Origin of the sequence: Clavibacter phaseoli (assembly GCF_021922925.1) — a bacterium.
Taxonomy (GTDB): Bacteria; Actinomycetota; Actinomycetes; order Actinomycetales; family Microbacteriaceae; genus Clavibacter; species Clavibacter phaseoli.
In genome coordinates this window covers 853,305-1,082,673 of record NZ_CP040786.1, presented here as the reverse complement: position 1 = coordinate 1,082,673, position 229,369 = coordinate 853,305, and the positions used below count along the sequence as shown (strand labels likewise).

The following is a 229,369-nucleotide window of genomic DNA, read 5'->3' as shown; positions in this document are numbered from 1 at the left end:
CGTCCTCAAGCGCACGCTCGAGAAGGCGGCCGACCGCGGCTTCACCTTCTACACGCATCCCGAGATCGAGTTCTACCTGCTCAAGTCGAGCGAGTTCGGCGTCGACGGCCCGGAGCCCGTGGACGCGGCCGGCTACTTCGACAACGTCCCCGGCGGCACCGCGCACGACTTCCGCCGCCGCTCGGTGCGCATGCTCGAGGACCTCGGCATCTCCGTCGAGTTCAGCCACCACGAGGCGGGACCCGGCCAGAACGAGATCGACCTCCGCTACGCGGACGCGCTCACCACGGCGGACAACATCATGACGTTCCGCACGGTCATCAAGGAGGTGGCCATCGAGCAGGGCGTCTACGCGACGTTCATGCCGAAGCCCCTCGCGCACCAGCCCGGCAGCGGGATGCACACGCACATGTCGCTCTTCGAGGGCGACGTCAACGCGTTCTACGCGTCCGGGGCCGAGTACCAGCTCTCCACGATCGGCCGCCAGTTCATCGCGGGGCTGCTCAAGCACGCGCCCGAGATCACCGCGGTGACGAACCAGTTCGTCAACTCCTACAAGCGGCTCTGGGGCGGCGGCGAGGCCCCGAGCTTCGTCACGTGGGGGCACAACAACCGGTCCGCCCTCGTGCGGGTGCCGCTCTACAAGCCCAACAAGGGCAACAGCTCGCGCGTCGAGTACCGCGCCATCGACTCGGCGGCGAACCCGTACCTGTCCTTCTCGCTCATGCTGGCCGCGGGCCTCAAGGGCATCGAGGAGGGCTACGAGCTCCCGGCCGAGGCCGAGGACAACGTGTGGAGCCTGAGCGACGCGGAGCGACGCGCCCTCGGGTACGCGCCGCTGCCGTCGAGCCTCGACCACGCGATCCAGCTCATGGAGCGCTCGGAGCTCGTCGCCGAGACGCTGGGGGAGCAGGTGTTCAACTACGTACTGCTCAACAAGCGGCAGGAGTGGCGCGACTACCGCGCCCAGGTGACGCCGTACGAGCTGCGCTCCAACCTCGAGATGCTCTGAGCCGGACCCCCGGCACGAGCACCGCGACCGACATCCGACGACGAGGCCGGAGCGAGCCATGAGACGTGGACAGACGCTGCTCGGCGCGTTGGCGCGCGCCGGCTTCGCGCGGCTGAGCGAGGTCGGCGAGGCCCTCGAGGAGGCCGCGGCGCTGTCCGGATGGGCGGAGGCCGACCTGGTGGAGGCGCTGCACTCCAGCGCGGATCCGGACGGCGCCCTCGACGCCCTCGTGCGGCTGCTCCGGGAGGATCCCGAGCGCACGCGCGCCGTGCTCGCCGACCCCGACGCCCGCCACCGGCTGGCGCGGGTGCTCGGATCCTCGCGCGGGCTCGCCGAGTTCCTCACGCGCCACACGTCGGAGCTCGACGCCTTCGCCCGTCCGCTGGAGGGCGTGCCGACCCCCGCCGACGTCCGCGACCGCCTCCTCGACGCGGTGGACGCGGTCGACGGCGTGGCGGGTATCACCGGTCCGGCCGCGCGCACCGCGCTGCGGGTCCGCTACCGCGCGCTGGTGGCGCGCGTCGCGGCGTGGGACCTCGTCCACCCGGATCCGCTCGCGGCCGTGCGGCCCGTCACCGCCGCCCTGGCCGACCTCGCGGGCGCGGCCCTCGAGGCGTCGCTCGCCGTCGCGCGGGCGGAGCTGTCGGTCCCCGGGACGTTCGGCCGCGCGCGGCCCGAGGAGATCGCCGCCACGCGCCTGGCGGTCATCGGCATGGGCAAGGCCGGCGCCCGGGAGCTCAACTACGTCAGCGACGTCGACGTGATCTTCGTCGCCGAGGCCGCGACCGACGCGGACGGGGATCCGGTCATCGAGCCGTCGCGCGCGGTCGAGCTCGCGACCCGCCTCGCCGTGCTCACCATGCGCGGCATCGACGAGCACGAGATCGAACCGGCCCTCTGGGAGGTCGACGCCAACCTCCGGCCCGAGGGGAAGGCCGGCGCGCTCGTCCGCACGCTCGACTCGCACCTCGCGTACTACGAGCGGTGGGCGAAGGACTGGGAGTTCCAGGCGCTGCTCAAGGCCCGTCCGCTCGCGGGCGACGCGGAGCTCGGAGGACGGTACGCCGAAGCCGTCGCGCCGCTCGTCTGGTCGAGCGCGTCGCGAGAGGGCTTCGTCGGGCAGGTGCAGCGGATGCGCACGCGCGTCACCGACAACATCCCCGCCGACCAGCTGCACCAGCAGATCAAGCTCGGGCCGGGCGGGATCCGCGACATCGAGTTCACCGTGCAGCTCCTGCAGCTCGTGCACGGGCAGGGTGACGAGACCGTCCGGGACCGCAGCACGCTGGCCGCGCTCGTTGCCCTCGCGGACGCGGGCTACATCGGCCGCACGGAGGCCGGTGAGTTCGCGAAGGACTACCGCTACCTCCGCCTGCTCGAGCACCGGCTGCAGCTGGACCAGCTGCGGCGCACGCACCTGATGCCGACCGACGAGGAGCGCCTGCGCATCCTCGCGCGCAGCACGGGCCTCGACGCGCGGGCGGAGGAGCTGACGGCCCGGTGGACCGCCACGAAGACCGCCGTCCGCACGCTGCACGAGCGCCTCTTCTACCGGCCGCTCCTCGCGGCGGTGGCATCGCTCCCCGAGGAGTCGCTCGCGCTCACCAGCGACCAGGCCGCCGCGCGCCTCTCGGCCATCGGCTTCGTCGACGCGCGCGGGGCGCTCGCGCACATCCGCGCGCTCACGCAGGGGGTGTCGCGCAGCTCGGCGATCCAGCGCCACCTGCTGCCCGTGCTCCTGCAGTGGTTCGCCGACGGCCCGGATCCCGACCACGGCCTGCTCGCGTTCCGGCGGCTCAGCGAGGCGCTGGGGGAGTCGAACTGGTTCCTCCGGATGCTCCGTGACTCGGCGGGTGCCGCGCAGCGCCTCGCCCAGGTGCTCTCGGGATCCCGCTTCGTGTCGGAGCTGCTCGACCGCGTCCCCGAGACCGCGGCGTGGCTCGCGCGCGACGAGGACCTGCGCCCCCGCACCTGGGCGGCACTCGAGGAGGAGGCCGTCGCCACGGTCAACCGGCATCCCACCGCCGACGCCGCCGCCGCCGCGCTCCGCACCCTCCGCCGCCGTGAGGTCCTGCGCCTCGCCATCGGCGCGATCGTGGGGGTCACGCACGTCGAGACGCTCGGACCGTCGCTGGCCGACATCACCACGGCGACCCTCCGCGGGGTGATGCGCGCCATCCGCCGCGAGGACGGCCCATGGCCCGAGTTCGCCGTGGTCGCCATGGGACGCTACGGCGGCGCCGAGCTCGGCTTCGGATCCGACGCCGACGTCATGTACGTGTTCCGCCCGATCGCCGGCATGGATCCCGAGCTCGCCCAGCGCCGCGCCCAGCTCATCGTCTCGGAGCTGACGCGCCTCACGGAGGACTCGCGCCTGCCGCTCGACCTCGACACGGGCCTGCGGCCCGAAGGACGCAACGGGCCCGTGGTGCGCTCGTTCGCCTCCTACCGCGCCTACTACGAGCGCTGGTCCCTGACGTGGGAGGCGCAGGCGCTGCTCCGCGCCCGCGGAGTCGTCGGCGACAGCGGGCTCATCGCGGACTTCACGGCCCTCGCCGACGGCTACCGCTACCCGGACGCCATCGGCGACGCGGAGGTGCGCGAGATCAAGCGCATCAAGGCGCGTGTGGAGAACGAGCGGCTCCCGCAGGGCGCGGATCCCACGCGGCACCTGAAGCTCGGGCGCGGGTCGCTCAGCGACGTGGAGTGGCTGGTGCAGCTGATCCAGCTGCAGCACGCCCACGCGCACCCCGCCCTGCGGACGCCGACGACGCTCGGGGCGCTCGACGCGGCCGTGGGGTCGCGCCTCGTGGCCGAGGGGGACGCCGCGCGCCTCCGGGACGCCTGGCTCCTCGCGTCCCGCGTCCGCTCCGCCATGACCCTCTGGACCAACCGCACGGCGGACGTCCTGCCGGCCGACCGCGCCGCGCTCGACGCCATCGCCCGGCTCCTCGAGTACCCGCCCGGCTCCGCGTCCGTGCTCGAGGAGGAGTACCTCGGCGTGACCCGCCGCGCCCGCGCGGTCTTCGAGCGCCTCTTTTACGGGGTCGACGAGCAGCCGGATCCGCGCGGCGCCTGACGCCGCTCCATCCGGCGGCGCGGACGACGACGGGCCGCCCTCCCGGAGGAGGACGGCCCGTGCGTCATGCACCCGGTGCGGGCGCCGGCGGGATCAGACGCCGTAGTACAGCTCGAACTCGAACGGGTGCGGGCGCTGCGCGAGGGGCTTGATCTCCATCTCGCGCTTGTACTCGATCCACGTCTCGATGAGGTCGGGCGTGAACACGTTGCCGGCGGTGAGGAACTCGTGGTCGGCCTCGAGCGCCTCGAGGGCGGCGCCGAGCGACGCGGGGACCTGCGGGATGCCCTTCGCCTCCTCGGGCGGGAGCTCGTAGAGGTCCTTGTCGACGGGCTCGTGCGGCTCGATGCGGTTCTTGATGCCGTCGATGCCGGCCATCAGCTGGGCCGCGAACGCGAGGTACGGGTTGCTCGACGCGTCGGGCGCGCGGAACTCGATGCGCTTCGCCTTCGGGTTCGTGCCCGTGATCGGGATGCGGATCGACGCCGAGCGGTTGCCCGCCGAGTAGACGAGGTTGACGGGCGCCTCGAAGCCGGGCACGAGGCGGTGGTATGAGTTCACCGTCGGGTTCGTGAAGGCGAGGATCGCGGGCGCGTGCTTGAGGATGCCGCCGATGTACCAGCGCGCGACGTCCGACAGGCCGCCGTAGCCGGCCTCGTCGTAGAACAGCGGCTTGCCGTCGTTCCAGAGCGACTGGTGCGTGTGCATGCCCGAGCCGTTGTCGCCGAACAGCGGCTTCGGCATGAACGTGGCCGTCTTGCCCCACTGCTCGGCCGTGTTCTTGACGATGTACTTGAACTTCAGGATGTCGTCCGCCGCGTGCACCATCGTGTCGAAGCGGTAGTTGATCTCGGCCTGGCCGCCCGTGCCCACCTCGTGGTGCGCGCGCTCGAGGATGAGGCCGGCGTCGATCAGCTTGAGGCTGATGTCGTCGCGGAGGTCGGCCTGCTTGTCGACGGGGCTGACGGGGAAGTAGCCGCCCTTGTACGGCGTCTTGTTGCCGAGGTTGCCGCCCTCCTCCTCGCGTCCCGAGTTCCAGGCGCCCTCCTCGGAGTCGACCGAGTAGAAGCTCGTGTGCTGGTTCACCTCGTAGCGGACGTCGTCGAAGATGTAGAACTCGGCCTCGGGCGCGAAGAACGCGGTGTCGGCGATGCCGGACGCGGCGAGGAACTTCTCGGCCTTCTTGGCCACCTGGCGCGGGTCGCGGGCGTAGATCTCGCCGTTGCGGGGGTTGTAGATGTCGAACACCATGATGAGGGTGCGCTCGATGCGGAACGGGTCGATGTACGCCGTCGTCACGTCGGGGATGAGCTGCATGTCCGACTCGTGGATGCTCGCGAAGCCGCGGATGGACGAGCCGTCGAAGAGCTGTCCGACGGAGAAGAACTCCTCGTCGACGGTGGACGCGGGGATGTTGAAGTGCTGCTGCACCCCGGGCAGGTCGGTGAACCGGATATCGAGGAACTTGACGTCGGTGTCCTTGATGAACGCGAGCACCTCGGATGAGTCTCTGAACATGTGGTGTCTCCAAAAGGGGGCCGGAGCGGATGAGACTGACGGTTTCAGCCTCTCCGACCCTAGGGGGAAGGGGTTACCTCGCCATAACCGCCGTGTTTCCGCGATGTTACGCACCCCCGCCCGGGCGCGTCGGCGGGCGCTCCCAGGGCCCGCGGATCGGGGGATCCTCGGCACGCGCGCCTAGGATCGGCAGGTGCCCGCGACTCCCACGAACCCCGACCTCGGCGATCCCGGCCGCAACCGCTGGCCGGGGGATCGCCTCGGGCTCCCGGAGCGCGGGCGCGGGTCCGTCGCCCGCGCCGGCCGGCGCATCGTCGGGGTCTGCATCGACTGGGCCCTCGCCGTGCTGGTCTCCTGGGCCTTCTTCGCCTACGACCCGACGGCCACGCTCGTGATCTTCGCCGTCATGCAGTACGTCCTCATCGTCACCCTCGGCGGGAGCGTGGGCCACGTCGTGCTCGGCATGCGCGTGCGACCGCTCGCGGGCGGGTACGTGTCGCTCTGGCGGCCGGCCCTGCGCACCGTGCTGCTGTGCCTGGTCGTCCCCGCGGTCGTGTGGAACGCCGACCAACGGGGCCTCCACGACGTGTTCTCCGGGACGGTGCTGGTCCGCACCTCCTGACCGCGGCGCCGCGGTCCGGGGAGCGTCAACCGGGCTCGCACCCGAGGTACACGAGCTCCGGATCGACCCCGCCGAGCACGACGCGGGCGGGGGATCCCGCGCGGACGGCGCCGAGCTCGCGGCTCTCGGTCTCGCGCCCGTCGTCCGATCGTCCGGTGGTCACCTCGAAGCGGACGAGCGCCGCGCTGCAGTCCTCCGGCGCGGTCATGTCGAGGAGCGTGCACGAGCTCGTGTCCACGCACTCGCTCGCCCGGGTCGCCGGATCCTCGACGGTGACGACGGTCGCGCCCTGGGTGAGGTCCGCCCCGACCGTCGTGAAGCGCGCCCGGGTCGAGTCCTGGAAGCTGACCACGACGACCAGGACGCCGGCCAGCGCGCACACCGCGGCGATGGACGGCCCGAGACCGCGTCGGGCCCGCTCGCGTCGCGAACGGCCGTAGGGCGACAGCCGCTCCGATGTCGGATGCGGCCGGGGCGGGCTCGGCGGCGTCCGTCCCCGGTGCGCCGACCCCTGGCCCGTCGCGGGAGGAGCCGAGTGTCCCGTCGTCGCGTGCCGTCGGAGCATGAGCACGTCCCTCGCGAGCGTCAGCTGAACGAAGCGCTCGTGCGCGGTCCTCAGCTGCTGCGGCGACGCGCCGGGAAGCCGGTCGGGATGCGTCTCGCGCGCCCGTCGGAGGTACGCGCGGCTGATGGTCGGGCGGTCGGCGTCCGCGTCGACGCCGAGCAGCGCCGCAGCGGAGGACGGGTCCATGGGCTCAGTCTGCGCCGGGCACGGTGCCCGCGCAAACGACCGGCGACGGCCGGATCAGCGTGCCCGGGAGGGGCGGACCTTGAACGGGTCGACGCCCTTGGGGATGGGCATGCTGTTCTGCCCGAGGGAGGTGAGGCGGTTGTTCACGGCCAGGACCTCCGCCTTGGTGATGGTGCGGGGGAACCGCTGCAGGCGACCGGCCAGCTTGTGGAGCTCGACCGAGTCGGCGTCGGGGCCGACGAACACGAAGTGCACGGGGACGTTCGGGAGCACGCGGGCGATCTTGCGGCGCTCGTCCTCGAGCATGCGCGTCGTGCGGCTCTTCGGGCCCTCGCCGATGAGGGCGACGCCGGGGCGCCCGACGGCGCGGTACACGGCGTCCTGCGACTTGCCGTTCACGGCGACCGGCATCTCGCTGCCGACCCATCCGCGCTTCAGCGAGCTGCGGAGGACCACGCCGACGGCTCCGGGCTGGCCCTTGATCTGCAGGTACGCGGCGCGCTCCGCCTTGCGTCCGAGGACGATGAGGAAGGCGAGGATGCCCGCGAAGACGCCGGCGATGACGAAGAGGATGGCGGTCAGCCAGTTCCCGCCGGTCGCGAAGACCGCCAGCAGGACGCCCACGACGATGGGGGCCAGCAGCGCCAGGAGCATCCACCAGACCGAGCTCTTGTCGTAGCGCCGGGTCATCTGGAAGACCTGCCACATCTGCTTGATGCGGCCGGGTTCCTTGGGTGCCTTCTTCGAGGCTGTCTTGCGGGCCATGGTGCCCAGGATACCGGTGCGCGGGCGGCTGCCGGAACGGCCGCTGGCCGAGGCCCCGTCCCGTCCCTCACAGGCGCTCGATGCCGACGAGATGCCCCGCGGCCGTCCGGGTGCGTGCCCACCCGTCCCACCCGCCGGCACACTCGCGGCGACGGACGTCCCGGCCGGTGGGCGCGGACGGAACCGGGGCGACGAGAGGACGTGGGGCGATGGCGGACGGACGCGCTCGAGCGCACGACGGACGGGTCACGGGTCGGGACCGAGGCAACGGCTCGTACGACGGGGCGACCGTCCCGGGGCGATCGGCCGCCACGGCGGGCCGAGCGCCGCGGAGGCGGAGGAGCGGGCCGGGCCCGGACCCCGCCGCGCTGTCCGGCTCCGGGAGCGTCGTCGCGGGGTATCGGCTGGTGCGGCTCATCGGGCGGGGTGCCCGGTGCGAGGTGCATCTCGCCCGACCGCGTCGCTCAGCGGATCCCGCGAGCGGTCCCGCCGACAACGTCGCGGTGAAGATCGTCCCGGCGACCGAGCGCAGCCGCGGGGAGGCGGAGATCGTCTCCCTGCAGGCGGTGCGCTCCGACCACGTCGTCGCGCTGCGGGACGTCGCGACCCTCGCCGACGGCAGCCTGTGCATCGTGCAGTCGCTCGGCCGACGCGGGACGGCGTCGGACCTGCTCGGCCGACGCGGCAGCATCACCCCCGGCGAGACCGTGACCCTGGTGGCCTCCGTGCTGCGAGGGCTGGGGGACCTCCACGAGGCGGGCATCGCGCATGGCGCGGTCGACCTGACCCACGTGGTCCTCGACGCCACCGGGCGTCCGTTGCTGGGCGGGCTCGGCTCCGCCCGCGTCATCGCCGGAGGGGCGGGGGCGGACGGCCTCCCGGGGACCGATCCCGTCGGACAGGACCTGGGACGTGTGTCGCGGATCGTCCAGGCGCTGCTCGACCCGGCGGACGCTCGCGGACGCGCCTCCGAGGACAGGTGGGACGAGTGGCTGGCGCTCCTCGACTCCGCGATCCACGGGGAGACGGACCTCACCGCGCACGATCTCGCCGACCGGCTGCTCGACGTCGCGGACGCGGCCCCCTTGGCCGATGCGGGCGCATCCCCGCGCTCCTGCGACGACGATCGCATCCTGTCGCCCGGTGCGGCGCTCGGCGACGTGGATCCGCGTCCACGCGACGCCCGCGACGCGCGGACGGACGGGACCCGGCGACTGATGCGGCCCTCCGCGCGTGGGCGGCGGGGCGGTCATCGTCGGCATCGTGCGGTCGGTGACCGGCGAGCGGACGGAGCGAGATCCTGGGGCACGGCGGTCGGGGCGCGGGTCACGAGCCAGCTCGCGGCGGTGCGCCCCCGTGTCTGGGCGCTCGGCGCATCCGCTCTCCTGCTCCTGCTCGCGGGCGCCGTCACGGTGCCCCTCCTCACCGGCCCCGCTCGCGGCGAGACGGTAGCGCCGACGAGCGCGCCGACCCCGTCAGCGTCCGCGTCGGCCAGCGGGGACGGCGCACCATCGACCGCACCGGATCTCGACGTCGAGGCGGCGGCCTCGCCGGATCCGGATGTCGCCGCCCCCGCGCTCCTCCGGCTCCGCGCCTCCTGCCTCCATCGCGCCGACGTCGGCTGCCTGGGCGGGGTGGACGAGGCCGGCTCCGCGGTGGAGGACGCCGATCGCAGCGCCGTCGCGTCCGACGCGGCTCCCGCTCTGGACGACGCCGCGCTCCACGTCGCGGATGCCCTCGGCCCTGCTCAGCGTCTCGGTGACAGCGCGCTCATCGGTCTGCGTCCCGAGGTCGAGCCCGGATCGGAGACGCCGGCGCCCGGACGCCGACCGGCCTCCCTCCTGATCGTCAGGGGGGAGGCCGGGTGGCGGATCAGGGACCTGATGGACGACCGGTGAGGGTCGCCGTCGGGTCCGGAGAGGACCTAGATGCCCAGGTCGGCGTCGAACGCACCCGCCTCGAGGCGGTTCTTCACGGCCACGAGGAAGCGCGAGGCGTCGGCCCCGTCGACGATCCGGTGGTCGTAGGAGAGCGCGAGGTAGACCGTCGAGCGGATGGCGATGGTGTCCTGCCCGTCCGCAGTGATGACCACGGGTCGCTTGGTGACGATGCCGGTGCCGAGGATCGCGGACTGCGGCAGGAACACCACGGGGGTGTCGAACAGCGCGCCGCGGGATCCGGTGTTGGTCAGCGTGAACGTGCCGCCGGCCAGCTCGTCCGGGGACAGCTTGTTGTCGCGCGTCCGGGCGGCGAGGTCGGCGATCTCCGACGCGAACTGCGCGAGGTTCTTGCCCTCGGCGTTCTTCACGACGGGGGTGAGCAGGCCGCGCTCCGTGTCGACCGCGATGCTGATGTTCTCGTGGTCGGGGTAGACGATGCTGTCGCCGTCGACCGTCGCGTTGACGACCGGGTAGGCCTTGAGCGCCTCCGCGGCCGCGAGGGCGAAGAAGGGCAGGAACGACAGCTTGACGCCGGTCTTCTCCAGGAAGTCGCCCTTCACGCGGTCGCGGAACCGGGCCACCTTCGTGACGTCGACCTCGACCACCGAGGTGAGCTGCGCGGTGGACTGCATCGACACGACCGCGCGGTCGGCGATGAGCTTGCGCATGCGCGACATCTTCGCGGTGGTGCCGCGGAGCGGCGACGTCTCGAGGGGCGCGGCTGCGGGAGCGGCCGGAGCGGATGCCGTCGGGGCGCTCTTCGACGCGGCGGCCTCGGCGGCGGCGAGCACGTCCTCCTTGCGGATGCGTCCTCCCACGCCGGTGCCGACGACCGAGCCGATGTCCACGCCGCGCTCGTTCGCGAGCTTGCGGACGAGCGGCGTCACGTAGCCGGCGTTGCCGGAGGCTGCAGGAGCCGGAGCGGCGGCGGGCGCGGGAGCCGCGGCGGGTGCCGGGGCCGAGGCCGCGGCGGCGGGCGCGGGAGCTGCGGGGGCAGGAGCCGGGGTCGCCTCGGGCGCGGGCGCGTCCTGCTCGGCGGCGGGCGCGGGCTCGGGCTCCACGGGGGCGGGCGCCTCGGCCTCGTCGTCCGCCTCGGTGGAGGGGATCACGGTGTCCTCGACGGCATCCTCGGCCGCGGGCGCGGGCTCCGCTGCCTCGGCGGCGGGCTCCTCGGCGGCGGGCTCCTCGGCGGGGGCGTCGCCGCCACCCGAGCCGTCGCCGATCCGCACCAGCACGGCGCCGACCTCGACGGTCTCGTCCTCCTGGACGAGGATCTCCTCGATGACGCCGGCGACCGGCGACGGGATCTCGGTGTCGACCTTGTCGGTCGAGACCTCGAGCAGGGGCTCGTCGACCTCGACGTGGTCGCCGACGTTCTTGAGCCAGCGGGTCACCGTGCCCTCGGTGACGCTCTCGCCGAGTGCGGGGAGGTTGACGGATTCGCTCATGGGGTTGTCTCCTTCAGGCCCGACTCCGGACCCGGCTTGTGTGTCGGTGTTGGCGGGGTGCTACAGGGCGTGCAGAGGGGTCCCGGCGAGTGCCAGGTGGGCCTCGCCGAGCGCCTCGTTCTGAGTGGGGTGGGCGTGCACCAGGCTGGCGACGTCCTCGGGGTAGGCCTCCCAGTTCACGATGAGCTGGCCCTCGCCGATGAGCTCGCCGACGCGGGCGCCGATCATGTGGATGCCGACCACGGGACCGTCCTGCACGCGGACCACCTTGATGGAACCGGCCGTGCCGAGGATGGAGCTCTTGCCGTTGCCGCCGAGGTTGTACTCGTAGCTCGAGACCTTGTCGGCGCCGAACTTCTCGGCGGCCTTAGCCTCGCTGTAGCCGACGCTCGCGACCTCGGGGTCGGAGTACGTGACCTTGGGGATGTTGATGTCCTCGACGACCACGGGCTTGTTGCCCGCGATCTCCTCCGCCACGAAGATGCCCTGCTGGAACCCGCGGTGCGCGAGCTGCAGGCCGGGGACGATGTCTCCGACGGCGTAGACGCCGGGGACGCTGGTCTGGAGCCGCTCGTCGGTCAGCACGAAGCCGCGGTCGGTCTTGACGCCCGCCTCCTCGAAGCCGAGGCCCTGGGTCGCCGGGCCACGGCCCACGGCGACGAGCAGGAGGTCGGCGTCGTAGGTGGTCCCGTCCTCGAGGGCGACCTGGACGCCCTGGTCGTCCTGCGTGACCGACTTGAAGCGCACGCCGAGCGAGAACGCGATGCCGCGCTTGCGGAAGGCGCGCTCGAACTGCTTGCTGATCGACTCCTCCTCGTTGGGGACGAGGTGGGGGAGGGCCTCGATGATCTGCACGTCGACGCCGAAGGAGCGCCAGACGGAGGCGAACTCGACGCCGATGACGCCGCCGCCGAGGATCGCGACCTTCTTGGGGATGTAGTCGAGCTCGAGCGCCTGCTCGCTCGTGATGACGCGGCCGCCGATCTCGAGGCCGGGGAGCGTCCGGGAGTAGGAGCCGGTCGCGAGGACGACGCTCTTCCCGGTGATGGTCCGATCGCCGACCTGCACGGTCGTGCCGGAGGCCAGGCGGCCCTCGCCCTCGATGACGGTGATGCCGCGGGCCTTGATGAGGCCCTGGAGGCCCTTGTACTTGCTGGCGACGATGGCCTCGCGGTACGCGTTGACGCGGGCGATGTCGACCCCGTCGAACGTGACGTTGACGCCGTACTTCTCCGACTCCCGCGAGACGTCGGCCACCTCGGCCGAGTGCAGGAGGGCCTTGGTCGGGATGCAGCCGCGGTGCAGGCACGTGCCGCCCAGCTTGCCCTTCTCCACGAGGCCCACGGTCTTGCCCAGCTGCACCGCACGGAGCGCTGCCGCGTAGCCGCCGCTCCCGCCGCCGAGCACCACCACGTCAAAGTTCTGTTCCGACACCCAGGATCTCCCTCGTATGCATCAAGGTCGTCTCATGCGACCGCCCGACCGGGCAGGCGCGGGACCCCCTCAGGAGGCCTCTCCGAGCCTACTACGCCCGCGAAAACCCGGCGGCCAGGGCCAGGAGCGTGCGGACCGCGACGCCCGTCGGGCCCTTCCCCGTGAAGCCGTGACCGCCGCCCTTGTTGTGCGACGGGCCCGCGATGTCGATGTGCGCCCACGGGATCCGGGGAGCGTCGTCGGCGTCGCCCGTCCGACCGACGAACTCCTTGAGGAACACGCCCGCGACGAGCATGCCGCCGGCGGGGTTGCCGGGCTTGACGTTGGCGATGTCCGCGATGTCGGAGTTGAGGAGCGCGCGCATCTCCTCGGGGAGCGGCATGCCCCACATGCTCTCGCCCTGCTCGCGGGCCGCCTCGAGCAGGCGGGCGACGAGCGCGTCCTCGCCCATGACGGCGGAGTACCGCTCGCCGAGCGCCACGACCTGCGCACCCGTCAGCGTCGCGATGTCGACGATGGCGTCCGGGTGCTCCTCGCTCGCGGCGACGATGCCGTCCGCCATCACGAGGCGCCCCTCGGCGTCCGTGTTCAGGACCTCAACCGTCGTGCCCCCGCGCATGCGCAGCACGTCGTCCGGGCGGATGGCGGAGCCGGAGGGCATGTTCTCGGCGATGCACAGCCACGCCGTGAGGCGGACGGGCAGCTCGAGCCGCGCCGCGGCGACCACGACCTCGAGGATCGTGGCGGCGCCGGTCATGTCGTACTTCATGCCGATCATCGGCACCGCCGGCTTCAGGGAGATGCCGCCGGTGTCGTAGGTGATGCCCTTGCCCACGAGCGCGAGGTGCCGCGTAGCGCCGGCGGGGGAGTAGGCGACCTTCACGAGGCGGGGCGGGCGCGTCGAGCCCTGGCCGACGCCGAGGATCCCGCCGAAGCCGTCGGCCGCGAGCGCCTCCTCGTCCCACACGCGGACGTCCACGGGCAGCCCGCTCGTGCGCACCCGCACGGCGTCGACGAACGTGGCGGGGTAGAGGTCGAGGGGCGGGGTGTTGACGAGGTCCCTGGTGCCCGCCACGGCGCCCGCGACCGCGACGGCGCGCGCCACGGCCTCGTCGGCGTCCTCGGCGGTCCAGGAGTCCCCCTGGGCGATGACGGTGACGGACGACGCGCGCGGCTTCTGGCCGGCGAGCGAGTCCCTGCGGTAGGAGTCGAAGGAGTAGACCCCGAGGGCAGCGCCCTCGAGCACGGCGGTGAGCTCGACGAGCGAGGTCACGGGGACCGCGACGGCCACCCGCTCCACGCCGCGGAGCTGCCGGGTCGCGCTGCCGACGGCGTAGCGGAGCGCGACGGCGTCCAGGGGCCCCGAGCCCACGCCCACCAGCGCGACGGTGCGGGCGGCGGTGCCCGTCCCGGCGACGCGGACGACCTCGTCGCGGCCTCCTGTGACGCCGATCGCGGACAGGCCGTCCACGTCGAGCTCGAGGCCCTCGGGCGCGTGCACCCGGATCCCCTCCTTCCCGCTGGAGACGGCGACGACGAGCGCGTCGGCCTCCACGTCGACGGCGCGGTCGGAGGACACGGAGAGCTGGGGGAGGGTCATGGGCGACGAGCCTACCCACGCGCGCAGGCGTCCCCGGTCGGGGCGCGGGACCCCGACACGCGGGCGGAGGGGCGCGTCCCGGAGCCCGCGCCGACCGTGTTCGCTCTCGGCGGCACGCACGACGCCCCGCCGGGGAGGGGCCGTCGGAGGCGCGGCTTAGAGTGGATCCATGGCAGATGCGGACGGACTGTACGAGATCGACACCGACATCGGCGAGGTCCCGACCGGCCTGCCCCTGGTCGCCGGGCTCACCGGGTTCTCCGACGCGGGATCCGGCGTGTCGCAGGTCAGCGAGTACCTGCTGAGCACCCTCAGCCACCGCGACGTGCTGCGCTTCGACACCGACACGCTGCTCGACTACCGCGCCCGGCGTCCCACCATCTACTTCGACCAGGACCACCTCGCCGACTACCGTCCGGCCCGGCTCGCCCTGTACCTGGCGCATGACGAGATCGGGCAGCCGTTCCTTCTCCTCACCGGGTTCGAGCCCGACTTCCGCTGGGAGGCGTTCACGGCGGCCGTCCTCGGGATCGTCGACCGCTACCGCGTGTCGACGACCACGTGGGTGCACGCCATCCCCATGCCGGTGCCGCACACGCGCGACATCAACGTCACCGTGAGCGGCAACCGCACCGAGCTCATCGAGGCGCTCAGCGTGTGGAAGCCGCACACCCAGGTCCCCGCCAACGCGCTGCACCTGGTGGAGCACCGCCTGCACGACGCGGGCCACCCTGTCGCGGGCTTCGTGCTCCTCGTCCCGCACTACCTCGCGGACACGGAGTTCCCCCTCGCCGCGGTCGCCGCGCTGGAGAGCATCAGCGCCGCCACGGGACTGATCTTCCCCACCGACCGGCTGCGCGAGGAGGGCCGCGACTTCGTGGGCCGCATCGACGAGCAGGTCGCGGGCAACCAGGAGCTGGCGCGCCTCGTCACGACGCTCGAGGAGCGCTACGACAGCTACATGGAGGACACGCCCCTCAAGTCGCCGCTCACCGACGAGGACGGCGCCCTGCCGACGGCGGACGAGATCGCCGCGGAGCTGGAGAAGTTCCTCGCTCGTCGTCGCCCCGGCGACGGCGACGCCGCCTGACGCGCCGGAGCTGATCCGCGCGCGCACGCTCCGCGCTGTCGTCTGCCCTGACGCGGCGCCGGTATCCTCGTGCCGATGAGCACCCGCCGCGCCCGCATCGTCCTCGGCGTCGCGATGGTCGCCTACCTCTCCTCCGTGCTCCAGCGTGGGTCGCTGGGCATCGCCTCGGTCGAGGCGGGGGAGCGGTTCCACGTCTCGGCGTCGCTGCTCTCGACCCTCGCCGTCACGCAGCTCGTCGTCTACGCGGCGCTGCAGATCCCGGTCGGCGTGCTGATCGACCGGATCGGGCCGCGCGCGCTGCTCGCGACCGGCGCGCTCCTGATGGTGGCCGGGCAGGTCACCCTGGCGCTCTCCACGTCGCTCGAGGTCGCGATCCCGGGACGCATGCTGGTCGGAGCCGGTGACGCGATGACGTTCGTGTCGGGCCTCCGCCTCATCAACTCCTGGTTCTCCGGTCCCCGCGTGCCGGTGCTGTCGCAGTGGTTCGCCAACGTGGGCCAGCTCGGGCAGGTCCTCTCGGCGGTCCCGCTCTCGCTCGTGCTGCACACGGCGGGGTGGACGCCCGCGTTCCTGGGCTCGGCGTCCGTGGCGGTCGTCGCGTTCATCGCGGTCCTCGTCGCCGTGCGCGACCGGCCCTCCGGGGATGCGCCGCCTCCGCGGGTGCCGTGGGGCGACTCGATGCGGGAGCTCGGCAGGAGCCTGCGTCACCCCGGGACGCAGCTCGGCTTCTGGTCGCACTTCGTCACGCAGTCCTCGGGCGTGGTGTTCAGCCTGCTCTGGGGATTCCCGTTCCTCGTGGACGGCCTGGGCTACAGTCCGGCGCTCGCGTCCGGGCTCCTCATCGTGATCGTGGCGTCCGGGATGGTGGTGGGGCCCGTGATCGGCATCCTCACCGGGCGCTTCCCCTTCCGTCGCTCCAACCTCGTCCTCGGCGTCGTCGCGATGATGGGCGTCGCCTGGGCGGTCTTGCTCCTGTGGCCGGGCGTGCCGCCGCTCGCCGTCGTGCTGCTCGTGGTTGTCGCGATCGGGATCGGCGGACCCGGCTCGCAGGTCGGGCTCGACTTCGCGCGCACCTTCAACCCGCCCCGGAGCCTCGGCGCGGCGTCCGGCATCGTGAACGTCGCCGGGTTCACCGCGAGCTTCACCATGATGCTGCTCATCGGGATCGCCCTCGACATCCAGGACGGGATCCGGGTCGCGGGAGGGGCGCCGAGCGACCTCTACGCCTTCGACTCGTTCCGCGTCGCCTTCGCCGTGCAGTACCTCGTGGTCGGCTTCGGGGCGCTGATGCTGGTCCGGACCCGGCGACGGACCAGGCGCCTGCTGGCCGACGAGGGAATACGGGTGGGGCCCCTCTGGGTTGCCTACCTCGACAGGCGACGCCGACGCCGCGCATGACGCCGGCCCGCACACGGGTGGGATTGGCTCGCCCCCGCGCCCATCCGTGCAATAATGAGGTACGGACCCGTTCATGTCCTGCATCTCGCATCACCTCGGTGGTGCACGATCAGCGGACTTGACATGGGTCCTAGCAATGTCCGAAAACAACCCCGACCCACCTCCGGCAGGTCACCCCGCAGCGTCACCGCGGAGCGCGCGACCGGTCGTCGTGGGGACGAAAGGTGTTCGCATGGCCACCCCCTCCACCCCGTCCGCCACCCTGGACGCGACCGGCACGGCCGCCGACGCCGCGACGGGTGAGGCGAAGGCACCCGCGAAGCGCGCCCCCGCCAGGAAGACCGCGGCGCCGAAGACCACCACGACCGCCAAGGCCCCGACGAAGGCCGCCGCCGCCAAGGCAGCCGCGGCCGCGGCCACCGCCGAGGAGGACGCCCCCGCGGCTCCCGCGAAGGCCCCCACCGCCCGGGCGAAGGCCGCAGCCGCCAAGAAGGCCGCGGCCGCGTCCGGCGACGCCGCGCCCGCCAAGGCGCCGCGCAAGACCGCCGCGAAGAAGACCTCCGCGTCCGACGCCGGCGAGCCGTCGGACGACGACGCCGAGGACGTGGTCGTCCCCGCCGTCGAGGACGACTCGGACGACGAGGTCGTCGAGGACGGCGCCGCCAAGCCGCCGGTCGTGCTCGAGCCCCTCCCCACCGGCGCCATGGTGCTGTCGAACAAGGAGGAGGACGAGGACGTCCCCGTCTACTCGACGACCATCACCGGCGCCACGGCCGACCCCGTCAAGGACTACCTCAAGCAGATCGGCAAGGTCGCGCTGCTCAACGCCGCCGAGGAGGTCGAGCTCGCCATGCGCATCGAGGCGGGCCTGTTCGCCGAGGACAAGCTGGCGAACACGCCGGGCATCTCGCGCGAGCTGGAGCGGGAGCTCCGCTGGGTCGCGCGCGACGGCCAGCGCGCGAAGAGCCACCTGCTGGGCGCGAACCTCCGCCTCGTGGTCAGCCTCGCGAAGCGCTACACGGGTCGCGGGATGCAGTTCCTCGACCTCATCCAGGAGGGCAACCTCGGCCTCATCCGCGCCGTGGAGAAGTTCGACTACACCAAGGGCTTCAAGTTCTCCACGTACGCCACGTGGTGGATCCGCCAGGCCATCACGCGCGCCATGGCCGACCAGGCCCGCACCATCCGCATCCCGGTGCACATGGTCGAGGTCATCAACAAGCTCGCTCGCGTGCAGCGCCAGATGCTGCAGGACCTGGGCCGCGAGCCCACGCCCGAGGAGCTCTCGCGCGAGCTCGACATGACGCCCGAGAAGGTCATCGAGGTCCAGAAGTACGGCCGCGAGCCCATCTCCCTCCACACGCCGCTCGGCGAGGACGGCGACAGCGAGTTCGGCGACCTCATCGAGGACACCGAGGCGGTCGTCCCGGCCGACGCGGTGGGCTTCACCATGCTGCAGAAGCAGCTGGAGTCGCTCCTCGACTCGCTCTCCGAGCGCGAGGCCGGCGTGATCCGCATGCGCTTCGGCCTCGGCGACGGCATGCCGAAGACGCTCGACCAGATCGGCGACACGTTCGGCGTCACGCGCGAGCGGATCCGCCAGATCGAGTCGAAGACCATGGCCAAGCTCCGCCACCCGTCGCGCTCGCAGTCGCTGCGCGACTACCTCGAGTAGGCCGTGCCGCTGCGCCTCGCCGTCGCCGCGGGACGGGCCGCCCGCTGGGCCGCCCGTCTCCGCGGCGGCGGTTCCGCCGTGCCCGGCGTCGTCGCCCTCCGGCTCGAGCCCCGCTTCCTCGAGCGGACGATCGCCGACCTGCCGCACGGCGTGGTCGCCGTCACCGGCTCGAACGGCAAGTCGACGACCACCCACATGCTCACCGCCGTGCTCCGCGCGCACGGGCTCCGCGTCTTCACGAACCCGTCCGGCGGGAACCTGCCGCAGGGCATCGCGTCCGCCGTCCTCGCGGACGCCGACGCCTCCGGGCGCCTGGACGCCGACGTCGCGGTCCTCGAGATCGACGAGGCCTACGGCGTCGCGCTCTCCGCTCTGCTCACGCCCCGCACGGTGCTGCTCCTCAACATCCAGATCGACCAGCTCAACCGGTTCCACGAGCCCGACCGCGTGGTCGGCATGCTCGATCGCATCGCCGCGACGGCGACCGAGGCGGTGGTCGCCAACCGCGACGACGCGCACGTCAACGCCATCGCCGCGCACACGGCGCGGGCCGGCCGCGCGGCCGTCGACTGGTTCGGCGTGTCCGAGGAGCTCCTCGGCGACAGCAAGCACGGGCTGGCGTCCGCCCCCCGCTTCGGATCCGAGGACCCCGACCCGGTGCACGTCGACGCGGGCGTCGAGGCCGTGGCCCTCTCGGGTCGCGACGCGGTGTTCCGACTGGCGTCCGGCGACCTCCCGGTGACGCTGCCCTCGCGCGGCCTGCACTACGCGGTCGACGCCGCGGGAGCGCTCGCCACGGCGCGCCGCGTGCTCGGCGACCTGTTCGACCCGGCCCGCGCGGCCGAGGGCCTGGGCTCCGTCGCCGCCGTCTACGGGCGCGGCGAGATGCTGCGCGCGGGTGACGAGGACATCGAGATCATCATGATGAAGAACCCGGCGAGCCTGCAGATGAACCTGGACGCGCTCGGCGACCCGCCCGAGCAGGTGCTGCTCGCCGTCGACGACGGGACCCCCGACCCGTCGTGGATCTACGACACCGACCTCTCCGCGCTCACGCACGCCGACGTCGTCTCGGGCACCAAGGGCTACCAGCTGGCGGTGCGCTTCGGCTACGAGGGCCTCGAGGTCGGCCGGGTCGAGCCCGACCTGCGCCGCGCCGTCCAGGCGTTCCTCGCGATGGAGAAGCCGTCCCGCGGCGTGAAGACCATGATCGTCAACTACGAGCAGATGATGGCGATCCGCCGCATCCTCGGGTACACGGACCTCGAGGGAGGACCCGCGTGAGCCACGCCCTGCGCATCCTGCACCTCTACCCCGATGAGCTCGGCATCAACGGCGACCGCGGGAACGTGACGGTGCTCGTCGAGCGCGCGCGCATCCGCGGGATCGGCTCGGAGGTCGTCCGGCACGCGCCGGGCGGCGGGGATCCGGGCGACGCCGACCTGGTCGTCGTGGGGTCCGGCCCGCTCACGGCGCAACGCGCGGTCCTGCCCGACCTCGTCGCGCACGCCCCGCGCCTCGTCGCCCTCCGGGAGGCCGGCGTGCCGATCCTCGCGGTGGGGGGCGGCCTCCAGCTCCTGGGGGAGTCCGTCCGCCTCACCGACGGCGGCGAGCTCGTGGGCGCCGGCGTGCTGCCCGTTCGCACCACCCTCACGACCGAGCGGCGCGTGGGCGACCTCGTGCTCGACACGGCAGACGGCGAGGTCGTCGGCTACGAGAACCACGGATCCACCCTCGACATCGGCGACCACGATCCGCTCGGCACGGTGCGCGCGGGCTTCGGCAACGCCGGCCAGGGCGGCGGCGAGGGCGTGCGCGTCGGAGCGTCGATCGGAACGCACCTCGGCGGCCCCGTCCTGGCGCTCAACCCGAGGCTCGCGGACGAGCTGCTGTCCGCCGCCCTGGCGCGGCACGGCCGGGAGCTGCCCGCCGACATCTCCGGGACGCTCGACCGGCTCGACGGCTGGGCGCGCGAGGCGCGCGCCACCGTCGTGGCCCGACCCGCGCACTACTGATCGCCGTCCGCTCGCGAGCGGGCCGGAGGACATGACGAAGGGCGCATCCCCGCCGGGGATGCGCCCTTCTCCACGCGCCGGCCGGAGCCGGGGCGGGTCGTCCTAGGCGCGCTCGTCGAGCAGGCGGCTCGACTCGTCGTGCCAGCTCGTGGCGATGGCCGACAGCTTCTCCTGGTACTTCTTGCCGTGGTGGGCGCAGAAGAGGAGCTCGCTGCTGTTCACCTCGACGCGGATGTAGGCCTGGGCGCCGCAGCTGTCGCAGCGGTCGTTGGCGGTGAGCTGGTGGTTGTCGAGCTCGTCCACGGGACGCTCGGTCGCGGTCGGTGTCATGTGATGCTCCCCTCCGGGTCGGGTCTGGGTCGAGCCGAATGGATCAAGTAGACCACGTGCTCCCGGGAGACTGCCCGACCGCGGGCGCCCGTTTCGCTCTGCGCGTATGGCGCGGGGCGGCGGAGGGCGTTTCGGAGGGGGAGGCGGCGGGCGGCGGTTAAGATCGTGGACGGCTCGCGTCCGGCGAATGCCGGACGTACATGGAGGACAGCACGTGGCAGCATCCGATTATTCCGCCCGTCACCTCTCCGTCCTCGAGGGTCTCGAGGCGGTGCGCAAGCGGCCCGGCATGTACATCGGATCCACCGACTCGCGCGGCCTCATGCACTGCCTCTGGGAGATCATCGACAACAGCGTCGACGAGGCGCTCGGCGGGCACGGCGACCTGATCGACGTGCGGCTCCACCCGGACGGCAGCGTCGAGGTGCGCGACACCGCGCGGGGCGTCCCGGTCGACATCGAGCCCAAGACGGGCCTCTCCGGCGTCGAGGTCGTCTTCACGAAGCTGCACGCCGGCGGCAAGTTCGGATCCGGCTCGTACGCCTCCTCCGGCGGCCTGCACGGCGTGGGCGCGTCCGTCGTCAACGCCCTCTCGGAGCGCCTCGACGTCGAGGTCGACCGCGGCGGCAAGACGCATGCCATGTCCTTCCGGCGCGGAGAGCCGGGCATCTTCGAGGACCAGGGCGAGGCGAGCCCCGACGCGCCGTTCCGCCCGTTCACGTCCGGGAGCGAGCTGCGGGTCGTCGGCAAGGTGCGCAAGGGCGTCACCGGAACGCGGATCCGCTACTGGGCCGACCGGCAGATCTTCACCCGCGGCGCGTCCTTCCTCACCGAGGAGCTGCTCGGCCGCGCGCGCCAGACCGCCTTCCTCGTGCCCGGGCTCCGCATCGACATCGAGGACCTGCGCGGCGAGCAGCCCGCGCGCGAGTCCTTCCGGTTCGACGGCGGCATCGCCGAGTTCGTGGACCACCTGGCCGTCGACGCGCCGCTCACCGACACGTGGCGGCTCGAGGGATCCGGCACCTTCACCGAGACGGTGCCCGTCCTCACCGACGGCGGCGCCATGGTGCCGACCGAGCTCACGCGCGAGTGCGCCGTCGACATCGCCCTCCGCTGGGGCACGGGCTACGACACCCGGTTCAAGTCGTTCGTCAACATCATCTCCACGCCCAAGGGCGGCACCCACCAGGCCGGCTTCGAGGCGGGCCTCCTCAAGTTCGTGCGGGCGCAGGTCGAGGCCAACGCGCGCAAGCTCAAGGTCGGCACCGACAAGCTCGAGAAGGACGACGTGCTCGCGGGCCTCACCGCCGTGCTCACGGTCCGCTTCCCCGAGCCGCAGTTCGAGGGGCAGACCAAGGAAGTGCTCGGCACGCCGGCTGTCCGCGCGATCGTGTCGCAGGTCGTGCAGAAGGCCATGGCGGAGCGCTTCGCGTCCCCGCGCCGTGAGGACAAGGCGCAGACCGCCGTGCTCCTCGAGAAGGTCGTGGGCGAGATGAAGTCGCGCATCTCCGCGCGCACCCACAAGGAGACGCAGCGGCGGAAGAACGCGCTCGAGAGCTCGTCGCTGCCCGCGAAGCTCGTGGACTGCCGGTCGAACGACGTCGCGAACAGCGAGCTGTTCATCGTCGAGGGCGACTCGGCCCTCGGCACGGCGAAGCTCGCGCGGGACAGCGAGTACCAGGCCCTGCTGCCCATCCGCGGCAAGATCCTCAACGTGCAGAAGGCGTCGCTGCCCGACATGCTCTCCAACACGGAGTGCGCCTCGATCATCCAGGTGCTCGGCGCGGGATCCGGCCGCACGTTCGACCTGTCGGCCGCGCGCTACGGGAAGATCATCATCATGAGCGACGCCGACGTCGACGGCGCCCACATCCGCACGCTGCTGCTCACGCTCTTCTTCCGCTACATGCGGCCGATGATCGACGAGGGCCGGGTGTTCGCCGCGGTGCCGCCGCTGCACCGCGTCGTGGTCATGAACCCGGGCTCGAAGCCCAACGACGTGATCTACACCTACTCGGAGCGGGAGCTCGCCGCCGTGCTCGCCCAGGCGAAGCGGCAGGGCAAGCGGTACCAGGACCCCATCCAGCGATACAAGGGCCTGGGGGAGATGGACGCCGACCAGCTGGCGACGACCACCATGGACCGCCGGAACCGCACGCTGCGGCGCGTGCGCGTCGACGACGCCGAGGCCGCCACGCGCATGTTCGAGCTGCTGATGGGCAACGACGTCGCGCCCCGCAAGGAGTTCATCATCGACGGCGCCGGATCCGTGCGGGACCGCATCGACGTGTGACGCGCGGGCCCCGAGCCGGACGCGCGGACGGCCGCGGACCACGAGGGTCCGCGGCCGTCCGCGTGCGTGGCGCCGACGCGCCTACGTCTCGAGCGGAGCCGAGCCGTCCTCCGCGGGGGACTCGACGACGCCCGCGGCCGCGCCCGACGCGGCGTCGGGTGCCTCGGCGGGGGTGACCGCCTGGCCGACGCTCCCGATCGCCTTCTCGAGCGGGATGCCCGATCCGTCGCGCTTCATGCCGGTGGGCGGCAGCTGCCGCACCTCGCCGGCGGGCCCGACCGCGAGAGCGGGCCCGGGGCCCACCCAGGCCAGCGCGAGGTGGTCCTCGCCCTTGAGGTAGGCGTGCGCGCGCACCCCGCCCGTGGCGCGGCCCTTGCGCGGGAAGTCGCCGAACGCGCTCACCTTGGCGCGGCCGGGATCCACCCCGGCGATGGTGGCGGAGGACGCCGAGATCGTCACGACCTGGGCGCCCTCGGGCGCGACGGACGAGAAGAACAGCACGCGCGCGCCGGCCGCGAGATTGACGCCGGCCACGCCACCCGCCTGGATGCCCTGCGGCCGCACCGACACCGCGGGGAAGTGCAGCAGCTGCGCCTCGCTGGTGACGAAGACGAGCTCGTCGGTCTCCGCCCCCTGACGCGCGCCGACGACCTCGTCGCCCTTCTTGAGCGCGATGACCTCGAACTCGGGCTTCGCGGGCAGGGCGGACGGGGCGATGCGCTTGACGACGCCCTGGCGCGTGCCCAGGGCGATCGCCTCCTCGGTGCCGAGCGCCACGAGCGCGACGACGCGCTCCTTCTTGTCGGCGAGACCCAGGTAGTCGCGGATCCGGACGCCTGCTCCCAGCTGCACGCTCGCGACGGGGACCACGGGCAGGTCGACGGGCGTCATGGTGATGAGCCGGCCGGTGTTCGTGATCGCGCCGATGCGCGTGCGGCTCGTGGTCTCGATGGCCGTGAGGACGGCGTCGTGGGAGCTGCGGCGGACCGTCTGCAGGGGCGTGCCCGGCGCGTCCGTCGGCAGGTCGACGCGGACCGCGCGGCCCGTCGTCGAGAGGAGCACCCGGCAGGGCACGTCGGCGATCTCGAGCACGGGCGCGGCGCGGCGGCTCGACGCCCCGGCGACGCTCGGCGCGGCCTCGGTGAGCAGGGTGCGGCGCGGCGTGCCGAAGCGGTCGGCCACCTCCTGCAGCTCGGTCGAGACGAGGGCGCGGAGCCGGCGGGGATCGGCGAGGATCGCCTCGAGCTCCGCGATCTCGGCCTGGAGCCGGTCGCGCTCCTCCTCCAGCTCGATGCGGCTGAACCGCGTGAGCCGGCGGAGGCGGAGCTCCAGGATGTAGTCGGCCTGCAGCGTCGAGAGGTCGAACACGTCCATGAGGCGGGCACGCGCCTGCTCGGTGTCGTCGCTGCCCCGGATGACCTGGATCACCTCGTCGATGTCGAGGATCGCGATGAGGAGGCCGAGCACGAGGTGCAGCCGCTCCTGCCGGCGGGCGAGCCGGTAGCGCGTGCGCCGCGTGACCACGTCGAGCCGGTGCGCCACGTAGACCTGCAGCAGCTCCTTCAGCCCGAGCGTCTGCGGGCTGCCGTCGACGAGCGCCACGTTGTTGATGCTGAAGCCGTCCTCGAGCGGCGTGTAGCGGTACAGCTGCTCGAGCACCGCCTCCGGGTTGAAGCCCGTCTTGATCTCGATGACGAGCCGCAGGCCGTGGGTGCGGTCGGTGAGGTCGGTGACGTTGGTGATGCCGGACAGCTTCTTGTTCTGGACGCCGTCCTTGATCTTCTCGATGACCTTCTCGGGGCCGACGAGGTACGGCAGCTCGGTCACGACCAGCCCCGACTTCCGCGGGGTGAGGCTCTCGACGGAGACGCGCGCGCGCGTCTTGAAGCTGCCGCGACCCGTGAGGTACGCGTCCTTCACGCCCGCGAGCCCGATGATCGTGCCGCCCGTGGGCAGGTCGGGCCCGGGCACGAAGGCCATGAGGTCGTCGAGCGTGGCGTCCGGGTGGTCGATGAGGTGGCGCGCGGCGCCCACGACCTCGATGAGGTTGTGCGGCACCATGTTCGTCGCCATGCCGACCGCGATCCCGCTCGCACCGTTGACCAGCAGGTTCGGGAACGCCGCGGGGAGCACGGCCGGCTGCATGAACGCGTTGTCGTAGTTCGGGACGAAGTCGACGACGTCCTCGTCGAGGCCCTCGACCATCGCGAGCGCGGAGGCGGCGAGCCGGGCCTCCGTGTAGCGGGGCGCCGCGGGGCCGTCGTCGAGCGACCCGAAGTTGCCGTGCCCGTCGATGAGCGGCACCCGCAGCGTGAACGGCTGCGCCATGCGCACCATCGCGTCGTAGATGGCGGAGTCGCCGTGCGGGTGCAGCTTGCCCATCACCTCGCCCGTGACGCGCGCGGACTTCACGTGCCCGCGGTCGGGACGGAGGCCCATCTCGCTCATCTGGTAGAGGATGCGGCGCTGCACGGGCTTGAGGCCGTCGCGCGCGTCGGGCAGGGCCCGGGAGTAGATGACCGAGTACGCGTACTCGAGGAACGAGTTCTCCATCTCGGTGGAGACGTCGACGTCCTCGATCCGCTCGGCGGGCTCGTCGGGCGTGGTGTTCGTGGTGGAGGGACTCATGGACTCTCTGGGTCGGGATCGGCGCGCGGCCGGATCGGCGTCGTCACGCGGGAGCGCGCCGGGCTGCTGTGGCAGACTGGGCCGGATGGCCCCCATGCTACCGGCGCCCGGATCCAGCCGGACGAGCCTCACCGCGGTCATGCCGGGCTGCCTCGCCGCCCTCGCGGGGGAGGAGTCGGAGGCCGGCCTCCCGCCCGTCGACCGGGCCGTCGTCGTCCTCGTGGACGGGCTCGGCTCCGCCGCCCTCCGCGCCCGCGCCGGGCACGCGCGCCACCTGGTGCAGGGCTGGCGGAAGAAGGACGTCGTGGACGTAGGCTTCCCCACCACGACGGCCGCCAGCATCACCTCGCTCACCACCGGCGTGCGGGCCGGGGAGCACGGCCTCGTCGGCTACAGCGCGCTGGATCCCGCGCACGACCGCGTCCTCAAGCTGCTGTCCGGGTGGGATGCGCAGAGCGTCCCGGAGGAGTGGCAGCCGGTGCCGACCGCGTTCGAGCGGGCGGTCGCCGCGGGCGTGCCCGCGTTCGTCGTCGGCTCGGCCCGCTACTCCGGCTCGGGGTTCTCCCGGGCGGCGCTGCGCGGGGCGACCTTCGTCGCGGCCGAGTCGATCGCGGAGCGGTTCGCGACCACCCGCGCCCTCATGGACCGGCAGCCGCGCGCCCTCGTCTACCTCTACGTCCCCGAGCTCGACCAGACCGCCCACGCGCACGGCTGGGAGTCGGATCGCTGGCTCCGTGCCCTCGAGGAGCTCGACCAGGCGGCAGGGCCGTTCCTCGACCGCCTCGGCCCGCGCGAGGGCGCGCTGATCACGGCCGATCACGGCATCGTCGACGTGCCCGCCGCATCCCAGGTCCTGTTCGACCGCGTCCCGGAGCTGGTCGCGGGCGTCCGCCACGTCGCGGGCGAGCCGCGCTGCCTGCACCTGCACCTCGAGCCGGGCGTCGACGCCGACGCCCTCGCCGACGCCTGGCGCTCGTCCGAGGGGACGCGCGCCCACGTGGCGACGCGCGCCGAGGCGATCGCCGCCGACTGGTACGGACCCGTCCGGGCCGGCGTGGCGGCGCGCATCGGCGACGTCGTCGTCGCGACGCGCTCGCTCATCGCCTACTACGACGGACGCCCGCGCGACCAGGGCGCCCGCCGCATGGTCGGCCAGCACGGGTCGTTCTCGGACGAGGAGCGCCTCGTCCCCCTCATCCGCGCCGGCGCGTTCGCGCGCGGCTGAGCGCCGCGACGTCGACGGCCGGGTCCGCCTCAAGGCGACCCGGCCGGACGACGGGAGGGATCAGGCCAGGTGGTCGTCGTCGCTGCGGGCGCCGAAGACGATCTCGTCCCAGCTCGGCATCGCCGTGCGTCCGCGTCGACCGGACGGCTTGCCGGAGCCGCGGGTCTCGCCGGAGCCGGGCGTGCGCAGGCCCTCGTCCTCGGCGTCGTCGCGCGGGCGGTCGCGCCCGGTGTCGATGCGGCCGATGCCGGGGATCACCGCGGACCGCAGCGGCGGCACCGAGCGCTGACCGCCGCGCGGGCGGGACAGCGGCTCGTCGCGCCGGGCGGCGGGCGCGGGCGCGTCGTCCGCGACCTCGTCGCCCTCGTCCTCGCGCGGCACGGACTCCCGCTCGCCGCGGCGGCGCCGGAGCGCCTCCAGCAGGTCGGCGGTCTCGTTCAGCTCGACCTGCGCGACGCGCGCCGGCTGCTGCGTGCCCGCGGGGTGGTTGCCCTGTCGTCCGAGGTGCGAGACGGCGGCTCCCTCGTCGCGGCGGGGCGCCTCCCACGGCTGGGGAGCGGTGTCCTGCGTGCTGGACGCGGTCGGCTCGGGCAGGCGGAAGGCACCGCTGTCGAAGCGCGTGACGCCGTCCTCCTGGTGCGTGTCCTGCGCCTCGGGCGGCAGCGCGCGGAGGCGGGGGATGAGGGCGCCGCGGATCTCGCCCTGCTGCGAGAGGGTGATCGCCTCGTTGTTGGCGGGGGAGAGGGCGTGCTTCTTCGCGTCGTAGGACCAGCGCGCGTCGTGGTCGATCTCCTCGCTCGTGAAGGCGACCTTCACGACCCATCCGCCGAGCTGCTCCTTCCAGCTGCTCCAGCGCACGTCCTGGGCGCCGAGCGACTCGAGGCGCTCCTCGATGACCTCTCCGAAGAGCGTGCCCTGGCCCATCGGATCGACCTCGATGGCCGTGTGCACGGGCACCTTCATCGCGCTGCGCACGACGTGCTCGCGCTCGGCGACGACGGGCCCCTCGAACTTGCGGACGTACTCCACGGACGCGCCGGTCTCCCGGGCGACGTCCTCGGCGCTCATGCCCTGGCGGATGAACGACTGGATGATGCGCGGCGCCGCCTTCCGCGTCGGGCCGCCGTCGGCGGACTGCCGACGCAGCGCGGAGCGGAACGCGTCGTCCATCACGAGGCGATGCCGGTCACCGCCCGCGGTCTCGACGACGAGGGCGCCGTCCTCGACTCCGACGATCTTCAGATCCTGCATGTGTTCCACGCCTCTCGCGCTCACTGGACGATTCACGATCGCACGAGTCGGCCCCTCTTCCGGGGAATACGCGTGGCGCGCCGCGACTTGAGTCCGACGAGAGCGCCGGAGGGCGGGATCACGGCCCCCGGACGCAGGTTGTTTGTGCGCGAACGGTGTACCGTGTGAGTCCGCATCCGCGGCCCGGGGACGGGCCGGCTCCCCGCATCCAAACCGCCGATCAGGGCCCCCGACAGGGGCCTCCGGACGGTTTGCTATCCGGATGCGATTCATGCAAACTGTGCCCGCCGATTCCGTTCGGCGGTTATTCGAGAAGTGGACAGGAATGGCAACTGATTACGACGCCCCGCGCAAGACGGAGGACGACTCCGACTCGATCGAGGCTCTGAAGGAGCGCGTCCCGGACCGCATGTCCGGGGTCGTGGACGTCGACGATGCCGACAACCCCGGGAGCTTCGACCTCGCCGGAGCCGACCTCTCCGACCTCGAGCTCGAGACGGTGGTGCTCCCGCCCCAGGCGGACGAGTTCACCTGCGTGAGCTGCTTCCTCGTGAAGCACCGCTCGCAGATCGACCACCAGGAGAAGCTCGGACCCATCTGCCAGGAGTGCGCCGCCTAGTGCGACGCCGGGCGACAGCCCCTACAGGCCCCGCGCCTGACCGAACGTCATGATCGCCGCGATCCCCGGATCGCGGCGATCAGTCGTTCCGGGGTGCGCGTGGACAGCAACCAGTAGGGAGCGGGATCCGCCGCGTCCAGGAGCGGCACCTTGACCACCGGGTCCACCCATCCGCGGATGACGAGGTACGCCCGCGCGTGCAGCCGCGTGCCGCGCTCGGCCGTCGCCTGAGCGCCTCGGAATGCCTCTGGCCCGCCGAGCTGGTCGACGTCGATGGACGCGCGACCGGCCCGCAGCCGCCCGTCCACCACCTCGATGACCGGGCTGGTGAGCACGAGCGTGGCGACGACGCCCGCGTACAGCACGATCGCGACGACCACCCCGGCGACGACGCTGATGGGGAGGAACACGAGCAGGCTCGCGGGCATGACGAGGGCGGTGGCGACGAAGAGCCAGGGAGCAGGCCACAGCCGCTCGCTGTAGGGGGATGCGGGCATGCGCCTATTGCATCAGATTCCTGCACTAGCCTCGGACCGTGCCCGATCCCGTCGACGTCCTCATCGCGGGCGACGCCCCGATCCCGGCCTACGCGCATCCCGGCGACGCCGGCGCGGACCTCGTGAGCGCGGAGTCCCTGCGCCTCGAGCCCGGCCAGCGGGCCACCGTCGGCACGGGCGTGTCGATCGCCCTCCCGGACGGGTACGCCGCCTTCGTCCTCCCCCGCAGCGGCCTCGCCGCGCGCCACGGCATCACGATCGTCAACGCGCCCGGCACCGTCGACGCGGGGTACCGCGGCGAGATCCGCGTCACCCTCCTCAACACCGACACCGAGGCCGCGTACGATGTCGCGGTCGGCGACCGCATCGCGCAGGTCGTCGTCATGCCGGTCAGCCGGGTGCGCTTCGTGCCCGTCGAGAAGCTGCCCGGGAGCCACCGCGGCACGGGGGGCTTCGGCTCCACGGGCACCGGCGCCCTCCCCGTCCGAGACCCAGGAGACCGAACATGACCGACGAGAACGCGAACCAGCCGGACGACGCCGCCCTCGCGGACGACGCCGAGCACGCCCTGGACGCCAAGTCCGCGCCCGACGACCGGGCCGACGAGGGGCCGCTCGACGAGACCGAGGCGAACCCCGTCCGACCGTACGTCGACCTCGGCGGGATCAAGATCCTGCCGCGCGAGGGCCTCCACCTTCGCCTCGAGGTCGCCGAGGGCACGCAGCAGGTCGTCGCGATCGGCCTCGACTTCGCCGAGTCCAGCCTCCAGGTGCAGCCGTTCGCCGCGCCGCGCTCGAGCGGGCTGTGGCACGAGATCCGCACGACGATCGGGGAGCAGATCCAGCGGCAGGGCGGCACGACGCGCCTCGCGGACGGACCCTTCGGTCCCGAGCTCCACGCCGTCATCCCGGTCGTGCAGCAGCCCGGCCAGCCGGCGGCCAGCACGCGCGAGGCCCGCTTCATCGGCGTGGACGGCCCGCGCTGGTTCCTGCGCGGCGTCATCACCGGACGCGCCGTGACCGATCCCGAGGCCGCCGCCGCCGTCGAGGACCTCTTCCGCAGCGTCGTCGTGGTGCGCGGATCCTCGCCCATGCCCCCGCGCGACCTCATCCCGCTCAAGATGCCCGCCGCTCAGGTCGGCACCACCCCGGGCGCGGCTCCGGCCGGCGAGAGCCCGGCCCCCGCGCTGGGCGCCTGAGCGTGTCGGGCGAGGGTCCGCTCGAGCGGGATCCCCGACGTCCCGACCATGCCGACGGGCCGTCCGAGCCCGACGACGCGTCGCGCGCATCCGCGCCCGCACCCGGTGAGGCCCTCGGCGCGAGCATGGCGCAGGCCGCGGAGCGCGCGGGCCTCGGGCGGGCCGCGCGCGGCGAGACCATGACCGCCGCGACGCTCCTCGCCGCGATGGGCGGGATCCGGGGCGTCCTCGAGGCGATCGTGCCCGGGCTCCTCTTCCTCGTCGCCTTCACGATCACCCGCGACATCGTGCTCTCGGTCGCCGTGCCGGTCGTCGTCGCGGTCGTCGCGGTCGTGGCCCGGCTCGTGCAGCGCTCGGCCGTCGCCCCCGCGGTGGGTGGGCTCGTCGGCATCGTCATCTCCGCGCTCCTGGCGCTCCGCTCGGGGGAGGGGCGCGACTTCTACGCGCTCGGCCTCTGGACGAACGGCGCGTACTTCGCGGTGCTCCTGGTCTCCGTCGTGGTCGGCTGGCCGCTCGTCGGGGTCGCCGTCGGCTTCCTCATGGGAGACGGCACGGCGTGGCGGCAGGACCGCAGGAAGGCCAGGGCCCTCCGCCTCCTCACGCTCGTGTGGGTGGGCTTCTTCGCCCTGCGTCTCGCCGTGCAGCTCCCGCTCTACCTCTCCGACTCCATCGACGCGCTCGGCGTCGCGCGCCTGGTGATGGGCACGCCCCTCTACGGCGTGCTCCTCGTCCTGTCGTGGCTGTTCGTCCGGGCCGTCTACGCCAAGGACCCGGCGGCACCGGCCGCCGGCTGAGCCGCCGCTCCTCTCCATCCCACCGGCGTCGACGGCGCGGCGATGACCGCGCGCCGCGGCGACCGGCCCGGCGACGCGATGGTAGATTCATCTCGACGTCGAGATACATCGGCGCCGTCCCGCCTCGCGTCGGCGTGCCCGATCAGGGTCGCCTTACTGGACCCGGCCGCGGCGGGCGACCAAGATCGGATGACGGGCGGAATCGACTTCCGCGCCCATCCAGCGAGGGAAGAGGGCCACGTGTCTGCAATCAACAGCTTCGGCGCGAAGGACACACTCCGCGTCGGGGACACCGACTACGAGATCTACCGCATCGACACCGTGGCGGGCCACGAGCGTCTCCCGTTCAGCCTCAAGGTGCTGCTCGAGAACCTCCTCCGCACCGAGGACGGCAAGAACGTCACCGGCAGCCAGATCAGCGCCCTCGGCGACTGGGCCCCGGAGTCCGAGCCCGACACCGAGATCCAGTTCACGCCCGCGCGCGTCGTGATGCAGGACTTCACCGGCGTCCCCTGCATCGTCGACCTCGCCACCATGCGCGAGGCCGTCGGCGAGCTGGGCGGCGACCCCACCAAGATCAACCCGCTGGCGCCCGCCGAGCTCGTGATCGACCACTCGGTCATCGCCGACCTCTTCGGCTCCGAGGACGCGCTCGAGCGCAACGTCGACATCGAGTACGAGCGCAACGGCGAGCGGTACCAGTTCCTCCGCTGGGGCCAGACGGCGTTCGAGGACTTCAAGGTCGTCCCGCCCGGCACGGGCATCGTCCACCAGGTCAACATCGAGCACCTCGCCCGCGTCACGATGACGCGCGAGGTGGGCGGCGCGCTCCAGGCGTACCCCGACACCTGCGTCGGCACCGACTCGCACACCACCATGGTCAACGGCCTGGGCGTGCTGGGCTGGGGCGTCGGCGGGATCGAGGCGGAGGCGGCCATGCTCGGCCAGCCCGTCTCGATGCTCATCCCCAAGGTCGTCGGCTTCAAGCTCGCGGGCGAGATCCCCACGGGCGTCACCGCGACGGACGTGGTGCTCACGATCACGCAGATGCTGCGCAAGCACGGCGTCGTCGGCAAGTTCGTGGAGTTCTACGGCACGGGCGTCGGCGCCGTCCCGCTCGCCAACCGCGCCACCATCGGCAACATGAGCCCCGAGTTCGGCTCGACCGCGGCCGTCTTCCCCATCGACGACGTCACCCTCGAGTACCTGCGCCTCACCGGCCGCAGCGAGGAGCAGGTCGCGCTCGTCGAGGCGTACGCCAAGGAGCAGAAGCTGTGGCACGACGCCGACGTCGAGCCGTCGTTCAGCGAGTACCTGGAGCTCGACCTCTCGACGGTCGTCCCCTCCATCGCCGGCCCGAAGCGCCCACAGGACCGCATCGAGCTGACCGACGCGAAGTCGCAGTTCGAGCGCGACCTCAACGACTACGCGCAGGTCGACCACGACATCGTCGACCTCACGACGGCGATGAGCTTCCCGGCGTCCGACCCGGGCGAGCTGCAGCCGGAGGACGAGCACTCGTCGCACGAGCACCACCACGCGTCGCAAAGCCCCTCCTCGGTCTCGAAGCCCACGCACGTCACCCTCGAGGACGGCAGCGACTTCACGCTGGACCACGGCGCGGTCGCCATCGCGGCCATCACCTCGTGCACCAACACGTCCAACCCGTCGGTCATGCTCGCGGCCGGGCTCCTCGCCCGCAACGCGAGCAAGAAGGGCCTCAAGGCCAAGCCGTGGGTCAAGACCACGCTGGCGCCCGGATCCAAGGTCGTCACGGACTACTACGAGAAGTCCGGCCTCACCACGTACCTCGAGGACCTCGGCTTCTACACGGTCGGCTACGGCTGCACGACCTGCATCGGCAACTCGGGCCCGCTGATCGACGAGATCTCCACCGCGGTGCAGGACAACGACCTCGCCGTCACGGCCGTCCTCTCGGGCAACCGGAACTTCGAGGGCCGCATCAACCCCGACGTGAAGATGAACTACCTGGCGAGCCCGCCGCTCGTGATCGCCTACGCGCTGGCCGGGTCGATGAACTTCGACTTCGACGCCGACGCGCTGGGCACCGACGCCGACGGCAACGACGTGTTCCTCAAGGACATCTGGCCCGACGCGGCCGAGGTCCAGTCGACCATCGACAGCTCCATCGACACGGGCATGTTCACGCACCAGTACGCCGGCGTCTTCGACGGCGACGAGCGCTGGCGCTCGCTCCCCACGCCCATTGGCGCGACGTTCGAGTGGGACGCGGAGTCGACCTACGTGCGGAAGCCCCCGTACTTCGAGGGCCTCACGATGGAGATCACGCCGGTCTCCGACATCCAGGGCGCGCGCGTCCTCGCCAAGCTGGGCGACTCGGTCACGACCGACCACATCAGCCCGGCCGGCTCGATCAAGGCGGACAGCCCCGCGGGCCGCTACCTCGACGAGCACGGCGTCGGCCGCAAGGACTACAACTCCTACGGCTCGCGCCGCGGCAACCACGAGGTCATGATCCGCGGCACGTTCGCGAACATCCGCCTCCGCAACCAGCTGCTCGACGGCGTCGAGGGCGGCTACACGCGCGACTTCACGCAGGAGGGCGGCCCGCAGTCGTTCATCTACGACGCGTCCGAGAACTACCAGGCGGCGGGCACCCCGCTCGTGATCCTCGGCGGCAAGGAGTACGGCTCCGGCTCGTCGCGCGACTGGGCGGCGAAGGGCACGAGCCTCCTGGGCGTCAAGGCGGTCATCACCGAGAGCTTCGAGCGGATCCACCGCTCCAACCTCATCGGCATGGGCGTCGTCCCGCTGCAGTTCCCGGCGGGCGAGACCTGGGCGTCGCTCGGGCTCGACGGCACCGAGGAGATCAGCATCACCGGGCTCGAGGAGCTGAACTCCGGCACCACGCCGCGCACGGTGCACGTCGTCGCGGCGCCCACCGCCGACTCTGCCGCGGGCAAGGAGACGGTGGAGTTCGACGCGGTCGTGCGCATCGACACCCCCGGCGAGGCGGACTACTACCGCAACGGCGGCATCCTGCAGTACGTGCTGCGCAGCCTGGTCGCGTAACGGCGACCTGAGGAGGCCGGGCGGCGACGCCCGGCCTCCTTCGTGCATGCAGGGCCCTGCGTACACTCGATGAGGCGGGAGCCTGGACATGGCTCCCGATGGAAGGCGGTCAGCATGGGAATCCTCGAGACGATCACGGGACCCCGGGACCTCGACCGGCTGAGCCGCGAGCAGATGCTCGAGCTCGCGGCGGAGATCCGGCAGTTCCTCGTCGCGGAGGTCTCCAAGACGGGCGGCCACCTCGGGCCGAACCTCGGCGTCGTCGAGACGACCCTCGCCATCCACCGGGTCTTCGACTCCCCGAGGGACCCCATCGTCTTCGACACCGGCCACCAGTCGTACGTGCACAAGCTGCTCACGGGCCGGCAGGACTTCTCGCGGCTCCGCGAGTCGGGCGGCCTGGCCGGCTACCCTCAGCGCGCGGAGTCGGAGCACGACATCGTCGAGAGCTCGCACGCGTCGAGCTCGCTGAGCTGGGCCGACGGGATCTCGCGGGCCTTCGGGATCACGGGCCAGACCGACCGCCACGTGGTCGCGGTGGTGGGCGACGGCGCCCTCACCGGCGGCATGACGTGGGAGGCGCTCAACAACATCTCCGACGACAACACGCGGAAGCTGATCATCGTCGTCAACGACAACGGGCGGTCCTACGCCCCGACCATCGGCGGCATGGCCCGGTTCCTCAACACGGTGCGCACCCGCCGCACCTACCGCGGGCTGTACGAGACGAGCCAGCGCGTGTTCGGCGTCTTCGGAGCACCCGGGGACAGCCTCTACCGCGGCCTCCGCGGGGGCCTGCACGGCTTCCTCACGCGCGTCACCGACAACGAGGCGCTGTACTCCAACCTCGACATCAAGTACCTGGGGCCCATCGACGGGCACGACCAGCAGGCGATGGAGGAGGCGCTCGAGCAGGCGCGCGACTACGGCGCGCCCGTCATCGTGCACGCGATCACGGAGAAGGGCCGCGGGTACGAGCCCGCCCGCCGGGACGTCGCGGACCAGTTCCACGCGGTGGGGCAGATCGACCCCGAGACCGGCGAGCCCGTCGACGCGTCGCACGCCCCCAGCTGGACCAGCGTCTTCGCCGACGAGATCCTGCACCTCGCGGAGCAGGACGAGCGCATCGTCGGGATCACCGCCGCCATGCTGCGCCCGGTCGGCCTCGACCGGTTCGCGGAGCGCTTCCCGGAGCGCGTGCACGACGTCGGCATCGCCGAGCAGCACGCGGTGACGAGCGCCGCGGGCCTCGCGTACGGGGGCCTCCACCCCGTGGTCGCGCTCTACGCCACCTTCGTCAACCGCGCCTTCGACCAGGTGCTCATGGACGTCGCGCTGCACCGCGCCGGCGTGACCTTCGTGCTCGACCGCGCGGGCGTCACCGGTCCCGACGGGCCGAGCCACCACGGCATGTGGGACCTGGCGCTGCTGCAGATCGTGCCGCACATCCGCCTGAGCGCCCCGCGCGACGCCACCCGCCTCCGCGAGGAGCTCGGCGAGGCCGTGAAGGTCGACGACGCGCCGACCGTCGTGCGCTTCTCCAAGGGCAACGTCGGCGACGAGATCGAGGCCGTGCGACGCCTGGACGACGGCGTCGACGTGCTGCACGAGTCGGCGTCCCAGGACGTGCTCATCGTCACCGTGGGTCCCATGGCGACCATGGGCATCGAGGTCGCGAAGCGCCTCGCCGCGCAGGGCATCGGCGCCACCGTCGTCGACCCGCGGTGGGTCGTGCCCGTGCCGCGCAGCGTCGTGGAGCTCGGCGGCACGCACCGGCTCGTCGTGACGATCGAGGACGGCGTCGTCGTGGGCGGCATCGGCACGCGCATCCGCCAGGACCTCCGCGAGGCCGGCATCGACACCGGCGTGACCGAGCTAGGCCTGCCGGACGAGTTCCTCGACCACGGCACGCGCTCGGAGATCCTCGAGCGCATCGGCCTCACGCCGCAGCACATCGCACGGGACGTCGTCGCCCAGGTGCTCGGTAGCCGCGTGCCCGCGGCCCGGCCGCTGCCGGAGGACGGGGACCGCGTCTCGATCCGCACGGAGGACGACGAGCAGGCCTGACCGCCCGACGCACGCGAGGAGGGCCCGGCCGATGCGGCCGGGCCCTCCTGTCGTGCCGGTGGAGCTACGCCACGCCGCGGATGGGCGGGTGGTGGAACGTGTCGCCGAACGCCCGGTCGCTCGCCCCGACGCGGTCGAGGTACGGCGTGAGGCCGCCCATCTGGAACGGGTAGCCGGCGCCGAGGATGAGGCACAGGTCGATGTCCTCCGCCGCGTGCACGACGTCGTCCTCGAGCATGCGATGCACCTCGTCCGCGAGCCCCGTCTCGACGCGCGCGCGGATCTCCTCCGCCGTCATCGGGTCCGTGCCGCCCTTCACGATGCGCACGGCCTCCTTGTCGAAGCCCGTCGGGCGGCCCTTCGCGTCGCGCGCGTAGATCCGACCGAGGTCCGCGAGCCGGTGGAGGTTGGGGCTCTCGAAGAAGCGGTCGGGGAACGCGGCGTGATGCGTGTCGAGCACGTGCGCGCCGACCTTGAGTCCCACGAGCTCGAGCAGCTCGAACGGCGTCATCGGCAGGCCGAACGGCGCGAGCGACCGGTCGACGACCTCGAAGGGCGTGCCCGTGTCCACGGCGTGCATGGCCTCGCCGAGGACCTTCGCGAGGATCCGGTTCACCACGAAGCCGGGGGTGTCCCTCGTGATGACGGCGTTCTTCCGGAGCCTCTTCGCGACCTGCATCGCGGTCGACAGCGTCTCGTCGGTGGTCTGCGGCGTGCGCACGACCTCGATGAGCGGCATCACGGCGACCGGGTTGAAGAAGTGGAAGCCCACGACCCGCTCCGGGTGCTGCAGGCGCTCGGCGATGCGCTCGACCGAGAGGCTCGACGTGTTGGTCGCGAGGATCGCCGTCTCCGACACGTGCTGCTCGATCTCGGCGAACACCGCCTGCTTCACGCCCAGCTCCTCGAACACGGCCTCGATGACCCAGTCCGCGTCGGCGAAGTCGGCCTTGTCGGTCGTGCCCGTGATGAGCGCGGTGAGCCGGTTGGCCTCGTCGGGGGAGATGCGCCCCTTCTCGGCGAGCTTCCGGATCTCCCCGTGGATGCCGGCGACCCCCGCGTCGACGCGCGCCTGGTCGAGGTCGGTGATGACCACGGGCACCTGCAGCCGGCGCACGAACAGCAGCGCGAACTGCGACGCCATGAGGCCGGCGCCGACGACGCCGACCTTGGTGACCGGCCGGGCCGCCTTCGCGTCCGGCGCTCCCGCGGGGCGCTTGGCGCGCTTCTGCACGAGGTCGAACGCGTAGATGCTGGCGCGGAACTGGTCGCCCGAGATGAGGTCGGCGAGGGCCTCGTCCTCGGCGGCGAAGCCCTCCTCGCGCGTGCTCCGCTTCGCGGCCTGCAGGAGGTCGAGGGCGCGGTACGGCGAGAGGGCGACCGTGCCGATCCGCTGCTCGAGCGACTTCCGCGCGATCCCGATGGCGACGTCCCACTTCGCGATGCGCTCGAGGCGGCCCGGCGCGTTCGGCCGCTTCACCTCGATCGCGCCGGAGATGACCCCGTCGGCCCAGCGGATCGACTGCTCGAGGAACGAGGCGGAGGGGAAGGACGCGTCGGCGATGCCGAGCTCCATGACGTCCGCGGCCTTCAGCGTGCGGTTGTTCTTGAGCGGGTTCTCGATGACCACCTTGAGGGCGTTCTCGATGCCGATCAGGTTCGGCAGCAGCCACGCGCCGCCCCAGCCGGGGATGATCCCGAGGAAGACCTCGGGCAGCGCGACCGCGGGCACGGACTCGTCGACCGTGCGGTAGTCCGAGTTCAGGCCGATCTCGAGCCCGCCGCCGAGCGCGAGCCCGTTGATGAACGTGAACGACGGCACGCCGAGACGGTGCAGCCGGCCGAGGGTGTCGTGCCCGAGCTGCGCCATTTGGCGGCCGACCTCGCGGCTGGGGATCTCGCCGACCTTGCTGAGGTCGGCGCCCGCGGCGAGGATGAACGGCTTGCCCGTGATGGCGACCCCGCGGATCTCGCCGGACGCCGCCCGCGCCGCGAGGCCGTCGAGCGCGTCGGCGAGCTCCAGCAGGGTGGCCGGCCCGAGGGTCGACGGACGGGTGTGGTCGCGCCCGTTGTCGAGCGTGACGAGCGCGAGCACGCCGCCCGAGGGCAGCGGCACGTCGCGGACGTGCGAGTGGGTGACGACCTCGTCGGGGTCGAGCGCCACGAGCTCCCGGAAGCGGCTGGTGTCGGTCACTTGTTCCTCTTCCTCTTGCCGGTGAAGTGCGGGTTCTCCCAGATGACGCTGCCGCCCTGGCCGAGGCCGACGCACATCGCCGTGAGGCCGTAGCGGACCTCCGGGTGCTGCTCGAACTGGCGCGCGAGCTGGTTCATGAGCCGGACGCCGCTCGACGCGAGCGGGTGGCCGACGGCGATCGCGCCGCCGTACTCGTTGACGCGCGGGTCGTCGTCGTCGATGCCGAAGTGGTCGAGGAGGCTGAGCACCTGGATGGCGAACGCCTCGTTGAGCTCGAAGAGCCCGATGTCGTCGATCGTGAGCCCGGCCTTCCGGAGCGCCTTCTCGGTGCTCGGCACGGGTCCGATGCCCATGATCTCGGGCTCGACGCCCGCGAACGCGAAGGACACCAGGGTCATCTTCGGGGAGAGGCCGAGCTCCTTCACGGCGTCGCCGCTCGCGAGGAGGGCGGCGGTCGCGCCGTCGTTGAGGCCCGACGAGTTGCCGGCCGTGACGCGGCCGTGCGGGCGGAACGGGGTGCGGAGGCCGGCGAGCCCCTCGAGGGTGGTCTCGGGGCGCATGGCCTCGTCGCGCGTGGCGAGCCCCCAGCCCTGGTCGGACCGGGTCGCGACGGGAACGAGGTCCGGCTGGATGTCGCCGTTCGCGTAGGCGAGCGCGGTCTTGCGCTGGCTCGCGAGGGCGTAGCGGTCGGCGCGCTCGCGGGTGAGCGACGGGAAGCGGTCGTGGATCCGCTCTGCCGTGTTCCCCATGTTGAGGGCGTCCTGGCTCACGAGGCGCTCGGCGAGGAAGCGGGGGTTCGGGTCCGCGTCGAAGCCCATCGGGTGGCGGCCCATGTGCTCGACGCCGCCCGCGATCGCGAGGTCGTAGGCGCCGAACGCGATGCCGCCCGCGGTGGCGGTGACGCTCGTCATGGCGCCCGCGCACATCCGGTCGATGGCGAAGCCGGGGACGGACCGAGGGAGCCCGGCCAGCAGCGCGGCGGTGCGGCCGAGGGTGAGGCCCTGGTCGCCCGTCTGCGTCGTGGCCGCGATGGCGACCTCGTCGATCCGGTCCTTCGGCACCTGCGGGTTCCGCTCGAGCAACCCGATCATGGCCTTGACCACCAGGTCGTCGGCGCGGGTCCGCCAGTACATGCCCTTCTCACCCGCTCGTCCGAACGGGGTGCGGACCCCGTCCACGAAATGGACTTCGGCTCTCTCGACCACTGACGCCTCCTCGCATCGATTTCCCCCACCCTAGGGAGAGGCCGGAGGGGCGCCGAATCCGTTGACTGTTCCTACGAGGCCCCGTCGTCGGTCGCGTCGTCGGCTTGGCCAGCATCGACAAAGGCCGCGGCCACCTGAGCGGCCGTCGCCTCGATCTGCCAGGGGCGCGCCCCCCACGACGCGAGGGCGTCCGCGACGTCGTCGGGCGCGAGGTCGGCGGGCGGCGTCCAGGCGACGCGACGCAGCACCTCGGGCGTCAGCAGGTTCTCCTGCGGCACGCCCATCGCGGTCGCGACCTCCTGCACGGCGACGCGGGCGCGCTTGAGGCGGCGGTCGGCGGCGGGATCCTTGTCGGCCCAGGCCTTCGGCGGCGGCATGGTCTCGCCCGTGCCCCGCAGCTGCGGGAACTCGGTGGCGGCGAGGCCGCGCTCGACGGCGGCCCACCAGCGGTCGATCTCGCTGCGGCTCGCGCGGCCCGAGAACTCGCGCACGGCGGCGAGGTCGCGCTTGGTCTGCGGCAGGACCCGCGCGACCGCGACGAGCGACCCGTCGGGGACGAGGCGGCCGGGGCTCGTGTCGACCTCGCGCGCGTACGCGTCGCGGGCCTCCCACAGCTCCTTCGCGACCGCGAGGTTGCGACCGCCGCGGACCCCGTGCAGACCGCTCAGGCGACGCCACGGCTCGACCCGGGCGGGCTTCGCCTCCTTGGCGATGGTCGCGGCGAACTCCTGCGCGGCGATGTCGGCCTTGCCCTGCTCCTCGAGGCGGCGCGCGATCTCGTCGCGCACGTCGACGAGCAGCTCCACGTCCAGCGCGGCGTAGACGAGCCAGGCGCGGGGGAGCGGGCGGGTCGACCAGTCGGCGGCGGAGTGCTCCTTGGCGAGGTGGATCCCGAGCAGCTCCTCCACCACAGTGCCGAGGCCGACGCGCGGCAGGCCGAGCAGCCGCGAGGCGAGCTCCGTGTCGAAGATGCGCTGCGGGTCGAGGCCGACCTCGCGAAGGCACGCGAGGTCCTGGCTGGCGGCGTGGAGGACCCACTCGACGTCGCGGATCACCTCGTCGAGCTCCGAGAAGTCGCCGACGGCGGGCGGGTCGAAGAGGAAGGTGCCGGCGCCGCGGCGGAAGACCTGGATCAGGTACGCGCGCTGGCTGTAGCGGAAGCCCGAGGCGCGCTCGGCGTCGACCGCGATGGGACCGGTGCCGGCCGCGATGGCCTCGACGGCGCGGAGGTACTCCTCGCGCGTGTCGATGACGGTGAGGTCACCGGTGGCGGCGGCCTCGCGGAGGGGCTTCCGCGCGGGTGCGTCGGGCTCCGTGGGCGCGATGGCGGCGGGCGCCGGCTCGGGGACGGGATCCGACTCGGCCCGCCGGGTGCGGGTGCGGATCCGCGCGACGACGGCGTCGGTGGCGGTGGATCCGGGGACGTCGGAGAACAGGGACGTGCCCATCGCCGGTCGGCGGAGGCCCGTCGCGGGCCGCTCGTCGGCTGCGGCGTCGCCGCCGGTCGCGTCGGGACCGCCGGTCGCGTCGGGGTCGGGGATGTCGGACGGGGCGTTCACGTCCGGGTGCGTCGCGCTGATAGCAGTGTCACTCCTTCGCCCGCGGGAGGCAGTCCGGCGAGCATGCACAGTAGTTCCCCCCAGCCTTCCACATGGGCGGTCACGTCGGCGTCCGCCGGGGTCCACGAGGCGCGCAGCTCGATCTTGGCGCCGCTGCCCTGACGGGCGAGCTCGCCGTAGCCGGTGGAGATGATCCGGGTAGCGGTGCCCGACGGCGACGAGTACCGGGCTCCGCGGGAGGCGAGGCCGTCGACCAGCCAGGACCACGCGACGTCGGCGAGGAACGGATCCGTCCCCATGTCGGTCTCGAGCGGCGCCTGCGCGAAGCAGACCACGCGGAAGGCCCCGCCCCACGCGTCCGGCTCCTCGGGGTCGTGCAACAGGATGAAGCGGCCGGTGCCGAGCTCCGAGTCGGAGGCGTGGCCGGACGGCGAGACGTCGGCGGCGAGCGCCACGGCGTAGGGCGCCAGGTTGCTCGAGGGGGAGGGGATCTCCGTGAGCACGAGCTCGGACCGCGTGGTCGCGCGACGCAGCGCGTCCAGCGCCGCGCGGAACTCGGGCGGATCCTCGGCACTGTCACGGGTGTCTACCACGGGGGCAGACTACGTTCCGGCGCGCCCCGGCCCGGGAGCCACGCCGCGGCGGGGACGCGCGGCGCGGATGCCGATCACGGCGCGACCAGGGGATCAGCCCCGCGGCAGCGTCCAGCGGGCGTAGGTGCGGTGGTCGTCGTCGACGAGCAGCTGGTCGAGCCGCATCGACGCGTGGATGCCCGAGCCCGCCGGCACGAGCGGCGTCAGCGGCGTCACGAGCTCGGGCGAGGTCGTGAGGCAGAGCTCGTCCACGCGGCCCGACGCGAGGAGGGACGCGGCGAGCGCGGGCCCGCCCTCGCACACGACGTGCGTCAGCCCGCGGCCGCGGAGCGCGTCGACGACGTGGTCGCCGCCCATCCGCCCGTCGGCCGCGGCGCCCAGCGGCACGGGCACGATCTCGGCGGGCACGCCGCCCAGCGTCGCCACGGCCCGGTCGCGCGATTCGGGCGGGCACAGCACGAGCAGGCGTCCGGGTCCGGCGTCCGGGTCGAAGCGGTGCCCCTCCAGGTCGCCCGAGGAGGTCGCGACGGCCAGGGGGGTGCGGCGGGGGAGCACGTAGCGCTCGGCGCGCACCGTGCCCGCGCCCACGAGCACGACGTCGGCGAGCTCGCGGATAACGCCGAGGATCCGCCGGTCGACCGCGCTCGAGAGGCTGTCGGACGTGCCGTCGGCGCCGATGACGCTGCCGTCGACCGACGCCACGAAGTTGAGGCGGACGTGGTCGCGGGATCCCGGACGGTAGAGGCCCTCGAGCCACTCCCTCGTGCCGTCGTCGTCCAACCCGCGCGCGTGCACCGGGTCGCCCGGCCGGGGGACGGGCAGGACCCGCGCGATCCTCACCCGGCGAGCCGCTCGCGCACCTGGCGCTTGACGCGCCCGAGCATCGCCGTCATGCCGCGCATGCGCAGCGGCGACACGGCGGCGTCGAGCCCGATGGTGGACGGGTAGTCGTCGGGCACCGCGAGCACCACGTCGGCCGGGAGCCCGTCGAGGCCCTGCGCGAGGATCGACGCGAACCCGCGGCTCGTCGGCGCCTCGGCGGGCGCCTGGGCGTGCACGTGCACGTCGCCGTCGACGACCTCCACGAACATGAACACCGGCGACTGGCACTCCTCGACGCGCTCGAGCAGGTCCGGGTGGTCGGCGTACCGCGCGGGCAGCTCGGGGAGCTCGTTGCTGAAGTCGAGGAGGAGCAGGAGCCGGTCGCGCTGCTCGAGCGCGAGGAAGTCGTCGCGGATCTCGGCGAGCGCCGCGGGCAGCTCGGGGGATCCGGTCATCGGGCGGGCAGCTCCCCGGGCTCGGCGCCCTGGACGATGGGGACGCGCACGGCGGATCCCCACTCGGTCCAGGAGCCGTCGTAGTTGCGCACGCCCTCGAAGCCCAGCAGGTGCGTGAGCACGAACCACGTGTGGCTCGAGCGCTCCCCGATGCGGCAGAGGACCACGACGTCGTCGCCGTCGCCGAGGCCCGCGCCCTCGCGGTAGACCGCGTCGAGCTCGGCGCGCGTCCGGAAGGAGCCGTCGTCGGCCGCGGCCTTGGCCCACGGGACGTTCTGCGAGGTGGGGATGTGGCCGGCGCGGAGCGCGCCCTCCTCGGGGTAGGCGGGCGCGGTGGTGCGCTGGCCGGTGTACTCCTCGGGGCTGCGGACGTCGATGAGCGGGTTGCCGAGGTGCGCGAGCACGTCGTCCTTGAACGCGCGGATCTCCTCGTCGCGGCGCTCGACGACGGGGTACTCGACCGGGGCGACCTCGGGGCGGTCGGTCGTGGTCGGGCGGCCCTCGGCGATCCACTTGTCGCGGCCGCCGTCGAGCAGGCGCACGTCCTCGTGGCCGAACAGGGTGAAGACCCAGAGGGCGTACGCGGCCCACCAGTTGCTCTTGTCGCCGTAGATGACGACCGTGCTGTCGCGCGCGATGCCGCGCTCCGACATGAGCTGGGCGAACCGCGCGCCGTCGACGTAGTCGCGCTGCACGGGGTCGTTGAGGTCGGTGTGCCAGTCGAGCTTGACCGCGCCGGGGATGTGGCCGGTCTCGTAGAGGAGCACGTCCTCGTCGGACTCGACGACCACGAGGCCGGGCGTCAGGGCGCCGTCCGCGAGGCGCTCCTGGAGCCAGTCGCCGCTGACGAGGCGCTCCGGGTGGGCGTACTCGGCGAACCTGGGGGTGGTGTCCGGCTCGACGGCCATGGGGCTCTCCTTGCTCTCGCGGCCGCGGGGGCCGCGCTGGTGGGACGCGGATTAGTCTGGTGGGTGTTGCGCGGGCATCTAGCGCCGCGCGTCGACCACCATCCACGGTAACGGTTCGCCCTGCGCGGGACTTCCCGACACCGCCACATGACAGCCGGAGACTCACCTGTGACGAACGCCGACATCGGATCGCGGAGCCACGACGCGGAGGGCACGGGACCGGGCGCCCTCGTCGGCCGCTCGCCGAGCATCACCGGCCAGGAGATCGCCGCGCACCTCGTGCCCCCGCGGCAGTTCGACGAGGCGCGTGTCGACACCTACCGGCCCGACCCCGAGTACGACACGCAGGCGCAGGCCGTCGAGGTCCTCCGCGCGTTCTCGGGCGACCGCGCCGGATCCCGCGGCGGCCTGTTCTCGCGGCGCAAGGCGCCCGCCCCGAAGCCCGGGGTCTACCTCGACGGCGGGTTCGGCGTCGGCAAGACCCACCTCCTGGCGTCGCTCTGGCACGCCATGCCGGGACCGAAGTACTTCGGCACCTTCATCGAGTACACGGCGCTGGTGGGGGCGCTCGGCTACCAGGGCGCCGTCGGGATCCTGCGCGGTGCGACGCTCGTGGCCATCGACGAGTTCGAGCTCGACGACCCGGGCGACACGATGATGATGACCCGCCTGCTGTCCGACCTGGTGGCCGACGGCACGCGCATCGCCGCGACGAGCAACACCCCGCCGAACGCCCTGGGGGAGGGACGCTTCGCCGCGGCCGACTTCCTGCGCGAGATCCAGGCCATGAGCGACCGCTTCGACACCATCCGCATCGACGGGCTCGACTACCGGCGCCGCGCCTTCGAGGGCCACGCGGTCACGGTGGACGCCGACGACCTCGACGCGCGGGCGGGCGCGGCGCAGGCCGCCGGCCGGTCCGTGACCGTCGACGCGTTCCCCGAGCTCGTCGCGCACCTCTCCCGGCTGCACCCCTCCAAGTACGTCAAGGTCATCGAGGGCGTCGATGCGATCGCGCTCCGCGACGTCACGCAGCTGCAGGGCCAGACCGACGCGCTCCGCTTCGTCGCCTTCGTCGACCGGGTGTACGACGCGCAGATCCCGCTGCTCGCGTCGGGCACGCCATTCGACGAGGCCTTCTCGGCCGAGATGCTCGCCGGCGGCTACCGCAAGAAGTACCTGCGCGCGATCTCGCGGCTCATCTCGCTCACCGCGGCCGGGCGCGACCTCTAGCCCAGCTCCCTCCGGCGTGCCTGGATCGGGGGCCATCCCCGGCATGCCCGCTGCCCGGGGAAACACGATGTTCACACGGGCACCGTCCGTGTAACGCGCCGGAAACACGTCCGGCGAGCCGGCGAAACCTCGCCCGTCGACACTGGATCCGTACCCGGCACCCGGCTCGCGCCGAACCCCCCGACCACACGGGCGGCCGCTCGCCCTCCGTCCGGTGCGACCCCCTGCACGACCTACGAGAGGTGAAACACCATGGACCAAGGCAACACCGCCTTCCTCCTGATCGCCGCGGCGCTGGTCCTCCTGATGACGCCGGGTCTGGCGTTCTTCTACGGCGGGCTCGTCAAGGCCAAGAGCGTCATCAGCATGATGATGATGAGCTTCGGGGCCATGGGCCTCATCGGGCTGCTCTGGGTGCTCTACGGCTACGCGGTCACGTTCGGCAACGGCCCCGACGGCGCCGCGGGCAATCCGCGCTTCGTCGGCATCGACGGCGTCCTCGGCATCGATCTCGGCCAGCTCGGCCTCGGCGACGCCTACACCGCGGCCCTCGGCGAGCAGACGAGCGCCTACCCGACGCTCGCGTTCGCGGCCTTCCAGGCCACGTTCGCGATCATCACGGTCGCCCTCATCTCCGGCGCCATCGCCGACCGCGCGAAGTTCGGCGCGTGGATGGTCTTCGCGGGCGTCTGGGCCACGGTCGTCTACTTCCCGGTCGCCAGCTGGGTCTTCAACTTCACGGTCGCCGACGGATCCACCGTCGACGGCGGCTGGATCGCCTACAACGTCGGCGCCATCGACTTCGCGGGCGGCACGGCCGTCCACATCAACGCCGGTGCCGCGGCCCTCGCCCTCTCGCTGGTCCTCGGCAAGCGCGTCGGGTTCGCCAAGGGCATGCACGTGCCGCACAACCCGCCGTTCGTGCTCCTCGGCGCCGGCCTCCTGTGGTTCGGCTGGTTCGGCTTCAACGCCGGCTCCGAGCTCGCGGCCGACGGCATCGCGGCCATCGCGTTCCTCAACACCATCGCCGCCCCCGCCGCCGCCATCCTCGGCTGGCTCGTGGTCGAGAAGATCCGCGACGGCAAGCCCACCTCGGTGGGCGCCGCGTCCGGCGCGGTCGCGGGCCTCGTCGCCATCACCCCGGCGTGCGCCGCGCTGTCGCCCACCTGGGCGATCGTCCTCGGCCTCATCGCCGGCGCCGTCTGCGCCGTCGCGATCGAGCTGAAGTTCAAGCTCGGCTTCGACGACTCGCTCGACGTGGTGGGCATCCACCTCATCGGCGGCCTCATCGGGACGCTCTACATCGGCATCTTCGCGACGAACGTCGGCCTCATCTACTCGGGCTCGCTCGAGCAGCTCGGCAAGCAGGCCCTCGCCGCCTTCGCGGTGCTGATCTACTCCTTCGTGCTCTCGTACGTCATCGGCATGATCATCCAGAAGACCATGGGCTTCCGGGTGAAGAACGAGGACGAGATCGCCGGCATCGACACGATCGTCCACGGCGAGGAGGGCTACGTGCTGGAGACCTCCGGCCGCTGACCCGATCCCCGGTCGACCACGACGGGCGCCGCACCTCGCGAGAGGGCGGCGCCCGTCCGTCGTCTCCGGAGCGCCACCTCATCCGGCCCCACGGCGACCGGCCTGTTCGCCCAGCGCGGAGCGGGCGCGGTCGCCGGACGTCCGGACGCGGGCCGGGCGTACGGTTAGGACTCGGCGAGGCGCGCACGACGGCGCCTCCCGCATCCGACGTGACCATCGAGACGAAGAAGACGAGAGCACATGGCATCCCCCCTCATCACCCTGAACAACGGCGTCACCATCCCGCAGCTGGGCTTCGGCGTCTTCCAGACCCCGCCCGCCGAGACGCAGCAGGCCGTCGAGCGCGCCTTCGAGGCCGGCTACCGCCACATCGACACCGCGGCCGGCTACTACAACGAGGAGGGCGTGGGCGCCGCCATCAAGGCGACGGGCATCCCCCGCGAGGAGCTCTTCATCACCACCAAGCTCCGCAACGGCGACCAGGGCGCGGACAGCGCCCGCACCGCCTTCGAGGACAGCCGCCGCAAGCTCGGCGTCGACGCGGTGGACCTCTACCTCATCCACTGGCCCTACCCGAAGCACGGCCTCTACATTGAGACCTGGAAGACGTTCGAGGCGCTGCACGCCGAGGGCCTCATCCGCGCGATCGGCGTCTCCAACTTCCTCCCGGAGCACCTGGAGAAGCTGGCCGCCGAGAGCGAGGTCGTGCCCGCGGTCAACCAGATCGAGGTGCACCCGACGTTCCAGCAGCACGACCTCTCCACGTTCTCGGTCGAGCGCGGCATCGAGGTCGAGGCGTACAGCCCCCTCGGCCAGGGCGCCGACCTGGAGTCGGACATCGTCACGCGCCTCGCGAAGGAGAAGGACGCCACCCCCGCGCAGATCGTGCTCGCCTGGCACCTCGCGCAGGGCCGCATCGTGATCCCGAAGTCGGTCACGCCGGAGCGCATCGTCCAGAACTTCCAGAGCATCGAGGTCGAGCTCTCGGTCGAGGAGCTCGCCGAGATCGACACCCTGGAGACCGGCACGCGCCTCGGCGCCGACCCGGCGACGGCGGACTTCACGCAGTTCCCGTCCTGATCCCCCCTGCCGGCACGCCGGCAGCACGACGCCCGCCCGGCCCCGCGCCGCGGCGGGCGTCGTCGCGTCGGCGCCCGCCGCGCCGGACCGATCTCATGGACGGGCCCCGAGGGGGCTAGCGTGAGCGACACGACGCTCCCTCAGGCCGGAGGCCAGAGCCTCGGATCCGCCGGAGCCCCCGGAGCCCGCCGGAGCCCGCCACACCGTCAGGAGCATCGTGACCGATCCCATCGTCCCTCCCGCCCGCCTCGCCGACGCGCTCAGCTCCGTGTCCGAGCGCATCGACGCGTCCGTCGACGCGAGCTGGGACGGGCTGACCGGGGTGCAGATCCTCATCCTCCGTCGGCTCTCCGGCACCGAGCGCATGGACCGCGCCTCGCTCGCGCTCGACACCAGGACCGCCCGCGCGGCCACCGTCCCGAGCCTGGCGTCGCTCATGCAGAAGGGCCTCGTGCTGGAGTCCGAGGACCCCGTCGGGTCCTACCTGCACCTCTCCGACGGCGGTCGGGCGCTCCTCTCGGGCGTCCGCGCGGCCCGCGCCGAGTGGCTGGAGCAGGCCGCGCGGCAGGCCCGGCCGCCGGTGCACGGCGACGACCTCCTGCGCGCCGCGGCCCTGCTCGAGCACCTCCGCGGCACGGACGACATCTGAGCGGGCACGGCGCGTCCCGTCCCGGGTCCGACGACGCGCTGGTCGCGCGCCTGCGTGCCGCGGGCTGCGTGTTCGCGGAGGAGGAGGCAGCGCTGCTCGTCGCGGAGGCAGCCGACCGCCATCCGGAGGACGGGGGAGACGCCCGCGCGGCCGAGCTCAAGGGGATGACGGCGGCCCGCGTGGCCGGGGAGCCCCTCGAGACCGTCCTCGGCTGGGCCGCGTTCGCCGGGCGGCGGATCATCGTGCGGCCCGGTGTGTTCGTGCCGCGTCGCCGCACCGAGCGGCTGGCCCGGGCGGCCGTCGCGGCGGCGCGCGCGGTGGAGGATCCCGTCGTCGTCGACATGTGCTGCGGCTCCGGAGCCGTCGGCGCCGTGATCGCGGACGAGGTGCCCGGCGCGGTCCTGCACGCCGCCGACGTGGATCCCGTGGCCGTGGCATGCGCCGCCGAGAACCTCCTCCCGCGCTGGGCGGCCGTGCACCGGGGCGACCTGATGGCGGCGCTGCCCGCGGGCCTGCGGGGCCGGATCCACGTCCTCGTCGCCAACGTGCCCTACGTCCCGCGCGCGGGGCTCGCGCTCATGCCCCCGGAGGCGCGACTCCACGAGCCCGAGGCCACCCGGGACGGCGGCGAGGACGGGCTGGACGTGCTGCGACGCGTCGCGCGCGAGGGCGGGCCGTGGCTCGCGCCGACGGGCGTCGTCCTGGTCGAGGTCGCCGAGGCCCAGGTGACCGCCGCCCTCGAGGCGATGCAGGCGGCGGGCCTCGCCGCGCGCATCGAGAGGTCGCCGACGGCGGACGACGACGACGACGACGGCACCTTCGTCGTCTCGGGTCGCCTCGCGCGCTGAGCGGATCCCGCGCGCCTGCCGCACAGCAGTCCCGCACGCCGGTCCCGGGCGCGTCCACGCCGCGTCGCGTTCGTTGTCGAGCACAACAAAGGTTTTCGAATACCTTGCCCCCCGTAGGGGAGGGTGCCTACGGTGCGAGCATCCGACACCGACGTCGGACCACATGAGAGGTGTTCGACGATGAGCATTCCCCGCACCAGCCCGTCCGCGTCCGCGGACGTCAGCCCTCCTCGCCCGGACCGCAGCAGGTCCGTCCGCAGCCGCTCCGTCGGCACCCGTCCCTTCCACCGACGGGGGATCGCCGTGGCGACCGCGCTCGGCCTCGTCGTGGGCGCTGGTGCCCTCGCCGCGCCGGCCGCCCAGGCGGCCGACGCCGTCGCTCCCGCCGGGATCGGCTCCGACTTCGAGTCCGGCACCGGCGCCTGGGCACCGCGCGGCGACGGCGTCGCGATCGCGCCCAGCACGATCGCGCACACCGGATCCGGCAGCCTGCTCGTCACCGACCGCACGCAGGAGTGGCACGGCGCCGCCCTCGACGTGACGAGCGCCCTCGCCGTCGGCCAGCAGGTCGAGGTCACCGTCTGGGTGCGACTCGCCGCGGGGGAGGAGCCCGCGTCGCTCAAGGTCAGCGTGCAGCGCGACACCGGCGGCGGCAGCGGCTACGACGGGGTGGCCGGAGCCGCCGCGCGCGTGACGGCCGACGCCTGGACGGAGCTCAGCGGCACCTACACGCTCGGCGGCCCGGTCGACAGGGCGCAGGTGTACGTGGAGGGGACGGTCGGCGCCGACTTCCTCCTCGACGACTTCCAGCTGGGCGAGGCCGTGTCCACGCCCGTGCAGACCGACATCCCGGCGCTGAAGGACGTCCTCGGCGCCCGCGGCATCGAGCACGTCGGCGTCGCCGTCGACGGCCGCGAGACCGTCGGCGCCGGAGCGGATCTCGTGAGCCGCCAGTTCAACGCGTTCACGCCGGAGAACGCCGGCAAGCCCGAGAGCGTCCAGCCGGAGGAGGGACGGTTCACGTTCACGCAGCTCGACCAGCTGCTCGACTACGCGGACCGGACGGGCACGAAGGTCTACTACCACGTGCTGTTCTGGCACTCGCAGACGCCCGCGTGGTTCTTCCTCGACGGCGACCGCCCGCTCACCGACAGCCCCGCCGACCAGGCGCTGCTGACGGCGCGCATGGAGGCGCACGTGAAGGGCATCTCCGACCACATCGCCGCGCGCTACCCCGACGGGGGCAGCCCGATCTGGGCGATGGACGTCGTCAACGAGGTCATCGACGACGGCCCCAACGCCAACGCGCACGACATGCGCGACAGCCGCTGGTACCAGGTGCTGGGGGAGGGCTTCGTGGACGAGGGCTTCCGCCTCGCCCGCGCCTACTTCCCGGGGGTGAAGCTCTTCATCAACGACTACAACACCGAGCTGCCCACCAAGCGCGCCGACTACCTCGAGCTGATCTCCGCGCTCGTGGCCCGCGGCGTGCCGATCGACGGCGTCGGCCACCAGGCTCACGTCGACTTCGCCCGGCCCGTCTCGTGGCTGCGCGACTCGATCCGCGCGGTGGAGCGCATCGACCCGCGCCTGATGCAGGCGATCACCGAGCTCGACGTGAACGCGTCGAACCAGAACGAGGGCGCGGACGTCAGCGGCGCGCCGCAGGATCCGTACACGCCCGTCTACGCGGACGACGCGCAGGCGGCGGCCGAGGTCGGCTACTACTACCGCGACCTGTTCCAGATGATCCGCCAGCAGGCGGCGTCCATCGACTCGGTCACCTTCTGGGGCGTCAGCAACGCGCGCAGCTGGCTGCGCACGTGGCCGATCGCGCGTCCGTGGGAGCAGCCGCTGCCGTTCGACGACGACCTGCAGGCGGCTCCCGCCTACTGGGGCATCGTCGACGCGAAGCGGCTGCCTGCGCGACCGGCGGACCTCTCGGCGCCGCGCATCGCCGACGTGGACGACATCACCGCGGTCGCGACGAAGGCCACGGGCGTGCGCGTGCCCTACGCTCTGCCGTCGGCGATCGACACGCGCGACGGGAACGTGCGCGTCGTGTGCGCGCCGCCCCGCAGCGGGATCTTCCCCGTCGGCACCACCACGGTCACCTGCACCGCGAAGGACCGCGCCGGCAACGTCCGGACGAGCGACTTCGACGTGATCGTGACGCGCGCCGGCTCGTGATGCGCTGACGCTCGGCACGGCGCGGCCCCCGTCCCCTCGCGAGGCGGGGGCCGCGTCGCGCGCCGGGATAGTGTCGGAAGATCGCGCGGCGCACGGATCCCGCACGCATCCGCGGCACCCGCCGCGCGGAGGGGAGACCACCATGACCACGCAGACCAGCTCGATCGGCGTCATCGGCGTCACCGGCGTCACGGGCGCCGTCGGGGGAGCGGTGGCCCGCCGCCTCGCCGACGCCGGGCTCCCGCAGCGCCTCCTCGCGCGCTCGCCCGCGCGCGCGCCCCGGCTGCCCGGCGCCGCCGTGCACGAGGTGGCGTACGGCGATCACGAGGCCTCGATCGCGGCGCTCGCCGGCGTGACGACGCTGCTCATGGTGTCGGCCGCCGAGGACCAGCACCGGCTCGCGCAGCACGTCGCCTTCGTCGACGCGGCGGCAGAGGCGGGCGTCCGCCACGTGGTCTACACGTCCTTCCAGAGCGCGGCGCCCGACGCGACCTTCACGCTCGCGCGCGACCACCACGCGACCGAGGAGCGGATCCGCGCGTCCGGCATGACGTGGACCTTCCTGCGCGACGCGTTCTACATCGACTTCGTCAGCCAGCTCGTGGGGGAGGACGGCGTGATCCGCGGCCCCGCCGGCGAGGGCCGGGTGGCCGCCGTCACGCGCGCCGACGTCGCCGAGGTGGCCGCGACGATCCTCCCGCACCCGGAGCCCCACGCGGGCGCCGCCTACGAGCTGACCGGGCCGGAGGCGCTGACGATGGGGGAGATCGCCGCTACGGTCGCGGCCGCGGAGGGCCGCGCGGTCTCGTACCGGGACGAGACCCTCGAGGAGGCGCGCGCGTCGCGCGCCGTCTGGGGCGCGCCCGAGTGGCAGCTCGACGCCTGGATCAGCACATACACGGCCATGGCCGCCGGCGAGATGGGGCACGTGAGCGGCGACGTCGAGCGGATCCTCGGTCGGCGGCCCACCAGCCTCGCGGAGTTCCTGGCGGGGAAGTGACGGAGCGTCCCCGGGCCGCGCATCGCCCACGAGGCGCGGCCCGCCGTCAGGGCACGTCGACCTGAGCCCCGACGTCAGCGGGCGCGCGCGTGCTGGCCGTCGAGCAGCGGTCCAGGGTGATGGCGCCGCCCGGTGCCGGTCAGGCGGCGAGCGCCGCGAGGCACACGACCGCACCGAGTCCGAGGCCGGTCCCGAGGGGCGGCCGTTTGGATGCGGTCACATCGTGCTCGTCACGCTGATCCGGGGATGAAGACGTACCACGGGAACTCGCCGAACCAGAGCGTCGGCAGCGAGACGACGACGAACACCACGTCGGCGACCAGGATCCCGATGGTGCCGGCCGTCCGGCCTTGACGCTTCGCCAGGGCGATGATCGCGCACACCATGCTGAGGAGCGCCAGGAGCTCGATGGGAATCCAGGCGACGAGGAACAGCGGGTAGAGGATCAGCAGACCGGTCCCGTCGATGTAGGACGGGATCCACATCACGCACCAGAGCACGGCGTACACGCCGAGCGCGACGGCGCCCGTGAAGATCGCGACCTTCGCCCACCTGTCGTCGTGCAGCGATGCGTGCTCCGTCATCCGGTCCCGTCTCCTCTGAGGTCGATCCAGCGTAGGGCCGCCTGGTCGCGCAGCTGCACCGGGGGATCCCCGATCGGGACAGGCGACGGCGGCCATGGGGTGATGTCGCAGAGCGCGATGCGCGCGCAGCGCACGTGAGCAGGCGGGCATGTCAGTCCCAGATCCACACCATCAGTTCATCTCCCCAGAAGGCCAGGAGGACGATCAGAGCGCCGGCGGCGACCAGCGCCCCGATGGCGAAGGCATCCACGATCGACCGGCGCCACCACGAACTCCATGCCAGCCAAGCTGCGACGACGATGATCGTCGCCAGGTGGAAGGGGCCGAGGAGCACCGCCCATAGCGATACGAAGGCGAAGAGGTCCGAGAGCCCTGGCGGCAGGAACGACGCGACGTCACCTCCCGGGACGCCGTAGGCCAGCTTTCCATCGGTCGACGTGACACCCGAGGCCGCGAGACCGATGACGTAGAAGACATGGCTCCCGAGCACGACGACGGCCAGAGCCGACACGGCGGGGCTCAGCCAGCGAGGAACCCCGGTGGATGGTGCGGCGCGTTGCCAGGGTGTCGGCTGCTCCGGGCCAGGACTGGGGGAGCCGGGGATGTCTGTCACACGCCGAGCGTCACGGTGACGAGGCGGCGGCGGAAGCCCTCTGCCCGTTGTTCCCCGGTCGTTCATCGCGACGACTCTCGGCGGGACGGGTCGCTTCTGGAACGGCCTCGGCGACCACTGCGCCAAGAGGTCACATCGAAGCGACTCGGGGCGCATCGGAGAGGGCCGCCTCCCGGCCGCCTCCCCTGACGGGAGCCGTCCGTCGTGCAGCCCTGCTGCCAGAGGGGAGCCCAGCGCGTGACGCCACGCCCGAGCAGACGGTCTCGGAGGAGGCTCATGACATCGCTGGGTCGGCTCGCCACGAGGGCGGGTGCCCACGTCTCCCGCCACGGCCTCCCGTGACCTATCCGGTTCACCGAGCTGGTCGTCGTGCGGGGAAGCGCGTGACGCGGGGGAGGTAGCTTTCTCGACATGAGCGTCCTCCCACGCTCCCAACGCATCGACCGTCCCGAATCGGTCGCTCCCGCACCGGGGGCTGGCATCCATTGGAGGCCCGTCCTCCTCGGCGACATCGACGCGCTCGTGCAGATCGAGGAGAGGATCGCCGAGGCCGACCATCCCGACTGGGTCGACACTCGAGAGGACATCCTCGAGGAGCTCGGCCACAGCTACGTGGACCTCGCGTCCGATTCGCTCGCCGCCGTGACGGAAGACGGCGAGATCGTCTCGTGGGGACTCGTGATCCAGCCTCCGACGCAGGAGACCCTGGTGCGATCCATCCTCACCGGCGGCGTGGCTCCGACCCGACGCGGAGAGGGCATCGGCCGTACCCTCCTCGCCTGGCAGCATGCGAGAGCCCTCCAGCAGCTCGCTGAGTCCGAGAGCACCCTGCCCGGGTGGGTCGTCGTCTCCGCCGACGAGCGCGCCTCGGGTGCCGCCTCCACGCTCCGGCACGCGGGATTCGCGCCGAACAGGTGGATCCGGAACCTCGCCCGCACGACGACCGCACCTCTCGCGCACGTCGCGACGCCCGACGGGATCCGGATCGTGGGATACGGTGCCGAGCACTCCGCCGCGGCGCACGCCGCCCGGGACGCGGCGTTCCGCGGACACGGCAGCAGCCAGCCCATGAGCGACGAGCAATGGGACTCCATGACGTCGCTCCAGACGTTCGCCCACGGACTCTCGGCTCTCGCCCTCGATGAAGCGGATCGCGTCGTCGGACTCCTCCTGACGCTCCTCACCGAGCACGGAGCGGATGATCCTCCGGCCCCGAGCGGCTACGTGTGGGTCATCGGCGTCGTCCCCGATTCACGTCACCGCGGTGTCGGACGCGCCCTGCTCGCGCGGCACCTGCGCTCATCGAAGGACGCGGGCGTGGATCGGAGCGTCCTCGACGTCGCGACCGACGGCGACGACATCGGCCTCGAGCTGTTCGAGGGGCTCGGCTACGTCCCTCAGACGATCAGCGTCAACTACGTCGCCATCTACTGAGCCCGAGCCCGCCCCACGAGGGATCCGTGATCTCCCGGCCGTCGGCATCCGTGGGCGTGGGCGTCGGCGGATGCGATGAAGTGCACCAAGTCGTCCGCTCCGATCTGCCACGAAAGGGGTTGCAGGCCTCGCGTGGCGCCGTCGGCGTTCCTCGCGACGGCCATCATGAGCTCGATGTCGTGTCGCGCACGGGCTCGCGGCGGAGCAACGGGTCCGGGCTGCTCAGCATGTGACGTCCCTTGCCGCTGTCGTCGTGTGTCGCTACCTAGCGCTCGCTGCACGCGGAGAGCGGTACCGTGAGCGTTACATGACATAATGTGCATTATCGGCGCGACGGAATCACCGTGAGAGGGGCGGCACGCACCCGCGTCACGACCTCCGCGACAGCACCTCGCGCGCGACCTCCACCAGCTCGGCCGGCTCGATCGGATCCTCCGTCGCGGCCAGCTCGTCGAGCCCGAACCAGCGGTGCGCGTGGATGTCGTCGAACTCGTCCGGCATCCAGTTGTCCGACACGGGCGCGAACGCGTCCACGCGCACCAGGTAGAACGTCGAGTGCCCGGTGTCGAGGTCGCCGTCGATGCGGCGGCGCGCGTAGTCGTGCTCCCAGACGGGATCCCCGACGGACTCGACGCGCAGGCCGGTCTCCTCGAAGAGCTCCCGGCGGGCCGCCTCGGCGGGCGACTCCCCCGGGTCGATCCCGCCGCCGGGCGTCAGCCAGCGCGGCGGCAGGTCCACGTGCACCGAGTAGTTCGTGAGGAAGAGCAGCAGCCGGTCGCGCTCGTCGACCAGCAGGATCCGCGCGGTGTCGCGGACATGCCGCACGACCTCGCCGTCGGTCACCGCGCGCCGCCGGTGACCGGCAGGTGCCGGTCCCACCAGTCGAGGATCGCCTCGAAGCGCTGCATGCGGTGGCGCGGCCGACCGGACCGGCTGAGCTCGTGGTCCTCCCCGGGGAACACGAGCATCTCGGTCTCGACGCCCGCGCGCACGAGCGCCAGGTGGTACCGCTCGGCCTGCGACAGCGGGCAGCGCAGGTCGTCCTCGGAGTGGACGACGAACGTCGGCGTGCGCACCTGGTGCGCGAACGCCTGCGGGCTCTGCGCGCGGCGCGTCTCCTCGTCGTGACCCGCGTACTCCTCGCCGAAGAACGTGCCGATGTCGGAGGTGCCGGTGAACAGCTCGGGGTCGAGGAAGCCGCGCTCGACGATCGCGCCCTGGAAGCGGTGCTCGTGCGCGATGGTCCAGGCGGTGAGGTAGCCGCCGTAGGAGCCGCCCATGATGCCGGCGCGGGATCCGTCGATGGACTCGTGCACCGCGATCGCGCCGTCGAGGAAGTCGAGCACGTCGTGCATGTCGACGGTGCCCATGCGCTCCTTGATGACCCGTCCGTGCGCCTGGCCGTACCCGGCGGCGCCGCGCGGGTTGCACAGGAGGACCGCGTATCCGGCGTCGGCGTAGACCTGCGCCTCGTCGAAGAGGTGCACGCCGTAGGCGGCGTACGGCCCGCCGTGGATCACGAGCAGGACCGGGTGCGGCCCCTCCCCCTCGGGCAGGACGACCCAGCCGTGCACCGGGTACCCGTCGCGGCCCTCGACGACGAGCTCGTGCAGCGGGCGGATCCCCGACTCCCGCAGCGGCGCGGAGAAGTCGGTGAGCGGGACGAGCGCGGATCCGCCGTCGGCGGGGCGGTCGGCGCGGACGAGCGCGAGGTCGCCGTGCGTGCGCGGGTCGGTGAGGGCGACCACGACGGCCCCTCCCCCGACGCCGACCGCGGTGACCTCGACCTGGTCGTCGACGAGCGCCTCGACGGCGCCATCCGCGGTGACGCGGAGCAGCTGTACCGTGCCGCGCGATCCGTTGAGCACGAGGACGGCGTCGCGGTCCTCCACCGTGATGCCGCTGCCGCCGAGGTCGACGGTCTCGGCGTCCGTGAGGACGCGCGGCGCGGCGTCGTCGGCGTCGAGGACGTAGAGGGCGGTGTTGCGGGCGACGAAGTCGACGCCCCTCTCCCCCAGGTCCTGCGCGAGCAGGTAGATCCGGCCTCCGTCGACGGAGGCGACCTCCGCGATGCCGAGCCCGGCCTCGTGCGGGACGACCGTGCGGACCTCCGGCACGCCGGAAGCCGCGCCGCCGCGGGCGGGCACGGCCACGGCGTAGGCGCCGGACAGCAGGTCGTCATCGCGGCCGTCGTGGCGCGACGCGACGAACAGGACCTCGGATCCGTCGGCGGAGAAGCGCGGCGCGTCGTGGTCGACGGGCTCGTCGGTGAGTCGGACGACCGGCGGGACGCCCGCGCGCTCGGCGGCCGACGGCGTGGCGCCGGCTCCGTCGCCGCGCACGGCGGGATCCGCGGCATCGGGGTAGCCCGACGGGACGGCGGCCACGAAGGGCTCCGCGTCCAGCTCGGGCAGGTCGACGAGGGAGAGCTGCGTGTGCCGGTCGGTGGACCAGCCCAGGCCGTTCGCGAGGTACTTGGTGGTGGTGATCCGGCGAGCGGGCTCGGCCGCGGGCGACACGCCCTCGACGCTCCCGTAGCGACCGGGCTCGGCGACGCGCGCGGCGTAGACGATGCGCGAGCCGTCGGGCGACCAGTCGAAGGCGCCGACGCCGAGCAGCTCGTCCGTCAGCGCGACCGGCTCGCCGCCCGTCGTCCGGACCACGTGCAGCTGCGGCGGCCCCTTCGGCTCGGCGCGGAGGAACGCGATGACGGCGCCGTCCGGCGAGAGCCGCGGCGAGGTGTCGCGGAAGCCGCGCGTGATGCGGCGCGGGGGCGCGGATCCGACCGTCGTCACCTCCCACAGCTGCCCGGTGTACGCGTCGGCATGCACCCGCGGGCGCGTCACGGAGACGACGGCCAGGCGGCCGTCGGGCGAGACGGCGGGGCGGGAGACGGAGGTGAGGAGGTCGAGATCCGTGGTCTTCATCGGATCGAGCCTAGCCCCGGGTCGTCGCCCGGCCCCGGGTCACTCGGGCCGGAAGCTGCTCGTGTCGCCGACGAGGCGCAGGTGCTCCGCGGGGATCGGGTCGACGACGGCGCGCGCGACCTCGGCCGCGAATTGCGAGACGTTGTAGAGGCCGCCGGACGCCTCCTTGCGCTCCTGGATGGCCTCGGGGTTCATGCGGCTGAGGAGCGTGGCCGTGATGGTGCCCTCGATCATGTCGCCGGAGACGACGACGAAGCCGATGCCGCGGGAGTCGAGCTCGGGGATGAGCTCGCGCAGGGCGTCCTCCCCCGCGCGCTTGCTGCGGGCGACGGCCTCGTACTCGGGCATCGTCTCGGTGGTGCGGATGAAGTGGGCCTGGTGGCTCGTGACGAAGACGACCCGGCCGCCCTCGGACAGGAGCGGGAGCGCGCTCCGGAGCACGTTCAGCTGGGCGTCGCGGTTGAGCGTCATGGCGTAGTCCTCGGCCATGCCGCTCTCCATGCCTCCGGACGCGTTGAGCACGAGGACGTCGAGGCCGCCGAGCTCGGCGCGGACGGTCTCCATCAGCCGGTCGACGGAGCCCGGATCCGTGAGGTCGGCGCCGACGGCGATGGCCTTCGTGCCGCCCTCGACGAGCTTCGCGACGAGCTTCTCGGCGCGCGCGGCCTTGTTGCGGTAGTTGACGACGACGTCGGCGCCCGCCTCCGCGAGGTACGCGACCGTGTCGGCGCCGATGCCGCGGGAGGACCCGGTGACGAGCGCGCGGCGGCCGCGGAGCTCGTCGGGGGCGAAGGGGCGGATCTCGTCGACGGTGCTCACAGCGGTACTCCTCCAGGGGTGCGCGCCGGATGCGCGCGACGGGCCGTCCGGCGAGGGACGGGCGGGACGGGCCGCGCGGGCGGGACACCACGCTGACGGCCAGGAGAGCCTATCGCCCGGCGTCCGGGCGGTGGGCTAGGTTCGGGGCATCCGGTCCACGGAGCGAGGGAGCAGCGGGTGACGGTCCTCCTCGACGACGACGCGTGGATCGCCTGGCTCGCGCTGATCGTCGCGGCGGTCGTCGCGGAGATGCGCCGGCTCGACCTGGTCGGCCTCTGCGGCGGCGTCGCGGCGCTGACGGGCCTGCTGGTGGGACTCGTGGGCGCTCCCTGGTGGCTGCAGGCGCTCGTCGCCGTCGTCGCCGCGGCCGCCCTGCTCGGTGCCGCGCGCCCGGCGCTGCTGCGCGCGCTCCCGGTCGAGGGCGAGGTCGCGGACGACGACGGCTCGCTCGACCCGCCGCCCGCGCACGACGACCGCGTCCCGCCCGCGTGACGTCCGGCGCCTGGTTCTCCGGCGGCGTGCCCCGCGTCCTCGCGCATCGCGGGTGGACCGGATCCGGCGCGGTGGAGAACACCCTCGAGGCCTTCCGCGCGGCGTGGGAGCTCGGCGTGACGCACCTCGAGACGGACGTGCACGTCACATCCGACGGCGTGTGCGTGCTCTGGCACGACGACGACCTCCGCCGCCTCACGGGCCGCCGGGGTCGCGTCCGGGACGCGACCCTTGCCGACCTGCGCGCGATCGACCTCGGATCCGGCGCGCGCGTCGCGACGCTCGCGGAGCTGCTGGCGGCCCTGCCCGACGCCCGGCTGAACATCGACGTGAAGGGCCGGGACGCCCCGGCCGCCGCCGCCCGGGCGATCCGCGCCGCCGACTCCGTCGACCGCGTGCTCGTCACGTCGTTCTCGGGCTCCCGGCGCCGACGCGCGCTGGCCCTCCTCCCCGGCGCGGCGACCTCCGCCGACGCCGGACGCCTGGTGCTCGCGATCCTCGGCGCGCGGCTGGGTCTCGCACCGGTGGTGCGCCGGGCCCTCCGCGGCGTCGACGCCGTGCAGATGCCCCGGCGGGTGCTCGGGATCCGCATGGTCTCCCCCGCGATGATCGGCCGGCTCGCGCGCGCCGTCCGCGAGGTCCACGTCTGGACCGTGGACGACCCGGACGAGATGGTCCGCCTGGTGCGGGCCGGGGTGCACGGCGTCGTGACCGACCGCCCCGACCTCGCGCTCGCCGCCCTCGGCACCAGGGACTGGGATTCGCCTGGGAACCGGTCGTCCTGAGAAAGGATCCTCACAGCCGCGCGGTTTACAACGGGGAGTGCATCGCGAGAGGAGACCACCATGGCAGATCGCAGCTTGCGCGGGATGCGGCTCGGGTCCACGAGCCTGCAGAGCGAGGAGGGCGTCAGCTTCTCCCCCCGGCAGAGGAAGACGTACCGCACGACCGACGGGACCACCTTCGAGGTCGTGTTCTCGGCCGACGCCGAGGTCCCCGAGGTCTGGGAATCGCCGAAGAGCGGCTTGGAGGGTCGCCTCCTCGACGCCGAGGGCGCCCCCGTCGCCCACGACGAGGTCGAGGCGAAGGTCCCCCGGAGCCACTGGGACATGCTGCTCGAGCGCCGGACGCGCGCCGAGCTGGAGGAGCTCCTCGAGGAGCGCCTCGCCACCCTCCGCGCGCGGCGCGGTCAGCACCGCATCGGCGCCTGACCCGACCCCTCCGCTCGCGAACCCACCAGGAGCACCCCCGGCATGGCCGGGGGTGCTCCTCTGCGTGCGGCCGCCGCCCGGTCAGCGCGCGGCGCGACGGCCGCGGCGGCCGAGCGCGAGGCCGGCGACGGCCAGGGCCCCGAGGCCGAGACCCGACACGAGCCACTCGATGTCGCGGCCCACGAGGATCGCCGGTGTCACGACGTCGGCGGTCGGCACGTCGACCACCATCGATCCTGCCGTGAACCAGGGCAGCCGGTCGATGTCGCGGCCGTCGGGCCCGACGATCGCGCTAGTGCCGACGGTCGAGATGTTGACGACGCTGCGGCCCGTCTCGAGGGCGCGCATCCGGGCGATCGCGAGCTGCTGCACGCTCTCGTCGGTGCGGCCGAAGTCGGCGTTGTTCGACTGGGCGAGGATGATGTCCGCACCCTCGTGCACCATGTCGGTCGTCAGCTGGTCGTCGACGATGTCGAAGCAGATCGCGATGCCCGCGGTCACCCCCGCGACGTCCATCACCTGGTCGGTCGTGCCCGGCGTGTACTCGCGCTGGATGAGGCCGATGAGGTCGGGTGCGAACGGCTCCCAGAACGCGCGGTCGGGCACGTACTCGCCGAAGGGCACGGGGTGCTTCTTGTCGTAGTGGTCGGTCGCCCCTCCCCCGGTCCACACGAGCGACTCGTTGTAGTAGCGGCCGTCGCGCTCGGTCACCGTGCCCACGACGAGCGGGGCGCCGAGTCGCGCGACCACGCGGTCGAGGGCGGCGGCCGAGCCGGGATCCCGCAGCGGATCCGCGTCGGCCGCGTTCTCGGGCCACACCACCATGTCGACGCCGGCGTCCGCGGGGATCTCCGCGGTGGCGGCCAGGTGCGCGCGGAGGATGTCGCCGTAGCGCGCGCCGTCGAAGTACCCGGCCTTGGCGTTGCCCTGGACCGCCGCGACGCGGGTCGTCCCCGTGGTCGTGACGGGGAACGCGGGCACGACGAGCACGAGGGCGACCCCGATCCCCGCGACGAGCGCCCGGGAGGACCGCCGCACGCGCTCCTCCGCGGCGAGCTCGAGCAGCAGCGCGACGAGGAGGACGAGCACGAAGGACAGGCCGGAGAGGCCGAGCCAGGTCACCAGGTGCGCGAACGGGCTCTCCGACTGCGACAGCGACACGCGTCCCCATGCGAAGCCGCCGTAGGGCCACACCGCCGAGATCGCCTCGCGCGCGGTCCAGAGCCCCGCGACCGCGACCGGGAGGAGGATGACGCGGCCGGCGACCGTGGGGAACGCGCGCGGGATCCAGCGCGTCGCCGTCGCGATGGCGACCGCCCCGGTGGCGACGAACAGCGACTCCAGGGCCGACAGTGCGATCCACGGTACCGGCCCGAGGTACAGCGACGCCCACTCGATGTGGGTGAGGTAGAACGCGAGCCCGGCCACGAGCCCGACGAGGAACGCCGGCCCGGCGCGCCGGCCCCGCAGGGCGAGCAGCACGAGGGCGATCCCCGAGAAGACGAGAGGCCACAGCCCGCGGTCCGGGTACGCGGCGTCCATCACGGGCCCGGACGCCGCGGCCGCCAGGAGCGCGCCCCACAGCGGCAGCGGCGGGCTGGCCGGCTCGGCGTGCGTGAGGGCGAGCGGCGGCGCGAAGAGCGGGCGCTCCCGTCGGGGAGCGCGGGCGAGCGCGGTCACACCGACGAGTACGCGACGATGCCGCGCCGGATGCTGTCGAGCGCCGTGCGGGCGTTCCGGGAGACGGGGCCGTCGGCCACGATCGAGAGCTGGTCGAGCAGGTCGATCGTCTGCTTCGTCCAGCGCACGAAGTCGCCGGCGGCGAGGTCGGCCTCGTCGAGCACGGCGTCGAGGCTGCCGCCGCGCGCCCAGCGGTGCATCGGGGCGCACAGCCCGGTGGACAGCGGGTCGGTGGTCGGCAGACGGCGCTCGCGCTCGACGTCGTCGAGGCGCGACCAGATCTCCTCCGTGCGCTCGAGCGCCGCGCGGAACGGACCGCGCGGGAGGTTGCGGTCGTTGCGGTCGCCCTCGTCGCGACGGGGCTGGTACACGAGCGAGGCGGCCATGGCGGCGAGGGCGGCGGGATCCAGGTCCACCCAGACCTGCGTGCGGAGGCACTCGGCGACGAGGAGGTCGCGATCGCCGTAGATGCGCTTGAGCATCCGGCCGTTGGGCGTCGGCGCGACCTGCCCGTCGGCGGCGCGCTTGAGGTAGCCGAGCGACAGCAGCAGCTCCGTGACGCGGTCGAAGACCTTGGCCACCGCGTTGGTGCGGGTGCGGATCTGCTGCCCGAGCGCGTCCGTCTGCCGCTTGAGGCGCCACCAGCGCTCCGCCCAGCGCGCGTGCGACTCGCGGTCCTTGCACGCGTGGCAGGGGTGCGCCTTCATCCGGCGGCGGAGGTCCGTGAGCTGTCGCTGGCGCTTGTCCCGCTCGCCGTGCTGGCCGGGCTGCTGCATGTCGGCGCGGGCGGCGGTCGCGCGCTCGAGGTCGCTGAGCTCGCGGCGGAGGCCGGAGTACTCGCGGAAGTCGCCGAGGTGGCAGACCATCGCCTTCTCGTAGCCGGCGAGCGACTCCTCCTGCGTGCGCACCTTGCGGGCGAGGTCCACCACGGCGCGGTCGGCCTGGAACTGCGCGAACGACGACTCGAGCACCTCGCGCGTGCGCTCGCGCCCGAACTGGTCGATGAGGTTCACGGCCATGTTGTAGGTGGGCCGGAAGCTGGAGTTGAGCGGGTACGTGCGGCGGGAGGCGAGCGAGGCGACGGCCTGCGGATCCAGCCCGTCCTTCCACTGGATGACCGCGTGGCCCTCGACGTCGATGCCGCGGCGGCCGGCGCGTCCCGTCAGCTGCGTGTACTCCCCCGGCGTGAGCGGCACGCGCGCCTCGCCGTTGAACTTCTCGAGCTGCTCGAGCACGACCGTGCGCGCGGGCATGTTGATGCCGAGCGCGAGGGTCTCCGTCGCGAAGACGGCCTTGACGAGCTTCCGCTGGAACAGCTCCTCGACGACCTCCTTGAACGCCGGCAGCATGCCCGCGTGGTGCGCCGCGACGCCGCGCTCCAGGCCCTCGAGCCACTCCCAGTAGCCGAGGACGGCGAGGTCCTCGTCGCGGAGGGTGCGGCAGCGCTCCTCCACGACGGCGCGGATCTCGTCGCGCTCGTGCGCGTGCGTGAGCCGGACGCCCGCGCGCAGCACCTGCTTGACGGCGGCGTCGCAGCCCGCGCGGCTGAAGATGAAGAAGATGGCCGGGAGCAGGTTCCGCTCCTCGAGGAGGGCGACCACCTCGGGACGGTCCATGCGGCCGCGGTCCCACGGGCCGGGCGCCTTGCGGCCGGATCCGCCGCCCGCACCCGCGCGACCCCGCGAGTGCCCCTGGCCGCCGCGCACGCGCACGGCCTCGCGCCCGCCGCCGTGCGTCATGCGCACCAGCTCGGGGTTGACGCGGTGCGTCGCGGCGAGGCCCGACGAGTCGAAGAGGTCGACCATGCGGTGCCGCACGATCACGTGCTGCTCGAGGGGCACGGGCCGCTCCTCGGAGACGATGACGTCCGTCTCGCCGCGCACCGCCTGCAGCCAGTCGCCGAACTCCTCGGCATTCGAGACGGTGGCGCTCAGCGAGATCATCCGCACGGTCTGCGGGAGGTGGATGATGACCTCCTCCCACACGGCGCCGCGGAAGCGGTCGGCCAGGTAGTGCACCTCGTCCATGATCACGAACGCGAGGTCGCGGAGCAGGTCGGAGTCGGCGTAGAGCATGTTGCGCAGCACCTCGGTCGTCATGACGACGATGCGCGCGCGGCTGTTGACGTTGGTGTCGCCCGTGAGCAGGCCCACCTCGTCGGGGCCGTACTCGGCCACGAGCTCGGCGTACTTCTGGTTGCTCAGCGCCTTCATCGGCGCCGTGTAGAAGATCTTCGCGCTCGGCCGCTGCATCGCGAGGTAGACGGCGAACTCGGCGACGACCGTCTTGCCGGCACCCGTCGGCGCCGCGACGAGCACGCTGCGGCCGTTCTCCAGCGACTCCGCGGCGGCGCGCTGGAACGGGTCGAGGTCGAAGCGCAGGCCGCTCGCGAAGGACTCGAGGAGCGGGAGGCTGCGACGGCTGCGGGAGGCCGCGTAGCGTTCCGCGGGCGAGAGCTGGTCTGTCACGATGCCGCCATCCTAGGCTCCGGATCCGGGCGCCGGCCGGGCGCGGACGCGACGACGCCCGCCCCTCGCGGGACGGGCGTCGTGGTCGCCGGGGGTCAGGACAGCAGGTCGTCCGTCATCGCCGCGGCCTTGCGCGCGCGCCGGCGGTCGTTGAGCAGGGAGATGCCCGCGGCCACCAGGTAGAGCACGGTCATCGGGACCGCCAGCAGGAACATCGACATGACGTCGGCGGCCGGGGTCGCGATGGCGCAGAACAGGATGATCAGCAGGATGGCGATGCGCCAGGACCTGATGATCGTCTGGCCGCTGAGGATCCCCATGAAGTTGAACAGCACGAGGAACACCGGCAGGACGAACGCGATGCCCACCGCGAAGACGAGCTTCAGCACGAAGTCGAAGTACTCGCGGGCCGTGATGAAGGACGAGTCGCCCGCGCCCGCGAACTGCGTGAGCAGCGCGACGATGTGCGGCAGCACGAACCACCCGGCCGCGCATCCCGCCAGGAACAGCGGCACGGCGGAGAAGAAGAAGCCGAACGTGTAGCGGCGCTCCGTCTTCGTGAGGCCCGGGACCAGGAACGCGAACACCTGGTAGAGCCAGACGGGGCTGGAGATGATGAGGCCCACGTAGAGCGCGATCTGCAGGCGCAGGTCGAATGCCGACGTGATGGTCGGGAAGTTGAGGCTGGCGTTCCGCCCCTGCTCCGCGTTGATCGTCTCGATGGGCTGGCGCAGCGCCTCGAGGACGAACGACGACAGGAACCAGCCCACGACCATCGCCAGGACGATGGCCACGCCCGCGATGAACAGGCGCTTCTTGAGCTCCAGCAGGTGCTGGACGAGGGACATGCGCCCCTCCGCGTCGCGCTTCTTCTGGCGGGGACGCTCGGTGGTGCTCACGGATCAGGCGCTGGGGCGGGAGTCCCCGCCGTCGCGCGGGGAGTCGTAGCGCGGGGCGTCGTAGCGGGGCTCGTCGACGCGGGACTCGCCGGGGCGCACGTAGTCGCGCGGGGCGGAGTCGCGGGGACGGTCGCGGTCGTCCGCGCGGTAGCGGTCGTCGTCGCGGCGGCGGTCCTCGTCGCGGAGGTCGTCGCGGCGGTCGGGGCCGCTCTCCTCCTTCATGGTCTTCACCTCGCCCTTGAAGATGCGCATGGACTGGCCGACGCTCTTGGCGAGCGCGGGCAGCTTCGTGGAACCGAAGAGCAGCACGATGACGACGAGGATGATGACGAGGTGCCATCCGGTCAGGTTTCCGAGCATGTGGTTCACGTTCCTTCAGGTCGGGGGGCCGGACAGTCGTTGTCGGGATCCGCGACGAGTCTACCGTCGGGACCCGCCAGGACACCCTGCGCGGCATTGCGGTTCACCCGGAGTTCCCCTGCGCGGACCACTGGTCCGGACGGCGTCCTCCCGATGCCGTCTCTTCGGAGCCCGGCCCCGTGCCGCTCGGTGCCGCGGCTCAGTCCGCGTCGTCGTAGGCGGCCGCGGCGCGCGCGGCCCAGTCGGCCACCGCCGCCCGCGCCTCCGGCGGCGACGTGACGACCACGACGCCCGCCATGCCCGCGACTAGGCGCATGAGGCCCTGGTAGTGGGCCACGCGCACCGTGACGGCGACGCGGCCGGGTCGACCGGCGACGGGCTCCGGCCGCTCGTCCCCGACGAAGTCGCCGAGGAGGGGCAGCGCCGACTCCTGGACCTCGAGCGTCACGCGCAGGTCGTCGGCGCTCGGCTCGAACAGGGTGTCGCCGAGAACGACGTCCTGCGGGCGGTGCTCGGGCGGCAGGTCGGTGACGACGAGCTCGTCGAGGCGGTCGAGGCGGAACGTACGGACGGCGCCGCGGGCCAGATCCCAGCCGCGCAGGTACCAGTCCTCGTCCATCGACTCCAGGCGCAGCGGATCCACGACGCGGCGCTCCGTGCCGCCGCGCGGGCTCCGGTAGTCGAACTCGACGCGCCGCTCGTCCGCGATGGCGCGGCGGAGGTCGTCGCGGGTGCCGTCGCCCCCGCCGGCCGCGACCGCGACCTGGCTGGGGCTCGCCGAGGATCCGCGCGCCAGCTTCGCCATGAGCTGGCCGACGAGGTCGAGGTCGCTGGCGTCGGCCTGCGAGGAGACGTACTGGAGCCCGGCGATGAGCGCGGCCGCCTCCCGCGCGGAGAAGCGCGGCGAGTCGTCGATGGCGACCATGTGCGTGATGACGATCTGGTCGTTGTCCTCGAAGTCGTCCCAGGCGATGTCGAACAGGTCGCCGTGCTGGTAGGAGGCCGTGGAGCCCGGGACGCCCGAGACCGCGATGAGGCGCACGGCCTGCCGGATCTGCTCGGGCGGCACCCGGAAGTGCGCGGCCGCCTGGCTGACGCTGACGCGACCGTGGTCGGTGAGGTACGGCACGAGGGCCAGCAGGAAGGCCAGCTTGTCCTGCGCCTGGAGCGGCGCGGCGCGGTCGGTCATGATGCGTCCTCCCGGTGGGCGGCGACGGTCTCGGCGAGCCGGGCGCGCACGGCGTCGCGCAGCCGCGGCGGCGCGATCACCCGGGCCTCCGGGCCGAAGCCCGCGACCTCGTCGGCGAACAGGTTGGTGTCCGAGTAGTGCACCCGGAGGCGCCCGTCGCCGAGGTCCTCCGTGCCGCGGCGGCGGCGCAGGCGGATCTCCGCGTCGGATCCGGGGGCCACCGCCACCTCGCCGACGCCGTTCGCCCACACGCGGTCGAGGTCGGCGAGGGCGCGCTCGGCGTGGTCCTCCCCCTCGGGGACGAAGCCGCGGCTCGTCACGCGCACGCGGTCGACGATCCGGGACAGGAGGAACGTGCGCGGCCCGTCGGCGTCCTGGTCGATGCCGTGCAGGTGCCAGCGGCCCTGGTGCTGGACGAGCGCGAGGGGGGCGACCGTGCGGATCCTGGCCGTCCGCTCCCCCGGCTTGAGGTAGCCGAAGGAGACGAGCACGTGCCGCTCCAGCGCGACGCCCAGCGGCGCGAAGGCCGCCTCGCGCGTGCGCAGCCGGGGCGCGTAGCCGATGACCGGATCGTCCGACTCCACGCCGAGCGAGCGCAGCTTGATGAGGGCGCGGCGCGACTCCCCCGACAGCGACCCCTCGCGCCACACCATGGCCGCGAGGTTGAGGAGCGTCGTCTCCTCCGGGGTGAACGACAGGTCGGCGGGGAGCTCGTAGGCGCCGCGCGGGATCCGGTAGCGCAGGAGCTGGTTGTTGCCCTCCTGGCCCGGCGCCTCCACGGTCTCCAGCGGCACGCCGAGGTCGCGGATGTCGTCCTTGTCGCGCTCGAACTGGCGCTCCAGGTTGGCGTTGTCCCCGCCGGAGCGGTACCGCTGGCGGTACCCCTGGACGCTGGAGAGGACCTCGTTCTTGGTCAGGCCCTGCTCGGTGGCGAGCAGCGCCAGCACGAGGCTGAACAGGCGCTCCTCGACCGGCACGGTCGGGCGGCGGGATGTCTCGGGCACGCGGTGGTCCTCACGTCGGTGCAGCCCCCGGCCGGTGGCGATGCGTCGTTACTTGGTGGTGCTGGTCCCGAGGATATCCACGACGTAGACGAGCGTGGACCCGGCCGGCACCTTGGCGGAGCCCTGGTCGCCGAATCCGTCGGCCGGGGGGACGACCGCGATGACCTGGTCGCCGACGTGCTTGCCGACGAGCGCCTTCGCGAGGCCCGGCGTGACGACGAGCGACGAGGTCGCCCCCGTCGACGGCGCGGTCGTGGTGGCGGTGGCGGGCACCTGGAGGGGGCCGCCGCCGGTCCAGCTGGATCCGAACACGGCCTGCCTCTCGGCCGACGTGCTCGTGCCCCAGATGACGCCGGTGTACTGCAGCGTGACGGTGTCGCCGTCGCCGACCTCGGCGCCGTCGCCCGCGCGCAGCAGCGCGTCGCGGTACTCGGTGGGCGGCGTGCTCGGCGGGATCGTGATGCCGGGGATTCCGTCGTCCGTCGTGACGACCGACGGGAAGCCGGCCTGGGCGGGGCGCGGCTCGCCCGTGGCCTTCTCCGGGACGGACGACGTGATGTCGACGATGAGGACGAGGCCGTCGGTGGCCGCGAGGCCCTGGGCCGAGAGGTCCTGGCCGGGGAAGACCGTGGAGACGGGGACCGCGACGGCGAGACGCGAGCCGACGGGCATGCACGTCATCGCCTCCTCGAGGTACGGGAGGGACTCGTGCAGGGACTCCGGGGTGAACAGCGGCGAGCCGGTGGTGCGCGCGTTCGGCGCGATGCGGGCGTAGTCCGCGAGGGACTCCCCCGTCTTGCCGTCGACGATGGAGGCGGCGGCCGTGATGCCCTGGCGCGGCTGCACCGGGTCCCCGTCGCCCTCGACGAGGGTGGAGACCTCGACGCCCGACGGCTTGAGCGGCGTGGGGAACGTGACGGAGGCGGGCGCGCTGCCGACGTCGCCCGTGGCGGTGACCGTGCTCGACGACGTGCCGGCCTGGGCGAGGGGCGTGCAGCCCGCCGCCGCACCGGATCCGGAGCCGGACGGGCTGCAGGCGGCGAGCGTCAGGACGAGTCCTGCGCAGACGGTGAGCGCGGCGGAACGGCGCACGTGACTCCTCTTTCGGTGGTGGGGGCGGCCGGCACGCACCCGCGTGATCGGCCCTGTCATCCTAGGCGGTGGGGTCGCTGGGCTCCGGCGCACGGGCCGCGTCGTCGGGGACGGCCCCGTCGCCCGCCTCGGCCTGGTCCCGGGCGCCCGCGAGCTCGGCGCCGTGCTCCGCGATGCGGACCCGCTTGCGCAGGACCTTGTCGCTCACGCGGCGCTCCCCGAGCGATCCGGGGGTCCAGGCCTCCATGTCCTCGTCGCTGAAGTCGGACTTCGACGCGCGGCGCTTGAGCTGGGGCAGGACGGATCTCGGAGCGAGGCGCCGGGCCGTGATGAGGAAGCCCGTGTGCCCGATCATGCGGTGCTCGGGGCGGACGGCGAGGCCCTCCACGTGCCAGCCGCGGATCATGGTCTCGCTCGCGTCGGGGTTCGTGAAGAGCCCCGAGTCGCGGAGCGCCTCGGCGACGCGCGACAGCTGCGTGACGGTGGCGACGTAGCAGAGCAGGACGCCGCCGGGCGTGAGCGCCTCGGCCACGGCGTCCACGCACTCCCACGGCGCGAGCATGTCGAGCACGACGCGGTCGACGGAGTGCGGCTCGGTGACCGTCGGCAGGGCCTCCGCCAGGTCGCCCAGCGTGATGGACCAGTTCTCCGGGCTGTGGCCGAAGTAGCTCGAGACGTTGCCGCGGGCGACGTCCGCGAACTCCTCGCGGCGCTCGAAGGAGAGGAGCGTGCCGGTCGGGCCGAGGGCCCGCAGCAGCCACATGGAGAGGGCGCCGGATCCGACGCCCGCCTCCACGACGGTGGCGCCGGGGAACACGTCCGCGAGGCCGAGGATCTGCGCGGCGTCCTTCGGGTAGATGATCGCGGCGCCGCGGGGCATCGACATGACGACGTCCGAGAGCAGCGGCCGGAGCGCGAGGCACTCGATGCCCGCGCTGTTCTTCACGACGCTGCCGTCGGGCAGGCCGATGAGGTCGTCGTGGTCGATCATGCCGCGATGGGTGTGGAACACCTTGCCGGGCTCGAGGAGGATCGTGTTGAGCCGGCCCTTGGGACCGGTGAGCTGCACGCGGTCGCCCGCGCGGAACGGGCCGCTGAAGCGCGCGGCGGCGGCGTCGACGGTCATGCGCGCACCTCGTCGCGGATCGGGGCCGCGGCCCGCCGGTCGGCGTGGGCGGCCTCGACGTCGGCGAGCGCGCGGCCGGCGAGCGTGTCCCAGAGCACGTAGGCGGCGTCCTCGGGGAGCGGCACGTGGTGCGGGACGGCGATGACGGTGGCACCCGATGCGGCGGCGGAGGCGACGCCGGGCGCGGAGTCCTCGATGGCGACGCAGTCGCGGATGTCGACGCCGAGGAGCTCGGCGGCCCGGAGGTACGCCTCGGGGTGCGGCTTGCTGCGGGCGACGTCGTCGCCGGCGACGACGTGGTCGAACGCGTCGAACGGCACGGCGTCGGCGACCTGGCGCGCCATGCGGCCGATGCTCATGGTGACGAGCGCGGTGGGGATGCCGGCCTCGCGGATCCCGCGGAGGAGCTCCCGGGCGCCCGGGCGCCACGGCACCTCGACGAGGATCTGCTCCATCACGCGGTCGCTCAGGCGGTCGATGATCTCCTGGACCGGCAGGTCGACGCCCGCCCCCTGGAGGATCCGCGCCGAGTCGGGCAGCCCGTTGCCGACGAGCCGGAGCCCGTCCTCGTGGGTCCACGTGCCGCCGAAGGAGCCGACCAGGGCCTCCTCAGCCACCATCCAGTAGGGCTCCGTGTCCACGATGGTGCCGTCCATGTCCCAGAGGACGGCCGCGGGTCTGTTGCTGATCACGGGGAGCGAGTCTACCGGCGGGGCGCCGCGTCCTAGGATCGTACGATGACCGCCGGCCGGGCGGCCAGGGGCGAGACGGAACGGGAGTCACGTGGCGGATGCCGAGAGGTTCGTGAGCGGACGGCTGCTGGTCGTCGCCTTCGAGGGCTGGAACGACGCGGGCGAGGCCGCCAGCGGAGCGGTCCGGGCGCTGAAGGAGCTGCTCGACCTCGAGGCCGTGTCGTCGGTGGATCCCGAGGACTACTTCGACTTCCAGTTCAACCGCCCCACCATCGGCTTCGCGGAGGACGGCACCCGCGAGCTGGAGTGGCCGGGCGCCACGCTCTACGGCCCGAAGGACCCGCGCCGCCCCGACCGGGACCTCGCCGCCGACGCGCAGCTCGGCGTGAGCGGCGACAACGGCGGCAGCATCCACCTCCTGCTCGGCGTCGAGCCGTCGAGGCACTGGACGGCGTTCACCGCCGAGGTGCTCGACGCGGCGCGCGCTGCCGGCGTCGAGGGCGTCGTGCTGCTCGGCGCGCTGCTGGCCGACGTGCCGCACACGCGGCCCATCTCCGTCTACTCCACGAGCGAGAACGCGGCCGTGCGCACCGAGCTCGGCATCGAGCGGAGCACGTACGAGGGGCCCGTCGGGATCCTCAGCATCATCGCCCAGCGCGCCGAGGAGATGGGCATGCCCACCGTCTCGCTCTGGGCCTCCGTGCCGCACTACGTGCACAGCGCGCCGTCGCCCAAGGCCACGCTCGCGCTCATCGACAAGCTCGAGGAGATGGTCGACGTGGTGATCCCGCGCGGCGAGCTCGTCGAGGAGGCGGCCACGTGGGAGGCGGGCATCGACCAGCTCGCCGGCGAGGACGAGGACATGGCGTCCTACATCCAGCAGCTCGAGCAGGCCCGCGACACGGTCGACTCCCCCGAGGCGAGCGGCGAGGCGATCGCGCAGGAGTTCGAGAGGTACCTCCGCCGGGGCGACGGGCCGCGCGGGCGCGGGGACGACCGGCCCGAGGAGCCGTGGCGGCCGAAGGACCCCAAGGACCCGAAGGACCAGTAGGGCCGCGGCTCAGGCGGCCGGGCTCCCCAGCCGCACGCCGAGTAGCGCGTCGACGGCGGCCGCCTCGACCGCCGTCGCGGGCACGCCCGTGGCGACGCGGAGGTCGAGCAGCAGGATCGCGCCCGGCGTGTCGAGGTCGTCGGCGAGGCGCTCGCGGACGAGCTGCACGAGCTCGCCCGGCTCCCCCGCGTCGGCGCCCGACGTCGTCGCCTCGGCGGCCCACGCGTCCCACGCGGCGAGGCGCGCGACGGACTCCTCGAGGAGCGCGTCCGTCCACTCCCAGTCCGCGCGGTAGTGCTGCGCGAGGAGCGCGAGGCGGATGGCGCGGGGATCCACGCCCGCGGCCCGCAGGCGCGACACGAGCACGAGGTTGCCGAGCGACTTGCTCATCTTCTCGCCCTGGTACGCGACCATGCCGCTGTGCGCGTAGACGCACGCGAAGTCCTCGCCCGTGAGCGCCGCGGCGTGGCCGGCCGACATCTCGTGGTGGGGGAAGATCAGGTCGGATCCGCCGCCCTGGACGGTGACCGGGCGGTCGAGCTTCCGGAGCGCGATGACGGCGCACTCGATGTGCCAGCCGGGCCGTCCGCGGCCGACGACGCTGTCCCACGCGGGCTCGCCCGCGCGCTCGACGCGCCACAGCAGCGGATCCAGCGGGTCGCGCTTGCCGGGACGCTCCGGGTCGCCGCCGCGCTCGGCGGACAGAACGGCCATGGTGGCGCGGTCGTAGCCGCTCTCGTCGCCGAGCTCCCAGGGGCCCGTCTCGCTCGCGCGCGCGACGTCGAAGTAGAGGTCCTGGGCGCCGGCCTCGACGGCGTCGGGCGTCGGGACCGCGTAGGCCGTCCCGCGGCGGACGAGCTCGGCGACCGCGCCCGCGACCTCGTCGACGACCTCGGTGACGCCGACGTAGGAGTCGGGCGGCAGGATCCGGAGCGCCTCCATGTCGGTGCGGAACAGCTCCACCTGCTCGGCCGCGAGGTCGCGCCAGTCGACGCCCGTGGCCGTCGCGCGCTCGAGCAGCGGATCGTCGACGTCGGTGACGTTCTGCACGTACGCGACGTCGTAGCCGCGGTCGAGCCAGACGCGCTGGAGCGTGTCGAACGCGAGGTAGGTGGACGCGTGGCCGAGGTGGGTCGCGTCGTACGGCGTGATGCCGCACACGTAGAGGCCCACGCGGCCGTCGCCCGTGCACTCGGCGGGGCGGACGGATCCGGCGCTCGTGTCGAACAGGGACGGGACGGGCGGCTCCCCCGCGACGGCGGGGACGGCGGGGCGGGGCCAGGCGCGCACGATCAGGCCGCGATCGCGCCGGTGCCGAGCAGCACCAGGAGCACGACGCCGAGGGCGACGCGGTAGACCACGAAGGGCATGAAGGTGCGGGTGGAGATGTACCGCATGAGGCCCGCGATGACGGCGAGGCCGACGACGAAGGCGATGAGCGTCGCGACCGCCGTCTGCCCGGCGCCGGCCTGGCCGGTCTCGTCGAAGCTCTTCACGAGCTCGTACAGGCCGCTGCCGAAGACGGCGGGCACGGCGAGGAGGAACGAGTACTCGGCGGCGACCGGCCGGGAGTAGCCGAACGCGCGCGCCGCGGTGGTCGTGGCGCCCGAACGGGAGACGCCGGGGACCAGGGCGAGCGCCTGCGCGATGCCGATGCTCACGCCGTGCCCGTACGTCATGTCCCTCTCGAGGCGGTCGCTGCGGCTGTAGCGGTCGGCGAGGCCGAGCAGGATGCCGAAGACGATGAGCACGATCGCGACGATCCAGAGCGAGCGGAACGTGGAGCGGATGGTGTCCTGGAAGAGGTACCCGGCGATGCCGATCGGGATCGTGCCGATGATCACGAGCCAGCCCATGCGCACGTCCGGGTCGCCCTTCGGCATGCCGCCGCGCAGGGACCGGAACCAGGCCGAGAGGACCTTCCCGATGCGCCGGCGGAAGAACACCACGACCGCGAGCTCGGTGCCGAGCTGCGTGATGGCGGTGAAGGTCGCCCCCGGGTCGCCGCCCATGAACAGCCCCGCGATGCGGAGGTGCGCGCTCGAGGAGATGGGCAGGAACTCGGTCAGGCCCTGGACGAGGCCCAGGATGATCGCCTCGAGATAGCTCAAGCGTGCGCTCCAAGTGTCGGGTGGCCCACCTGGGGCTCGGTTCTAGTAGTCGAGGAGGAGGTCGCGGAGGACCTGCCTCCCGAAGACTAGTGCGTCGAGCGGGACCCGCTCGTCGACGCCGTGGAACATCGACGGGAAGTCCATGGACGCCGGGAGCTTGAGCGGCGCGAAGCCGTAGCCGGTGATCCCGAGGAGGCTGAGCGCCTTGTTGTCGGTGCCCCCGGAGAGCATGTAGGGCAGCACCTCGGCCTCGGGGTCGTGCGTGCCGAGGGTCGCGACCATGGCGTCGACGAGCGGTCCCTGGAAGGGGTTCTCGAGGCCGACGTCCTGGTGCACGATGCGCACCTCGACGCCCTCGCCGGCGAGCTCGGCGACGCGCGCGAGCACCTCGTCCTCCTCGCCCGGGAGGACGCGGATGTCGATGAGCGCCTCCGCCGTGTCGGGGATCACGTTGTGCTTGTAGCCCGCGTGCAGGAGCGTGGGGTTGGTCGTGGTGCGCAGCGTCGCGGCGATGAACTTGGACGCCGTGCCCGTGGCGATCGCGAGGTCGTCGGGCGTCACCTGCTTCGGGTCGGCCCCGACGATGCGGGCGATCTCGTCGAGCAGCTGGCGCGTCGTGTCGGTGAGGTGGACGGGCCACTCCTCCATGCCGATCCGGGCCACCGCGCCCGCGAGCCGGGTGACGGCGTTGTCGCGGTTGACCTGCGAGCCGTGGCCGGCGGTGCCGGTGGCGACCAGGCGGATCCAGATGAGGGCCTTCTCGCCCGTCTGCAGCAGGTAGGCGCGCTTCCCGGCGAGGTCGATGGAGTAGCCGCCGACCTCGCTGATCGCCTCGGTCGCGCCCTCGAACCACTCGGGGCGGTTCTCGACCACGTACGCGGAGCCGAGCACGCCGCCCGCCTCCTCGTCGGAGAAGAAGCCCATGATCAGGTCGCGCTCGGGCGCGCGGCCGGAGGTGATGATCTCCTGCAGCGCCGTGATCATCATCGCGTCCATGTTCTTCATGTCCACGGCGCCGCGGCCCCAGAGCATGCCGTCCTTGATGACGCCGCCGAACGGGTCGACGGTCCAGTTCGCGGGATCGGCGGGGACCACGTCGAGGTGGCCGTGGACGACGAGCGCGGGCTTGTCGCGGTTGCGCCCGGGGATGCGCGCGAGGACGCTCGTGCGGCCGGGCGCGGCGTCGATGAGCTCGGGCGTGAGGCCCAGGTCCTTCAGGTGCTGCTCGACGTACTGCGCGGCCTCCGTCTCCCCCTCCGAGCGGCCCTCGCCGTGGTTGGTCGTGTCGAACCGGATGAGGTCGCGGGCGATCCGGGCGGTGGCGTCGAGGTCGTCGGGGAGCGTGTCGGTCATGGGTCCACGCTATCGAGGCCGGACGCGGGCGTCCTGCCGCGGGGTGGTCGGAGAGCCTCCCGGGCCGTGCTAATGTCGTCTCTCGGCAGCCGGAGACGGCGGGCCGCACATCCTGTCCGGATGGCGGAATTGGTAGACGCGCTAGCTTGAGGTGCTAGTGCCCGTATTAGGGCGTGGGGGTTCAAGTCCCCCTTCGGACACACACGAGAGCCGGTCGGATCCACGAGGATCCGGCCGGCTCTTCCTCGTTCCCGGCCCCTCTCGCGGCGCGCCCGGATACAGTCGCTCTCGGCCCGCGCGCGGGTCCCGACCCGAGAGAAGAGATCCGATGACCGTCGTCGACAGCGCCGTGTACGTCCAGGGGGTCCGCACCGCGGATCCGGAGAGCCTCGACGAGACGTTCGAGGTGATGCGGGAGCGCCGGGGCCTCGCGTGGATCGGCCTGTACCGGCCGGAGCCCGAGGAGCTGCACCGCGTCGCCGACGAGTTCGGCCTGCACCCGCTCGCCGTCGAGGACGCGCTCAGCGGGCACCAGCGCTCGAAGATGGAGCGCTACGGCGACACCTGGTTCGTCGTCCTGCGCCCCGCGCGCTACCTCGACGACGACGAGCGCGTGGAGTTCGGCGAGCTGCACGTCTTCGTCGGGCCCGACTTCGTGGTCACCATCCGCCACGCGGAGTCGCCCGACCTCGCCGCCGTCCGCCACCGGCTCGAGGAGGACCGCGAGCTCCTCGCCCTCGGACCGCGCGCCGTCCTGTACGCGATCCTCGACCAGGTCGTCGACGAGTACGGCCCCGTCGCGACGGGCCTCGAGGACGACGTCGACGAGATCGAGGACCAGATCTTCGGCGCCGACCCGGACGTGTCCCGCCGCATCTACGCGCTGATGCGCGAGGTCACGGCGTTCCAGCGGGCCACGGCTCCCCTCGGCGCGATGCTCGACGACCTGCGGCAGCGGGCCGAGGAGCACGAGGTGGACCTCGAGCTCCGCCGCGGCTTCCGCGACGTGCATGACCACGTCATCCGCGTCGCCGAGCGCGCGGACGCCTTCCGCACGCTGCTGCAGAACGCGCTCACCGTGCACACGACGCTCGTCGGCCAGCGCCAGAACGACGAGATGAAGAAGCTCACCGAGACGAGCCTCGCCCAGAACGACCAGGTCAAGCGGATCTCCTCCTGGGCCGCGATCCTCTTCGCGCCCACGCTGGTCGGCACGATCTACGGCATGAACTTCGTGAACATGCCGGAGCTCCAGTGGACCTACGGGTACCCGCTCGCGCTCGGCCTCATGGTCCTGATGGGCGTCTGCCTCTACGCGGCGTTCCGGAAGCGCGGCTGGATCTGATCCACGGGCGGGGTGGGCGTCCGGCGCGGCGCTAGGGTGACGGGATGCGCGTCGTCGTCATCGGAGCCACCGGCCACATCGGGACCTTCCTCGTCCCCCGCCTCGTCGAATCCGGGCACGACGTCGTCGCCGTCAGCCGCGGCACGCGCGAGCCCTACCGGGAGTCGCCGCTCTGGGACCGCGTCGAGCGCGTCCGCGTCGACCGCGACGCCGAGGACGCGGCCGGCACCTTCGCCGACCGGATCGCGGCCCTGGCACCCGAGGTCGTCGTCGACCTGGTCTGCTTCACGCCGGGGTCCGCGCGCCACCTCGTCGAGGGGCTGCGCGGCCGCGTGCGGCACCTCGTGCACATCGGCAGCATCTGGACCCACGGCCTCAGCACGTCGCTGCCGCTGCGCGAGGACGACCCGAAGGAGCCGTTCGGCGACTACGGCGTGCAGAAGGCCGAGATCGAGCGCTACCTGATCGCCGAGTCGCGGTCGGGCGGCGTGCCGTGCACGGTGGTGCACCCGGGCCACATCAGCGGGGGCGGCTGGCCCGTGATCACCCCGGTCGGCAACCTGGACCCCGCCGTGTGGACCGCGCTCGCGACCGGCGGCGCGCTCGCCGTGCCGGGATCCGGCAGCGAGACCATGCACCACGTGCACGCCGACGACGTCGCCCAGGTCGTGCAGCTCGCGATCGCGAACCGCGAGACCAGCGTCGGCGAGAGCTTCCACGCCGTGTCCGAGCGCGCCCTCTCCGTCCGCGGGTTCGCCCGGGCGGCCGCCGCCTGGTTCGGCCGCGAGCCGGAGCTGGAGCACCTCGACTGGGACGGGTTCCGAGCCCGCACCGAGCCGGATCACGCCGACGCCAGCTGGCAGCACCTCGTCCGCAGCCACGTCGCGAGCATCGACAAGGCCCGCGACGTCCTCGGCTACGCGCCGCGCTTCACGAGCGAGGAGGCCGCCCGCGAGGCGGTCGAGTGGATGGTGCGCGCGGGCGAGCTGGACGTGCCCCTCCCCCGCTGACCCGGGAGCCGCCGCGGCCCGCGGCCGGGATCCCCGGCTCAGACGAAGCGCGCGTCGAGCACCAGGCGGGTCCGGACCGCGAGCAGGCGCTCCGGGTCCATCGCGTGGAGGCCCGGCAGGCCGGCGGCCACGTGGTCGGCGAGGAGCGTGCGGGCGACCGCGTAGGCCGGCAGCGCGTGCGGGTCGTCGGCCGCGTGCAGGACGACGGGCGCGGCGCCGAGCACGCCGGACGGCAGCGAGAGCACGAGGCCGACGACGGGCACCTCCATCTCGCGGGCGAGCGCGCGGGCGCGGCCGTCGAGGCTCCGCAGCGCGGCGTCGCGCGCGGACGGATCGGTGGCGGCGGCGGCTCCCGCGGGCACCGACTCGACCGCGACGAGACCCTGGGGGCCGAGCACGAGGTGGTCGATCGCGTCGCCCGAGCGCGGCACGGCCACGCCGTTCCAGAACGCGTACGACGGACCGAGCTCCATGAGCTCGCGCGCGGTCTCCTCCTGGGCGACGGCCGCCCGGAGCGCCGCGGAGGCCGACGCGGGCACCTCGGCGACGAGGTCGGGCGCGTAGGCGTCGGCCTCGAAGCGCCGACGCAGCCCCTCGAGGCGGGCGAGGCGCGCGCTGTACGCGGCCATGAGGTCCGGGTAGGCGCGGAGGGCGCGCTCGTGCGCGAGCACCTCCTCCTGCAGCCGCTCGGCCGCCCGGCGACGCGGCTCCTCGGCGCGGAACCCGGCGCGTCCGATCGGCCCCGCGGCGACGAGGCCCGCGGCCGCGCCCACGACGAGGCCGACCACGGCGGCGATCGCGCCGAGACCGGAGACGAGCAGGATGAGGGCCAGCAGGACGCCGAGCACGGGCGGCGCGATCGCGCGCGCACGACGGACGTAGGGCTCCGGCCGGTCCGACAGCGCGGTGCCGCCGCGCGGCGGGACGGGAGCGGCGGGCACGGAGGGCTCCGCGGGATCCGCCAGCCACTCGCGCACCAGGGACAGGTAGCGGAGGCGGGCGAAGCCGCCGGGGTGGCCGAAGCTGCGGGTGCGCGCGGCCGGACGCGCCCGGGGTGCGCCGGGACGGCCGCGGCGGGAGGCGGGATCCCACGCCTCGCCCGCCGAGGTGGAGCCCGGGGAGGCGGGGTGGGCGCGGCCGACGGGCTCCTCGGGCGCCGGCGCCTCGCGCAGCGTGCGCTCGTAGCGGGCGCGGCTCTCGGGATCGCCGACGGCCTCGAAGGCGTCGCGCACGGCCTGGAACGCGTCGGCGCTGCCGCCCATGTCGGGGTGGGCGTCGCGCACGCGGCGGCGGTAGGCCCGGCGGATCTCGTCCTGCGACGCGGACGGCTCGACGCCGAGCACGGCGTACGCGTCGGCGTCGCGCGACGGGACGGGCATCGGTGGCTCCTCGCGGGAACCGGTCGGGCGGCTCCCAGGATCACGAGCGTAGGCGAGCGCGCCTGGACGACGCCCGAGCGCGCGTCGCCGCGGATCCGCACCGCACGACAGCGCGCGCGCCCGCCCGCGGCGCGCGCGTGATAGCAGCGGAGGGGCGGCCACGGCGAACTTCGCGCCTGCGCGCGGCCTGCGTAGGGTGGGCCACCGCCGATGCCCCTCCCGGTGACCGACACATCCTGAGGAGACCGACATGTGGGACTTCCTGTCCTCCCGCGCCGACCAGATCGCGTTCTCCGCGTGGCAGCACCTCAGCCTCGTGGTGCAGTGCCTCGTGCTCGCGACCGTGATCGCCGTGGGGATCGCGGCGCTCGTCTACCGCAGCCGCCCGCTCAGCTCGCTGGCCAACAGCGTCTCGGCGATCGGGCTGACGCTGCCCGCGTTCGCGCTCGTGGGGCTGCTCATCGCGCCGCTCGGGTTCGGCGTCGCGCCGGCCGTCGCGGTCGTCACGTTCTTCGCCGTCCTGCCCATCCTGCGGAACGCGGTGGTGGGCCTCACGGGGATCGACCCCGCAATCGTGGAGTCCGCGCGCGGGATCGGCATGGGCCGCGTCCGCACGCTGCTGCGCGTCGAGCTGCCGCTGGCCTGGCCCGTGATCCTCGGCGGCATCCGCGTGTCCGCGCAGATGGTCATGGGCATCGCCGCGGTCGCCGCCTACGTGCTCGGCCCCGGGCTCGGCGGCTTCATCTTCTCCGGGCTCTCCCGCCTCGGCGGGGCGAACGCGACCGAGTCCGTCCTCACGGGCGTCATCGGCGTCGTCCTGCTCGCCCTCCTGCTCGACCTCGTCCTCGTCGGCATCGGCCGGCTCACCACCCCGAGAGGCATCCGTGTCTGAGACCACCACCCCCACCGCCCCCGCCTCCCCCGAGGTCAGCGGCCGCTCGATCCTGCTGGACGGCGTCACCAAGCGCTACCCGGGACAGGCGACGCCCGCCGTCGACGGCATCACGCTGGAGATCCCCGCCGGCAAGATCGTCATGCTCGTCGGCCCCTCCGGCTGCGGCAAGACCACGACGCTGAAGATGATCAACCGGCTCATCGAGCCCACCGAGGGCCGCGTCGTCCTCGGCGACGAGGACGTGACGGGCATCGACGGCGACGAGCTGCGGCGCCGCATCGGCTACGTGATCCAGGCCGGCGGGCTCTTCCCGCACATGACCGTGGCCGCGAACATCGCCGTGGTGCCGAAGATGCTCGGCTGGGACGCCGCCCGCATCCGCGCCCGTGTCGACGAGCTGCTCGAGCTGGTCTCGCTCGACCCCGAGCAGTACCGCGACCGCTACCCGAAGGAGCTCTCCGGCGGCCAGCAGCAGCGCGTCGGCGTCGCCCGAGCGCTGGCCGCGGACCCGCCCGTGCTGCTCATGGACGAGCCGTTCGGCGCGGTGGACCCGATCACCCGGCAGCGCCTCCAGGACGAGCTGATCCGCATCCAGGCCGAGCTGCAGAAGACCATCGTCATCGTCACGCACGACTTCGACGAGGCCGTGAAGCTCGGCGACTGGATCGTCGTCTTCGCCGAGGGCGCCCGCATCGTGCAGTACGACACCCCGGAGCGGATCCTCGCCGAGCCCGCCGACGCGTTCGTCGAGGAGTTCATCGGCTCGGGCGCGGGCCTCAAGCAGCTCACGCTCCGCCGCGTGGACGAGGTGCCGCTCGCGGACGCCGTCGTCGCGCACCCCGGCGACGCCGCGCGCGACGTGCTCGCCCGGATGGACGAGGTCGGCCACCAGCACGCGGTCGTCGTCGACGCCCGGGACCGCCCGCTCCAGTGGCCCTCGCGCCGCCAGCTCGGCCGGCTCGACGTCGTGGGCGCCGTCCCCGAGCCGCGGCTGCCGGTCATCGGCAACCGCGCGACCCTCAACGACGCGCTCGACACCATGCTCGTCTCCAGCGCGGGCGCCGCGCTCGTCACGGGTCGCGGCGGGGCGTTCCTCGGCGTGATCGACGTCGAGACCGTCATGGACGCGATCACGCGCGTCCGGGCCCAGGCGGCGGGCGGCGTCGACGGCGCGCCCGTCGGCACGAACACCGGCACGATCGGCACCGTGGGCGCCGACGCCGCGCGGGCCGAGCAGGCCGCGGCCGACGCGTCGCCCGCCGCGCGCGACGGGCAGGCCGGATGAGCGCCGCGACCGACGTCCGCGCCGACGCCGTCGGCGGCGCCCACGGCTGGCGCGGCCTCGTCGCCCAGCCGGTCGCGATCGCCGCGGTCCTCGCGGCGTACCTGGTCTGGCTGGCGGTGGCGCCGCTGACCGCGGTGGAGCGCACGACGCTGGAGCCCGCGGCCCTCGGGAGGTCGACGCTCGAGCACCTCGCGCTCACCTTCTCGGCCGCGGCGATCGTGCTCGTGATCGCCATCCCGCTCGGCATCCTGATGACGCGTGGCCGGCTGCGGCGATTCTCCCCGGCGGTGCTCGCGGTCGCGAACTTCGGCACGGCCGCCCCGGCGATCGGCCTGGTGGTTCTCCTGGCGATGCTCGTGCCGAACGGCTTCGTCGCGAGCTTCGTCGCGCTGGTCGTCTACGCGGCCCTTCCCGTGCTCGGCAACACGATCCTCGGCATCCGCGGCGTCGACGAGCGCCTCGTCGAGGCCGGCCGCGGCATGGGCATGAGCCGCGCGTCCGTGCTCTTCCGGATCGAGCTGCCGCTCGCCGTGCCCGTGATGCTCGCCGGGATCCGGACCGCGCTCGTGCTCCTCGTCGGCACCGCGGCGCTCGCGGCCTTCGTCAACGGCGGCGGCCTGGGGATCCTCATCACCACCGGCGTGAACCTCTACCTCTACCCCGTGCTCGTCTCCGGGGCCCTGCTCATCGCGCTCCTCGCGCTCGCCATCGACTGGCTCGGCCGCGTCGTCGAGCACGTCGCCCGCCCGAAGGGACTCTGACCGTGCCGACCCCCCCCCGCTCCGCCCGCCTCCGCCGCGCGCTGGGTGTGCCCGCGCTCGTGGCCGCGGCCCTCGCGACCCTCACCGGCTGCGGCCTGCAGCCCGCGACGGCCTACGTCCCGGACGCCGCTCCCGGCTCCATCCAGCCCCTCGACCTGCCGGCCGGCGCGCACCTCACCGTGACGTCGAAGAACTTCACCGAGCAGCTGATCCTCGGCAAGATCGCCGTCATCGCGGCGAAGGCGGCGGGGTTCGACGTCACGGACCAGACGAACGTGCCCGGCAGCGTGCCGGCCCGCGAGCTCATGACGAGCCACGGCGCCGACATGACGTGGGAGTACACGGGCACCGCGTGGCTCAGCTACCTCGGCGAGCCCGAGGGCATCCCGGACCAGCGCGCCCAGTACGAGGCCGTGCGCGACGCCGACGCGGCCAACGGGCTCACCTGGCTGACCCCCGCGCCGCTCAACAACACCTACGCGCTCGCCATCCGCAGCGAGGAGGCCGAGCGGCTCGGGATCACGAAGCTGTCCGAGATCGAGGACCTGCCCGTGGACGAGCGCACTTTCTGCGTCGAGGCGGAGTTCAACTCGCGCTCCGACGGCCTGTCCCCGCTGCTGGAGACGTACGGCATCCCGCGCGGATCCGCGGACGGCGTCCCCGACGGCAACGTCTCCATCTTCGACACGGGCGCGGTCTACACGGCGACGGACCGCGGCACGTGCCAGTTCGGCGAGGTGTTCACGACGGACGGCCGCATCGACAAGCTCGGCCTGACGATCCTCCAGGACGACCTCGGCTTCTTCCCGGCCTACAACGTCGCGCCCGTGCTCGACTCCGCGACCCTCGCCGAGCACCCCGGCCTCCAGGACGTCTTCGACCGGATCTCCCCCGTCATCACCGACGACGCCCTCCGGGAGATGAACCTCCGGGTCGACGACCAGGGCGAGGAGCCCGCGGACGTCGCCTTCGAGTTCATGGTCGACCACGGGTTCGTCACCGCGCCCTAGGGACACGCAGCGACAGGGAGCGCGCTAGCTGCGCATCCACCTGCGGAGCGCCCCGGACCACCGAGCGCGCTAGCTGCGCATCCACCCGCGGAGCTGCCCCGATCCATCCGAGCGCGCTAGCTGCGCATCCACCTGCGGAGCTGGTCGATGCGCTGCTGCAGCTGCGTCACGCTGCACTGGCCGACCGCGGGCCCGCCGCACACGCGGCGGAGCTCGGCGTGCACGAGGCCGTGCGGCTCGCCGTGCAGCTTGGCGCGCATGCCGACCAGGCTGTTCAGCAGCTGCCGCTGCTCCTTGAGCGTGCGGTACAGCGGGATGTCGTCGGGGTCCTTCGGCACGCCGCTCTCGGCCTGCTTCCGCTCGCGCTCGGTGGCGTGCTTCGACTGCCGGTGCTGCCGCTGGGCGAGGAGCTCGCGCACCTGCTCGGGCTCGAGGATCCCGGGGAGCCCGATGAACTCCTCCTCCTCGAGGCTGCCGACGTCGGCCATCTGGCCGAACTCGGCGCCGTCGAAGAGCACCTTGTCGAACGTGGCCTCGGAACCCATCGCCTCGAACGAGAACTCGCTGAGGAGGGAGTCGGACCCCTTCTCGCTGCGGTTCGCCTCGCCCATCATGGCGTCCTCGGGGTTGTAGAGGTCGCCCTCCTTCGAGGAGTCGCGGTCGAGCGCGTGGTCGCGCTGGCGTTCGAGCTCGTTGGCGAGCACCAGGAGGTTCGGGACGCTCGGCAGGAAGATCGACGCCGTCTCGCCGCGGCGGCGCGCCCGCACGAAGCGGCCGATGGCCTGCGCGAAGAACAGCGGGGTGGACGCGCTCGTGGCGTACACGCCGACGGCGAGCCGCGGCACGTCGACGCCCTCGGACACCATGCGCACCGCGACCATCCAGCGCGAGGTGCCCGCGGAGAAGCGGTCGATGTTCGCGCTCGCCTCGACGTCGTCCGAGAGCACGAGCGTGACGGGCTGCCCGCTGATCCGCTGCAGGATGGCCGCGTAGGCCCGCGCGGTCGTGTGGTCGGTCGCGATGACGAGGCCGCCCGCGTCGGGGATGGACTGCCGCACCTCGCTGAGGCGCCGGTCGGCCGCGGCGAGCACCTGCGGGATCCACTCGCCGTCGGGCGCGAGGGCGGTGCGCCATGCCTGGGACGTGATGTCCTTCGTGTTGCCCTCGGCGAGCTGGGCCTCCATCTCGTCGCCCATCTTGTTGCGCCAGCGCATGCTGCCGGCGTAGGCGAGGAAGATGACGGGCCGGACGACGCCGTCGGCGAGCGCGCGGCCGTAGCCGTAGTCGTAGTCGGTCTGCGAGAGGCGGACGCCGCGGTGGTCGCGGAGGTAGCTGACGAACGGGATGGGCGCGGTGTCGGAGCGGAACGGCGTCCCCGTGAGCGAGAGGCGGCGGGTGGCGCGCTCGAAGGCCTCGCGGATCGCGTCGCCCCAGCTGAGCGCGTCGCCGCCGTGGTGCACCTCGTCGAGGATCACGAGGGTGCGGCTCGACTCGGTCATGGTCTTGTGCAGGTACGGGTTCGCGGCGACCTGCGCGTAGGTCACCGCGGCCCCGTGGTAGTGCCGGCCGAGCGCGCCGGACGCGTTGCTGTACATGGGGTCGAGGCGGACGCCCGCGCGCGCGGCCGCGTCCGCCCACTGCTTCTTGAGGTGCTCGGTGGGCGCGACGACCGTGACCTTGTCGATGGTCTTGCGGTGCAGCAGCTCGGAGGCGAGGCGCAGCGCGAAGGTCGTCTTGCCGGCGCCCGGCGTCGCGTTGGCGAGGAAGTCGCGCGGCTCCTTCTCGAAGTACGCGGTGAGGGCCTCCTCCTGCCAGGCCCGCAGCTTGCTGACGGTGCCCCAGGCGGCGCGCTCCGGAAAGGCCGGCGAGAGGTGCTCGGCCGCGGCGGATCCGACGTGCGGTGGAGGTGTCGGCATGGTGCTCACTCGACCTCACGATACCCGCCCGCGGGGACGCTCCCGTCGATCGCGCGGCCGTCCCCGCGGCTCGTGGCGACCGGATCCGCGCCGCCCGCGGCCTCGCGTCGGCGCGGCGCGACGCGGGTGGATCCGGGGCTCCGTGACCGTCCGGGCGCGTCGCGCCGACGGCCGCCCGATCGGCTCCCACCGACCGTCCGGCGGGCGCTCAGGACGGGCGCGGCACCGGGCCGAGCAGCGTGGTCGCGATGGTCGCCGCGGCCTGCCGGTCGCTCGACGGGTGGAAGCCGCCGGCCAGCACGTCGCGGTACAGGCGGCCCAGCTCGTCGCCCGTGCGGAGGGATCCCCCGCCCGCGACGGCGACCGCCCGCTGCACGACCTCGGCCGCCGTCCGCGTCGACCGGACCTTGACGCCGACGAGCAGGGACGCCCAGCGGTCGCCGTGGTCGACGCCGCGGTCGACGTCGCCGGCGAGCGCCGTGAGCTGCGGCAGGAGCGCGTCCTGCGCGAGGGCGGCCTCCGCGACGAGGTGCCGGATCCCGGGGTCCGCGGCGAGCGCGGCGCCGCCGGCCGCGCGCGAGGTGCGGTGGAGCGCGGATGCGACCGCGAGGTCGAGCGCGCGCTGCCCGATCCCGGCGTACACGGCCGCGATGAGCAGCTCGAACGCCTGCAGCACGGCGAGCGCGAACGGGTCGTCGCGCCGGCCGTGGTCGCGGCGGCGGACCACGTCGGCGGGCGCCGCGCGCACGTCCCGGAGGACCACCGTGTGGCTCTGCGTCGCCCGCATGCCGAGCGTGTCCCAGTCGGGCACGATCTCGAGGCCCGGCGCGTCGCGCGGCACGAAGGCGTGCACGAGGAGCGGCCGCTCCGGATCCGCGTCATCGCGCCCGAACAGGCCGAGCCGGGTCCACGCGGGCGCCATGCTCGACGTCGACTTCGTACCCGTGAAGCGGTACCCGCCGTCGGGGTCGGGGTCGGCCCGGGTGAGCGCGTCGGCGAGCGCCTGGTCGTTGCCGGGCTCGCTGATCGCGAAGGCCAGCAGCTCGTCGCGGCCGGCGTCCTCGAGCACGCCGCGGAGGGAGTCGTCGCCGCGGTCCGCGAGGATCCGGGCGACCGCCGTCCAGACGAGGTGCATCCCCACGCCGAGCGCGGTCGCGGGCGCCGCCTGCGCGAGGAGGTGCTGCGCGCGCACGGCGTCGGCGAGGGATGCGCCGGACCCGCCGAGCCCGCGCGGCACGAGGAGGCGGAGGTGGCCGGCGTCCCGCAGCTCGTCGAGGTCCTCGGCGAAGAAGGCGTTGCGGGCGTCGTACCCGGCGGCGCGGGAGCGGATCCGGTCGAGGAGCGCCTCGTCGAGGTGCGCGAGCGGGTCGAGCGGGTCGGCCGGGGCGGCGGGCGTCATGCGCCCATCCTCCCCCTCCCGCCCGTCGGGCAGCCTGTCCGCTGGGGGAGGCTCAGGCGGCGGACAGCACAAGGGCGTTGCCCCACGGGTCCTCGAAGGCGAGCGCGCGGCCGTCGTCGCGCGTGGCGACGCCGGCCGCCCGGAGGCGCGCGTCGACCGCCTCGACCTCGTCGCGCGTGGGCACCTCGATGCGCACGGTGCCGAGCCCGAGCGTGGCGGGTCGGCGGCCGGCGCCGCGGCTGTTCCACGTGTTCATGGCCATGTGGTGGTGGTACCCGCCCGCGGAGACGAAGATCGCGGATCCGTGCCACCCCGCGACGAGCTCGAAGCCGAGCGTGTCGACGTAGAAGGCCGCGGCGGTCTCGGTGTCGCCCACCTGCAGGTGCACGTGGCCGATGCCGGCCGCGTCGGAGGCGGCGTCGGCGACCGGCGCGAGCTCGTCGCGGAGGAACGCGTTCGGGTCGAGCCGGAGCGTGTCCATGACCACCCGCCCGTCCTGCCACGTCCACTCGTCGCGGGGGCGGTCGGTGTAGAGCTCGACGCCGTTGCCCTCGGGGTCGGTGAAGTAGAAGGCGCGGCTCACGAGGTGGTCGGCGCTGCCGGTGAAGGTCCCGGGCGCGCGCTGCGCGAGCGAGGCGACCGAGCGGGCGAGCGCGGCGGGCTCGTCGAAGAGCACGGCCGTGTGGAAGAGGCCGGCGTTCCCGGGGCTCGGGAGGTCGAGGCCCCGCGCGGGCTCGAGGACCACCGCGGGCACTCCCCCGCGCCCGAGCGTCGTGGAGTCCGTCCCCTCGCCGAGCTGCTCGAGGCCGACGGCGTCGCGGTAGTAGGCGGTCATGCGATCGAGGTCGCCGACGAGGAGGGTCACGGGACCCATGGTCGTGTCGGCGGAGAGCAGGTCGGGCATGGGTCCTCGTTCCTCGGGTGGTGCATCCAGTTGCTTGAAGGCTCAACCAATGGCGGTCGGCCGGCATTCCCGGAGGCCGCTCGAGGGCGTTCCTATGATGGAGAGGTCCCACCCGGAAGGAACCGCATGACCGAGCCCCACCCCTGGCGCCGCTACGTCGCCCTCGGCGACTCCTTCACGGAGGGCATCGGCGACCCCGAGCCGGGGAGCCCCGGCGGGCACCGGGGCTGGGCCGACCGCGTGGCCGAGGTGCTGGCCGACCAGGTCGACGGCTTCTCCTACGCGAACCTCGCCATCCGCGGGCGCCTCCTCGGGCAGATCGCGGACGAGCAGGTGGAGCCCGCGCTCGCGCTGCACCCCGACCTCGTCTCCGTCTCGGCGGGCGGCAACGACATCCTCCGGCCCGGCGCCGACCCCGACCGCCTCGCGGAGCGCCTCGACCGGATGGTCGCCCGGCTCTCCTCCGAGGGCGCGACCGTCGTGCTCTTCACGGGCACCGACGTGAGGTTCTCCCCCGTGTTCGGGCGCCTCCGCGGCAAGGTCGCGATCTACAACGAGGACATCCGGGCGGTCGCGGCACGGCACGACTGCATCGTGGCCGACCAGTGGTCGCTCACCGAGATCCAGGATCCGCGCATGTGGGACGTCGACCGGCTGCACCTCGCGCCGCTCGGGCACCACACCGTCGCGCGGATGGTGCTGCAGGCGCTCGCCGTGGAGAACGACCTCCAGCCGCTGGAGCCCGAGCCGCTGCCGCCGCGCACCTGGAGCCAGGCGCGCGCGGGCGACATCGACTGGGCGCGCTCGTACTTCGTGCCGTGGGTGCTGCGGCGCCTCCGCCACCAGTCCTCCGGCGACGGGCGCACGGCCAAGCGCCCGGACGCGTCGCCGTGGACGCGCGTCGACGCCGGGAGCTGACCGCCCGGCGGCGCCTCAGCCGAGCAGCTCGCCCGGGTTGCCGAGGCGCCACCAGCCGTCGGGGCCCGGGATGTCGCGGTCGAGCGCGAGCGGCACCCGCACGCTGTGCTGCCCGGCCGTGACCGTCGCCGCGCCGACCTCGGTGCCCGCGGCGGCCTCCCCGGACGCGGACGCCTCCACCGTCGTGGTGACGGGCGTGTCGCCCCACACGAGCAGCGACTCGTCGGCCGTGCTCACGGCCTGCGCGGTCGCGCCCCACGCGGTCGTGTAGTCGGCGAAGGGCTCCCCCGCCGTCGCCACCTGCACGACGTGCAGGTTCGCCGCGACCGTCGGCAGCAGGGCGGTCACCTGCCGGGCGAGCTCGGCGTGGTCCTGGGCGCCGAGCGTCACGCCGACGAGCGTCACGTCCCGGTCGCCCACCTTGGTGTCCACCGCCCAGAGGAGGCACTTGCCCGCCTGCTCCAGCGTGCCCGTCTTGATGCCGCGGAAGCCCGGGACGCCCGCCAGCAGGTTGCGGTTCTCCACGGTCCCGACGCCCGCGACATCGGCGCTGCGCTGGTCGACGATGTCCGCGAGCACCGGGTCGGCGAGCACCATCTCGCCGATGCGGACGAGGTCGGCGGTCGTGCTCACGGTCTCGGGAGACAGCCCCATCGCATCCGCCACGTGCGTGCCGGTGAGCCCCTCCTCGGCGAGCCACGCGTTCGCCGCCGCCACGAAGGCGTCGTTCGAGCCGAACGCCCAGACGCCGAGCGCCGCCGCGTAGTTGTTGGCGCTCGCGAGCAGCGCGCCCTCGAGCAGGTCGCGCTGGGAGAGGCTCGTGCCCGGGACCGCGGGCTCGACGATGCCGTCCTGCGTGAGGATCTCGCGGCGCAGCGCCTCGTCCTCCGCCGTGAAGGTGACCTGCGGTCCGTCCTCCCCGGGCGCGAGCGGCTTCGCCTCCAGCACGACGAGCGCGGTCACGGTCTTGGTGATGCTCGCCATCGGCCGGGGCGTCGGATCCGGATCGTCCGTCGCGAGCACGCCGTCGAACCCGACGGCGCCCACGGCGGAGACGCCCGCGGCGGGCCAGGTCTCCGGGGTCGGGACGGCGATGACGGGCGACGGCGCGTCGACCTGCGCGACCGCGGCCGGCGGATCCGCCGTGAGGGTCACCGGGACGTACACGCCCGCCGAGACGAGGAGCGCCGCGACGACGGACGTGACGGTGAGGCGGCGGGCCCGGCTCACGCGGGGACCCGCAGCGCGTACAGGGCGACGGCGCTCGCCGCGGCCACGTTCAGCGAGTCGACGCCGTGCAGCATGGGGATCACGACCGTCGAGTCCGCGTGGTGGAGCGCGTGCCGGCTGAGGCCGTCGCCCTCGGTGCCGAGGACGAGCGCGATCCGCTCGGGCGGATCCGCGGCGAAGGCGTCGAGCGTGACCGCGTCGTCCTCGAGGGCGAGCGCCGCGAGGTGGAAGCCGGCCTCGTGGAGGAGCGGCGCGGCCTCCGGCCACTCGGGCAGCCGGGTCCACGGCACCTGCAGCACGGTGCCCATGCTGACGCGCACGCTCCGGCGGTAGAGCGGGTCGGCGCAGCGCGGGGTGATGAGCACGGCGTCGGCGCCGATGCCGGCGACCGCCCGGAAGATCGCCCCGACGTTCGTGTGGTCGACGATGTCCTCCAGCACGACGACCCGGCGCGCGTCGCGCAGAACGTCGGCGACCGCGGGCAGCGGCGGGCGGTGCATCGCGGCGAGCGCACCGCGGTGCAGGTTGTATCCCGTGAGCCGCTCCAGCACGGCGGCCGCGCCCACGAAGACGGGCACGTCGGGGAAGCCCTCGAGGAGCGGGGCCACGTCGTCGAGCCACTGCTCCTGCACGAGGACCGAGCGCGGCACGTGCCCCGCGGCGAGCGCGCGGCCCATGACCTTGGTCGACTCGGCGATGTAGAGGCCGCCCGCGGGCTCGCTCACGCGGCGGAGGGCCACGTCGGTGAGCCGAGAGTAGTCCTCGAGGCCGGGCGAGGAGAGGTCCTCGATGCGGTGGACGTGCATGCCGGTGCTCCCTCCGTCCGCCCCGGTCGGGTGCGGGGCCTCCTCGTGCGGAGCCGTCGCGGGGATGCGCTGTCTAGACTCGACAGGACAATGATGCCCTGCCCCGTCGCCGCCCGCCGACAGGTCGGGGCGCCAGCTCGGCACCGGGAGGCCCCATGAGCACCACTCTCCGTGACGATCCCCGACCCCCCGCGGGGTCCACGATCGCCGAGGCGGTCGAGCTCATGCGCGGCCGCCGCACCGCCGTCCTCACGGGCGCCGGCCTCAGCACCGACTCCGGCATCCCCGACTACCGCGGCGAGGGCGCCCCGAAGCGGAACCCGATGACGTTCCAGCAGTTCCGCAGCGAGGGCGACGACTTCCGCCGCCGGTACTGGGCGGGCGGGCACCTGGGCTGGAAGGCCTTCAGCTCCGCGCGCCCCAACGACGGGCACGCCGCGCTCGCCGACCTGGAGGCGGCCGGCGTCGTCGGCGGGCTCGTCACGCAGAACGTCGACGGCCTGCACGAGCGCGCCGGATCCCGCCGCGTCGTCGACCTGCACGGCTCGCTCGACCGCGTCCTCTGCCTCGACTGCGGGCAGGCCTACGCGCGCTCCGCGATCGCGGACCGCATCAGCGCGGAGAACCCGTGGCTCGACCAGCCCGACGCGGTCGAGCTCAACCCGGACGGCGACGCGCAGGTGCACGACGTCGACCGGTTCCGGATCCCCGTCTGCAGCGTCTGCGGCGGCATGCTCAAGCCCGACGTGGTCTTCTTCGGCGAGCTCGTGCCCACCGAGCGCTTCCGCGACGCGAGCGCCATCGTGTCCGCCGCGGACGTGCTCCTCATCGCCGGGTCCTCGCTCGCGGTCAACTCCGGCATCCGCCTGCTCGAGCTCGCGCGGAGGAGCCGCATGCCGATCGTGATCCTCAACCGCGGCACCACCAAGGGCGACACCCGCGCCACCGTGCGCCTCGAGGGCGGCACGAGCGAGACCCTCCGTGCCATCGCCACGGAGCTCGCGTAGTGACCCGCATCGTCCTCGTCCGCCACGGCCGCACCGCGTGGAACGTGGAGCGGCGCGTGCAGGGGTCCAGCGACATCCCCCTCGACGACACCGGTCGCGCGCAGGCGGCCACCGCGGGCGCGCTGCTCGCCGCGGCGGTCGCGGGCGGCGCCGGCTGGGACGCGGTGCACGCGAGCCCGCTGAGCCGTGCCTTCGAGACCGCGTCGATCATCGCCGAGCACCTCGCGCTCGGCGGCAGCCCCACGACCGGCCCGCTGCCGGAGCCTGCGCTCGCCGAGCGCCGCTACGGCCTCGCCGAGGGGCTCACGCACGCCGAGATCGAGGCGCGCTTCCCGGACGGCGACGTGCCCGGCCGCGAGACAGTCGAGTCCGTCACCGAGCGGGCGGGCGCGGCGCTCCTGCGGCTCGCGGAGCGGCACCCCGGCGGGTCGATCATCGCGGTGTCGCACGGCGGCGTCATCGCGGCGCTCGCCCGCAGCCTCGACGCGTCGCTCGGCAGCCGTCCCGGGCCCATGATCGAGAACGGCTCGGCCCACACGTTCGGCGTGGTCGACGGGGAGCTGTCGCTGCTCCGCTTCGGCGGCGTGGCCGACCTCGGGGCCATCGCGGACCTCGACCCGGCGCGCCGGGCCTGATCCGCGTCCGCCTCCGAGCGGACCACGACCCGCGACCGCCCCGGCCTCAGGCCCCGCGACGCCCCGTGCGCGCGACCCGCTCGAGGAGGTCGCCGAGCTCGCGGGCCGACCGGTCCCAGTCGTACCCGGCCGCGCGGGCGATGCACGCCGCCGACCGCCGGCGCCACTCGTCCGGGTCCTCCAGCGCGCGGACGGCCGCGGCGAACCCCTCCGCGTCGTCCGGATCCACGTACACGGCCGCGTCGCCCCCGATCTCGCGGAAGATCGGGATGTCGCTGACCACCACGGGCAGGCCCACGCTCATCGCCTCGATCACGGGGATCCCGAAGCCCTCGTCGCGCGACGCCGTGAGCAGCGCGGTCGCGCGCCGGAGCGTCGACGCGTACTCGTCGTCGCTCGCGCCGTCGCGGAAGACCAGGCGAGCGCCGTCGGCGAGCCCCTCCAGCCGCGCGCGCTCGGCGGGCGCGACGCGGCTCATGAGGTGCAGCTCGTGGTCGGGCAGGTCGTCGACCGCGCGCACGAGCGTGTCCACGTTCTTGTAGGGCATGTAGGAGCCCATGTAGACGAGCGTCCGCTCGGCGGGCGCCTCACGAGGCCCGTCCGGGGTGCCGTCGGGGGCGGGCGCCAGCTCGGCGGCGTTCGGCACGACGACCACGGGCTTGGTGGTCAGGCGGTGCGCGCGGATGAGGCCGCGCGTCGTCTCGCTCACCGTCACGATCGCGTCGGCCCGGTCGAGCAGCAGCCGCTGCGGCCACCAGGCGAGGTGGAAGGCCCGCCAGAGCGCGCGCACGGGCGCGGGCAGGTCGCGCGGCGGACGCCGGTGGCGGTAGTAGATGAGGTCGTGCAGCGTGAGCACGAGCGGGTACGTGCGGCCGCGGGATCCCATCGTCTGCATGGGGCTGTAGACGACGTCCGGCCGCATCCGCGAGACGCGGCGCGCGACCCACGGCTCGCGCGCCCCGGTCGGCGAGCTGACCAGCTGCCAGGGCAGGTCGGGCAGCAGCGCGAGCTGGCGGTGGTCGCTGATGAGCATGGTCACGTCGAAGCGGTCGCCCAGCCGGGCGACGAGCTCGGCGCCGTAGCGGCTGATCCCGTCGTGCCGGCCGATGCGGGTGTACCGGCAGTCGAACACGAGCCTCATGACGCGCTCCCCTCGTCCAGGAAGGCGCGGACGAAGCCGGCCGCCTCCCGGGGCGTCTCGTAGTGGATGAGGTGCCCGACCCGCGGGATCACCCGGAGCCGGGCGTCGGCGAAGAGGCGCTGCAGCCGGTGCTGCGCGGCGACGGGCGTGATGTCGTCGCGCTCGGCCGCGACGAGCAGCACGGGCACGGCGACGCGCGCCGCGTACGTGCTCACGTCCGACGACACCGACGCGCGGAACGCCTCGAGCACGACGCGGCGGTCGCTGAACGCGCTGAAGAAGCGGTCGTGCTGGTCGTTGATCCACCGGCGGAGCGGCCGGTCGCGCGTCTTCGCCATGGCCTCGCTCATGACGCGCACGATGGCGCGGTTGCGCAGCAGGCCGAAGCCCGCGCGTTCGGGCAGCACGGCGGCGGCGCGGTAGTAGAGCACCGCGAGCCGGGTCAGGATCCCCCGCGGACCCTCGAGCGCGGGCGCCGCGATCGGGTTCACGAGGATCGCGCGCGGGCTCGGCAGGCCGTCCGCGAGCGCGGCCGAGACGACGATCGAGCCGAACGAGTGGCCGAGCGCGGTCGCGTCGCGCGTGCCGGTCGCGTCGACGAACGCGCGGAGCCACGCGGAGTAGCCGGCGATGTCGTGGCGCGCGTCGACGAGGGGCGTCGAGTCGCCGAAGCCGGGCAGGTCGGGCGAGAGGATCCGCACGCCCGGCAGCTGCGCGACCACCGGCTCGAGCCCGTGGTGGTCCCCCCGGAACCCGTGCACGACGACGAGCACGCGGTCGGCGTCGGCGGGCCCGTACTCCCACCAGGCGGTGCGGCTCCCGAGGAGGTCGACGGTGCGGCGGACCACCGGGATGCGGTCGAGCTGGGCGGCGTAGGGCGAGGGGACGGTCATCGGGGACGAGTCTACGAGCGGGGGCGGCCCGCGCCCCCGGGCGCGCCGGGGTCCCCCACCCGCGCGCCGCGCCTAGAGTGGCGATCGAGCCTTCCCGCCCCGAGTCGACGCCCCCGTCGCGCCCATGAGGAGAACCGTGAGCTTCACCGCCCCCATCACCCTGCCCGGCCTCACCCTCGACAAGCAGTGGTACAAGCGCTCGGTCTTCTACGAGGTCATGATCCGCTCGTTCGTCGACTCGAACGGCGACGGCACGGGCGACATCCAGGGCCTCATCTCCAAGCTCGACTACCTGCAGTGGCTGGGCATCGACGGCCTGTGGCTCCCGCCCTTCTTCCAGTCCCCCCTCCGCGACGGTGGCTACGACATCAGCGACTACATGGCCGTGCTCCCCGAGTTCGGCACGCTCGACGACTTCAAGGAGCTCGTCACCAAGTCGCACGAGCGCAACATGCGCATCGTCATCGACCTCGTGATGAACCACACCTCCGACCAGCACGAGTGGTTCCAGCAGTCCCGGTCCGACCCCGACGGCCCGTACGGCGACTTCTACGTCTGGAGCGACACCGACGAGAAGTACGAGGACATCCGCGTCATCTTCGTCGACACCGAGGAGTCGAACTGGACCTTCGACCCGGTGCGCCGCCAGTTCTTCTTCCACCGCTTCTTCTCGCACCAGCCCGACCTCAACTTCGACAACCCCAAGGTGCACGAGGCCATCTACGGCGTCATCCGCCACTGGCTCGACATGGGCGTCGACGGGCTGCGCCTCGACGCGATCCCGTACCTCTACGAGACCGAGGAGGGCAACGGCGAGGGCGAGCCGGCCACGCACGAGTTCCTCAAGCGCCTCCGCGCGATGGTCGACGAGGAGTACCCGGGCCGGATCCTCATCGCCGAGGCGAACCAGTGGCCCCGCGAGGTCTCCGCGTTCCTCGGCACCGAGGAGGAGCCCGAGTGCCACATGGCGTTCGACTTCCCGATCATGCCGCGCATCTTCTACTCCCTCCGCTCGCAGACCGCGGACGAGCTGAAGCGGATCATGGGCGAGACGTTCGAGATCCCCGAGGCCGCCGCGTGGGGCGTCTTCCTGCGCAACCACGACGAGCTCACGCTCGAGATGGTGAGCGAGGAGTACCGCCAGGCGATGTACGGCTGGTACGCGTACGACCCGCGCATGCGCGTCAACATCGGCATCCGCCGCCGGCTCGCGCCGCTCCTCGACAACTCGCGCGCCGAGCTCGAGCTCGTGCACGCGCTCCTGTTCTCCCTCCCGGGCAGCCCGTTCCTCTACTACGGCGACGAGATCGGCATGGGCGACAACATCTGGCTGCCGGACCGCGACGCGTCCCGCACGCCCATGCAGTGGACCCCCGACCGCAACGCCGGCTTCTCCACCGCCGACCCGGGCAAGCTCTACCTGCCCGTCGTGCAGTCGCTCGTCTACAACTACGCGCAGATCAACGTGGAGTCGCAGCTGGCGCAGTCGCGCTCCCTCCTGCACTGGGTGCGCAACGTGATCCACGTGCGGAAGGCCCACCCGGTGTTCGGCCAGGGCACCATCCGCGTGCTCCCGACCGATCACGAGAGCGTCCTCGCCTTCGTGCGCTCCTACGAGGGCAGCGGCACCCACTTCGGCGACCGCGCCGAGGACGTGCTGTGCGTCTTCTCCTTCGCGCACAACCCGGTGTCGGTCACCATCGACGCGTCCGACTTCGCCGGCTCGCAGCTGTACGACCTCTTCGGCGGCGGCGTCTTCCCGACGGTCGGCGACGACGGGCGCCTCACGCTGACGCTCGCCACGCAGAGCTTCTACTGGCTGCACATGGGTGCGCCCGCCATCGGCGGTCGCCCGTAGCATCTACAGGATGAGCTCCCGCTGGCACGACACCCTGGCCTCGTTCGACCTCGAGACGACGGGAGTCGACGTCGAGACCGCGCGCATCGTCACGGCCTGCATCGTCGTCCTCGACGCGCAGGGGCAGGTGCTCGAGCGGCACGACTGGCTCGCGGATCCCGGCGTCGAGATCCCCGCGGGCGCCGCGGCCATCCATGGTTTCACCACGGAGCGCGCGCGGGCCGAGGGGCGCGACGCCGCCGCGGTCGTCCTCGAGATCGTCACGACCATCCGCGACATGTTCGCCCGGGGCCTCGCGCTCGTCGTCTACAACGCGCCCTACGACCTCACGCTCCTCAACCGCGAGGCCGTGCGGCACGGGGTGGAGCCGCTCCGCGACACCGGCCCCGTCGTCGACCCGCTCGTCATCGACAAGGCGGTCGACACGTACCGCCGCGGCAAGCGCACGCTGTCCGTCGCGGCCGAGCACTACGGCGTCCGCCTCGACGACGCGCACGACGCGGGCGCGGACGCCATCGCCGCCGGGCGCGTCGCCCAGGCCATCGCCGGGCGCTACGCCGACCAGCTCGACATCCCGGTGCTCGACCTGCACGACCGCCAGGTCGACTGGTCGCGCGTGCAGGCGGAGAGCTTCCAGGACTACATGCGGCGCACGCGGGATCCCGCCTTCACGACCTCCGGCGCCTGGCCCGAGCGGCACGCCGGGTCCTGACCCCGATCCCCCGGGCGTCGCGCTCATCGCGAGAGCGCGACGCCCGGGGACGACGAAGGGCGCCCGGCCGGAGCCGGGCGCCCTTCGTGGTGCAGCGGGTGGGCTGCTACTTCTTGCCGAAGCCCGCGTAGCGCGAGTTGAACTTCTCGACGCGGCCGGCGGAGTCCATGATGCGCTGCTTGCCCGTGTAGAACGGGTGCGACTCGCTCGAGATCTCGACGTCGATGACGGGGTACGTGTTGCCGTCCTCCCACTCGATGGTCTTGGAGCTGCCGACGGTGGAGCGCGTGAGGAACGTCGCACCGGAGGCGAGGTCGCGGAAGACGACGGGGGCGTACTGGGGGTGGATGTCGGTCTTCATCGGGGAGTGTCCTTCGTCGGTTCGATTTCGTGCGCGGGAAGCGTGGGTGCCCGGGATGATCACCGGACCAGTGGACGAGCCTACCAGACGGGTGCCGAGAGCGGGCAGGCGCGCCGGGGCGCCTGCCAGGTGGTCAGGAGCGGACGGCGCGGGCCGTGAAGCGGCCGTCGTCGTGCGTGACCTCGAGGGCGAGGCCGAAGGTCCGGCTGAGCGCGTCCGCGGTGATGACGTCCGCGAGCGGACCGGCCGCGACGACCGCTCCCTCGCGCAGCAGCAGCGCGTGCGTGAAGCCGCGCGGGATCTCCTCGACGTGGTGCGTGACCATGACGATGCCGGGCGCCTCGGGGGCCGACGCGTAGCCGCCGAGGAGCTGCAGCAGCTCCTCGCGCGCGCCGAGGTCGAGGCTCGCGGCCGGCTCGTCGAGGAGCAGCAGCTCGGGGTCGGTCATGATCGAGCGGGCGATCTGCACGCGCTTCTGCTCGCCGTCGCTCAGCGTGCCGAACCGGCGCTGCTCGAGGTGGCCGAGGCGCCACTCGGCGAGGACACGCTGGGCGCGACGCACGTCGATGTCCTCGTAGTCCTCGTTCCAGCGGCCGGTGACCGAGTACGCGGCGGTGAGCACGACGTCGAGCACGGTCTCGTCGGCGGGGATGCGCCGGGCCATCGCGGTGGAGGCGAACCCGATGCGCGAGCGGAGCTCGAAGACGTCGACGCGGCCGAGCTCGTGGTCGAGGACCGTGGCGGTGCCCGAGGACGGGTGGGCCATGGCGGAGGCGATCTGGAGGAGGCTCGTCTTCCCGGCGCCGTTCGGCCCGAGGACGACCCAGCGCTCGTCGCCGTCCACCGTCCACTCCACCTGGTCGAGGATGGTCGTCCCGTTCCGGACGAAGGACACTCCGGACAGGGAGAGGACGTGGCTCATGCGCACGAGTCTACCGGCCCGGGCTCCCCGCGCCTCGCGGCCGTGGGGAGCCCGGGCGGACGGGAGCGCGGCCCGCGGCCGCGAGGTCAGCGCAGGATGGACGCGTAGATCGCCTCGGTCTGGCGGGCGATGCGGTCCCAGCCGAACTCGCGCTCGGCGCGGAGGCGGCCGGCCTCGCCCATGCGGCGCGCGGCGTCCGGATCCTGCACGACCTCCGTCAGCGCGGCGGCGAGGTCGCGGACGAAGCGCTCGGGGTCGGTGGGCGTGCCCGTGCCGTCCGTGGCCTGGTCGATGGGGACGAGGCGGCCGGTGACGCCGTCGTCGACGACCTCGGGGATCCCGCCCGTGGCGGTGCCGACGACGGGAGCGCCGCAGGCCATGGCCTCGAGGTTGACGATGCCGAGCGGCTCGTAGACCGACGGGCAGACGAAGACGGTGCCGGCGGTGAGCACGGCGGAGAGCTCGCGGCGCGGCAGCAGGCGGTCGATCCACACGACGCCGGAGCGCTCCTCCTGCAGGCCGCGGACGAGGGCCGTGACCTCCTCCATGATCTGCGGGGTGTCGGGCGCGCCCGCGCACAGCACCATCTGCACGTCGGCGGGCAGCAGCGCGGCGGCGCGGAGGAGGTAGGGCAGGCCCTTCTGCCGCGTGATCCGGCCGACGAACACGACCGAGGGCCGGGACGGGTCGATGCCCAGCGATCGCACGAGCTCGTCGTCGTGCACGGGCGACCACGCCTCGAGGTCGATGCCGTTGTAGACCGTGTGCACGCGGGCCTCGTCGAGCGCGGGGTACGAGCGGAGGATGTCGCGCTTCATGCCGTCGCTGACGGCGATGACGGCGTCCGCCGCCTCGTACGCCGTGCGCTCGATCCAGCTGGACACGCGGTAGCCGCCGCCCAGCTGCTCGGCCTTCCACGGGCGCAGCGGCTCGAGGCTGTGCGCGGTGACGACGTGCGGGATCCCGTGCAGCATCGACGCGACGTGGCCCGCGTGGTTCGCGTACCAGGTGTGCGAGTGGACGACGTCGGCGCCCGCCACGTCGCTCGCGATCGCGAGGTCGACGGCCATGGTCTGCAGGGTCGCGTTGGCGCCGGCGAGCTCCGCCGGGACGGGATACGAGAAGACGCCGGGCTCGTCGCGCGGCGCCCCGAAGGCGCGGACGACGACCTCCGTCTTCTGCCGCATGGCCTTCACGAGCTCCGTGACGTGCACTCCGGCACCCCCGTAGACCTCGGGCGGATACTCCTTGGTGATCACGTCTGCTCGCATTGGTCGAACGCTAGTACATGCCCTGTCGTGCATCTACGCTGGAGCAATGGCATCGAAGAAGATCTTTGGAATCGTGCTCGCCGGTGGCGAGGGCAAGCGGCTCATGCCCCTCACCGCGGACCGCGCGAAGCCCGCCGTCCCGTTCGGCGGGCAGTACCGGCTCATCGACTTCGCGCTCTCCAACCTCATCAACTCGGGGCTCACGCAGATCGTGGTGCTGACGCAGTACAAGTCGCACTCGCTCGACCGCCACGTGTCGCAGACCTGGCGCCTCAACCAGATGCTCAACTCGTACATCGCGTCGGTGCCCGCGCAGCAGCGCCTCGGCAAGCGCTGGTTCAGCGGATCCGCCGACGCCATCCTGCAGAGCCTCAACCTCATCAACGACGAGAAGCCCGACATCGTCGTCGTGGTCGGCGCCGACCACGTGTATCGCATGGACTTCAGCCAGATGATCGAGGCGCACATCGCGTCCGGCCACGGCGCCACGGTCGCGGCCATCCGCCAGCCCATCGAGCTCGCCGACCAGTTCGGCGTCATCGACGTGGATCCCGCGAACCCGTACCAGATCCGCGCCTTCCTCGAGAAGCCGAAGGACCCGCAGGGCCTCGACGACTCCCCCGGCGAGGTGCTCGCGTCCATGGGCAACTACGTCTTCGACACCGACCAGCTCATCGACGCGGTGCGCCGCGACGGCGAGAACGCCGAGTCCGCGCACGACATGGGCGGCGACATCGTGCCGTGGTTCGTCGAGCAGGGGAACGCCGGCGTCTACGACCTCAACCGCAACGAGGTGCCCGGCGCCAACGACCGCGACCGGTACTACTGGCGCGACGTCGGCACGATCGAGTCGTTCTTCGACGCGCACCAGGACCTCATCTCGGCCCTGCCGGTGTTCAACCTCTACAACAAGGACTGGCCGATCTTCAGCCAGCAGCTCAACAGCCCTCCGGCGAAGTTCGTCCGCGACGCGCAGGGCAACACGGGCACGATGATCGACTCGATCACCTCGCTCGGCGGCGTCATCAGCGGCGCCCACGTCGAGCGCAGCGTGCTCGGCCCGTGGGTCATCGCGGAGTCGGGCGCGCGCATCGTCGATAGCATCGTGTTCGACAAGGTGCACATCGGGGCGGGCGCCGTCATCACGCGCGCCATCCTCGACAAGGACGTCGAGGTCGAGCCCGGCGCCACGGTCGGAGTCGACCACGACCGCGACCGCGCGCGGGGCTTCACGGTCACCGACGGCGGGATCACCGTCGTGGGCAAGGGCGTGCGCGTCACCCCGTGAGCGCCGTCCGCCCGCTGACGCCGCCCGCCCGGGCGGCGTCGCCCGTAGCCAGCGCCCTCCCGCGCATGCTCGTCGTGCTCGACGTCGACTCCACCCTCATCGAGGACGAGGCCATCGAGCTGCTCGCCGCCGAGGCCGGCTCGCTCGACGAGGTCGCCGCCGTCACCGACCGCGCGATGCGCGGCGAGCTCGACTTCGCAGAGAGCCTGCGCTCGCGGGTCGCGACGCTGGCCGGGCTCCCGGCGACGGTGCACCGGGCGGTCGGATCCCGGATCCGCGTCACACCGGGGGCCGAGCGCCTGATCCAAGGGCTGCACGACGCCGGCCATGTCGTCGCCGTGGTCTCGGGCGGCTTCCACGAGCTGCTGGATCCGCTCGCCGAGCGCCTGGGGCTCGACCTCTGGCGCGCCAACCGGCTCGAGACGGCCGACGGGCGCCTGACAGGGCGCGTCGCGGGACCGGTCATCGACGCCGCCGCCAAGCGCGCGGCCGTCGAGGAGTGGAGCGCCGGGCTCGGCATACCTCTCGCGCGCGTCGTGGCGGTCGGCGACGGCGCCAACGACCTCGAGATGATGGCGGTCGCGGGGCTCTCCGTCGCCTTCGACGCGAAGCCCGCGGTCCGCCGGAGCGCCGACGTGTGCGTCGACCGCCGGGACCTGGCGCAGGTGCTCGCGCTCGTCGGCCTCCCCCGCTGATCCGGACGGGCGCCCGGGTGCGGGTCAGCCCGTGACGACGGCCCGGGCGATCGCCGCGAGCTGGGCGATGTTCGCGGGCATCCGCTCCCGCTCCGACGGCAGGCTCGCGAGGTGGGTCACGTTGTCGAGGTACGCCAGGAAGATGAACGCGCCGAAGCGCTCGTCCGGGACGCCCGTGCTGCCGCCCGCCGCCGTGTAGGCGCGGTGGAACTGCGCGCGCTGCCGGGGCGCCAGGTACATGATCGCCGCGGCGACGTCGAGGCCGGCCGGGCCCAGCCCGCAGCGGTCGAAGTCGATGACGGAGACGCCGGCCGGCCCTTGGATCAGGTTGCCCGGGTGGTAGTCGCCGTGCACCATGATCGGCGGCCCGGCCTCCGCCAGCGTGCCGCGGAGCTCCTCGATCGCGCCGGCCAGCGCCTCCGCGGTGGAGCCGTCGGCCATGATGCCCGGGTACCCCTCGACGAGGCGCTGCAGGCGCGCGCTCGCGTAGTCGGCGTCGTAGCGGCGGCGCTGGCCCGCGAGCGCGACGGCCGCCGGATCCGCGCCGGCCGCGTGCAGGGCGGCCAGCGTCTCGGCGAACGGCCCCGCGTCCGACGAGGCGGGGAGGCTGCTCAGCATCTCGCCGTCGTGCCACGTGAGCAGGCTCGCGAGGCGCCGCTCGACGCGCTCTCCCGACGCCCCGACCACCGCGCGGCGGAGGCCCACCTCGTCGTCGTCCGGGACGGCGACCTCGACGGTCGCCGTCCAGGATCCGTCGCGCGTGCGCTGCGGTCCGGGCACCGAGGGCCAGCCGCGCGCCGCGAGCACGTCGAGCCAGTCGAGCTCCAGGTCGATCTCGTGCTGCTTCCGGCGCGCGACGTGCAGGCGCAGCAGGTAGCGGGATCCGCCGTCGGCGTCGACGCGGTAGGCGTGGTTGTGCGTGGCCCCCAGCTCGGTGAGCGCGGCGGGACCCGTATCCCAGGCCGCCAGGAGGTCGGACACGGCGCTCTCCCCGACGGGCGGGGTCAGTGGCCCATGCCGAGGCCGCCGTCGACGGGGATCACGGCGCCGGAGATGTAGGCGGCCTCGTCCGAGGACACCCACGCCACGGCGCCCGCGACCTCGGCGGCGGTGCCGTAGCGGCCGGCCGGGATGGACTTCTTGTACTCGGCCGCGGTGGCCTCGGGCAGCTCCGCCGTCATGTCGGTCTCGATGAAGCCGGGCGCGACCACGTTGGCGGTGATGCCACGGGCGCCGAGCTCGCGCGTGACGGAGCGGGCGAGGCCGACGAGCCCGCTCTTGGAGGCCGCGTAGTTGACCTGGCCGCCGGAGCCGTAGAGCCCGACGACGCTGGAGATGAGGACGATGCGGCCGAAGCGCGCCTTGAGCATGCCCTTCGACGCGCGCTTGACGACGCGGAACGCGCCGCCCAGGTTCGTGTCGACCACCTCGGTGAAGTCGTCGTCGCTCATGCGCATCATGAGGGTGTCGCGCGTGATGCCCGCGTTCGCGACAACGACCTCGACAGGTCCGTAGGCGGCCTCGACCTCGGTGAACGCGGCGTCGACGGAGGCGGCGTCGGTGACGTCGGCGCGCACCGTGAGGCTGCCCTCGGGGCCCTGGCCGGAGCGCGCGGTGACGGCGACGCGGTGGCCGCGGCGCAGCATCTCCTCGGCGATCGCGTACCCGATCCCCCTGTTGCCTCCGGTGACGACGACGGTGCGTGAGGTGCTCATGGGGGACCTTCCATTACGGCTTGGAGGGGGCTTGCGGACTCGGACGAGCCTATCGGTGGCGCGGCGTAACCTGGTCTCGATGGGGAGCGCGACGCTCCCCCGAAGGACGCCATCCACGCATGCCAGCTCCGCAGCAGTCGGTCACCAGCCTCCCCCGGTCCCCGCAGGAGGACCGCCATGCCCGCATGGTGAAGTACACCATCGCCATGAGCATCCGCATGGTCTGCATCCTGTCCTGCCTCTTCCTCCAGGGCTGGTGGCTGGCCGTCGCCGCCATCGGCGCGATCGTGCTCCCCTACTTCGCGGTCATCCTGGCGAACGTGGGCGGCAACCAGGGCACCGCGGTCGAGCGCCCCGGCGGCGTGGTCGTCGTGTCCGCCCGCCACTCCGGCTTCCCGCCGCCCGCCGAGCCCTACGTGCCGTCCGAGCCCTTCCGCGCGTCGGAGCCGTTCACCACGCCCGAGCCGTTCACGACCTACGAGACGGGGCGCGCGCCGGAGCCGACCCGCGCCTCCGACGTGCGTCCGACGACCGCGGGCGGCACGGCCGCGCCCGACACCCCGACCGACGCGTGAGCGGGCTCGCCTCCTGGGGCCTCGAATCCGCCGGGCCGTCCGCCGACGTCGTCGAGTGCTCGCGCGCCGGCTGCCGGACCGACGCCGCCTGGCGCGTCGAGTGGCGGAACCCGCGCATCCACGCGCCCGACCGGGTCAAGACGTGGACCGCGTGCGACGAGCACGTCGGCTTCCTGCGCGACTTCCTCGCCGGACGCGACTTCCCCGTGCGCGTCGCCGCGATCGACGCGCCCGTCGCGGGGGCCATCTCATGAGCCGCTGGCGCTTCGTCCTCAACCGCAGGTGGGCCGGGTACCTCCTCGTGGCCGTCGTCTTCTCCATCGCGTGCGTCCTGCTCAGCCACTGGCAGTTCGCGCGACGCGACGAGGCCCTCGCCGAGATCGCCAAGGTCGAGGACAACTGGGATCGCGCTCCCCAGCCCGTCGACCAGGTGCTCGCCGACGCGTCGGCGTACGTCGACACGCAGAAGTGGACCCCGGTCACCATGACCGGCACCTACCTGGTGGACCAGCAGCTGCTCGCCCGCAACCGCCCCTTCAACGGGCAGCCCGGCTTCGAGGTACTGACGCCCCTGCGGCTCGACGACGGGCGCGTGTTCGTGGTCGACCGCGGCTGGGTGCCCATCGGCAACTCGCAGGACTCCCCGGACTCCGTCCCCGCGCCGCCCGCCGGCGAGGTCACGGTGACGGCACGGCTCAAGGCCGGCGAGCCGGAGCTGCCGGGTCGCTCCGCGCCCGAGGGCCAGATCGCCACCGTCAACCTGCCGGACATCGCCGAGCGCGTCGGATCCCCCACGTTCACGGGCGCGTACGGCCTGCTGATCTCCGAGGATCCCGCCCCCGCCGACGCCGCGCCGTTCGCGACGCCGCGCCCGGAGGAGGACGAGGGCCCGCACCTCTCCTACGCGTTCCAGTGGCTGGTGTTCGCGATCATCGCGTTCGTCGGCCTCGGCGTCGCGATCCGCAACGAGTACCGCATCATCAACGCCGACGATCCCGAGGAGCAGGACCGCGAGCGCGCGCGCCAGGCCAAGCGCGCCCGGAAGCAGCCCTCGGATGCCGACGTCGAGGACCGGATCCTCGACGAGGCGCGCTGACGCCGAGGCACCGACCCGCGGACGCCCGGCGGTCCGGCTCGCGCGCGCGCGGATCAGGCCAGCTCGATGAGGTCCATGTAGTCGGGGCTCCAGTGGTCCTCGGTACCCTCCGGCATGATCAGCACACGCTCGGGGTTGAGCGCCTCGACCGCGCCCGAGTCGTGGCTGACGAGCACCACGGCGCCGGAGTACGTGTTGAGCGCGCCGAGGATCTCCTCGCGGCTCGCGGGGTCGAGGTTGTTGGTGGGCTCGTCGAGCAGCAGCACGTTGGCGCCGGACACGACGATCATCGCGAGGGCGAGGCGCGTCTTCTCACCGCCGGACAGGACACCTGCGGGCTTCGACGAGTCGTCGCCCGTAAAGAGGAACGAGCCGAGCACGCGGCGCGCCTCCATCTCGGAGATGTCGGGCGAGGAGGAGACCATGTTCTCCAGCACGCTGCGCTTCACGTCGATCGTCTCGTGCTCCTGCGCGTAGTAGCCGATGCGCAGGCCGTGGCCGGGCTCGAGCCGGCCGGTGTCGGGCTGGTCGACGCCCGCGAGGATCCGCAGCAGCGTCGTCTTGCCCGCGCCGTTGAGCCCCAGGATGACGACCTTGCTGCCGCGGTCGATCGCGAGGTCGACCGCCGTGAAGATCTCGAGCGAGCCGTAGTTCTTGCTGAGGTCGCTCGCCATGAGCGGTGTGCGGCCGCAGGCGACGGGCTCGGGGAAGCGCAGCTTGGCGACGCGGTCGACGGCGCGCACCTCCTCGAGGCCGGACAGCATCTTCTCCGCGCGCCGCACCATCTGGTGGGCGGCGGCGGCCTTCGACGCCTTGGCGCCGAACTTCGCGGCCTGCAGCTGGAGGACGCCCGCCTTCTTCTCGACGTTGGCGCGCTCCTTCTTGCGGCGCTCCTCGTCGGCGGCGCGCTGGCGCTGGTAGTGCTTCCAGCCCATGTTGTAGATGTCGATGACCATGCGGTTCGCGTCGAGGTAGAAGACGCGGTTCACGGTGTCGCCGACGAGCTCCACGTCGTGGCTGATCACGATCAGCCCGCCCTGGTACCCCTTGAGGAACTCGCGGAGCCAGGTGACGGAGTCGGCGTCGAGGTGGTTGGTGGGCTCGTCGAGGAGCATCGTGTCGGCGCCGGAGAACAGGATGCGCGCGAGCTCGATGCGGCGGCGCTGGCCGCCGGAGAGGGTGCTGAGCGGCTGGTCGAGGATGCGGTCGGGCAGGCTCAGGTTGCTCGCGATCGACGCGGCCTCGGCCTCGGCCGCGTACCCGCCGAGCGCCACGAAGCGCTCCTCGAGCCGGCCGTAGTCCTTCATCGCCTTCGCGGAGACCTTCTCGTCGGTGGACGCCATGTCGAGCATCGCGCGCTGCATGTCGAGGGACAGCGTGCCGAGCCCGCGGGCGTCGAGGATGCGCGTCCGCGCGAGGTCCTCGGGGTTGCCGGAGCGCGGGTCCTGCGGGAGGTACCCGATCTCGCCGGAGCGGTCGATGCGGCCGCCGGTGGGCTGGCCCTCCCCCGCGAGGATCTTGGTGAGCGTCGTCTTGCCGGCGCCGTTGCGGCCGACGAGGCCGATCTTGTCTCCCGGGCTCACCCGGAACGAGACGTCCTCCATGAGGACGCGGGCGCCGACGCGCAGCTCCAGGTCGTGTACAGCGAGCACGGTGAGGGGTCCTTCTGATCAGCGGATGTCCCACGGTCCGTGGGAGAGGGGCGACCCGCAGCAGAGGGGGTCGAGCCCGGTCGGTCGAGGGCGTCCATCGGACCCGACCGGTCCAGTGTACGAGACGCGCGGCGCCGCCGCCCTCCGGGGGCGGGCGGGGGACGCGACGACGGCCCCACCCGGAGCGGGTGGGGCCGTCGAGGACGTGCGGTGGAGCGAGGGTCACATGGAGAAGCCGAGCGCCCGCATCATGTCGCGGCCATCGTCGGTGATCCGGTCCGGACCCCACGGCGGCATCCACACCCAGTTGATGCGGAACGCGGCGACGACGCCGTCGAGCGCCTCCGCCGTCTGCTCCTCGAGCACGTCGGTGAGCGGGCAGCCCGCCGACGTCAGCGTCATGTGGATGATGAGCGCGTCGTTCTCGTCGTCCCACGCGAGGTCGTAGATGAGGCCCAGGTCGACCACGTTGATCCCGAGCTCGGGATCCATGACGTCCTTGAGCGCCTCCTCGACCTCGTCGAACTTCTGCGGGGTCAGCGTGCTCTGCGTGCTCACGCCGTCACCGTGGTGGAGGGCGCCAGGAAGCGGTCGTAGCCCTCCTCCTCGAGACGGTCGGCCAGCTCGCGGCCGCCCTGCTCGGCGACGCGGCCCGCGACGAACACGTGCACGAAGTCGGGCTGGATGTAGCGGAGGATGCGCGTGTAGTGCGTGATGAGCAGGAGCCCGAGGCCCGTGTTCGCCTTGGCGCGGTTGACGCCCTCGGAGACGATCTTGAGCGCGTCGACGTCGAGTCCGGAGTCGGTCTCGTCGAGCACCGCGAACTTCGGCTTCAGCAGCTCGAGCTGGAGGACCTCGTTGCGCTTCTTCTCGCCGCCGGAGAAGCCCTCGTTGACGTTGCGCTCCGCGAACGCGGGGTCCATCTTGAGCGCCGCCATGGAGGTCCGGACGTCCTTGATCCAGCCGCGGATGGCCGGGGCCTCGCCGTCGATCGCAGTCTTCGCGGTCCGGAGGAAGTTGGTGGTGGTGACGCCGGGGATCTCGACCGGGTACTGCATGGCGAGGAACAGGCCCGCGCGGGCGCGCTCGTCCACCGTCATGTCGAGGACCTCGACGCCGTCGAGCGTGATGGAGCCGGAGTCGACGTGGTACTTCGGGTGGCCCGAGATCGTGTACGCCAGCGTGGACTTGCCCGAGCCGTTCGGGCCCATGATCGCGTGGATCTCGCCCTCGTTGATCGTGAGGTCGACCCCCTTGAGGATCTGCTTGCGACCCTGCTCGGTGTCGACGCTGACGTGCAGGTCGGTGATGGTGAGAGTTGACATGCGTGCGGTTCCTCTAGCTCTTCGGGGTGGTGTCGATGTGGATGTCGCCGTCCACGATCGACACGGGGTAGACGGGGACGGGCTCGTAGGCCGGCAGCGTGCGCGGCTTGCCCGTCTCGAGGGAGAACTTCGACCCGTGGGCCCAGCACTCCAGGGTGTCGCCCTCGACGAATCCCTCGGCGAGCGAGATGTCGCCGTGCGTGCAGGTGTCGCCGATGGCGTGCACCGTGCCCGAGGAGTCCTTCACGAGCGCGATGGCGAGGCCCTCGATCTCGATGCGGAGGGCCTCGTTCTCGCCGAGCTCCTCGACGGCGCAGATGCGGACGGCGGTCATCGCGCGCCCGCCCCGGCCGCGGAGCCCGTGGAGGCGGAGAGCTCGGCCTCGATGGCGGCCTGCAGCCGCTCCTCGAGGTCGGGGACGCCGATCTGCTGGACGATCTCGCTGAGGAAGCCGCGGACGACGAGGCGGCGCGCCTCCTCCTCCGTGATCCCGCGGGCCTGCAGGTAGAACAGCTGCTCGTCGTCGAAGCGGCCCGTGGCGCTCGCGTGACCGGCGCCGGCGATGTCGCCGGTCTCGATCTCGAGGTTCGGGACCGAGTCCGCGCGCGTGCCGTCCGTGAGGACGAGGTTGCGGTTCTGCTCGTAGCTGTCGGTGCCGGGCGCGGAGCGGCGGATGAGGACGTCGCCGATCCAGACGGTGCGCGCGCCCTTGCCCTGCAGCGCCCCCTTGTAGGTGACGCGGCTGCGGGTGTTGGGGGCGTCGTGGTCGACGTAGACCTGCTGCTCGAGGTGCTGGCCCGCGTCAGCGAAGTACACGCCGAGCAGCTCGCCGTCCGCGCCCTCGTTCGAGAGGTGCGCCGAGGGGTTGACCCGGACGATGGATCCGCCGAGCGTCACCACGACGTGCTTGAGCTTGGCGTCGCGGCCGACGACGGCCTGGTGCGCGGCCAGGTGGCGCGCCTCGTCGTCCCACTGCTGCACGGTGACGACCGTGAGCTCGGCCTGGTCGCCCACGATGATCTCGACGTTCTCGACGAGGGACGCGGATCCGACGTTGTCGAGGATGACGACGCCGCGGCTGAACCGCGCCGCTGTGATGACGGTGTGCGCGGCGCGCGGCGCGGACCCGAGCTCGGAGCGGCCGACCGTGACGGTGACGCGCTCCTCCCCCGTGACGTCGATGGCGAGCGCCTCGCCGAAGGACGACCAGGCGTTGGCCTGGGCACGGTCCTCGGGGGCTCCCGCGGTGCCGATGCGCGCGTCGTCCCGGGGGATCCAGGAGACGGACGTGCCGGCCGCGTCGGAGCTGGCGAACGGGTACCGCGAGCCGTCGAGCTCACCCGAGATGAGGTCGTCGAGCTTGCGGACGGGCGTCAGCTTCCAGACGGCCTCGCGGCCGGTGACGGCCTCGAACGCCTCGACGTCCGTGGACGTGAAGCGCTCGGAGCGGGTCTGGATGGGGATGACGCCCCACCCTCCGTCGGTGTGCGGTCGGGCGCCGTTCCCCAGGGGGGCGACGGCTTCGGTGGTGGCGAGTGGGGTCGTCATCTAGCCGACGGATCCTTCCATGCCCATCTCGATGAGCTTGTTGAGTTCGAGCGCGTACTCCATGGGCAGCTCTCGGGCGATGGGCTCGATGAAGCCGCGGACGATCATGGCCATGGCCTCGTCCTCGGGCATGCCCCGGCTCATCAGGTAGAACAGCTGCTCCTCGCTGACGCGCGAGACCGTGGCCTCGTGGCCGAGCTGGACGTCGTCCACGCGGATGTCGATCGCGGGGTACGTGTCGGAGCGGGAGATGGTGTCGACCAGCAGGGCGTCGCAGCGGACGGTGTTGGCGGAGTGGTGCGCCGCCGCGTCCACGCGGATCTCGCCGCGGTAGCCGGCCCGGCCGCCGCCGCGCGCGATGGACTTGGAGACGATCGACGACTGCGTGTACGGCGCCATGTGCACCATCTTCGCGCCGGCGTCCTGGTGCTGGCCGGGGCCCGCGAAGGCGACCGAGAGGGTCTCGCCCTTGGCGCGCTCGCCCATGAGGTAGATGGAGGGGTACTTCATCGTGACCTTGGAGCCGATGTTGCCGTCGATCCACTCCATGGTCGCGCCCTCGGCCGCCGTCGCGCGCTTGGTGACGAGGTTGTAGACGTTGTTCGACCAGTTCTGGATGGTCGTGTACCGGACGCGGGCGTCCTTCTTCACGATGATCTCGACGACCGCGGAGTGCAGCGAGTCGGACTTGTAGATGGGGGCGGTGCAGCCCTCGATGTAGTGGACGTAGCTGCCCTCGTCCGCGATAATCAGCGTCCGCTCGAACTGGCCCATGTTCTCGGTGTTGATGCGGAAGTACGCCTGCAGCGGGATCTCGACGTGGACGCCCTTGGGCACGTACACGAACGAGCCGCCCGACCAGACCGCGGTGTTGAGCGCGGCGAACTTGTTGTCGCCGGCGGGGATGACGGTGCCGAAGTACTCCTTGAACAGATCCGGGTGCTCGCGCAGCGCCGTGTCGGTGTCCATGAAGATGACGCCCTGGTCCTCGAGCTCCTTCTGGATGGAGTGGAAGACGACCTCGGACTCGTACTGGGCCGCGACGCCGGAGACGAGGCGCTGGCGCTCCGCCTCGGGGATGCCGAGCCGCTCGTACGTGTTCTTGATGTCGTCGGGCAGGTCCTCCCACGTCTGGGCCTGCTTCTCCGTGGAGCGCACGAAGTACTTGATGTTGTCGAAGTCGATGCCGGACAGGTCGGCGCCCCACGTCGGCATGGGCTTCTTGCCGAAGAGCTCGTAGCCCTTCATGCGGTTGGCGAGCATCCACTCGGGCTCGCTCTTGCGCCGCGAGATGTCCGCGACGACCTGGGGGGAGATGCCGCGCTTGGCCGAGGCGCCGGCGACGTCCGAGTCGGACCAGCCGAACTCGTACTGCCCCAGGCTCTCGAGCTCCGGTCGGTCGATGAGCACATCTGACATGGCTACCTGCTTTCCTGACGATCTGGGCGTATCAGCGCCGTATCGGCATGTACCCCCCGCACGGCGACGCCGCTTCGGTGACGGGGGGAAGACTGTGGGTGTCCGGGATGCGGCGGCTCCACGCCTCGCACCCCTCTTAGGATGAACAGGAACGCGGGTGGACTTGTTCCCGCCGTCCTCGCTGACGTGCCGGATGCCGCAAGGCCCGACGTGTTCCATGAACCATCCCCGATTCTACGGGCAATCCAGCGGGCACGGAAGGCAGGCAGTGACTCACGGCACCGATGCGGGGCAGTCTCCCAGTGGGAGCGTGCTAGGTCAGACCCTCATGGTCACGAGGCGGCTGCGGGAGCGGCTGCCGGACGGGATCACGCGGGCCACCCGCGTCCTCGTCTGGACGACGCTCGTCGTGCAGACCCTCGTCGTCGGCACGGGCGGGCTGGTGCGCCTCACGGGCTCCGGGCTCGGCTGCCCGACGTGGCCGCGGTGCACCGCCGACTCCTTCGTGTCGACGCCCGAGATGGGCGTGCACGGGATCATCGAGTTCGGCAACCGCCTGCTCACCTTCCTGCTGGTGATCGTCGCCATCGCCACGTTCCTCGCCGTCGTCCGGCTGCGGAACCGCGGTCGCGGGCTCTTCTCCATCGCGCTCGCCATCGGCCTGGGCATCCCCGCGCAGGGCGTCATCGGCGGCATCACGGTGCTGACGGGGCTGAACCCCTACATCGTGGGCCTGCACTTCGTCGTGTCGGTCGTGCTCGTCGTGCTCTCGACCGTGCTGGTCTGGCGCACCTACCACCCGCTCGACGAGGCCGAGCGCTCGGTCCCGTCCTCGTTCGCCACGCTCGCGCGCATCACATCGGTGGTCGTGGGCATCACGATCCTCGTCGGCATCGTCGTGACCGGATCCGGCCCCCACGCCGGCGACCAGGGCGCGGCGCGCAACGGGCTCGACCCGGAGCTGCTCCAGCACGTCCACAGCTGGCCGGCGTACACGACCTTCGGCCTCACGATCGTCCTCGTGGCCATAGCCGCCCGCAACCGGTGGACGGCTGTCTCGCGCTGGACCCGGGTGCTGCTCGCGGTCGAGTTCGTGCAGATCGCCGTCGGCCTCATCCAGGCGCGGACGGGCCTCCCCGAGTTCCTCGTGGGGCTGCACATGGTGCTGGCGTGCCTGCTGGCGTCCGCGATGACGGCGACGCTGCTCAGCACCACCCGACGCGCGGACACCCTCCGGCTCACGCCCGCGGAGGTGCGGCGCTCCGCCCACGTGGGCTGACCACGCCACCCGTCCCGCCGACGCCCGCCCGAGCACCGCTCGCGGCGGGCGTCGTCGCGTGCGGCGTCGGCGCGAGCCCGGCCCCCGACCCGCCCCGCGCCGGGGAGGGCACCTGCACGCTGCGCGATCCAGGCAGCAGGACAGACAGGCGGACACGATGCCGACCGCCTCCTATCACCACGGCCGACGACGACGACGGCGGCAGCGGCACCGGCCACCGGCAGCCGGCCGCGCCGGCGCCGAGCCGCGCACGGGCGTCAGCCCGACCGCGGACATGGGACGGTCGCCGGCATCACGCGACCGAGGACGCGGCCGCCCGGATCAGGAGGCCGGGAGCGCGGCAGCCGCGATCAGAAGGGCAGCAGCGGGTCGATGCCGACCGCGAGGAACAGCAGCGAGAGGTACGAGATGGACGCGTGGAAGACGCGCATCGGCTTGATGGGCTCGTGGCGCACCGCGAGGTCGTACAGGCGGTGCGTCTCGTAGACGAACCAGCCGCCGCCCGCGAGGGCGGCGAGGGTGTAGACGAGGCCCATGCCGGCCACCGGGATGAGCAGCAGCGAGCAGGCGAGCGTGGCCCACGCGTAGAGGATGGTCTGGAGGCCGACGGCGGCGCGGCCGCGGACGACGGCGAGCATGGGGACGTTGACGGAGGCGTAGTCGTCGCGGTACTTCATGGACAGCGGCCAGTAGTGCGGCGGGGTCCAGAGGAACACGATCATGAAGAGGATCACCGGCGCCCACGAGATGTCGCCCGTGACGGCCGCCCAGCCGATGAGGACGGGCATGCAGCCGGCCGCGCCGCCCCAGACGATGTTCTGCGGCGTGCGGCGCTTCAGCCACAGCGTGTAGACGAAGACGTAGAAGAGGATGGCGGCGAGCGAGAGCGCCGCGGCCAGCCAGTTGGAGATGACGCCGAGCCACACGATGCTGGCGACGCCGATGACCCAGGCGAAGACCAGCGCCTCGCGGTCCGTCAGCTCCCCGGTGACGAGGGGCCGCCGCTGCGTGCGCTTCATGACGCGGTCGATGTCGCGGTCGATGTAGCAGTTGAAGGCGTTGGCGCTGCCCGCGCTGAGCGTGCCGCCGACGAGGACGCCGAGGATCAGCCAGGGGTTCGGCCACCCGCCCTGGGCGAGGATCATGACGGGCGCGGTGGTCACGAGCAGGAGCTCGATCACGCGCGGCTTCGTCAGTGCGACGTACGCCTTGGTCTTCCTCGCCACGCCGATCGTCTCCCGATCGACCCGACTCTGCACCGCAACGTTCATCGCACCTCTAACTCGCCGGACATTCCCTCCCCATGGTAGGCCACCGCCCCTGCGAGCCGAGCCGCGGGAGCCCGTCGCGGCGGGCTCGGAACACCTGGGGCCAGGTGGGTGTTCCCTATACTGATAGGCGGTCCGGCTGGGCCTCCCCCCATCTTCAGAAGGGCTAGAACCAAGTGGCAGCATTGCAATGGGACCCCATCGACAGCACGGCGGTCGACACCGCACGAATCCTCGCCGCGGACGCGGTCGAGAAGGTCGGAAACGGTCACCCCGGCACCGCCATGAGCCTGGCCCCGGCGGCATACCTCCTGTTCCAGAAGGTCATGCGCCGCGACCCGTCCGACAGCACGTGGATCGGTCGCGACCGGTTCATCCTCTCGGTGGGCCACAGCTCGCTCACGCAGTACACGCAGTTCTTCCTCGGCGGCTACGGCCTCGAGATCGAGGACCTCCAGGCGCTCCGCACGTGGGACTCCAAGACCCCGGGTCACCCCGAGTACGGCCACACCGACGGCGTCGAGATCACCACCGGCCCCCTCGGCCAGGGCCTCGCCTCCTCCGTCGGCTTCGCCTACGCCGCCCGCTACGAGCGCGGCCTGTTCGACCCGGAGACGCCCGCGGGCGAGAGCCCCTTCGACCACTTCGTGTACGTGATCGCCGGCGACGGCGACATGCAGGAGGGCATCACCTCCGAGGCCTCCTCCCTCGCGGGTCACCAGGAGCTCGGCAACCTCATCGCGATCTACGACAGCAACCAGATCTCGATCGAGGACGACACCGACATCGCCTTCACCGAGGACGTGGCCGCGCGCTACGAGGCCTACGGCTGGCACGTGCAGCACGTCGACTGGAAGAAGACGGGCGAGTACGTCGAGGACGTGCAGGAGCTGTTCGACGCCGTCGAGGCCGCCAAGGCCGAGACGCGCAAGCCCTCGCTGATCATCCTCAAGACGATCATCGGCTGGCCCTCCCCCAAGAAGCAGAACTCGGGCAAGATCCACGGCTCCGCGCTCGGCGCCGAGGAGCTCGCGGCCGTCAAGCAGATCGTCGGCTTCGACCCCGAGAAGAGCTTCGAGGTGCCGGACGGCGTCCTCGAGCACACCCGCCAGGCCGTCGAGCGCGGCCAGCAGCAGCACCGCGAGTGGGACGAGAAGCTCGCCGCATGGGCCGAGGCGAACCCCGAGCGCAAGACGCTGCTCGACCGCGTCCTCGCCGGCGACGCCCCCGAGGGCCTCGACGAGGCGCTCCCCGTGTTCCCCGCGGGCAAGGACGTCTCGACACGCGCCGCGTCCGGCAAGGTCATCAACGCCATCGCCGAGGTCATGCCCGAGCTGTGGGGCGGCTCCGCCGACCTCGCCGAGTCGAACAACACGACCATCGAGTCTGCGCCGTCCTTCGTGCCCGCCGAGCGCTCCACCGACATGTGGAAGGGCGACCCCTACGGCCGCGTCCTCCACTTCGGCATCCGCGAGCACGCCATGGGCGCGATCCTCAACGGCATCGTCCTGCACGGCAACACGCGCCCCTTCGGCGGCACGTTCCTCATCTTCAGCGACTACATGCGCCCGGCGGTCCGTCTCGCCGCGCTCATGAAGGCGCCGTCGATCTTCGTCTGGACGCACGACTCGGTCGCCCTCGGCGGCGACGGCCCGACGCACCAGCCGGTGGAGCAGCTCGCCAGCCTCCGCGCCATCCCGGGTCTCGACGTCATCCGCCCCGCGGACGCGAACGAGACCGCCCAGGCGTGGAAGACGATCCTCACGCGTCGCATGGGCCCCGCGGGCCTCGCGCTCTCGCGCCAGAACCTCCCGGTCCTGGAGCGCGGCACGGGCGACGCCACGGCCACCGAGTTCGCCTCGGCTGCCGGCGTGGCCAAGGGCGCGTACATCCTGGCCGACACCGAGGGCACGCCCGACGTGATCCTCATCGCCACGGGCTCCGAGGTCCAGTTCGCCGTCGAGGCCCGCGAGGCCCTCGCCGCGGACGGCGTCCAGGCCCGCGTCGTCAGCGCCCCGAGCCTCGAGTGGTTCGAGGAGCAGGACGCCGCCTACAAGGAGCACGTGCTCCCCGAGGCGGTCGCCGCGCGCGTCTCCGTCGAGGCGGGCATCTCGCTCTCCTGGAAGCAGTACGTCGGGCACCACGGCCGCAGCATCTCGATCGAGCATTTCGGCGCCAGCGCCGAGTACGAGGTCCTGTACCGCGAGTTCGGCATCACCACGGAGGCCGTCGTGAAGGCGGCCAAGGAGTCCATCGCCTCCCTCTAGAAGCTGACGAGGAGCGGGGCGGCCGAGCTGCTCCGCTCCCCGCCGGCCCGCCCCGACCACACGCCCTCGGGCGCGTCGGTCGGGGCTCCGGAGGGGCGCACGCGTGCGCCCCTCCCCCGAACCTCACAACCAGCGAGAAGAAGGCACCATGACCGACACCACATCCCCCACCGCGCAGCTCTCCGCCGCGGGCGTCAGCATCTGGCTCGACGACCTGTCCCGCGAGCGCATCGATGCCAAGGGCATCGAGAAGGTGATCGCCGACCGCGACGTCGTCGGCATCACGACGAACCCCACCATCTTCGCGTCGGCCCTCGCCAAGGGAGAGGCGTACGACGCCCAGGTCCGCGAGCTCGCGGCTGACGGCGCCGACGTCGACCGCGCGGTCTTCGAGATCACCACCCGCGACGTCGGCGAGGCCGCGCGCATCTTCCGCCCGGTATACGACCGCACCGCCCGCTTCGACGGCCGCGTCTCCATCGAGGTCTCCCCCGACTTCGCCAACGACACCCAGGCGACCATCGACGAGGCCCACAAGCTGTGGGACAAGATCGCCGAGCCGAACGTCATGATCAAGATCCCCGCGACCCGCGAGGGCCTCGAGGCGATCACCGAGGTCATCGGCGCCGGCATCAGCGTCAACGTCACCCTGATCTTCTCGCTCGAGCGCTACCGCGAGGTCATCAACGCGTACCTCACCGGCCTCGAGAAGGCCAAGGCGGCAGGCATCGACCTGTCGACCATCCACTCGGTCGCCTCCTTCTTCGTGTCGCGCGTCGACACCGAGATCGACAAGCGCCTCGACGCCGTCGGCACCGACGAGGCCACGGCGCTGAAGAGCAAGGCCGGCGTCGCCAACGCGCAGCTCGCCTACCAGGCCTTCGAGCAGTCCTTCGCGTCCGAGCGGGCCCAGGGCCTCCTCGGCGCCGGCGCCAACAAGCAGCGCCCCCTCTGGGCATCGACGGGCGTCAAGAGCCCCGACCTGCCCGACACGCTCTACGTCACGCAGCTCGTCGCCGCGGACGTCGTCAACACGATGCCGGAGAAGACGCTCGACGCGACCTTCGACCACGGCGTCATCGAGGGCGACACGATCACGGGCTCCTACGACGCCGCGAACGAGGTCCTCAACCGGGTCGACGCGCTCGGCATCTCCTACAAGGAGGTCACGGAGCTCCTCGAGAAGGAGGGCGTGGAGAAGTTCAAGGTGTCGTGGAGCGAGCTCATCGAGACCGTCACGAACGCCCTGGACGGCGCCAAGTGAGCGTCCGCATCGCGCTGAGCGGCGCGGCGGCCACGGCCGTCGAGACCCACGTGCCCGCGCTCGTCGAGGCGCACGTCGCCTCCGGCATCACCGGGCTCGACGGCACCCTCTGGGGGCCGGACGCCGAGTCCGAGGCCACCAAGCGCCTCGGCTGGACGCAGGCGGTCTCCGTCTCCCGTCCCCTCGTCGCCGAGATCGAGGCGCTCCGCGAGGAGCTCCGCGGCCAGGGCGTCGACCACATCGTCCTCGGCGGCATGGGCGGATCCTCGCTCGCGCCCGAGGTCATCACCCGCACCGCGGGCGTCGAGCTCACGGTCCTCGACTCGACCGACCCGGGCCAGGTGCTCGCCGCGCTCGGCGACCGCCTCGCCACCACCGCGGTCGTCATCTCCTCGAAGTCCGGATCCACGCTCGAGACGGACAGCCAGAAGCGCGTCTACGAGAAGTCGTTCCGCGAGGCGGGCATCGACCCGACCACGCGCATCGTCATCGTGACCGACCCGGGCTCCCCGCTCGACGAGTCGGCCCGCGCCGACGGCTACCGCGTCTTCAACGCCGACCCCGATGTGGGCGGCCGCTACAGCGCGCTGACCGCGTTCGGCCTCGTGCCGTCCGGCCTCGCCGGCGCCGACATCGGCGGCCTGCTCGACGAGGCGGAGGCCGCGTCCGCGCAGCTCGCCGTCGACGACGTGTCGAACCCGGGCCTCGTGCTCGGCGCCGCGATCGCCGGCACCTCGCCGCTGAAGGACAAGCTCGGCATCGTCTCCGACGGTACGCACATCGTGGGCTTCGGCGACTGGGTCGAGCAGCTCATCGCGGAGTCCACCGGCAAGCTCGGCACGGGCCTCCTGCCCGTCGTGCTGCCCACCGACGCCCCCGAGCTGGGCCTCGGGCTCGCCGACCTTCAGATCGCGCGGCTCGTCGCCGACGTCGACGCGCACGACGCGGCCGAGGGCGAGATCGTCATCAGCGGCACGCTCGGCGCGCAGATCCTCACGTGGGAGTACGCCGTCGCCGTCGCGGGACGCCTCCTCGAGATCAACCCCTTCGACCAGCCCGACGTGGAGGCCGCCAAGGTCGCCGCGCGCGGTCTGCTCGACGACCGTCCCGCCCCCGAGGCCCCCGTCGTGACGACGGACGGCATCGAGGTGCGCGGCACGAGCGAGGTCACCGAGGGCGCGACCGACGTGTCCTCCGCGATCGACGCCCTGCTCGCGCAGGTCGGCCCCACGGGCTACGTCGCCGTGCAGGCCTTCGTCGACCGCCTCGCGCTCCCCGAGCTCGAGCGCCTCCGCGACGCCATCGCCCGCAAGGTCGGCCGTCCCGTCACGTTCGGCTGGGGCCCCCGCTTCCTCCACTCCACGGGGCAGTTCCACAAGGGCGGCACCCCCGTCGGCGTGTTCCTGCAGATCACCGCGGACGCGGCCGAGGATCTCGAGATCCCCGACCGTCCCTTCACCTTCGGGCAGCTCATCCAGGCGCAGGCCGCCGGCGACGCCACCGTGCTCGCCGAGCACGGCCGTCCCGTCCTGCGACTGAACCTGACCGACCCCACCACGGACGCCCGGGCCCTGCTCTCGACGCTCGAATGACCGCATCGCCGGATCCGTCCGGCAGATCGAGGAGTTACATGTCGCCGGTGGATATCACCCCGGAATTCAATCCACTGCGGATCCCGTCGGATCGACGGCTGAACCGCATCGCGGGGCCGAGCAGCCTCATCATCTTCGGCGTGACGGGTGACCTGTCGCGCAAGAAGCTGATGCCGGCCGTCTACGACCTCGCCAACCGGGGGCTCCTGCCCCCCGGCTTCGCGCTCATCGGCTTCGCCCGGAGGGACTGGGAGGACCAGGACTTCGAGCAGGTCGTGTACGAGGCCGTCAAGCAGTACTCGCGCACCAAGTTCGACGAGGACGTCTGGCGCCAGCTGGCGCAGGGCATCCGCTTCGTGCAGGGCACCTTCGACGACGACGAGGCGTTCCAGACGCTGAAGGACATCACGGAGGAGCTCGACCGCGAGCGGGGCACGATGGGCAACCACGCGTTCTACCTGTCGATCCCGCCGAAGTCCTTCCCGCTGGTCACCGAGCAGCTCCGCCGCTCGGGCCTCGCGGACCAGAAGGAGGGCCACTGGCGCCGCGTCGTCATCGAGAAGCCCTTCGGGAGCGACCTCAAGACGGCGCGCGAGCTCAACGCCGTCGTCGAGTCGGTCTTCCCGCCGGACTCGGTGTTCCGCATCGACCACTACCTGGGCAAGGAGACGGTCCAGAACATCCTGGCGCTGCGCTTCGCGAACCAGCTCTACGAGCCCCTGTGGAACGCCAACTACGTGGACCACGTGCAGATCACCATGGCCGAGGACATCGGCGTGGGCGGCCGTGCCGGCTACTACGACGGCATCGGCGCGGCACGCGACGTGATCCAGAACCACCTCCTGCAGCTCCTCGCCCTTACGGCCATGGAGGAGCCCGTCGCCTTCGACGCGTCGAGCCTCCGGGACGAGAAGGAGAAGGTGCTGTCGGCGGTGCGCCTGCCGAAGGACCTCTCCACCGCCACGGCCCGCGGGCAGTACGCCGGCGGGTGGCAGGGCGGCGAGGAGGTCGTGGGCTTCCTCGACGAGGACGGCATGGACCCCGAGTCCCTGACCGAGACCTACGCGGCCATGCGGCTCGACATCAACACGCGCCGCTGGTCCGGCGTGCCCTTCTACCTGCGGGCGGGCAAGCGCCTCGGCCGCCGCGTGACGGAGATCGCGGTCGTGTTCAAGCGCGCGCCGCAGAACCTGTTCGCCGAGGACCAGACGTCGGCCCTCGGGCAGAACGCGCTCGTGATCCGGGTGCAGCCCGACGAGGGCGTCACCATCCGCTTCGGCTCCAAGGTGCCGGGCGCGGGGATGCAGGTGCGCGACGTCACCATGGACTTCGGCTACGGCCACGCCTTCACGGAGGCGAGCCCGGAGGCGTACGAGCGGCTCATCCTCGATGTGCTGCTCGGCGACCCGCCGCTCTTCCCCCGCCACCAGGAGGTCGAGCTGAGCTGGAAGATCCTGGACCCCATCGAAGAATTCTGGCGCACGCAGGGCCAGCCCGAGCAGTACCGTCCGGGCACCTGGGGGCCGGCCTCGGCCGACGAGCTCCTCGCCCGCGACGGACGGACCTGGAGGCGGCCATGAGAGTCGATCTGCCGAACACCACCACCGCCAAGATCTCGAAGGCGCTCGTCAAGATCCGCGAGGAGGGCGGCGCTGTCGCCCTCGGCCGCGTCCTGACGCTCGTGATCTCCACCTCGCTCGGCAGCGAGGAGGAGGCCATCGAGGCGGCCAACGACGCGTCGCGCGAGCACCCCATGCGCGTCATCGTGATCTCCACGGAGCGCGGCGCCGCCGCGGAGTCGACCACGGAGAAGGCCCGCGTCGACGCCGAGATCCGCGTGGGCGGCGACGCCGGCGCGAGCGAGGTCGTCGTGCTGCGCGTCTACGGCGCGGCCGCCGAGGACGAGGAGAGCCTGGTCACGGGCCTCCTCCTCCCCGACGCGCCCGTCGTGGCCTGGTGGCCGCACGACGCCCCCGCGGTCGTCAGCCAGTCGCCGCTCGGACGCATCGCGCAGCGCCGCATCACGGACTCGTCCACGAGCAGCAACCCGCGCACGGCCCTGCAGCACCTGGCGGAGACGTACGCCCCCGGCGACACGGACTTCGCCTGGACGCGGCTCACGCTGTGGCGCGCGCTGCTCGCCGCGGTGCTCGACCAGCCGCCGTACGAGCCCGTCACGCAGGTGGAGGTGTCCGGCGCGGCCGACTCCCCCTCCACCGTGCTGCTCGCGGCCTGGCTCGGGCTGCAGCTGCAGGTGCCCGTGCTGCACGAGGTCACCACGCGAGCCACCGGCTCGAGCGGGATCCACGGCGTGCGGCTCCACCGCGCGTCGGGCGTCATCGACCTCGACCGCCCCATCGCCAACGTGGCGACGCTCAAGCAGCCGAACCAGCCGACGCACGACGTGAGCCTCCCCCGCCGGAGCCTGCGCGACTGCCTGGCCGAGGAGCTCCGGCGCCTCGACCCGGACTCGCTCTACGGCGACGTGATCCGTCACGGACTCGAGCGCTCGACCGCGGGCCAGGGGTACATCACCCCGTCCACCACCGCACGGAAGGACTCGGGAGACCGATGACCACGAACGACCGCAGGGTGCTCGTGCACCCCGACAAGAAGGCCATGACCGGCTCCGTCGCCGCGCGCTTCCTCACGAAGCTCGTCGACATCCTGGATGAGGAGGAGACGGCCAACGTCGTCCTCACCGGGGGGACGGTCGGCCCGAGCATCCTCGCGGCCGTCAACGAGTCCGCGGCGCGCGACAGCGTCGACTGGACCCGCGTGCACTTCTGGTTCGGCGACGAGCGGTGGCTGCCCCAGGGCGACCCCGAGCGCAACGACACCACGGTGCGCGAGGCCCTGCTCGACCACATCGAGCTGCCCGTGGAGAACGTCCACGCGATGGGCGCGAGCGACGCCGGCCTCAGCCTCGACGAGGCCGTGGCCGCGTACACGGCGGAGCTCGCCGCGCACGCGAACGGCGACACCGCGCTCCCCCGGTTCGACATCACGTTCCTCGGCGTCGGGCCGGACGGGCACGTGGCGTCGCTCTTCCCGGACAGCGACGGCATCCGCACCATGGACGCCGCCGTGATCCCCGTGCGCAACTCGCCCAAGCCGCCGGCGGAGCGCATCTCGCTCACCCTGCCGGTGCTGAACTCGTCGCTCCGCATCTGGATGGTGCTCGCGGGTCCCGACAAGGCGTTCGCGCTCGGTCTCGCGCTCGCGGGCGCCGACCGCACCGAGGTGCCCGTCGCGGGCATCAAGGGACGCAAGCGCACGGTGTTCTTCATCGACCGCGAGGCCGCCGCGGACGTGCCGGAGAACCTGATGCTGTCGTCGTACTGACGGTGGAGCCGGCGGGAGCCGGCGCACGACGACGGGCGGGTCCTCGGGGGCCCGCCTGTCGTCGTCCTCCCGGCATGCGCGTCTCCGGTCCGCGCGGAGATCCGCGTGCCCCCTGCCATGCAGAACGCCCCCGTCCGAGAGGACGGGGGCGTTCGACGTTCTGGTGCGGTGGGCCTACTTGGTGGCCTTGACCGTCCCGCGGCGGGCGCGGAGCTGCTCCAGCGCCTCCTCGAGGAGCTGGCTCGCCTCCTCCTCGCTGCGGCGCTCCTTCACGTACGCGAGGTGCGTCTTGTACGGCTCGAGCTTGGCGACCGACGGCGGGTTGGCCTTGTCGCGCCCGGCGGGCAGACCCGACTGGGGCGAGTCGATCGTGACGGGGATCTCCTCCTCGGGCAGGTTCGCCGCGAAGTGGCGGACGGTCTCGTTGCCGAGGGCGTCCCAGTACGAGATCGAGATGCGCTCCGCGTGGAAGCCACGGTCCTGCTCGCCCATGGGGCCCGCGCCGACGCGCGAACCGCGGATGGCGCTTCCTCCTGATGCCATGTGGCTGCTCCCTACAATCCGGTGTCGAACTTGGTGATGAGCCCCAGGACCACGATGCACGTGACCCAGACGAGGCCGAGGATGACGGTGATGCGGTTCAGGTTCCGCTCGGCCACGCCCGATGAGCCGAGGCTCGACGTGGTGCCGCCCCCGAACATGTCGGACAGACCGCCGCCCCGCCCCTTGTGCAGGAGGATGAGCATGGTCAGCAGGAGGCTGGTGATTCCCAGAACCACCTGCAGGACTACCTGGAGGATTTCCACGTGCGGCCTTTCGGGTGCGCGGTGCTGTGGCCGAGACCGACCGGTGAACGGCCGATGGGCCGTTGTCGATTATAGCGGGCGGCTGAGCGCGACGAGCCGCCCGCGCCCGGATGGACGCGAGCGGCTCGAGGGAGCGTCGTGGATCAGACGCCGACGTGGGAGCGGAACCGCGCGATCGCGGAGAACTCCTGCACGTCGAGGCTGGCGCCGCCGACGAGGGCGCCGTCGACGTCCGGCTCGCGGAGGAAGCCCGCGATGTTGCCGGACTTGACCGAGCCGCCGTAGAGGATGCGCGTGGCCTTCGCGGCCTCGTCGCCGAGGAGCTCGGCGACGACCGCACGGAGCGGCGCCGCGACCTGCTGGGCCTGCTCGGGCGTCGCGGCCTGGCCGGACCCGATGGCCCAGACGGGCTCGTAGGCGACGACCACGTCGGCGCCCTTCGGCAGCCCCTGCAGCGCGACGCGCAGCTGGGCCACGGGGACCGCGCTGGCACCGTGCTCCTCGAGGTCCGCCGCGGTCTCGCCGACGCAGATCACCGGGACGATGCCGTGCTTCACGGCGGCCGCGGACTTGGCGGCCACCTGCTCGTCGGTCTCGCCGTGCAGCGTGCGCCGCTCGGAGTGGCCCACGATGACGTAGCGGCAGGCGAGCTGCGCCAGGAACGCCCCGGAGATCTCCCCCGTGTACGCGCCCGACTCGTGCTCGGACACGTCCTGCGCGCCGTAGGCGAGCTCGAGCTTGTCGGCCGAGACGAGCGTCTGCACGCTGCGGATGTCGGTGGCCGGCGGGAACACCGCGACCTCCGCCTCCGCGTAGTCGTGCTTCGCGTCCTTGAGGCTCCACGCGAGCTTCTGCACGAAGGCGATGGCCTGGAGGTGGTCCAGGTTCATCTTCCAGTTGCCCGCGATGAGGGGCGTGCGCCCCTGCGGGCGATCGGTCACTGCCATCCGAGGACCTCCAGTCCCGGCAGGCGCTTCCCCTCGAGGAACTCGAGGCTCGCGCCGCCTCCGGTCGAGATGTGACCGAAGCGGTCATCATCGAATCCGAGCGCGCGGACGGCCGCGGCGCTGTCGCCGCCACCCACCACGGAGAGGCCCTCGACGCGGGTGAGCGCGTCGGCGACCGTCTTCGTGCCCGCCGCGAACGGCTCCAGCTCGAAGACGCCCATGGGGCCGTTCCAGAACACCGTCGTGGAACCGCGGATGATCGTGGCGAACGCGTCGGCGGTCTCGGGGCCGATGTCGAGCCCGAGGCCCTTCGCGCCCGCGGGCGTCCCCTCGATGGCGTCGGCGCGCGTCACCTCGTGGGCGGCGTCGGCGGAGAACCCGTCGGCGACGACCACGTCGGTCGGGAGCACGATCGTGACGCCGCGCTCCTCGGCCTCGGCCAGGTAGCCCTTGACGGTCTCGACCTGGTCCTCCTCGAGGAGGCTCGCGCCCACCTCGTGGCCCTGGGCCTTGAGGAACGTGAAGAGCATCCCGCCGCCGATGAGCAGCGAGTCGACGCGCGGCAGCAGGTGGCCGATGACGCCGAGCTTGTCGGACACCTTGGATCCGCCGAGGACGACCGTGTACGGCCGCTCCGGGTTCTCCGTCAGGCGGTCGAGCACCTCGAGCTCGCTCGCGATGAGCGAGCCGGCGGCGCTGGGCAGCGCCTGCGCCAGCTCGAACACGCTGGCCTGCTTGCGGTGGACGACGCCGAAGCCGTCGGAGACGAACGCGTCGCCGAGCCCGGCGATCGACTCGGCGAAGCCGCGGCGCACCGTCTCGTCCTTGCTGGTCTCCTCCGCGTGGAAGCGGAGGTTCTCGAGCACGACGACGTCGCCGTCGCCGAGGGCGTCGACGGCCGCGCGGGCGGAGTCGCCCACGGTGTCGGAGGCGAAGGCCACGTCGGTCCCGAGCAGCTCGCCGAGGCGGGCCGCCACGGGACGCAGGCTGTACTTCTCGTCCGGCGTGCCGTCGGGACGGCCGAGGTGCGAGATGACGACGACGCGGGCACCGGCCTCGCGGAGACCCGCGAGGGTCCCCAGCGAGGCGCGGATGCGCCCGTCGTCGCCGATCACGCCGTCCTTCAGGGGGACGTTGAGGTCGCAGCGCACGATGACGCGGCGCCCCCGCAGATCCCCCAGGGAGTCGATGGTGCGGAGTGCCACGGCCGGTTACAGGCGATCGGCGACGTACTCGGTGAGGTCGACGAGGCGGTTGGAGTAGCCCCACTCGTTGTCGTACCACGACGCGACCTTGACCTGCGAGCCGATGACCTTGGTGAGGCCCGCGTCGAAGATCGAGGAGTGCGGGTCGTTGACGATGTCGCTCGAGACGATCGGGTCCTCGGTGTACTTGAGGATGCCCTTGAGGGGGCCCTCGGCCGCGGCCTTGTAGGCGGCGTTGACCTGCTCGACCGTGACGTTCGCCGTGGTCTCGATGGTGAGGTCGGTGATCGAGCCGGTGGGCACGGGCACGCGGAGGGCGTAGCCGTCGAGCTTGCCGACGAGCTCGGGGATCACGAGGCCGAGCGCCTTCGCGGCACCGGTCGACGTGGGGATGATGTTGACGGCGGCGGCGCGCGCGCGGCGCAGGTCGCTGTGCGGGCCGTCCTGCAGGTTCTGGTCGGCCGTGTAGGCGTGGACCGTCGTCATGAGGCCGCGCTCGATGCCGAACTCGTCGAGGAAGACCTTGGCGAGGGGCGCGAGGCAGTTCGTGGTGCACGACGCGTTGGAGATGACGTCGTGGACGGCGGGGTCGTAGGTGCCCTCGTTGACGCCGAGGACCAGGGTCGCGACGTTGTCGCCCGTGGCGGGCGCGGAGACGAGGACCTTCTTGGCGCCGGCGGTGATGTGCTTGCGCGCGTCCTCCGCCTTCGTGAAGCGGCCGGTGGACTCGATGACGATCTCGACGCCCAGCTCGCCCCAGGGGAGGTTCGCGGGGTCGCGCTCCTCGAGGACGCGGATGGCCTTGCCGTTGACGACGATGTTGTCGCCGTCGAGCTCGACGGTGGCGTCCAGGCGGCCCGTGATGGAGTCGTACTTGAGCAGGTGCGCGAGCGCCTTGTTGTCGGTGAGGTCGTTGACGGCGACGATCTCGATGTCGCTGCCCTTGGCGAGCGCTGCGCGGAAGTAGTTGCGGCCGATGCGGCCGAAGCCGTTGATGCCGATCTTGACGGTCACGTGTTCTCCTGGTGTTCTGCGCGCTCGGGGGCGGCGGTGGGTGATGGAGGTCGGGGTCTTCGGGGAGCCGTGGCGTGCGGATCCGAGGGCGGCCGGGGTCTCCCGGCCGGCCGCCCCCGGATGCGGCTACGAGAGGAGGAAGAGGCCCTGCGTCTTCGTGCGGGCGGCGTCGAAGCGCGCCTGCACGTCGGCCCAGTTGACGATGTTCCAGAACGCCTTGACGTAGTCGGCCTTGACGTTGACGTAGTCGAGGTAGAAGGCGTGCTCCCACATGTCGAGCAGCAGGATCGGGACGGTCGCCGCGGCGAGGTTGCCCTGGTGGTCGTACAGCTGCTCGATGATGAGCTTCTCGCCGAGCGAGTCCCACGCGAGGATGCTCCAGCCGGAGCCCTGGATGCCGAGGGCGGACGCGGTGAAGTGCGCCTGGAACTTGTCGTACGAGCCGAAGAACTCGTCGATGGCGGCGGCCAGCTCGCCGGTGGGCTTGTCGCCGCCGTCCGGGCTGAGGTTGTTCCAGAAGACCGTGTGGTTCACGTGGCCCGCGAGGTTGAACGCGAGGTCCTTCTGCAGCTTGTTGACGAAGGTCAGGTCGCCGGCGTCGCGCGCCTCCTGCAGCTTGACGAGGGCGGTGTTGGCGCCGTCGACGTACGTCTTGTGGTGCTTGTCGTGGTGCAGCTCCATGATGCGGCCGCTGATGCTCGGCTCGAGGGCCGAGTAGTCGTACGGGAGGTCGACGAGAGTGTAGTCAGCCATAGGTGTATCTCCTCTTCATTGCCCGGGGGCTCCCGGCCAGAGGCCGGGGGTGGGTGACGGATCGAGTCTAGTCCGGCGGCCCTCCGCGCCACCTGGCCGGATGACGCCCGGCGTCCAGCGGATCACGGCCGACGTGTCGCGCGTGCGAGATCGTGTCGCGCGTGCGGCGTCGGCGGGTGCGCCGCGGATCAGACGTCGTCGAGGTCGGCCGGGAGGTTCGCGTCGGTGCCGGGCAGGCCCTCGTCGACGGCCTTCTTGTCGGCCATCGCGAGCAGGCGGCGGATGCGGCCGGCGACGGCGTCCTTCGTCATCGGCGGGTCGGCGTGGTGGCCCAGCTCGTCGAGGCTGGAGTCGCGGAAGCGCAGGCGCAGGTCGCCCGCGTACTTGAGGTGCTCCGGGATGTCCGGGCCGAGGATCTCCATGGCCCGCTCCACGCGCGCGCAGGCGGCGACGGCGGCCTGCGCCGAGCGGCGGAGGTTGGCGTCGTCGAAGTTGACGAGGCGGTTGGCGGTGGCCCGCACCTCGCGGCGCTGGCGCATCTCCTCCCAGTTCACGACCGTGCCCTGCGCGCCCATGACGCGCAGCATCTGGCCGATGGCGTCGCCGTCGCGGATGACGACGCGGTGGACGCCGCGGACCTCGCGCGCCTTGGCGCTGACGTCCAGCCGGCCGGCGGCGCCGACGAGGGCCATGGCGGCCTCGTTGCCGGGGCAGGTGACCTCGAGCGCTGCGGAGCGGCCGGGGTCCGTGAGCGTGCCGGCGGCGAGGAACGCACCCCGCCAGACGGCCGCGATCTCCTCTCGGGAGCCCGTGGTGAGGCGGTTCGGCAGGCCGCGGATGGGGCGACGTCGCGCGTCGAGCAGGCCGGTCTGGCGGGCGAGCGTCTCGCCGCCCTCCATCACGCGGACCAGGTAGTGGGTGGCGCGGCGCATGCCGGACGCGGGGATGACGGAGATGTCGCTGCGCACGCCGTAGAGCTCGGCCAGGTCCTTGCGGACGCGGCGGGCGAGGAGCGGCGTGTCCAGCTCCGACTCGACGGCGATGCGGTTCGAGATGAGGTGCAGCCCGCCGGAGAAGCGCAGGATCGTGGCCAGCTCGGCAGCCCTCACCGTGGTCTTGCTGACCTCGACGCGTGACAGTTCTTCCTTGACGTCCGAGGTCAGAGGCAAATGCTTACTCCCTTGATGAGATGGGTGCCCTACTCCCGGCCGAGGTCGCGGTGCTTGGTGCTGACAGCGACGCCGGGAAGGGCGCGGAGGAGGCTGGAGAGCTCCTCGGCGACGGCCACCGAGCGGTGCTTGCCGCCGGTACAGCCGATAGCGATCGTAGCGTGTCTCTTGTTCTCCCGCTGATACCCGGCGAGCACCGGGGCGAGCGCCCGGGCGTACGCGTGGACGAACTCCTCGGCGCCCTCCTGGCCCAGCACGTAGTCGCTGACGGCCTTGTCGCGACCCGTGAGCGGACGGAGCTCGGGGGTCCAGAACGGGTTGGGGAGGAAGCGCATGTCGGCCACCATGTCGGCGTCCGCCGGGGTGCCGTACTTGAAGCCGAAGCTCATGACGGTGACGCGCACGCCCGCGTCGTCGGCGCCGCTGAACTGCTCGGTGATCGCCGTGGCGAGCTGGTGGATGTTGAGCTCGGACGTGTCGATGACGAGGTCGCTGGCCTCGCGGATCTCGATCATGCGGGCGCGCTCGGCCGCGATGCCGTCGAGCAGCGTGCCGTTGCCCTGGAGCGGGTGCGGGCGGCGCACCTGCTCGAAGCGGCGCACGAGCGCGGCGTCCGTGGCCTCGAGGAAGAGGACGCGCAGGCGCGGTCCCGTCCCGAAGGTCTGCAGGATGTCGCGGAGCTCGGAGAAGAAGTCGCCGCCGCGCACGTCGACCACGGCCGCGATCTTCGGCAGCGAGGTGCCCGCGCGGCCGGCCAGCTCGACGAGCGGCTTGAGCATCTGCGGCGGGAGGTTGTCGACCACGTACCAGCCGAGGTCCTCCAGCGCGTTGCCGACGGTGGAGCGGCCCGCGCCGGACATCCCCGTCACGATCATGACGTCCTGCTGGGGGATCTCCACGCTCATGCGGGCATGCACCTCTCGTCGCGCCGGTCGATGGATCCAGTCTAGGCGCGACCCGCGACACCGGTCCGGGCGCGGGTCACGAGCGGAGCCGCTCGTAGACGGACTGCGCCAGCGTCGGCCCGATGGTGCGGACGGCCGCGATCTCCTCGACCTCGGCCTGCTTGAGCTTGGCCACGGATCCGAACTGCTGCAGCAGCCGCTGCACGCGCGACGGGCCGAGCCCCGGGATCTCGTTGAGCACCGACGTGATGTCGCGCTTCCGGCGGGCCCGCTGGTGCGTGATGGCGAACCGGTGCGCCTCGTCGCGGATGCGCTGGATGAGGAACAGGGCGTCGCTGTTGCGCGGCAGGATGATCGGGTAGTCGGAGTCCGGCAGCCAGATCTCCTCGAGGCGCTTGGCGATGCCGGCCAGCTGGATGCCCGTGACGCCCGACTCCTCGAGCGCCCGCTGGGCCGCGGCGACCTGCGGTTGGCCGCCGTCGACGATGAGCAGGTTCGGGCTGTAGGAGAACTTGTTGACGGGCGGCGCCTCGCCGAGCTCCGGCGGCGCGGCGTCGGCGGGGACATCCGCCTCCTTGCCGAGGTAGGCGAGCCGGCGCGTGATGACCTGGTGGATCGACTCCGTGTCGTCCGTGGAGTCGGCGATGTTGAAGCGGCGGTACTGGTCCTTGCGCGGCAGGCCGTCCTCGAAGACGACCATGGACGCGACGATGTTGGTGCCGCTCAGATGCGAGACGTCGTAGCACTCCATGCGCAGCGGGGCGTCGGGCATGCCCAGCGCCTCCTGGATGTCGGCGAGGGCCTTCGACCGCGTGGTGAAGTCGGAGCTGCGGCGCGTCTTGTAGAGCATGAGCGCGTTCTGCGCGTTCGTGGCGGCGGTGTGCGCGAGCGCCGCCTTGTCGCCGCGCTGGGCGACGCGGAGGTCGACCTGCCAGGAGCTCGGGCGGCCGCGGCGCACGGTGCCGTCGTCCTCCCCCGCGGCGCGCCGCTGGCTGAGCCACAGCTCGAGCTCGGCGGCGTCGGCGGGCAGCTCGGGGACGAGGACCTCGCGCGGCGGGTGCGCCTCGTCCTCGTAGGCGTTGTGCAGCACGGTCTCGACGAGCTCGCCGATGCCGATGTCGAGCTCCTTGTCGACGACCCAGGTGCGCGTGCCCCGGATGCGGCCGCCGCGGACCATGAACTGCTGCACGGCCGCGGCGAGCTCGTCGGCCGCGATGCCGAAGACGTCGGCGTCGACCCGGTCGTCGAACACGACGGCGGTCTTGGAGAGGGCGGCCTCGAGCGCGCCGATGTCGTCGCGGTGGCGGGCGGCGGCCTCGTAGTCCATCTCCGCGGCGGCGTCCTTCATCCGCTGCGTGAGCTGGCCGACGTACTTCGAGTCGTTGCCCGCCATGAAGCTCACGAAGTCGTCCGCGATCTCGCGGTGCTCCTCCTCCGAGACGCGACCGACGCACGGGGCGGCGCAGCGCCCGATGTCGCCGAGCAGGCAGGGCCGGTTCGTCTGCCGGGCCCGCTTGAACGTGCTCTCCGAGCAGGAGCGCATCGGGAACACCTTCAGCAGGTGGTCGACGGTCTCGCGGATGGCCCACACCTTCGTGTACGGGCCGAAGTACTTGGCGCCGCGGATCTTCCGGTTGCGGGTGACCATGACCCGCGGGTGGTCCTCGCCCAGGGTCACCGCCAGGTAGGGATACGACTTGTCGTCCCGGAACTTGACGTTGAAGGGCGGGTCGAACTCCTTGATCCACGTGAACTCGAGCTGGAGCGCCTCGAACTCGCTGCCGACCACGGTCCACTCGACGCCGGCCGCCGACGTGACCATCCGGCGCGTGCGCTCGTGCAGGCTCTCCAGGGGCGCGAAGTAGTTGGCGAGCCGGGCGCGGAGGTTGTTCGCCTTGCCCACGTAGAGGACGCGGTCCGCGGCGTCGCGGAAGCGGTACACGCCCGGCGACGTGGGGATCTCCCCCGCCGCCGGGCGGTAGCCGACGGTGTCGGTGCGGGCCATCAGCCAGCCGCGCGCTCCTCGCGCGCACGCTGGGACGCGACCGCCGCCGCCTCGGCCTCGGCGTCGAGGACCTCCTTGAGGAAGCCGCCCGTGTAGCTCTCCGGCACGGTGGCCAGGTGCTCGGGCGTGCCGGTGGCGAGCACGGTGCCGCCGCCCGCGCCGCCCTCGGGCCCCATGTCGATGAGCCAGTCGGCGGACTTGATGACGTCGAGGTTGTGCTCGATGACGATCACGGTGTTGCCCTTGTCGACCAGACCGTTGAGCACGAGGAGGAGCTTCCGCACGTCCTCGAAGTGGAGGCCGGTGGTCGGCTCGTCGAGCACGTAGATGCTGCGGCCGTTCGACCGGCGCTGCAGCTCTGTGGACAGCTTGACGCGCTGCGCCTCGCCGCCGGAGAGCGTCGTGGCGCTCTGCCCGAGGCGCACGTAGCCGAGGCCCACGTCCACCAGCGTCTTCATGAAGCGGTGGATGGCCTGGATCGGCTCGAAGAACTCGGCCGCCTCGCTGATGGACATGTCGAGCACCTCGGCGATGCTCTTGCCCTTGTAGTGGACGCTGAGGGTGTCGCGGTTGTAGCGCGCTCCCCCGCAGACCTCGCAGGCCACGTACACGTCGGGCAGGAAGTTCATCTCGATCTTGATGGTGCCGTCGCCCGAGCACGCCTCGCAGCGCCCGCCCTTGACGTTGAAGCTGAAGCGGCCGGGGAGGTACCCGCGGGCCTTGGCCTCCGTGGTCTCGGCGAAGAGGGTGCGGATCCGGTCGAACACGCCCGTGTAGGTGGCCGGGTTCGAGCGCGGGGTGCGGCCGATGGGGTTCTGGTCGACGTGCACGACCTTGTCGAGGTTCTCGAGGCCGGTGACCCGGGAGTGCTTGCCCGGCACCTTGCGGGCGCCGTTGAGCTCGTTGGCGAGCACGCGGTAGAGGATGTCGTTCACGAGCGACGACTTGCCGGATCCGCTGACGCCCGTGACGGCCGTGAGCGTGCCGAGCGGGAAGGCCGCGGTGACGTTCTGGAGGTTGTTCGCGCGCGCGCCCACGACCTGGATCTGGCGCTTCCGGTCGATCTTGCGGCGCTTCGTGGGCGTGGCGATGGCGCGGCGGCCCGCGAGGTAGTCGCCCGTGAGCGACTCGCGGTTCTCGATGAGCCCCTCGTAGGAGCCGGAGTGCACGACCTTGCCGCCGTTGACGCCGGCGCCCGGGCCGATGTCGACGATCCAGTCGGCGGTGCGGATGGTGTCCTCGTCGTGCTCGACGACGATGAGCGTGTTGCCGAGGTCGCGCAGCTTCACGAGCGTCTCGATGAGGCGGCGGTTGTCGCGCTGGTGCAGGCCGATGGACGGCTCGTCCAGGACGTAGAGCACTCCCGTGAGCCCCGAGCCGATCTGCGTGGCCAGGCGGATGCGCTGCGCCTCGCCGCCGGAGAGCGACGCCGCCGCCCGCGCGAGGTTGAGGTAGTTGAGCCCGACCTCGATGAGGAACTCGAGCCGCACGCGGATCTCCCGCAGCACCTGCGCGGCGATGTGCGCCTCGCGGTCCGTCAGCTCGAGCTGCGCCATGAACTCCTGCGCGTCGGAGAGGCTCATCTCGGCGACGTCGGCGATGTTCGCGCCGTGCACGAGCACCGCGAGCACCTCGGGCTTCAGGCGCTTGCCGTCGCAGACGGGGCACGGGATCTCCCGCAGGTACTCTCCCCAGCGGGCCCGCTGGTTGTCGGTCTCCGCCTGGGCGAACTGGCGCTCGATGTAGGGCATGACGCCCTCGAAGCCCGACGAGTAGGTCATCTCGCGGCCGTAGCGGTTCTTCCACTTGACCTGGACCTCGAAGTCGTTGCCGCGGAGGACCGCCTCGCGGACCTCCTCGGACAGCTTCCGCCAGGGCGTGGTGAGGGAGAACTTGAGGTCGCGCGCGAGGCCCGCGAGCAGCTTCTCGTAGTACTGGAAGAGGCCCTTGCCCTGCGTGGTCCACGGCAGGATGACGCCATCGGCGATGCTCAGCGACTCGTCGCCGATGAGCAGCTCCTGGTCCACCGACATGCGCGTGCCGAGGCCCGAGCACTCGGGGCACGCGCCGAAGGGCGCGTTGAACGAGAACGTGCGGGGCTCGATCTCGGTGAGCTGGATGGGGTGGTTGTTCGGGCAGGACAGCTTCTCCGAGTACGTGCGTAGGCCGCCGGGGCCCTCGACGTCGACGAAGTCGATCATGACGATGCCGTCGGTGAGCCGGAGCGCGGTCTCGAGCGAGTCCGTCAGGCGGCCGAGGATGTCGTCGCTCGCGACCAGGCGGTCGACCACGACCGAGATGTCGTGCTTGTACTGCTTCTTGAGCTTGGGGGGCGAGCTGAGCTGGATGAGCTCGCCGTCGACGATGGCCCGCGAGTAGCCGCCGGACGCGAGCTCCGCGAAGAGGTCGACGAACTCGCCCTTCTTCTGCGACACGATGGGGCTCACCACCTGGTACCGGGTGCCGGTCTCGAGCTCCATGAGCTGGTCGGCGATCTGCTGCACGGTCTGGCGCGAGATGCGCTCGCCGCACACGGGGCAGTGCGCGACGCCGATGCGCGCCCACAGCAGGCGCATGTAGTCGAAGATCTCGGTGATGGTGCCCACCGTCGAGCGCGGGTTGCGGTTCGTGGACTTCTGGTCGATGGAGACCGCGGGGCTCAGGCCCTCGATGAAGTCGACGTCCGGCCGGTCGACCTGGCCGAGGAACTGGCGCGCGTAAGCCGACAGCGACTCGACGTAGCGGCGCTGGCCCTCGGCGAAGATCGTGTCGAACGCGAGGGACGACTTGCCGGACCCCGACAGGCCCGTGAAGACGACGAGGGAGTCGCGCGGGATGTCGAGGTCGACGTCGCGGAGGTTGTGGACGCGAGCGCCGCGGACGCTCAGGAGGGACGAGGACTCGACGGGGGAGATTGACACCCGTCCATCGTATGCGTCGCCACTGACACCGCGGTCGGCGGGGGCCGGACGGCGGGCGTCCGGCCGCGGGCCCGCCCCGATCAGGACAGGTGGCCGGCCTTCTCCATCTGCCGCAGCTCGCGCTTGAGGTCACCGAGCTCGTCGCGGAGGCGCGCGGCGAGCTCGAACTTGAGCTCGCCCGCCGCCTGCAGCATCTGGTCGTTGAGGTCGGAGATGATCGTCTCGAGCTCGTTCGCCCCCGCGGCCGCCTTGCCCTCGCGCCGCAGGTTCGGCGTGGGCGAGCGCTTGCCGCCCCCGCGCCCCTCGAGCATCTTCTTCGTGTCCTCGCCCTCGCGGGCCAGGATCTCCGTGATGTCGGCGATGCGCTTGCGCAGCGGCGTCGGGTCGATGCCGTGCTCGGTGTTGTAGGCCACCTGCTTCTCGCGCCGGCGGTCGGTCTCCTCGATGGCGCGCTTCATGCTGTCCGTCAGCACGTCCGCGTACATGTGCACCTCGCCCGACACGTTGCGCGCCGCGCGCCCGATGGTCTGGATGAGCGACGTGGACGACCGGAGGAAGCCCTCCTTGTCGGCGTCGAGGATCGCGACGAGCGACACCTCCGGGAGGTCGAGGCCCTCGCGCAGGAGGTTGATGCCCACCAGGACGTCGTAGACGCCGGCGCGCAGCTCGCTGAGCAGCTCGACGCGACGGAGCGTGTCGACGTCCGAGTGGAGGTAGCGCACGCGCACGCCCGCCTCGGCGAAGTAGTCGGTGAGCTCCTCGGCCATCTTCTTCGTGAGCGTGGTGACGAGGATGCGCTCGTCCTTCTCCACGCGGATGCGGATCTGCTCGAGCAGGTCGTCGATCTGGCCCTTCGTGGGCTTGACCACGATGGCCGGGTCGATGAGGCCGGTGGGGCGGATGATCTGCTCCACCACGCCGTCGCCCATGCCGAGCTCGTACTTGCCGGGCGTCGCGGACATGTACACCGTCTGCGGCACGCGCTCGGTGAACTCGTTCCACTTCAGCGGACGGTTGTCGAGCGCGCTCGGCAGGCGGAAGCCGTGCTCCACGAGCGTGCGCTTGCGCGACGAGTCGCCCTCGAACATGGCCCCGATCTGCGGCACGGTGACGTGCGACTCGTCGATGACGACGAGGAAGTCGTCCGGGAAGTAGTCGAGGAGGCAGTGCGGGGCCTCCCCCGCGTTCCGCCCGTCGATGTGGCGGGAGTAGTTCTCGATGCCGGAGCAGAAGCCGATCTGCTGCATCATCTCGATGTCGAAGTTGGTGCGCATGCGGAGCCGCTGGGCCTCGAGCAGCTTGCCCTCGCGCTCGAGCACGGCGAGCCGCTCCTCGAGCTCCTGCTGGATGGTGCCGATGGCCCGCTGCATGACCTCGGTCTCCGCGACGTAGTGCGAGCCCGGGAACACGGAGACCGAGTCCATCTTGCGGACCACGTCGCCCGTGAGTGGGTGCAACTGGTACAGCGCCTCGATCTCGTCGCCGAACATCTCGATCCGGATGGCCAGCTCCTCGTACATCGGGATGATCTCGATGGTGTCGCCGCGCACGCGGAAGTTGCCGCGCGAGAAGTCGACGTCGTTGCGCTGGTACTGCATGGAGACGAACTTGCGGATGAGGGTGTCGCGGTTGATCTGCATGCCCACCTGCAGCGCCACCATGGCGTTCATGTACTGCTCGGGCTGGCCGAGGCCGTAGATGCAGGACACCGTGCTCACCACGACGACGTCGCGACGGCTGAGCAGGGAGTTGGTGGTGGAGTGGCGGAGGCGCTCGACCTCGGCGTTGACCGACGAGTCCTTCTCGATGAACGTGTCCGTCTGCGGGACGTAGGCCTCGGGCTGGTAGTAGTCGTAGTAGGAGACGAAGTACTCGACGGCGTTGTCGGGCATGAGCTCGCGGAACTCGGTGGCGAGCTGCGCGGCGAGCGTCTTGTTGTGGGCGAGGATCAGCGTGGGCCGCTGGACCTGCTCGATGAGCCAGGCTGCCGTGGCCGACTTGCCGGTGCCGGTGGCGCCGAGGAGCACGACGTCGGGCTCGCCGGCGTTGACCCGGCCCGCCAGCTCGGCGATGGCCGTGGGCTGGTCGCCGCTCGGGGAGTAGTCGCTGACGACCTTGAACGGGCGCACGGACCGGGTGGGTTGCATGCCCTCGAGTCTACGAGCGGCCTCCGACACCGCCGGCCAGGTTCGCCCAGAGCCGATCCGTCTGCGCGAGCGTCGACGCGAGCGAGACGCCGGAGTCGACGACCACGTCCGCGACGGCCAGGCGATCCTCGTCGGCGGCCTGCGAGGCGATGCGGCTCTCGGCCTCCTCGGGCGACATCCCGCGGAGCTCGACCAGGCGGCGGATCCGCTCGTCGCGCGGCGCGTGGACCACCACGATCCGGTCGAACTCGTCGACGCGGCCGGACTCCACGAGCAGCGGGATGTCGTAGACGACGACCGCGTCGGCGTCCGCCTCCCCCGCCGCGGCCATGCGCGCGGCGGACAGGGCGCGCACGGCGGGATGCGTGATGGCCTCGAGGTCGCGGCGCGCGTCCGGGTCCTGGAACACGACGGCGCCGAGCGCGGGCCGGTCGAGGGAGCCGTCGGGGGCGATAACGCCCGGGCCGAACCTCCGGGCGATCTCCGCGAGGGCCGGGGTGCCGGGCTCCACGACCTCGCGGGCGAGCCGGTCCGCGTCGATGCGCACGGCGCCGAGCTCCGCCAGGCGGTCGGCCACCACCGTCTTGCCCGCGGCGATGCCACCCGTCAGTCCGATCAGCTGCATGGATCCAGCCTAGGCGGGGCGGGAACGCGCCCGGCGCGGGCGTCCGGGAACGACGGAGGCCGCCCTCCCCGAAGGGAGAGCGGCCTCGTCGTGGTGCGGGACGTGCTACTTCGAGCTGGACAGCTTCTCGCGCAGGGCGGCGAGGCTCTCGTCGTCCGCCAACGTGCCGGCGCCCGTCGAGTCGCTCGTGAAGCCGGGGCCGGCGGACGTGATGCCCGTGTCGGCCGCCTCGGCCTCGGCTGCCGCCGCGACCTGCTTCTTGTGGGCCTCCCAGCGGGCCTGGGCTGCGGCGTACTGCTGCTCCCAGGTCTCGCGCTGCGACTCGAAGCCTTCCTTCCACTCGTTGGTCTCCGGGTCGAAGCCCTCGGGGTACTTGTAGTTCCCCTGGTCGTCGTACTCGGTGAGCATGCCGTAGAGGGCGGGGTCGAACTCGGTGCCCTCGGGGTCGACGCCGTCGTTGGCCTGCTTGAGGCTCAGCGAGATGCGGCGACGCTCGAGGTCGATGTCGATGACCTTGACGAAGACCTCGTCGCCGACGGACACGACCTGCTCGGCGAGCTCGACGTGCTTGCCGGACAGCTCCGAGATGTGCACGAGGCCCTCGATGCCCTCGGCCACGCGGACGAACGCGCCGAACGGCACCAGCTTGGTGACCTTGCCGGGCGCGACCTGGCCGATGGCGTGCGTGCGGGCGAAGACCTGCCACGGGTCCTCCTGCGTCGCCTTGAGCGACAGCGAGACGCGCTCGCGGTCCAGGTCGACCTCGAGGATCTCGACGGTCACCTCCTGGCCCACCTCGACGACCTCGCTGGCGTGCTCGATGTGCTTCCAGCTGAGCTCGGAGACGTGCACGAGGCCGTCGACGCCGCCCAGGTCCACGAACGCGCCGAAGTTGACGATCGAGGAGACCACGCCCTTGCGGACCTGGCCCTTCTGGAGGTTGTTGAGGAACGTGCTGCGGCTCTCGGACTGCGTCTGCTCGAGCAGGGCGCGGCGCGACAGGACCACGTTGTTGCGGTTCTTGTCGAGCTCGAGGATCTTGGCCTCGATCTCCTGGCCGAGGTACGGCGTGAGGTCGCGGACGCGGCGCAGCTCGATGAGCGAGGCCGGGAGGAAGCCGCGGAGGCCGATGTCCACGATGAGGCCGCCCTTGACGACCTCGATGACGGTGCCGGTGACGACGCCGTCGGACTCCTTGATCTTCTCCACGTCGCCCCACGCGCGCTCGTACTGCGCGCGCTTCTTCGACAGGATCAGACGGCCTTCCTTGTCCTCCTTCTGGAGGACGAGGGCCTCGACGGTGTCGCCGACCTTGACGACCTCCGTGGGGTCGACGTCGTGCTTGATGGAAAGCTCACGCGAGGGGATGACGCCCTCGGTCTTGTAGCCGACGTCGATCAGGACCTCGTCCCGATCGATCTTCACGACGGTGCCCTCGATGAGGTCTCCGTCGTTGAAGAACTTCAGTGTCTTCTCGACCGCGGCGAGGAAGTCCTCAGCAGATCCGATGTCGTTGATCGCGACCTGCTTGGGCGCCTTGTCGGTCGTTGCGATTGTCATGTAGTTAGTGCTCCAGGATGGGCATGAATAAGGCCGCTGGCGCGGACCCGCGCGGGTACCGGTCGAGCGGCGGACGGATGGGTCGTCGCAGAAGAGCGACAGTCGATCTTAGACCCGGCCCGGGAGGCGGGACAACCGCGCCGCGCGGGACGACCGCGCCGCCCGACGCGGCCGCCCCGCCGAGGTCGGCGGAGGACCGGGGTCAGCGGAGGACCGCGGCCCGCAGGGTGTCGAGGCCCACGCCGCCGACGTCGAGCGCGCGACGGTGGAACTCGCGGATGTCGAACGCGTCGCCCTCGCGGCGGCGGGTCTCGTCACGGAGGTCCTCCCAGATGCGCTGGCCCACCTTGTAGGACGGCGCCTGGCCCGGCCAGCCGAGGTAGCGGTTCACCTCGAAGCGCACGAACGACGGATCCATGTTGACGTTGCGGCCCATGAAGTCGAACGCGTACTCGGCGTCCCACGGGGCCGCGCCGTCGGGCCGGGTCTTGCCGAGGTGCACGCCGATGTCGAGCACCACGCGGGCGGCGCGCATGCGCTGGCCGTCGAGCATGCCGAGGCGGTCGGCCGGGTCGTCGAGGTAGCCGAGCTCCTGCATGAGGCGCTCGGCGTACAGCGCCCAGCCCTCCGCGTGGCCCGACGTGCCGGCGAAGCGCCGCCAGGTGTTGAGCTCCGCCTTGTTGTAGGTGGCCTGCGCGATCTGCAGGTGGTGACCCGGGACGCCCTCGTGGTACACGGTGGTCAGCTCGCGCCAGGTGTCGAACTCGGTGACGCCCTCGGGCACCGACCACCACATGCGGCCGGGGCGGCTGAAGTCGTCGGCGGGGCCGGAGTAGTAGATGCCGCCCTCCTGCGTGGGGGCGATCATGCACTCGAGCGCGCGGATCTCCTGGGGGATGTCGAAGTGCGTGCGGCCGAGCTCCTCGACCGCGCGGTCGCTCGTCTCCTGCATCCACGCCCGCAGCGCGTCGGTGCCGTGGAGCTTGCGCGACACGTCGCCGTCGAGGTGCGCGATGGCCTCGAGCACGCTCGCACCCGGGAGGATCTCGCGGGCGATGGCCTCCTGCTCCTCCACCATGCGGGCGAGCTCGCCGACGCCCCACTCGTACGTCTCGTCGAGGTCGACCTCGGCGCCGAGGAAGGAGCGCGACCGCAGGGCGTACTGCTCGCGGCCCACCGCGTCGGCGTCGCGGCCCGCGGGCTCGAGCTCGGAGCCGAGGAACGCGGCGAGCCGCTCGTAGGCCGAGCGGGCCTCCTCGGCGCGGGCGCCGAGGTCTTGGCGCAGCGACGCGGGCAGCTCGCCGGCGTCGGGGCGCGCGTCCGCGGCGAAGGAGCGGAAGAAGCCGTCGGGCGCCGCCTGGCGCTCGACCTGGCCGAGCACCTCGCGGATCTGCCGCTTCGCCGGCACCTGGCCGCGGCGCACGCCCTCGCGCAGCGTCTCGATGTAGCCGTCGACCGCGCCGGCGACGTTGCCGAGCCGCGTGGCGACGTGGGCCCAGTCGTCCTCGGTGGCCGTGGGCGAGATGTCGAACACCTCGCGGATGCCCTGAGCGGGCGAGGCGATCACGTTGAGGTCGGAGAGGTGCACGCCGGCGTCGTGCATCTCGACGTCCAGCTCCAGCTCCCGGGTGAGGTCCATGCGGGTGACCTCGTCGACCGCGTCGACGGGCGTCGCGGCGGCGAGCTGCCGGACGACCGCGCGCGCGGCCTCGGCGTGCGCCGCGTGGCCCGCGGGCGAGGTGTCGCCGTACTCGCCCTCGCGACCCGGGCGGCCGAGGTAGACGCGCTCCTCGGGGTGCAGGTCGAGCGAGGCGTCGATCCACCCCTCGGCGATCCGGTCGATGTCCGTCTGCGGTCGGGGGGCCTTCGGCGTCGTCGTCATCCCTCGACCGTACCGGCTCCCAGGAGCGACCGGACCGTCGCGGGATCGGTCGCGCCGCGCAGCCGCTCCGCGCGGACGGGGTCGAGCAGGATCTCCGCGAGGCGCGACAGCAGCGCGATGTGCCCGCCTCCGGTGGCCGCGATGCCGATGACGATGCGGACGTCGTGGCCGTCCCAGTCGACGCCGTCGGGCAGCCGCAGCACGCTGATGGCGTCGGCGCGCACGAGGTCGCGTCCGGCGGCCAGGGTGCCGTGCGGCACGGCGACGCCTTCGCCCACGAAGGTCGACACGGAGCGCTCGCGCTCGACCATGGCCTCCACGTAGCCGGGCTCGACGGCGCCGGCCGCGACCAGCGCCTCGCCCGCCTGGCGGATGGCGGCCTCGCGGTCGGCCGCGTGCGCGTCGAGCCGGATGGACCCGTCCGCGAGGAGGTCGGAGAGTCGTCCTGTCGTCATGCGCTGTGCTCCTCGTGCTGGGGGATGGGCGGGCGGATCCCGCGGGTCAGTGCGCGGCGGCGGCCCACGAGTCGCCGCGGCCCACCTGCACCTCGAGCGGCACCCGGAGGTCCGCCGCGTGCGCCATGCGGTCCGTGACGATGGCCTCGAGCGCGTCCCACTCCCCGGCGGCGACCTCGAGGATGAGCTCGTCGTGGACCTGCAGGAGCATGCGCGACGCCATGTCGCGCTCGCGCATGTCGGCCTCGATGCGGATCATCGCGATCTTCATGATGTCGGCCGCCGAGCCCTGGATGGGCGCGTTGAGGGCCGCCCGCTCGGCGTTGTCGCGGAGGACCCGGTTCGGGCTGTTGAGGTCGGGGAACGGGCGGCGACGGCCGAAGATCGTCTCCGTGTAGCCCGCGGCACGCGCCTCCTCGACCACCTGGCGGAGGTAGTCGCGCACCGAGCCGAAGCGCGCGAAGTAGTCCGTCATGAGCTGCTTCGCCTCCGACGACGGGATGCGGAGCTGCTTCGACAGGCCGAAGGCGCTGAGCCCGTAGGCCAGCCCGTAGCTCATGGCCTTGACCTTGGTGCGCATCTCGGCGCTGACCTCCGCCGGCTCCACGCCGAAGATGCGGGATCCCACGAAGCGGTGCAGGTCCTCCCCCGCCGCGAAGGCCTCGATGAGGCCCTCGTCGCCGGAGAGGTGCGCCATGATCCGCATCTCGATCTGCGAGTAGTCCGCCGTGAGCAGCGTCTCGTAGCCCTCGCCCACGCGGATGGCGCTGCGGATGCGGCGCCCCTCCTCGGTGCGGACGGGGATGTTCTGCAGGTTCGGGTCGTTCGAGGAGATGCGGCCGGTGGTGGTGCCGGTCTGCACGTAGGTGGTGTGGATCCGCTCGTCGTCGCCGATGCCGCGCTCGAGCGTCTGGATGATCTGCCGCAGCTTGCTCGCGTCGCGGTGCTCGAGGAGCAGGTCGAGGAACGGGTGCGGGTTGGACGCCTGCAGGTCGGCGAGGGCCCCGGCGTCGGTGCTGAAGCCCGTCTTGTTGGCCCGCGTCTTCGGCATGCCGAGCTGGTCGAAGAGCACCTCCTGCAGCTGCTTCGGCGACCCGAGGTTGATCTCCTTGCCGATCTCGGCGAACGCGCGCTCGGCGAGGTCGGTGATGCGCTCCTGCAGCTGCGCCGACAGCTCGGCGAGGCCGGCGCGGTCGGTCGCGACGCCGCGCAGCTCCATCTCCACGAGCACGAGGAGCGTCGGCATCTCGATGTCGACCATCACGCCGAGCGTGCGCTCGTCCAGGACCTCGCGCAGCGCGTGCTCGACGCGGAGCGTGTACCAGGCCTCGACCGGCGCGGTGAGCGCCTCGGTCTCGGGCACGAGCTGGTTGGCGTCGGGCTCCGGGAGGTCCTCCAGGAGGTACCGGCTGACGAGGGCCGCGAGGGTCTTGTCGGTGAAGCCCGGGCGCAGCAGCCAGCCGGCGACGAGCACGTCGAACGCGAGTCCCTGGACCTCGAGGCCGGCGCGGCGCATGGCCTTCACCTGCACCTTGGCGTCGGACATGATCTTCGGGGCGTCGCTCGCGAGCCACCGCTCGAAGGGCGCGTAGTCGGCGCGGCCCTCCTGCCATGGGAGGCTCACCGCCTCGGTCGCGCTCGCGAGGCCGAAGCCGACGGGCTTCCCGTCCTGCGTCTCGACCGTGAGGCCGAGGCCGTGGGGCGATGCGGCGCTCTGCGTCGCGATCCACTTCGCCAGCTCCTCGTCGAGCAGCTGCTGCGGCTGCGGGGCGGCCGGCGCGGTGGACGGCTCCTGCTCGACGGCGCCGACGGGCGTGCCCTCGCTCGACGCCGAGGCGCCCGACCCCTCGAGCTTCAGCACGCGATCCAGCAGCTGCTTGAACTCCAGGACCGCGAACACCTCGCGGAGGGCGGGCTCGTCGATGGGCTTGCGCTCGAGGTCGGAGGGGCCGAGCGGCAGATCGACGTCGGTGAGCAGCCGGTTGAGGCGGCGGTTGCGGATGACGTTCTCGTATTGCGCGCGGAGGTTGTCGCCGACCTTGCCCGAGATCTCGTCCCGGTGCTCGAGGACGGCGTCGAGGGATCCGTACTGGTTCAGCCACTTCACCGCGGTCTTCGGGCCGACCTTGTCGACGCCGATGAGGTTGTCGCTCGTCTCCCCCACGAGCGCCGCGATGTCCGGGTACATCTCGGGCTGCACGCCGTACTTCTCGAACACCTTCTCCGCGTCGTAGCGCGTGAGCTGCGAGACGCCCTGCGTGGACGGGTACAGCAGCGTGACGTCGTCGTTGACGAGCTGGATGGCGTCGCGGTCGCCCGAGACGACGAGCACGCGGAAGCCCTGCTCGCGGCCCTGCGTGGCGAGGGTCGCGAGGATGTCGTCCGCCTCGTGGTCCTCCTTGGTGAGGGTGGGGATGTTCATGGTCTTCAGCGCCCGCTCCAGCAGCGGCACCTGCCCGGTGAACTCCACGGGCGTCTCGCCGCGCGTGCCCTTGTACTCCGGGTACTCGCGCGTGCGGAACGAGAAGCGCGAGATGTCGAACGCGACGCCGACGTGCGTGGGCTTCTCCTTCTGCAGGAGGTTGATGAGCATCGCGATGAAGCCGTGCACGGCGTTCGTGTGCTGCCCCTCGCGGTTCTGGAAGCTCTCCGCCGGCAGGGCGTAGAAGGCCCGGAACGCCAGGGAATGGCCGTCGATGACGAGGAGGGTAGGCTTTTCCGTGTTCGGCACGGGTCCAGCCTATCGAGGGCTCCCGACGTCCGACCGGCCCCGGAGGATCGCCATGACCCAGCCCGCATCCGACGACGACGCCGCCGGGCGGCTCGTCCGCCAGCCCCAGGACGTGGGCGCGCTGGCCGAGAAGATGGGCATCGTCTTCCACGAGCTGAGCCCGGAGCGCGCTGTTGCGACGATGCCCGCGGAGGGGAACACGCAGCCCTACGGCGTGGTGCACGGCGGCGCGTACGTGGTGCTCGCCGAGTCGCTCGGATCCATGTCCGCGAACGTCCACGCCGGTCCCGACCGCGTCGCGTTCGGCATCGAGCTCAACGCCAGCCACACGCGCTCGGCGTCGTCGGGGACCATCACCGGCACCTGCACGGCGATCCACCTCGGCGGCACGCTCACGACGCACGAGATCGTCATGACGGACGACCAGGGCCGCCGGCTCTCGACCGTGCGGATCACGAACATCATCCGCGAGCGCTCGCGGCGCTGACACAGCGCGCGCGGTGGGGGCGTCTCGGCGGCTAGGCCTTCTTGGCGCTCAGCTGCTCGATGATGGCCTGCGCCACGTCGTGCATGGTGAGGCGGCGGTCCATGGACGCCTTCTGGATCCAACGGAACGCCTCGGGCTCGGTGAGCCCCATCTTCTCGTTGAGCAGGCCCTTGGCCCGGTCGACGAGCTTGCGGGTCTCGAAGCGCTCGACGAGGTCGGACACCTCCGCCTCGAGCGTGATGATCTGCGCGTAGCGGGCCAGCGCGATCTCGATCGCGGGCAGCAGGTCGTTGGGCGTGAACGGCTTGACGACGTAGGCCAGCGCGCCGGCCTCGCCCGCGCGCTCCACGAGCTCCTTCTGGCTGAAGGCCGTGAGGAGGACGACGGGCGCGATGTGGTTGCGGTTCAGCCGCTCGGCCGCGGAGATGCCGTCGAGCTGGGGCATCTTGACGTCCATGATGACGAGGTCGGGACGCAGCTCCGTGGCCAGCGCGACGGCGGTCTCGCCGTCCCCGGCCTCGCCGACGACCTCGAAGCCGTTGTCGCGGAGGGTCTCCACGATGTCGAGGCGGATGAGCGACTCGTCCTCGGCGACGACGACACGGCGGGGGGCTGCGGGGGTTGCTTCCTGGTCACTCACGGATAGGAGCCTACGGTATCGTCGGGCGGGCCGGTGCGCGCCGGGACGGCGGGGGCCCGCCGCATCGTCGCGTCGACCGGGGTGCGCCGGATTGGCGGAATGGCAGACGCGGAGCACTCAAAATGCTCTGTCCGTGAGGGCGTGTGGGTTCGAGTCCCACATCCGGCACCGCACCGCAGGAGGACATGCGAGAGGGCGGGCGACCATCTGGTCGCCCGCCCTCTCGCATGTCCGCGGGGGCCGGAGCCCCCGCGTCGCCACGCTACTTCTCGTACGCGGGAGCCGCCTCGTTCACGGCGTCGCCGACGACGTGGACGCGCAGCTCGTTGGTCGAGCCCGCGATCCCGGGAGGGGACCCGGCGATGACGACGACCTTCTGGCCGACCTCGGCGAGGCCCTCGGCGAGGAGCACGTCGTCGACCTGGTGGAACATCTGGTCGGTGTGCGTGACCGGCTCCACGAGGTAGGACTGCACGCCCCACGACAGCGCCAGGCGACGGCGGATGCCCTCGTTCGGCGTGAAGGCGAGGATCGGGATGCCGTTGCGGAGGCGCGTCATGCGGCGGACCGAGTCGCCCGACTCGGTGAAGACGCAGAGGAACTTCGCCTCCACGAACTCGGCGACCTCGGCGGCCGCGAGCGTGATGGCGCCGCCCTGCGTGAAGGGGCGCGTGCCGAGCTTCGGGATGCGCTCCAGCCCGTGCTCCTCGGTGGACTCGATGATGCGCGCCATGGTCTTCACGGTGACGACGGGGAACTCGCCGACGCTCGTCTCGCCGCTCAGCATGAGCGCGTCGGCGCCGTCGAGGACGGCGTTGGCGCAGTCGGAGGCCTCGGCGCGCGTGGGACGCGGGCTCGTGATCATCGACTCGAGCATCTGCGTGGCCACGATGACGGGCTTCGCCTTGCGGCGGGCGAGCTCGACCGCGCGCTTCTGGACGATCGGGACGGCCTCGAGCGGCAGCTCGACGCCCAGGTCGCCGCGGGCGACCATGATCGCGTCGAACGCGTCGACGATCTCCTCGAGCGCGTCGACGGCCTGCGGCTTCTCGACCTTGGCGACGACGGGGACGCGGCGGCCCTCCTCGTCCATGATCTCGTGCACGCGGACGATGTCCGAGGCGTCGCGGACGAAGCTCAGCGCGATGAGGTCGGCGCCGAGGCGGAGGCCCCAGCGGAGGTCCGCCTCGTCCTTGTCGGACAGCGCGGGCACGTTGACCGCGACGCCCGGGAGGTTGATGCCCTTGTTGTTGCTGACCGCGCCGGCCACCTCGACGGTGGTCGTGACGCGCGTGCCGTCGGTGGAGACCACGCGGAGCGTGACCTTGCCGTCGTCGATGAGCAGCGGGTCGCCCGGCTTCACGTCGCCCGGGAGGCCCTTGTACGTGGTGGAGCAGATGTCCTTCGTGCCGAGGATGTCCTCGACCGTGATGACGAAGGTGTCGCCGAACGCCAGGTCGTGCGGGCCGTCGGAGAACTTGCCGAGCCGGATCTTCGGGCCCTGCAGGTCGACGAGGACCGCGACCGCGCGGCCCGCGTCGTCGGCGGCCTTCCGGATCGTGGAGTAGATGCCCTCGTGGACGTCGTAGGTGCCGTGGCTGAGGTTCATCCGCGCCACGTCCACGCCGGCGTCGATGATGGCGCGGATGCTCTCATAGGAGCTGGTCGCGGGCCCGAGGGTCGCGACGATCTTCGCTCGTCTGGTCATGCTCTGTCTGTCTCGCGTTTCTGCGTCGCACACGGACGCGGTTCGGGTGAGTGGTCGCGGTCGCGCGCCGAGGGCGGCGTCCGGGTCAGATGGAGAGAGCGCGGTCCGTGGGACGGACCGGGAACGGGAGCTCCGTGTCCCCCTCAAGGTACCGGTCGACGGCGGAGGCCGCTGAACGTCCCTCCGCGATCGCCCACACGATGAGCGACTGGCCGCGTCCCGCGTCGCCCGCGACGAAGACGCCGGCCTGGTCGGTCTGGTAGTCCTCGCCGCGCGCGACGTTGCCGCGCTCGTCGAAGGGGACCTGGAGCTGGCCCTCCAGGGCGTCCTTCTCGGGGCCCGTAAAGCCGAGCGCGAGGAGCACGAGGTCGGCGGGGATCTCCCGCTCGGTGCCCGACTTCGGCACGCGGCGGCCGTCGCGGAACTCGGTCTCGGCGACCCGGACCGCGCGCACGTGCCCGTCGTCGTCCTTCAGGAACTCGACCGTGGTGGCGAGGTACTGGCGCTCGCCGCCCTCCTCGTGCGCGCTCGACACCTCGAAGAGGGTCGGGTACGTCGGCCACGGCTGGTCGGGGCGGCGCTCCGACGGCGGCTGCTGGCCGATGGCGAGGTTGGTGACCGAGGCCGCCTTCTGGCGGTGCGCGGTCCCGATGCAGTCCGCGCCGGTGTCGCCGCCGCCGAGGACGACGACGTGCTTGCCCTCCGCGTGGATCTGCTCGGGCACCTGGTCGCCGGCCGTCGCGTGGTTCGACTGGCGCAGGTAGTCCATGGCGAAGTGCACGCCGTCGACGTCGCGGCCCGGGATGTCGAGGTCGCGCGGCACGAGCGCGCCGGTGCAGACCACGACCGCGTCGTAGCGGAGGCGCAGGTCGGACCAGGTGATGTCCGTGCCGATGTCGACGCCCGCGCGGAAGCGCGTGCCCTCGGCGGTCATCTGCGCGAGGCGCGCCTCGAGGTGCCTCTTCTCCATCTTGAAGTCGGGGATCCCGTAGCGCAGCAGGCCGCCGATGCGGTCGTCGCGCTCGAAGACGGCGACCGTGTGGCCAGCGCGCGTGAGCTGCTGGGCGGCGGCGAGGCCGGCGGGACCGGATCCCACGACCGCGACGGTCTTGCCCGTGAGGCGCTCGGGCGGGTGCGGCTCGACCCAGCCGTTCTGGAAGGCGTCGTCGATGATGGACACCTCGACCTGCTTGATGGTCACGGGCGGCTGGTTGATGCCGAGCACGCACGAGCTCTCGCAGGGCGCGGGGCACAGTCGGCCCGTGAACTCCGGGAAGTTGTTCGTGGCGTGCAGGCGCTCGATGGCCTGGCGGCCCTCTCCGCGCCACGTGAGGTCGTTCCACTCCGGGATGAGGTTGCCGAGCGGGCAGCCCTGGTGGCAGAACGGGATGCCGCAGTCCATGCACCGGCCGGCCTGGCGCACGAGCTCGCCGCGCTCCTGCTGCTCGTACACCTCCTTCCAGTCCATGAGGCGCACCGAGACGGGTCGGCGCTTGGGGAGCTCGCGCTCCGTCACCTTGAGGAAGCCCTTGGGGTCAGCCACCGGTCACCTCCAGGATGCGCTTCCAGGCGACGTCGCCGTCGGGGTCCAGCCCCTCGTCCACCGCGGTCTGGCGGGTGGCGAGGACGGCCGCGTAGTCCCGCGGCAGGATCTTGGTGAAGCGTTCCATGGAGGTCTCCGGGTCGGCGAGCAGGCGCTCGGCCACTGTGGATCCGGTCTCGGCGAGGTGCCGGCGGAGGAGGTCGAGCACGATCTCGGCGTCGGCGCTCCCGAGCGGGTGCAGCTCGAGCTCGCCCGACGCGAGCGCGTCGGTGTTGATGCGGTCGCGGTCGAGGTCGATGACGTACGCCGTGCCGCCCGACATGCCCGCGCCGATGTTCCGGCCGGTGCCGCCCAGGACGAGCGCGAGCCCACCGGTCATGTACTCGAGCGCGTGGTCGCCCACCGCCTCGACGACCGCGGTTGCGCCGGAGTTGCGGACGAGGAACCGCTCCCCCACCATGCCGCGGATGAACATGGTGCCCTGCGTCGCGCCGTAGCCGATGACGTTGCCCGCGATGACGTTCTCCTCCGCGGGGAAGCCGGCCCGGTCGTCGGGCCGCACGACGATGTCGCCGCCCGAGAGGCCCTTGCCGAGGTAGTCGTTGCTGTCGCCGACGAGGCGCAGCGTGATGCCGGAGGGCATGAACGCCCCGAAGGACTGGCCGGCGGATCCGCGGAGGGTGACGTCGATGGATCCCGTCGGCAGCCCGTCCTCGCCGTGCGCCTTCGTGACCAGGTGGCCGAGCATCGTGCCGACCGCGCGCGCCGTGTTGCGCACGGGCAGGTCGATCGCGATCCGGCCGCCGTGGTCGAGCACGTCGCGGCTGAGGCGGATGAGCTCGTTGTCGAAGTGGGCCTCGAGCTCGTGGTCCTGCGACCGGCCGTGCTTCATCGGCTCGTCGTCCGCGAAGGTCGGGCCGACCAGGATCGGCGTCAGGTCGAGGCCGGACGCCTTCCAGTGGTCGACCGCGTCCTCGACGCCGAGCAGGTCGTTGCGGCCCACGATCTCGTCGAGCGAGCGGTAGCCGAGGGCGGCCAGGTGCTCGCGCACCTCCTGCGCGATGAACTCGAAGAAGTTGACGACGTGGTCCGCCTTGCCCGGGAAGCGCTTGCGGAGCTCCGGGTTCTGCGTGGCGACGCCGACGGGGCACGTGTCGAGGTGGCAGACGCGCATCATGATGCAGCCCGAGACGACGAGCGGCGCAGTGGCGAAGCCGAACTCCTCGGCGCCGAGCAGCGCGCCGACGATCACGTCGCGGCCGGACTTCATCTGCCCGTCGACCTGCACGACCACGCGGTCGCGCATGCCGTTGAGGCGGAGGGTCTGCTGCGTCTCGGCGAGGCCCAGCTCCCACGGCGTGCCGGCGTGCTTGAGGGAGTTGACCGGGCTCGCGCCCGTGCCGCCGTCGTGGCCCGAGACGAGGATCACGTCGCTCAGGGCCTTCGCGACCCCCGCGGCCACCGCGCCGATGCCCGACTGGCTGACGAGCTTCGTGTGGATCCGGGCGGCCGGGTTCGCGCGCTTGAGGTCGAAGATCAGCTGCTTGAGGTCCTCGATCGAGTAGATGTCGTGGTGCGGCGGCGGCGAGATGAGGCCGACGCCCGCGGTCGCGTGGCGCGTGCGCGCCACCCACGGGTACACCTTGCCGGGCGGCAGCTGGCCGCCCTCGCCGGGCTTGGCGCCCTGGGCGAGCTTGATCTGGATGTCGTCGGCATGCGTGAGGTACATGCTCGTGACGCCGAAGCGCCCGGACGCGACCTGCTTGATGGAGCTCCGGCGCTCGGGGTCGAGCAGGCGCTCCACGTTCTCGCCGCCCTCGCCCGTGTTCGACTTCGCGCCGAGCCGGTTCATCGCGATGGCGAGCGTCTCGTGCGCCTCCTCGGAGATCGAGCCGTAGCTCATCGCCCCCGTGGAGAAGCGCTTGACGATGTCGCTGATGGGCTCCACCTCGTCGAGCGGCACGGGCGGGCGCGCGCCCGTGCGCAGCTTGAACATGCCGCGGAGGGTCATCAGGTCCTTCGACTGCGCGTCGACCATGGACGTGTACTCGCGGAAGATGTCGTACCGGCGCGTGCGCGTCGCGTGCTGCAGCCGGAAGATCGTGTCCGGGTTGAACAGGTGCGGGGATCCGTCGCGGCGCCACTGGTACTCGCCGCCCGTCTGCAGCCGCTCGTGCGAGAGCACGGCGCCGTCCGCCGGGTAGGCGCTCCGGTGGCGCGCGGCGTTCTCCGCCGCGATGACGTCGATGCCGACGCCGCCGAGGCGCGTCGTGGTGCCCGAGAAGTACTGGTCCACCAGCTGCTGCGAGAGGCCGACCGCCTCGAAGCACTGCGCTCCGGCGTACGAGGACACCGTGGAGATGCCCATCTTGGACATGATCTTGAGCACGCCCTTGCCGAGGCCCTTGATGAGGTTCCGCGTGGCCTTCTCCGGCGTCACGCCCGTGAGCATGCCGCTGCGGACGAGGTCCTCGCAGGACTCCATCGCCAGGTACGGGTTGACCGCAGAGGCGCCGTAGCCGATCAGGAGCGCGATGTGGTGCACCTCGCGCACGTCGCCGGCCTCGACAACGATGCCGACCTTCATGCGGGTCTGCGTGCGGATGAGGTGGTGGTGCACGGCCGCGATCATGAGGAGCGACGGGATGGGCGCGAGGTCGCGGTTGGAGTCGCGGTCCGACAGGACGATGAACTGCGCGCCGTGCGCGATCGCGCGGTCGACCTCGTCGCACATGGCGTCGATGCGCCTCTGCATGGCGAGCGGGCCGTCGTCGACGCGGTAGAGGCCGCTCACGATCGTGGTGGTGCGGCTGCCGGGACGGTGGTCGATGTGGATGACCTTCGCCAGCTCGTCGTTGTCGATCACGGGGAAGTCGAGCACGACCTGCTTGGCGTGCTCGGGCCCGGCGTCGAGGAGGTTCCGCTGCGGGCCGAGGCCGAGGCGGAGGCTCGTGACGACCTCCTCGCGGATGGAGTCGAGCGGCGGGTTCGTGACCTGCGCGAACTGCTGCGTGAAGTAGTCGAACAGCAGGCGCGGGCGCTGCGAGAGGACCGCGATGGGCGTGTCCGACCCCATGGCGCCGAGGGGCTCGGCGCCGACCTTCGCCATGGGCATGAGGAGCATCCGCACCTCCTCCTCGGTGTAGCCGAAGGTGCGCTGGCGGCGGACGACGGACGCGGGCGTGTGCACGACGTGCTCGCGCTCCGGCAGGTCGGCCAGGTGGATCCGGTTCTCGAGCCACTCGCCCCACGGCGCGCTGGCGGCGAGCTCCGACTTGATCTCGTCGTCCTCGATGATGCGGCCGGCCTCGGTGTCGACCAGGAACATCTTGCCGGGGCGCAGGCGGCCCTTGCGCGCGATGCGCGCGGGGTCGATCTCGAGCACGCCGATCTCGCTGCCGAGCACCACGAGGCCGTCGTGCGTGACGAGGTAGCGGCCCGGGCGCAGGCCGTTGCGGTCGAGGGTCGCGCCGACGAGCGTGCCGTCGGTGAAGGTGAGCGCGGCCGGGCCGTCCCACGGCTCCATGACCATGGAGTGGTACTCGTAGAAGTCCCGGCGCACGGGGTCGATGTCGGTCTGCTTCTCCCACGCCTCGGGGACCATCATCATCATCGCGTGCGGCAGGCTGCGGCCGCTCAGGCTGAGGAGCTCGAGGACCTCGTCGAAGGACGCGGAGTCGCTCGCGCCGGGCGTGACGATGGGCATCAGCGGCGAGAGGTCGCCGAGCAGCTCGGACTCGAGCTGGGACTGGCGGGCGCGCATCCAGTTGCGGTTGCCGGCGACCGTGTTGATCTCGCCGTTGTGCGCCATCATCCGCAGCGGCTGCGCGAGCGGCCACGACGGGAACGTGTTCGTGGAGTACCGCGAGTGAACGATGGCGAGCTTCGAGGCGAAGCGCTCGTCGGAGAGGTCCGGGTAGAACGGCTCCAGCTGGAGCGTGGTGACCATGCCCTTGTAGACGAGGGTGCGCGCGGACAGCGAGATGAAGTACGCGCCGAGCTCCCGCTCCGCGCGCTTGCGCATCCGGAAGGCCAGGCGGTCGAGGGCGAGCCCAGAGGGTCGGTCGGACGGCTGCGCGGCGTCGGAGGCGAGGAACAGCTGGCGGAAGGCGGGCATCGCCTTGCGCGCCAGGTTGCCGAGGTGCGACGGGTCGACCGGCACCTCGCGCCAGCCGAGCACGCGGAGGCGCTCCTCCCCGGCGAGGCGCTCGATGCCGGCCTGCAGCTCCTCGCGCTCGGCGTCGTCGGTCGGCAGGAAGGCCATGCCGACCGCGTACTCCCCCATGGCCGGAAGGTCGAAGCCGACGACCCCGCGGAGGAACGCGTCCGGGATCTGCGTCATGATGCCGGCGCCGTCACCGGTGCCCGCGTCGGAGCCGATGGCCCCGCGGTGCTCGAGGTTCCGGAGCGCGTCGAGCGCGTTGACGATGATGTCGTGCCCGGGGGTGCCGCGCAGGGTGGCCACCATGGCCAGGCCGCACGCGTCCTTCTCGAACGCCGGGTCGTAGAGGCCCTGCTTCGCGGGGAACGAGCCGCCGGGAGGGGAGGTGGAGGAGAACGCCATGGGAACCGTCCTAGATGCACTGCGGAGGGACGTCGCTGGCCCTGTGGTGGGGACCGCCTCGCGAGAGGAGGAGGCGGTGACCGCGGGGGTGCCCGCGCTGGGGACTAGGCGCCGCGTCCGCTTGTGGCGGGGAGAGCGTGGGAGTCCGACCCGGTGGATGCCCGATCGTCGTCGACGTCGGCGAAATCCGAATCCGTGTACACCGATGCTACCTCGCCGTCGCGGCCCGCCTTCGCGCGACGCGTTACGTCATTCGGGGTGCGGCCCGGCAGGTAGGGGCTCGGCTCGCTGCCGACGTGTCGCCGGGTCTGCACGAGGAAGAGCACGAGGCCGAGGGCCACCGCGAGGAAGGCCGCCCAGACGTTGGTGCGGACGCCGAAGAAGATCTCGCTCGGGTCGATGCGGATCGACTCGAAGACCATGCGGCCCAGGCCGTACCACATGAGGTAGACGGCGAGGCCGCGGCCCCACTGCAGGCGCACGGCGCGGCCGAGCACGATGATGAACAGCGCGCCGGCGACGTTCCACACGATCTCGTAGAGGAACGTGGGGTGGAACAGCGTGCCCGCGGGCAGTCCGGCCGGGAACGCGGCGTTGCTCGGGTCGACCTCGAGGCCCCAGGGCAGCGTGGTCGGGGTGCCGAACAGCTCCTGGTTGAAGTAGTTCCCCATGCGGCCCGCGGCCTGCGCGAGCAGGAGGCCGGGCGCCAGCGCGTCGGCGAAGGTCCAGAAGCGGACGCCCGTCCACTTGGAGCCGAGCCACACGCCCACGGCGCCGCCGATGAGGGCGCCGAAGATGGCGATGCCGCCCTCCCACACGTAGAGCACGCGCCAGAGGTCCGCGCCGTCGTAGAAGTAGTCGCCGGGGTGGGTGAGCACGTGGAACGCACGTGCGCCGATGATCCCGAGGACGAGCGCGCACAGCGTGAAGTCGATGACGGTGCCCGACTCGACGCCGCGCGCCACGAGGCGGCGGTTGGTGAGGAACGCCGCGATGAGGATGCCGACGAGGATGCACACGGCGTACGCGTGGATGACGAAGGTGAGCGGCAGGTCGATGCCGAAGCCCTGGAGCCACGCCGTGACGTCGAACCGGGTGTCGGACGGGTCCGGGCTGGGGATGCTCATCGGGGCGAACAACGGATGGCGCTCACTTTCGGAGGGGATTCGGCGGGCGCGGCGGGACCGCGGGCCGGGGGCTACTGTAGCGCGGTTCCCCGCGCGAGATCGGCCGCGGCGCGGGCGACCCCGGGCACGCCGCCGTCGGCGAGGGCCGCCACGAGGGCGGACCCGACGATGGCGCCGTCGGCGTAGTCGAGCACCTCGCGCACCTGGTCGCCGGTGGAGATGCCGATGCCGACGCACGCGCTGGTGGACCCCGCGTCGCGCAGGCGCGAGACGAGCCCGCGCGCGGCCTGGTCGACGTCCTGCCGGGCACCCGTGATGCCCATGGTCGAGACGGCGTAAACGAAGCCGCGGCTGCGCTCGACGGCCTGGTGCAGGCGGGCCTGGCTGGAGGACGGGGCCGCGAGGAACACGCGGTCGAGGCCCGTGCGCTCGGAGGCGGCGAGCCAGTCGGCGCCCTCGTCCGGGATGAGGTCCGGGGTGATGAGGCCGGCGCCCCCCGCGGCGACGATGTCGTCCGCGAAGCGCTCCACGCCGTACTGCACGACGGGGTTCCAGTAGGTCATGAGGAGGACCGGGGCGTCGACGCGCTGGGTGATCGCGTGCAGGGCGTCGAAGCCGTCGCGGAGGCGGAAGCCCTGCGCGAGCGCGGTCTGCGTGGCGCGCTGGATGACGGGGCCGTCCATGACGGGGTCGCTGTACGGCAGGCCGAGCTCGATGACGTCGACGCCGTTCTCGACGAGCGCGACGGCGGCCTCGATGCTGGTGGCGACGTCGGGGAACCCGACGGGCAGGTAGCCGACGAGGGCGCCGGATCCCTGCTCGCGCCGGAGCGCGATGGTCCGCTCGACGGGGCTGCCCGCGGGCGCGGCGGCGTGGGCTGCCGCGGTCACGACTGCTCCGCCCCGGCGTCGATGAGGTCGAAGTACTTCCCCGCGGTCTCCATGTCCTTGTCGCCGCGGCCGCTGAGGTTGACCAGGATGATCGACTCGGGGCCGAGCTCCTCGCCGAGCTCGAGCGCGCCGGCGAGGGCGTGCGCCGACTCGATGGCCGGGATGATGCCTTCGGTGCGGCTGAGGAGGCGCAGCGCGCTCATCGCCTGGTCGTCCGTGACGGGACGGTACGACGCACGGCCGAGGTCCGACAGCCAAGAGTGCTCCGGGCCGACGCCCGGGTAGTCGAGGCCGGCGGAGATGGAGTGCGAGTCGATGGTCTGGCCGTCCTCGTCCTGGAGGAGGTAGCTGCGCGCGCCGTGCAGCATGCCGGGCCGGCCCTTGGTGATGGTGGCGGCGGTGCGCGGGGTGTCCGCGCCGTCGCCGCCGGCCTCGAACCCGTAGAGGGCCACGTCGGCGTCGTCGAGGAACGCGTGGAAGATGCCGATGGCGTTGGATCCGCCGCCGACGCACGCGGCGACGGCGTCGGGCAGGCGCCCCGTGAGCGCGAGGACCTGCTCGCGGGCCTCCTCGCCGATGACCTTCTGCAGGTCGCGCACCATGGCCGGGAACGGGTGCGGGCCCGCCACCGTGCCGAAGACGTAGTTGGTGGTCTCGACGTTGGTGACCCAGTCGCGCATGGCGTCGTTGATGGCGTCCTTGAGCGTGCGCGAGCCCGAGCGCACCGGGATGACCTCGGCGCCCAGCAGGCGCATGCGCGCCACGTTCAGCGCCTGCCGCTCGGTGTCGACCTCGCCCATGTAGATGACGCAGTCGAGGCCGAAGAGCGCGGCCGCCGTGGCGGTCGCGACGCCGTGCTGGCCCGCGCCCGTCTCCGCGATGATGCGCTTCTTGCCGATCTTCTTGGTGAGCAGGGCCTGGCCCAGCACGTTGTTGATCTTGTGCGAGCCCGTGTGGTTCAGGTCCTCGCGCTTGAGGATGATGCGGGCGCCGCCGGCGTGCGCGGCGAACCGCGGCACCTCCGTGATGAGCGACGGGCGGCCCGTGTACGTGCGGTGCAGCTCCTTGAGCTCCTCGATGAACGCGGGGTCGACCTTGAGCTCGTCCCACGCCGTCGACAGCTCGTCGAGGGCGGCGACGAGGGACTCCGGGACGTAGCGCCCGCCGAACTCGCCGAAGTAGGGGCCGGTCACGCTGCGCAGGTCGGTCATGCGCGGATGTCCAGGAACTCGGAGAGCGTGCGGACGGGATCGCCCGTGACGAGCGCCTCGCCCACCAGGACGACGTCGGCGCCCGCGCGGCGGTAGTGCGCCACGTCGTCGGCGGTCTTCACCGCGGACTCCGCGATGCGCACGACGCCCGCGGGGATGGAGTCGGCCAGGCGCCCGAAGAGGTCGCGGTCGAGCTCGAAGGTGGTGAGGTCCCGGGCGTTGACGCCCACTACCTGCGCGCCGAGGTCGAGCGCGCGGGACACCTCCTCGGCCGAGTGGGTCTCGACGAGCGCGGTCATGCCGAGCTCGCCCACGAGCGCGTGCAGCTGGACGAGCGTCCTCTGGTCGAGCGCGGCGACGATGAGGAGGACGAGGTCGGCGCCCGAGGCGCGCGCCTCCAGCACCTGGTATGGCTCGCCGATGAAGTCCTTGCGGAGCACGGGGATGGACACCGTGTCGCGCACCTGCTCGAGGTCGTGCAGCGAGCCGCCGAACCTGCGGCCCTCGGTGAGGACGCTGATGGCGCTGGCCCCGCCGGTCTCGTAGCGGGACGCGAGGAGCGCGGGATCCGGGATCTCGGCGAGGGCGCCGCGCGAGGGGCTCGAGCGCTTCACCTCGGCGATGATCTTCACCCGGTCGGCGGGCGCGAGGGCGCTGAGGGCGTCGAGGGCCGCGGGGCGCGCGAGCGCGTCGGCCTCGACCTGGGCGAGGGGACGGGTCTCGCGGCGCGCGGCCGCGTCCTCGAGGGCGCCGGCGAGGAGGTCGTCCAGCATCTAGGAGTGCGCCTTCGAGTGGGTGGACACGGTGCGGTGCCCGCCGACGCCGAAGCCCATCTTCTTCATGACGCCGCCGGTGATCCAGCCGAGGATGGCGAGGACCGCCGAGGCCCACACGACGGGCTCGATGGCGAACCAGAACGCGATGGTGCCGACGGTGAACGCGACGAGCATGATGACGACAGCCGTCCAGGCCGCCGGCGAGTTGCCGTGGCCGGGTTCTGCGGACTCTGTGGACATGCGTGCTCCTCGGGGTGGTGCGGTCGGGACGGGTCGAGTCTACCGGGCGGCGTCGGGGCGGCCGTCGGCATGGGGAGGGCAGGCGGGGACGTCAGCCGACCCTCACGTGGCTCCGCCGGGCGGGGCGTCGTCGGCGTCGCCGGCCTCGCGGCGGGTGGGATCCGCGCCGCCGCTCAGGCTGTCCCAGGCGGCGACGGGATCCTCGCGCGGGACGATCCGGCGGGCGGGCGACTGGTCGGGCGCGTCGTACCGCGACCGGCGCGTGGGCCAGCGCGCGCCGGTGACGGCGATGAACAGGCCCGTGAGCGCGGTCGCGACGCCGGCGACGAGCGTGACCGGGCCCCAGGGGGTCGTGGTCCAGCCCGCGACGAGGTCGGCGACCGCCGCGGATCCCGCCACGCCCGTGACGGTCGTGACGGCGGCCTCGCCCGCCTGGACCGGCCCCGCGATCGCGGTGAGGGCCGTGAGCGCGACCGTGGCGCCGATCAGCGTCTCGAGGACGCCGAGCACCACGCGCAGCACGCGGCCCGCGATCGCGAGGGCGCCGGCGAGGGCGAGGCTGGAGAGCGCGAGGGCGCTGAGCGCGGGGGCGGCGACGCTGCCCGCGACGGGCACGAGCGCAGGGGCCTGTCCGCCGATGCGGAGCGTCGACCAGTCCTGCGACCAGCCGAGGAAGGTCGCGGCGCTCGTGGCGAGGACGAGCAGGAGGGCGAGGGACTTCGTGCGGCGCGTGACGCGCATCAGCGCACGCGCCGCATGGCCTCGGCGACCGCGACCGCGCGCAGCGGCGCGGCGGCCTTGTTCTGCGACTCGAGGTACTCGGCGTCCGGGTCGGAGTCGGCGACCATGCCGCCGCCCGCCTGGACGTGCGCGATGCCGTCGACGATCGTGGCGGTGCGGATCGCGATGGCCAGGTCGGCGTCGCCGGCGAAGTCGAAGTAGCCCACCACTCCCCCGTACACGCCGCGCTGGGCGGGCTCGAGCTCGTCGATGATCTGCAGGGCGCGCGGCTTGGGCGCGCCCGAGAGCGTGCCGGCCGGGAACGTGGCGCGGAAGACGTCGATGCTCGAGACGCCGGGCCGGAGCGTGCCCTCGACCGAGCTGACCAGGTGCATGATGTGGCTGAACCGCTCGACGCGCATGAACTCGGTGACCTCGACGGATCCCGGGGCGCACGCCTTGAGCATGTCGTTGCGCGCGAGGTCCACGAGCATGAGGTGCTCGGCGCGCTCCTTCGGGTCGGCGAGGAGCGACTCCTCGTGGGCGACGTCTTCCTCGACGGTCGCGCCGCGGGGGCGGGATCCGGCGATGGGGTGCATGTAGACGTGGTCGTCGGTGACGGTCACGAGCGCCTCGGGCGAGGACCCGACGATGGAGTACGGCTTCCCGTCCGCGTCCTCGAGCGTGAGCAGGTACATGTACGGGCTCGGGTTGAGCACGCGCAGGATGCGGTACACGTCGATCGGGTCGGCCGTGGTCGGCTGGTCGAAGCGCTGCGAGACGACGACCTGGAAGACGTCGCCCTCGTGGATGTGGTGCTTGCTGCGCGCGATGGCCTCGTGGAAGTCGGCGGGCTCGGTGCGGAGCGTCGCGGACGGCTGCGCCTGGAGGTCGACCTCGGCGAGGAACGTCTCGGACGGGCGCGCGAGGTCGGCCTGCATGCGGTCGAGGCGCGCCTGCGCGTCGGCCCACATCGCTTCCTCGTCGTCGACGCCGTCGTTGAGCGCCGTCGCGACGAGCGTGACGGTGCCGCGGCGGTGGTCGAGCACCGCGAGCTCGGAGACGAAGCTGAGCGCCTGGCCGGGCACGGGGACCTCGGCCGGCGGACGGTCGGGCAGGCGCTCGATCTGCCGCACGGCCTCCCAGCCGATGAAGCCGACGAGGCCGCCGGTGAGGGGCGGCAGGCCGGGGATCCGCGGGGTCTCCCAGCGCGCGTAGAGCGCGGCGAGGGCGGCCAGCGGGCCGTCGGGCGCGTCGTCTCCGAGGGCGCGGCGCGCGTCCATGCCGTAGTCGAGCCAGCGCGCGGAGTCGCCCTGCTGGGTGAGGACGCCGAAGGAGGAGACGCCGACGAACGAGAAGCGGGTCCAGATGCCGCCCTGGCCGGCGGACTCGAGCAGGAAGCTGCCCGGGCGGCCCGCGGTGAGCTTGCGGTGGACGCCGACGGGCGTCTCCCCGTCGGCGAAGACCTCGCGGAGCACGGGGATCACGCGGTGGTCGGCGGCGAGGACGCGGAACGCATCCCGCGTGGTGGTGCCGGGCGCGGGGACGGACGGCGCGGCGGGGCGCGGGGTCTCGCTCATGGGGTGGGCCCTTCGTCGGCGGCGGGACGCGCGCCCGTGACGGGGTGGAGGTGGTCGGCGTCGAAGCAGGTGCGCGTGCCGGTGTGGCAGGCCACTCCTACCTGGTCGACCTGGACGAGGACCGTGTCGCCGTCGCAGTCGAGGGCGGCGTCGCGCACGTACTGGCCGTGGCCGGAGGTGTCGCCCTTCCGCCAGTACTCGCTCCGCGAGCGGGACCAGAAGGTGACGCGGCCCGTGGTGAGCGTGCGGCGCAGGGCCTCGCGGTCCATGTAGCCGAGCATGAGCACCTCGCGCGTGTCGTGCTGCTGGATCACGGCGGGCAGCAGCCCGTCGTCGGCGAAGGAGGCGCGGGCGAGGATGCCGTCCACGTCGGGGACGCCGTGCGCATCGGTGTCGATCGGGGCTGCGCTCATCGTCGGACCACCTGACCGGCGTCCTGGAGGGCGCCCTTGACGTCGCCGATCGTGAACCGGCGGGAGTGGAAGACGCTCGCGGCGAGCACGGCGTCGGCGCCGGCCTCGATCGCGGGCGCGAAGTGGTCGAGCTCGCCCGCGCCGCCCGAGGCGATGACGGGAACGCGGCTCGCGGCGCGCATGGCGGCCACGAGCTCGAGGTCGAAGCCGTCGCGCGTGCCGTCGGCGTCGATGGAGTTGACGAGCAGCTCGCCCGCGCCGCGCTCGACGGCCTCGCGGGCCCACGCGACGGCGTCGATGGTCGTCCGCGTGCGGCCGCCGTGGGTCGTCACGACGAAGCCGGACGCCGTCTCGCCGCGCGTCACGTCGAGCGACAGGACGCAGACCTGCGCGCCGAAGCGGTCGGCGATCTCTCCCACGAGGTCGGGACGGGCGATGGCCGCGCTGTTGACGCCGATCTTGTCGGCGCCGCTCGCGAGCAGCCGCGCGACGTCGTCGGCGCTGCGCACTCCCCCGCCGACCGTCAGCGGGATGAAGACCTGCTCGGCCGTGGCGCTCACGACGTCGTACATGGTGGAGCGGTCCTCGACCGTGGCCGTGACGTCGAGGAACGTGAGCTCGTCGGCGCCCTGCTCGTAGTAGAGGCGCGCGAGCTCGACGGGATCGCCCGCGTCCTGCAGGTCGAGGAAGTTGACGCCCTTGACGACGCGGCCCGCGGCCACGTCGAGGCACGGGATGACGCGGACGGCGAGCTGCGCGGCGGGGCCTGAGGCGGATCCAGCGGGGGCCACGGTCAGATCCGGGCGGCGTGGATGGGGCTGACGAGGATGGCGCGCGCGCCGACCTCGTGCAGGCGGTCCATGATCTGGTTCGTGTCGTCGCGGGGCACCATCGAGCGCACGGCGACCCACGCGGGGTCCTGCAGCGGCGAGATGGTGGGCGACTCGATGCCCGGCGTGATGGCCGTGGCGGCGTCGAGCAGGTCGAGCGGCACGTCGTAGTCCATGAGCACGTAGCGGCGCGCGACGAGCACGCCCTCGAGGCGGCGGAGCAGCGTGGCGGCGCCCGGCTTCTCCTCGGCGCCCGAGATGAGGACGGCGGTGGAGCGGAGGATCACGGGGCCGAAGATCTCGAGCCCGGCCTTCCGCAGCGTGGTCCCCGTCTCGACCACGTCGGCGATGGCGTCGGCGACGCCGAGCTGGATGGCGGACTCCACGGCGCCGTCGAGGCGGATGAGCTGCGCCTCGACGCCGTGCTCGCGGAGGAACCCGCCGACGAGGACGGGGTAGCTCGTGGCGATGCGGACTCCCGCGAGGTCCTCGAGCTCGGCGAAGCGGCCGACGGGGCCGGCGAAGCGGAACGTGGATCCCGCGAAGCCGAGCTCCGCGGTCTCGGCGGCCTCGGACGCGGAGTCGATGAGGAGGTCGCGACCGGTGATGCCGACGTCGAGCGCGCCGGATCCGACGTAGGTGGCGATGTCGCGCGGGCGGAGGTAGAAGAACTCGACGTCGTTGCGCGCGTCGAGGACGTAGAGCTCCTTGGGGTCACGACGACCGGCGTACCCGGCCTCGGCGAGCATCTGGGCGGCGGTCTCGGCGAGCGAGCCCTTGTTGGGCACGGCGACACGGAGCATGGGGATCACTTCTTCCGATGGAGGGGGCGGCACGGGTGACGGGGCGCGTCACAGATGTCGGCCGACGTCCTCCAGGGTGAGGCCGCGCGCGATCATCATGACCTGCACGTGGTACAGCAGCTGCGAGATCTCCTCGGCCGTGCGGTCGTCGGACTCGTACTCGGACGCCATCCAGACCTCGGCGGCCTCCTCGACGACCTTCTTGCCGATCGCGTGCACGCCGCCGTCGAGCTCGCGGACGGTGCCGGACCCCTCGGGCCGCTCGGCGGCGATCCGGGTCAGCTCGCCGAACAGGTCATCGAAGGTCTTCACGTGCTCCAGGGTACAGCCGCGCGACGGGGCCCCGGCACGACGACGGGAGGCCGGGAGCGATGCGCTCCCGGCCTCCCGGTGGTGGTGCGGGTCGTGCGGAGGACGCGTGCTAGCCGACGCCCTGCAGGTCGATCACGAAGATCAGCGTGCGGCCGGAGAGGCGGTGGCCGCCGCCCGCGGGGCCGTAGGCGAGCTCCGGCGGGACGACGAGCTGGCGGCGTCCGCCGACCTTCATGCCGGGGATACCCTGCTGCCAGCCGGCGATGAGGCTGCGGAGGGGGAAGCGCACGGACTGGCCGCGGCTCCACGAGGAGTCGAACTCCTCGCCGGACTCGAAGTCGACGCCGAGGTAGTGCACGTCGACCGTGTCGCCGGGCTGGGCCTCGGGGCCGTCGCCCACGGTGATGTCGGAGATGGTGAGCTCTGCGGGGGCCGGGCCGTCGACGGGCTCGACCTCGGGCTTGGTGGTGTCGGTCATGGATCCAGTCAAGCAGATCCGTGCGCGCCTTCCGTCAGTGCGCGTGGGTGTGCGCCTCGGCCGCGCGGCGCAGCTCGGCGATGGCCGACTCGGGGTCGCCGCCGCGGAACACGCCGGATCCGGAGACGAACGTGTCGGCGCCGGCCTCGGCCGCGCGGCCGATGGTCTCGACGTCGATGCCGCCGTCGACCTGGAGCCAGACGTCGTGGCCGGACTCGCGGAGGCGCGAGCGGAGGGCCCGGAGCTTCGGCATGGTCTCGGGCATGAAGGACTGGCCGCCGAAGCCGGGCTCGACCGTCATCACGAGCACCTGGTCGAACTCGGGGAGGAGCTCGAGGTAGTCGTCGACGGGCGTGCCGGGCTTCAGCGCGATGCCGGCGCGCGCGCCGATCTCGCGGAGCCGGCGGGCGAGCGCCACGGGCTCGCGCGTGGCCTCGGCGTGGAAGGTGACGCTCGCGGCGCCCGCCTCCGCGTAGCCGGGGGCCCAGCGGTCGACGTCGTCGATCATCAGGTGGATGTCGAGCGGCACGGGCGTCACCTGCTGGAGGCGCTCCACCATCGGCAGGCCGAACGTGAGGTTCGGCACGAAGTGGTTGTCCATGATGTCGACGTGCACGAGGTCGGCGGTGGCGAGGCGCTGGATCTCGCGCTCCAGGTTCGCGAAGTCGGCGGACAGGATGCTCGGTTCGATGCGGACGGGCATGCTCCCGACCCTACCTGCGGGTCAGCAGGGCGATGAACATGGCGTCCGTGCCGTGCCGGTGCGGCCAGAGCTGCACGCTGGATCCGCGGGTCGCGGCCTCGGGGTCCGCGCCAGGCAGCTCGAGGTCGCCGTCGGCCACCTCCTGCAGCACCGCGCGCGTGTCGAGCGCGGTCACGTCGGGATGGCGCTGGAGCGCGGCCTGCACGATGGCGCGGGTCTCGGCGAGGTGCGGCGAGCACGTGACGTAGGCGAGGATCCCGCCGGGCGCGAGCGCGCCGATCGCCGAGTCGATGAGCCCGGCCTGCAGGGCGCCGAGGCCCGCGACGTCGCGCGGGGTCTTCCGCCAGCGCGCCTCGGGCCGGCGGCGGAGGGCGCCGAGGCCGCTGCAGGGGGCGTCGAGCAGGATCCGGTCGAACGCGCCCGGGTGGGTCTCCCCCACGGTCGTGCCGTCGAGCTCCCACACCTCGGTGTCGCCGGGGACGGCGCGGAGGGCGTCGCGGACGAGCCCGGCGCGCGCGGGGACGAGCTCGTTGGCGGTGAGCAGGGCGCCGGAGCGGCCGGCCTCCGCGGCGAGCAGCGCGGCCTTGCCGCCGGGTCCCGCGCAGAGGTCGAGCCAGCGCTCGCCCGGGGTGACCGCGCGGGCGCGGCTGAGCGCGAGCGCGGCGAGCTGGGAGCCCTCGTCCTGCACGCGGACGCGGCCCTCCGCGACGCCCGGCGCGTCCATCGGGTCGCCGCCCTCGAGGTAGGCGCCGACGGGCGAGAACGCGGCCGGCTGCTCGTGGGTCTCCTCGACGGTCGCGAGGCCCGGGAGCGCGACGAGGCTGACGGCGGGCGCGGCGTTGTCGGCACGCAGCAGGTCCTGGAGCTCGTCGGCGCGGCCCTCGCGGGCGAGCGCCTGGCGGAGGGCGCGCAGCACCCAGAGCGGGTGGGAGTGCTCGAGCGCGAGCCGCTCGTCGTCGCTCGCGGCGCTGTCGAGCACGCGCTGGCGCCATTCGGCGGGTTCCGTGCGCGTGATGGTGCGGAGGACGCCGTTGACGAAGCCCGTGGCGGAGCGGGATCCGACCGCGCGCGCCATGTCGACGCCCTCGTTCACGGCCGCGTGGGTGGCGACGCGCATGCTGAGCAGCTGGTGCACCGACAGGCGGAGGACGTCGAGGATCGGCGCGTCGATCGCGGTGACGGGACGGCCGGCGGCCAGCTCGACCACGCGGTCGTAGTAGCCGGACATGCGGAGCGTGCCGTAGGTGAGCTCCGTGGCGAGCGCCGCGTCCTGGGCGCTGAGGGCGGCGCGGCGGATCCTCACCGGCAGCAGCAGGTTCGCGTAGGCGTCCGACTCGCGGACCGCGCTCACGACCTCGTAGGCGACGCGGCGGGCCGGGCTGACCGTGGCGGGACCGCCCACCGCGGCGCGGTCGTCGGGCCGGCGGCGATCGCCTCCCGCGGGGCGGCGGCCGCCCGGTCGGCGGGAGGAGGATCCGGTGCTGTCGCTCATCGTGCGGTGACGTCCTTGTCCGTGACGCCGCGCCACCAGTCGGCGGCGGGCATGGGGTTCTTCCCCGCGGGCTGCACCTGGATGAGCTCGATCGGGTGGCTGGCGGTGCCGACGGCGACGCGGCCGTCGAGGGCGGCGATCGCGCCGGGCGCGAGCGGCGCGGCGTCGCGGAGGGCGGCCGCGCGGTGGATCTTCAGGCGCACGTCGTCCACGGACGTGTGCGCGCCGGGCTCGGGCGTGACGCCGCGGATCCGGGCCAGCACCTCCTCGGCGGGCCTGGCCCAGTCGACGCGGCCGTCGTCGATGGTCGTCTTCGGCGCGAGCGTGGGCTCGCCCTCCTGCGGGCGGGCGACGGCCGTGCCGGCGCCGATCGCGTCGACGGTCCGCAGCAGCAGGTCGGCGCCCTGGACCGCGAGCGCGTCGAGCACGTGGCCGGCGGTCTCGTGGTCGCCCGTGGGGCGCTCCTCCATCGCGAAGACGGGCCCGGTGTCCATGCCGCGCTCGAGCTGGAAGACGCTCGCGCCGGTGACGCGCTCGCCCGCCATGATCGACCGCTGGACGGGCGCGGCGCCGCGCCAGCGCGGCAGCAGGGAGAAGTGCAGGTTGATCCAGCCGCGCGCGGGCGTGGAGAGCAGCGGCTCGCGGACGAGGCCGCCGTACGCGACGATGACGCCGAGGTCGGCCCCGACCACGGCGATGCGGGCGGTCGCCTCGTCGTCGAGGCGGTTCACGCGGAGCGTCGGGATGCCGAGCAGCTCGGCCTCCGCGGCGACGGGCGACGGGGTGAGGACGCGCTTCCGGCCGAGCGGCGCGTCGGCGCGCGTGACGACGAGCGCGACCTCGTGGCCGGACGCGGCGAGCGACCGGAGCGAGGGCACGGCCGCGAGGGGCGTGCCGGCGAAGACGAGTCTCATTGCGGAGTCCTCCCGGGGACGGCGTGCGGGTGGTCGGGGCGGGCGGTGGTGGCGTGCGCGCGGGCGACGCGGCGGGGCGCGCGGGCCGGGCGGCGTCCGCGGATCAGAACAGCCCCGTGTCGTCGAACCGTACACGGAGCGGGACGGTGGGCCGGAACCCGGTGCGGCCCGCGACGGGCTTGCGGCGGCTCGAGGCGTTGCGCACGACGGCCGCGCGCAGCTCCCGCGCCGCGTCCGGGCCGCTCGCGTAGTCGAGGCGGACGATGGCGCGCACGCGGCCCTGCTCGGCGGGCACCGGGCCGAGGACGTCGACCCCCTCGAGCCCGTCCAGCCGCTCCATCGCCTGGCCGACGGCGTCCGGCAGCCCCTCGACGCTCGCCGCGCGCACGGCGGGCGGGAAGCGGAGCGCGCGCCGCTCGAGCAGCTCCTCGTGCGCGTAGCGCGGCTGCTGCCACGTGGCGAGGGCGCGCGCGACCTGCCCGCCGACGCCCACGAGCATCACGGGCGCGCGCGGGGCGGCGAGGGCGGCGGCGTTGGACCACTGGCGGAGCACGTCCTCCCCCACCCGCAGGCTCTCGCGCGCGAGCATCCGCTCCCCGTCGAGCAGCAGGATCGCGCGGTAGCCGCCCGCGGCGACCGGCTCGGCGCCGCGCGTGGCGACCACGAGCCGCGACTCCGCGTCGACCTCCTGCACGTGGCGCTCGCCGTCGGCCAGCACCACCTGCACGCCGGGGAACGCGCGGCCGAGCTCCTCCGCCGTGCGGCCCGCGCCGATGGTGACGAGGCGCAGCTCGTCGGATCCGCAGTTCGCGCAGCGCCAGTCGCCCGCGAGGTGCCCGCACCAGCCGCACGTGGGCGTGCTCGTGGCGGTGGACATGCCGAGCGGGCCCGTGCAGACGGTGCAGCGGGCGGCCTGGCGGCAGGCGCGGCAGGCGACGAGCGGCGCGTAGCCGGGTCGGGCGACCTGGATGAGGACCGGCCCGTGCTCGACGGCGTCCTTGGCCGCGCGCCACGCGCCCGAGGGGATCCTGGCCTGCCGGGCGAACCCCTCGTCGCCCGTCTGCGAGGTGGTCGGGATCACCCGCGGGGTCCGGACGGCGACGGGCGAGACGCTCGTGAGGTAGCCGATCGCGACGAGCCGCTCGACCTCGGTGCTCCGAGAGTGCGCGAGCAGCACGAGCGCCGTGCCCTGCTGGCGGCTGCGGAGGAGGGCGACGTCGCGGGCGTGCGCGTACGGGCTGAGCGGCTCGGCGTGCAGCGGGTCGCCCTCGTCCCACATCGCGACGAGGCCGAGGCGCGGCGCGGGCGCGTACACGGCCGAGCGGTTGCCGACGACGATGCGGGGCGCGTCGCCGAGGCCCGCGAGGAAGGAGCGGTAGCGGTCGGGGCCGGACTGGCGCGCGTCGGTGCGCAGCACGGATCCGGCGGGCGCGTGCGCGGCGAGGGCGGCCTCGAGCTGGTCCTGGTCGCGGTAGTCGGGCACCACGAGGACGCTGCTGCGTCCCGACGCGAGCACGCGCGCGGCGGCCTGGGCGAGCGTCACGGCCCAGCGGCCGGCCCAGACGCCGCCGGGCAGCTCGACGACCGCGGGGACGGCGTCGACCGCCACGCGCCCGGATCCGTCGACCGCCGCGTCGAGCGTGCCCGGCGCGTAGCCGTCGATCGGCGGGAGCGCGGCGGGGTCGACGACGGGAGCCGCGGGATCGACGACGGGAGCGGCGTCCGCGACGGGCTCGGCGACGTGTGCCGCCGCCTCCTCCGCCGCGGCCGCGAGGGCCGCGACGTGCGCCTTCTCCACGCGCACCTGGCGCGGCGGCACGGCCAGCCGGATCACGTCGGACGCGGTCCCGGCCTGCCGGTCGGCGACCTCGCGCGCGAGCGTCCAGATCTCCGGCCGCAGCACGGGCAGGGGCGAGACGACCTGCTCGACCTCGCTGAGCGCGCCGTCGTAGCCCTGGCCGTCGCCCATCTCGACGACGTAGCCGTCGGCCACCCGTCCCGCCGAGCGCAGCGGGACCCGCACGCGGACGCCCGGCACGCACGTCGCCCGGAGCGCCTCGGGCACGGCGTAGTCGAACAGCCGGTCGAGCTGCGGCAGCGGGGAGTCGACCATGACCCGCGCCACGGGCGGGCGCGCGCCGAGGGAGCCGGCGGGCGCGGCGTCCCCGGCGGCCTCCGACGCGGTGCAGCCGGCCGGATCCGCCGCGGTCATCGGGCCCTCCCGGTCACGCCGGGACCCGGGCAGCGGGGCGCGTCAGAGGCCCGCGGCGCTCTGCAGGTCGGCGACACGGTCGAGCGCCTCCCAGGTGAAGTCCGGCAGCTCGCGGCCGAAGTGCCCGTAGGCGGCGGTCTGCGCGTAGATGGGACGGAGCAGGTCGAGCCGCTCGACGATGGCGGCGGGACGCAGGTCGAACGTCTCGCGGATGGCGCGCACGATGCGCTCCTCGGGCACGTGCGCCGTGCCGAACGTCTCGACGTAGAGGCCGACGGGCGCGGCCTTGCCGATGGCGTACGCGACCTGCACCTCGAGCCGGTCGGCGAGGCCAGCGGCGACCGCGTTCTTCGCGACCCAGCGCATGGCGTACGCGGCGCTGCGGTCGACCTTCGACGGGTCCTTGCCGCTGAACGCGCCGCCGCCGTGCCGGCTGAAGCCGCCGTAGGTGTCGACGATGATCTTGCGGCCCGTGAGCCCCGCGTCGCCCTTCGGGCCGCCGATCTCGAACTTGCCGGTGGGGTTGATGAGCAGGGTCGCGTCGCGCGAGTCGAGCTCGATGCCGATCTCCGCGGCCTGCGCGAGCACCGGGCGGATGACGTGCTCCTCGACCTCGCGGCGGAGGTCCTCCTGGGAGACCTGCGGGCCGTGCTGGGTGGAGAGCACGACGGTGTCGACCGTGCGCGGCACCAGGCCGTCGTAGCCGATGGTGACCTGCGTCTTGCCGTCGGGCCGGAGGTAGGACAGCTCGCCCGAGTGGCGGACGGCCGCGAGGCGCTCCGCGAGGCGGTGCGCGAGGTAGATGGGGAGCGGCATGTACACCGGGGTGTCGCGCGAGGCGTAGCCGAACATGAGGCCCTGGTCGCCGGCGCCCTGGAGGTCGTGCGCGTCGGCGGACGCGGATCCGGAGCGGGACTCGTACGAGCGGTCGACGCCCTGCGCGATGTCGGGCGACTGCGCGCCGATGGACACCGTGACGCCGCAGTTGCTGCCGTCGAAGCCGACCTCGGACGAGTCGTAGCCGATGTCCCGGATGCGGTCGCGCACGATCTGCGGGATGTCGACGTAGCCGGAGGTGGTGACCTCGCCCGCGACGTGCACGAGGCCCGTGGTGACGAGCGTCTCGACGGCCGCGCGGCTCGTCGGGTCCTGCGTGAGGAGCGCGTCGAGGATGCTGTCCGAGATCTGGTCGCAGATCTTGTCGGGGTGGCCCTCGGTGACGGACTCGGAGGTGAACAGGCGCAGGTCGGTCACGGGTCGCTCCAGGGGATCGCGTGGTCGCGCGCCGTTCGCTACTGCGGCGTCGGCGCGCCCACTACGTCGAGAATTCGATGGGCGACCTGCTCCTTGGAGCCGGAGGCCTCGGCAAGTGTATCGCCGGACCTCCCGAGCACCGTGATCGCGTTGCCCTCCGTGGCGAACCCTTGCGACCACCCGACCCTGTTGAGGACGAGCAGGTCGCAGCCCTTCCGGGCGAGCTTGGCGCGGCCGATCCGCAGCAGCTCGGCGGGGTCCTCCTCGGTCTCCGCCGCGAAGCCGACGACGATCCGGCGCGAGCCGTCCGCGCGCGGGATGCGAGCGTCGGACGCGAGCCGCTGCAGGACGTCCGGGTTCCGCACGAGCTCGACGGAGAGGGCGTCGCCCGCCTCCTCCTTCTTGATCTTGCCCGCGGAGACGGCGACGGGCCGGTAGTCGGCGACGGCCGCGGCCATGATCACCACGTCGGCGTCGTCGGCCTCGCGCACCATGGCGTCGGAGAGCTCGAGCGCGGTCGAGACGGGCACCACGCGGACGCCGGTCGGCGCGGGCACCTCGAGGTGCGCGGCGACCAGCACGACGTCGGCGCCGCGATCGCGCGCGGCCGTCGCGAGGGCGACCCCCTGCCGCCCGGAGGAGCGGTTGCCGAGGAAGCGCACGGGATCCAGCGGCTCGCGCGTGCCGCCCGCGGAGACGACGACGCGGCGCCCCTCGAGGTCGCGCCCACCGGGGCGGACCGCCGCGAGGGCGGCGGCGATGACGTCCTCCACCTCGGCCATGCGGCCGGGCCCGGAGTCCGTGCCGGTGAGGCGGCCCGACGTGGGGCCGACGAGGGTGGCGCCGCGCGAGCGGAGCAGGGCCGCGTTGGCCTGGGTCGCCGGGTGCTGCCACATCTCGGTGTGCATCGCGGGGGCGACGACCAGCGGCGCGCGGCTGGCGAGGATCGTGGTGCCGAGCAGGTCGTCCGACAGGCCGAGCGCCATGGAGGCGAGCGTGTGGGCGGTGGCCGGCGCGACGACGATGAGGTCGGCCTTCTGGCCGAGCGCCACGTGGCGGACCTCGGAGACCCCGTCATACAGGTCGCTCGTGACGGGGTTGCGGCTCACGGCCTCGAGCGTGGGCTTCCCGACGAAGCGGAGCGCGGCCTCGGTGGGCACGACGTGCACGTCGTGGCCGAGGAGCACGAGGCCCCGGACCACGCCGACGGCCTTGTAGGCCGCGATGCCGCCCGTGATCCCCACGACCACCATCACCAGGCGGCGCTCCGGCGCTCGAGGGAGGGGAGGGCGTGCGGAGTGCGGTCGGCGCGGGGCATCCGGGACGGCGGGCGGCTAGGAGGCCGCGGGCTCCACGATGGGCGTGGCGACGAGCTTGTCCTCGTTGATCTCGTGCATGGCGACCGAGAGGGGCTTGTCGTCGATGGTGGAGTCGACGAGCGGTCCGACGTTGTCGAACAGGCTGCCCTCGTGCAGGTCCGCGTAGTAGTCGTTGATCTGGCGGGCCCGCTTGGAGGCGAAGATCACGAGCGCGTACTTCGAGTCGACCTTCGAGAGGAGCTCGTCGATGGGCGGGTCGATGATGCCCTGGGTCTTGTCAACCATGGATGTGCCGCTTCCTCATTGCATGGAAGAAGGCCGTGCGGGTCCGCTTCATGGACTGACGGCCTTCCTGGATCTCATCAAGTCTACGACCTCGCGCGCGGCATCCGCGACATCGCGGTTGACGACGAGGTGGTCGAACTCGTCCTGGGCGGCCAGCTCGACCTTCGCGGTGTCCAGCCGGCGCTGCTGCTCCTCGGGCCCCTCGGTGCCGCGGCCGACCAGGCGGCGCACGAGCTCCTCCCAGGTGGGCGGCAGCAGGAACACGAGGCGGGCCTCGGGCATCGCGGCCTTCACCTGGCGCGCGCCCTGGATGTCGATCTCGAGCAGGACGCTGCGGCCCTCGGCCAGCGCGGCGTCGATGGGCGCGCGCGGCGTGCCGTAGCGGTGGGCGTTGTGCACCGTCGCCCACTCGAGGAGCTCCTGCTGCTCGACCATCCGGTCGAACTCGGCGTCGGAGACGAAGTAGTAGTTGACGCCCTCGACCTCGCCGGGACGCGGCGCGCGCGTCGTGGCGGAGACGGAGAGCAGCACGTCGGGCTCGTTCTCGCGGATGAAGGTGGAGACGGTGCCCTTGCCGACCGCGGTGGGACCCGCGAGGACGACGAGCCGGCTGGGCTCGACGATCTGCTTCGCCGCCTGCCACTCCTCGAGGAAGCGCGTGAGGCGCACGCGCTGGTGCACGCCGAGGCCTCCGAGGCGCTTGGCGGTGGAGATGCCGAGCTCGCCGAGGATCCGCTCGAGCTTGGTGGGGCCGATGTTCGGGATGCTCGTGAGGAACTCCGTGACGCGGAGCGTGGCCTCGGCGCGGCGGGCGGGATCCGCGGACGCGTCGAGCACGCCGAGCGGCGTCCGCTCCCCCGTGACGATGTCGTGCTTGACCTGCGCGCGGGCGCGGCGCGCGGCGACGGCGGCCTGGGATGCGGCGACCCGGTCGACCTCGGGTGGTTCGGGCCTCATGGCAGCACCTCTTCGAGTCGTCCGGCGTGGTCGGTGACGGCCTCCGCGACACGCCGTGGCCCTGCCGCGAGGATACTCCGGGACGCGGCCGCGATGACAACGCCGGCGGCCGGGCCGAACAGCTTCCGGACATCGCCGAGCAGCGCGCCCTGGTGGCCGAAGCCGGGGGCGAGGATCGGGGTGCGGACGAGCCGCGCCAGGTCGAGCCCGGCGTCGGCGGCGTCGACGGTCGCGCCGACGACGAGCCCGAACGCCCCGGGATCCGCGGACGGGTCGTCGAGCGGGCCGTTGGCGGCGACGGCGGCGTCCTGGATCCCGCGCGCCACCGTGCGGGCGGCGGGCCCGGCGGCGTCGCTCGGCAGCACGGCGCGCTGCAGGTCCCTGGCCTCGGGGTTCGAGGTCGCGGCGAGGACGAAGACGCCCGCGCCCCACGCGTCGGCCGCGGCGCGGACGCCGTCGAGGGATCCGACGCCCGTGTAGGCCGTCAGCGTCACGGCGTCGGCGCGCAGCGGGCTGTCGGGCGCGAGCCAGGCGGCGCCGTACGCGTCGACGGTGGACCCGATGTCGCCGCGCTTGGCGTCGGCGATCACGAGGAGGCCGGCGTCGCGCGCCGCGGCGAGCACGCGCTCGAGGGCGGCGTACCCGGCGGATCCGTGGCGCTCGAAGAACGCGACCTGCGGCTTGACGATGCCGGCCCGCCCCGCGGTCGCCTCGACCACGCGCAGGCCGAACTCCTCGAGGCCCCGCGCGTCGTCGGCGAGGCCCCACGCGTCGAGCAGCGACCGGTGCGGGTCGATGCCGACGCAGAGGTGCCCGCGCTCCCGGAAGGCGCGGGCGAGGCGCGCGCCGAACGGCGGGGCGGCCAGGGCCGCCCCGCCGTCCGCGCTCGTCACCTGCGGGCCTCGCGGGCGATCGCGTAGTCCTGCAGGCTCGTCACGTCGAAGCCCGCGCGGATGGCGTCGAAGGACGCGACCGCGGCCGTGAGCTGCGCGATGGTCGTGAACAGCGCCTTGTCGGCCGCCACGGCCGCCGCGCGGATCTCGTAGCCGTCCGCGCGCGCGGTGCGGCCCGACGGCGTGTTGATGACCACGTCCACCTCGTCGCGGTTGATGAGGTCGACGATCGACGGCGAGTCGCCCGCGGCGGGCTCCTCGCTGTACTTGCGGACGACGCGCGCCTGGATCCCGTTGCGGCTGAGGATCTCCGCCGTGCCCGCGGTCGCGAGCACCTCGAAGCCGAGCTGCTGGAGGCGGAGCACCGGCAGCACGATCGAGCGCTTGTCGCGGTCGGCGACCGAGACGAACACCGTGCCGGAGAGCGGGAGGCCGCCGAACGCCGCCTCCTGGCTCTTCGCGAACGCGCGCGGGAAGTCGCGGTCGATGCCCATGACCTCGCCGGTGGAGCGCATCTCCGGGCCGAGCACGGAGTCGACGATGAGGCCGTCCTTCGTGCGGAACCGCTTGAAGGGCAGCACGGCCTCCTTCACGGCGACGGGCGAGTCCATCGGCACGTCGGATCCGTCGCGCTCGGGCAGCAGCCCGGAGGCCTTGAGCTCCGCGATGGACGTGCCGACCATGACGAGCGACGCGGCCTTCGCGAGCGGGATGCCGAGCGCCTTCGAGACGAAGGGCACCGTGCGGCTCGCGCGCGGGTTCGCCTCGAGGACGTAGAGCACGCCCGCGCCGATCGCGAACTGGACGTTGAGGAGGCCGCGCACGCCCACGCCCTCGGCGATGGCGCGCGTGGCGTCGACGACCTGCTGGATCTGGCCGCGGCCGAGGGTCACGGGCGGGAGCGTGCAGCTCGAGTCGCCCGAGTGGATCCCGGCCTCCTCGATGTGCTCCATGACGCCGCCCACGTACAGCTCGGTGCCGTCGTAGATCGCGTCGATGTCGATCTCGATGGCGTCGTCGAGGAACCGGTCGATGAGGAGCGGCTTCCCCTCGCCGATGATGCCCTGGTCGGCCATGCGCAGGAAGTAGTCGTGGAGCGTGGCGGTGTCGAACACGATCTCCATGCCGCGGCCGCCGAGCACGTAGCTCGGGCGCACGAGGACCGGGTAGCCGATCCCCTCCGCGACGACCACGGCCTCGTCGATCGCGACGGCCGTGCCGTTGCGCGGCGCCACGAGGCCCGCGGCGTCGAGGATCCCGGAGAACAGGCCCCGCTCCTCCGCGAGGTCGATGGCCGACGGGCTCGTGCCGAGGATCGGGACGCCCGCGGCCTCGAGGCCCTTGGCGAGCCCGAGCGCGGTCTGGCCGCCGAGCTGCACGACGACGCCGACGAGCTCGCCCGCCTGCTGCTCCGCGTGCACGATCTCGAGCACGTCCTCGAGCGTGAGCGGCTCGAAGTAGAGCCGGTCGCTCGTGTCGTAGTCGGTCGAGACCGTCTCCGGGTTGCAGTTGATCATGATCGTCTCGTACCCGGCCTCGGCCAGCGCGAAGGACGCGTGGACGCACGAGTAGTCGAACTCGATGCCCTGGCCGATGCGGTTCGGGCCCGAGCCCAGGATGATCACCTTGCGGCGGTCGGACGGCACGATCTCCGTCTCGTAGTCGTAGCTGGAGTAGTGGTACGGCGTGAGCGCCGGGAACTCCCCCGCGCACGTGTCGACCGTCTTGTAGACGGGGCGGATGTCGGCCGCGTGGCGCGCGTCGCGCACCTCCTGCTCGGCGAGGCCGCGGATCTCCGCGATCTGCGCGTCCGAGAAGCCGTGGTCCTTCGCCTCGCGCAGCGTCCCCGCGTCGAGCTCGTCGGCGTCGCGCACGGCGTCGGCGACCTCGTTGATGAGCACGATCTGGTCGATGAACCAGGGGTCGATCTTGGTGGCGTCGAAGACCTGCTCCGCCGTGGCGCCGGCGCGGAGCGCCTGCTGCACCGTGACGATGCGGCCGTCGGTGGGCGTGCGGCTCACCTCGAGCAGCTCGTCGACCGAGCGGGTCTCCGCGCCCCAGTGGAAGGAGGATCCGCGCTTCTCGAGCGAGCGCAGCGCCTTCTGCAGCGCGGTGGAGTAGTTGCGGCCGATGGCCATGGCCTCGCCGACCGACTTCATGGTCGTGGTGAGCTCGGCGTCCGCGGCCGGGAACTTCTCGAACGCGAAGCGCGGCACCTTCACGACCACGTAGTCGAGCGTGGGCTCGAAGCTCGCGGGCGTGACCTTGGTGATGTCGTTCGGGATCTCGTCGAGGCGGTAGCCGATGGCGAGCTTCGCGGCGATCTTCGCGATCGGGAAGCCCGTGGCCTTCGACGCGAGCGCGCTCGAGCGGGAGACGCGCGGGTTCATCTCGATGACGATGAGGCGGCCGTCCGCGGGGTCCACCGCGAACTGGATGTTGCAGCCGCCCGTGTCGACGCCCACCCGGCGGATGATGTCGATGCCGATGTCGCGCATGTGCTGGTACTCGCGGTCGGTGAGCGTGAGCGCCGGCGCGACCGTGATCGAGTCGCCCGTGTGCACGCCGACCGGGTCGACGTTCTCGATGGAGCAGACGACGACCGTGTTGTCGGCCGTGTCGCGCATGAGCTCGAGCTCGTACTCCTTCCAGCCGAGGATCGACTCCTCGAGGAGCACCTCGGTGGTGGGGCTCGACTGCAGGCCGTCGGCGACCATGCGCTCGAGTTCCTGGCGCGTGTGCGCGAAGCCGGAGCCGAGGCCGCCCATGGTGAACGAGGGGCGGATCACGAGCGGGTAGCCGAGGTCCTCGGCGAACTCCACGGCCTGCTCGAGCGTCTTCGCGACGTGCGAGCGGGCGACGTCGGCGCCGGACTCGATGACGAGGTCCTTGAAGAGCTGACGGTCCTCGCCCTTCTGGATGGCCTCGACCTTCGCGCCGATGAGCTCGACGCCGTGCTTGGCGAGGATGCCGAGCTCGTCGAGGCGGATGGCCGCGTTGAGCGCCGTCTGGCCGCCGAGGGTCGGGAGCACCGCGTCGGGCTTCTCCTTGACGATGATCTTCTCGAGCACCTCGCTCGTGATCGGCTCGATGTACGTCGCGTCGGCGAAGCCCGGGTCGGTCATGATCGTGGCGGGGTTCGAGTTCACGAGGATGACGCGGACGCCCTCCTCGCGGAGCACGCGGCAGGCCTGCGTGCCGGAGTAGTCGAACTCGGCGGCCTGGCCGATGACGATCGGCCCGGAGCCGATGACGAGGACGCTGTTGATGTCGTCGCGCTTGGGCATTACACGGTCTCCTGGGGGGTCGCGGCGGCGGGGGCGGTGCCCGACGCGTCGTGGATCAGCTGGACGAACCGGTCGAAGAGGTACGACGAGTCGTGCGGGCCCGCGGCCGCCTCCGGGTGGTACTGGACGCTGAAGGCCGGGATGTCGAGGCAGTTCAGCCCCTCCACGACCTGGTCGTTGAGCGAGACGTGGCTGACCTCCGCGCGGCCGAAGCCGGCGGGGCTGTCCACGGGGCCGTCGAGCGGCGCGGAGACCGCGAAGCCGTGGTTCTGGCTCGTGATCTCGACGCGGCCGGTGCGCCGGTCGAGCACGGGCTGGTTGATCCCGCGGTGGCCGAACGGCAGCTTGTAGGTGTCGAACCCGAGGGCGCGGCCGAGCAGCTGGTTGCCGAAGCAGATCCCGAAGAACGGGATGCCCTTGCGGAGCACGTCCTGCAGGAGCTCCACGTGGTACTGCGAGGCCTCGGGGTCGCCGGGGCCGTTCGAGTAGAAGACCGCCGTCGGCGCGAGCTCGGCGAGCTCCTCCGTGGTGATCGACTGCGGCACCACGTGCACGTCGAGGCCGCGGGCCGCGAGGTGCTTCACCGTGGCGGTCTTGATGCCGAGGTCGAGGACCGCGACGGACCCGATGCGCTCGCCGACCGCCGGGATCGTGTACGTCTCCTGCGTGGAGACCTCGGCGGAGAGGTTGCGGCCCGCCATGTCGGGCGCCTGGCGCACCTGCGCGAGCTGCTCCTCGTCGCCGAGCGCGAAGGCGTCGCCGGAGAAGACGCCGGCGCGCATGGCGCCCTCGTCGCGGATCCGGCGCGTCACGGCGCGCGTGTCGATGCCGGAGATGCCGACCACGCCCTGGGCGACGAGGTCATCCTCGAGCGTGCGCTGCCCGCGGAAGTTGGAGACCACGCGCGAGGGGTCGCGGACGACGTAGCCGGCGACCCAGATGCGGCGGGACTCCATGTCGTCGTCGTTCATGCCGGTGTTGCCGATGTGCGGCGCCGTCTGGAGCACGATCTGCCCCGCGTAGGACGGGTCGGTGATCGTCTCCTGGTAGCCGGTCATGCCGGTCGCGAAGACGGCCTCGCCGAGGGTCACGCCGCGGGCGCCGTACGCGCGTCCGACGTACCTCCGTCCGTCCTCGAGCACCAGGACAGCTGGTTCGTGTCGGGCCATGTCGGTCACTTCCCTTCGTTGTCGTCGTCGTGCGCGATGCGCGGGATCCGCTGGAGGGCGTCGACGAGCGCGGTCTTCTCGCGCGGGTCGATCACCCGGAGGTACGTGTCCACCGGGATGCCGGCCGCCTCGTCGAGGATCCAGGTGACGGCCACGAGGCCGCCCTCCTCCACGACGCGGTCGATCGCGTAGGTCGCGAGGCCGGATCCCGTGATGCGGTCGGCGGGCACGAGCACCTCGCGCTCGCCGTCGATCGCGAGCACGAGGCCCGCGTCGTGCACCCGGGCCGCGGCGCGCCCGCGGAAGCCGAGGGGCGTCACGGTGAGCCGGTCGAGCGGTTGGCCGGCCGTGGTCGTGGCGACGTAGAGCACGTCGACCTCGAGCGCGGGCGCGCCGAGCCCGGCGGGCGGACGCGGCGGCTCGGGCAGCGCGCGCTGGCGTCGGCGGCGCGCGCGCCAGCCGAGCGCCATGAGCGCGAGGAGCAGGAGGAGGAACGCGATCACCGTGATCGCGGGTCCGACGCGGTCGCTCATGCGCGTCCCGCCCGGGCGTCGGAGGCGGCCTGGTCGCGCGCGTCAGCGTCCGCGCGGTCGCGGAGGACGGCGGCGCGGGCGACCGTCTCGCGGTCGACGAGCGCGCCGTCGAGCACGGTCGGGTATCCGCGGTGGAGGGTCGCGACGACGCGGCCGGGCAGCGTCATCTCCAGGTACGGCGAGTTCCCGCTGAGGCCGCCGAGGTCGTCGCGGCCGAAGACGCGCGAGGCCCGCGGGTCGTAGAGCGTGATGTCGGCCGGTGACCCGCCGGCCAGCGCGTGCCCGTGCTCGGCGAGCCGGCCGATGCGCGCGGGCGCGTGCGACATGACGCGGGCGACGCCCGCCCAGTCGAGCAGCCCGGTGTCGACCATGGCGAGCTGCACCACGGAGAGCGCCGACTCGAGGCCGACCATGCCGAACGCGGCCGCGTCCCACTCGCAGTCCTTGGCCTCGATGGGGTGCGGCGCGTGGTCGGTCGCGACCACGTCGATCGTGCCGTCGGCGAGCGCGGCGCGCAGGGCCTCGACGTCCTCGCGGCGGCGGAGCGGCGGGTTCACCTTGTAGCGCGCGTCGTAGCCGGCGACCAGGTCCTCGGTGAGGAGCAGGTGGTGCGGCGTGACCTCCGCCGTGACGTCGACGCCGCGGGCCTTGGCCCAGCGGATCACGTCGACCGAGCCGGCGGTGGAGACGTGGCAGACGTGGAGGCGGGATCCGACGTGCTCGGCGAGCAGCACGTCGCGCGCGATGATCGACTCCTCGGCGACAGCGGGCCAGCCCGTGATGCCGAGCTCGCCGGACAGCGCGCCCTCGTTCATGGTGGCGCCCTCGGTGAGGCGCGGGTCCTGCGCGTGCTGCGCGATGACGCCGTCGAAGGCCTTCACGTACTCGAGCGCGCGGCGCATGAGCAGCGGGTCCGAGACGCACTTGCCGTCGTCGGAGAACACGCGGACGGCGGCGCGGCTGGAGGCCATCGCGCCGATCTCCGCCATCGACTCCCCCTGGAGCCCGACCGAGACCGCGCCGATGGGGCGCACGGTGGCGTACCCGGCCGCGTCGCCGAGGGCCTTGACCTGCTCGACCACCCCCGCCGTGTCCTGCACGGGCATGGTGTTGGCCATCGCGAAGACCGCCGTGAAGCCGCCGAGGGCCGCGGCGCGGGATCCCGTGAGCACGGTCTCGCTCTGCTCGTAGCCGGGCTCGCGGAGGTGCACGTGCAGGTCGACGAGGCCGGGCAGCGCGACGAGGCCGTCGGCCTCGATGACGTGCGCCCCGTCGGGCGCCTCGAGGTCGGGGCCGATCTCCCGGATCAGACCGTCGGCGACGAGGATGTCGGCGCGCTCGCCCGAGGGCAGGGTCGCGCCGCGGATCAGGTGGGTGTCGTCCAGGGTCATCGTGTCCTGGGTCATCTCGTTCTGGGTCATCGGTCGGCCTTCCCGTCGCCGGACAGCAGGAGGTAGAGGACGGCCATGCGCACCGAGACGCCGTTGGCGACCTGCTCGCGCACCGTGGACCTCTCCGAGTCGGCGGCGGCGGCGGATATCTCGAGCCCGCGGTTCATGGGCCCCGGGTGCATGACGATCGTATCGGGCCCGAGGAGCGCGAGGCGCGCGTCGTCCAGCCCCCAGATGCGCGCGTACTCGCGCGGGTTCGGGAAGAAGGCGGCGCGCATGCGCTCGGCCTGGATCCGGAGCATCATCACGGCGTCGGGCTTCCCCTCGGCGAGCGCCGCGTCGAGGTCGTAGCGGACGGTGACGGGCCAGGATCCGACGCCCACCGGCACGAGCGTGGGCGGCGCGACGAGCGTGACCTCGGCGCCGAGCGTCGTGAGCAGCCACGCGTTCGAGCGGGCGACGCGCGAGTGCAGGACGTCGCCGACGATGACGACGCGCGTGCCGTCGAGGCCCTTGCCGCGCGCGGCGGACCCGTGCAGCCGGCGGCGTATGGTGAAGGCGTCGAGCAGCGCCTGCGTGGGGTGCTCGTGCGTGCCGTCCCCAGCGTTGACGATGCCGGCGTCGATCCAGCCGCTGCCGGCGAGCGTGTGCGGCGCGCCCGAGGACGGGTGGCGGACGACCACGCCGTCGGCGCCCATGGCCTGCAGCGTCTGCGCGGTGTCCTTGAGGCTCTCGCCCTTGGAGACGCTCGACCCCTTCGCGCTGAAGTTGATGACGTCGGCCGACAGGCGCTTGGCGGCGGCCTCGAAGGAGATGCGGGTGCGGGTGGAGTCCTCGAAGAAGAGGTTGACGACCGTGCGGCCGCGGAGCGCGGGGGTCTTCTTGATCTCGCGCGTGCCGACGTCGGCCATGTCCTCGGCGACGTCGAGGATGTGGACCGCCTCGTCCCGGGACAGGTCGCGGGTGGAGAGCAGGTGCCTCATCGCGTCGTCCCCTCGCCGGTGCCGGTGCCGGCGGCGGCTCCGGTCGCCGGCTCGTCGTCCGGGCCGGCGATGCTCACCGAGTCCTCGCCGTCGGTCTCCTCGAGCCGGACGAAGATCCGCTCGGCGAGGCTGGACGGCAGGTTCTTGCCCACGAAGTCGGCGCGGATGGGGAGCTCGCGGTGGCCGCGGTCGACCAGCGCGGCGAGCCGCACGGCCGTGGGGCGGCCGAGGTCGCCGATCGCGTCGAGGGCCGCGCGCACGGTGCGGCCGGAGAAGAGCACGTCGTCGACGAGCACGACGGTGCGGCCGTCGACGCCGCCGGCGGGCAGCCGGGTGGGCGCGGGCGCGCGCGTGGGGTTCCGCTGCAGGTCGTCGCGGTACATCGTGACGTCGAGCGAGCCCACCAGGTCGGCGGGGGCCTCGGGCTCGAGGCGGGCGATGATCCGGCCGATGCGCTCGGCGAGGACGGTGCCGCGGGTGGGGATCCCGAGGAGCAGCAGGTCGTGCGGACCGCGGTTCGACTCGAGGATCTCGTGGGCGATGCGCGTGAGCGCACGGGTGATGTCAGAGGGCTGCAGCACGATGCGCTGAGGCAATCCGACCTCCTTCCCCGCCTCTCGGGACGGATGTTAAAGGTGGTCTGTTCCGCCGGTCACTCTAGCGGGTGTCCCCCCGGACGCGGGGCGCGCCGCGCAGCCCGCGCGTGTCCTCAGCGCGGGGAGGCGTCGAGGACCGCGCGGATCCGGCCGAGCACGGCGGCGTCCTGCAGGCTCGTGGCGTCGCCGAGGGTCCGGCCCTCCACGAGGTCGGCGAGGAGGCGGCGCATGATCTTGCCCGACCGCGTCTTCGGCACGTCCGGCACCGCGACGATCCGGCGGGGCTTGGCGACCGGCCCGATGGCGCGCGCCACGTGCGCCGTGAGCACGGGCCCCAGCTCCGCGGCGAGCGCCGCCCAGCCGTCGGCGTCGTCGTCAGCGGGGCGGTCGTCGCCGCGCGGGACGACGAACGCGACCACGCGCTGGCCGGTGAGGTCGTCCGCGACCCCCGTGACGCCCGCCTCCCCCACGCGCGGGTGCGCGACGAGCGCCGACTCGATCTCGATGGTGGACAGGCGGTGCCCGGAGACGTTGACGACCTCGTCGATCCGGCCCTGCAGCGCGATGTCGCCGTCGGCGTCGCGCCGGGCGCCGTCGCCCGCGAGGAACCAGCCGCGGTCGGCGAAGCGCTCCCAGTACGCGCTGCGGTAGCGGGCGGGGTCGCCCCATACGGTGCGCGCCATCCCGGGCCAGGGGCGCTGGATGACGAGGAGGCCCGCCTCCCCCTGCACCGTGGGCTCGCCGTCGTCGTCGACCACGTCCACCCGGAAGCCGGGCAGCGCGCGGCCGGCGGCGCCGGGCTTCAGCGTGGAGACGCCCGGCAGCGGCGCGATGACGGCGGCCCCCGTCTCGGACTGCCACCAGGTGTCGACGACGGGCGCGGATCCCCCGCCGATCTCCCGGTGGAACCAGCGCCAGGCCGCGGGGTTGATGGCCTCCCCCACCGACCCCAGCAGCCGGATGCTCGAGAGGTCGTGCCCGGCGACGCCGTCGGGGTACCAGCCCATGAGCGAGCGGATCAGCGTGGGCGCCGTGTAGTACGTCGTGACCCCGTACCGCTCGATGATCTCCAGGTGCCGCCCGCGGTGGGGCGTGTCGGGAGTGCCCTCGTAGATCACCTGCGTGAGGCCGTTGGAGAGCGGGCCGTAGATCTCGTAGGTGTGCGCGGTGACCCACGCGAGGTCGGCCGTGCACCAGTGCACGTCGTCGGGCTTCGCGTCGAAGTGGGCCCAGTGCGCCCACGACGCGTGGGCGAGGTAGCCGCCGGAGGTGTGCACGAGGCCCTTGGGGCGGCCGGTCGTGCCGGACGTGTAGATGATGAAGAGCGGGTGCTCGGCGTCAAAGGCCAGGGGCGCGTGCACGGGCGACGCGGATCCCACGGCGTCGTGCCACCACACGTCGCGTCCCGGGGTCCACGGCACGTCCTGGCCGGTGCGGCGGACGACGAGCACGTGCTCGATCGAGGCGACGCCCGCGACGGCCTCGTCGGCCTGCGGCTTGGTGGCGACGGCCGTGCCGCGGCGGTTCTGGCCGTCGCTCGTGATGAGGAGCTTCGCGCCCGTGTCCTCGACGCGGAAGCGCAGGGCCTCCGCGGAGAAGCCGCCGAAGACGAGCGAGTGCACGGCGCCGATGCGGGCGACCGCGAGCGTGGCGACGATCGTCTCGACGAGCACGGGCAGGTAGATCACGACGCGGTCGCCGGGCCCGACGCCGAGGGCCGTGAGGGCGTTGGCGGCGCGGGACACCTCCTCCTGGAGGTCGCGGTAGGTGACCGTGCGGCGGTCACCCGGCTCGCCCTCGAAGTGCAGCGCCACCTTGTCCCCGCGGCCGGCGGCGACGTGGCGGTCGACGCAGTTGGCGGCGACGTTGAGGCGGCCGCCCGCGAACCAGGTGGCGGCGGGCACCTGCGGCGTGCCGTCGGCGGCGACCGGCGGGATCCATGTGTGCGCGGTCTCCCACGGCGTCTCCCAGTCGAGGCGGCGGGCGGCCTCCTCCCAGAAGGCGATCGGATCCGCCTCGGCGCGCGCGAAGGCCTCCGCCGTGACGTTCGCGGCGGCGGCGAGCGCGGCGGGCGGCGGGAAGAGCGCCCGCTCGGCGTCGGTGATGTGGTCAGACGCGGTCTCGGCCTGCTCGGTGCGCGGGGAGGTCATGCGCCGACGCTACGTGCGCGGGCTCGCGGATCCGGAACCGGGACGTCACGGGGCGACACGGAGCGGGCGGCCGTCAGCCCCAGCGGCGGACGAGCACCCGCTCCACGAGACCCACGACCGCGTCGGTGACGGCGCCCAGCACGGCGAGCAGGACGATCGCGAGCAGCACCCGGTCGACGCGTCCGTTGGAGGACGACTCCGTGAGCAGGTACCCGAGCCCCATCGACGCGGCGAGGAGCTCCGCCGCCACGAGGAACAGCCACGACTGCGCGAGCGCGAGCCGGAGCCCGGAGACGACGGCGGGCAGCACGGCGGGCAGCTGCACGGTGACGAGCAGCGGGATCCGCGTCAGGCCGAACGCGCGCCCGACCTCCACGAGGTGCGGGTCCACGTGCCGGAGCGCGCCCGCGACGGTCGTGTACACGGGGAACATCGCGCCGATGGCGACGAGCGTGACCTTGGAGTCCTCGTTGATCCCCATCCAGAGCAGCAGCAGCGGCACCCACGCGAGCGACGGCACCGTGCGGAACGCGCCCGCCGTGGGCGCGAGCAGGAGACGGCCGACGCGGGAGAGGCCGACGACGGTGCCGAGCACGAGGCCCACGGTGGCGCCGAGGGCGAAGCCGAGCAGCACGCGCTGCAGCGAGATGGCGACGTACTGCCCGAGGATCCCCTGCTGGGCGAGCTCCGCTCCGGCGCGCACCACGTCGAGCGGCGCGGGCAGGAGGTGGGCGGGCACGGCGCCCGTGGCGGTCACGACCGCCCAGAGGCCGACCACCAGGACGGGGACCACGAGGCCCACGGCGACCCGGAGGAGGGCGTCGCGGGTCGCGCGGCCGGGCGCCGGGCGCGCGACGCGATCGCCGTCGTCAGGCGCGTCGGCGCCCGTGCGGCCGCCCGCGCGGACGTCCTCCCGGGCGGGCCGGAGCGCGGTCATCCGGCCGACCCGGAGGCGGGATCCGCGGCCTCGGCGAACCGCGGCTCGAACAGCTCGTCGAGGGCCGTGTCGACCTTCCCCTGGTCGGTCACGTCGCCCGACTCCACGAGGATCGGGCCGACGCGCTCCAGCACGGCGCGCTGCGCGTCGCCGGGGACGGGATCCACGCCGAGGTTCGTGCGGCCGATGACGGTGGACGCGATGGCCGGGTCGATCGCGGCGGCCTGCGCGAGGATCGCCGCCGTCTCGTCCGGGTGCTCGACGGCCCAGGCGCGGGCCTCCTCGTAGGAGTCCACGACGGCCTGCGCGAGGTCGGGCGACGCGTCGAGGAAGGACTGCGTCGCGTTGAGGAACCCGTAGGTCGCGAAGTCGACGTTCCGGTACAGCAGCGTGGACCCCGCCTCGGCCTCGCTCGCGGCCATGAGCGGGTCGAGCCCGGCCCACGCGTCGACGGAGCCGTTCTCGAGGGCGGCGCGGCCGTCGGCGTGCTGGAGGTTCTGGATGGTGACGTCGGAGGCCGGGATGCCGGCCTGGTCGAGCGTCTGCAGCAGGAAGAAGTACGGGTCGGTGCCCTTCGTGGCGGCGATGTCGGCGCCCCGGAGCTGGTCGACGCTCGTGATGGGCGACCCCTTCGGCACGACGATCGCGGTCCACTCCGGCTGCGAGTACACGTCGATGGTGCGGATGGGCGAGCCGTTGGCACGGGCGAGGAGCGCGGCGGACCCGGCGGTGGATCCCACGTCGACGGCGCCCGCGCGCAGCAGCTCGTTGGCCTTGTTCGACCCGGCGCTCTGCACCCAGTCGACCGTCACGTCCGACCCGAGCCGCTTCTCGACGAGGCCCTGGTCCTTCACGATGAGGCTCAGCGGGTTGTAGGTCGCCCAGTCGAGGGTGAGCGTGTCAGCGCTCCAGCCCGCTGCATCCGCGGTGGCGTCGGCGGCGGGGGCGACGGACGAGCCCTCCCCCGCGGCGCATCCGGCGAGGAGCATCGCGGCGGCGCCCGCGAGCGCGAGGGCGGGAATGGATCTGCGGGGCAGGAGACGGGTCACGGTGGGTCCTCGGTGCGGTGTCGGATGGTGCGGGCGGGCGTGCGGCGGGTGGTGGCGGTGGTCCGGCTCAGCGCGTCCGGTGGCCCGGCACGCCGAGCCCCTCGAGCAGCTCGGCGCGGAGGGCGGCGAGGGTCGCGTCGCCGCGGTCGCGCGGGCGGGCGCCCGGGACCTCGAGGACGCGGCGGACGGTCGCGCCGGGCGCGGCCCCGTCCTCGGGATCCGGGCCGAGCAGCACCACGCGGTCGGCGAGGTGCAGGGCCTCGTCCACGTCGTGCGTGACGAGGAGGACCGTGGTGGGGATCGCGGCGTGCACGTCGAGCAGCAGGTCCTGCATGCGGAGGCGCGTGAGGGCGTCGAGCGCGCCGAACGGCTCGTCGAGCACGAGGACGCGGGGCCGCCGGGCGAGCGCGCGGGCGAGCGAGGCGCGCTGGGCCATGCCGCCGGAGACCTGTCGCGGGCGGAGGTCGGCGGCCTCGGCGAGGCCCGTGAGCTCGAGCAGGTCGCGCACGCGGGCGTCGCCCTCGGCGCGCGGCACGTCGCGGGGCAGGCCGAGGCGCACGTTGGCGCGGATCGTGCGCCACGGCAGCAGCCGCGGCTCCTGGAACGCGACGGCGGAGCGCTGGTCGACGTCGCGCACGGGCGTGCCGTCGATGCGGATGGATCCGGCGTCGGGCCCGTCGAGCCCGCTCACCTGGCGCAGGAGCGTGGACTTGCCGCAGCCGGACGGCCCGAGGATCGCGACGACGTCGCCCGCGGCGAGGTCGAGGTCGACGTCCCGGAGCACGGTGCGCCGGGCCCGGGATCCGTCCACGGGGAACGAGCGGCCGACCCCGCGGAGCTCGACCGCGCCGGCGGATCCCGGGCCGGGGGCGGCCGACGCGGCGGTCGTCCGGTCGGGTCGCGGGGCGGATGCGGTGACGGGCATGACCCGACGCTAGGACGCCCCGGACGGCGGCGGACCGGGCCGCGTCACACGCCGTCGCGGGGCGTCACGCGACGTAACGGGCTGGCGCGATCGGGCCCGCGCCGCCGTGCCGCGCCTAGGCCTGCGTGGCCGCGATCCGGGCCAGCATGCCGTTCACGAACGACGCCGACTCGTCCGTCGAGAGCGACGACGCGAGGTCGACGCTCTCGGAGATCGCGACGCCGTCGGGCACGTCGGCGTTGAAGAGGATCTCCCAGATGCCGATGCGCAGGATCGCGCGGTCGACGGCGGGCATGCGGGCGAGCGTCCAGTTCACCGAGTACGTCTCGATGAGCTCGTCGATCTCGTCCTGGTGCTCGACGAACCCCTCGGCGATCTCGCGGGCGTACTGCCACGAGGCCTGGCGGTCGGGCTCGGCGGCGGCGCGCTGCTGCTCGACCGCGAGGGTCGCGGGGATGGACTCGCCGCGGATGTCCGCGACGTAGAGGACGTCGAGGGCGCGCTTGCGCGCCTTGGTGCGTGCGCTCACGGGGTCAGTCGGTGACGCGGCCGAGGTAGTCGCCCGTGCGGGTGTCCACCTTGACGCGCGTGCCCTGCTCGAGGAAGAGCGGGACCTGGATCTGGTGGCCGGTCTCGACGGTCGCGGGCTTGGTGCCGCCCGTCGACCGGTCGCCCTGCAGGCCCGGCTCCGTGTACGTGATGGTGAGCACGACGGACGCGGGCAGCTCGACGTAGAGCCCCTCGCCGTTGTGCAGCGCGACGGTCACGTCCTGGTTCTCGAGCATGAAGTTCTTCGCGTCGCCGACCTGCGCGGCGGACAGCGTGATCTGGTCGTAGTCGCTCGTGTCCATGAACACGAAGTTCTCGCCGTCGGCGTAGAGGTACTGGAAGTCGCGGCGGTCGACCGTCTCGGTCTCGATCTTGGCGCCCGCGTTGAACGTGCGGTCGACGACCTTGCCGCTCATCACGTTCTTGACCTTGGTGCGCACGAACGCGCCGCCCTTGCCCGGCTTCACGTGCTGGAACTCGATGACGGTCCACAGCTGGCCGTCCATGTTGAGGACGACGCCGTTCTTGATGTCAGCGGTAGAGGCCATGCGGGGAGGGTCCTTGCCTGTTCGACGAGCGGGAGGTGCGGCGTCGGTGCGGCCGCACGGGGGTGCCGGGCGCCGTCCCGGTGCGGGCGGCGTGGCGATCCGAGGGATCAGCCTAACGGGTGCCGGTCACGACGTGCGCGAGGGCCAGGAGGTAGGAGCCCTGCCCGAGCCCCGCGATGACGCCCGTCGCGACGGGCGAGATGACGCTGGTGTGCCGGAACTCCTCGCGCGCGTGCGGGTTCGAGATGTGCACCTCGATGAGGAGGATGCCGGCCTTCGTCACGAGCGCGGCGGCGTCGCGGAGCGCGTACGAGTAGTGCGTGAAGGCGGCGGGGTTCATGATCACGGGGGTACGGGCATCGACGGCCTCGTGCAGCCAGCCGATGAGGGTCGCCTCGTCGTCGGTCTGGCGCAGGTCGATCTCGACGTCGTCGGGCGCGAACGCGACGAGCTCCCGGCGGAGGTCGTCGAGCGACCCGGTGCCGTACACGTCGGGCTCGCGGCTGCCGAGCCGTCCGAGGTTGGGGCCGTTGAGGACGAGCACGCGTGACATGCGACCAGCCTAGGGGCGGGTCAGCCGACGCTCTGGCCGCCGTCGGAGCGGATGCGCTGGCCGTTGATCCAGCCGCCCTCGGCCGACAGCAGGAAGCAGACGAGCGCGGCGGCGTCGCGGGGCTCGGCGAGCCGGCCGCGGGGCGTGGCCTGCCGGAGGCCCTCGCGCAGCTCGGGCGTGAACCAGCCGGTGTCGGTGGGCCCGGGATCCACGAGGTTCGCGGTCACCCTCACGTGCTCGAGCTCGCGCGCGGCCGCGATGACGATGCGGTCCAGCGCCGCCTTGCTCGCGCCGTACGGCACGTTGCCGACGACGTGGTCGCTCGTGAGCGCCACGATGCGGCCCGCGCCGGGCTCGGCGCGGTACCGCCGGGCGAAGCCCTGGATGAGCTGGAGCGACGCCCGCACGTTCACGGCGAGGTGCCGGTCGAGGGCCTCCACGGTCGTGTCGAGGAGCCCGCTGTCGACCGACTCGGCGTGGCTGAGGACGAGGCCCGTGATCGGGCCGAGCGCGCGCTCGACCTCGTCGAGGATCCGCTCGGCCGCGCCCGTGTCCATCAGGTCGGCCTCGATCGCGTGCGCGCGTCCGCCGGCGCGCTCGACGGCCTCGGCGACCCGGGCCGGGTCGTCGGGCTGCGGGCCCCAGGGCATGCGCGCGTCGTAGGCGGACCAGTACGAGAAGGCGACGTCCCAGCCGCCGAGGGCCAGGTCCTCGGCGATGGCCGCGCCGAGCCCGGCGACCCGGCCGACGCCCGTGATCAGCGCGACGGGCCGGACGGGCGCGTCGGGATGCGCGGGGTCGGTCACGAGCCGATCTCCTGGTACGCCGCGAACAGCAGCGCCTCCTCGGGACCGTTGAGCACGCTCGCCCGGCCGACGCCGTCGAGCACGATGAAGCGCATCATGTCGCCGCGCGCCTTCTTGTCGCGCTTCATGCTCGCGACGAGCGTGGGCCAGCGGCCGACCGGGTAGCTGGTGGGCAGGTCGAGCGAGTCGAGGATCCGGCGGTGCCGGTCGACCGCCTCGTCCGACAGCGAGCGCGTGAGGCGCGAGAGCTCGGCGGCGAACACCATGCCCACCGCGACGGCCGCGCCGTGCCGCCAGCGGTAGCGTTCGGCGTGCTCGATGGCGTGGCCGAGCGTGTGCCCGTAGTTGAGGATCTCGCGGCGGCCCTTCTCGGTGAAGTCCTCCCCCACGACCTCGGCCTTCATCGCGATCGCCAGCTCGACGACGCGGCGGAACTCGCCGCTCGTGGTATCCGTGACGCGCGCGACGTCGCGCTCGATGATGTCGAGGATCTCCGGCACCGCGATGAACCCGGCCTTCACGATCTCCGCGAAGCCCGTGACGATCTCGTTCCGCGGCAGGGTGGCCAGCAGGTCGAGGTCCACGATCACGGCGGTCGGCGCGTAGAACGCCCCGACGAGGTTCTTGCCCTCGGACGTGTTGATGCCTGTCTTCCCGCCGACGGCCGCGTCGACCATCGCGAGCACCGTCGTGGGGATCTGGATGAGCATCACGCCGCGCAGCCACGTCGCCGCGACGAACCCGCCGAGGTCGGTCGTGGCGCCGCCGCCGAGCGTGATGACGGCGTCCGAGCGCGTGAAGTCGGTGGTGCCCATGATCTTCCAGCAGAACGCGGCGACCTCGACGCGCTTGGCGCCCTCGGCGTCGGGCACCTCCGCGAGGTACACCTCCACGTCGCCCTGCAGGCGCTCCCGCAGCCGGGACGCCTCCTCGGCGAGGGCGGGCGCGTGCACGATGAGCACCTTGCGCACGCGCGGGCCGAGCAGCGCGCCCACGCCCGCGACGAGACCCCGGCCCACGGTGACGTCGTAGCCGGGGGCGCCGGAGACGCGGATCACGGTGGGCGCGTCGGGCTCGGCGGTCGCGGGCGTCGCGGGCGTCGCGGGCGCGACGGCGTCGGTGGGGTGTGCGTCGGTCATGGCTGCCTCTCCCGGGCGAAGCGCTCGATCTCGCGGGCGATGCGCGGGAGCGGGCGGTCGGAGGTGTCGATGGTCAGGTCGGCGAGCGAGCGGTACAGCTCCTCGCGGTCGGCGACGATGCGCCGCCAGCTCTCGAGGCCGTCGACGAGCGGGCGGTCGTGGCCGCGGATCCGCGCGCGCACGGCGTGCTCGCTCACGGTGAGGAGCACCACGCGGCACGACCCCAGGTCGGCGCGCGTCGCGGGGTCGAGGACGGCTCCCCCGCCGAGCGAGACGACGCCGTCCTCCGCGAGGGCGGCGGCGACCGCGGCCCGCTCGAGCTCGCGGAACCGCGGCTCGCCGTGCTCGCGGAAGATGTCGGCGATGGATCCGTGCGCCTCGACGATCGCGCGGTCCGTGTCGGTGAAGGGCACCCCGAGGGCCTTCGCGACGCGACGGCCGACCGTGGTCTTGCCCGCACCGGGCGGGCCGATCAGGACGACCGGCACGCTCAGGCCTCGGGCGCCGCCGGCGGCGCGGCGTCCGCCTCGTCCACGAGGTCGGCGCCCGTGCGGCGCCCCTCGGGGATCGCGTCGAGGTAGCCGCGGAGGTTGCGGAGGGTCTCGCCCACGGAGTCGCCGCCGAACTTCTCCAGCACGGCGTCGGCGAGCGTGAGCGCGACCATCGCCTCGGCCACGACGCCCGCGGCGGGCACCGCGCAGACGTCGGAGCGCTGGTGGTTCGCGGGGGCCGCCCCGCCCGTGGCGGTGTCGATGGTGCGGAGGGCGCGCGGCACGGTCGCGATGGGCTTCATGCCCGCGCGGACGCGGAGGACCGTGCCCGTCGACATGCCGCCCTCGGTGCCGCCGGCGCGGTCCGTGGACCGGCCGATCCCGGCGTCGGTGGAGAACAGCTCGTCGTGCGCCTCGGATCCGCGGCGCGTGGTGGTGAGGAAGCCGTCGCCGACCTCGACGCCCTTGATCGCCTGGATGCCCATGAGCGCGGCCGCGAGCTTGGAGTCGAGACGGCGGTCCCAGTGCACGTGCGAGCCGAGGCCGGGCGGCAGGTCGTAGGCGAGGACCTCGACGACGCCGCCGACCGTGTCGCCGCTCTGCTTCGTGTCATCGACCTCGGCGACCATGCGGGCGCTCGTCTCGGGGTGGAAGCAGCGCAGCGGATCGGCGTCCAGCGCGTCCACGTCGGCGGGCGTCGGCAGCGGCGCGCCCTCGGGCACCCGGACGGGGCCGATGGAGAGCGTGTGGCTGACGAGGGTGATCCCGAGCTCGGCGAGGAACGCGCGGGCCACGGCGCCGAGCGCGACGCGGGCGGCTGTCTCGCGGGCGCTCGCGCGCTCGAGCACGGGGCGCGCCTCGTCGAAGTCGTACTTCTGCATGCCCACGAGGTCGGCGTGGCCGGGCCGGGGACGCGTGAGGGCCGCGGCGCGCGCACCCTGCAGCTTCGCGGGATCCACCGGCTCGGGGCTCATGACGTCGACCCACTTCGGCCACTCGGTGTTGCCGATGCGCACGGCGATGGGGCTGCCGAGCGTGCGCCCGTGGACCACGCCGGTCGAGAGGCTCAGCTCGTCCTGCTCGAACGCCATACGCGCGCCGCGGCCGTAGCCGAGCTTGCGACGGGCGAGGTCGGCGCGGATGCCGTCGAGGCTGACGGGCACGCCCGCGGGCAGGCCCTCCAGGACGGCGATGAGTTCGGGGCCGTGGGATTCCCCGGCGGTGAGCCAACGCAGCATGATCCCATCCTCCCACAGCGGTCAGGTCGCACCGGCGGCCGGGCTCCCTCCTAGAGCCTCCCCCAGCGGCCAGGTCGGACCCGCGGGTCAGGCTCCCGTCCAGGGCCTCCGCGGATCCCGGTCGACGCTCGCGAGCATCGCCGCCAGCACGCGCTCCTCGTCCGGCAGCGGACGGGCGTCGTCCCCGTGCGCGAACAGGCGCACCTGGTCGAGCGCCTGGTGCACGAGCATGTCGATCCCCGGCACGACGCGGCCGCCCGCGCGCTCCCACGCGGTGGCGATGCCGGTCGGCCACGGCGCGTAGGTCACGTCGAGGAGCACGGTCGCGTCGGGCAGGGCCCGGGGCAGCGACACGGCCGCGGCGGCGTCGCCCGGGAGCGTGCTGATCACGGTGTCGGCGTCGCGCAGCTCCGCGAGCTCCCCGTCGAGCGGCACGGCCAGGAGCGCGACGCCCAGCTCGTCGGCGAGCGGCGCGAGCTCCCGCCCCTGCTCCAGGCGGCGGGCCGCGACGACGACCTCGCGCGCGCCCATGCGGGCCGACGCGACGACGGCTGAGCGCGCCGTGGATCCGGCGCCCAGCACGACCGCGCGCTGCGTACGCTCCACGCCGGCCGCCCCGAGCGCGCGCACGATCCCGGCGACGTCCGTGTTCGCTCCGCGTCGCCGCGTGCGCCCGTCCCCGTCCTCCTCGAGCAGCAGGGTGTTGGCCGCGCCTGCGAGGCGCGCCGTGTCGTCGACCCGGTCGAGGAGCGGCAGCACGTCGCGCTTGAGCGGCATGGTGAGCGAGAGGCCGCGCCAGCCGGATCCGATTCCCGCGACGAACGCGCCGAGGTCGGCCCCCGCGCACTCCACCGCCTCGTAGGACCAGTCGAGCCCGAGCACGTCGTACGCCGCGCGGTGCAGCCGCGGGGAGAGCGAGTGCGCGATGGGGCTGCCGAGGACCGCCAGCCGCACGGCCGGCGTCCGCGGATCAGCCATTGCCCGGGTTGTCCTTCATGAACTGCTGCCACTGCGCGACGGCCTTGAGGTGGTCCTCGTAGTTCTCGGAGAAGACCGTGTCGCCCGTGATGGTGTTGACGGTGACGAAGTACAGCCACGGTCCGTCCGCGGGGGCCAGCGCGGCCTTGATCGCGAGGTCGCCCGGGTTGGAGATGGGGCCGATCGGCAGCCCCGGGTGCACGTAGGTGTTCCACGGGTTGTCGTCGGCGCGCTCGGCGTCGGTGGTCGTCACGCGGCCGACCGACTGCGCGCCGTAGGCGACGGTCGCGTCGGACTGCAGCGGCATGCCGATGGCGATGCGGTTCTGGAAGACGCGCGACACCTTGTAGAAGTCGCCCTCGAAGCGGGCCTCCTTCTGGATGAGCGCGGCGAGCGTGAGCACGCGGTGCCGGTCGGCGGCGGGCACGCCGGCCTGGTCGAGGGCCTGGAAGGTGCGGCTCACCATCGCCTTCACCATGTCCGTCGCGGAGGTGCCGGGCGGGAAGTCGTACGTGGCGGGGAAGAGGTAGCCCTCGATGTTCGGCGCCTCGACGGGGATGCCGAGCGCGGCGCGGTCGGCGGAGGCGGCCTCGAGGTCGGCGACGGGGGTGCCGGTGCCCTCCGCGATGAGCTCGAACGCCTGCGCGGCGGTCTGGCCCTCGGGGATGGTGACCTTGGCCTGGATCTGGCTGGCGGGATCCTGCAGCAGCGCGAGCGCGGACGCCGCGCTCATCTGCTTCCGCAGCGTGTACGTCCCCGGCTGGAACACGACCTCGCTGCCCGAGGCGACGACCGCCTGGTAGAAGGCCTTCGACGTCTTGACGACGTCCTGCGCCGCGAGCGTGTCGCCGATGGTGCTGCCCGTGTCGCCGGTCTTGACGACCACCTGCACCTCGCCGGATCCGTCGCCGTCGTAGTCGGTGGGCTCGGCGGGCGTCAGCAGCGCGGACACGACCGGGCCGAACAGCGACGTCGCGATGACGGCGGCGCCGCCGAAGAGCACGACGAGCAGGACGACGACGTAGGGCCACTTGGGGTGGCGGCGCTTCGGCTTCGGGGCGACGGGGGCCGCCGCGCGCGGCGGGGTCCCGCGTCCGCCGCCCCGCGCCTCGCGGGCCGGCGTGGTGGTGCCGGTCGTGGTCGCGGCCGTGATGCCGGCGGCGGACGCGGACGCGCTGGAGGCGTCTCCGGCGGCGGATGCGGCGGAGGTCGACGCGGCGGCGGCCACGTCGGCGCGCGGGCGGTGCTCGGTCGCGGGACGGGCGGCGGCCTCGGCGAGGCGGGGCGCGGACTCCCGCGCGGCGGCCGTCGCGGACCGAGGGGCGTCGTCCGGGGCGGGAGCGGGGGTCCCCGCCTGGGCCTCCGCGGCCTCGCGCAGCGCGCGCAGCTCGCGTCGGGTCATGGGCGCCCCGGTGCCGATGCCGGGCCCCTCGCCGCGCGCGGCCGGAGCGGCGGAGGCCGGATCGGGCGCCGTCGGGGTGTGGTCGCCGAACAGGCTCTCGAAGGGGTCGCCGCCACCACCCGCGGCCGCCGTGGCGCGTCGGGTGGGGTCGGTCTCAGGCGTGTCGGTCAGGATCGACTCGGTTCCTCGGGACGAGAGCACCGGGTGGGGAGCCGGCGGAGCGCTCGGTCTCGAGCGCATGTTGAAGGATTATAACGGCCGCCACCTGGTCGATCACGGGCTTCTGCTTACGAGAGCCTCTGCCCGAGGCCCGCAGGGCGCCCTGCGCGGAGACCGTCGAGAGGCGCTCGTCGACCAGCCGAACGGTGATCTCCGTGGCGTCCGCGAGGCGCCGGGCGAACCCCTCCGCGTCGTCCGTGGACGCCGTGGGCCGGCCCGACAGGGCGAGCGGCAGGCCCACGAGGATCTCCGCGCAGTCGATCTCGGCGGCCACCTCGAGGATGCGCCGCACGTCCGCCGAGCCGCCCGCGTCGCGCGGCACGGTCTCGACGGGCGTCGCGATCAGCCCGTGCGGATCCGACCGGGCGAGGCCGATGCGGGCCTTCCCCACGTCGACCGCGAGGCGGGACCCGACGCGCATCAGGACTCGAGCGCCCGGCGGACCGCGGCCAGCGCGTCGCCGATGGCCGCGACGTCGGATCCGCCGCCCTGCGCGAGGTCGTCCTTGCCGCCCCCGCCGCCGCCGAGCACCGCCGCCGCCGCGCGGGCGAGCTGCCCGGCCTTGGCGCCGGCGTCGCGCGCGGCCTGGTTCGTGGCCACGATGACGGTCGGCTTGCCGCCCGCGTCACCCGCGAGGGCGACCACGACGGGCTCGGATCCCGCGCGCTCCCGCACGAGGGTCACCAGCTGTCGGACCTCGTCGGCCGAGCGCACGCTGCCGAGCGACTCCTGGATCAGCGTGACGGCGCCCACGCGCGCGCCCTGCTGGAGGAGCGCCGGCACGCGCTGCTGCAGCGCCTGCGCCTCGAAGTCGGCGATGCGCCTCTCCGCGGTCTTGAGGTTCTGCATGAGGTCGGCGATGCGGTCGGGCAGCTGCTCGCGCGGCGTCTTGAGGCTCGAGGTGAGCTGCGACACGATCGCGCGCTCGACGGCGAGGTCCTGGAACGCCTCGCGGCCGACGAGGGACTCGATGCGGCGGTTGGTGGATCCGACGGACGACTCCCCCACCACGTTGATGAGCCCGATCTGCGCGCTGGACGACACGTGCGTGCCGGCGCAGAGCTCGCGCGACCACGGTCCGCCGATGTCGACGACGCGCACGGTGTCGCCGTACTTCTCGCCGAACAGCGCCATGGCGCCGAGCTGCTTGGCCTCGTCGATCGGCATGACCCGCGTCACGACCTGCAGGTCGTCGCGCACGGCGCCGTTCGCGATGTCCTCGATCTCGCTGCGCGTCTCCGCCGACAGCGCCTGGTTCCAGGCGAAGTCGAGGCGCATGTAGCCGGCCCGGTTGTAGGAGCCGGACTGGTGCGCGTCCTGGCCGAGCACCTGGCGCAGCGCGGCGTGCACGAGGTGCGTGCCCGAGTGCGCCTGGGTCGCGCCACGGCGCCAGTCGGCGTCGACGACCGTGGTGGCGGCGTCGCCGACGCCCACCTCGCCCGAGCGCACCTGCACGCGGTGGCTGATGAGGCCCTTCACGGGCTTCTGCACGTCGAGCACCTCGAGGTCGAAGCCCTGGCCGACGATGCTGCCCGCGTCGGCCTCCTGGCCGCCGGACTCCGCGTAGAGGCTCGTCTCGGGGAGGATGACCTCCGCGATGTCGCCCGCGACCGCGTGGTCGACGCTGTGGCCGCCCACGATGAGGCCCAGGATCGTGGTGCCCGTCTCGAGCTCGTCGTACCCGGTGAAGCGCGTCTCGCCCGCCGCGCGGAACTCGCTGTAGACGGTGAGGTCGGCCAGCGCGGTCTTCTTGCTCTTGGCGTCGGCCTTGGCGCGCGTGCGCTGCTCGAGCATCAGGCGGTCGAAGGCCTCGCGGTCGACCGTGAGGCCGTTCTCCTCCGCCATCTCGAGCGTGAGGTCGATGGGGAAGCCGAACGTGTCGTGCAGGAGGAACGCGGTGTCGCCCGCGATCCGCTCGCCGCCGGCCGCCTTCGTCTCGCCGACGGCCACGTCGAGGATCGTCGTGCCGCCCGAGAGCGTGCGGAGGAAGGTCTCCTCCTCCGCGTACGCGAGGCGGGAGATGCGGTCGAAGTCGTCGGAGACCTCGGGGTAGGCGGCCTTCATGGCGTCGCGCGACGCGGGGAACAGCTCGCCGAAGGTCGCGGCGTCCACGCCCATCAGGCGCATCGCGCGCACGGTGCGGCGCATGAGGCGGCGCAGGATGTAGCCGCGCCCCTCGTTGGACGGCCGCACGCCGTCGGACATGAGCATGAGCGAGGAGCGCACGTGGTCGGCGACGATGCGCATGCGCACGTCGTCCTCGTGGTCGGCGCCGTAGCGGCGGCCCGCGAGCTCGGCCGCGCGGTCGAGCACGGGGCGGACCTGGTCGATCTCGTACATGTTCTCGACGCCCTGCTTGAGGAACGCGACGCGCTCGAGCCCCATGCCGGTGTCGATGTTCTTCTTGGGCAGGTCGCCGAGGATCTCGAACTCGCTCTTGCTCGTGCCCGCTCCGCGCAGGTACTGCATGAAGACGAGGTTCCAGATCTCCACGTAGCGGTCGTCGTCGGTCGCCGGGCCGCCGTCGGCGCCGTACGCGGGGCCGCGGTCGAAGAAGATCTCCGAGCAGGGGCCCGCGGGGCCGGGCTGGCCGGTGTGCCAGTAGTTCGTGTCGCGACCCAGGCCCTGGATCCGGTCGTCCGGCAGGCCCGCGATGCGCTTCCACGCCTGACGCGCCTCGTCGTCCTCGTGGTAGACGGTGACCCAGAGGTCCCGGGGGTCGAAGCCGAGGCCGCCGTCGGCCTCGCTCGTCGTGAGGAGCTCCCACGCGTACGCGATGGCCTGCTCCTTGAAGTAGTCGCCGAAGGAGAAGTTGCCGTTCATCTGGAAGAAGGTGCCGTGCCGCGGCGTGCGGCCGACCTCCTCGATGTCGAGCGTGCGGATGCACTTCTGGACGCTCGTGGCGCGCGGGAACGGCGCGGGGACGACGCCCGTGAGGTACGGCACGAACGGCACCATGCCGGCCACCGTGAACAGCAGGGTCGGGTCGTCGCTGACGAGCGACGCCGACGGCACGACGGTGTGCCCCCGGTCGCCGAAGTACGTCAGCCAGGCGTTGCGGATGTCTGCGGTCTGCATGCGGTCCTACTGCTTTCCCAGCTCGGTGATGGTGTCCTCGGCCTCGCCCACGGCGGAGCGGAGCTCGGCCTCGCGGCGGCGGTAGCCGTCCTCGACGGCCTCGCCGAACCGGCGGGCACGGGCGTCGACGCCCTGGAGGAGGCGGTGCCCGGCCGGCGTGCGGTCGACCACGTGGGCGACGGCGAAGCCGATGGCGACCCCCACGACGATGAGGACGAGGTTCTTCATGCTTCTCCCCTTCCGGGAGCTGCCCCCAGATGGAGGTGACGTGCGGTGCGGAGGCCGGCGGGGGCCGAGGGCGATCCTACCGGCCGGGCCCGGCGCGACCCGCGTCGGGCGGCTCCAGGATCGCCTCCCGCCCGGAGACGCCGAGAGGCGGGCCACCCGGATGGGCGACCCGCCTCGCGGACGGTGATGCGGTGCTTAGCGTGCCGCGTAGTACTCGACGACCAGCTGGACCTCGCAGGTCACGGGGACCTCGGCGCGCTTCGGCAGGCGCACGAGGCGGGCCTGCAGCTTGTCGAGCTCGACCTCGAGGTACGAGGGGAGCTTCGGCAGCACGTCGGCGTGACCGCCGGCGGCGGCGACCTGGAAGGGCTCGGTGCCCTCGGAGCGCGGCTTGACGTGGATCATCTGGCCGGCCTTCACGCGGAAGGAGGGGCGGTCGACGATCTTGCCGTCGACCATGATGTGGCGGTGCACGACGAGCTGGCGGGCCTGCGCCGTGGTGCGCGCGAGGCCGGAGCGGACGACGAGCGCGTCGAGGCGCTGCTCGAGGATCTCGACGAGGTTCTCACCGGTCAGGCCCTGCGTGCGACGCGCCTCCTGGAAGGCGATCTTGAGCTGGGCCTCGCGGATGCCGTACTGGGCGCGCAGACGCTGCTTCTCGCGCAGGCGGACGGCGTAGTCGCTGTCCTGCTTGCGCTTGGACCGGCCGTGCTCACCCGGCGCGTAGGGGCGCTTCTCGAGGTACTTGGCCGCCTTCGGCGTGAGCGGGATGCCCAGCGCGCGGGAGAGGCGGGTCTTGCTGCGGGTGCGTGACTTGGTGGACACGTTTTCCTTCCAGGGAGAAAGTCTCTGACTACGGATGATGCAGGGCGTCCGCGCACACGCATGGGCGCGCGACGACACGAGACCGCTGATGCGGTGTCCTGCGGAAGTAGAGGGATTCGCCACGGGTCGTCCGGCTACAGGACGTGTCCCTTGATCATGATGTCGACGCAGCCGCACGCGACACCCGATTGAGGCGTCAGCAAGCTTAGCACGCGATCGGCGCGATCCCGGGGATGCGCCGCGCCGGGATCACCCGCCGCGGACGATGCGCCGCAGCTTCTCCAGCCGGGCCGACAGGTCGCGCTCGTGCCCGTGCTGCGTGGGCGAGTAGTAGGTGCGTCCGACGAGCTCGTCCGGGAGGTACTGCTGCGTCACGACGCCGATGTCCGCGTCGTGCGGATAGCGGTAGCCCTTGCCGTGCCCGAGCCGCTTCGCGCCCGGGTAGTGGGCGTCGCGGAGGTGCAGGGGCACGCGGCCGAAGGCGCCGGCGCGCACGTCCGCGATCGCCTGGTCGATGCCGAGGTAGGAGGCGTTCGACTTGGGCGCGGTCGCGAGGTGCACGACCGCCTGCGCCAGCGGGATCCGCCCCTCGGGCATGCCGATGAGCTGCACCGCGTCGGCGGCCGCCACCGCGACGACGAGCGCCTGCGGGTCGGCGAGCCCGATGTCCTCGGAGGCCGAGACGATGATCCGCCGGGCGATGAAGCGCGGGTCCTCCCCCGCCTCGATCATGCGGGCGAGGTAGTGCAGCGCGGCGTCGACGTCGGATCCGCGGATCGACTTGATGAACGCGCTGATGACGTCGTAGTGCTCGTCGCCGTTGCGGTCGTAGCGGAGCAGCGCCCGGTCGACCGCGAGCGCGACCTGCTCGGTGGAGATGGGGATGGGCGCGGGATCCCCGGCGGCAGCCGCGTCGTCGTCCTCGTCCTCGTCGTCGCCGTCCTCGTCGTCCTCTGCCGCCGCGCGCGCCTTGCCCGACGCGTCCGCCTGTGCCGACACGGCCGCCGCCTCGAGCGCCGTCAGCGCGCGTCGCGCGTCGCCGGACGCCAGGCGGATGATCATCGCCCGGGCGTCGTCGTCGAGCGCGAACCGCCCGCCCAGGCCCCGGTCGTCGGCGACGGCGCGGTCCACGAGCACGCCGAGGTCGTCGTCGTCGAGCTGCTCCAGCGTCAGCAGGAGGCTGCGGGAGAGCAGCGGCGAGATGACGGAGAACGACGGGTTCTCGGTGGTGGCCGCGATGAGGATCACCCAGCCGTTCTCCACGCCCGGCAGCAGCGCGTCCTGCTGGGCCTTGGTGAAGCGGTGGATCTCGTCGAGGAACAGCACGGTCGAGACGCCGAAGAGGTCGCGGTCGCTCAGCGCCTTCTCCATCACCTGCCGCACGTCGCGGACGCCGGCGGTCACGGCCGAGAGCTCGACGAAGCGGCGGCTGGATCCGTGCGCGATGGCCTGCGCGAGCGTCGTCTTACCCGTCCCGGGCGGGCCCCACAGGATGATCGAGACGGACCCCTGCTCCCCCGCCACGTCCGAGGCGAGGCTCACGAGCGGCGAGCCGGGCGTCAGGAGGTGCCGCTGGCCGGTGACCTCGTCGAGGCTGCGGGGACGCATCCGGACGGCCAGGGGCGTCGCCCCCGAACGGAGGCCCGGTCGCGTGTCGGTCATGATCTCGATGGTAGGCGCGACCGGCTATGGTTCCCGTACCGCCGCCTCGTGCGGGACCGACCGTGAGGACGCCGTGGCCCCGAAGAACGACCGCGCAGCCCGCGAGGCGCAGGCCCGGCTCCGCCGCTACGCGGCACGTCAGGAGCTGCACGCCCGGGCCGTCCGACGCCGTCGCCGCGACGACCTGGCCGCGATCGTCGCCGTGGTCCTCGTCGCCGCCCTCGCGGTCGGGGCCCAGCTCGCCTACGAGGCGGGACCCGGCGCGCCGGCCCCGACGCCCGCGCCGTCGTCCTCCCCGTCGTCGCCCACACCGAGCGCGACCCCGACCCCGACCCCGACCGCGACCGACCCCGCGCCCACGGAGCCGACCCCGACCCCGTGAGTCGCGGGAGACCGCGAGGCGACGGGTCGGCACCCGTCCTGCCGCCCGGTCCTCACGGGCCCCTGCGAGGGCGGTCCGATCGCCGCCCGCGCACGCCGACGCCCGCTGGTCTCGGGCATGATCGACAGGTCAGCCAGCGTCCGTCGCGAGACGATCCCGCCCGCGAGGCGTGCTCTAGGCTGGCGTGCACGTCTCCGCACCGGTCCGGCCGGTCCTACGAACAAGGTGAGCATCCGTGGCTGACAACGATCAGACCCCCTGGGGCCGCGTCGACGAGACGGGCACCGTCTTCCTGCGCGAGGGCGACGGCGAACGCGCCGTCGGCCAGTACCCCGACGGGACCCCCGAGGAGGCGCTGGCCTACTTCCAGCGCAAGTTCACCGACCTCGCGGGCCAGGTCACGCTCCTGGAGCAGCGCGCCAAGCGCGGCGCGCCGGCGACCGACGTGTCCAAGGCCGTCGCGCACCTCATCGAGGCCGTGGACGGGGCGAACGCCGTCGGCGACCTCGCCGCCCTGCGCGCCCGGCTCGACGTCCTCGCCGCCACCGTCGGCGAGCTCACGGAGAAGCAGGGCGAGGAGCAGCGGCAGGTGGTGCAGGGCGCCATCGCCGAGCGCACCGCCATCGTCGAGGAGACCGAGCGCCTCGCCACCCAGGACTTCTCGAAGGTCCAGTGGAAGCAGCTGACCGCCGAGGTCGACGCCCTGTTCGGCCGCTGGCAGCAGCACCAGCAGACGGGACCCCGTCTGCCCAAGAACGACGCCAACGAGCTCTGGAAGCGCTTCCGCACGGCGCGCTCCACCATCGACACCGAGCGCAAGGCGTTCTTCGCCGAGCTCGACAACGCCCACAAGGACGCCCGCTCCAAGAAGCAGGCCATCGTCGAGCAGGCGCGCGCGCTCGAGCCGCAGGGCGTCGGCGGGATCCCGGCGTACCGCCGTCTCCTCGACGAGTGGAAGCTCGCCGGGCGCGCGGGCAAGCGCTACGACGACGCGCTCTGGGCGCAGTTCAAGGCCGCGGGCGACGTGCTCTACGGCGCCAAGGCCGAGGTCGACGCCGCGGACGACGAGGAGCAGCAGGCCAACCTGCAGGCCAAGCTCGCCCTCCTCGACGAGGCGGAGCCGATCCTGCAGATCACGGAGCGCACCGCGGCGCGCGACAAGCTGACCGCCGTCCAACTGCGCTGGGACGCGATCGGTCGCGTCCCGCGGGACAGCGTCAAGACCGTCGAGGACCGCCTGCGCAAGGTCGAGACCCACGTCCGCACCCTGGACGAGGAGTTCTGGCGCAAGAACAACCCGGAGACGAAGGCCCGCTCCGAGGGGCTCGCCTCGCAGCTCGGCGCCGCGATCGACAAGCTGCAGCGCGAGCTCGACGCGGCCAAGGCGGACGGCGACGCGCGCCGCATCAAGGACGCCGAGGAGGCCCTCGCCGCCCGCCGCGTCTGGCTGGACGCGCTCGGCTCGTAGCCCCGCCCTCCGCACCACCGCGACGGCCCGGGATCCTCCACAGGATCCCGGGCCGTCGCGCGTGTGGCGGCGCGCGATGGCATGGTGCGCGCATGCCACCCCGCCTCGCGCCCGTCCTGTCCGTCCTCGACCTCCCGCTCGCCGAGCTCTGCTCCGCCCGCCTCGACGGCGAGGTGTACGAGGTCGACGCCTGCTACTCCCCCGTCGACGAGCTGGCCTCGCCCTGGCTCCGCGCCGCGGCGCTCGCCGCGCAGGTCCCCTCGCGGCTCATCGCCGAGCGGTCGACGGCCGCGTGGGTGCACGGCGCCGTCCGCACCCCGCCGCGCACGCACGAGTACTGCGTCGACAGCGTCGCGCGCTGCCACCCGCCGGCGCTCCGGAACGTGCGCATCCGCGAGGTCGTGCTCGACGAGCGCGACACCGTCGTGCTGGCCGGCCTCCGCGTCACGACCCCGCTGCGGACGCTGTGCGACATCGCGCGCACGGTCGCCGACTTCACGCCGTCCCACGAGGCCGCCTGCCTCGGCCTGCTGGCGCTGCCCGGGGTCACCGAGGCCGCCGCGCGCGACCACCTCGCCGCGTCGGGCGCGCTGCCCGACAAGCGCCGCGGCCTCACGCGCCTCGACGCCCTGGCCCGCCGCAGCGGGTCGTCGGTGCCCGCGGAGGGCGGGGGCGCAGCGGATCCGGTCAGCCGCCGTTGACGCGGTACACGTCGTACACGGCGTCGATGCGGCGCACCGCGTTGAGCACGCGGTCCAGGTGCGTCACGTCGCCCATCTCGAAGACGAAGCGGCTGATGGCCAGGCGGTTGGACGACGTCGAGACGGACGCGGAGAGGATGTTGACGTGGTGCTCCGACAGCACGCGCGTCACGTCGCTGAGGAGACCCGACCGGTCGAGCGCCTCGACCTGGATGTGCACCAGGAACAGGCTCTTGGACGACGGCGCCCACTCCACCTCGATCATGCGGTCGGGCTCGGCGCGCAGCGAGTCCACGTTGTGGCAGTTGGCCTGGTGCACGGAGACGCCCGCGCCCCGGGTCACGAACCCGATGATCTCGTCGCCCGGCACCGGCGTGCAGCACTTGGCGAGCTTCACGAGGATGTCGGGAGCGCCGCGCACGAGCACGCCGGAGTCGCTGTTGCGCGAGACGCGCGAACGCTGCGTGACGGCGAAGACCTCCTCCGCCTCGCCGCCGCTGTCGCCCTGGATGGACGAGAGCACCTTCTCGATCACCGACTGCGTGGAGACATGGCCCTCGCCGACGGCGGCGTAGAGCGCCGCGACGTCGTCGTACTTCATGCTCTGCGCCACGTCCGAGAACGCGTCCTGGTTCATGAGCTTCTGCAACGGCAGGTTCTGCTTGCGCATGGCGCGGGCGATGGCGTCCTTGCCCTGCTCGATCGCCTCCTCGCGCCGCTCCTTGGTGAACCACTGCTTGATCTTGTTGCGCGCGCGGGCGCTCTTGACGAAGGCGAGCCAGTCCTTGCTCGGACCGCTGTCGGGGTTCTTCGACGTGAACACCTCGACCACGTCGCCGGTGGTGAGCGGGTTCTCGAGCGGCACGAGACGCCCGTTCACCTTCGCGCCCATGGTGCGGTGGCCCACGTCCGTGTGCACGGCGTACGCGAAGTCCACGGGCGTGCCGCCGGCCGGGAGGCCGATGACCTTGCCGTGCGGCGTGAAGACGTAGACCTCCTTCGCGCCGATCTCGAACCGCAGCGAGTCCAGGAACTCGCCCGGATCCGCCGTCTCGGACTGCCAGTCGGAGATGTGCGCGAGCCAGGCGAGGTCGGTGTCCCCCTGCGGCGACACCTCGGCGGCGCGCCCGCCGTTCATGCGCTCCTTGTACTTCCAGTGCGCCGCGACGCCGAACTCCGCGCGCTGGTGCATCTCGTGCGTGCGGATCTGGATCTCCACCGGGCGGCCCTTGGGCCCGATCACGGTCGTGTGCAGCGACTGGTAGAGGTTGAACTTCGGCGTGGCGATGTAGTCCTTGAAGCGCCCGGGCACCGGCGTCCAGCGGGCGTGGATCGCGCCGAGCACGGCGTAGCAGTCGCGGAGCGAGTCGACCAGCACGCGGATCCCGACGAGGTCGTAGATCTCGTCGAACTCGCGACCGCGGACGACCATCTTCTGGTAGATCGAGTAGTACTGCTTCGGACGCCCGGCGACCTTGCCCCGGATCTTGGCGGCGCGCAGGTCGTCGTTGACGCTGTCGATCACCTGCTGCACGAACTCCTCGCGCTGCGGGGTGCGCTGCTTCACGAGGTTCTCGATCTCGACGTAGATCTTCGGGTAGAGCACGGCGAACGAGAGGTCCTCGAGCTCCCACTTGATGGTCGAGATGCCGAGGCGATGCGCGAGCGGCGCGTAGATCTCGAGGGTCTCCTTCGCCTTGCGCTCGGCGGACGCCGACTCGACGAAGCCCCACGTGCGCGCGTTGTGCAGGCGGTCGGCGAGCTTGACCACGAGCACGCGGATGTCCTTCGACATCGCGACGACCATCTTGCGCACCGTCTCCGCCTGCGCGCTGTCGCCGTACTTGAGCTTGTCGAGCTTGGTGACGCCGTCGACGAGCATGGCGATCTCGTCGCCGAAGTCGTGGCGCAGCATGTCGAGCGTGTAGTCGGTGTCCTCGACCGTGTCGTGGAGGAGCGCTGCCGCGAGCGTCTTGGGGCCGATGCCGAGGTCCGCGAGGATCTGCGCCACGGCGACCGGGTGGGTGATGTACGGCTCGCCGCTCTTGCGCTTCTGGCCCTCGTGCGCGCGCTCGGCGACGGCGTAGGCCCGCTCGATGAGGCTCATGTCGGCCTTGGGGTGGTGCAGGCGCGCGGTGCGGATGAGCTGCTCGACGGCGCCGGCGGGCTGCGCCCGCGAGAAGAGGCGCGGCACCAGGCGCCGGAGGGAAGCCGTGCTCGAGGTCGTCTCCGTCATCGTTCAGCCTCCCAGGCGTGTGCTGGAGACCAAATTATCACCGCGCCCGAGCGCTCCCGACCACGGGCCGGCGGGCGGCGTCCGGGGCAGCCCAGCCGCGGCTCAGGCGACGCGGCCGGGCTGCCCGTCGTCGGTGACGACGTCGCCGCCCATCTCCGACCAGGCGTGCATGCCGCCCGTGATGTTGGAGGCCGCGAACCCGCCGCGGAGGAGCGCCTGCGTCGCGAGGGAGGAGCGGTGCCCGGAGCGGCAGATCACGGCGATGTGCTGGTCGGTCGGGATCTCGCCGACGCGGGCCTCGAGCTCGCCCATCGGGATGTGGTGGGCGACGGCCGAGTGCCCCGCCTCCCACTCGTCGGGCTCGCGCACATCGAGGAGCCAGGACTCCCCCGTGGCGGTGCGGGCCTTGGCGGTGGCCGCGTCGAGGTCCTCGGGGACGCCCGCGCCCTGCGCGCTCGTCACGACTCCACCGCCACGGCGGCCCGCTCGGCCTGGGCCCGGCTGGCGGCCGCGGCCGCCAGCGAGTCGCCGCGCTTCACCTTCGGCTCCCCCTCGCGGAGGTGCGCGTAGAGCGGGGCGGCGATGAAGATCGTCGAGTAGGTGCCGACGATGATGCCGATGAAGAGCGACAGCGCGATGTCGCGCAGGGTGCCGGCGCCGAGCACGACGGCGCCGATGAACAGGATCGACCCGACCGGCAGGATGGCGACGATCGACGTGTTGATCGAGCGGACCAGGGTCTGGTTCACCGCGAGGTTCACCGACTGCCCGAAGGTGCGCCGGGACTCCTGCCCGTCCTCCGCGGTGTTCTCGCGGATCTTGTCGAACACCACGACCGTGTCGTAGAGGGAGTACCCGAGGATCGTGAGGAAGCCGATGACGGCGGCCGGCGTGACCTCGAAGCCCGTGATGCCGTAGATGCCCGCGGTGAGGACGAGGTCGTGCAGCAGCGCGATGATCGCGGCGACCGACATCTTCCAGGTGCGGAAGTAGACCGACATGACCACCGCGGCCAGCGCGAGGAACACGACCAGACCCCAGAGCGCCTGGCGGGTGATGTCCTGGCCCCACGACGGTCCGATGAAGGACTCGGTGACGCTGGACGTCTCGACGCCGTAGGCGGTCGCGAGCGCCTGGCGGACGGCGGTGCTGTCCGCGGGCTCCAGCTGGTCGGTCTGGACGCGGACGCCGTCGGACCCGACGGACGAGACGCGGGCCGGCACCGGCGTGACGGTGGCGACCGCCTCGCTCGCGATGTCCTGCGACTGCGACTGCACGCCGCTCACCGTGTACTCGGATCCGCCCGTGAACTCGATGCCGAACGTGAAGCCGCCGCGCAGGAGCGGGCCGAGGACGGACACCAGGATGCAGATCGCCGCGATGGAGTACCAGAGCCGGCGGCGGCCGACGATGTCGAACGAGCGCTTGCCCGTGTAGAGGTCGTTGCCGAACTCGGAGAAGCCAGCCATCAGTCGTCCTTGCTCGTGTCGTCGGCCCGCGGCGCGTCGATCGTCGCGGTCTTCGTGGATCCGGTCGCCTGGCCCTGGGCGGCCTTGCGCTCGGCGATGGTCTGCCGGCGCGCCGCCTCCTTGGCCGCCGCGGCGTTACGCCCCGCGGTGGCGGTGGGGGTGCGGAACGTCGCGCGGCCGCGGTACACGGCACCGAGCGCCCGCGGGTCGAGCCCGCTCATGCGGTGGCCCTCGGCGAAGAACGGCCGGTTCGCGAGCAACTGGAGGATCGGGTGCGTGAACAGCGACACGACGATGAGGTCGATGATCGTCGTGAGCCCGAGCGTGAGCGCGAAGCCCTTGACGTTGCCCACCGCGAGGATGAAGAGCACCGCGGCCGCCAGGAAGTTGACCGTGTCCGAGGCGATGATCGTGCGCAGCGCGCGCTTCCAGCCCTGCTCCACCGAGGAGACGAGGCCGCGGCCGTCGCGCAGCTCGTCCTTGATGCGCTCGAAGTAGACGATGAACGAGTCGGCCGTGATGCCGATGGCCACGATGAGCCCCGCCACCCCGGCGAGCGACAGCCGGTACCCCTCCCGCCAGCTGAGCAGGGTGATGAGGAGGTAGGTGATCACGGCGGCGATCACGAGCGACGCGATGGTGACCGTGCCGAGCACCCGGTACTGCACCAGCGAGTAGAGCACCACGAGCACGAGGCCGATGAGGCCGGCGATGAGGCCGCTGGTGAGCTGCGAAGACCCGAGGGTGGCCGAGATGACGTCGGAGCTCTGCAGCGTGAAGCTGAGCGGCAGCGCGCCGAACTTGAGCTGGTCGGCCAGCGCCTTGGCGCTCTCCTGCGTGAAGTTGCCGGTGATGGACGGCTTGCCGTTGGTGACGACGCCCTGGGTGACCGGCGCGGAGATGACCTCGTTGTCGAGCACGAACGCGAACTGGTTGCGCGGCGACTCGAGCGTGATGAGGCGCGTGGACATGTCGCCGAACTGCTGGGTGCCGTCGCCGTCGAAGACGAGGTTGACCGACCACGTGCCGGTGCTGACGCCCTGGCTGGACTGCTGGAGGCCGCTCGTGGCGTCGGAGATGGTGCTGCCGTCCACCTCGACCGGGCCGAGGACGTACTTCGCGGCGCCGTCGTCGGAGCACGCGATGATCGCGCGGTCGGCGGGAGCGGCCTGGCCGTCGGACTCGGGGGCGGTCGCGCAGTCGTAGGCGGCGAACTCGGCCTGGAGGCGCGGCGTGACCCAGGAGACGTCGCTCGGGCCCGTGGGCTCGGCGGTGGGCTCGTCGGAGAGGGTGGAGGGATCCGGCGTGGCCTCCGCGGCGGGCGTCTCGGCAGCGTCGGTGGATCCGTCGGTCGGCGTGGTGCCGTCGGTCGGCGTCGATCCGTCGGTGGCCGTGGGGGTGGGCGTCGCGGCGACCGACGCCGTGCCGGCCGCGCCGATGAGGACGGGCCGCAGCTCGAGCTTCGCCGAGGACTGCAGGCGCTGCATGGTCGCCGCGTCGGGCTCGCCCGGCAGGCTCACGACGATGTTGCTGCCGCCCTGCGTGGTGATCTCCGCCTCGGACACGCCGCTCGCGTCGACGCGCTGGCGGATGATCGACACCGCCTGGGCGAGCTGCTCGCTCGTCGGCCCGGAGGACGCGCCGTCGAGCTGCGGCGCGAGGATGATCTGCGTGCCGCCCTCGAGGTCGAGCGCGAGCTTCGGGGTCCAGGACCCGTTGCTGAACGCCACGCTGGCGGCGTTGCCGCCGGCGAGGAGGCCGATGATGACCAGCAGCCAGATGAGCTTGCGCCTGGCCTTGCGTACCGGTGTGGGCGACTTGGCCACCTGGACACTCGACTTTCTTCGCGGTGGGCCGGCGGGATCCGCGCGGCGCTCCGGATGGAGGGGGGAGCGGGGCCGGGCGGGGAGCCGCCCGGGAGGGGCGGGCGACCGGTGGCCGCCCGCCCGGAGGATCAGGAGCGCGCGGTGGGGGCGTCGCCGTCGTCGAGGCGGCGCGAGGCGTCGCTCGTGCCGGTCTCGTCGACCACGTCGGCGGCGGGAGCCTCGTCCACGAGGACGGAGGCGTCGTCGGCGACGGTGGGCTCGACCACGCGGGCGATCGTCTGGCGGTGCAGCTTCAGCACCGTGCCGGGCGAGACCTCGAGGTAGGCGAGGTTGTTCTCCTCGTCGAAGGAGACGAGCGTGCCGTAGATGCCGGACGCGGTCATGACCTCGGCACCGGGGACCATCTGCGTCTGCAGCGCGGCCAGGTCCTTCTGGCGCTTCCGGCTGTTGCGGAACATGAAGAAGATGAGCAGCGCCAGGACGGCGAACATGATCAGGGTGAACGGGTCCATGCGGGACGGGCCTTTCAGGTGCTGGGAGGTGACGGACACGACGAACCGGCGACGTTCCGCGGGAGGCCAGCTTGAATCATAGTTCATCGCCGAAGAGGGCCCCGGCGGCGCCCGGCGCACCCGGCGAGCGGGCGGGAGCGCCGGGGACGGCGGGGGCCTCGAGGCCGAAGTGCGCCCACGCCGCCGGCGTCGCGACGCGGCCGCGCGGCGTGCGCGTCACCAGCCCGATGCGGACGAGGAACGGCTCGACGACCGACTCGATCGTCTCCGCCTCCTCCCCCACCGACACGGCGAGGGTGTTGAGCCCGACGGGTCCGCCGCCGAAGCGCGTGAGGATGCCGCGCATGACGGCGCGGTCGAGGCGGTCGAGGCCCAGCGGGTCCACGTCGTAGAGATCGAGCGCCGCGCGCACGGACGCCAAGCCCGCCTCCGTGCCGTGCACGAGGGCGTAGTCGCGGACCCGGCGGAGCAGGCGGTTCGCGATCCGGGGCGTGCCTCGGCAGCGTCCCGCGATCTCGGCGACGGCCTCGTGCTCGATCTCCAGGTTCAGCATGCGGGCGGCGCGCTCGATCACCTGCTCGAGCTCGTGCGTCTCGTAGAACTCGAGGTGCGCGGTGAAGCCGAAGCGGTCGCGGAGCGGGCTCGGCAGCATGCCCGAGCGCGTCGTCGCGCCCACCAGGGTGAACGGCGACAGCTCCAGCGGGATGGAGGTCGCGCCCGCGCCCTTGCCCACCATGATGTCGATGCGGAAGTCCTCCATGGCGAGGTAGAGCATCTCCTCCGCGGAGCGCGCCATCCGGTGGATCTCGTCGACGAACAGGATCTCGCCCGGCACCAGCGCCGACAGCACGGCCGCGAGGTCGCCCGCGTGCTGGATCGCCGGGCCGCTGGTGAGCCGCAGGGGGCGGCGGCTCTCCTCGGCCACGATCATGGCGAGCGTCGTCTTGCCGAGCCCGGGCGGGCCCGCGAGCAGGATGTGGTCGGGCGAGCGGTTCTGCATCGCGGCGGCCGTGAGGAGGAGCTCCAGCTGGCCGCGCACCTTGACCTGCCCGACGAACTCGGACAGCGACTTCGGGCGGAGCGCGCCCTCGAACGCGAGCTCGGCGTCGGACTCCGGGACGGGGCTGGACGCGTCGCCGTGCGCGAGGCCGCTCACCGGTCGGCCGCCCGGCCGGCAGCGGAGGCGCCGACGCCGGAGGTGCCCGCGGGCTGCTGCGGCCCGAGCATCCCGAGCGCCACGCGCAGCAGGCGGGGCATGTCGGCGGGCGCGCCCTGCTCGGCGGCGGCGGCCGCGGCGTCGTCGACCGCGGTGCGGGCGACGCGCTCCGACCAGCCGAGGCCGATGAGTGCCGTGACGACGTCGGCCGTGACGGTCGACGCGGCGGACGCCGCCGAGCGGGCGCGCGGCTGGGTGACGAACAGCTTGCCCGCGAGCTGCAGCACGATGAGCTTGGCGGTCTTCGGCCCGATGCCGGAGACGCGGCGGAACGCGGCGTCGTCCTCGGCCGCGACGGCCTGGGCCATCGCCTCGGGATCCAGGTGCTCGAGCACCGCGAGGGCCGACTTCGGGCCGACGCCCGTGACGCCGCAGAGCAGCTCGAAGGCCCGCAGCTCGTCGGGCCCGGGGAATCCGAACAGGGTCAGCGAGTCCTCGCGGACGACCAGCGAGGTGAGCACCGTCGCCTCGGATCCGTGCCGCAGCTCGAGCGCGTGCCGCGGCGTCACGGACACGCCGTAGCCCACCCCGTGCACCTCCAGCAGGAGGGTCTGGCCGGAGACGGACAGCACGGTGCCGCGGAGGGAGGAGATCACGCCCCAACCCTACGAGCTAGCGCCGACCCCGCTGCGCACGCTCGGCCGCGAGCCACGCGGCCTGCGCCGCCGTCGGTCCCGCGCCCGCCGAGGTGCCCGCGGCGGCCGTGCGCGCCGCCGGCTCCGGGGTCCCCGCGATGCCGGCGCGGGACATCCCGGCGCGCCAGCCGGCGCAGATCGCCAGGGCGAGCGCGTCGGACGCGTCGGCGGGCGTCGGCAGCTCGTCGAGGCCGAGGATCCGCGCGACCATCGTCGCCACCTGCCTCTTGTCGGCCTGGCCGTACCCGGTGACGGCGGCCTTGACCTCGCTCGGCGTGTGGAGGGCGACGTCGAGGCCCCGCCGCGCCGCGCCCACGAGGGCGACGCCCGTGATCTGCGCCACGCCCATCACGGTCGAGAGGTTGTCCTGCGCGAAGACGCGCTCGATGGCGACGACGGACGGCCGGTGCCGGTCCACGAGCTCCTCGATGCCGTCGCCGACCGCGAGCAGCCGGTGGTGCAGCTCGGCCGTCGGGCTCGTGCGGACGACCTGCACGTCGACGAGCCGGGCGGACCGGTCGGCGTAGACATCGACGACCCCCACGCCGCAGCGCGTCAGGCCGGGGTCGATCCCGAGGATCCGCACGGACGGGCCGCTGGCCGCCGCGCCGCTCCCCCGCACCCCGGCGATGAGGGCCTACTCCTCGTCTTCGTCGTCCAGCGCGGCCTGCACGTCGGCGGGCACGTCGCTGTTGACGTAGATGTTCTGGACGTCGTCCAGGTCCTCCATCGCGTCGACGAGCTTGCTCACCTTGCGCGCGGTCTCGAGGTCGACCTCGACCTTGACCTGCGGCACGAACTCCACGTCGGCGGAGTCGTAGTCGATCCCCGCGTCCTGCAGCGCCTGGCGGACGGCGACCATGTCGGACGGCTCGCACCGGATCTCGAACACCTCGCCGTGGTCGGTCACGTCCTCCGCGCCCGCGTCGAGGACCGCGGTGAGGACGTCGTCCTCGGTCGGCGCGTCGGCGTGAGGCACGGCGAGGACGCCCTTGCGGTGGAAGTTGTAGGCGACGCTGCCCGGGTCGGCCATCGTCCCGCCGTTGCGGCTCATGGCCGTGCGGACCTCGGCGGCCGCGCGGTTCTTGTTGTCGGTGAGGCACTCGACGAGCATCGCGACGCCGTTGGCGGCGTAGCCCTCGTACATGATCGTCTGGTAGTCGACGACCTCCCCGAGCAGGCCGGCCCCGCGCTTGACGGCGCGGTCGATGTTGTCGTTCGGGACGCTGGTCTTCTTGGCCTTCTGCACGGCGTCGACGAGGGTCGGGTTGCCGGACATGTCGGCGCCGCCGATCTTGGCCGCGACCTCGATGTTCTTGATCAGCTTCGCGAACGACTTGGCGCGCCGCGAGTCGATGATCGCCTTCTTGTGCTTCGTGGTCGCCCACTTGGAATGTCCGGACACGGGTGGTTCTCCTTACGCGGCGTCTGCTCGCTGTCAATGATGGACCATCGGGGCCCGCCGCCGGCGGACCGAAGGGGTCAGAGGGTGCGGCCCGCGTCCTCGACCATGTCGAGGAAGAGGCGGTGGAACCGGAGGTCGCCTGTGACCTCCGGGTGGAACGAGGTGCCGAGGAGCGCGCCCTGCCGCACGGCGACGACGCGGCCGTCGTCGAGCGAGGCGAGGGCCGAGGCGGCGGGTCCGACCGATGCCACCACGGGCGCGCGGATGAACACGGCGTGCACGGGCGGGTCCCCCAGCTCGGGCACGTCGAGGTCGACCTCGAACGACGCCGTCTGGGACCCGAACGCGTTGCGCCGCACCGACACGTCGAGGCCGCCGATGCTCCGCTGGTCGTGGATCGCGTCCACGATCTCGTCGGCCAGCATGATGAGCCCCGCGCACGTCCCGTAGACGGGCAGGCCGTCGTCGATGGCGGAGCGGAGCGGCCCGGCGATCCCGAACTGGCGCGACAGCTTGTCCATCACCGTGGACTCGCCGCCGGGGATCACGAGCCCGGAGATGCCGGGGAGGTCCTTCGGCTGGCGGACGAGCCGCGTCCGGGCGCCGAACTCCTCGAGCACGCGCGCGTGCTCGCGGACGTCCCCCTGCAGCGCGAGGACGCCGACGAGCGGACCGTCGCCCTGCTGCTCCGCGGTGCTACCAGCCACGCTCGGCGAGGCGGTGCGGGGCGGGGACGTCGGCGACGTTGATCCCGACCATGGCCTCGCCCAGCCCGCGCGACGCCTCGGCGATGGCGTCGGGGTCGTTGAAGAGCGCGGTCGCGGTGACGACGGCCTTGGCGCGCGCGACCGGGTTGCCCGACTTGAAGATGCCGGATCCGACGAACACGCCGTCGGCGCCGAGCTGCATCATCATCGCGGCGTCCGCCGGGGTGGCCACGCCGCCCGCGGTGAACAGGACGACGGGCAGCTGGCCGGTCGTGGCGACCTCGAGCACGAGGTCGTACGGCGCCTGCAGCTCCTTCGCGGCGACGTAGATCTCGTCGTGCGTGAGGGCGCTGAGCGCGCGGATCTCGGACTTGATGGTGCGGATGTGCTTGGTGGCCTCGGAGACGTCGCCCGTGCCGGCCTCGCCCTTGGAGCGGATCATGGCCGCGCCCTCGGTGATGCGGCGGAGCGCCTCGCCGAGCGTGGTGGCACCGCAGACGAAGGGGACGGTGAAGCCCCACTTGTCGATGTGGTTCACGTAGTCGGCCGGGCTCAGCACCTCGGACTCGTCGATGTAGTCGACCTCGAGGGACTGGAGGACCTGCGCCTCGACGAAGTGGCCGATGCGGGCCTTCGCCATGACGGGGATGGAGACCTCGGCCTTGATCTGGTCGATGAGGTCGGGGTCGCTCATGCGGGCGACGCCGCCCTGCGAGCGGATGTCGGCGGGGACGCGCTCGAGAGCCATGACGGCGACCGCTCCCGCGTCCTCCGCGATGCGCGCCTGCTCGGCGTTGACGACGTCCATGATGACGCCGCCCTTGAGCATCTCCGCGAGTCCGCGCTTGACGCGGCTCGAGCCGACCTGTCCGGGGGTGTTGGTGTCAGTCATTGTGATCCCTATCCTATTCACCCGCGGGGGCGGGCCAGGCTGCGGCGATGGATGCGCGCACGTCGCCCAGCAGCTGCGGCAGCGCCTTGGTCTTCGCGATGATCGGCAGGAAGTTCGCGTCCTGCCCCCACCTCGGCACGATGTGCTGGTGCAGGTGCTCGGCGATGCCGGCGCCCGCCACCTGGCCCTGGTTCATGCCGATGTTGTAGCCGTCGTTCCGCGACACCTCGCGCACGACCCGCATGGCGGTCTGCGTGAGGGAGCCGATCTCGGCGACCTCCTCGGGGGTCGCGAGGTCGTAGGTCGCGATGTGACGGTACGGGCAGACGAGCAGGTGGCCGCTGTTGTAGGGGAAGAGATTGAGCAGGACGTAAGCATGCTCGCCGCGCGCGACGATGAGCGCGTCCTCGTCCGTCATCGACGGCGCGATGCAGAACGGGCACTCGTCCCGGTCCGGCTGCTGCCCCTTCTGGATGTAGACCATGCGGTGCGGGGTCCACAGGCGCTGGAACTCGTCGGGCACGCCCGCGAGGTGGCCGGGGTCGTCGACCCGCACCTCGCCGCGCTCGTCCTCTCCCCCGGACTCGTGGTCCGACATCGTCAGACGGGCCACGCGGTCACCACCTGCTCGCGTCGGGCGATCGCGCCCGTGATCCGCTCGACGGCCTCGGCCACGGGCACGCCGTTGACCTGCGTGCCGTCGCGGAAGCGGAAGCTCACGGATCCGGCCGCGCGGTCGTCCTCGCCCGCGATGAGCTGGTACGGCACGCGGGCCTTGGTGTGCGTGCGGATCTTCTTGGGCATCCGGTCGTCCGAGGTGTCGAGCTGGACGCGGACGCCCTCGGCGCGGAGCCGGTCGAGCACGCCGCCGAGGTACTCCTCGTAGTCCTCGGCCACGGGGATCCCGACGACCTGCACGGGCGACAGCCACACCGGGAACGCGCCCGCGTAGTGCTCGGTGAGCACGCCGAAGAAGCGCTCGATGGAGCCGAACAGCGCGCGGTGGATCATGACCGGCTGCTTGCGCGTGCCGTCGTTCGCCGTGTACTCGAGGCCGAAGCGCTCGGGCAGGTTGAAGTCGAGCTGGATGGTGGACATCTGCCACGTGCGCCCGATGGCGTCCCGCGCCTGCACGGAGATCTTCGGACCGTAGAAGGCGGCGCCTGCGGGATCCGGCACGAGCTCGAGGCCCGTGTCGACGGCGACCTGGCGGAGCGTCTCGGTCGCCTCCTCCCAGACCTCGTCGGATCCGACGAACTTCTCCGGGTCCTTCGTGGAGAGCTCGAGGTAGAAGTCGTCGAGGCCGTAGTCGCGCAGCAGCGACAGCACGAACTCGAGCGTGCCCTTCAGCTCGTCGGCCATGCGCTCGCGCGTCGTGAAGATGTGCGCGTCGTCCTGCGTCATGCCGCGGACGCGCGTGAGGCCGTGGATCACGCCCGACTTCTCGTTGCGGTAGACGGTGCCGAACTCGAACAGGCGCAGCGGCAGCTCGCGGTACGAGCGCTGGCGCGACCGGTAGATGAGCACGTGCATGGGGCAGTTCATGGGCTTGAGGTAGTAGTCCGCACCCTGGCGGGTGATCTCGCCCTCGTCGTTCCGCGCCTCGTCGAGGTGCATGGCGGGGAACATGCCGTCCTTGTAGAAGTCGAGGTGCCCGCTCGTCTCGAACAGGTTCGACTTCGTGATGTGCGGAGAGTAGACGAACTCGTAGCCGGCCGTCTCGTGCCGGCGGCGCGAGTAGTCCTCCATCTCGCGGCGGATGATGCCGCCCTTGGGGTGGAAGACCGCCAGGCCGGAGCCGATCTCGTCGGGGAAGGAGAAGAGGTCGAGCTCGGCGCCGAGGCGGCGGTGGTCGCGCTTGAGCGCCTCCTCGATGCGGCCCTGGTACGCGCGCAGCTCGTCCTTGGTGGGCCATGCCGTGCCGTAGATGCGCTGCAGCTGCGGGTTCTTCTCGGATCCGCGCCAGTAGGCGGCGGCGACGCGCGACAGCGCCCAGCCGTTGCCGACCATGCGCGTGCTCGGCAGGTGCGGGCCGCGGCACAGGTCGCGCCAGAAGACCTCGCCGGTCTTGCCGTCGACGTTCTCGTAGACCGTGAGCTCCGCTCCGCCGACCTCGACGGACTCGCCGTCCTCGCCCAGCTCCTCGCTGGATCCGCCCTTGAGGCCGATGAGCTCGAGCTTGTACGGCTCCGCGGCCATGAGCTCGCGGGCCTCCTCCTCGGTGACGACGCGGCGCGTGAAGCGCTGGCCCTGGCGGACGATGCGCTCCATGTTCTTGGAGATGGCCTTGAGGTCCTCGGGCGTGAAGGGCTCGGCGACGTCGAAGTCGAAGTAGAAGCCGTCCGTGACCGGCGGCCCGATGCCGAGCTTCGCCTCCGGGTTGATCTGCTGCACGGCCTGCGCCATGACGTGCGCCGCGGAGTGGCGGAGGATCGCGAGGCCGTCGGGCGAGTCGATGCGGACGGGCTCGACGACGTCGCCGGGGGCGACATCGGCCGCGAGGTCCTTCAGCTCCCCGCCGATGCGCATGGCGACCACGGCGCGGTCGGAGAAGAGCGTGAACCCGGTGCCCGCCTCCGTCGCCTCGACCGGCTGCGCGGTCGGCTCCGCGGGCGCGGCCTCGTCGTGGATCTCGGGCTGGGCGGCGTCTACCACTGCGGGCTCCTTGCGGGACGGGGAGGGAACCGATCCAGACTACCGGCGCGCGACGGGCGCCCATCGACGCCAGGAGCGCGGATCGCCTCGCCGGCGGTCCGAGGCGGGCGGGGGCCTCCGGGGCGTCCGGGGAGGACGGCCCGGGAAAAGCAGAAGGCCCCGGTCTCCCGGGGCCTTCTGGTGGTGAGCGATACTGGGATCGAACCAGCGACCTCTTCCGTGTCAGGGAAGCGCGCTACCGCTGCGCCAATCGCTCATGCACTTGCTCGAGGTGGGGACGGGATTTGAACCCGCGTGGACGGCTTTGCAGGCCGCTGCCTCGCCTCTCGGCCACCCCACCACCGGTGGTTCCCACCTTGTGAAAGGGACCCCCTTCGGGGCCCCTGTTCGAGCGGATGACGAGATTCGAACTCGCGACCCTCACCTTGGCAAGGTGATGCGCTACCACTGCGCCACATCCGCATTTCGCTCGCTCGCCGCCGGCTTCCCGGCGACCCTGCGTGCTCGATGACTCTAGCCGATCTCCTGGCGCGGGTGCAAAACGACGCCCGCCCGAGCACCCTCGGCGCGGTGCCCACGCGCCGTTCTCCCCGTGTTCACGCGGATCGGGTGGACGCGGGCTCGACCGCGCCCCGGGCGTGTCGCGACGGCGCCCGCCCGAGGTGGCATGGCCGCCGCCCCGTGACCGCGACCGGTCCCGCGGTATGGCATCATGGATCCGCACCGTCCGCGGTGCGAGCACGGGCGATTGGCGCAGTTGGTAGCGCGCTTCCTTCACACGGAAGAGGTCATCGGTTCGAGTCCGGTATCGCCCACCGAAGCAGTCACCTCCCCCGTACGCCGGGCGGATCCGTCGCGTCACGCGAGCAGCGCGCGCGCCGTCCCCTCGTCGAGCACGATGTCCGTCACGAGCCCGGCGGCCAGCGCGCCCCGCACGCTGCGCGCCTTGGACGCCCCCGCGACCACGCACACGCGTCGCGGCGCCTTGCGGATCGTCGCCAGGTCCGGTCCGCTCGCCCGCGCGTTGATGGCGATGTCGGCCGACGACCCGTCCTCCCGGAAGAAGACGGTGGAGACGTCGCCCACGACCCCGTCGGCGTCGAGCGCGCGCTGGTCGGACCGCTCGAGGTAGCCGCCCGAGTAGACGTGGCTCGGCACGAGGGCGACCGGGGACCCGACGCCGAACAGCACCATGTCCATCCGCTCCTGCAGCTCGAGCACGCGCTTCGTGCTCCGCTCGCGCCAGAGCGCCAGCTTCGTGGCCGGGTCGTCGAAGAACGCCGGCACCGGGAACTGCTGCACGGTCGCGCCGTACGCCTGGCCGAACCGCCGCAGGATCTCGCTCGCGTACATGATCCCCGTCGTGCGCACGTTGCCCGCCCCGTTGAGCTGCACGACGAGCGTGTTGTGCGTCGGCTTCGGCACGAGGTACCGGCTCACCGCGCTCACGGTCGAGCCCCACGCGACGCCGACGACCATGTTGGAGTCGACGTACTGGGTGAGCATCCGTGCAGCCGACAGCGCCACCCGGTCCACGCGGTCGACGTCGCTCGTCTGGTCGGGCACCGGCACCACGTGCGCGACCACGCCGTAGCGCTCGTGCAGCTGCTCCCCCAGCACCGTCGCGAGGTCGAGCGGCGAGCGGATCTGGATGTCCACGAGCCCCGTCTCCCGGGCGAAGGAGAGGAGCCGGGACACCGACGAGCGGCTCGTGCCGAGCTCGCTCGCGATCGCCTCCATCGTCAGGTCCTGCATGTAGTAGAGGTGCGCCGCGCGGAGGGCGTCCTGGGTGCGCTCGTGCGCGATGCCGTCGACCATCCGGTCATGCTTGCACATCCGTGCACGGGCTACCGATGATCCGTTCGCGGGCAGATGATGGATGCAGAGCACGCGCACCACGCACGCACTGAACAGAGAGAAGCCCCTCGTGACCACGTCGAAGAAGACCGACCTGCGGGACAACGTCGCCCGCATCCACGACCGCCCGAGCGCGAAGGTGCTCGTCATCGGCGGCGGCATCAACGGCATCGCGACGTTCCGCGACCTCGCGCTCCAGGGCGTCGACGTCGTCCTCGTCGAGCGCGCCGACTACGGCTCGGGCGCCTCGGCGGCGAGCTCGCACATGATCCACGGCGGCATCCGCTACCTCGAGAACGGCGAGTTCCGCCTCGTCCGCGAGTCGGTCGAGGAGCGCAACGGCCTGATCCGCATCGCGCCCCACTACGTGAAGCCGCTGCAGACGACCATGCCGATCTTCTCCACCTTCTCCGGCATCCTCAACGCGCCCCTGCGCATGCTGACCCACAAGCAGCGCTCCACCAAGGAGCGCGGCGCCCTCCTCATCAGCGTCGGCATGACGCTGTACGACTCCTTCTCGCGCGACGGCGGCTCGGTCCCGCGCCACCGCTTCCGCGTCGGCAAGGCCGCCCGCGAGGACATGCCCGCGCTGAACAAGGACGTCAAGTTCACCGGCACCTACTACGACGCCTCCGTGCACGAGCCCGAGCGCCTCGCTCTCGACGTGCTGAAGGACGGCCTGGCCGCGGGCGACCACGCGCGCAGCGCCAACTACCTCGAGGCCGTGGGCGTCGCCGACGGCGGCGTGAAGCTGCGCGACGTGATCTCCGGCACCGAGTTCGTCGTCACGGCCGACGTGGTCGTCAACGCGTCCGGCCCCTGGACCGACCTCACCAACGAGGCCATGGGCGGCGAGACGAAGTTCATGGGCGGCACGAAGGGCTCGCACATCGTCGTCGACAACGCCGACCTGCTCGAGGCCACCAAGGGCCGCGAGATCTTCTTCGAGAACAACGACGGCCGCATCGTGCTCATCTACCCGCTCAAGGGCCGCGTCCTCATCGGCACCACGGACATCGACGCGGACCCGAGCGAGCCCGCCGTCTGCACCGAGGAGGAGGTCGACTACTTCTTCGACCTCGTCAAGCACGTGTTCCCGCAGATCGAGCTGAACCGCGACCACATCGTGTACCGCTACTCGGGCATCCGCCCGCTGCCGCGCCACGAGGACACGGCGCCCGGCTTCGTGTCGCGCGACTACCGCATCGTCGAGACCGAGATCGCGGGCCTGGGCGGCAGCAAGGTGCTGAGCCTGGTCGGCGGCAAGTGGACGACGTTCCGCGCGCTGTCCGCGCACCTCTCCACGGAGGCCACCACGCGCCTCGGCGTGGAGCGCTCGGTCGACACGACGGGCATGCCCATCGGCGGCGGCAAGGACTTCCCGTCCTCCAGCACCGCCCGCGCCCGCTGGATCGCGACCCAGGCCGCCCGCGCAGAGGGCATCGGCACCGAGCAGGTCGACCGCCTGCTCAACCGCTACGGCACCCGCGCCACGAGCGTCATCGACGTCCTCTCCGGACAGCCGTCGACGCCGCTCGCGACCGACCCGCAGCTGACACGCGCCGAGATCGCGTACTTCGCCACGCACGAGGACGCGGTGCACCTCGCCGACGTCGTGCTGCGTCGCACGAACCTCGCGTTCGTCGGCGGCGTGACCCACGAGATGCTCGCGGAGATCGCGGACGTGCTCCAGGACGCTCTCGGCTGGACCGGCGAGGAGCGCGACGCGGAGATCCAGGACACCGTCGACACGCTGCGCACGTACCACGGCGTCGACGTGGGCGCGACGAAGGTGGCCGCGGACGCGACCGTCACGGAGTTCGCCAACTAGCAGCGCCAGGCGGATCCGATCCGCACCCGGGAGGCCGGTCGCCGAGAGGCGGCCGGCCTCCCGTCGTCCCGGGAGCCGCTGTCAGCGGACGGGTCTACGTTCGGGCCATGACGCATCCCCGGCTCGACCCGATCCCGCTGACCACCCTCCAGGGCGAGGACACCACCTTCGGCGCGTACGCCGACAAGGTCGTGCTCGTCGTCAACGTCGCCTCGCGCTGCGGCCTCGCCCCGCAGTACGAGAAGCTCGAGCAGCTGCAGCGCACCTACGGGGAGCGGGGCTTCACGGTCATCGGCTTCCCGAGCAACCAGTTCCTGCAGGAGCTCGGATCCGCGGAGGCCATCGACGAGTACTGCTCCACCACCTGGGGCGTCACCTTCCCGATGATGGAGAAGGTCAAGGTCAACGGGCGCTCCGCGCACCCCGTCTACGCCGAGCTGACGAAGACGCCGGACGCCGAGGGGAAGGCCGGGCGGGTGAAGTGGAACTTCGAGAAGTTCGTCGTCACGCCGTCGGGCGCCGTGCACCGCTTCCGGCCCACGGTCGAGCCGGACGCGCCGGAGATCGTGTCGCTCATCGAGGCCGAGCTGCCCGCCTGAGCGCGGTGACGGCCTGCGGGCGCGCGTCGACGCGCGTCCGTCGTCAGCGGCGACGGGCCACGAGGCCCGCGAGGTACGACGCCTGGCCGGCGTGCTGCAGGTCGTCGGAGAGCACGCTGACGAGGCGGGCGCCGAGCGTCACGGGCGGGGTCCAGTCCGCGTCCACCACGCGGTCGAGCTCCGCGTCGTCGAGGCCGGCGAGGTAGGAGAGCGTGGCGGACTGGACGGCGTCGAGGTAGCCGAGCAGCAGCTCGGGCGTGACGCCCTCGAGCGACGCGACGTCCTCGGGCGACTGCCCGTACCCCGTGGCCGACTCGTCGAACGGGAGGGCGAAGCGCCCGGCCCATCCCCCGGTGGTCCAGGTCTGGTCGCGGCCGGCGACGTCGGCGACCTGGGCGTCCTGCACGCGGGCGAGGTGCCAGACGAGCCAGCCGATGGAGTTGGCCTCGGGATCCGGACGGAAGGCGAGCTCGTCGGCTTCGAGTCCGTCGACGGCGTCGCGCACGATCTCGGCGATGCGCCCGTAGGCGTCCACGAGCAGGTCGGTGGCGGGGGTCATGGTGCTCTCCTCGGATCGTGGATCGAGCGGGTCCGCGTGGGCGGCCGCTCCCCCATCCTGCTCCGGGTCGCCGCCGTGGGAGGCTCGGGGCATGACGCGCCTCTCCCCCGACGCCCCGTGGTCGACGCCCGATGACGACGCCTGGTGCCCGTGCACGAGCGGCGATCCGTACGGGTCGTGCTGCGGTCCGCTGCACCGGGGAGACGCCGAGGCGCCGACCGCCGAGCGCCTCATGCGCTCCCGCTTCGCCGCCTACGCCCGCGGCGACGCGGCGTACCTCGCGCGCAGCTGGCACGCGTCGACGCGCCCCGGGGAGATCGACCTCGACCCGTCCGTCCGCTGGTTCCGGCTCACCATCCACCGCACCGCGCTCGGGGGTCCCGACGACGCGACGGGCGTCGTCGACTTCGAGGCGTCGTTCCGGCACGACGGCGAGCGCGGCAGCCAGCGCGAGGCGAGCCGCTTCGTCCGGCAGGCGGGATCCTGGGTCTACCTCGACGCCCCCTGATCGCCCCGCTGCAGGCAGCCGCTCGTCAGGCCTCCCCGAATCCGGACTCGATCAGCTCGACCAGCGCGGTGACGGCCTCCTCGGCGTCGTCGCCCGTCGCCTCGATCACGACGTGCGCGCCGCGGGTCAGGCCGAGCGCCATGACGCCGAGGAGCGACGCCGCGTTCTGCCCGTTGACGGTCACCGCGGCGGAGTAGGCGGACGCGCGCGTGACGAAGTCGGCCGCGGGCCGGGCGTGCAGGCCGTCGCGGTTGACCAGGGTCGCCTCGCCGCGGACGGTGCCCGCGCCCGACGCGGGAGCGGGTTCCGTGCCGTCGGCGCCGGGATCGGCGGCGAGCCCGGCGTCCGCGTCCTCCGCGGCGTCCGCGCTCGCGGCCGAGGCGGCGGCCGCGGCCACGTCCTCGAGGGAGCCGCCCGTCTCGGCGGCCACCGCGGCGGCCACCGCGCCCTCCACCAGCGGGGCGCGCACCACGACGACGCGCGCGGCGGCGTCCTCGTCGAGCATGTCGACCGCGGTCTCGGCCGTGAGGTACGCGGATCCGAGGTCGGCGAGCACGACGACGCCGTCGCCGCCCTCCGCCTCGGCGAGCGCCGCGGAGACCACGTCGAAGCTCGTGCCGATGCCCGCGTCGTCGCGCGTGCCGTCGCCGGATCCCCCGGCGGGAAGGAGGGCGACGGTCGGCGCCATCTGGCGCGCGAGGTCGACCAGCCCGTGCGCGATCAGGGCGCTGTGGGAGACGAGGACGATGCCGACGCTCACGATGCCGCCCCCTCGGCGGCGCGGGCGGTCTCGGCCGCGGCGCGCAGGAGGAGCGCGGACGACTGCGCGCCCGGATCGCGGTGGCCGATGGCGCGCTCGCCCAGGTACGACGCGCGCCCCTTGCGGGCGACGAGCGGCTCCGTCGCCTCCGCCCCGCGCGCGGCGGCGTCGGCGGCGGCCTCGAGCGCGTCAGCCGGCCCGGATCCCGCGTCGGCGGCCGCGCGCGCGGCCTCGGCGGCGGGGCCCCACGCGTCCACCATCGTCTTGTCGCCGCGCTCGGCCTTGCCGCGGAGGACGATGCCGCCCACCGCCGCCTCGAGGAGGTCGGCGATCGCGGACGCGTCGAGGTCCGCGCGGCCGGAGACGGCCGCGGAGGCCTTGAGGTACGCCGTCCCGAGCAGCGGGCCGGACGCGCCGCCGACGGTGGAGATCAGCGTCGTGGCCACGGTCTTGAGCGCATCGGCGGGAGCGGCGTCGGGCGCGAGCCCGCCGAGCCGCTCCGTGACGGCGCCGAACCCGCGGTCGAGGTTCTCGCCGTGGTCGCCGTCGCCGATCTCGCGGTCGAGCGTGATGAGCTCACCGCGCTGGTCGGCGACGACGCGCGCCGCCTCCGTGATCCAGGCGACGACCCATCCGGTCCCGAGTGCCATGAGCTACCTCCCCCACCGCAGCGCGGCGGTCTGCACGGGCGAGTCCCACAGGTCGACGAGCTCGTCGTCGAGCAGGAGCACCGTGAGGGACAGTCCCTCCATGTCGAGGGCTGTGACGTAGTCTCCCACGAGGCTGCGGGCGACCGTCAGGCCGGCCTCCTCCAGCACCGCGGCCGCGCGGCGGTACGCGATGTAGAGCTCGGACAGGGGCGTCGCCCCCATCCCGTTCACGAGCAGCAGCACGCGGCTGCCGGCCGGCGCGCCGAGGTCCTCGAGCACCGGGTCGAGGAGCCGCTCGACGATGGCGTCCACCGGCTCGAGCGGCAGCTTGACGCGGCCGGGCTCGCCGTGGATCCCGATGCCGATCTCCATCTCGTCGTCCTCGAGCGCGAAGCTCGGCTCGCCGGCGTGCGGGACGGTGCACGCGCGGATGGCGACGCCCATGCTCCGCACCTGCCCGATAACCCTCTCGGCGATCGCCGCGACGGCGTCGAGGTCGTCCCCGCGCTCGGCCGCGGCGCCCGCGATGCGCTCCACCAGCACGGTCCCCGCGACGCCGCGGCGGCCGGCGGTGTACAGGGAGTCGGTGACGGCCACGTCGTCGTCGACCACCACCGTGCGCACCCGCACGCCCTCCGCCTCCGCGAGCTCGGCCGCCGTCTCGAAGTTGAGGACGTCGCCCGTGTAGTTCTTCACGATGTGCAGCACGCCCGCGCCGGCGTCGACGGCCAGGGTCGCAACGACGACGGGATCCGGGGTGGGGCTCGTGAACACGGGACCCGGCACGGCGGCGTCGAGCATGCCGTGCCCCACGAACCCGGCGTGCAGCGGCTCGTGCCCGCTGCCGCCGCCGCTGACGAGGGCGACGCGCCCTCGGCGCGTCGGCTCGGCGCGTCGCACGAAGAGCGGATCCGCGCTCAGCTCGACGAGGTCGGGGTGGGCGGCGGCGAAGCCCGCGACGGCCTCGTCGGCCACCGCCCTCGGGTCGTTGATCAGCTTCTTCACGGCCGGCTCCTCGCAGGTCTCGGGCGGCCGGACGGCAGCCGCGCATCCGAGCCGGATCGAGGACGGGACTCGGTCGGCGGCGACTCGGGTGTGTGGCCAACATACGCCCGGCCGACGGCGCTCGGACAGTGCCCGCGCGACCCTCCCCCGCGGGCAGGGATCCGCGTCGCGGAGCGGCCAGCCGCGGCCTGGTCGGGGAGTCCGCCGGCACTAGATTGGGGGGACCGCGATGACGCGGAAGAGGTCGTACCCGCCCTCGCCGATTGATCGGAGCACCACGCAGTGGATCTTGGAGTCATATTCCTCTCGGAGACGGTGGGCACCGCCCTGCTCGTCCTCCTCGGATGCGGAGTCGTGGCGAACGTCGCGCTCATCAAGTCGAAGGGGCTCGCCGGCGGCACCCTGATGGTCAACTTCGGCTGGGGCCTCGCGGTCTTCGCCGGCGTCACCGTCTCGTACGCGTCCGGCGCGCACCTGAACCCGGCCGTCACGCTCGGCCTCCTCGCCGCCGGCAAGATCGAGGACGTCGCGAGCGTCCCGGTCTACATCCTCGCCCAGATGGTCGGCGCGATCATCGGCGCCGTCTTCTGCTGGCTCGCCTACAAGCAGCACTTCGACGAGGAGCCCGACGCGGCCACCAAGCTCGGCGTGTTCTCGACCGGCCCCTCCATCCGCAACTACGCCTGGAACCTCGTCACGGAGATCATCGGCACGTTCGTGCTGGTCATCGTGATCCTCGGCTTCAGCCTCGCGAACAACCCCGACGCGGACGCGTCCACCCCGGCCGGCCTCTCGGCCCTCGGCGCGGTCCCCGTCGCCCTCCTCGTGGTCGGCATCGGCGCGTCCCTCGGCGGCCCGACCGGCTACGCGATCAACCCGGCGCGTGACCTCGGACCCCGCATCGCGCACGCCTTCCTCCCCATCAAGGGCAAGGGCTCGAGCGACTGGTCCTACGCCTGGGTGCCGGTCGTCGGCCCCGCCATCGGCGGCGTCCTCGCCGGCCTCGCGTCCTACGCGCTGCTCCCCATCCTCTAGAACCCCCGACCCCTCATAGGAGAGACCACATGAGCGAGAAGTACATCGTCGCCATCGACCAGGGCACCACCAGCACGCGCGCCATCGTCTTCGACCACAGCGGATCCATCGTGTCCACCGGCCAGCTCGAGCACGAGCAGATCTTCCCCCGCGCCGGCTGGGTCGAGCACGACCCCATGGAGATCTGGCGCAACACGCGCGAGGTCATCGGCCAGGCGCTGTCCAAGGCCGACATCACGCGCCACGACGTCGAGGCCGTGGGCATCACCAACCAGCGCGAGACCGCCGTCGTGTGGGACCGCACCACCGGCAAGCCCGTCTACAACGCCATCGTCTGGCAGGACACGCGCACGCAGAAGATCGTCGACCGCCTCGCGGCCGACGGCGGCGTCGAGCGCTTCAAGCCCACCGTCGGGCTGCCGCTCGCCACCTACTTCTCGGGCACCAAGATCGTCTGGATCCTCGAGAACGTCGACGGCGCCCGCGAGAAGGCCGAGGCCGGCGACCTCATGTTCGGCACGACCGACACCTGGGTCCTCTGGAACCTCACGGGCGGCACCGACGGCGGCGTGCACGTCACCGACGTCACGAACGCGTCCCGCACGCTCTTCATGGACCTCGAGACCCTCCAGTGGGACGACGAGATCCTGAAGGCGTTCGACGTGCCGCGCTCGATGCTCCCCGAGATCAAGAGCTCCTCCGAGGTCTACGGGCAGGTCGAGTCCTCGAGCCTCCTGCGCGAGGTCCCCATCGCCGGCATCCTGGGCGACCAGCAGGCGGCGACGTTCGGCCAGGCCGCGTTCGACCAGGGCGAGTCGAAGAACACGTACGGCACCGGCAACTTCCTGATCTTCAACACCGGCACCGACATCATCCACTCGCAGAACGGCCTCCTCACGACGCTCGGCTACAAGCTGGGCGACGCGGAGCCGCACTACGCGCTCGAGGGATCCATCGCCGTCACCGGCTCGCTCGTGCAGTGGATGCGCGACAACCTGGGCCTCGTGTCGAGCGCCGCGGAGATCGAGGCCCTCGCGGCCACGGTCGAGGACAACGGCGGCGTGTACTTCGTCCCCGCGTTCTCGGGCCTCTTCGCGCCGTACTGGCGCTCCGACGCCCGCGGCGCGCTCGTGGGCCTCACGCGCTACGTCAACAAGGGCCACATCGCCCGCGCGGCGCTGGAGGCCACGGCCTTCCAGACGCGCGAGGTGCTCGACGCGGTCAACGCCGACTCGGGCGTCGACCTCACCGAGCTCAAGGTCGACGGCGGCATGATCGCCAACAACCTGCTCATGCAGTTCCAGGCCGACATCCTCGGCGTGCCGGTCGTCCGCCCCGTCGTCGCGGAGACCACCGCGCTCGGCGCCGCGTACGCCGCGGGCCTCGCCGTCGGGTTCTGGAAGGACCTCGACGACCTGCGCCAGAACTGGCAGGAGGACAGCCGGTGGACGCCCGACATGGACGACGCCGAGCGCGAGCGCCAGCTGCGCCTCTGGAAGAAGGCCGTCACGAAGACCTTCGACTGGGTCGACGACGACGTGCAGTAGACCGCACCCGCACCATCCGCGCGCCCCGTCAGCACCGCTGACGGGGCGCGCGGCGTCTCCGGGCGGCGACCCGGCTGCTCGCCGCTGCGTCAGATGAGCGTCGGCTGCCCGTCGCCCGCGGGCGCCTCGTCGACGGGCGCCACGAGGTCCGGCCCGTCGTTCCGCACGCTGTTGACGCGCGTCGACACGAGCCGCGGCACGAGGTGCGGCTCCGGCAGCGAGCCCAGCAGGTGCTGCACGTCGTCGACGGCGGTCGTGCCCGCGTCCAGCCAGTCGTCCAGTCGGTCGCGCGGCACGATCACGGGCGTGCGGTCGTGGATGCGCCCGAGCGCGTCGCTCGCGGCGGACGTGATGATCGCGAGGCTCCGCAGCCACGCGCCGGGCTCCCCGTCCGGGACGGCCGGATCCCGCCAGTGCTCGTACACGGCGGCGAACGCCAGCGGACGCTCGTCCTCCGCGTGCAGGTAGACCGGCTGCTTCCCGGACGCGGTGGCCTGCCACTCGTAGTACCCGTCCGCCGGGACGACGGCCCGTCGCGTCAGGACCGCCCTGCGGAACGTCGGCTTCTCGGTGACCGTCTCCACGCGCGCGTTGATGAGCGGGGCACCCTGCACGGCCTTCGCCCACGGGGGGACGATCCCCCACCGGGCCCCGGTGAGGACACGGCGGACGTCACCATCTGGATCGCCGTGCGGACGCCGGTCCGCGACCATGCGGACCGTGCTCGTCGGGGCGACGTTCCACGACGGTGCCGGTTCGTCGCCCTCGACGTCGTCGACCGCCCAGTCCCCGACGAGGTCGCCCGTCGCCCGCGCCACCACGAATCTCCCGCACATGCGTCCATCATCCGCCGCACGCGCGACATCGACCGCGTCGCCGTGGATCAGGCGCGCGTCGCGGCCGCCCACTCCTCGAGCTTGGCGGCGGCGCGGCCGGAGTCCACGGCCTCGGCCGCGACGGCGAGCTTCTCGCGCAGCCGTCGCGCCATGGGCTGCTGCACGCGCGTCGGATCCCCCATCAGGTCGAAGGCCTCGAGGCCGGCCGCCGCGTTCAGCAGCACGACGTCGCGCTGCGGACCGGGATCGCCGGCGAGGACGCGACGGATGACCTCCGCGTTCTGCTCCGGCCCCTCGCCGAGGAGCGCCTCGATGGGCGCGCGCGGGATCCCGAGCTCGAGCGGATCGAGGTCGTGCTCGGTGACCGCGCCCCTGCTGACCTCCCAGATGTGGCTGTGCCCGGTGGTCGTGAGCTTGTCGATCCCGTCGTCGCCCCGGTACACGAGCGCCGTGGCGCCGCGGGTCCGGAAGACGCCCACCATGAGCGGGACGCGCGAGATGTCGGCGACGCCCACCGCGGAGGCCTCGGGGCGCGCCGGGTTGCAGAGCGGGCCGAGCACGTTGAACAGCGTCGAGATGCCCAGCTCGCGCCGGGTGGCAGCTGCATGGCGGAAGCCCGGGTGGAAGAGGGCGGCGTGCGCGTACGTGATGCCCGTCTCGCGCAGCACCGCGGCGACGCGCTCGGGCGCGATGGTGAGGTCGACCCCGAGGGCGGTCAGCACGTCGGACGCGCCCGAGGAGGAGCTCGCCCCCCGATTGCCGTGCTTGATGACGGGGACGCCCGCGGCGGCGGCGATGACCGAGGCCACGGAGGAGATGTTGAGGACCGCGCCGTAAGGGTCCCCTCCCGTGCCGACGATGTCGAGCGCGCGCGGATCCGCGTCGAGCGGCAGCGCCTCCTCGAGGACGGCGTCGCGGAAGCCGACGATCTCGTCGACGGTCTCGCCCGAGGCCCGCAGCGCGACCAGGAGGCCGCCCAGCTGCGCGGGAGTGGCCTCCCCGCGCATCACCTGGCGCATGGCCCAGGTGGACTCGGACACCGACAGGTGGCGCCCCTCGATCAGGGTGGTGATGAGCGCGGGCCAGGTCGGGGCGGAGGGCATGGCGATCAGCCTAACGAGCGGCTGGATCGGATCTCACGGGCGGCCGGGGTGGGCATCGGGTGTCGTCGGCCTGGGTCATAATGGAACCTGTGACGACCACCTCAATCTCCCCAGTATCGACCGCGCCGGTGGTGAACCGGCCGAACACGGTCGCCGTCGGCACCATCGTGTGGCTCGGCAGCGAGGTGATGTTCTTCGCGGGTCTCTTCGCGATCTACTTCACCCTGCGCTCGACGTCCGGCGCCCTCTGGGAGTTCGAGGCGGGACGCCTCAACGTGCCCTTCTCGCTCGTGAACACGCTCATCCTCGTGTCGAGCTCGTTCACGTGCCAGTTCGGCGTCTTCGCGGCCGAGCGGCTCCAGGCGCGGGCCACGGGCTGGAAGCCCAGCCAGTGGGGCACGGTCGAGTGGTTCTTCCTCACCTACGCCCTCGGCGCGATCTTCGTCGTCGGCCAGATCTTCGAGTACGCCACCCTCGTCACCGAGGGCATCACGCTCAGCAGCAATGCCTACGGCTCGGCGTTCTACATGACCACGGGCTTCCACGGCCTGCACGTCACCGGCGGCCTCATCGCCTTCCTCCTCGTCATCGGGCGCATCTTCGCCGTCCGGTCGATGGGGCACAGGGAGGCGACGAGCGCCATCGTCGTGTCCTACTACTGGCACTTCGTCGACGTCGTCTGGATCGGGCTCTTCCTGGTCATCTACGTCCTCAAATAGCACCGAGCGGGAGCATCAACCACAGCATGAGCACCAAGACAGCACGCGCCCGTCGAACCGGTCGCCGCAGCCCCCTGACCACCATCGCCCTGCTCGCCATCGGCCTGCTCACCACGGGCGGCGCGTACGCGATGATCCAGTCGGGCACCGCGTCGGCCGAGGTCGACCTCAAGTCGGCGCAGACCATCGACGAGGGCCAGAAGCTCTTCGGCTCGAACTGCGCCACCTGCCACGGCATGGACGCGACCGGCACGGGCGTCGCCCCGAGCCTCATCGGCGTCGGCGCCGCCTCGGTCGACTTCCAGGTCGGCACGGGCCGCATGCCCCTCCAGGGCACCACGGTCCAGGCGCCGGAGAAGCCCACGCAGTTCACCGACACGCAGGTCAAGGAGCTCGCGGCGTACGTCGCCTCCCTGGCCCCCGGCCCGGCGATCCCCGACAGCCAGTACCTCGACGGGCAGGGTGACGCGGCCAACGGCGCCGAGCTCTTCCGCATCAACTGCGCCATGTGCCACAACGTCGCCGCGGCCGGAGGCGCCCTCACGGAGGGCAAGTTCGCGCCCAGCCTCGAGGGCGTGGCCCCGGTCCACATCTACGAGGCCATGGTCACCGGCCCGCAGAACATGCCGGTCTTCAACGACACCAACATCTCCCCCGAGGACAAGCGCGACATCATCACGTCGCTGCAGTACATCGAGGAGAACAGCACGGTCGGCGGCGCGAACCTCGGCGGGCTCGGCCCCGTCTCCGAGGGGCTCTTCATGTGGATCTTCGGCCTCGGCGGCATCGTCGCCCTGACCGTGTGGCTCACGGCCCGGTCCAACTGACGCCCGCATCGATGACCCGCACCAGAACTCAGGAGAGGCACGCACATGGCACACGACGATAAGGACGAGTCGGGCGTCGTCCCCGCGGGCTACGACGCCGGCGAGCTCGAGCCGGCAGGCCGTGACGTCGTGCTCGCCGGCGGCACCGCCGTCGCCACGCGCGACGCCTTCCAGAACCCCGGCTTCCCGGAGCACCGCCTCCGCGTCACCGACAAGGACCCGAAGAAGGCGAAGACCGCCGAGCGCGTCGTCTACACCTGGTTCTACCTGTCGATCGTGGGCAGCGTCTTCGCCATCGGCGCGTACTTCGGCTTCCCGATCTACGCGGACGACCCGGGCAGCGTCCGCCTCAACAACCTGTTCCTGGGGATCGGCATCGCGCTGGCGCTCCTCAGCCTCGGCATCGGCGCCATCCACTGGTCCAAGGCCCTCATGAGCGACCACGAGCTGATCGACGAGCGCCACCCGCAGGGCGGCTCGCCCGCCACGCAGGCCCGCGCCGTGGAGATCTTCGCCCAGGCGAACGAGGAGTCCGGCTTCGGCCGCCGCTCGCTCATCCGCAACAGCCTCATCGGCGCGCTCGTCGCGTTCCCGCTCCCGGCCGTGATCCTCTTCCGCGACCTCTACCCGGGCAGCGCCGAGGAGCCCGCCTCCGCCCTCAGCCACACGCTGTGGAAGAAGGGCGAGGTCCTCACCCGCGACCCCTCCGGCACCCCCATCAAGGCGTCGGACGTCACGATCGGCTCCGCGTTCCACGTCATCCCCGCCTCCCTCATGGAGCTCGAGGAGGGCAAGCTCGAGGAGAAGGCCAAGGCCGCGGTGCTGCTCATGCGCCTCCGCCCCGAGGACCTCGTCGAGACGCCGGAGCGCAAGGGCTGGTCCTACGACGGGATCGTCGCCTACTCGAAGGTCTGCACGCACGTGGGTTGCCCGGTGGCGCTCTACGAGCAGCAGACCCACCACCTGCTCTGCCCCTGCCACCAGTCCCAGTTCGACGTGACCAACCACTGCGAGGTCATCTTCGGACCGGCCAAGCGGCCCCTGCCGCAGCTGCCCATCGCCGTCAACGACGAGGGCTACCTCATTGCACAGAGTGATTTCACCGAGCCCGTAGGGGCGAGTTTCTGGGAGCGTCGTGGTGACTACAACAGCTGATCCGACCACGACGGGTGCAGCCGCGCCCGCCGCCAAGAGCGGGGGCGGCCTCACCGCCGCCGCCGCCACCTACCTCGACGAGCGCACCAGCGTCAGCGTCGCCGTCAAGGAGTTCGGGCGGAAGATCTTCCCGGACCACTGGTCCTTCATGCTCGGCGAGGTGGCGCTCTACAGCTTCGTCGTCATCCTGCTGACGGGCACGTGGCTCACGTTCTTCTTCAACCCGTCGATGGCGGAGACGCACTACGCCGGCTCGTACGCGCCCCTCAAGGGCGTCGAGATGTCCGTCGCCATGTCGTCGTCGCTCGACATCTCGTTCGACATCCGCGGCGGCCTGCTCATGCGGCAGATCCACCACTGGGCGGCGCTGCTGTTCGTGGCGTCCATCGGCCT

204 protein-coding genes and 6 tRNA genes (2 of these 210 only partly in view) are annotated in these 229,369 nt (G+C 72.7%); 68 read left to right on the top strand and 142 right to left on the bottom strand.

Features of this window, described 5'->3' with window-relative positions; genetic code table 11:
* Both glnA (FGI33_RS05015) and FGI33_RS05010 read left to right on the top strand, forming a co-directional pair.
* On the top strand, positions 1-1,012 hold the 3' portion of the coding sequence (gene glnA, locus FGI33_RS05015) for a type I glutamate--ammonia ligase (protein ID WP_063071882.1). 326 nt of this gene lie to the left of the window's left edge; only the last 1,012 of its 1,338 coding nucleotides appear in the window; the start codon falls outside the window, past its left edge; it ends in the stop codon at positions 1,010-1,012.
* 58 nt (positions 1,013-1,070) lie between these two features.
* Positions 1,071-4,091 (top strand): bifunctional [glutamine synthetase] adenylyltransferase/[glutamine synthetase]-adenylyl-L-tyrosine phosphorylase, encoded by a 3,021-nt coding sequence (locus FGI33_RS05010; RefSeq protein ID WP_119434065.1) that lies wholly within the window; start codon positions 1,071-1,073, stop codon positions 4,089-4,091.
* Between the two features lie 93 nt (positions 4,092-4,184).
* Here FGI33_RS05010 and glnA (FGI33_RS05005) read toward each other — a convergent pair whose 3' ends face one another.
* Positions 4,185-5,609 carry a type I glutamate--ammonia ligase gene (gene glnA, locus FGI33_RS05005; protein WP_079533154.1) on the bottom strand — a complete coding sequence of 475 codons (1,425 nt, stop codon included), beginning with the start codon at positions 5,607-5,609 and terminating at the stop codon, positions 4,185-4,187.
* Positions 5,610-5,802: 193 nt separating this feature from the next.
* Between glnA (FGI33_RS05005) and FGI33_RS05000 the strand changes: the two genes are divergently transcribed.
* Positions 5,803-6,231 carry an RDD family protein gene (locus tag FGI33_RS05000; protein ID WP_119434064.1) on the top strand — a complete coding sequence of 143 codons (429 nt, stop codon included), beginning with the start codon at positions 5,803-5,805 and terminating at the stop codon, positions 6,229-6,231.
* Between the two features lie 25 nt (positions 6,232-6,256).
* Here the strand turns inward: FGI33_RS05000 and FGI33_RS04995 are convergent, their stop codons facing one another.
* Both FGI33_RS04995 and FGI33_RS04990 read right to left on the bottom strand, forming a co-directional pair.
* Positions 6,257-6,982 (bottom strand): J domain-containing protein, encoded by a 726-nt coding sequence (locus tag FGI33_RS04995; protein WP_119434063.1) that lies wholly within the window; start codon positions 6,980-6,982, stop codon positions 6,257-6,259.
* A gap of 54 nt (positions 6,983-7,036) precedes the next feature.
* Positions 7,037-7,747 (bottom strand): DUF4191 domain-containing protein, encoded by a 711-nt coding sequence (locus tag FGI33_RS04990; RefSeq protein WP_119434062.1) that lies wholly within the window; start codon positions 7,745-7,747, stop codon positions 7,037-7,039.
* Between the two features lie 209 nt (positions 7,748-7,956).
* On the opposite strand from FGI33_RS04990, the gene FGI33_RS04985 reads away from it, so the two are divergent.
* Positions 7,957-9,645 carry a protein kinase domain-containing protein gene (locus FGI33_RS04985; RefSeq protein WP_119434061.1) on the top strand — a complete coding sequence of 563 codons (1,689 nt, stop codon included), beginning with the start codon at positions 7,957-7,959 and terminating at the stop codon, positions 9,643-9,645.
* 26 nt (positions 9,646-9,671) lie between these two features.
* On the opposite strand, the gene sucB is transcribed toward FGI33_RS04985, so the two are convergent.
* The 3 genes from sucB to FGI33_RS04970 all read right to left on the bottom strand — a co-directional run bounded on the left by sucB (position 9,672) and on the right by FGI33_RS04970 (position 14,169).
* Complete coding sequence (gene sucB / locus FGI33_RS04980; protein ID WP_237582342.1) at positions 9,672-11,135, bottom strand: 2-oxoglutarate dehydrogenase, E2 component, dihydrolipoamide succinyltransferase; 1,464 nt, start codon at positions 11,133-11,135, stop codon at positions 9,672-9,674.
* A gap of 60 nt (positions 11,136-11,195) precedes the next feature.
* Entirely contained in the window at positions 11,196-12,569 is a 1,374-nt protein-coding gene (gene lpdA, locus FGI33_RS04975) for a dihydrolipoyl dehydrogenase (protein WP_119433906.1), read from the bottom strand.
* A gap of 91 nt (positions 12,570-12,660) precedes the next feature.
* The gene (locus tag FGI33_RS04970) at positions 12,661-14,169 is read right to left on the bottom strand and encodes a leucyl aminopeptidase (protein WP_119433907.1); all 1,509 of its coding nucleotides are present in this window, start codon (positions 14,167-14,169) and stop codon (positions 12,661-12,663) included.
* 169 nt (positions 14,170-14,338) lie between these two features.
* Between FGI33_RS04970 and FGI33_RS04965 the strand changes: the two genes are divergently transcribed.
* The 5 genes from FGI33_RS04965 to FGI33_RS04945 all read left to right on the top strand — a co-directional run bounded on the left by FGI33_RS04965 (position 14,339) and on the right by FGI33_RS04945 (position 20,347).
* Entirely contained in the window at positions 14,339-15,259 is a 921-nt protein-coding gene (locus FGI33_RS04965) for a proteasome assembly chaperone family protein (RefSeq protein ID WP_119401158.1), read from the top strand.
* Positions 15,260-15,334: 75 nt separating this feature from the next.
* A complete protein-coding gene (locus tag FGI33_RS04960) occupies positions 15,335-16,657 on the top strand; it encodes an MFS transporter (protein WP_119433908.1) in 1,323 nt (440 codons plus the stop codon).
* 232 nt (positions 16,658-16,889) lie between these two features.
* Positions 16,890-18,332 (top strand): RNA polymerase sigma factor, encoded by a 1,443-nt coding sequence (locus FGI33_RS04955; RefSeq protein WP_119433909.1) that lies wholly within the window; start codon positions 16,890-16,892, stop codon positions 18,330-18,332.
* A gap of 3 nt (positions 18,333-18,335) precedes the next feature.
* The gene (locus tag FGI33_RS04950; RefSeq protein WP_119433910.1) at positions 18,336-19,616 is read left to right on the top strand and encodes a Mur ligase family protein; all 1,281 of its coding nucleotides are present in this window, start codon (positions 18,336-18,338) and stop codon (positions 19,614-19,616) included.
* A complete protein-coding gene (locus FGI33_RS04945; protein ID WP_119433911.1) occupies positions 19,613-20,347 on the top strand; it encodes a type 1 glutamine amidotransferase in 735 nt (244 codons plus the stop codon). Before FGI33_RS04950 ends, FGI33_RS04945 begins: the two co-directional genes overlap by 4 nt.
* A 102-nt stretch (positions 20,348-20,449) precedes the next feature.
* On the opposite strand, the gene FGI33_RS04940 is transcribed toward FGI33_RS04945, so the two are convergent.
* The gene (locus FGI33_RS04940; protein ID WP_012038337.1) at positions 20,450-20,677 is read right to left on the bottom strand and encodes a DUF7455 domain-containing protein; all 228 of its coding nucleotides are present in this window, start codon (positions 20,675-20,677) and stop codon (positions 20,450-20,452) included.
* A gap of 214 nt (positions 20,678-20,891) precedes the next feature.
* Here FGI33_RS04940 and FGI33_RS04935 point away from each other — a divergent pair, with 214 nt between their 5' ends.
* Positions 20,892-22,970, top strand: a complete 2,079-nt coding sequence (locus FGI33_RS04935) for a DNA gyrase/topoisomerase IV subunit B (protein WP_119433912.1) — start codon at positions 20,892-20,894, stop codon at positions 22,968-22,970.
* An 81-nt stretch (positions 22,971-23,051) separates the two neighbouring features.
* Here FGI33_RS04935 and FGI33_RS04930 read toward each other — a convergent pair whose 3' ends face one another.
* Positions 23,052-25,598, bottom strand: coding sequence for a DNA gyrase/topoisomerase IV subunit A (locus FGI33_RS04930; protein WP_119433913.1), 2,547 nt, complete (start codon positions 25,596-25,598; stop codon positions 23,052-23,054).
* An 85-nt stretch (positions 25,599-25,683) separates the two neighbouring features.
* On the opposite strand from FGI33_RS04930, the gene FGI33_RS04925 reads away from it, so the two are divergent.
* Complete coding sequence (locus FGI33_RS04925; RefSeq protein WP_119433914.1) at positions 25,684-26,823, top strand: alkaline phosphatase family protein; 1,140 nt, start codon at positions 25,684-25,686, stop codon at positions 26,821-26,823.
* Positions 26,824-26,883: 60 nt separating this feature from the next.
* Here the strand turns inward: FGI33_RS04925 and sepH are convergent, their stop codons facing one another.
* Positions 26,884-28,074 carry a septation protein SepH gene (sepH, locus tag FGI33_RS04920; protein WP_237582341.1) on the bottom strand — a complete coding sequence of 397 codons (1,191 nt, stop codon included), beginning with the start codon at positions 28,072-28,074 and terminating at the stop codon, positions 26,884-26,886.
* A gap of 325 nt (positions 28,075-28,399) precedes the next feature.
* On the opposite strand from sepH, the gene FGI33_RS04915 reads away from it, so the two are divergent.
* Complete coding sequence (locus FGI33_RS04915) at positions 28,400-28,693, top strand: DUF4193 domain-containing protein (protein ID WP_012038342.1); 294 nt, start codon at positions 28,400-28,402, stop codon at positions 28,691-28,693.
* 47 nt (positions 28,694-28,740) lie between these two features.
* On the opposite strand, the gene FGI33_RS04910 is transcribed toward FGI33_RS04915, so the two are convergent.
* Positions 28,741-29,190 carry a DUF3093 domain-containing protein gene (locus tag FGI33_RS04910; protein WP_119435295.1) on the bottom strand — a complete coding sequence of 150 codons (450 nt, stop codon included), beginning with the start codon at positions 29,188-29,190 and terminating at the stop codon, positions 28,741-28,743.
* A 38-nt stretch (positions 29,191-29,228) separates the two neighbouring features.
* On the opposite strand from FGI33_RS04910, the gene dut reads away from it, so the two are divergent.
* From dut to dxs, 5 genes are all read left to right on the top strand, one after another.
* The gene (gene dut, locus FGI33_RS04905) at positions 29,229-29,699 is read left to right on the top strand and encodes a dUTP diphosphatase (protein ID WP_119401168.1); all 471 of its coding nucleotides are present in this window, start codon (positions 29,229-29,231) and stop codon (positions 29,697-29,699) included.
* Positions 29,696-30,388 carry a DUF3710 domain-containing protein gene (locus tag FGI33_RS04900; RefSeq protein ID WP_119435294.1) on the top strand — a complete coding sequence of 231 codons (693 nt, stop codon included), beginning with the start codon at positions 29,696-29,698 and terminating at the stop codon, positions 30,386-30,388. Before dut ends, FGI33_RS04900 begins: the two co-directional genes overlap by 4 nt.
* Before the next feature lie 2 nt (positions 30,389-30,390).
* Complete coding sequence (locus FGI33_RS04895; protein WP_237582340.1) at positions 30,391-31,182, top strand: DUF3159 domain-containing protein; 792 nt, start codon at positions 30,391-30,393, stop codon at positions 31,180-31,182.
* A gap of 240 nt (positions 31,183-31,422) precedes the next feature.
* The gene (gene acnA / locus FGI33_RS04890; RefSeq protein WP_119434157.1) at positions 31,423-34,236 is read left to right on the top strand and encodes an aconitate hydratase AcnA; all 2,814 of its coding nucleotides are present in this window, start codon (positions 31,423-31,425) and stop codon (positions 34,234-34,236) included.
* Between the two features lie 114 nt (positions 34,237-34,350).
* Positions 34,351-36,303, top strand: a complete 1,953-nt coding sequence (gene dxs, locus FGI33_RS04885; protein WP_119434158.1) for a 1-deoxy-D-xylulose-5-phosphate synthase — start codon at positions 34,351-34,353, stop codon at positions 36,301-36,303.
* 64 nt (positions 36,304-36,367) lie between these two features.
* On the opposite strand, the gene FGI33_RS04880 is transcribed toward dxs, so the two are convergent.
* The 7 genes from FGI33_RS04880 to FGI33_RS04850 form a co-directional block, all read right to left on the bottom strand.
* On the bottom strand, positions 36,368-38,497 hold the full coding sequence (locus FGI33_RS04880; protein ID WP_119434159.1) for a 3-hydroxyacyl-CoA dehydrogenase NAD-binding domain-containing protein: 2,130 nt from the start codon (positions 38,495-38,497) through the stop codon (positions 36,368-36,370).
* Positions 38,494-39,630 carry a thiolase family protein gene (locus FGI33_RS04875; RefSeq protein ID WP_239529191.1) on the bottom strand — a complete coding sequence of 379 codons (1,137 nt, stop codon included), beginning with the start codon at positions 39,628-39,630 and terminating at the stop codon, positions 38,494-38,496. The genes FGI33_RS04880 and FGI33_RS04875 overlap by 4 nt, the downstream gene beginning before the upstream one ends.
* Before the next feature lie 143 nt (positions 39,631-39,773).
* Complete coding sequence (locus tag FGI33_RS04870; protein WP_237582339.1) at positions 39,774-41,261, bottom strand: ribonuclease D; 1,488 nt, start codon at positions 41,259-41,261, stop codon at positions 39,774-39,776.
* Positions 41,258-41,854: a DUF3000 domain-containing protein gene (locus FGI33_RS04865; protein WP_119373099.1), complete on the bottom strand. Its 597-nt coding sequence runs from the start codon at positions 41,852-41,854 to the stop codon at positions 41,258-41,260. The genes FGI33_RS04870 and FGI33_RS04865 overlap by 4 nt, the downstream gene beginning before the upstream one ends.
* A gap of 93 nt (positions 41,855-41,947) precedes the next feature.
* Entirely contained in the window at positions 41,948-42,694 is a 747-nt protein-coding gene (locus FGI33_RS04860; RefSeq protein ID WP_237582338.1) for a dihydrofolate reductase family protein, read from the bottom strand.
* A complete protein-coding gene (locus tag FGI33_RS04855; protein WP_043586825.1) occupies positions 42,691-43,131 on the bottom strand; it encodes a SufE family protein in 441 nt (146 codons plus the stop codon). The genes FGI33_RS04860 and FGI33_RS04855 overlap by 4 nt, the downstream gene beginning before the upstream one ends.
* On the bottom strand, positions 43,128-44,039 hold the full coding sequence (locus tag FGI33_RS04850; RefSeq protein ID WP_119434703.1) for a sulfurtransferase: 912 nt from the start codon (positions 44,037-44,039) through the stop codon (positions 43,128-43,130). Before FGI33_RS04850 ends, FGI33_RS04855 begins: the two co-directional genes overlap by 4 nt.
* Before the next feature lie 168 nt (positions 44,040-44,207).
* Between FGI33_RS04850 and zapE the strand changes: the two genes are divergently transcribed.
* The 7 genes from zapE (at position 44,208) to FGI33_RS04815 (ending at position 52,578) form a co-directional block, all read left to right on the top strand.
* A complete protein-coding gene (gene zapE, locus FGI33_RS04845) occupies positions 44,208-45,272 on the top strand; it encodes a cell division protein ZapE (protein ID WP_119434704.1) in 1,065 nt (354 codons plus the stop codon).
* Positions 45,273-45,524: 252 nt separating this feature from the next.
* Complete coding sequence (locus tag FGI33_RS04840) at positions 45,525-46,811, top strand: ammonium transporter (RefSeq protein ID WP_119434705.1); 1,287 nt, start codon at positions 45,525-45,527, stop codon at positions 46,809-46,811.
* A 240-nt stretch (positions 46,812-47,051) separates the two neighbouring features.
* Positions 47,052-47,891, top strand: coding sequence for an aldo/keto reductase (locus FGI33_RS04835; protein WP_119434706.1), 840 nt, complete (start codon positions 47,052-47,054; stop codon positions 47,889-47,891).
* A 217-nt stretch (positions 47,892-48,108) separates the two neighbouring features.
* A complete protein-coding gene (locus FGI33_RS04830) occupies positions 48,109-48,540 on the top strand; it encodes a helix-turn-helix domain-containing protein (RefSeq protein WP_119435126.1) in 432 nt (143 codons plus the stop codon).
* A 68-nt stretch (positions 48,541-48,608) separates the two neighbouring features.
* Complete coding sequence (locus FGI33_RS04825; RefSeq protein ID WP_237582337.1) at positions 48,609-49,388, top strand: putative protein N(5)-glutamine methyltransferase; 780 nt, start codon at positions 48,609-48,611, stop codon at positions 49,386-49,388.
* A 303-nt stretch (positions 49,389-49,691) separates the two neighbouring features.
* Positions 49,692-51,578 (top strand): endo-1,4-beta-xylanase, encoded by a 1,887-nt coding sequence (locus FGI33_RS04820; RefSeq protein ID WP_237582336.1) that lies wholly within the window; start codon positions 49,692-49,694, stop codon positions 51,576-51,578.
* A gap of 142 nt (positions 51,579-51,720) precedes the next feature.
* Entirely contained in the window at positions 51,721-52,578 is an 858-nt protein-coding gene (locus FGI33_RS04815; protein ID WP_237582335.1) for an SDR family oxidoreductase, read from the top strand.
* Positions 52,579-52,808: 230 nt separating this feature from the next.
* Here the strand turns inward: FGI33_RS04815 and FGI33_RS04810 are convergent, their stop codons facing one another.
* Together FGI33_RS04810 and FGI33_RS04805 are read right to left on the bottom strand one after the other, a co-directional pair.
* Positions 52,809-53,162 carry a hypothetical protein gene (locus FGI33_RS04810; RefSeq protein WP_119434508.1) on the bottom strand — a complete coding sequence of 118 codons (354 nt, stop codon included), beginning with the start codon at positions 53,160-53,162 and terminating at the stop codon, positions 52,809-52,811.
* Between the two features lie 151 nt (positions 53,163-53,313).
* Positions 53,314-53,775: a hypothetical protein gene (locus tag FGI33_RS04805; RefSeq protein ID WP_147359356.1), complete on the bottom strand. Its 462-nt coding sequence runs from the start codon at positions 53,773-53,775 to the stop codon at positions 53,314-53,316.
* 411 nt (positions 53,776-54,186) lie between these two features.
* Between FGI33_RS04805 and FGI33_RS04800 the strand changes: the two genes are divergently transcribed.
* Positions 54,187-55,209: a GNAT family N-acetyltransferase gene (locus tag FGI33_RS04800; protein WP_119434506.1), complete on the top strand. Its 1,023-nt coding sequence runs from the start codon at positions 54,187-54,189 to the stop codon at positions 55,207-55,209.
* Between the two features lie 369 nt (positions 55,210-55,578).
* Here the strand turns inward: FGI33_RS04800 and FGI33_RS04795 are convergent, their stop codons facing one another.
* From FGI33_RS04795 to FGI33_RS04785, 3 genes are read right to left on the bottom strand one after another with little or no spacing between them, the layout of a single operon-like run.
* Positions 55,579-56,052 (bottom strand): NUDIX hydrolase, encoded by a 474-nt coding sequence (locus FGI33_RS04795; protein ID WP_119434505.1) that lies wholly within the window; start codon positions 56,050-56,052, stop codon positions 55,579-55,581.
* The gene (locus FGI33_RS04790) at positions 56,049-58,136 is read right to left on the bottom strand and encodes a S9 family peptidase (protein WP_119434504.1); all 2,088 of its coding nucleotides are present in this window, start codon (positions 58,134-58,136) and stop codon (positions 56,049-56,051) included. Before FGI33_RS04790 ends, FGI33_RS04795 begins: the two co-directional genes overlap by 4 nt.
* Positions 58,137-58,175: 39 nt before the next feature.
* On the bottom strand, positions 58,176-58,955 hold the full coding sequence (locus tag FGI33_RS04785) for an SDR family oxidoreductase (protein WP_119434503.1): 780 nt from the start codon (positions 58,953-58,955) through the stop codon (positions 58,176-58,178).
* Between the two features lie 177 nt (positions 58,956-59,132).
* On the opposite strand from FGI33_RS04785, the gene FGI33_RS04780 reads away from it, so the two are divergent.
* From FGI33_RS04780 to FGI33_RS04770, 3 genes are read left to right on the top strand one after another with little or no spacing between them, the layout of a single operon-like run.
* Positions 59,133-59,447 (top strand): NfeD family protein, encoded by a 315-nt coding sequence (locus tag FGI33_RS04780; RefSeq protein ID WP_237582334.1) that lies wholly within the window; start codon positions 59,133-59,135, stop codon positions 59,445-59,447.
* Positions 59,444-60,232, top strand: a complete 789-nt coding sequence (locus FGI33_RS04775) for a glycerophosphodiester phosphodiesterase family protein (RefSeq protein WP_119435712.1) — start codon at positions 59,444-59,446, stop codon at positions 60,230-60,232. Before FGI33_RS04780 ends, FGI33_RS04775 begins: the two co-directional genes overlap by 4 nt.
* Positions 60,233-60,292: 60 nt before the next feature.
* Positions 60,293-60,658, top strand: a complete 366-nt coding sequence (locus FGI33_RS04770) for an RNA polymerase-binding protein RbpA (RefSeq protein WP_012038371.1) — start codon at positions 60,293-60,295, stop codon at positions 60,656-60,658.
* An 81-nt stretch (positions 60,659-60,739) separates the two neighbouring features.
* On the opposite strand, the gene lnt is transcribed toward FGI33_RS04770, so the two are convergent.
* From lnt to FGI33_RS04725, 9 genes are all read right to left on the bottom strand, one after another.
* The gene (gene lnt, locus FGI33_RS04765; RefSeq protein ID WP_237582333.1) at positions 60,740-62,338 is read right to left on the bottom strand and encodes an apolipoprotein N-acyltransferase; all 1,599 of its coding nucleotides are present in this window, start codon (positions 62,336-62,338) and stop codon (positions 60,740-60,742) included.
* Positions 62,335-64,806 (bottom strand): DEAD/DEAH box helicase, encoded by a 2,472-nt coding sequence (locus FGI33_RS04760; protein WP_237582331.1) that lies wholly within the window; start codon positions 64,804-64,806, stop codon positions 62,335-62,337. Before FGI33_RS04760 ends, lnt begins: the two co-directional genes overlap by 4 nt.
* Positions 64,807-64,901: 95 nt before the next feature.
* Positions 64,902-65,654, bottom strand: a complete 753-nt coding sequence (tatC, locus tag FGI33_RS04755) for a twin-arginine translocase subunit TatC (protein WP_119434004.1) — start codon at positions 65,652-65,654, stop codon at positions 64,902-64,904.
* 54 nt (positions 65,655-65,708) lie between these two features.
* A complete protein-coding gene (gene tatA, locus FGI33_RS04750; RefSeq protein WP_119403083.1) occupies positions 65,709-66,065 on the bottom strand; it encodes a Sec-independent protein translocase subunit TatA in 357 nt (118 codons plus the stop codon).
* Between the two features lie 199 nt (positions 66,066-66,264).
* Positions 66,265-67,254, bottom strand: coding sequence for a helix-turn-helix transcriptional regulator (locus tag FGI33_RS04745; RefSeq protein WP_119434003.1), 990 nt, complete (start codon positions 67,252-67,254; stop codon positions 66,265-66,267).
* Positions 67,251-68,258 carry a helix-turn-helix transcriptional regulator gene (locus FGI33_RS04740; protein WP_119434002.1) on the bottom strand — a complete coding sequence of 336 codons (1,008 nt, stop codon included), beginning with the start codon at positions 68,256-68,258 and terminating at the stop codon, positions 67,251-67,253. Before FGI33_RS04740 ends, FGI33_RS04745 begins: the two co-directional genes overlap by 4 nt.
* A 48-nt stretch (positions 68,259-68,306) precedes the next feature.
* On the bottom strand, positions 68,307-69,350 hold the full coding sequence (locus FGI33_RS04735; RefSeq protein ID WP_119434001.1) for an FKBP-type peptidyl-prolyl cis-trans isomerase: 1,044 nt from the start codon (positions 69,348-69,350) through the stop codon (positions 68,307-68,309).
* Between the two features lie 61 nt (positions 69,351-69,411).
* Positions 69,412-70,476, bottom strand: coding sequence for a tRNA (adenine-N1)-methyltransferase (locus FGI33_RS04730; RefSeq protein ID WP_119434000.1), 1,065 nt, complete (start codon positions 70,474-70,476; stop codon positions 69,412-69,414).
* Complete coding sequence (locus tag FGI33_RS04725; protein WP_119433999.1) at positions 70,473-71,168, bottom strand: HAD family hydrolase; 696 nt, start codon at positions 71,166-71,168, stop codon at positions 70,473-70,475. Before FGI33_RS04725 ends, FGI33_RS04730 begins: the two co-directional genes overlap by 4 nt.
* Before the next feature lie 91 nt (positions 71,169-71,259).
* Between FGI33_RS04725 and FGI33_RS04720 the strand changes: the two genes are divergently transcribed.
* The gene (locus FGI33_RS04720; protein WP_119433998.1) at positions 71,260-72,219 is read left to right on the top strand and encodes a PAC2 family protein; all 960 of its coding nucleotides are present in this window, start codon (positions 71,260-71,262) and stop codon (positions 72,217-72,219) included.
* 9 nt (positions 72,220-72,228) lie between these two features.
* Here the strand turns inward: FGI33_RS04720 and mshC are convergent, their stop codons facing one another.
* From mshC to FGI33_RS04705, 3 genes are read right to left on the bottom strand one after another with little or no spacing between them, the layout of a single operon-like run.
* Positions 72,229-73,509 carry a cysteine--1-D-myo-inosityl 2-amino-2-deoxy-alpha-D-glucopyranoside ligase gene (mshC, locus tag FGI33_RS04715; RefSeq protein ID WP_119433997.1) on the bottom strand — a complete coding sequence of 427 codons (1,281 nt, stop codon included), beginning with the start codon at positions 73,507-73,509 and terminating at the stop codon, positions 72,229-72,231.
* Between the two features lie 2 nt (positions 73,510-73,511).
* Positions 73,512-74,330: an undecaprenyl-diphosphate phosphatase gene (locus FGI33_RS04710; protein ID WP_119401600.1), complete on the bottom strand. Its 819-nt coding sequence runs from the start codon at positions 74,328-74,330 to the stop codon at positions 73,512-73,514.
* A gap of 42 nt (positions 74,331-74,372) precedes the next feature.
* Positions 74,373-75,683, bottom strand: a complete 1,311-nt coding sequence (locus FGI33_RS04705; protein ID WP_119433996.1) for a M20/M25/M40 family metallo-hydrolase — start codon at positions 75,681-75,683, stop codon at positions 74,373-74,375.
* A gap of 114 nt (positions 75,684-75,797) precedes the next feature.
* Here FGI33_RS04705 and FGI33_RS04700 point away from each other — a divergent pair.
* The 3 genes from FGI33_RS04700 (at position 75,798) to FGI33_RS04690 (ending at position 78,038) form a co-directional block, all read left to right on the top strand.
* A tRNA-Leu gene (locus tag FGI33_RS04700) sits at positions 75,798-75,883 on the top strand.
* A gap of 128 nt (positions 75,884-76,011) precedes the next feature.
* Positions 76,012-77,028 carry a magnesium and cobalt transport protein CorA gene (locus FGI33_RS04695; RefSeq protein WP_119433995.1) on the top strand — a complete coding sequence of 339 codons (1,017 nt, stop codon included), beginning with the start codon at positions 76,012-76,014 and terminating at the stop codon, positions 77,026-77,028.
* A 44-nt stretch (positions 77,029-77,072) separates the two neighbouring features.
* On the top strand, positions 77,073-78,038 hold the full coding sequence (locus tag FGI33_RS04690; RefSeq protein ID WP_119433994.1) for an NAD-dependent epimerase/dehydratase family protein: 966 nt from the start codon (positions 77,073-77,075) through the stop codon (positions 78,036-78,038).
* Positions 78,039-78,076: 38 nt separating this feature from the next.
* Here FGI33_RS04690 and FGI33_RS04685 read toward each other — a convergent pair whose 3' ends face one another.
* Positions 78,077-79,417, bottom strand: a complete 1,341-nt coding sequence (locus FGI33_RS04685; protein WP_237582330.1) for a DnaJ domain-containing protein — start codon at positions 79,415-79,417, stop codon at positions 78,077-78,079.
* A 250-nt stretch (positions 79,418-79,667) separates the two neighbouring features.
* Here FGI33_RS04685 and FGI33_RS04680 point away from each other — a divergent pair, with 250 nt between their 5' ends.
* The 4 genes from FGI33_RS04680 to FGI33_RS04665 are packed head-to-tail and all read left to right on the top strand — an operon-like array spanning position 79,668 to position 83,368.
* A complete protein-coding gene (locus tag FGI33_RS04680; RefSeq protein ID WP_043586755.1) occupies positions 79,668-80,309 on the top strand; it encodes an ABC transporter permease in 642 nt (213 codons plus the stop codon).
* Entirely contained in the window at positions 80,302-81,597 is a 1,296-nt protein-coding gene (locus tag FGI33_RS04675) for an ABC transporter ATP-binding protein (RefSeq protein WP_237582329.1), read from the top strand. The genes FGI33_RS04680 and FGI33_RS04675 overlap by 8 nt, the downstream gene beginning before the upstream one ends.
* Positions 81,594-82,358, top strand: coding sequence for an ABC transporter permease (locus FGI33_RS04670; RefSeq protein ID WP_119435209.1), 765 nt, complete (start codon positions 81,594-81,596; stop codon positions 82,356-82,358). Before FGI33_RS04675 ends, FGI33_RS04670 begins: the two co-directional genes overlap by 4 nt.
* Before the next feature lie 2 nt (positions 82,359-82,360).
* Positions 82,361-83,368 (top strand): glycine betaine ABC transporter substrate-binding protein, encoded by a 1,008-nt coding sequence (locus FGI33_RS04665; RefSeq protein ID WP_119435210.1) that lies wholly within the window; start codon positions 82,361-82,363, stop codon positions 83,366-83,368.
* A gap of 116 nt (positions 83,369-83,484) precedes the next feature.
* Here the strand turns inward: FGI33_RS04665 and FGI33_RS04660 are convergent, their stop codons facing one another.
* From FGI33_RS04660 to FGI33_RS04650, 3 genes are all read right to left on the bottom strand, one after another.
* Positions 83,485-85,284 carry a DEAD/DEAH box helicase gene (locus tag FGI33_RS04660; RefSeq protein ID WP_182478448.1) on the bottom strand — a complete coding sequence of 600 codons (1,800 nt, stop codon included), beginning with the start codon at positions 85,282-85,284 and terminating at the stop codon, positions 83,485-83,487.
* Positions 85,285-85,492: 208 nt separating this feature from the next.
* On the bottom strand, positions 85,493-86,683 hold the full coding sequence (locus tag FGI33_RS04655; protein ID WP_237582328.1) for an acyl-CoA dehydrogenase family protein: 1,191 nt from the start codon (positions 86,681-86,683) through the stop codon (positions 85,493-85,495).
* Positions 86,684-86,735: 52 nt separating this feature from the next.
* Positions 86,736-87,587 carry a VOC family protein gene (locus FGI33_RS04650; protein WP_119435546.1) on the bottom strand — a complete coding sequence of 284 codons (852 nt, stop codon included), beginning with the start codon at positions 87,585-87,587 and terminating at the stop codon, positions 86,736-86,738.
* 126 nt (positions 87,588-87,713) lie between these two features.
* Here FGI33_RS04650 and FGI33_RS04645 point away from each other — a divergent pair, with 126 nt between their 5' ends.
* Positions 87,714-88,505 (top strand): SGNH/GDSL hydrolase family protein, encoded by a 792-nt coding sequence (locus FGI33_RS04645; protein WP_119435547.1) that lies wholly within the window; start codon positions 87,714-87,716, stop codon positions 88,503-88,505.
* A gap of 15 nt (positions 88,506-88,520) precedes the next feature.
* Here the strand turns inward: FGI33_RS04645 and FGI33_RS04640 are convergent, their stop codons facing one another.
* Positions 88,521-89,735, bottom strand: a complete 1,215-nt coding sequence (locus FGI33_RS04640; protein ID WP_237582327.1) for a D-alanyl-D-alanine carboxypeptidase family protein — start codon at positions 89,733-89,735, stop codon at positions 88,521-88,523.
* Positions 89,732-90,541 carry a TrmH family RNA methyltransferase gene (locus FGI33_RS04635; RefSeq protein ID WP_119434069.1) on the bottom strand — a complete coding sequence of 270 codons (810 nt, stop codon included), beginning with the start codon at positions 90,539-90,541 and terminating at the stop codon, positions 89,732-89,734. The genes FGI33_RS04640 and FGI33_RS04635 overlap by 4 nt, the downstream gene beginning before the upstream one ends.
* A gap of 155 nt (positions 90,542-90,696) precedes the next feature.
* On the opposite strand from FGI33_RS04635, the gene FGI33_RS04630 reads away from it, so the two are divergent.
* Together FGI33_RS04630 and FGI33_RS04625 are read left to right on the top strand one after the other, a co-directional pair.
* Positions 90,697-91,548: a Sir2 family NAD-dependent protein deacetylase gene (locus FGI33_RS04630; RefSeq protein WP_119434070.1), complete on the top strand. Its 852-nt coding sequence runs from the start codon at positions 90,697-90,699 to the stop codon at positions 91,546-91,548.
* Positions 91,548-92,183 carry a histidine phosphatase family protein gene (locus FGI33_RS04625; RefSeq protein WP_119434071.1) on the top strand — a complete coding sequence of 212 codons (636 nt, stop codon included), beginning with the start codon at positions 91,548-91,550 and terminating at the stop codon, positions 92,181-92,183. The genes FGI33_RS04630 and FGI33_RS04625 overlap by 1 nt, the downstream gene beginning before the upstream one ends.
* 46 nt (positions 92,184-92,229) lie before the next feature.
* Here the strand turns inward: FGI33_RS04625 and FGI33_RS04620 are convergent, their stop codons facing one another.
* Both FGI33_RS04620 and FGI33_RS04615 read right to left on the bottom strand, forming a co-directional pair.
* Positions 92,230-93,324, bottom strand: a complete 1,095-nt coding sequence (locus FGI33_RS04620) for a glycosyltransferase family 4 protein (RefSeq protein WP_119434072.1) — start codon at positions 93,322-93,324, stop codon at positions 92,230-92,232.
* On the bottom strand, positions 93,321-94,217 hold the full coding sequence (locus FGI33_RS04615) for an alpha/beta fold hydrolase (protein WP_119434073.1): 897 nt from the start codon (positions 94,215-94,217) through the stop codon (positions 93,321-93,323). The genes FGI33_RS04620 and FGI33_RS04615 overlap by 4 nt, the downstream gene beginning before the upstream one ends.
* Positions 94,218-94,341: 124 nt before the next feature.
* On the opposite strand from FGI33_RS04615, the gene treS reads away from it, so the two are divergent.
* Together treS and FGI33_RS04605 are read left to right on the top strand one after the other, a co-directional pair.
* Positions 94,342-96,075, top strand: a complete 1,734-nt coding sequence (gene treS / locus FGI33_RS04610; protein ID WP_045929197.1) for a maltose alpha-D-glucosyltransferase — start codon at positions 94,342-94,344, stop codon at positions 96,073-96,075.
* Positions 96,076-96,085: 10 nt separating this feature from the next.
* Positions 96,086-96,787 (top strand): 3'-5' exonuclease, encoded by a 702-nt coding sequence (locus FGI33_RS04605; protein WP_119434074.1) that lies wholly within the window; start codon positions 96,086-96,088, stop codon positions 96,785-96,787.
* Between the two features lie 106 nt (positions 96,788-96,893).
* Here the strand turns inward: FGI33_RS04605 and FGI33_RS04600 are convergent, their stop codons facing one another.
* The 3 genes from FGI33_RS04600 to glgA form a co-directional block, all read right to left on the bottom strand.
* Positions 96,894-97,148, bottom strand: coding sequence for a type B 50S ribosomal protein L31 (locus FGI33_RS04600; protein ID WP_015490388.1), 255 nt, complete (start codon positions 97,146-97,148; stop codon positions 96,894-96,896).
* 133 nt (positions 97,149-97,281) lie between these two features.
* Positions 97,282-98,070, bottom strand: coding sequence for an ABC transporter ATP-binding protein (locus tag FGI33_RS04595; protein WP_119401782.1), 789 nt, complete (start codon positions 98,068-98,070; stop codon positions 97,282-97,284).
* A gap of 86 nt (positions 98,071-98,156) precedes the next feature.
* Positions 98,157-99,341: a glycogen synthase gene (gene glgA / locus FGI33_RS04590; RefSeq protein ID WP_119434075.1), complete on the bottom strand. Its 1,185-nt coding sequence runs from the start codon at positions 99,339-99,341 to the stop codon at positions 98,157-98,159.
* Between the two features lie 46 nt (positions 99,342-99,387).
* Here glgA and FGI33_RS04585 point away from each other — a divergent pair, with 46 nt between their 5' ends.
* Both FGI33_RS04585 and serB read left to right on the top strand, forming a co-directional pair.
* Positions 99,388-100,629, top strand: a complete 1,242-nt coding sequence (locus FGI33_RS04585; RefSeq protein WP_015490391.1) for a glucose-1-phosphate adenylyltransferase — start codon at positions 99,388-99,390, stop codon at positions 100,627-100,629.
* On the top strand, positions 100,626-101,324 hold the full coding sequence (gene serB, locus FGI33_RS04580; protein WP_182623269.1) for a phosphoserine phosphatase SerB: 699 nt from the start codon (positions 100,626-100,628) through the stop codon (positions 101,322-101,324). The genes FGI33_RS04585 and serB overlap by 4 nt, the downstream gene beginning before the upstream one ends.
* Positions 101,325-101,348: 24 nt before the next feature.
* Here the strand turns inward: serB and FGI33_RS04575 are convergent, their stop codons facing one another.
* The gene (locus FGI33_RS04575) at positions 101,349-102,305 is read right to left on the bottom strand and encodes a phosphotransferase enzyme family protein (protein WP_237582326.1); all 957 of its coding nucleotides are present in this window, start codon (positions 102,303-102,305) and stop codon (positions 101,349-101,351) included.
* A gap of 23 nt (positions 102,306-102,328) precedes the next feature.
* Complete coding sequence (gene fabG / locus FGI33_RS04570; RefSeq protein ID WP_119433723.1) at positions 102,329-103,039, bottom strand: 3-oxoacyl-ACP reductase FabG; 711 nt, start codon at positions 103,037-103,039, stop codon at positions 102,329-102,331.
* Positions 103,040-103,224: 185 nt separating this feature from the next.
* Between fabG and FGI33_RS04565 the strand changes: the two genes are divergently transcribed.
* Genes FGI33_RS04565 through FGI33_RS04555 form a run of 3 tightly spaced genes read left to right on the top strand, consistent with a single transcriptional unit; the run spans position 103,225 to position 104,710 of the window.
* Positions 103,225-103,614 carry a DUF3099 domain-containing protein gene (locus FGI33_RS04565; protein ID WP_237582325.1) on the top strand — a complete coding sequence of 130 codons (390 nt, stop codon included), beginning with the start codon at positions 103,225-103,227 and terminating at the stop codon, positions 103,612-103,614.
* The gene (locus FGI33_RS04560) at positions 103,611-103,868 is read left to right on the top strand and encodes a hypothetical protein (protein ID WP_119433724.1); all 258 of its coding nucleotides are present in this window, start codon (positions 103,611-103,613) and stop codon (positions 103,866-103,868) included. The genes FGI33_RS04565 and FGI33_RS04560 overlap by 4 nt, the downstream gene beginning before the upstream one ends.
* Positions 103,865-104,710 carry an SURF1 family cytochrome oxidase biogenesis protein gene (locus tag FGI33_RS04555; RefSeq protein WP_119433725.1) on the top strand — a complete coding sequence of 282 codons (846 nt, stop codon included), beginning with the start codon at positions 103,865-103,867 and terminating at the stop codon, positions 104,708-104,710. The genes FGI33_RS04560 and FGI33_RS04555 overlap by 4 nt, the downstream gene beginning before the upstream one ends.
* 53 nt (positions 104,711-104,763) lie before the next feature.
* On the opposite strand, the gene FGI33_RS04550 is transcribed toward FGI33_RS04555, so the two are convergent.
* The 6 genes from FGI33_RS04550 to sufB form a co-directional block, all read right to left on the bottom strand.
* On the bottom strand, positions 104,764-106,362 hold the full coding sequence (locus FGI33_RS04550; protein WP_119433726.1) for an ABC-F family ATP-binding cassette domain-containing protein: 1,599 nt from the start codon (positions 106,360-106,362) through the stop codon (positions 104,764-104,766).
* A 222-nt stretch (positions 106,363-106,584) separates the two neighbouring features.
* Complete coding sequence (locus tag FGI33_RS04545; protein WP_045530338.1) at positions 106,585-106,854, bottom strand: metal-sulfur cluster assembly factor; 270 nt, start codon at positions 106,852-106,854, stop codon at positions 106,585-106,587.
* A 62-nt stretch (positions 106,855-106,916) separates the two neighbouring features.
* Positions 106,917-107,687 (bottom strand): Fe-S cluster assembly ATPase SufC, encoded by a 771-nt coding sequence (sufC, locus tag FGI33_RS04540; RefSeq protein WP_045528103.1) that lies wholly within the window; start codon positions 107,685-107,687, stop codon positions 106,917-106,919.
* A gap of 13 nt (positions 107,688-107,700) precedes the next feature.
* Positions 107,701-108,021, bottom strand: a complete 321-nt coding sequence (locus FGI33_RS04535; protein ID WP_119433727.1) for a non-heme iron oxygenase ferredoxin subunit — start codon at positions 108,019-108,021, stop codon at positions 107,701-107,703.
* On the bottom strand, positions 108,018-109,235 hold the full coding sequence (sufD, locus tag FGI33_RS04530; RefSeq protein ID WP_182623249.1) for a Fe-S cluster assembly protein SufD: 1,218 nt from the start codon (positions 109,233-109,235) through the stop codon (positions 108,018-108,020). The genes FGI33_RS04535 and sufD overlap by 4 nt, the downstream gene beginning before the upstream one ends.
* On the bottom strand, positions 109,236-110,654 hold the full coding sequence (gene sufB, locus FGI33_RS04525) for a Fe-S cluster assembly protein SufB (RefSeq protein ID WP_012299303.1): 1,419 nt from the start codon (positions 110,652-110,654) through the stop codon (positions 109,236-109,238). It abuts the gene before it with no gap.
* Between the two features lie 268 nt (positions 110,655-110,922).
* On the opposite strand from sufB, the gene FGI33_RS04520 reads away from it, so the two are divergent.
* The gene (locus FGI33_RS04520) at positions 110,923-111,933 is read left to right on the top strand and encodes a COX15/CtaA family protein (RefSeq protein ID WP_119433728.1); all 1,011 of its coding nucleotides are present in this window, start codon (positions 110,923-110,925) and stop codon (positions 111,931-111,933) included.
* 350 nt (positions 111,934-112,283) lie between these two features.
* Here FGI33_RS04520 and FGI33_RS04515 read toward each other — a convergent pair whose 3' ends face one another.
* Positions 112,284-113,204 (bottom strand): heme o synthase, encoded by a 921-nt coding sequence (locus FGI33_RS04515; protein WP_119401190.1) that lies wholly within the window; start codon positions 113,202-113,204, stop codon positions 112,284-112,286.
* Positions 113,205-113,377: 173 nt separating this feature from the next.
* Between FGI33_RS04515 and tkt the strand changes: the two genes are divergently transcribed.
* The 6 genes from tkt (at position 113,378) to pgl (ending at position 121,669) form a co-directional block, all read left to right on the top strand.
* A complete protein-coding gene (gene tkt / locus FGI33_RS04510) occupies positions 113,378-115,468 on the top strand; it encodes a transketolase (RefSeq protein WP_119433729.1) in 2,091 nt (696 codons plus the stop codon).
* 148 nt (positions 115,469-115,616) lie between these two features.
* Positions 115,617-116,732 carry a transaldolase gene (tal, locus tag FGI33_RS04505; protein ID WP_119433730.1) on the top strand — a complete coding sequence of 372 codons (1,116 nt, stop codon included), beginning with the start codon at positions 115,617-115,619 and terminating at the stop codon, positions 116,730-116,732.
* Entirely contained in the window at positions 116,729-118,324 is a 1,596-nt protein-coding gene (locus FGI33_RS04500) for a glucose-6-phosphate isomerase (RefSeq protein ID WP_119433731.1), read from the top strand. Before tal ends, FGI33_RS04500 begins: the two co-directional genes overlap by 4 nt.
* A gap of 38 nt (positions 118,325-118,362) precedes the next feature.
* Positions 118,363-119,904 carry a glucose-6-phosphate dehydrogenase gene (gene zwf, locus FGI33_RS04495; RefSeq protein ID WP_012038425.1) on the top strand — a complete coding sequence of 514 codons (1,542 nt, stop codon included), beginning with the start codon at positions 118,363-118,365 and terminating at the stop codon, positions 119,902-119,904.
* On the top strand, positions 119,901-120,899 hold the full coding sequence (locus tag FGI33_RS04490; RefSeq protein WP_119433732.1) for a glucose-6-phosphate dehydrogenase assembly protein OpcA: 999 nt from the start codon (positions 119,901-119,903) through the stop codon (positions 120,897-120,899). The genes zwf and FGI33_RS04490 overlap by 4 nt, the downstream gene beginning before the upstream one ends.
* On the top strand, positions 120,896-121,669 hold the full coding sequence (pgl, locus tag FGI33_RS04485) for a 6-phosphogluconolactonase (RefSeq protein ID WP_119433733.1): 774 nt from the start codon (positions 120,896-120,898) through the stop codon (positions 121,667-121,669). Before FGI33_RS04490 ends, pgl begins: the two co-directional genes overlap by 4 nt.
* 174 nt (positions 121,670-121,843) lie before the next feature.
* On the opposite strand, the gene FGI33_RS04480 is transcribed toward pgl, so the two are convergent.
* From FGI33_RS04480 to polA, 16 genes are all read right to left on the bottom strand, one after another.
* The gene (locus tag FGI33_RS04480; RefSeq protein WP_012038428.1) at positions 121,844-122,212 is read right to left on the bottom strand and encodes an RNA polymerase-binding protein RbpA; all 369 of its coding nucleotides are present in this window, start codon (positions 122,210-122,212) and stop codon (positions 121,844-121,846) included.
* A gap of 11 nt (positions 122,213-122,223) precedes the next feature.
* Entirely contained in the window at positions 122,224-122,475 is a 252-nt protein-coding gene (gene secG, locus FGI33_RS04475) for a preprotein translocase subunit SecG (protein ID WP_012038429.1), read from the bottom strand.
* A 143-nt stretch (positions 122,476-122,618) separates the two neighbouring features.
* Positions 122,619-123,422 carry a triose-phosphate isomerase gene (tpiA, locus tag FGI33_RS04470; RefSeq protein ID WP_119401184.1) on the bottom strand — a complete coding sequence of 268 codons (804 nt, stop codon included), beginning with the start codon at positions 123,420-123,422 and terminating at the stop codon, positions 122,619-122,621.
* Positions 123,413-124,627, bottom strand: coding sequence for a phosphoglycerate kinase (locus FGI33_RS04465; protein ID WP_119433734.1), 1,215 nt, complete (start codon positions 124,625-124,627; stop codon positions 123,413-123,415). The genes tpiA and FGI33_RS04465 overlap by 10 nt, the downstream gene beginning before the upstream one ends.
* A 6-nt stretch (positions 124,628-124,633) precedes the next feature.
* The gene (gap, locus tag FGI33_RS04460; RefSeq protein ID WP_119401182.1) at positions 124,634-125,641 is read right to left on the bottom strand and encodes a type I glyceraldehyde-3-phosphate dehydrogenase; all 1,008 of its coding nucleotides are present in this window, start codon (positions 125,639-125,641) and stop codon (positions 124,634-124,636) included.
* Positions 125,642-125,767: 126 nt separating this feature from the next.
* Positions 125,768-126,394: a superoxide dismutase gene (locus tag FGI33_RS04455; RefSeq protein ID WP_119401181.1), complete on the bottom strand. Its 627-nt coding sequence runs from the start codon at positions 126,392-126,394 to the stop codon at positions 125,768-125,770.
* 188 nt (positions 126,395-126,582) lie between these two features.
* Positions 126,583-127,563, bottom strand: coding sequence for a DNA-binding protein WhiA (gene whiA, locus FGI33_RS04450; protein WP_012038434.1), 981 nt, complete (start codon positions 127,561-127,563; stop codon positions 126,583-126,585).
* A gap of 29 nt (positions 127,564-127,592) precedes the next feature.
* Positions 127,593-128,468, bottom strand: a complete 876-nt coding sequence (gene rapZ / locus FGI33_RS04445; protein WP_119433735.1) for an RNase adapter RapZ — start codon at positions 128,466-128,468, stop codon at positions 127,593-127,595.
* Between the two features lie 76 nt (positions 128,469-128,544).
* Positions 128,545-130,473, bottom strand: coding sequence for an excinuclease ABC subunit UvrC (gene uvrC, locus FGI33_RS04440; protein ID WP_119433736.1), 1,929 nt, complete (start codon positions 130,471-130,473; stop codon positions 128,545-128,547).
* Positions 130,473-133,394 carry an excinuclease ABC subunit UvrA gene (gene uvrA / locus FGI33_RS04435; protein ID WP_119433737.1) on the bottom strand — a complete coding sequence of 974 codons (2,922 nt, stop codon included), beginning with the start codon at positions 133,392-133,394 and terminating at the stop codon, positions 130,473-130,475. Before uvrA ends, uvrC begins: the two co-directional genes overlap by 1 nt.
* Before the next feature lie 80 nt (positions 133,395-133,474).
* Positions 133,475-135,541 carry an excinuclease ABC subunit UvrB gene (gene uvrB / locus FGI33_RS04430; RefSeq protein ID WP_119433738.1) on the bottom strand — a complete coding sequence of 689 codons (2,067 nt, stop codon included), beginning with the start codon at positions 135,539-135,541 and terminating at the stop codon, positions 133,475-133,477.
* A gap of 10 nt (positions 135,542-135,551) precedes the next feature.
* Positions 135,552-136,166: a dephospho-CoA kinase gene (coaE, locus tag FGI33_RS04425; protein ID WP_119433739.1), complete on the bottom strand. Its 615-nt coding sequence runs from the start codon at positions 136,164-136,166 to the stop codon at positions 135,552-135,554.
* A gap of 105 nt (positions 136,167-136,271) precedes the next feature.
* Positions 136,272-137,726, bottom strand: coding sequence for a 30S ribosomal protein S1 (gene rpsA, locus FGI33_RS04420; protein ID WP_012038440.1), 1,455 nt, complete (start codon positions 137,724-137,726; stop codon positions 136,272-136,274).
* 202 nt (positions 137,727-137,928) lie between these two features.
* Positions 137,929-139,608, bottom strand: a complete 1,680-nt coding sequence (locus FGI33_RS04415) for a DUF885 domain-containing protein (protein WP_237582324.1) — start codon at positions 139,606-139,608, stop codon at positions 137,929-137,931.
* Positions 139,605-140,063: a PTS mannitol transporter subunit IIA gene (locus FGI33_RS04410; RefSeq protein WP_119433905.1), complete on the bottom strand. Its 459-nt coding sequence runs from the start codon at positions 140,061-140,063 to the stop codon at positions 139,605-139,607. The genes FGI33_RS04415 and FGI33_RS04410 overlap by 4 nt, the downstream gene beginning before the upstream one ends.
* A 46-nt stretch (positions 140,064-140,109) precedes the next feature.
* Positions 140,110-142,794, bottom strand: a complete 2,685-nt coding sequence (gene polA / locus FGI33_RS04405; RefSeq protein WP_119433904.1) for a DNA polymerase I — start codon at positions 142,792-142,794, stop codon at positions 140,110-140,112.
* 52 nt (positions 142,795-142,846) lie between these two features.
* Here polA and FGI33_RS04400 point away from each other — a divergent pair, with 52 nt between their 5' ends.
* Entirely contained in the window at positions 142,847-143,281 is a 435-nt protein-coding gene (locus FGI33_RS04400; protein WP_119433903.1) for a PaaI family thioesterase, read from the top strand.
* Positions 143,282-143,312: 31 nt separating this feature from the next.
* Here the strand turns inward: FGI33_RS04400 and FGI33_RS04395 are convergent, their stop codons facing one another.
* Entirely contained in the window at positions 143,313-143,921 is a 609-nt protein-coding gene (locus FGI33_RS04395; protein WP_012299329.1) for an ANTAR domain-containing response regulator, read from the bottom strand.
* An 85-nt stretch (positions 143,922-144,006) separates the two neighbouring features.
* On the opposite strand from FGI33_RS04395, the gene FGI33_RS04390 reads away from it, so the two are divergent.
* Positions 144,007-144,089: transfer RNA gene (locus FGI33_RS04390), tRNA-Leu, on the top strand.
* A 94-nt stretch (positions 144,090-144,183) separates the two neighbouring features.
* On the opposite strand, the gene pyk is transcribed toward FGI33_RS04390, so the two are convergent.
* The 48 genes from pyk to FGI33_RS04150 all read right to left on the bottom strand — a co-directional run bounded on the left by pyk (position 144,184) and on the right by FGI33_RS04150 (position 197,881).
* Positions 144,184-145,629, bottom strand: a complete 1,446-nt coding sequence (gene pyk, locus FGI33_RS04385) for a pyruvate kinase (RefSeq protein WP_119433902.1) — start codon at positions 145,627-145,629, stop codon at positions 144,184-144,186.
* Positions 145,630-145,714: 85 nt separating this feature from the next.
* Positions 145,715-147,172, bottom strand: a complete 1,458-nt coding sequence (locus FGI33_RS04380) for a glutamate synthase subunit beta (protein ID WP_119433901.1) — start codon at positions 147,170-147,172, stop codon at positions 145,715-145,717.
* A complete protein-coding gene (gltB, locus tag FGI33_RS04375; RefSeq protein ID WP_119433900.1) occupies positions 147,165-151,736 on the bottom strand; it encodes a glutamate synthase large subunit in 4,572 nt (1,523 codons plus the stop codon). Before gltB ends, FGI33_RS04380 begins: the two co-directional genes overlap by 8 nt.
* Before the next feature lie 104 nt (positions 151,737-151,840).
* Complete coding sequence (gene lgt, locus FGI33_RS04370; RefSeq protein ID WP_119433899.1) at positions 151,841-152,863, bottom strand: prolipoprotein diacylglyceryl transferase; 1,023 nt, start codon at positions 152,861-152,863, stop codon at positions 151,841-151,843.
* Between the two features lie 71 nt (positions 152,864-152,934).
* Positions 152,935-153,753, bottom strand: a complete 819-nt coding sequence (gene trpA, locus FGI33_RS04365; RefSeq protein ID WP_119433898.1) for a tryptophan synthase subunit alpha — start codon at positions 153,751-153,753, stop codon at positions 152,935-152,937.
* Entirely contained in the window at positions 153,750-154,964 is a 1,215-nt protein-coding gene (gene trpB / locus FGI33_RS04360) for a tryptophan synthase subunit beta (protein ID WP_119433897.1), read from the bottom strand. The genes trpA and trpB overlap by 4 nt, the downstream gene beginning before the upstream one ends.
* The gene (gene trpC, locus FGI33_RS04355) at positions 154,961-155,737 is read right to left on the bottom strand and encodes an indole-3-glycerol phosphate synthase TrpC (RefSeq protein ID WP_119433896.1); all 777 of its coding nucleotides are present in this window, start codon (positions 155,735-155,737) and stop codon (positions 154,961-154,963) included. The genes trpB and trpC overlap by 4 nt, the downstream gene beginning before the upstream one ends.
* Complete coding sequence (locus FGI33_RS04350; protein ID WP_012299337.1) at positions 155,738-155,980, bottom strand: DUF6704 family protein; 243 nt, start codon at positions 155,978-155,980, stop codon at positions 155,738-155,740. It abuts the gene before it with no gap.
* 102 nt (positions 155,981-156,082) lie between these two features.
* Positions 156,083-156,721, bottom strand: a complete 639-nt coding sequence (locus tag FGI33_RS04345) for a Trp biosynthesis-associated membrane protein (RefSeq protein WP_237582323.1) — start codon at positions 156,719-156,721, stop codon at positions 156,083-156,085.
* Entirely contained in the window at positions 156,721-158,280 is a 1,560-nt protein-coding gene (locus FGI33_RS04340; RefSeq protein WP_119434730.1) for an anthranilate synthase component I, read from the bottom strand. Before FGI33_RS04340 ends, FGI33_RS04345 begins: the two co-directional genes overlap by 1 nt.
* Complete coding sequence (gene hisI, locus FGI33_RS04335) at positions 158,277-158,693, bottom strand: phosphoribosyl-AMP cyclohydrolase (protein WP_119434729.1); 417 nt, start codon at positions 158,691-158,693, stop codon at positions 158,277-158,279. The genes FGI33_RS04340 and hisI overlap by 4 nt, the downstream gene beginning before the upstream one ends.
* Positions 158,690-159,484, bottom strand: a complete 795-nt coding sequence (hisF, locus tag FGI33_RS04330; RefSeq protein WP_119434728.1) for an imidazole glycerol phosphate synthase subunit HisF — start codon at positions 159,482-159,484, stop codon at positions 158,690-158,692. The genes hisI and hisF overlap by 4 nt, the downstream gene beginning before the upstream one ends.
* Positions 159,485-159,486: 2 nt before the next feature.
* Positions 159,487-160,326 (bottom strand): ATP phosphoribosyltransferase, encoded by an 840-nt coding sequence (gene hisG, locus FGI33_RS04325; protein WP_119401314.1) that lies wholly within the window; start codon positions 160,324-160,326, stop codon positions 159,487-159,489.
* Positions 160,327-160,374: 48 nt separating this feature from the next.
* Positions 160,375-160,638, bottom strand: coding sequence for a phosphoribosyl-ATP diphosphatase (locus FGI33_RS04320; RefSeq protein ID WP_043586624.1), 264 nt, complete (start codon positions 160,636-160,638; stop codon positions 160,375-160,377).
* 109 nt (positions 160,639-160,747) lie between these two features.
* On the bottom strand, positions 160,748-161,116 hold the full coding sequence (locus tag FGI33_RS04315; protein ID WP_012038460.1) for an FKBP-type peptidyl-prolyl cis-trans isomerase: 369 nt from the start codon (positions 161,114-161,116) through the stop codon (positions 160,748-160,750).
* A gap of 34 nt (positions 161,117-161,150) precedes the next feature.
* Complete coding sequence (gene rpe, locus FGI33_RS04310; RefSeq protein WP_119434727.1) at positions 161,151-161,819, bottom strand: ribulose-phosphate 3-epimerase; 669 nt, start codon at positions 161,817-161,819, stop codon at positions 161,151-161,153.
* A gap of 10 nt (positions 161,820-161,829) precedes the next feature.
* Positions 161,830-163,311, bottom strand: coding sequence for an RsmB/NOP family class I SAM-dependent RNA methyltransferase (locus FGI33_RS04305; protein WP_237582322.1), 1,482 nt, complete (start codon positions 163,309-163,311; stop codon positions 161,830-161,832).
* Positions 163,308-164,225: a methionyl-tRNA formyltransferase gene (fmt, locus tag FGI33_RS04300; RefSeq protein WP_237582320.1), complete on the bottom strand. Its 918-nt coding sequence runs from the start codon at positions 164,223-164,225 to the stop codon at positions 163,308-163,310. Before fmt ends, FGI33_RS04305 begins: the two co-directional genes overlap by 4 nt.
* 103 nt (positions 164,226-164,328) lie before the next feature.
* Positions 164,329-166,437 (bottom strand): primosomal protein N', encoded by a 2,109-nt coding sequence (locus FGI33_RS04295; protein ID WP_237582319.1) that lies wholly within the window; start codon positions 166,435-166,437, stop codon positions 164,329-164,331.
* Between the two features lie 42 nt (positions 166,438-166,479).
* A complete protein-coding gene (gene metK / locus FGI33_RS04290; protein WP_119435024.1) occupies positions 166,480-167,691 on the bottom strand; it encodes a methionine adenosyltransferase in 1,212 nt (403 codons plus the stop codon).
* 38 nt (positions 167,692-167,729) lie between these two features.
* The gene (gene coaBC, locus FGI33_RS04285) at positions 167,730-168,947 is read right to left on the bottom strand and encodes a bifunctional phosphopantothenoylcysteine decarboxylase/phosphopantothenate--cysteine ligase CoaBC (protein ID WP_119435023.1); all 1,218 of its coding nucleotides are present in this window, start codon (positions 168,945-168,947) and stop codon (positions 167,730-167,732) included.
* A 78-nt stretch (positions 168,948-169,025) separates the two neighbouring features.
* Positions 169,026-169,295 (bottom strand): DNA-directed RNA polymerase subunit omega, encoded by a 270-nt coding sequence (gene rpoZ / locus FGI33_RS04280; RefSeq protein ID WP_012038467.1) that lies wholly within the window; start codon positions 169,293-169,295, stop codon positions 169,026-169,028.
* A 48-nt stretch (positions 169,296-169,343) separates the two neighbouring features.
* Positions 169,344-170,252, bottom strand: a complete 909-nt coding sequence (gmk, locus tag FGI33_RS04275) for a guanylate kinase (RefSeq protein WP_119435022.1) — start codon at positions 170,250-170,252, stop codon at positions 169,344-169,346.
* Complete coding sequence (gene pyrF, locus FGI33_RS04270) at positions 170,249-171,145, bottom strand: orotidine-5'-phosphate decarboxylase (RefSeq protein WP_237582318.1); 897 nt, start codon at positions 171,143-171,145, stop codon at positions 170,249-170,251. Before pyrF ends, gmk begins: the two co-directional genes overlap by 4 nt.
* Positions 171,142-174,432: a carbamoyl-phosphate synthase large subunit gene (gene carB, locus FGI33_RS04265; RefSeq protein WP_119434824.1), complete on the bottom strand. Its 3,291-nt coding sequence runs from the start codon at positions 174,430-174,432 to the stop codon at positions 171,142-171,144. The genes pyrF and carB overlap by 4 nt, the downstream gene beginning before the upstream one ends.
* Entirely contained in the window at positions 174,432-175,601 is a 1,170-nt protein-coding gene (gene carA, locus FGI33_RS04260; protein WP_182623314.1) for a glutamine-hydrolyzing carbamoyl-phosphate synthase small subunit, read from the bottom strand. Before carA ends, carB begins: the two co-directional genes overlap by 1 nt.
* A 5-nt stretch (positions 175,602-175,606) precedes the next feature.
* Positions 175,607-176,134 (bottom strand): PH-like domain-containing protein, encoded by a 528-nt coding sequence (locus FGI33_RS04255; protein ID WP_237582317.1) that lies wholly within the window; start codon positions 176,132-176,134, stop codon positions 175,607-175,609.
* On the bottom strand, positions 176,131-177,555 hold the full coding sequence (locus FGI33_RS04250; RefSeq protein WP_391510293.1) for a dihydroorotase: 1,425 nt from the start codon (positions 177,553-177,555) through the stop codon (positions 176,131-176,133). Before FGI33_RS04250 ends, FGI33_RS04255 begins: the two co-directional genes overlap by 4 nt.
* The gene (locus tag FGI33_RS04245; protein ID WP_119402253.1) at positions 177,552-178,508 is read right to left on the bottom strand and encodes an aspartate carbamoyltransferase catalytic subunit; all 957 of its coding nucleotides are present in this window, start codon (positions 178,506-178,508) and stop codon (positions 177,552-177,554) included. The genes FGI33_RS04250 and FGI33_RS04245 overlap by 4 nt, the downstream gene beginning before the upstream one ends.
* Positions 178,505-179,104: a bifunctional pyr operon transcriptional regulator/uracil phosphoribosyltransferase PyrR gene (pyrR, locus tag FGI33_RS04240; RefSeq protein ID WP_237582316.1), complete on the bottom strand. Its 600-nt coding sequence runs from the start codon at positions 179,102-179,104 to the stop codon at positions 178,505-178,507. Before pyrR ends, FGI33_RS04245 begins: the two co-directional genes overlap by 4 nt.
* A gap of 113 nt (positions 179,105-179,217) precedes the next feature.
* Positions 179,218-181,254 carry an acetate--CoA ligase gene (acs, locus tag FGI33_RS04235; protein WP_237582315.1) on the bottom strand — a complete coding sequence of 679 codons (2,037 nt, stop codon included), beginning with the start codon at positions 181,252-181,254 and terminating at the stop codon, positions 179,218-179,220.
* 73 nt (positions 181,255-181,327) lie between these two features.
* Complete coding sequence (locus FGI33_RS04230; protein ID WP_237582314.1) at positions 181,328-182,191, bottom strand: ABC transporter permease; 864 nt, start codon at positions 182,189-182,191, stop codon at positions 181,328-181,330.
* Positions 182,188-183,240, bottom strand: a complete 1,053-nt coding sequence (locus FGI33_RS04225; RefSeq protein ID WP_237582313.1) for an aliphatic sulfonate ABC transporter substrate-binding protein — start codon at positions 183,238-183,240, stop codon at positions 182,188-182,190. Before FGI33_RS04225 ends, FGI33_RS04230 begins: the two co-directional genes overlap by 4 nt.
* A 67-nt stretch (positions 183,241-183,307) precedes the next feature.
* The gene (locus tag FGI33_RS04220) at positions 183,308-184,165 is read right to left on the bottom strand and encodes an ABC transporter ATP-binding protein (protein ID WP_237582311.1); all 858 of its coding nucleotides are present in this window, start codon (positions 184,163-184,165) and stop codon (positions 183,308-183,310) included.
* Positions 184,166-184,280: 115 nt separating this feature from the next.
* On the bottom strand, positions 184,281-184,694 hold the full coding sequence (gene nusB / locus FGI33_RS04215; protein ID WP_043586586.1) for a transcription antitermination factor NusB: 414 nt from the start codon (positions 184,692-184,694) through the stop codon (positions 184,281-184,283).
* A 4-nt stretch (positions 184,695-184,698) separates the two neighbouring features.
* Positions 184,699-185,262, bottom strand: a complete 564-nt coding sequence (gene efp, locus FGI33_RS04210) for an elongation factor P (RefSeq protein ID WP_012038481.1) — start codon at positions 185,260-185,262, stop codon at positions 184,699-184,701.
* A gap of 112 nt (positions 185,263-185,374) precedes the next feature.
* Positions 185,375-185,815 (bottom strand): type II 3-dehydroquinate dehydratase, encoded by a 441-nt coding sequence (locus FGI33_RS04205; protein ID WP_119402298.1) that lies wholly within the window; start codon positions 185,813-185,815, stop codon positions 185,375-185,377.
* 20 nt (positions 185,816-185,835) lie between these two features.
* Positions 185,836-186,621 carry an SDR family oxidoreductase gene (locus FGI33_RS04200; protein WP_119434672.1) on the bottom strand — a complete coding sequence of 262 codons (786 nt, stop codon included), beginning with the start codon at positions 186,619-186,621 and terminating at the stop codon, positions 185,836-185,838.
* On the bottom strand, positions 186,618-187,760 hold the full coding sequence (gene aroB / locus FGI33_RS04195) for a 3-dehydroquinate synthase (RefSeq protein WP_182623303.1): 1,143 nt from the start codon (positions 187,758-187,760) through the stop codon (positions 186,618-186,620). The genes FGI33_RS04200 and aroB overlap by 4 nt, the downstream gene beginning before the upstream one ends.
* Entirely contained in the window at positions 187,757-188,248 is a 492-nt protein-coding gene (locus FGI33_RS04190; RefSeq protein ID WP_119434671.1) for a shikimate kinase, read from the bottom strand. Before FGI33_RS04190 ends, aroB begins: the two co-directional genes overlap by 4 nt.
* Positions 188,249-188,250: 2 nt before the next feature.
* Positions 188,251-189,489 carry a chorismate synthase gene (gene aroC, locus FGI33_RS04185; protein WP_119402301.1) on the bottom strand — a complete coding sequence of 413 codons (1,239 nt, stop codon included), beginning with the start codon at positions 189,487-189,489 and terminating at the stop codon, positions 188,251-188,253.
* An 87-nt stretch (positions 189,490-189,576) separates the two neighbouring features.
* Positions 189,577-190,467 carry a shikimate dehydrogenase gene (locus tag FGI33_RS04180; protein WP_237582310.1) on the bottom strand — a complete coding sequence of 297 codons (891 nt, stop codon included), beginning with the start codon at positions 190,465-190,467 and terminating at the stop codon, positions 189,577-189,579.
* Positions 190,460-192,109, bottom strand: coding sequence for an endolytic transglycosylase MltG (gene mltG / locus FGI33_RS04175; protein WP_237582308.1), 1,650 nt, complete (start codon positions 192,107-192,109; stop codon positions 190,460-190,462). Before mltG ends, FGI33_RS04180 begins: the two co-directional genes overlap by 8 nt.
* Positions 192,024-192,509 carry a Holliday junction resolvase RuvX gene (ruvX, locus tag FGI33_RS04170; protein WP_119434593.1) on the bottom strand — a complete coding sequence of 162 codons (486 nt, stop codon included), beginning with the start codon at positions 192,507-192,509 and terminating at the stop codon, positions 192,024-192,026. The genes mltG and ruvX overlap by 86 nt, the downstream gene beginning before the upstream one ends.
* Positions 192,509-195,166 carry an alanine--tRNA ligase gene (gene alaS, locus FGI33_RS04165; protein WP_119434594.1) on the bottom strand — a complete coding sequence of 886 codons (2,658 nt, stop codon included), beginning with the start codon at positions 195,164-195,166 and terminating at the stop codon, positions 192,509-192,511. The genes ruvX and alaS overlap by 1 nt, the downstream gene beginning before the upstream one ends.
* A 6-nt stretch (positions 195,167-195,172) precedes the next feature.
* Positions 195,173-195,394 (bottom strand): hypothetical protein, encoded by a 222-nt coding sequence (locus tag FGI33_RS04160; protein ID WP_119402028.1) that lies wholly within the window; start codon positions 195,392-195,394, stop codon positions 195,173-195,175.
* A gap of 195 nt (positions 195,395-195,589) precedes the next feature.
* Positions 195,590-196,219 carry a 30S ribosomal protein S4 gene (gene rpsD, locus FGI33_RS04155; protein WP_012038492.1) on the bottom strand — a complete coding sequence of 210 codons (630 nt, stop codon included), beginning with the start codon at positions 196,217-196,219 and terminating at the stop codon, positions 195,590-195,592.
* Positions 196,220-196,468: 249 nt separating this feature from the next.
* Positions 196,469-197,881 carry a replication-associated recombination protein A gene (locus FGI33_RS04150; protein WP_119434595.1) on the bottom strand — a complete coding sequence of 471 codons (1,413 nt, stop codon included), beginning with the start codon at positions 197,879-197,881 and terminating at the stop codon, positions 196,469-196,471.
* A gap of 73 nt (positions 197,882-197,954) precedes the next feature.
* Here FGI33_RS04150 and FGI33_RS04145 point away from each other — a divergent pair, with 73 nt between their 5' ends.
* The 3 genes from FGI33_RS04145 (at position 197,955) to FGI33_RS04135 (ending at position 200,432) form a co-directional block, all read left to right on the top strand.
* The gene (locus FGI33_RS04145; protein WP_237582306.1) at positions 197,955-198,263 is read left to right on the top strand and encodes a dioxygenase; all 309 of its coding nucleotides are present in this window, start codon (positions 197,955-197,957) and stop codon (positions 198,261-198,263) included.
* A gap of 235 nt (positions 198,264-198,498) precedes the next feature.
* Complete coding sequence (locus FGI33_RS04140) at positions 198,499-199,731, top strand: DUF349 domain-containing protein (RefSeq protein ID WP_119402031.1); 1,233 nt, start codon at positions 198,499-198,501, stop codon at positions 199,729-199,731.
* A 92-nt stretch (positions 199,732-199,823) separates the two neighbouring features.
* The gene (locus FGI33_RS04135; RefSeq protein ID WP_119434407.1) at positions 199,824-200,432 is read left to right on the top strand and encodes a type IV toxin-antitoxin system AbiEi family antitoxin; all 609 of its coding nucleotides are present in this window, start codon (positions 199,824-199,826) and stop codon (positions 200,430-200,432) included.
* Here FGI33_RS04135 and FGI33_RS04130 read toward each other — a convergent pair.
* The 16 genes from FGI33_RS04130 to FGI33_RS04055 form a co-directional block, all read right to left on the bottom strand.
* Complete coding sequence (locus tag FGI33_RS04130) at positions 200,419-202,668, bottom strand: RelA/SpoT family protein (protein ID WP_119434408.1); 2,250 nt, start codon at positions 202,666-202,668, stop codon at positions 200,419-200,421. The genes FGI33_RS04135 and FGI33_RS04130 overlap by 14 nt on opposite strands.
* 102 nt (positions 202,669-202,770) lie before the next feature.
* The gene (locus FGI33_RS04125) at positions 202,771-203,130 is read right to left on the bottom strand and encodes a rhodanese-like domain-containing protein (protein ID WP_119434409.1); all 360 of its coding nucleotides are present in this window, start codon (positions 203,128-203,130) and stop codon (positions 202,771-202,773) included.
* On the bottom strand, positions 203,127-204,137 hold the full coding sequence (gene secF / locus FGI33_RS04120) for a protein translocase subunit SecF (protein ID WP_119434410.1): 1,011 nt from the start codon (positions 204,135-204,137) through the stop codon (positions 203,127-203,129). Before secF ends, FGI33_RS04125 begins: the two co-directional genes overlap by 4 nt.
* On the bottom strand, positions 204,137-205,963 hold the full coding sequence (gene secD / locus FGI33_RS04115) for a protein translocase subunit SecD (protein ID WP_119434411.1): 1,827 nt from the start codon (positions 205,961-205,963) through the stop codon (positions 204,137-204,139). Before secD ends, secF begins: the two co-directional genes overlap by 1 nt.
* A 128-nt stretch (positions 205,964-206,091) precedes the next feature.
* Positions 206,092-206,475 (bottom strand): preprotein translocase subunit YajC, encoded by a 384-nt coding sequence (yajC, locus tag FGI33_RS04110; protein ID WP_237582305.1) that lies wholly within the window; start codon positions 206,473-206,475, stop codon positions 206,092-206,094.
* 76 nt (positions 206,476-206,551) lie between these two features.
* Positions 206,552-207,631 carry a Holliday junction branch migration DNA helicase RuvB gene (gene ruvB / locus FGI33_RS04105; protein WP_237582304.1) on the bottom strand — a complete coding sequence of 360 codons (1,080 nt, stop codon included), beginning with the start codon at positions 207,629-207,631 and terminating at the stop codon, positions 206,552-206,554.
* Positions 207,628-208,287 carry a Holliday junction branch migration protein RuvA gene (gene ruvA / locus FGI33_RS04100; RefSeq protein WP_237582303.1) on the bottom strand — a complete coding sequence of 220 codons (660 nt, stop codon included), beginning with the start codon at positions 208,285-208,287 and terminating at the stop codon, positions 207,628-207,630. The genes ruvB and ruvA overlap by 4 nt, the downstream gene beginning before the upstream one ends.
* Positions 208,288-208,303: 16 nt before the next feature.
* The gene (ruvC, locus tag FGI33_RS04095) at positions 208,304-208,912 is read right to left on the bottom strand and encodes a crossover junction endodeoxyribonuclease RuvC (protein ID WP_119434145.1); all 609 of its coding nucleotides are present in this window, start codon (positions 208,910-208,912) and stop codon (positions 208,304-208,306) included.
* A gap of 51 nt (positions 208,913-208,963) precedes the next feature.
* Positions 208,964-209,731 (bottom strand): YebC/PmpR family DNA-binding transcriptional regulator, encoded by a 768-nt coding sequence (locus FGI33_RS04090; RefSeq protein ID WP_119434141.1) that lies wholly within the window; start codon positions 209,729-209,731, stop codon positions 208,964-208,966.
* A 77-nt stretch (positions 209,732-209,808) separates the two neighbouring features.
* A complete protein-coding gene (gene pdxT / locus FGI33_RS04085; protein ID WP_119434140.1) occupies positions 209,809-210,438 on the bottom strand; it encodes a pyridoxal 5'-phosphate synthase glutaminase subunit PdxT in 630 nt (209 codons plus the stop codon).
* Positions 210,428-211,330 carry a pyridoxal 5'-phosphate synthase lyase subunit PdxS gene (gene pdxS / locus FGI33_RS04080; RefSeq protein WP_086513245.1) on the bottom strand — a complete coding sequence of 301 codons (903 nt, stop codon included), beginning with the start codon at positions 211,328-211,330 and terminating at the stop codon, positions 210,428-210,430. The genes pdxT and pdxS overlap by 11 nt, the downstream gene beginning before the upstream one ends.
* A 13-nt stretch (positions 211,331-211,343) precedes the next feature.
* On the bottom strand, positions 211,344-211,928 hold the full coding sequence (locus tag FGI33_RS04075) for an HIT family protein (protein ID WP_182623273.1): 585 nt from the start codon (positions 211,926-211,928) through the stop codon (positions 211,344-211,346).
* A gap of 2 nt (positions 211,929-211,930) precedes the next feature.
* Entirely contained in the window at positions 211,931-213,985 is a 2,055-nt protein-coding gene (gene thrS, locus FGI33_RS04070) for a threonine--tRNA ligase (protein WP_119434139.1), read from the bottom strand.
* Between the two features lie 181 nt (positions 213,986-214,166).
* Positions 214,167-214,241 (bottom strand) — tRNA-Val (locus FGI33_RS04065).
* 13 nt (positions 214,242-214,254) lie between these two features.
* Positions 214,255-214,325 (bottom strand) — tRNA-Cys (locus FGI33_RS04060).
* A 50-nt stretch (positions 214,326-214,375) separates the two neighbouring features.
* Positions 214,376-214,447: transfer RNA gene (locus FGI33_RS04055), tRNA-Gly, on the bottom strand.
* 280 nt (positions 214,448-214,727) lie between these two features.
* Here FGI33_RS04055 and FGI33_RS04050 point away from each other — a divergent pair.
* Positions 214,728-214,800, top strand: a tRNA-Val gene (locus FGI33_RS04050).
* Positions 214,801-214,843: 43 nt separating this feature from the next.
* Here FGI33_RS04050 and FGI33_RS04045 read toward each other — a convergent pair.
* Positions 214,844-215,803 carry a sugar-binding transcriptional regulator gene (locus tag FGI33_RS04045; protein WP_119434138.1) on the bottom strand — a complete coding sequence of 320 codons (960 nt, stop codon included), beginning with the start codon at positions 215,801-215,803 and terminating at the stop codon, positions 214,844-214,846.
* A gap of 109 nt (positions 215,804-215,912) precedes the next feature.
* Between FGI33_RS04045 and FGI33_RS04040 the strand changes: the two genes are divergently transcribed.
* Positions 215,913-217,673, top strand: a complete 1,761-nt coding sequence (locus FGI33_RS04040) for a glycerol-3-phosphate dehydrogenase/oxidase (protein ID WP_119434143.1) — start codon at positions 215,913-215,915, stop codon at positions 217,671-217,673.
* Between the two features lie 107 nt (positions 217,674-217,780).
* Positions 217,781-218,272, top strand: coding sequence for a glutathione peroxidase (locus tag FGI33_RS04035; RefSeq protein WP_119401694.1), 492 nt, complete (start codon positions 217,781-217,783; stop codon positions 218,270-218,272).
* A gap of 43 nt (positions 218,273-218,315) precedes the next feature.
* Here the strand turns inward: FGI33_RS04035 and FGI33_RS04030 are convergent, their stop codons facing one another.
* Positions 218,316-218,831: a mycothiol transferase gene (locus tag FGI33_RS04030; RefSeq protein ID WP_119434137.1), complete on the bottom strand. Its 516-nt coding sequence runs from the start codon at positions 218,829-218,831 to the stop codon at positions 218,316-218,318.
* Between the two features lie 91 nt (positions 218,832-218,922).
* Between FGI33_RS04030 and FGI33_RS04025 the strand changes: the two genes are divergently transcribed.
* Entirely contained in the window at positions 218,923-219,339 is a 417-nt protein-coding gene (locus FGI33_RS04025; RefSeq protein WP_119434136.1) for a YchJ family protein, read from the top strand.
* A 25-nt stretch (positions 219,340-219,364) separates the two neighbouring features.
* Here the strand turns inward: FGI33_RS04025 and dhaM are convergent, their stop codons facing one another.
* From dhaM to dhaK, 3 genes are read right to left on the bottom strand one after another with little or no spacing between them, the layout of a single operon-like run.
* Entirely contained in the window at positions 219,365-220,099 is a 735-nt protein-coding gene (dhaM, locus tag FGI33_RS04020; RefSeq protein WP_237582302.1) for a dihydroxyacetone kinase phosphoryl donor subunit DhaM, read from the bottom strand.
* The gene (gene dhaL, locus FGI33_RS04015; protein ID WP_237582301.1) at positions 220,096-220,749 is read right to left on the bottom strand and encodes a dihydroxyacetone kinase subunit DhaL; all 654 of its coding nucleotides are present in this window, start codon (positions 220,747-220,749) and stop codon (positions 220,096-220,098) included. The genes dhaM and dhaL overlap by 4 nt, the downstream gene beginning before the upstream one ends.
* Positions 220,750-220,752: 3 nt before the next feature.
* A complete protein-coding gene (gene dhaK, locus FGI33_RS04010; RefSeq protein WP_119433839.1) occupies positions 220,753-221,754 on the bottom strand; it encodes a dihydroxyacetone kinase subunit DhaK in 1,002 nt (333 codons plus the stop codon).
* Between the two features lie 282 nt (positions 221,755-222,036).
* On the opposite strand from dhaK, the gene FGI33_RS04005 reads away from it, so the two are divergent.
* Together FGI33_RS04005 and glpK are read left to right on the top strand one after the other, a co-directional pair.
* Positions 222,037-222,789, top strand: coding sequence for an MIP/aquaporin family protein (locus FGI33_RS04005; RefSeq protein WP_119433838.1), 753 nt, complete (start codon positions 222,037-222,039; stop codon positions 222,787-222,789).
* A gap of 29 nt (positions 222,790-222,818) precedes the next feature.
* The gene (gene glpK, locus FGI33_RS04000) at positions 222,819-224,336 is read left to right on the top strand and encodes a glycerol kinase GlpK (RefSeq protein WP_119433837.1); all 1,518 of its coding nucleotides are present in this window, start codon (positions 222,819-222,821) and stop codon (positions 224,334-224,336) included.
* An 89-nt stretch (positions 224,337-224,425) separates the two neighbouring features.
* Here glpK and FGI33_RS03995 read toward each other — a convergent pair whose 3' ends face one another.
* Together FGI33_RS03995 and trpD are read right to left on the bottom strand one after the other, a co-directional pair.
* Positions 224,426-225,172 carry an SOS response-associated peptidase gene (locus FGI33_RS03995; RefSeq protein ID WP_119433841.1) on the bottom strand — a complete coding sequence of 249 codons (747 nt, stop codon included), beginning with the start codon at positions 225,170-225,172 and terminating at the stop codon, positions 224,426-224,428.
* Positions 225,173-225,219: 47 nt separating this feature from the next.
* Entirely contained in the window at positions 225,220-226,275 is a 1,056-nt protein-coding gene (gene trpD / locus FGI33_RS03990; protein ID WP_119433836.1) for an anthranilate phosphoribosyltransferase, read from the bottom strand.
* 80 nt (positions 226,276-226,355) lie between these two features.
* On the opposite strand from trpD, the gene ctaE reads away from it, so the two are divergent.
* The 4 genes in view from ctaE to qcrB are tightly spaced (at most 45 nt apart) and all read left to right on the top strand, a layout consistent with a single transcriptional unit that may run on beyond the window.
* The gene (ctaE, locus tag FGI33_RS03985; protein ID WP_079533409.1) at positions 226,356-226,994 is read left to right on the top strand and encodes an aa3-type cytochrome oxidase subunit III; all 639 of its coding nucleotides are present in this window, start codon (positions 226,356-226,358) and stop codon (positions 226,992-226,994) included.
* Positions 226,995-227,020: 26 nt separating this feature from the next.
* A complete protein-coding gene (gene qcrC, locus FGI33_RS03980; RefSeq protein WP_119433835.1) occupies positions 227,021-227,821 on the top strand; it encodes a cytochrome bc1 complex diheme cytochrome c subunit in 801 nt (266 codons plus the stop codon).
* Between the two features lie 45 nt (positions 227,822-227,866).
* A complete protein-coding gene (qcrA, locus tag FGI33_RS03975; RefSeq protein ID WP_119433834.1) occupies positions 227,867-228,976 on the top strand; it encodes a cytochrome bc1 complex Rieske iron-sulfur subunit in 1,110 nt (369 codons plus the stop codon).
* A protein-coding gene (gene qcrB / locus FGI33_RS03970) for a cytochrome bc1 complex cytochrome b subunit (RefSeq protein WP_086522436.1) crosses the window boundary here: on the top strand, positions 228,960-229,369 show its start. Its footprint extends 1,222 nt past the window's final position; the window shows 410 of its 1,632 coding nt (coding positions 1-410); its start codon is at positions 228,960-228,962; its stop codon lies off the right edge, out of view. Before qcrA ends, qcrB begins: the two co-directional genes overlap by 17 nt.

Excerpts from the sequence above, each read along its gene's own strand:
- FGI33_RS05010 (WP_119434065.1), top strand. The coding sequence starts at position 1,071 with ATGAGACGTGGACAGACGCTGCTCGGCGCGTTGGCGCGCGCCGGCTTC.
- glnA (WP_079533154.1), bottom strand. The coding sequence starts at position 5,609 with ATGTTCAGAGACTCATCCGAGGTGCTCGCGTTCATCAAGGACACCGAC.
- FGI33_RS04995 (WP_119434063.1), bottom strand. The coding sequence starts at position 6,982 with ATGGACCCGTCCTCCGCTGCGGCGCTGCTCGGCGTCGACGCGGACGCC.
- FGI33_RS04990 (WP_119434062.1), bottom strand. The coding sequence starts at position 7,747 with ATGGCCCGCAAGACAGCCTCGAAGAAGGCACCCAAGGAACCCGGCCGC.
- FGI33_RS04985 (WP_119434061.1), top strand. The coding sequence starts at position 7,957 with ATGGCGGACGGACGCGCTCGAGCGCACGACGGACGGGTCACGGGTCGG.
- sucB (WP_237582342.1), bottom strand. The coding sequence starts at position 11,135 with ATGAGCGAATCCGTCAACCTCCCCGCACTCGGCGAGAGCGTCACCGAG.
- FGI33_RS04970 (WP_119433907.1), bottom strand. The coding sequence starts at position 14,169 with ATGACCCTCCCCCAGCTCTCCGTGTCCTCCGACCGCGCCGTCGACGTG.
- FGI33_RS04965 (WP_119401158.1), top strand. The coding sequence starts at position 14,339 with ATGGCAGATGCGGACGGACTGTACGAGATCGACACCGACATCGGCGAG.
- FGI33_RS04960 (WP_119433908.1), top strand. The coding sequence starts at position 15,335 with ATGAGCACCCGCCGCGCCCGCATCGTCCTCGGCGTCGCGATGGTCGCC.
- FGI33_RS04955 (WP_119433909.1), top strand. The coding sequence starts at position 16,890 with ATGGCCACCCCCTCCACCCCGTCCGCCACCCTGGACGCGACCGGCACG.
- FGI33_RS04940 (WP_012038337.1), bottom strand. The coding sequence starts at position 20,677 with ATGACACCGACCGCGACCGAGCGTCCCGTGGACGAGCTCGACAACCAC.
- FGI33_RS04930 (WP_119433913.1), bottom strand. The coding sequence starts at position 25,598 with ATGAGTCCCTCCACCACGAACACCACGCCCGACGAGCCCGCCGAGCGG.
- FGI33_RS04925 (WP_119433914.1), top strand. The coding sequence starts at position 25,684 with ATGGCCCCCATGCTACCGGCGCCCGGATCCAGCCGGACGAGCCTCACC.
- sepH (WP_237582341.1), bottom strand. The coding sequence starts at position 28,074 with ATGCAGGATCTGAAGATCGTCGGAGTCGAGGACGGCGCCCTCGTCGTC.
- FGI33_RS04915 (WP_012038342.1), top strand. The coding sequence starts at position 28,400 with ATGGCAACTGATTACGACGCCCCGCGCAAGACGGAGGACGACTCCGAC.
- FGI33_RS04910 (WP_119435295.1), bottom strand. The coding sequence starts at position 29,190 with ATGCCCGCATCCCCCTACAGCGAGCGGCTGTGGCCTGCTCCCTGGCTC.
- FGI33_RS04900 (WP_119435294.1), top strand. The coding sequence starts at position 29,696 with ATGACCGACGAGAACGCGAACCAGCCGGACGACGCCGCCCTCGCGGAC.
- dxs (WP_119434158.1), top strand. The coding sequence starts at position 34,351 with ATGGGAATCCTCGAGACGATCACGGGACCCCGGGACCTCGACCGGCTG.
- FGI33_RS04875 (WP_239529191.1), bottom strand. The coding sequence starts at position 39,630 with ATGTACTGGCGGACCCGCGCCGACGACCTGGTGGTCAAGGCCATGATC.
- FGI33_RS04855 (WP_043586825.1), bottom strand. The coding sequence starts at position 43,131 with ATGACCGGATCCCCCGAGCTGCCCGCGGCGCTCGCCGAGATCCGCGAC.
- FGI33_RS04850 (WP_119434703.1), bottom strand. The coding sequence starts at position 44,039 with ATGGCCGTCGAGCCGGACACCACCCCCAGGTTCGCCGAGTACGCCCAC.
- FGI33_RS04840 (WP_119434705.1), top strand. The coding sequence starts at position 45,525 with ATGGACCAAGGCAACACCGCCTTCCTCCTGATCGCCGCGGCGCTGGTC.
- FGI33_RS04835 (WP_119434706.1), top strand. The coding sequence starts at position 47,052 with ATGGCATCCCCCCTCATCACCCTGAACAACGGCGTCACCATCCCGCAG.
- FGI33_RS04815 (WP_237582335.1), top strand. The coding sequence starts at position 51,721 with ATGACCACGCAGACCAGCTCGATCGGCGTCATCGGCGTCACCGGCGTC.
- FGI33_RS04810 (WP_119434508.1), bottom strand. The coding sequence starts at position 53,162 with ATGACGGAGCACGCATCGCTGCACGACGACAGGTGGGCGAAGGTCGCG.
- FGI33_RS04800 (WP_119434506.1), top strand. The coding sequence starts at position 54,187 with ATGAGCGTCCTCCCACGCTCCCAACGCATCGACCGTCCCGAATCGGTC.
- FGI33_RS04790 (WP_119434504.1), bottom strand. The coding sequence starts at position 58,136 with ATGAAGACCACGGATCTCGACCTCCTCACCTCCGTCTCCCGCCCCGCC.
- FGI33_RS04770 (WP_012038371.1), top strand. The coding sequence starts at position 60,293 with ATGGCAGATCGCAGCTTGCGCGGGATGCGGCTCGGGTCCACGAGCCTG.
- tatC (WP_119434004.1), bottom strand. The coding sequence starts at position 65,654 with ATGTCCCTCGTCCAGCACCTGCTGGAGCTCAAGAAGCGCCTGTTCATC.
- tatA (WP_119403083.1), bottom strand. The coding sequence starts at position 66,065 with ATGCTCGGAAACCTGACCGGATGGCACCTCGTCATCATCCTCGTCGTC.
- FGI33_RS04745 (WP_119434003.1), bottom strand. The coding sequence starts at position 67,254 with ATGACCGACCGCGCCGCGCCGCTCCAGGCGCAGGACAAGCTGGCCTTC.
- FGI33_RS04730 (WP_119434000.1), bottom strand. The coding sequence starts at position 70,476 with ATGACCGTCGACGCCGCCGCCGCGCGCTTCAGCGGCCCGTTCCGCGCG.
- FGI33_RS04705 (WP_119433996.1), bottom strand. The coding sequence starts at position 75,683 with ATGACCGACACGCTCCCCGACGACCTCGACGCCACCGCCCGGATCGCC.
- FGI33_RS04695 (WP_119433995.1), top strand. The coding sequence starts at position 76,012 with ATGACCGTCGTCGACAGCGCCGTGTACGTCCAGGGGGTCCGCACCGCG.
- FGI33_RS04690 (WP_119433994.1), top strand. The coding sequence starts at position 77,073 with ATGCGCGTCGTCGTCATCGGAGCCACCGGCCACATCGGGACCTTCCTC.
- FGI33_RS04685 (WP_237582330.1), bottom strand. The coding sequence starts at position 79,417 with ATGCCCGTCCCGTCGCGCGACGCCGACGCGTACGCCGTGCTCGGCGTC.
- FGI33_RS04680 (WP_043586755.1), top strand. The coding sequence starts at position 79,668 with ATGTGGGACTTCCTGTCCTCCCGCGCCGACCAGATCGCGTTCTCCGCG.
- FGI33_RS04670 (WP_119435209.1), top strand. The coding sequence starts at position 81,594 with ATGAGCGCCGCGACCGACGTCCGCGCCGACGCCGTCGGCGGCGCCCAC.
- FGI33_RS04660 (WP_182478448.1), bottom strand. The coding sequence starts at position 85,284 with ATGCCGACACCTCCACCGCACGTCGGATCCGCCGCGGCCGAGCACCTC.
- FGI33_RS04655 (WP_237582328.1), bottom strand. The coding sequence starts at position 86,683 with ATGACGCCCGCCGCCCCGGCCGACCCGCTCGACCCGCTCGCGCACCTC.
- FGI33_RS04650 (WP_119435546.1), bottom strand. The coding sequence starts at position 87,587 with ATGCCCGACCTGCTCTCCGCCGACACGACCATGGGTCCCGTGACCCTC.
- FGI33_RS04645 (WP_119435547.1), top strand. The coding sequence starts at position 87,714 with ATGACCGAGCCCCACCCCTGGCGCCGCTACGTCGCCCTCGGCGACTCC.
- FGI33_RS04635 (WP_119434069.1), bottom strand. The coding sequence starts at position 90,541 with ATGCACGTCCACCGCATCGAGGACCTCTCCTCGCCCGGCCTCGAGGAC.
- FGI33_RS04630 (WP_119434070.1), top strand. The coding sequence starts at position 90,697 with ATGAGCACCACTCTCCGTGACGATCCCCGACCCCCCGCGGGGTCCACG.
- FGI33_RS04620 (WP_119434072.1), bottom strand. The coding sequence starts at position 93,324 with ATGAGGCTCGTGTTCGACTGCCGGTACACCCGCATCGGCCGGCACGAC.
- FGI33_RS04615 (WP_119434073.1), bottom strand. The coding sequence starts at position 94,217 with ATGACCGTCCCCTCGCCCTACGCCGCCCAGCTCGACCGCATCCCGGTG.
- treS (WP_045929197.1), top strand. The coding sequence starts at position 94,342 with ATGAGGAGAACCGTGAGCTTCACCGCCCCCATCACCCTGCCCGGCCTC.
- FGI33_RS04605 (WP_119434074.1), top strand. The coding sequence starts at position 96,086 with ATGAGCTCCCGCTGGCACGACACCCTGGCCTCGTTCGACCTCGAGACG.
- FGI33_RS04600 (WP_015490388.1), bottom strand. The coding sequence starts at position 97,148 with ATGAAGACCGACATCCACCCCCAGTACGCCCCCGTCGTCTTCCGCGAC.
- FGI33_RS04595 (WP_119401782.1), bottom strand. The coding sequence starts at position 98,070 with ATGAGCCACGTCCTCTCCCTGTCCGGAGTGTCCTTCGTCCGGAACGGG.
- glgA (WP_119434075.1), bottom strand. The coding sequence starts at position 99,341 with ATGCGAGCAGACGTGATCACCAAGGAGTATCCGCCCGAGGTCTACGGG.
- FGI33_RS04585 (WP_015490391.1), top strand. The coding sequence starts at position 99,388 with ATGGCATCGAAGAAGATCTTTGGAATCGTGCTCGCCGGTGGCGAGGGC.
- fabG (WP_119433723.1), bottom strand. The coding sequence starts at position 103,039 with ATGAGCACCTCACGCACCGTCGTCGTCACCGGAGGCAACAGGGGGATC.
- FGI33_RS04565 (WP_237582325.1), top strand. The coding sequence starts at position 103,225 with ATGGTGAAGTACACCATCGCCATGAGCATCCGCATGGTCTGCATCCTG.
- FGI33_RS04555 (WP_119433725.1), top strand. The coding sequence starts at position 103,865 with ATGAGCCGCTGGCGCTTCGTCCTCAACCGCAGGTGGGCCGGGTACCTC.
- FGI33_RS04545 (WP_045530338.1), bottom strand. The coding sequence starts at position 106,854 with ATGGATCCCGAGCTCGGGATCAACGTGGTCGACCTGGGCCTCATCTAC.
- sufC (WP_045528103.1), bottom strand. The coding sequence starts at position 107,687 with ATGTCAACTCTCACCATCACCGACCTGCACGTCAGCGTCGACACCGAG.
- FGI33_RS04535 (WP_119433727.1), bottom strand. The coding sequence starts at position 108,021 with ATGACCGCCGTCCGCATCTGCGCCGTCGAGGAGCTCGGCGAGAACGAG.
- sufD (WP_182623249.1), bottom strand. The coding sequence starts at position 109,235 with ATGACGACCCCACTCGCCACCACCGAAGCCGTCGCCCCCCTGGGGAAC.
- sufB (WP_012299303.1), bottom strand. The coding sequence starts at position 110,654 with ATGTCAGATGTGCTCATCGACCGACCGGAGCTCGAGAGCCTGGGGCAG.
- FGI33_RS04515 (WP_119401190.1), bottom strand. The coding sequence starts at position 113,204 with ATGAACGTTGCGGTGCAGAGTCGGGTCGATCGGGAGACGATCGGCGTG.
- tal (WP_119433730.1), top strand. The coding sequence starts at position 115,617 with ATGACCGACACCACATCCCCCACCGCGCAGCTCTCCGCCGCGGGCGTC.
- zwf (WP_012038425.1), top strand. The coding sequence starts at position 118,363 with ATGTCGCCGGTGGATATCACCCCGGAATTCAATCCACTGCGGATCCCG.
- FGI33_RS04490 (WP_119433732.1), top strand. The coding sequence starts at position 119,901 with ATGAGAGTCGATCTGCCGAACACCACCACCGCCAAGATCTCGAAGGCG.
- pgl (WP_119433733.1), top strand. The coding sequence starts at position 120,896 with ATGACCACGAACGACCGCAGGGTGCTCGTGCACCCCGACAAGAAGGCC.
- FGI33_RS04480 (WP_012038428.1), bottom strand. The coding sequence starts at position 122,212 with ATGGCATCAGGAGGAAGCGCCATCCGCGGTTCGCGCGTCGGCGCGGGC.
- tpiA (WP_119401184.1), bottom strand. The coding sequence starts at position 123,422 with ATGGCAGTGACCGATCGCCCGCAGGGGCGCACGCCCCTCATCGCGGGC.
- FGI33_RS04455 (WP_119401181.1), bottom strand. The coding sequence starts at position 126,394 with ATGGCTGACTACACTCTCGTCGACCTCCCGTACGACTACTCGGCCCTC.
- rapZ (WP_119433735.1), bottom strand. The coding sequence starts at position 128,468 with ATGAGCGTGGAGATCCCCCAGCAGGACGTCATGATCGTGACGGGGATG.
- uvrC (WP_119433736.1), bottom strand. The coding sequence starts at position 130,473 with ATGGCCCGCACCGACACCGTCGGCTACCGCCCGGCGGCGGGGGAGATC.
- uvrB (WP_119433738.1), bottom strand. The coding sequence starts at position 135,541 with ATGCAACCCACCCGGTCCGTGCGCCCGTTCAAGGTCGTCAGCGACTAC.
- coaE (WP_119433739.1), bottom strand. The coding sequence starts at position 136,166 with ATGCAGCTGATCGGACTGACGGGTGGCATCGCCGCGGGCAAGACGGTG.
- rpsA (WP_012038440.1), bottom strand. The coding sequence starts at position 137,726 with ATGACAATCGCAACGACCGACAAGGCGCCCAAGCAGGTCGCGATCAAC.
- FGI33_RS04415 (WP_237582324.1), bottom strand. The coding sequence starts at position 139,608 with ATGACGACGACGCCGAAGGCCCCCCGACCGCAGACGGACATCGACCGG.
- FGI33_RS04410 (WP_119433905.1), bottom strand. The coding sequence starts at position 140,063 with ATGACGACAGGACGACTCTCCGACCTCCTCGCGGACGGGTCCATCCGG.
- FGI33_RS04400 (WP_119433903.1), top strand. The coding sequence starts at position 142,847 with ATGACCCAGCCCGCATCCGACGACGACGCCGCCGGGCGGCTCGTCCGC.
- pyk (WP_119433902.1), bottom strand. The coding sequence starts at position 145,629 with ATGACCAGACGAGCGAAGATCGTCGCGACCCTCGGGCCCGCGACCAGC.
- gltB (WP_119433900.1), bottom strand. The coding sequence starts at position 151,736 with ATGGCGTTCTCCTCCACCTCCCCTCCCGGCGGCTCGTTCCCCGCGAAG.
- lgt (WP_119433899.1), bottom strand. The coding sequence starts at position 152,863 with ATGAGCATCCCCAGCCCGGACCCGTCCGACACCCGGTTCGACGTCACG.
- trpB (WP_119433897.1), bottom strand. The coding sequence starts at position 154,964 with ATGACCGACCTGCGCAGCGTGACCGGCCCCTACTTCGGCGAGTTCGGC.
- trpC (WP_119433896.1), bottom strand. The coding sequence starts at position 155,737 with ATGCTGGACGACCTCCTCGCCGGCGCCCTCGAGGACGCGGCCGCGCGC.
- FGI33_RS04350 (WP_012299337.1), bottom strand. The coding sequence starts at position 155,980 with ATGTCCACAGAGTCCGCAGAACCCGGCCACGGCAACTCGCCGGCGGCC.
- FGI33_RS04345 (WP_237582323.1), bottom strand. The coding sequence starts at position 156,721 with ATGCGCGTCACGCGCCGCACGAAGTCCCTCGCCCTCCTGCTCGTCCTC.
- FGI33_RS04340 (WP_119434730.1), bottom strand. The coding sequence starts at position 158,280 with ATGAGCGAGACCCCGCGCCCCGCCGCGCCGTCCGTCCCCGCGCCCGGC.
- hisI (WP_119434729.1), bottom strand. The coding sequence starts at position 158,693 with ATGAGCGCAGCCCCGATCGACACCGATGCGCACGGCGTCCCCGACGTG.
- hisG (WP_119401314.1), bottom strand. The coding sequence starts at position 160,326 with ATGCTCCGTGTCGCCGTGCCCAACAAGGGCTCGCTCGCCGAGACCGCC.
- FGI33_RS04315 (WP_012038460.1), bottom strand. The coding sequence starts at position 161,116 with ATGACCGACACCACCAAGCCCGAGGTCGAGCCCGTCGACGGCCCGGCC.
- rpe (WP_119434727.1), bottom strand. The coding sequence starts at position 161,819 with ATGCCCGTCCGCATCGAACCGAGCATCCTGTCCGCCGACTTCGCGAAC.
- FGI33_RS04305 (WP_237582322.1), bottom strand. The coding sequence starts at position 163,311 with ATGAGCGACAGCACCGGATCCTCCTCCCGCCGACCGGGCGGCCGCCGC.
- fmt (WP_237582320.1), bottom strand. The coding sequence starts at position 164,225 with ATGAGACTCGTCTTCGCCGGCACGCCCCTCGCGGCCGTGCCCTCGCTC.
- FGI33_RS04295 (WP_237582319.1), bottom strand. The coding sequence starts at position 166,437 with ATGACCGCGGCGGATCCGGCCGGCTGCACCGCGTCGGAGGCCGCCGGG.
- rpoZ (WP_012038467.1), bottom strand. The coding sequence starts at position 169,295 with ATGGTTGACAAGACCCAGGGCATCATCGACCCGCCCATCGACGAGCTC.
- gmk (WP_119435022.1), bottom strand. The coding sequence starts at position 170,252 with ATGAGGCCCGAACCACCCGAGGTCGACCGGGTCGCCGCATCCCAGGCC.
- carB (WP_119434824.1), bottom strand. The coding sequence starts at position 174,432 with ATGCCCAAGCGCGACGACATCAACAGCGTCCTCGTCATCGGCTCCGGG.
- carA (WP_182623314.1), bottom strand. The coding sequence starts at position 175,601 with ATGGCCCGACACGAACCAGCTGTCCTGGTGCTCGAGGACGGACGGAGG.
- FGI33_RS04255 (WP_237582317.1), bottom strand. The coding sequence starts at position 176,134 with ATGAGCGACCGCGTCGGACCCGCGATCACGGTGATCGCGTTCCTCCTC.
- FGI33_RS04250 (WP_391510293.1), bottom strand. The coding sequence starts at position 177,555 with ATGACCCAGAACGAGATGACCCAGGACACGATGACCCTGGACGACACC.
- FGI33_RS04245 (WP_119402253.1), bottom strand. The coding sequence starts at position 178,508 with ATGAGGCACCTGCTCTCCACCCGCGACCTGTCCCGGGACGAGGCGGTC.
- acs (WP_237582315.1), bottom strand. The coding sequence starts at position 181,254 with ATGACCTCCCCGCGCACCGAGCAGGCCGAGACCGCGTCTGACCACATC.
- FGI33_RS04230 (WP_237582314.1), bottom strand. The coding sequence starts at position 182,191 with ATGACCGCGCTCCGGCCCGCCCGGGAGGACGTCCGCGCGGGCGGCCGC.
- FGI33_RS04220 (WP_237582311.1), bottom strand. The coding sequence starts at position 184,165 with ATGCCCGTCACCGCATCCGCCCCGCGACCCGACCGGACGACCGCCGCG.
- efp (WP_012038481.1), bottom strand. The coding sequence starts at position 185,262 with ATGGCCTCTACCGCTGACATCAAGAACGGCGTCGTCCTCAACATGGAC.
- FGI33_RS04205 (WP_119402298.1), bottom strand. The coding sequence starts at position 185,815 with ATGTCACGCGTGCTCGTCCTCAACGGCCCCAACCTCGGACGGCTCGGC.
- aroB (WP_182623303.1), bottom strand. The coding sequence starts at position 187,760 with ATGACCGACGCACACCCCACCGACGCCGTCGCGCCCGCGACGCCCGCG.
- aroC (WP_119402301.1), bottom strand. The coding sequence starts at position 189,489 with ATGCTGCGTTGGCTCACCGCCGGGGAATCCCACGGCCCCGAACTCATC.
- FGI33_RS04180 (WP_237582310.1), bottom strand. The coding sequence starts at position 190,467 with ATGGCTGATCCGCGGACGCCGGCCGTGCGGCTGGCGGTCCTCGGCAGC.
- mltG (WP_237582308.1), bottom strand. The coding sequence starts at position 192,109 with ATGCGCTCGAGACCGAGCGCTCCGCCGGCTCCCCACCCGGTGCTCTCG.
- ruvX (WP_119434593.1), bottom strand. The coding sequence starts at position 192,509 with ATGCGCGTCGGGTCCCGCCTCGCGGTCGACGTGGGGAAGGCCCGCATC.
- alaS (WP_119434594.1), bottom strand. The coding sequence starts at position 195,166 with ATGCAGACCGCAGACATCCGCAACGCCTGGCTGACGTACTTCGGCGAC.
- FGI33_RS04160 (WP_119402028.1), bottom strand. The coding sequence starts at position 195,394 with ATGAAGAACCTCGTCCTCATCGTCGTGGGGGTCGCCATCGGCTTCGCC.
- FGI33_RS04150 (WP_119434595.1), bottom strand. The coding sequence starts at position 197,881 with ATGACCGACACGCGACCGGGCCTCCGTTCGGGGGCGACGCCCCTGGCC.
- FGI33_RS04135 (WP_119434407.1), top strand. The coding sequence starts at position 199,824 with ATGCCACCCCGCCTCGCGCCCGTCCTGTCCGTCCTCGACCTCCCGCTC.
- FGI33_RS04130 (WP_119434408.1), bottom strand. The coding sequence starts at position 202,668 with ATGACGGAGACGACCTCGAGCACGGCTTCCCTCCGGCGCCTGGTGCCG.
- secF (WP_119434410.1), bottom strand. The coding sequence starts at position 204,137 with ATGGCTGGCTTCTCCGAGTTCGGCAACGACCTCTACACGGGCAAGCGC.
- yajC (WP_237582305.1), bottom strand. The coding sequence starts at position 206,475 with ATGGACCCGTTCACCCTGATCATGTTCGCCGTCCTGGCGCTGCTCATC.
- pdxS (WP_086513245.1), bottom strand. The coding sequence starts at position 211,330 with ATGACTGACACCAACACCCCCGGACAGGTCGGCTCGAGCCGCGTCAAG.
- FGI33_RS04075 (WP_182623273.1), bottom strand. The coding sequence starts at position 211,928 with ATGTCGGACCACGAGTCCGGGGGAGAGGACGAGCGCGGCGAGGTGCGG.
- FGI33_RS04045 (WP_119434138.1), bottom strand. The coding sequence starts at position 215,803 with ATGGTCGACGGCATCGCGCACGAGCGCACCCAGGACGCCCTCCGCGCG.
- FGI33_RS04035 (WP_119401694.1), top strand. The coding sequence starts at position 217,781 with ATGACGCATCCCCGGCTCGACCCGATCCCGCTGACCACCCTCCAGGGC.
- FGI33_RS04030 (WP_119434137.1), bottom strand. The coding sequence starts at position 218,831 with ATGACCCCCGCCACCGACCTGCTCGTGGACGCCTACGGGCGCATCGCC.
- FGI33_RS04025 (WP_119434136.1), top strand. The coding sequence starts at position 218,923 with ATGACGCGCCTCTCCCCCGACGCCCCGTGGTCGACGCCCGATGACGAC.
- dhaL (WP_237582301.1), bottom strand. The coding sequence starts at position 220,749 with ATGGCACTCGGGACCGGATGGGTCGTCGCCTGGATCACGGAGGCGGCG.
- glpK (WP_119433837.1), top strand. The coding sequence starts at position 222,819 with ATGAGCGAGAAGTACATCGTCGCCATCGACCAGGGCACCACCAGCACG.
- FGI33_RS03995 (WP_119433841.1), bottom strand. The coding sequence starts at position 225,172 with ATGTGCGGGAGATTCGTGGTGGCGCGGGCGACGGGCGACCTCGTCGGG.
- trpD (WP_119433836.1), bottom strand. The coding sequence starts at position 226,275 with ATGCCCTCCGCCCCGACCTGGCCCGCGCTCATCACCACCCTGATCGAG.
- ctaE (WP_079533409.1), top strand. The coding sequence starts at position 226,356 with ATGGAACCTGTGACGACCACCTCAATCTCCCCAGTATCGACCGCGCCG.
- qcrC (WP_119433835.1), top strand. The coding sequence starts at position 227,021 with ATGAGCACCAAGACAGCACGCGCCCGTCGAACCGGTCGCCGCAGCCCC.
- qcrA (WP_119433834.1), top strand. The coding sequence starts at position 227,867 with ATGGCACACGACGATAAGGACGAGTCGGGCGTCGTCCCCGCGGGCTAC.